Raw genomic sequence first — 200,461 nt, forward strand, 5'->3', positions numbered from 1 at the left:
GTTCACGCGTGGCTCGCCGAGGATGCCGAGCAGCGGGCCGTCGACGTTGGCGGTTACTAGCGCACGGACCTTGTCGGCGGGCAGACCGCGGGTGCGGGCGACGCGGGCGACCTGCGCGTAGGCCGAGGCCGGCGACAGATCGGGGTCGAGACCCGAACCCGAGGCGGTGGCGAGATCGGCCGGGAGTGGCCCGGTCACGCCTTCCGCGCGGCGCTTGGCAACGTCCGCCTTGGTGCGATCGACCAGCGCCTGGCTGGTCGGGCCGTAGTTCGAGCCGGACGAAGCCAGACCGTCATAGCCCTTGCCGGCGGCCGAGGGGCGCGTCTGGAAATAGCGATCGGTGGTGAAGGCTTGGCCGACGACGGTCGAGCCGATCGCCTTGCCGTTGGCTATGACGAGGCTGCCGTTCGCTTGCGCGGGGAAGATGGCCTGTCCGATCCCGGTCATGGCGAGGGGATAGACGATCCCGAGCAGCAGCGCGAACAGGATCGTCATGACGAACGCCGGGCGGAGGGCGGAGGTGAAATCGGAGTTCATTGTGTCGTCTCCATGTGTCCCCGCGAAGGCGGGGACGCAGTCTGGGCACCCGCCTTCGCGGGTGAACAATTCTTGGGGGTGAGGTCACACGTCGCATCTCGGCCGCGCCCGCCAGCCACGTCCCCGGCGGAAGCCGGGGTCCAGTTGGGGAACGTCGCTAACGGCGGGTGCGCTTCGTTACCGCGACCTTTCCACCTGGGCCCCGGCCTTCGCCGGGGGGGCGTTGGGGGTTGGTGCGAGGATGCGTGCGCTCTCGAAGAGCCACTCTTCGTCATCATGCCAGCCCCAGCGCACCGACCAGAAGGTCGATCAGCTTTATCCCCACGAACGGCGCGATCAGCCCGCCCAGCCCATACACCGCGAGGTTGCGCGCGAGCAGCGGCCCCGCCGCCATCGGCTTGTACGCCACCCCCTTCAGCGCGAGCGGCACCAGCATCGGGATGATGATCGCGTTGAAGATGATCGCCGACAGGATCGCGCTTTCGGGCGAGCCCAGCCGCATCACGTTCAGCACGCCGAGCCCCGGATACAGCGCGACGAACATCGCCGGGATGATCGCGAAATACTTCGCCACGTCGTTCGCCACCGAGAAGGTCGTCAGCGCACCGCGGGTCATCAGCAGTTGCTTTCCGAGCCCAACGATCTCGATCAGCTTGGTCGGATCGCTGTCGAGGTCGACCATGTTGCCCGCCTCGCGCGCCGCCTGCGTACCGGTGTTCATCGCCACGCCGACGTCGGCCTGCGCCAACGCCGGCGCATCATTGGTACCGTCGCCGCACATCGCGACCAGCCGCCCGCCCTGCTGTTCCTTGCGGATCAGGTCGAGCTTGTCCTCCGGCGTCGCCTGCGCGAGGAAATCATCCACGCCGGCTTCGGCAGCGATCGCGGCGGCGGTGAGCGGGTTGTCGCCGGTGATCATCACCGTGCGGATGCCCATCGCGCGCAACTCGCCGAAGCGTTCGCGAATGCCGGCTTTCACGACGTCCTTGAGGAAGATGGCGCCAAGCAACCGACCATCGCGTGCAACCGCCAGCGGAGTGCCGCCAGCGCGGGCGATCTCGTCCGTGATCCGGCGCAGTTCGGTGGCCGCAGCGGTTGCCCCCGCCCCCGGATTGGCCTTCAGGATCGAGTCGACGGCGCCTTTCTGGATCAGCGAACCGCCGACGATCACGCCCGAGATCCGAGTCTGCGCGGTGAACGGGATGACCTCCGCATCGCCCGGCAGTTCGCTGGTCGTAACGCCGAACTTCTCGCGCGCCAGCACGACGATCGAGCGGCCCTCGGGCGTCTCGTCGGCAAGACTCGCGAGCAACGCCGCCTCGGCCAGATCCTCGTCGCGCGTGCCGCCGACCGAGCGGAACTCGCTCGCCTGGCGGTCGCCGATCGTGATCGTGCCGGTCTTGTCGAGCAACAGCACGTCGATATCGCCCGCCGCCTCGACCGCACGACCCGACTTCGCCAGCACGTTGAAGCGCACCAGTCGGTCCATCCCCGCGATACCGATCGCTGACAGCAGTGCGGCGATCGTAGTTGGGATCAGCGTGATCAGGAGTGCCGCCAGGATCGCGACCGGCACGCGACCACCCGCATAGCTCGCGAAACCGGGGATCGTGCCGACGGCGATCAGGAAGATGATGGTCAGCCCGACGAGCAGCAACGTCAGCGCGATCTCGTTCGGCGTCTTCTGCCGCTCGGCACCCTCGACAAGGGCGATCATGCGGTCGAGAAAGCCTTCGCCGGGATTGGCGGTGACTTTGACCCGGATCTCGTCGGAGATGACGCGCGTGCCCGCGGTCACCGCCGAGCGATCGCCGCCCGCCTCGCGGATCACCGGCGCGCTCTCGCCGGTGATCGCGGCTTCGTTGACCGAGGCGACGCCCCAGACGACTTCGCCGTCGGCCGGGATCAGGTCGCCCATCGTGACGAGGACGATGTCACCCGAGCGGAGCATGCTGGCGGGGACGGACTCGACTTGATCCCCCTTCATGCGGCGGGCGGTCAGTTCGGCCTTGGTCGCGCGCAACGACGCGGCCTGCGCCTTGCCGCGCCCTTCGGCGAGCGCTTCGGCGAAGGTGCCGAACAGCACCGTCAGCCACAGCCAGATCACCAGCTGTATCTTGAAGCCGACCGAAAGCCCGTCGCCGCCGACGTTGACGAGGATCGTCAGCAGCGTGGCAACGACCGCGGTGACGAACATCACCGGGTTGCGGATCAGCTGCCGAGGATCGAGTTTCCGGAAAGCGTCGCCGATCGCGGGAACGATCAAGTCGGCCGTGAACAGCGACTTGGTAGGGGTGCGTGCCATTTTGGCTTGTCCCGTCAGAAGGTTTTGCCGCTGATCATCGCGAGATGATCGGCGATGGGACCGAGCGCGAGGCTCGGCAGGAAGGTCAGGCCGCCGACGATCAGGATGATCCCGACCAGCAGGCCGACCCACAGCGCACCCGTCGTCGGGAACGAGCCTGCGCTCTCCGGCGTGTACTTCTTGGCCGCGAGACCACCGGCGATGGCGAGCATCGGCACGATGATGAAGAACCGCCCAAGCCACATCGCGACGCCCAGCAAGCCGTTGTAATACGGCGTGTTGGCCGTCAGACCGGCAAAGGCCGACCCGTTATTCCCGACCGCGCTGGTGAAGGCGTAGAGGATCTCGCTGAACCCGTGCGGCCCCTTGTTGAGCGGCCCCGCAAGCCCGTCCGGCAGCACGGCACTGAGCGCGGTGAAGCCGAGGATGACGAGCGGCAGGATCGCGATCGCCAGCACCGCCAGCTTCACTTCGCGCGCCTCGATCTTCTTGCCGACATATTCGGGCGTGCGGCCGACCATCAGGCCCGCGACGAACACGGCGAGGATGGCGAACAGCAGGAAGCCGTAGATGCCCGCACCGACGCCGCCGATGACGACTTCGCCGAGCTGCATGTTGAGCAGCGGGATCATGCCACCCAAGGCCGTGAAGCTGTCGTGCATGGCGTTGACAGCGCCGCACGATGCCGCCGTCGTGACGACCGAGAACAAGGCGGACGCGGCGATCCCGAAGCGGACCTCCTTGCCTTCCATATTGCCGCCCGCGACGCCGATGTTGTGGAGGATCGGGTTGCCCGCGGCCTCCTGAGCATAGGTGATGGTGACGCCGGCGAGGAACAGCACGAGCATCGCCGAGAGGATCGCCCAGCCCTGCCTCGTGTTGCCGACGGCCTTGCCGAAGGTCCAGGTCAGGCCGAAGCCGATCACGAAGATCGACAGCATCTGCACGAGGTTGACCAGCGCGGTCGGGTTTTCGAACGGATGCGCCGAGTTCGCGTTGAAGAAGCCGCCACCATTGGTGCCGAGCATCTTGATCGCCTCCTGGCTCGCCACGGGCCCGAGCGTCAGCGTCTGCTTGAGCCCTTCGAGCGTCGTGATGTCGACCGTGCCGGCCATCGTCTGCGGCACGCCGCTGGCGATATAGAAGAGCGTCACGACGACGCAGATCGGCAGCAGCACGTACAGCGTGACGCGCGTCACGTCGGCCCAGAAATTGCCGATCGTCGCACTCGAGCGCCGCGCGAACCCTCGGAACAGCGCGAACGCCAGCGCGATGCCGGTCGCGGCCGACAGGAAGTTGTGGATCGTCAGGCCGAACATCTGGCTGAAGTTCGACATCGTCGATTCACCGGCATAGCTCTGCCAGTTAGTGTTTGCCGTGAAGCTGATCGCGGTGTTGAACGCGAGATGAGGGCTGAGCCCCGCGAGGCCCTGCGGGTTACCCGGTAGGACACCCTGCAAGCGCAGCACCGCGTAGGTCAGCGCCATCAGCACGGCGTTGAACACGATCATGTGCAGCGCGTATCGGCGCCAGCCCTGCTCCTGTTTCGGATCGATTCCGCTGAGCTTGTAGAAGCCGGTCTCGACCGGGCCGAGGATTGCGTGGATCGGGGTGCGGCGGCCTTCGTACAAGGCGAACAGCCACAGGCCGACCGGTTTGGTCAACGCCAGCAATATGCCGACGAAGCCCAGGATGAGGATCCATCCTTCGAATGTCATGAGGATGCGCTCCTAAAAGCGTTCGGGGCGGATGAGCACCGCCACGAGGTAAAACAGCAGCCCGAGCGCGACGATCGCGGCGAGCCAGAGGTCGAGGGTCATGATGGTGTCCTCATGGGCTCAGGCGTTGTCGCACAGGCGGACATAGGCGAGCGTCGCCGCCACCAATCCGACCATGATGGCGATCCTGAGAAGGTCCTGCATGGCTGGGTTCCTTTCAGAAGGCTGCGGTGAGCGAGGCAACCACGGTGCCGTCGGCGATCGATCCGGTGCCGTCCTGGCCGCGGGAGAAGCTGGGCTGGAGATACGCAGCACTGCGACGCGTAATGTCGGTGTCGACATAGCTCACGTTGAAGGTGAGGTTTCGATACGTAGTGTCCGCACCGAGCGACCAATCCCAGTATTCGCCGGTCGGCGCCGCGCTGGTCGCGTTCGGGCCAAGGCCGTCATTGCCCCAGCTATGGCCGATATGCGCTTTGGCGGTGACCGGCGTGCCGACAATGGCGAACGCGCCGTCGCCGGTCAAATACAGGTTGTCTTCCTTGTCGCCCGCGTCGGTGTAGACGCCTGCCGCGGCATCGGCGCCCGTGCGATACCATTTGCCGAGTGCCTGCTGCTTCGGCGCGTAGAACGCGCTCGCCGTCAGCGTCGCCGGGCCGGTCGTGCCGCTGAGCTTCACATAGGGTTCGGCATAGTCGGTCTTCGATGCGCCGCCCGGATACATGTACCAGGTCAGGCCGACGTCAATCGTCGCGTTGTCCGCGAGCTTGTGCTTGTAGCCGCCGATCAGGTCGAGCTCCATGTTCGAGCCGCCGAACGTGCCCCAGCCCGACAGGTTCGAGCCCCATGCGCCGACATAGAACCCGCTCTCATGCGCGATCGTCAGCCCGCCTTGGATCGCGCCGTCCTTGTCCGACTGCGACACGCCGCGCAGGCGATAGTCGGTCGCGAGCGTCACCGAACCGGAGACGGTTACCGGAGACGGCGGCGCGGTGTCCTGTGCGAACGCGGGCGTGGCGATACCGGCGAGAAGTCCGGCGGCGGTGGCGAAACGAAGAATGTGCATTGCGGTCCCCATGCGCGTGCCGCCGAAAGGATGGCGGTTCGCGAGGACTCGCAATTAGGCTCCAGCGACGTAGCAATTCGAGATCGATTGCCGGGCCGGAGCATATGTTTCGCGTAGTATTGTCGAATTATTGTGCGGTGCGGCGAAGGATCAGCCAGCCAGCGACGCCCGACAGGATCGAGCCTGCGAACACGCCCACCTTCACGGCGTCCATCGCGTGCGGCGCGCCGGCGAAGGCGAGCCCGCCGATGAACAGGCTCATCGTGAAGCCGATCCCGCACAGCACGGCCATGCCGTACACCTGCGCCCAGCTCGCGTTACTGGGCGCCTCGGCCAGCCGGAATGTCACCAGCCCACGGATCGTCGCGAAGATGCCGACCTGCTTGCCGAGGAACAGTCCCAGCATGATCCCGACCGGCAGCGGCGCGATCACGTCAGCCGCCACCATCCCGCCGAACGCGATGCCCGCATTGGCGAACCCGAACGCCGGCACGATCAGGAAACTCGACCAGGGTTGGAGTGCGTGTTCGAGCCGTTTCAGCGGCGGCTGGCCGTCCCCCGTCCGCAGCGGGATCGTCAACGCGACCGCCACGCCGGCGAGCGTCGCGTGCACACCCGACAACAAGACGCCGTACCAGATGCCGACACCGATCAGCAGATACGGCACCAGCGACCGCACGCCCGACAGGTTCAGGACGACGAGTACGCCCAGCCCTAAGCCCGCCGCAAGCAACGGCAGCAGCGCGATATGACCCGTGTAGAAGAGCGCGATGACGAGGATCGCGAGCAGGTCGTCGATGACCGCGATCGCCGTCAGCAGCACCTTCAACGAGGTCGGTACGCGCGACCCGAGCAGGGCCAGGATGCCAAGCGCGAACGCGATGTCGGTCGCCGCAGGGATCGCCCAGCCGCGTAAGTTCGCCGGCGTGCCGATATTGACGAGCACATAGAGGGCCGCCGGCACCGCCATGCCCGCGAGCGCCGCCGCACCGGGCATGATGCGCTCGCCCCAGGTCGAGAGATGTCCCGCGACGAACTCGCTCTTCACCTCCAACCCGATCAGCAGGAAGAACAGCGCCATCGCGCCGTCGTCGATCCAGTGATGGACGCTCATCCCGCCGACTGCGTGGTGCAGTGTCGCGAAGTACGTTGGCGCGAGCGGTGAATTGGCGACGATCAGTGCCGCTATCGCCGCCGCGAGCAGCACGATGGCGCCCGCCGCATCACCCGAGAAAAAGCGCCGGATCGCGGTCAAAGACCTTCGCCGCCAACCCATTGCGCATTGGACAGGCGCCGCGCGAGATCCCAGCTCTGGACGCGGATATCGGGCACCGCGACCACCTCCCACAAGCCGCCGCGGGTCATCGGCCCGATGCAGTGGATGCGGTCGTCGGGGGTCCCGTCGGCGCGGATCGCGCGTGACTGCGCATCGACGTCGACGCCGAGCCGCAATGGATCGGGCCGGATCGCACCGGAGGCTAGCAGGTGCTTCACGAGCGGTTCCTCCGAGCGCAACAGGTCGCCCTGCGGCCCGGTGCAATTCACGATCCGCGCCGCGCGCGTGACGACCGGGTCGGTTTCGCCCCGTGGCCGCCATGTCAGCTTTGCCTGTTCACCGTCGGCCTCGGCGGAGACGATCTTCCCCGCCGCGAAGCTGAGCCGCCCGGTCGTAACGAGCGCCTCGACACGGTCCGCAACGGCTGGTGCGAGCCGGTGGCGGTGGACGTCCCAATACGGGCGTAGATGGCGAAGGAAGCGCCCGCGCACCTCCTGCGACGCCGCTGCCCACAGCATCTGCGTGACCGGACGAAGCTCGTCGACTGCGCAGCGCCAGCCCTCTTCGGCGGCACGTGCACGAACATGGCGGACGAGGTCGGTCAGCCCCCCCTGGGGTTTGTCCGAAACCCCGCGATGCGCCGGCGCGCCATCGACATGCCGTCGCGGCGACAACCCGCGTCGCGACATCGCCAGGATATTTCCGGCGAACCCTTGCGCATCAAGCAGCAACGCCGCGTCGATCGCGGTCAGCCCGGTTCCGACCAGCACGACGGTATCGTCCGCACCCAACCCCTCGGCGAGGTTGGCCGCCCACGGATCCGCGTAATAGACACCGGTCGGCAGCGCGTCGGGCTTCAGTCCCGGCGGGGTATGCGGTGGCAGGTTGCCGAGCGCGAGCACCGCGGTGTCGGCGGCGATCTTGCGCCCGTCCGCCATCGTCAGCGTCACCCCGTCGCCTTCGACCGGATCGATCGCGCAGACTTCGCCCTCGACATGCACCAGCCGGCCGTCCGACTCCGCGATCGCCGCATCGAGCAGTTCGCGCAGATACGCGCCATAGGTGGTGCGCGGGACGAAGGTCTTGCGGTCGCCCTCGCCGTGCACCTCGAGCCAGCGGACGAAGTGATCGGGATCGTCGGGCAGCGCGCTCATGTTCCCCGCGCGGACGTTGAGCAGGTGATCGGGATGCGCCGCGCTATACGCGACACCGCGCGCAAGCTGCCGGTCGCGCCGCTCGATCAAGGTCACGCGCGGCCCCTCGTGCCGCATCAGATTGACCGCGAACAGCGCGCCGGAGAACCCGCCCCCGACAACGACGACATGATCCTCGGGCCCCGCAATCCGCGGCATCGTCGCTCGGTCGTCCATCAGTTCGCTCACCTGTACTGCCGATGGCCGCCATGCCCGATCGAAGTCGGCTAGCCCAGCCCTCGCGATCCTCCCCCGCCAGGGGGAGGTGTCGCCGAAGGTGACGGAGGGGGAGGACACGGAACCTCGGTTACCCTTTCCTCCCCTTCGTCTGGCAAGGGCCAGCCACCTCCCCCTGGCGGGGGAGGATCGAGATCGAGAGCTTACGGCCGGAACGCGCCGATGCCGGCAATCGCCATCTTTGGCTGGGCGGTCGCGACGGTGGTGAAACCGAGCATCAGATATCGCCCCTGCCGAGCCTTCGCGAAGGTGATCCGCTGCGTCGCCCGGGCATAGGCGATGTTGCCGAACTCGCCCTCGCCCGCCGGCGTCCAGGTCCTGCCGTCCTCGCTCGTCTCGACGCGGTAGCGCCCCGGCGGGCCGGCATCGGGCAGCGCCAGGCGGGTCGGCGTCAGGCTGAACCCAGCGACGTTCTCCGCCTTACCCATGTCGATCATCAGCATCACGATGCTCGTCGGGGTCGGCGCGGGCGTCGTCCAGACGGTGGCAAGGTCGTCGTCGAGCACCGCTTCCGCGCCGGGCAATCCGGGCTTCACCACACCCGCCAGCGATGTCTCGCCCGCGAAATCGGGCTTGCCCGCCTTCATCGCCAGAGTGTGTTGGATCGCGCTGACGATCGTCCACCCGGTCTTCGCAATGATCTTGTTGCCCGTCGCCTGCGATGCCGCGATCGCGACCGGCGCGACGCTCAGGAACAGCGACAGCTCGGTGATCGCCGGGCACGCGGGCGCCTCGACGATGCGCAGCCGCACGCGCCGTGCGGTCACCGGCTCGGGCAGTCTAATGATCCGCTGCGCGCCAATGCACTCGTGCATCGCAACCTCGCGCCACGCGCCCTTCGCATCCGCCACGTCGATCGCGAACTTCGTCACGCGTACGCCGAGGTCGAGCGCCTCGCGGATCCGGATCAGGTCGAACCGGCGCCCCGGCGGCAGGTCGAGCACCAGCGATGGCGTCTTCACCGCATCGGGCGTGCTCCAATAGGTGTCGCGATTGCCGTCGAGCACGTTGGCCGGCGCGAACCGGCTCCCGCGCGATGGGCCGCTCGCCACCGCGCCCTTCGCCAGATCGGTCTTGAAGCTCGCCCGCAACGCATCGCCGAACGACTTCAGCGACGCGAGATCGGGCTCCGCGATCAGCCCGCGGCGATCGGGCGGCAGGTTGAGCATCATGTTGGTGCCGCGCCCGACCGACTCGTCGTGGAACTGCATCAGCCGCTGCGGCGACTTCACCTGAAGGTCCTCGTCGGCATGATAGAACCAGCCGGGACGGATCGACGTGTTGGTCTCCGCCGGCCACCATAAAGGCGCCCCGCGCACGCCCGAATTGCCCTCGGACTGGACATAGGGATGGTTCGGCATCGTCGGCCAGCAGGGGTCGCCCGCGTGACCGTCCTCGTTGCCGACCCAGCGGATATCCGCACCAAGCGGATCGAAGGTGCACGCCATCGGCTGCAATTTGTGAACCAGCGCGATGATCGACGGCCAGTTATAATATTTCGGCGCATCGATCTTCCGCGCCTCGCGCGCGCCGCCATAATAGCCATCGCCGCCGTTCGCGCCGTCGAACCACACTTCGAACAGCTCGCCGTAATTGGTGCAGAGATCGGTCAGCTGCGCGCGAAAATACTCGACGTACGACGGCTTCCCGTAGTCGGCACGGTTGCGATCCCACGGCGACAGATACAGCCCGTAGGAAATCCCGCCGCGCCGGCACGCGTCGCCCAGTTCGCGGACGATGTCGCCCTTGCCGCCCTTGTAGGGACTGTTGCGGATGCAATGCTCGGTGAGTTTGGTCGGCCAGAGGCAGAAGCCGTCATGATGCTTGGCGGTGAGGACGAGCCCAGTCAGGCCCGCGCTTTTCGCCGCCGCGACGATCTGGTCGGGATCGAACGCGGTCGGGTCGAACAGCTTCGGATCTTCGTCGCCATAGCCCCATTCCTTGTCGGTCCAGGTGTTCAGCGTGAAGTGGACGAAGCCGTAGCGCTCGCGTTTGTGCCACGCGAGCTGGCGGACGCTCGGCGTTGCGCCCCAGGGGGCGGGTGCACCCACCGGAGCGGCGGCGTTCGCTCGGCCTGCCGCGGCGGTAGCGAGCGTACCGGCGATCAACGCGCGGCGGTTCATATCCAAGGTCATCGCGAAACTCCGGTTGTTGCTGGCGGCCGGTCGGCGAGCGCGCGGCCAAAATCACGGTTGGGCTTGTCGCCCATCTCGAACACGAGCCGCCCGCCGCGAACGATATCGGCATGCGCGATCCAGCTCTTGGTCCACGACCGACCGTTCCACGTCACCGACTGGACATACGGCCGGTCGGCCGCATTGCCGCGCGCCTCGACGACCAGCGTCCTGCCGCCCCCGACGCGCATCTCGGCCCGGTCGAACAGCGGCGAGCCTAGCACATAGTTCGCGCTAACCGGATCGACGGGGTACAGCCCGAGCGCACTCAGCACGAACCACGCGCTCATCTGCCCGCAATCGTCGTTGCCGATGATGCCGTCGGGATCGTCCTTGTACATCTCGGTCAGCAGCCGGCGGACCATCGCCTGCGTCTTCCAGGCGGCTCCGCAGTACGCATACATATACGCGACATGATGGCTCGGCTCGTTGCCGTGCGCGTACTGCCCGACCAGCCCGGAGATGTCGGGCGGCGCGTCCTCCGGCAGGATCGACGGCGCGTTGAACAGGCCGTCGAGCTTGGCCTCGAACTGCGCATCGCCGCCCATCGCCGAGATCAGGCCGTAGACGTCGTGCTGGTTGAGGAACGTCGCCTGCCAGCCATTGCTCTCGGTATAATCGCGCCACTTGCTCGAATGACCGAGCGCGATCGGATCGTACGGCGTGGTCCACGTCCCGTTCGCGAGCTTCGGCCGCGCGAACCCGATCGACGCATCGAACACGTTGCGCCAATTGCCACTCCGCTTGCGCAACCGCGCCGCATCGGCACTCGCGCCCGCAGCATCCGCCAGATGCGCCGAGGCGTAATCGTCATACGCGTATTCAAGCGTGCGCGAGACCGACTCGAACACCGTGTCGGCGGGGATGTAGCCCATCGTGTCGTACGGCTTGATCCCGAGGCTGTTGTCGAGGTTCGGCATCGCGAAATCGAACGAGCGGCGTCGCACGTTCGGCCACGCCGCGGCATAGTTCGCGGGCACGCCCTTCGCACGCGCCTCGGCCATCACCGACACCGAGTGCCAGCCGATCATGCAGCCCGTCTCGACACCCTGCAACGGCCAGACCGGTGGACCATAAGGGCTCTGCTGCGTCTGCCGGATCAGGTCGCCGACGAGTTCCGCGGTGCGCTCCGGCTCGATCAACGTGAGCAGCGGATGCAGCGCGCGATACGTGTCCCACATCGAATAGGTACTGTACGCGCGGTCCTTGCCGGTCACCGTGTGTACCTGCCGGTCGAGCCCGACATAGCGTCCGTCGACATCGGAAAACAGCGTCGGCGCAAGCTGTGCGTGGTACAGCGCACTCGCCATAATCGTGCGCTGCGCGGGCGTGCCCCCCTCGACGCTGACCGCGGCAAGCGCAGGCGCCCAAAGCTTGGTCGCCTCGGCACGGTAGCGGTCGAAATCCCAATGCCGCGCTTCGGCGGCGAGGTTCGCGCGTGCGCCGGCCACATCGACCGCGGAGATGCCGGTGCGGATCACGATCGGCGCGGCACCCGCGTCGTCGTAGTGCAACACGGCCTTGACGCGCTTGCCCGCGACGCCCTTCGCGTCCGCTGGCTGCGCGACGTCGCCATCGCCGTAGAACACGATCCGGTCGGGTTTCCGCGAAAGCTGCATCGCGAAGTGGATCCGCCGCCCCTTCGCCCAACGGAACACGCGCCGGCTGCCGGTCAGCATGCCGGTCGCATCGAGGTTCAGCGAGGCATCGTCGATCAGCACCCCCTTGTCGGTCTTGTCGAGCACCAGGTGCGACAGGTTGACGAGGATATGCCCCGCGCCCGCCGGGAAGACATGCCGCTGGATGCCGGTCCGCTCGGTCGCGGTCAGTTCCGCGCGGACGCCCGACTCCAGCGTCACGCGGTAATATCCCGGCTCGGCGTGTTCGGCGGAAAAGCGCTGGCGATACCCCGCATCGGGATCGGCGAGCGTCCCCGGCGTCAGCTGCACCGGCCCCCGGTTCGGCACCACCAGCACATCGAGCATATCGCCGATCCCGGTGCCCGACAGGTGCGTATGGCTGAACCCCATGATCGACGTATCGGTGCGGTGATAGCCCGAGCACGCATCCCACCGCTCGACGTCGGTATCGGGGCTGAGCTGCACCATCCCGAACGGCAACGTCGCACCCGGATAGGTGTGGCCGTGGCCGCCGGTGCCGACGAACAGATCGGGTGCAGTCTGCTGCCCGCGGGGCGTGGCGGCAAACGTCGCGCGCGCGGTCAGCGCAAGCGCACCGCTACCGGCGAGGAGCATACGGCGGGAGATCATGTTCGGACTCCTAGAAGGGCAGGACGTTTGGCGGCGATGTCGACGATCAGTTCGCCGAACAGCCCGTTCGCCCAGGCGAACCACGACCGCGTGAATTTCGCCCCATCGTCCTGGTTGAAGGATTCATGCATGAACCCGGTGCCGCCATGCGTCGCCTTCAGCGCGGCCAGCGACCGCGCGACGGTCGCGTCGTCGCCCGTTTCGAGCGCGTTCAGCGCGTGCATCACGATCGACATCGGCCAGATCTCGCGCAGGCCGGTATGCGGACTGCCGATCCCCTCCGCCGCCTTGCCGGTGAAGAAATACGCGTTGTCCTTGCTCCACGCCCGCGCCGCGGTGCGCCGCCAGAGCGGATCGTCGGCCTTCACCGCACCGAGATAGGCGAGCCCCGAGAGGCTCGGTACGTTGGCGTCGTCCATGAAGATCGCGTTGCCATAGCCGTCGACCTCATACGCCCAGACCGGCTGACCGTCCGGCCCCTTAGTCAGCCCATGCAGCCGCAACGCCGCCTCGATCTCGTCCGCCAGCGCAGACGCATCCGCCGCCAGCGCCGCGTCGGGCCGTGCGCGCGTCGCGAGTTCCGCCAACTGGCGCAGCGCGCGGACCGCAAAGATGTTCGACGGGATGAGGAACGGGAGCACGCACGCATCGTCGGAAGGCCGGAAGCCGCAATGGATCAGTCCGACAGGCCGCGACGGCGGACCATAGCCGTCGAGCGCCATGCTTTCCCCGACGATCGGCGACGACCGGCGGAAGCGATACGGCCCCGGCCCGTCCTTGCGCTGCTGCTCGCGAAACGTCCGGATCGACGCGCGCGCCCCGTCCGCCCACAGCGCATCGAACGGCGCGGTATCGCCGGTCGCCTGCCAATAGGCGTGCGCGATCCACATCGGGTAGCAGAGCGAATCCACCTCCCATTTGCGCTCGCCGACGCCCGGCTTCATCACCGTATCGTCGTCCAGCGACCAGCTCAGATTGGTCTTCGCCGACGGATCGTGCATGAACGCGTTGGCGTACGGATCGATCAGGATGCACCGCGCCTGCCGCGCGATCAGCCCGCGAAACAGCGTCCGCAACGCCGGGTCGCGCTTCGCCAGCGGCAAATACGGATGGACCTGCGCCGAGCTGTCGCGCAGCCACATGCAGTCGATGTCGCCAGTGATGACGAACGCATCGGGCTTGCCGTCGACCGTGCCCATGAACACCGTCGTGTCGAGTGTGTTCGGGTAGCAATTGCCGAACATCCAGGCGAGTTCGGGATCGCCGATCTTCGCCGACACGCGCGCGATCTCCGCCTCGACCGCGCGGCTGGTATAGCGGCGATCGCCAAGCTTCGGGCGCTTGCTGACGAACGGCGGTGCGGCCGCCCGCAGCGGTCCCGCGAGCCCGAGTGCCGCAGCACCCGCGATAAGCATCCGGCGATCGATCATTTCGGCAAATCCTGCGTTCCCGTCACGGTGAAGACGGTATCGACACCCGGCCCGTCGCCGGGCTGGCCGCCACCGATATGCAGCCGGTATTCGCCCGGTACGACACGGCGCGTTCCCGCCGCATCGACGCTGCTCATGCCGCGAGGATCGATCGTAAAGGCCACGCGTGCCGTCTGCCCCGGCTTCACTGTCTGGCGCCTGAACCCGACGAGCTGACGCTGGAGGACGGGATCGTTGAAGCGCGGCTTCACCGTCGGCTCGGGCGGCACGAGATACGCCTGCACAACCTCGTCGCCGGCGACCTTGCCGGTATTGCGCACCGGCACCTCGACCGAGACGCTCTCCCCCGCCGTAATCGTGGTGCGCGCGAGCTTCGGCGCGGCATAAGCGAACTGCGTATAGCTAAGCCCGTGCCCAAAGCCCCACAGCGGCGTGCCGGTGAAGTAGCGATAGGTCCGCTCGCGCATGTTGTAGTCGATGAAAGCGGGCAGATCGCGCGTCTTCGCGTAGAACGTCACCGGCAGTCGCCCGCCCGGATTGCTCTTGCCAACCAGCGTATCGGCGATCGCCTGCCCGCCAGCCTGCCCCGGATACCAGCCGACCAGGATCGCGTCGGCATGCGCCTTCGCCCAGGTCATCGCGACCGCGCTGCCGGTCATCAGCACGACGACCAGCGGCTTGCCGGTCGCCTTGGCCGCTTTGAGCAACCGCACCTGCGCGGAGGGAAGCCCGATATCGGTCCGATCGCCGCCCGAGAATCCGGCCACCTCGATCTGCAACGCCTCGCCCTCGACCGCGGGCGACAGCCCGACGAACGCGACGATCGCATCCGCATCCTTGGCGGCCGCAACCGCCTCTGCGACCTGCGCATCGGCCGGCGCGGTCCAGGTCAGCCGCAGCCCCTGGTCCTCGCCGCTATGCGCAAGCTCGACGCGGATCGCGTGTGTGCCCGCGGCCAGCGTTACCGCCGCCTCGACATTCTTGCCGCTGCCGTCGTCGTCGGCGACCGGCTTCCCGTCGATCCATAACCGCGCAGGATCATGCCCCTTGCAGTCGAAACAGCGCGGCACGTCGAGCCGGAACACATAGTCGCCCGCCGCCGGCGTGGTGATCGTGCCGGTCCAGCGCACCGAGAACGCGGCCGGATCAATCCCCGGCGCGGGCGCGGTGCGGTCCCAGTCGAAGTCGATCAGCCGGTCGGCGCGTGCCACCGACGTGCCCGTGAAATCCGTCGCCCGGAAGTACTCGCCGCGCAGCGACAGCGCAGTGTCGGGCACCGGCACGGGCACGCCCTCGGCGATGCTCGACCCTTGAGCATACCGCACGCCCGCGAACGATGTGCGCAGCGCCGCCAGCGGCGTGATCGGCGCCGCGGCCGTACCGTGATAATTCGCCTCGAGCACGTCGACGCTGTCGGCATTCGGCCCGATCACCGCGATCTTCGCCGATGGTTTCAGCGGCAGCACGCCGTTGTTCTGGACCAGCACCATCGCCTTCCGCGCCGCCTCCAGCGCCAGCGCGCGGTGCGCAGGCGTGTCGAACTCGGTCGGCTTGATCCTGTCCCAAGGGCTCGTCGTCCCGAACGCCCCGCCGAGCATCCGCCGCACCGCGAACGTCCGCGTCAGGCTCGTGTCGAGCGTCGCCTCGGGCACCAGCCCCCGCCGCACCGCGTCGCCGAGCGCCGCGTAGGTCTTCCCGCAGTTGAAATCCATGCCAGCGGAAATCGCCGCGGCCGATCCGCTCGCAGTATCGGGCCGATAATAATGGTAGTTCGAGATATTCCCGACCGCATCGCAGTCGGACACGATCAGCCCCTTGAAGCCCCATTGCTTCCGCACCGTCTCGGTCAGCAACGGCTCCGACGCGCACACCGGTACGCCGTGGATCGCATTGTACGCACACATCGTCGACAGCGCCTTGCCCTCGGTCAGCGCAAGCCGGAACGCTGGCAGGAACGTCGCCTCGCGGTCGTGCGGCGAGATATCGACGTCGAACCCGTCGCGCCCCGCCTCGGGTCCGCTGTGCGCGGCGAGGTGCTTGGGCGTGGCGATGACCTTCGGATGCGCGAGGTCGGGCCCTTGCAACCCGCCGATGAAGGCGACGCCGAGCCGCCCCGTCAGGTACGGGTCCTCGCCATAGGTCTCCTGCCCACGACCCCAGCGCGGATCGCGGAAGATGTTGATGTTGGGCGACCAGATCGTCAGCCCCTGGTAGCGTTCGCGGTTACCCGCCGGCAGCGCGTTCGACTTCGCGCGCGCCTCGGTCGAGACCACGTCGCCGACGCGCCTGAGCAGCGCCTCGTCCCACGTCGCGGCGAGCCCGATCGCCTGCGGAAACACCGTCGCCACGCCGTTGCGTGCGAGCCCGTGCAGCCCCTCGTTCCAGTAATCGTACGCGGGCAAATTCAGCCGCGGGATTGCCGGCGCGACGCTCTGCAACTGTGCCGCCTTCTCGTCGAGCGTCATGCTCCGCACCGCCGGATCGACCGTCTGCGCAAGCGCCGACGACGCGAGCAACAGGCCGGGCACGAAGGCGAGCCGGGCAAGCTTGGTCGAGAGGCGCCCCCTCCCCCCATCCGTCATCCTGGGCTCGACCCAGGATCCAGAGCCACGAGCGGCGGTGTCCGTAACTCTGGATCCCAGCATTCGCTGGGATGACGGCGGGGTGGCGTAGTCGCGCATCACGACTTCACCGCCGCGACACCGGCCAGAGTGCGGATCGACAGCGCACGCCGCAGCGCCGCAGCCGACGCCTTCGAAGCAACAGTCACCGTAACACTCTCCCCCGGCAACAGATCGAACGCATTGTCCGATGGCGTCGCCTCGACCTTGCCAAAATCGAGCCACACTGCGCGCGCCAGCTTGGTGGCGGTCAGCGTCAGTCGATCGCCGTCCCACGTCGCGGCGAGTTCCGGATCGGGTAGCGTCATCGTCTTGGGCGCCGCCGACACCAGCACGCGCGACGTCACGCGGTCGTCCACCAGCAACTCAGCCACCGCAATCGTCCGCGCCGGATCACCACCCGCGAACAGCGCCGCATCGGGCAGCGTCGCCACCGCCGTCGCGGACAAGGGCGCCAACGTCGCAGCCTCCTCGCGCGTCGCGACGACCTTGCCGTCGACATCGAGCGTTCGCACGCGCCACTTCGCCTCGGTCGGCACCGTCGCGTCGGAGATCAGGCTTACCTTGGTCGCGCCGTCCTTATGCTCGGCGGCAATCGCGAGCGGCGCATAGAAATGCCGAGCGCGGAATTGCAGCGCCTTCCAACGGCCGTAATAATCGATGCTGGCCCATGACGCGCCCGGCCAGACGTCGTTGATCTGCCAGAACAGCGACCCCATCGTCACCGGCCGGCACGCGCGGTGGTGCAGCGCGGCGAGTTCGATCCCCTCGGCCTGCATCACCTGGCTCAGATACACGAACTCGGCGAAGTCGCGCGGCTCGCGATATTTCTCGCGGATGTAGAACAGCAGCCGGTCGTTGCCCTCGCCCTTGAGGAACTTCTGGTGCGCCTTCATCACCGGCGAGGTCGGCGAGAAGTCGGCGCCGGTCGCAAACGTCCGGATCGTCTTCATCTCGGGCATCGATTGCAGGCCGTATTCGGACATGAACCGCGGGCAGCTGTCGAGATACGCCTCGACCGGCTTCTTGCCGCCCCACACGTCCCAGTAATGCCGGTCGCCATCGCCATCGATGTCGGGCTTGTCCTCGTAATTGCTGCTCGGCGAACCCGGCCAATAGACCGCGTCGGGATCGCGGCGTTCGGCGGCATCGCGCAGCACGCGGTCGAAGATCACCGCCATGCCGACGCCGATCCGCTCCTGCTCGTCCGCGCCGACCGCCTTCTTGTAGGCGATCCGGTCGGACCAGTTGGCCCAGCCGCTGAGCACTTCGTTATTGCCCGACCACAGCACGATCGAGGGATGCGCCTGGAGCCGGTCGACCTGTTCCTCCGCCTCGATGCGGACGGTCTCGCGGAAATCGCGGTCGGGCGGCGTGACGGCGCCGCCGAACATGAAGTCCTGCCACACCATCAGGCCCATCTGATCGGCAAGGTCGTAGAACGCGTCGTCGAGATAATAGCCGCCACCCCACACGCGGATCATGTTCATGTTGGCATCGCGCGCGCCGGCCATGACGGTGCGGATCTGGCTCTCGGGAACGCGCGCCGGGAACATGTCGAACGGGATCAGGTTCGCGCCCTTGGCGAACACCGGGATGCCGTTGACGACGAACGCGAAGCCCCGCCCCTGCGCGTCCTTGTCGCGCCGCAGTTCGACGGTGCGCAGGCCGGTGCGGCGCTGCGCGGTGTCGATCGTCGTGGTTCCGTCGGTCAGCGTCGCCTTCACGGTGTAAAGCCGCTGCGCACCATAGCCCGCGGGGAACCAGCGCTGCGGGTTGGCGACGCTCACCGGCACCGCAACGTGGCTCGCGCCCGCGGCGACGGTGACGGTCCGCGCCGCCTGCGTCACGCGACCGTCTGGCCCCGTGACCGCGACCTGCACAGTAACCGGCCGCTCCTGGCCCGCCACCACGTCGAGTTCGGCCGAAAGCCGCGCTTCGGACTTGGTCAGCCCTTCCTGCGTAACCCGAAACGCCTCGATCCGCGCGTCGTCCCACGCCTCGATCCGCGCCGGGCGCCAAATGCCCTGCGTGACGATCCGCGGGCCCCAGTCCCAGCCATACTGGTATTTCGGCTTGCGGATATAGGGCGAGGTCTGCTTGCCCATCGGCTCGTCGCCATAGATCGAATCATATTCGCCCGGCAGCGGGTTCTTCGCCCTCAGCACAATCGGCTGCAACGTCCGGATCGGCGATCGGAACGTGACGAGCAACTCGTTCGCACCCGGCTTCAGCACAGCCTTGACCGGCACGCGCCAGCGCCGATGAGCATTGTCCGCCGCGAGCAGCTTGGTCCCGTTCAGCCGCACCTCGGCGAAGGTATCCAAGCCGTCGAACACCAGGTCGATATGATCGCGCGCCAGCAGTTCGGGCGTCGCGCGCACGACGGTGTGATATTGCCAGTCGGTCAGACCAACCCACTGGATCTTCGCCTCGTTCAGGCCCTTGTACGGATCGGGGACGATCTTCGCCGCCATCAGGTCGGTCTGCGCGCTGCCCGGCACGGTCGCGCGCAGCCAGCGTGCCGCCTTCGGATGCGCCTTGGCCGCTGCGGTATCAGCGGGATCGATCCGCATCGACCAGCCCTTGTCGAGCACGACGCTCGTGCGCGGTGCGGCCAGCGCGGGGGTCGCGGCGCTCGCGAGCAGGAGAAGTGCAGCCCAACGCATCAGTTCGTCTCCGTCAGCTGCATCGATTCGACCGCGTAGATCGGCGACTCGAGCGACTGGGTAAATTGCAGGCAAAGGTCGGCGTCACCCTTCCCCTCGGGAAGCTTGCCACTGAACGCCATGCGGTTGGGGCTCGTCGCCGGGTCGGGCAGCGGGAAGGTCGCGACGATCGTCCCCTTGCAGCCGCCCGCGCGCACGACGAGTTCGCCGTATGTGGTCACCGCATACTGCGGCACCAGCTTGCTCGCATCGTGCGCCAGCCCGTAATGCCGGGCGAGCCGCGCGACATCGACGCTGAAGCCGCGTGCCACGTCGAGCGGCGCGGCCGGATACATCGTGCACCCGTCGAAGATATTGATGTTGTACACCGGCGCCAGCGCGGTCGCCTCCGCGGTCAGCGGTACGCGCAGGTTGAGCGAGCCGCCCGGACACGCGACCATCTCCGAATTCGACCGACGCAACAGCGCGGCACGGCTCGTCTCGAACAGTCGCGGTACCGCGGTCGGGCGCCCGTCGCTGGTGAAGGCGGCGGCGCGAACGACGACACCCGGCTTGAGCGACAGCGGCGACGCATAGGCCTTCGACCGCGCGGTCGGTTCCTTGCCATCGAGCGTGTAGCGGATCGTACCATAGCCCGCCTGCGTCGCCAGCGTGACCGGCACCTTGCGCGCCCGGAGCGCATCGCCGCGCGTGCCCTGCACCGCGAAATCGACCGCGAACGCGCTGTCCGCCGCCGCGATCCCTGCGCGCGCATACCGCCCCATCTGCGGCTCCAGCCGCGCGACGAAGTTCGCATAATCCTGCGTGGTCTTCGGCGACCATGTCCGTTCGGCCAGTGCCGACAATCGCGGGAACGTCGCGTGCTGCAGCTGTTCGGGCGTCACGAAATATTCGCTGAACGCGTTGATCTGCGCGCCCAGCACATGCTGCGCCTTGTCGGCCGCAAGCCCCTTCGGCTCGGGTTCGTACTTATAGAGATCGGCGAGCGTGACGATCGCATCGCCGCCCGAGATCCGCCCCGCCGGCTCGTCGCTCCGATTGCTCTGCAGGCTGTCGAGATACAGCGTCGGCGCAGGGCTGAGCACGACGTCATGGCCCTGGTTCGCGGCCTCGACCGCACCCTTCTCGCCACGCCACGACATCACCGACGCCGACGGCGGCAGACCGCCCTCCAGGATCTCGTCCCAGCCGATCAGGCGTCGGCCGTGCTTGGCCAGATACTCGCCGAGCTGGTCGATCATCCAGCTCTGCATCTGCATCTCGGTCTTCAGCCCGAGCGCCTTCATCTTGGCCTGCACCGCGGGCGACCGCTCCCACTGATCCTTCACCGCCTCGTCACCGCCGAGATGGATGAACTGCGACGGGAACACGTCCATCAGTTCGTCGAGGACATGCTTGATGAAGGTCATGCTGCGATCCTCCGGGCTAAACAGCCACGGGTTCACGCCCCAGTCGTGGCTGACGGCGGGACGATCGCCGAGCACGCCGACCTCCGCCGGATACGACGCGACCGCCGCCTGCGCATGGCCCGGTAGATCGATCTCCGGGACCACCGTGATCGCGCGGTCCTTGGCATAGGCGACCAGCGCCTTCAGCTCGGCCTGCGTGTAGAAACCGCCCACTTTCGGCCCCGGCGCACCACCGCTCGACGGCGGCGTCCGCCACGCGCCGATGCGCGTAAGGTCGGGATAGCGCTTGATCTCCATCCGCCAGCCCTGATCGTCGGTCAGGTGGAGATGCAGCACGTTCATCTTCTGCGCGGCGAGCTGGTCGACCATCGCGTACAGCGCCGGAATCGGCACGAAATGCCGCGCCGGATCGATCAGCAGGCCCCGCCATTTGAAGCGCGGTGCATCGCGGATCGTCATCGCCGCCAGCGTGACCGGCTTGCCGACCGCCGTATCCGGGCTGAGCAACTGCGCCAGCGTCATCGCGCCGTGGACGAGCCCCGCATCGCCGCTCGCCGCGATCGTCACGCCGGTCGTGGCGACGGTCAGCACATACGCTTCGTCCCCCGCAACGCCTGCATCCCGCACGAACCGGATCGGCCCAGCGCGCGCGTCACCTGCAAGCGTCAGCCCGCGAACCACCTTCACCTGCTGCACCAGCAACCGCGCCGCGATTTTCGCGCCCGCATCCCCGGCGACGATCCCCGCACCATCGGCGATCGTCAGCGTTCCCGCCCGCGTCTCGATCGATGCCGGCATCGGGATCAGCTTCGGCTCCTCGGCCAGCACGGCGGTGGACGTCATCAGCAGCGCAAGTGCGAGCGGGCGGAAACGGATCATGAAGGAGCCTTCGGCAATTGCGCAGGATCTGGCGGATAGGCGGCCGACCCCGCCTTGAGCGGTTCATAGACGCGGACGACGCCGCCAGCCCGCGCGCCCTCCGCGGTCAAGATGTCGACCGTCACCGTGACCGGCGACAGACGACCGGGCCACGACGCGGAAACCTTCGCCGTAGCACCCGGTGCAATGACCGGCAGCGCCGCCTCGCCCTCGCCGAGCAGCACGCGGTCGCCGCCCATCGCGCGCCAGTGAAGGCGTGCACCGATCAGCGGATAGGACGGCAACGCGTCTTTCGCGGCGCCGGCGATGGTGGCGGTGAAGCCGGTCGGGACCTCCCCCGCCATCGTCAGGTCGACCGTCGCGGAGACCGCGCGGTTAGCCGCCTCCCATGCGAAATAGCTCGGGCGACGCTGGCGATCGGCATCGACCAGCCCGTGATCGACATAGCCGTCCGCGAGCCCCGCGAAGAGGTTCTTGTTCGAGCGGTAATCGGCATAGCTCCAGAAGATCGCGCCGCCGACCCAGGGCCGGGTCGCGAACGCCGCGAGCTGGTCCTTCAGGTTTTCGGTACGCGCGACGTCTGCGCTCGCAGAATCGTGCGAGAACGGTCCCGGCCAGCCGAATTCGGAGATCACCAGCATCCGGTCGGGATACGCCTTGTCGAACGCGTCGAGCCACGGCCCGACTTTGTCCGCGGCGCCGCTCCAGGTCCCGAAATAGGCGTTGGCCATCACGAAGTCCGCCTCGACCAGGGCGGGCACGCGTACGGCACGCTCCGCGATCTGCGAATCCGCAAACGTCACGAACCGGCCCGGATCGATCGCGTTGATATACGCCTTCATCGCCTTGACGAACGCGAGCCCCTGCGGCGTCGCAGCCTCGCTCTCGTTCATGACGCTCCACGCGAGCACGCTCGGATGATTGCCGCTCTCCGCGATCATCTCGGCCATCATCGCCTTGGCACGCACCAGCAGCCGGGGATCGCCCAGCTGTGCCGCAGTCATCTGCCAGATCGGGATTTCGGGGATCAGCAACATCCCCGCGCGATCGGCGGCGTCGAATACGCTCTGCGGCTGCGGATAATGTACCGGCCGCGTCAGCGTCACGTGCAGCGCGTTCAGATCGCGCATGTCGTGGAGGATCGTGCCGCGCGTTTCGGCGGCACCTTCCCACGGCGAATCCTCGTGCCGCGTCACCCCGGTCAGCCGCACCGCGACACCGTTGACGTAGAGTTTCCGGTCACGGAGCGCGAGCGTGCGCAGCCCGACGGTGTCCTCGCGCCGGTCGAGCACCACGCCCTTCTCGTCGCGCATTTCGGCGACGATCCGGTAGAGCTTCCCCGCGCCGATCTGCCACAGTTGCGGCTTCGCGATCGTCAGCTCAGCGACGGGCGTCGCCGCCGATGACGCCGCAACCGTCACGCCCCTGGAAGCGCGCGCGACCTCGCGGCCACCCGGATCGATCGCGATCGTCGTCAGCGCGTAAGTATGCGGCTTGGCATCGATATTCTCGATCGCGATACCGCTCGTGATCGTGGCGCTTTCGGCCCGCAGAACCTGCCGGATACGCTGGCGCCGGATCAGCCCGCCCTCGGCGATCCGCAGCGACACGTCGCGCGTGATCCCGCCGCTGTGCCACCAATCGTACCAGACGTTCCCCGAGCCGGCGAGGCGCATCGCATAGCCCGGAATCGTCGCGAACCCCGGCCGGTCGTCGGCGGACACCACGATCCGGTTCGCGCCCGGCTTCAACACCCGCGAAACGTCGATATCGAACGCGGTATGCCCGCCCTCATGAGTCCCGACGAGCGTCCCGTTCACCCAGACCCGCGCCGCGTAGAACACAGCGTCGAAATGCAGCTCGAGATGCTTTCCGACGATCGCCTCGGGCACCACGAGCGTCCGCGCGTACCAGCCGACGCCCTCGGAGCCTGCGCCGCGCGACAACGGCCAGCTATGCGGAACGGCGACGCTCTCCGCGCCCGGCGGATCGGCCTTCAGCCACGCCGGGTCGGCCAGCGCATCCTTTGCGAGCCAGAAGCTCCACCCCGCATCGAGGTCGAGATGCTCCGCTACGGCAGGCGACGCGATCAGCATTATCACAGACGCGGCAAGCGCCACACTTGCGTGCCCGATCCACCGCAACGCTGTCGTGACATATTCCGATATCATGCGTGCTGTCGTGCTTCCGTCAAACGAGGAAAGGCGCGCGTGCCCGATGCGCCCGTGAGGTCGCAGTCGCAGAGTGTTTGCCCGAGAATTCACTGTCAGAGCCCCCTACCCGTCGACACACGGCAGCGTCAGTCCCTCGACGTGGAGCGTATCCATGTGAAGGGCGCCAAGCCTTTGGTATTAGTTTGGTGGTATTTTTACAGGCTTGGTAGTGAGTATTTATAACCAATCCAGACTGGGAATCCATCGGAAATTAGTATTTCACGAAGAGCGCCATCGCCTGGGCGGACACGGCGAATTAGATAGCAAATACAACGCTCTAGTGAGAGCATTGCACCAAAACCCATGAAACTTCGGCGTCAAGGGACCGTGGCGCACCGGTACCATTTCTTGCCCGACGATCGCCGTTTTCCCATTGAACCCGGTAATTCGATCCGCCACACGAAATATAATTACGACCAATCGAAAGCAGTCGAATGACCTTGGAGATCTGCGTAGACGATATCGCAGGCGTCGACGCGGCGATCTCTGGTGGTGCGGACCGTCTCGAACTCTGTTCCGCCCTGGCCTTGGGCGGGCTGACGCCGGCACCGTCGCTCATGGCCGCAGCGCGAACGGCACCGGTCCCGGTCCATATGCTCATCCGGCCGCGCGAGGGCGGCTTCCGATATACGGCACGCGAGGCGGCGATGATCGCCGACGATATTACCGCCGCCGCCGAGGCAGGGCTTGCAGGCGTCGTGATCGGTGCGTCCGCGGCCGACGGCACCCTCGATACGACCCTGCTCGCCCGTCTTGTCGAACATGCCCGCACTCTTGGCGTCGCACGGCAGCTACCGATAGCGTTGACCCTGCACCGGGCTTTCGATCTCTGCCCGGACCTGCCCACGGCACTGGATACCGCGATCGCACTCGGCTTCGACCGCGTGCTGACATCGGGCGGCAAACCGAAAGCCGCGGAAGGATTGCCGGTGCTCGCAGCGCTCCACGATCGCGCAGCCGGGCGCATCGTCGTCATGGCCGGCAGCGGCATCGACGCGAACAACGCGCCCGACTTTCTCCGGGTCGGTCTACGCGAGCTCCACGCGTCCTGCGGCACCGTGGCGTGCGCGATCGACCAGGTCGGCGGCGACGCACGGGAGCGCGAATTCGGTTTCGCCGCCCCCGATCGCCGGGTTACCGACGCCGGCCGAGTCCATGCCCTCAAGACCGTTCTCGACCAGTTCGATCGGCAATCCGCTTGAACAATACCAATACATAACGTATCCCATCACTCGCTGCCGGTTCGGATCGCGTGCATTTCCGTACCGGCACCATCGAAAGTCGCGTTCATGTCCTTTTCAACGAGCATTGGCAGGTTCCGGGAAGGCAATCCCGCGCCCTTGTACGTCCAGCTCCAGCAGCTGATCCGCGACGCCATCAACCGCAATGTGCTGGCGAAGGACGACGCGCTACCGGCCGAACGTGATCTCGCCATCGAATACGACGTGTCGCGCATCACCGTCCGGAAAGCGATCGGCGGCCTGGTCGAAGAGGGGCTTCTGACCCGTCGTCGCGGCGCGGGCACGTTTGTCGCCACGCGTGTCGAAAAGAGCTTCTCGAAGCTGTCGTCCTTTTCGGAGGACATGCAGTCGCGCGGCCGCACGCCTAGCAGCGCATGGGTCAGCCGTACGATCGGCATGGTGACGCCTGAAGAGTCGCTGTCGCTCGGCCTGTCGCCGGGCTCGGCGGTGTACCGGTTCCAGCGCATCCGCTACGCCGACGATACGCCGATGGCGCTCGAATACTCGACGATCGCGGGATACTGCCTGCCGACGATCGATGCCGTCCAGGACTCCTTGTACGAAGCGCTCGAGGCGGCGGGCAACCGTCCTGTCCGCGCGCTGCAACGCCTGCGCGCGGTCCATTTCAGCCCGGAGCATGCCAAGATGCTCGGCGTCGATGCGGGCCATGCTGGCCTGTTCATCGAACGCCGCGGCTTCCTGCGCGACGGGCGGGCCGCCGAATTCACCCAATCCTATTACCGTGGCGACGCGTACGATCTCGTCGCCGAACTCAACGATATCTGACGTCGGCGCACGGGCGCCGGCCGGGGGGCTTACCGTGACCGAGACTATCGATACCGCGACCACTGGGGCGTCGCCGACGCTGATGTACCGCGAAGCCGCCGAAGCCGCCGACGCAGTAGCGCGGCTCCTCGCCGCCAACGGCGAGGCGCTGACCGCACTCGGTGAGCGCCTGCGCGCCGCACCGCCCGCGGTCGTCGTGACGTGCGCGCGCGGATCGTCGGATCATGCCGCGACTTATGGCAAATACCTGATCGAGACGCTGCTCGGCGTACCGGTCGCCTCCGCCGCGCCGTCGGTATCGTCGGTCTATGCCGCACCGATGGCGCCGGGCACCGCGCTGGTGATCGCGGTGTCTCAGAGCGGCCGGAGCCCCGATCTGCTTTCTACCGTGTCGGCGTATCAGGCGGCTGGCGCGCATGTCGTCGCGTTCGTCAACGACGAGACCTCGCCGCTCGCCGAGATGGCCGACACGATGATCGCGCTGAAGGCTGGGCCGGAGCGCTCGGTCGCGGCCACGAAATCCTATATCTGCGCACTCGCGGCGTTCGCGGCACTGACGGCGGCCTGGTCGCAGAATGACGCGCTTGCCGAGGCGATCGACACGCTCCCCGACATGCTGACGCTCGCGTTCGGCGCGAACTGGACGTCGGTGGTCGACGCGCTTGCCGACGCCAACAACCTGTTCGTGATCGGTCGCGGCTATGGCTACGGCATCGCGCAGGAAGCGGCGTTGAAGCTCAAGGAAACCTGCGCGCTTCATGCCGAGGCGTTCAGCGCCGCCGAAGTCCGCCACGGGCCGATGGCGATCGTCAATGACGGCTTTCCGGTGATCGCGTTCGCCACCTCCGACACCGCCGGCGACGGCGTGCGCGACGCCGCAGCCGAGTTTGCCGCACGCGGCGCCCGCGTATGCCTCGCCGATGCGAAGGCGAACGGCGACACCGCCCCCGCCGCCTACACCGCACATCCGGCGATCGAGCCGATCCTTATGATCCAGAGCTTCTACCGCATGGCCAATGCTCTCTCGCTGCGTCGTGGGCTCAATCCCGACGCACCGCTGCACCTGAGCAAGGTGACGAAGACGGTATGAGCGATTCCCAGTTTCATGTCGTCAACGGCATCGTGGTCACCCGCGACGGTCTGCTGAACGGCGCGACGATCCGCGTCGTCGGTGACCGGATCGCCTTGATAACCCCGCTCGAGCGTATCGCGTCGGAGGCCATCGACCTCGGCGGCGGCTGGCTCCTGCCCGGCTTTATCGACACGCAGGTCAATGGCGGCGGCGGCGTGCTGCTCAACGACCAGCCGACCGTCGAGGGCATCGCCGCGATCGGCGCTGCGCACGCGCCCTACGGCACGACGGCGTTCATGCCGACGCTGATCAGCGATACGCCCGACGTCATCGAGGCGACGCTCGACGCGATGGACGCCGCGATCGAGAGGGGCGTGCCCGGCGTGGTCGGTGCGCATATCGAAGGCCCGTGGATCAACCCGTCGCGCAAGGGCATCCACGATCCCGCCAAATTCCGGCTGCTCGACGATGCGATGATCGAATTGCTGGTCCGGCCGCGCAAGGGCCGCGTGATGGTGACGCTCGCCCCCGAGCTGACCGATGCGGCCTCGATCGCGCGGCTGGTCGCCGGCGGCGTGATCGTCAGCGCGGGTCACACCGATGCGGACTATGAAACGATTATCGAAGCGGTCGGCGCGGGCCTCAGCGGCATCACGCATCTGTTCAACGCGATGTCGCCACTGCTGCACCGCGCGCCCGGCGTGGTCGGCGCCGCACTAGATGATCGTAGCGTCTATTGCGGGCTGATCGCCGACGGTCTCCACGTCCACGACGCCGCGCTTCGACTCGCGCGCAACGCACGTCCGAACGACCGGCTGATGCTGGTCAGCGACGCGATGCCGTCGGTCGGTGCGGTCGACAAGGATTTCCGCCTGCAAGGACGGCTGATCCATGTCGAGGACGGCAAGTGCTTCGGCGAGGACGGGACGCTCGCCGGCTCCGATCTCGACATGGCCGGCGCGGTCCGCAACTTCGTCGCGCGCACGCAGGCCGACGTGCCTGCCGCGGCGGCGATGGCGGCGACCAATCCCGCCGCCTTCCTCGGCCTGTCGCACGAACGCGGTGCGCTCGCGCCCGGACTGCGCGCCGACTGGGTCGTGCTCACCGCCGACCTGAGGCCCGCGGGCACCTGGATCGGCGGCCAACTGATCGCGGGCAGGACATAACGCCATGAAGCCTATCGTCCTGACGTCGCCCCTCCAGGGCTGGGCATCGCCACTCGAGGCGGTCCCCGACCCGGTCTTCGCCGAACGGATGATGGGCGACGGGATCGCCGTCGATCCGACCGGCGACTGCCTCCACGCGCCGTGCGACGCCGTCGTGCTCAGCGTCCATGCCAGCAGCCACGCGATCACGCTGCGCACGCCCGAGGGCGCCGAGATCCTGATGCATATCGGGCTCGACACCGTGGCGCTCGGCGGACGCGGGTTCACGCCGTGCGTGACCGAGGGCGCCACTGTGCAACGCCTCGATCCGCTGATCCGCTTCGACCTCGACCTGCTGGTCTGCGAGGCGCGCGCGGTCATCACGCCGGTGATCGTCACCAACCCCGAGCGCTTTACCATCGTCGGCCGCGAGACCGGCAAGCTCGTCGGTGTCGGCGAGGTGATCATGACGCTCGAACCCCGCGACGCCGCCGACGTGGCGGTGGTCGAGGGTGACACGATCTGCCGCACGATCGTCGTGCCGCTGGTCCATGGCATCCACGCGCGGCCGGCGGCCCGGATCGGCGAGATCGCGCGCAAATTCGTGTCCGACGTGAAGATCATCAAGGATGAGCGAGAGGGCAACGTCCGCAGCCTGGTCGCGCTGATGGCGATCGGCGTGAAGCTCGGCGACGAGATCACGCTCGCCGCCACCGGCCCAGACGCCGCCGACGCGCTCGCCGCGATCGGCGACCTGATCCTTAGTGGCATGGGCGAGAAGGCCCCCGCTCCCGCAGCTACATCGGAGTTCCCCCGCGAAGGCGGGGGCCCAGGAGCCAAGAACGATGGCGCTGCTGGGTCCTGGGCCCCCGCCTCCGCGGGGGAACAAGCAGCTGCTCAAACGCGAGTCGCGACGCTCCCCGCCGACGGCCGCCTGCCCGGCGTAACCGCGTCCCCCGGCATCGCGATCGGCCAGGCAGGACTCTTCCGCCTCGCCGAGATCACCGTGACCCGCGAAGGTGCAGGCGCAACCGCCGAACGCGCCGCGCTTGACGCCGCGCTTGGCTTGGTCGCGGCCCGCCTCTCCAACAAATCGGCCACCGCGACCGGTGCCGAACGCGCGATCCTGTCCGCACATGCAGCACTGCTCGACGACCCGACGCTGACCGACGCCGCGCACGCCGCGATCGCCCAAGGCGACAGTGCCGCCTACGCCTGGCGCGCCGCGATCCGCACGCAGGCCGCCGCACTCCATGCTACCGGCGATTCGCGCCTCGCCGAGCGCGCCGACGACATGCTCGATCTCGAACGCCAAGTGCTCCGCGCGCTCGCCGGCGAAGACCTCGACGAACGCCTGAGCTTCCCGCCCGGCACGATCCTGCTCGCCGACGACCTGCTCCCCTCGCATCTGCTCGGCCTCGACACCGCGTCCATCGTCGGCTTCTGCGTCGAGCGCGGCGGGCCGACCTCGCACGTCGCGATCCTCGCCGCGACGATGGGCCTGCCCGCCCTGGTCGCCGTCGGCCCCGCCCTCGCCGAGATCGCCGCGGGCACGCCACTGATCCTCGACGCCGGCGCAGGCTTGCTCCACGTCGCACCGGACGCCGAAACGCAGGCGACCGCACAAACCGCGTTCGACGCGCAGACCGAACGCCGCCGCGCCGCGCTCGCCAACGCCGCGCAGGAATGCCGCACGCAGGACGGCGTCCGGATCGAAGCCTTCGCCAATCTCGGCTCGGCCGACGACGCCGAAGCCGCGGTCCGCAACGGCGCCGAAGGCTGTGGCCTCCTCCGCACCGAATTTTTGTTCCTCGAACGCGACAGCGCGCCCAGCGTCGAGGAACAGACCGCCGATTACCAGCGCATCGCCGACACGCTCGACGGTCGCCCGTTGATCGTCCGCCTGCTCGACATCGGCGGCGACAAGCCCGCGCCCTATTTGCCGATTGCAGCGGAAGAAAATCCCGCACTCGGGTTGCGCGGCATCCGCGTCGGGCTCGCGCATCCCGAGATGCTGGACGCGCAGCTGCGCGCGATTCTCGCGGTCCGCCCCGCCGGCCAGTGCCGCATCATGGTCCCGATGATCGCGAGCCTCGCCGAGTTGCGTGCCGTACGCGCCGCGCTCGACGCCGCAGCCGCCGCGACCGGCCACACCGATCCGATCGCGCTCGGCATCATGATCGAGACGCCCGCCGCCGCAGTCACCGCCGACCTGCTCGCCAGCGAAGCCGATTTCCTCTCGATCGGCACCAACGACCTGACGCAATACGCGCTCGCGATGGACCGCGGCAATCCGGCGGTCGCGAGCGATCTCGACGGGCTTCACCCCGCGGTGCTCCGCCTGATCGCGCGGACCTGCGAGGGCGGCGCGGTCCACGGCAAATGGACCGGCGTGTGTGGGGGCCTCGCGTCCGACCCGCTCGCGGTACCGATTCTGATCGGGCTCGGCGTCACCGAACTCTCGTCCGCGCCCGCGCTCGTGCCCGAAATCAAGGCGCTGGTTGCCACGCTCACGATCGACGCCTGCCGCGCGCATGCCGCAGCCGCTATGAACTGTATCTCAGCCGCGGACGTGCGAACGCTCGCCCGGGAGTTCCGCCCATGAAGTCCGTGCTCGAAGCTCTCCAGCCGCTCGGCCGCGCGCTGATGCTGCCCATCGCCGTGCTCCCCGTCGCCGGCCTTCTGCTGCGCCTCGGCCAACCCGACATGCTCGACATCGCGGTGCTCAGCGCCGCCGGCGACGCGATCTTCTCGCACCTCGGCCTATTGTTCGCGATTGGCGTCGCCACCGGTTTCGCGCGCGACGGCAACGGCGCCGCGTGTCTTGCGGGCGTGGTCTGCTACCTCGTGACGACGCAGGGCGCACAGGCGCTCATGACCGTCCCCGCCGACGCACTCAAGGGACTGACCGGCGACACGATCGCACTCGCCACCGCCGCCTGGAAAGCCAAGGCGATCGCCCGGCTCGACGTCCCGATCGGCATCCTCTCGGGGCTGATCGGCGGCAGTTTCTACAACCGCTTCTCCGCCATCGCGTTGCCCGAATACCTCGCCTTCTTCGGTGGACGCCGGTTCGTGCCGATCGTCAGCGGCGTCGCGGGCCTCGTACTCGGCATCATCGTCGGCCTCGGCTTCGGCGCGCTGAGCACGGGCATCGACGGCCTGAGCTACGGGATCAGCGGCGCCGGCGGGTTCGGCCTGTTCGCGTTCGGGTTGCTCAACCGCCTGCTGCTCGTCACCGGGCTGCATCACCTGCTCAACAACATCGTCTGGTTCGTCGCCGGTGACTATCACGGCACGACGGGCGATCTGCGGCGCTTTTTCGCAGGCGATCCCAACGCCGGCGCCTTCATGGCCGGGTTCTTCCCGGTTATGATGTTTGGCCTGCCCGCCGCCTGCCTCGCGATGTACCACGCCGCGCTGCCCGAACGCCGCAAAGCGGTCGGCGGCATGCTGCTCAGCCTCGCGCTCACCTCGGCGCTGACCGGCGTGACCGAGCCGATCGAGTTCAGCTTCATGTTCCTCGCACCCGTGCTCTATGCGATCCATGCAGTACTCACCGGCGTATCGATGGCGCTGATGAACGCGCTGGGCGTAAAGCTCGGATTCGGCTTCTCGGCCGGGCTGTTCGACTACGTGCTGAACTACGGCAAGGCGACCAAGCCGTTGCTGCTGCTCCCCGTCGGCCTCGCCTATGCAGCGATCTACTACGTGCTATTCCGCACCGTCATCGAACGCCTCGACCTCCCCACGCCGGGCCGCGAGCGCGACGCGCCGGTCGCTGCGGCAATCGTTGCCAAGAGCGAACGCGGCGCCGCGTTTGCGGAGGCGCTCGGTGGCGCGTCCAACCTCACCAGCGTCGGCGCCTGCACGACTCGGCTACGGCTGATCGTCGTCGACCAGAAGCGTATCGACGAAGCCCGACTGAAGGCGCTCGGCGCGCGTGGCTTGATCCGCCCGTCCGCCAACGCGCTCCAGATCGTGCTCGGACCGATTGCGGATTCGGTCGCCGTCGAGATCCGGGACGCGATCGCGGCACCGACCGACTCGGCAAGCCCGGTTTTGCAATCGGTGGAGCCGGGCCCAACCGCAAAGATGGACGTCCGGCTGACTCCCGCAACGGTCGCCGCGCTTGGCGGCACCGACAATGTGGAGACCGCGAGCCAGCACGGCACGCGCCTGCGCATCCGCCTGAAGGACGTCGACCGCGCGTCTACACCCGCACTCGAGGCTCTGGGCATCCATGCGATCGCCCGCCCCGCACCCGGCCTGCTCCATCTGCTGCTGGCTGGAGATGCCGACGCCGCGATCATCGCCGGCTGATCGAACAACGGTATTATTGGAAGGAATTGCGAGGCTTGCAGGATCACAGCGGCTGGCGTTCGGACGCTGAACCCAGCATGTTGGCACGCGAATGCCGCGTATCGTGCGCGGCTCGTTCTCGTGACACGCATGTGCATGGCTCGTCATGGACATGGGGCGGCTTCGACGGCGATCGGCAGGATCGATACGGGCGCAGTCGTCGAGAACGGTCCGGTCGGTTGCCGATCCGGATCATCTCTGACAGGATTGCGTGCGTGTCCGACCCCGTTCAAACTGGCCTCAACCAATCGCGATGGCCCCGACGGATCGGTCGGCTGATCGATTCGGCCTGTCTCGTCGCGTTGATCGTCGTGTTCGTCACGGTCATCTATGGTTTCTGGCTGCGGGCGATCTGGGCGCACGGCTATTATCTGGCGGTAGCGGTCGCGGTCCTGGGCGCGTTCGTCATCCTGATCGGCATGGCGCAGCAGGCGATCGCCGCGCGCGACGTCGCGACATGGCGCGACATGGCCGAGTGGCAGATCCGCGCCGCGCGTGCGGCGGCCGGTGAAAGACGAGCCGCCGATCCGGATGCCGACGAGATCGAGCCGCATTCGGCTGCCTATTACGAAGTCTTGATCGGCACGCTGGTGTCGCATGCCGAGCAGGACGAGAAGGGGGCCGTACGTGAGCGGTGATCCGCATCTCGAACTCGGCGAGAACCTGCCGAGGTTCCTGTCGCACTGGCTCGCCGCCTGTTTCGGGCATTTCCTGATGGTGCTGCTGCCACTCATCACCGACTGGGCGCATGTTCGCGATGCGACCTGGCCGAGTTGGTGGTCGCTGCTGCTGTTCGCGGCGTCCACCTCGCTGGTCGCGGCGATCATCAACGCCAATCTTCCGGTCACGCCGCGCGAGCTGATCAAGAGCGTCGCATTGGGGTTCGCCTTGAACGCGACGATCGTCATGCTTCGCCTGTCGTGACGGCTCGCCCGCTGCTGGCCCGCTCGTTTTTGTCGCGTTTACGGCCGCGCGAACCCGAACTCGACCGTGATCAGATCGCCCCCCTCCAGTTCCTGCGCGGGATCGCCGCATCTGGCGTCGTGGTCGAACACCTGCTCGAACGCTATCTCCGGCGGGGGGCGATCCCGAACACCCTGCCGGACTTCACCAGCGTGCTCGGGCAGGTCGGCGTCGCGACGTTCTTCGCGATCAGCGGATTCATCATGGTCCATATCTCGTTGCGCGATGGCCGACGCCCACCGACCGGTCGTTCGTTCCTGCGCAACCGCTACCTCCGCGTCGCGCCGCTATATTATCTGATGACCCTGTTGATCGTCCTGTTCGGCTGGATCGCACATCGGTTCGGCGCCGGCTCCGGAACGAGCTTCCGCCTGCCCTCGGCGACCGAATTCCTGCTGTCCTTCGCCTTCATCCCTCACCGCGGCGCCAACGGACTGATCCAGCCGATCTACGGTCTCGGCTGGACGCTCCATTACGAGATGTTCTTCTACCTTCTGTTCGCCGCAGGACTCGCGCTCGGTGCCCGACGTGGGGCGTACGCCGTGCTCGCCCTGCTGTGCCTGCTCGTCATCGCCGGGACCGGGATCGACGCGCCCCCCACGAGAATCGGCCTGTCGGTCGTCGCCTATGTCTTCACCCGCCCGATCATGGCCTATTTCGCGATCGGGATCGTCATTGCACTCGTGCGCCATCGCCTTGGCAACCGTTTGCCCGTCCTGCCCGTACCGCTCATCGCCGCGATCGCGTTTACGGCGCTGGCTGCGGCGGCGTTCGTCCCCGGCGATCGTTCGGGAATGATCTCCACCACGGTCTCGACGGCGCTCGCCATGGCAGCGACCGCGGCCGCGCTTGGCGCCACGGTTCTCCTGGTGCCGACGCCCTCCAGCCGGTCGACCTCATTCTCCAGGTTCTCGTGTGCGTTCGGCAACGCGTCGTACAGCATGTATCTCACGCACAGCTTCATTCTCGGTGCGTTCGCGTCTGCGACGGCCTCGATCGTGACGCACGGCATGCCCGCGCTGGTGGCAATGGCTCTGCTGGCGTGTGTTACGTGCTTTGCAATCGGCTGGCTGTCATGGCGCTTGATCGAGCAACCGATCGCGCGGATCGTGAGCGGACGCAGGCAGACGAGGGCCGAACTCGTCGCTCCTTGAACATGCAGCGCGCCGCGTCGACGGTCGGAGCCGTCAGTTCGCCGGTCCGGGCGTTGGCGAGGCCGGCAGGACGCGGCGTTCAGGCAAGGCAGGCAACGTCACCGCCGATCCGCCGGGTTCCCAGGCGCGCTGGAGCACGCGGCGATCGTTCAACCCGACCGTCGGCACCGAGGGATCGTTGGTGGTCGCAGCGCGCGAACCGGTGAGAACCGGACGCTCGGTCGTGGATATCGGTGTCGGCGGCCCGGCGACGGCGGTGCTCGCTGCAGCCACGGCGGCGTCCGTCGGCGCCTCGCCCATCGGCAAGGGAAGATCGGGTTCGTTCCCCGCGTATTTCGCACGAAACGCAACCGCGCGGCCTGCCGGACCCAGCCACCGGTAGAAGATATGCGCGCCGATCACCGCCACCTTGTCGAGCGTCGCCGCCCAATAGGGCACGACATAATTGGCATGGTAGTGGGTTGCCCAGCCGACGGGTGCGAACACCGCGCCGCCCAGCGCCGCAGTCGCGATTCGCGAGGCGCGTTGCCACCCTGCCGGATTGGGCGTCCGTGTCAGCGCGCCATCGCAGATGAAGGTGAACTGGCAGCCGGTACGCCGCTGCGATCCATCGTAGACCACGCCGCAAACCGTCTTGGGATACGCCGGATGACGCACGCGGTTGAGAATCACCTGTGCGACGCCCCGCTCGCCGTCGTCCGATTCGCTGCCCGCTTCGTAATAGACCGCCATCGTCAGGCACTGAAGCGATCGTTGGTAATCGGTGAGCTTGCTCGTCCGCAGGAGGAAGGCCGAGGCCGGATCGACCATGGTCTTCACGGTCGGCGTCGCGGCGTTCCACGCCACCGCCTGCTCGGGTGACAAGGGACGCAACGTCCTGGGTGCGAACGGCGCTTCGATCCGCGCGGCGCGGACCGCCGTCCTCGTCCACGCCGTATCGGTCTCCGGGGTCTGTCTCAGGCTCAGGATCGCAGCCGTGATCGATCCGACGATCAGGATAACCGCGAGCATGACGGGGATGAGCACGCCGGCGTGAAACCGACGGACCGGTGGAAGCGTCGATATCGTGTACGGATCGAGCAGCAACGGGACATGGTCCGGATCGTTCGGTTCGCGCGACTGTCGCGGGTTGGGATCGGTAGGCGCCATGCTCAGCGGATAGTTAGTGCGTTGAAGCCGGCCGCACCAGCGCGTAACGACGGGCCACCATGGTCCTGCCCTTAGCCCTGCTGCTCGTCACCTCTTCGCCCCTGCAGCCCCCCGCCCTGCAGAGCGCCACCGCCCAGAGCCCCGCCCTGCAGCATCCCGTCCCGCAGAATCCCGCGCCGCAATCCTCCCGCGCGAAGCCATTGATGGCGCCCTCCGCGGTATCTTTACAGGCTGCGCCGCCAGCCGGGGGCCTGTTCAGCGCGAACCAGCTTCGCCAGCGCTGCTTGTCGAACGTCTCCGCCGACGCCTCCTATTGCTTCGCGTACATCACCGGCGTCCACGACACGGTCCGCGCCTACGAGGCCTGGCTGAACCAGCGCGAGTTCTGCGTGCCCCGCCATGTTCCGCAGGGCGATCTTCGCGAGGCGTTCATCGGGTATCTCCGCGACCACGCCTCGGACGTGTCCGGCGAGGCGGCCTCGGTCGTCGTGGTCGCGCTGAAGATCCGCTACCCCTGCACCACCGAAGGACGCGCCGGTCCGACGCCGGCGACGCGAACCTCCAAGCCCTGATCCGCGTCCTCAGGAACTAGAGCGTCACTTCGACGCGTCGTCGTAGCGATAGCGATAATAATCGTAGGACGAGCTGTAGCCGGACTTCTTCGCGTTGTACTTCGTCATGATGCAGCCGATCACCGTGCCACCCGCGCGCAACAGGCGCGAGACGGCGTTGCGGGCCTGGCCGAAATGCGCGCTCGATGCTTCCGCGACGAACACCGTCGCCTGTGCCGCCGCGGTAAGCTGGGCGGCATCCGCGAGCGCCAGCACCGGCGGGCCATCGACGATCACGACGTCGTAATCGGTCTCCAGCGCCATCAGCAGGTCCTGCATCGCGGTCCCGGCGAACAGCGTCGCCGGATCCGGCGGCAACCGACCGCTCGGCAGAAAGCTCAGGCCGGGGATAGCGGTCGGCAGGACCGCTGCACTGCGCTCGGTCATCCGCGCAAGCACGGACGACAGGCCGGTCTCGGGCAGCGCGATACCCAGCGTCCGGTGAAGCGACGGACGCCGCAGATCGGCATCGACCAGCAACACGCGTCGTCCCAGCCCGGCAAAGTCGCGGGCGAGGGCGAACGATGTCGTCGACTTGCCCTCCGACTTGCTGCTGCCCGTCACCAGGATCGATCGTGGCGGACCCTGGTTGGACGACAGTTCGATCGACGTGCGAATCGCGTGATAGGCCTCGGCGATCTCCGATTTGGGATTGTTCAAAGCCTCCAGCGGAGCTTCGCCGCCGCTGTCCGGCACGACGCCGAGCAACGGGATGCGCAGCTTCTCCTCGACGTCCTCCGGGTTGCGGATCGAGTCGTCGAGATAGTCGCGCCCAAAGGCATAGAGCATCGCCAGCCCAAGCCCGGCGATCAGCGCCAGCGCGATGTTGAGCAGCGGCCGCGGCGACGTCGGCCGGCGCGGTTGTTCGGCGGTATCGACGCTCGAGACGTTGTTCGACGTGATCCCCGCCTCCGCGCTGACTTCCTTGTAGCGCTGGAGCAGGCTCTCATAGAGCTGGCGGTTGGTATCCACCTCGCGGCGAAGGATATTATAACGGACGCTGCGGCCCTGTTCGGCCAGCGTGGCGCCCTGAAGCGATGTTACCTGCTGCGTCAGCGCGCGGTTCTGCCGCTCCGCCGTCAGATACTGGTTCTCGATCGACTTGCGCGTTTCCTCGGCCAGCTGGCGAATCTGCTGGTCGAGCGTCGCGATCTCGGCGAGCGCCTGGATGACGACCGGATGATCGGGTTTCAGCCGACGGCGGACTTCACTCAGGCTGGCAAAATCCTCGGCGCGCTTCTGCGACAGGCGCTGCACCGCTTCGTTCGCCTGGACTTCGGGCAGCGACATCAGCGGCGCGCGGCGCGCCTGTTCCCAGCGCTCGCGCGTGCGCAGGCGATTGGCTTCCGAGGTCGCCGAATCGGCATTGAGCTGGATCAGGTTCGCGGTCACGAGCGATCGCGGCGCATTGTCGCCTTCGGCCTGCCGCGCGCCGGCACTGGCATCGATCAGTCGCGCCGAGCGGGCATAGTCGATCAGGTCACGCTCGGAACCCTCGAGTCGGGTCTTCGCCAACCCCAGCTGATTCTGCAGGAATCGGCGAGAATAGGACGACGCCGAGAACTTGCGCTGGATGTTCCCTTCGATGAAATTTGCCGCGTAGCTGTTCGCGATCTCGGCCGCGAGCGCAGGGTCGCGGCTGGTGAAGATGATATGCACGACGCGCGAATTGCGGCGCAGGTCGACCGTGAGGTTCTTCTGCAGGACGTCGACGACCTGGTCGGCGAGGTTGGCGTCGCCCGGCTTGATCTCAATCTGGCGGGCGCCCGTCATCCGCTTGAGGAAATCCGGGTTCGCGGCAAGACCGAGGCTATCGGAGACCCGTCGGGCGATCGCCCGGCTGGTCAGCACGTCGGCCTGCGTCTGCAGGAAGCGATCGGCGTCGCTGCCCGAAACCTGCGGGTCCGAGTCCTCGGTGCCCAGCACCTTGGCGACCTGCTGGTCGATCTGGATGCTCGACTGCGCGGTGTATTTGCGCGGCATCAGCACCGCTGACGCGATCCCGAGCAGCAGCGCGACGCCGACGATCGCGATCATCATGTACCGATTGCGATACGCGGTCGCCCAGACCGCACGGAGATCGATCGCCGGCTGGTCTTCCTCACCGTCGATCACGCCCGGTCCGCCGGCATATTCCATCCCGAACGCAGGATCGCGCGCGGCCGCAGCACCCGCGGTCCAGCGATCGTTCGGCGTGGGAGCGCCTAGAGGGCCATCGACACTCCCCATGGACTCAATCTCTTCCTGTAAACCTAGAATTGCGCGAAGATGCCAAAGCCCGACAGCAACGGCGCTGCGCGCAGGACGTCATGCCAGGCCGACTTGCTCGCCGAATGGCCGACGATGATCGTGTCGCGTGGCGCGATCGCGGGGTCGGCGTCGTCGCCGCGGCGGATCCGCTTCAGATCGAACACCGCACCCATCCGCTTGCCATCGATATACCGTACGACGATCACCTGACGCAGCGCCGCGTCCTCGCTTTCGCCCTTTGCCAGGGCGATCGTATCGAGCAGCGTCGTCGGTCCGGAGATCGGATAGATACCCGGCTCCTTGACATCGCCCTGCACCGTTACGCGCTGCGCGACCGAGCTCGCGACGGTGACCGTCACCTGCGGATTGACGTAGAACCGCTCGGCCAGCTTGGCGGCCAGCAGGTCGGCCAGTTGCGTGCTGGTGTTGCCGGCGGCCTGGATGCGACCGATCAGCGGCATCGATATCACGCCGGCCGCGTCGACCACGACGCCTCGCGTCGAGATATCGGGTTCCTGGAATACGGAGATATCGACCGTGTCGAGTGCGCCGATACGATAATCCTGCACCCGCGGCTCTCCCGCCGGTGCCGGAATAGTCTCGTACGCGCTCTCGCCGGTGCGGAGGTTCGGACCAATATTATCATCGGCGCAGGCGCCAAGCATAACGCCAAGCGCGACCACTCCTACCAAGGTCGCTCGCATCCGTTGATCTTGCCCTTTTTGCCTGACGTTCACTCGCATCCCCCGGTGCATTAGGTCAACCCTGCACGCCAATTTGCCTATGCCCTTGCAACCCGGCGTCAACAGGGGTGATCCGGATCGAATCGATCGAGAATGTACCAGTCTGTCCGCCGCGCTCGCGCACCACGACGCCCAGGATTTGCGCTCGGCAGCCGGGATCGACGGAAACGACGCCCTCCACCGGCCGCCATCCGCTTCCCTGCCCGTCGAGCGCGATGCCCGGTGCGCTGGCTTGCGATGCCGTACCCGTGCACGCGATCGTCACGGTGGCCGGGATATCCACGCCGCGCACCATCGCCCGAATCCGCCACCGTCCGGGCGGCAGCGTCATCGCCTGAGCCAGCGCGGTACCAGTCGACAACCCGTCCGACACGATCTGGATCGCGTGCCCCGTGCCATCGAAGCCGCGATCGATCGGGACGACGCGGATACCAGGCACGCGCGGCGCACCCCATGCATAGGGAATGATCCCGGTCGGCAGGACCGGCGGTACCGCCTCGAAACCGCCGTCGGCGATCAGGCCGCGGCCACCGCTGGCGATCCAGATCTCGCGCGCGCCGGCAATGTCGCCCGTGTCGGCAAGCCGCCAGCGCATCAGCATCGTTTCGGCTTCTGTCACCGGCACGCCTGCAGCGCGCAGCTTGGTCAGGAATTGCAACGTTCGCGGCACCGACAGCGCCGCGTCGCTGGAAATCGCATTGAAGAACCCCTGCCGCCATTGCGGGCGATCGGCGAGTCGCGTGACGATCGCATCGACGCCGCCCGGCGAGAGATAGGTGGCGCGCATCTGCCGCATCAGGGCATCGGGCAGCTGTCCCCGACGCAGCAACGCGTCGATCCGCTCCGCCGCGACGCTCGCGCTACCGACTTCCAGCGCTCGCTCCGCCAGCCACAATTGCAGCAGCGTATCGCGCCACCCCAGCGCCGCGCCAGCCTCTAGCAGGGTGCTGCCCTGCTTCGACGCGCCGAGTGAGAGATCGGCATAGCCATACGCACGGACGGCCGGTGCGTCGATCGGCACGATCGCGATCGCACGCCCGGCCGCGACCTTCGCGGCGGCCGGGCGTCCCGCCAGTTGCTCGGTATTGGCCAATGCAGCCCAGGCGTTTGCAGACCACGGCGCCACTGCCGTTGCCGCGCCGCCCTGCCCGCGAAGCGTCAGGAACCGACCAAGGGCATCGCCGCTCGCGACAAGCCCGATCACGATCGCGATGGCGCCCGCGATCCACGCCGATGCGCCGAGCCGCCCAGGTCCAGCCGCGGCCTTCCCCCGCAGCGGTCGCTCGACTCGGCCAACCGCAGCGATCAAGCCGAGCGCCGCGCCGAACAAGCCGGCGATCCCCGCCATCCGCAACGGATAGTCGACCAGCGAAAACAGCAGGATCAGTATGATCGCAGCACCACCAGCGACCAAGGTCGCGCGCTCCTGCCGGTCGTTCGCGGATCGCCATCCTCCGCGCAGTGTCACGACCACCACGACGAGCCCGAGCAGGATCAGAACCAGTGCCGGCAGGCCACCTTCCATCGACAGTTCGAGAAAGTCGTTATGCGCATGGTTGACGCTCAGCGGCGAGACCTGCCCCAGCGGTTCGACGCTGCGATAGACTCGTTCGAAGCTGCCAAAGCCGATGCCGAACGGAAACGTCTCGCGAACGATATAGAGAGAGTTTTCCCAATATTGATATCGGAGCTCTTCGGCGACCGTGGAAAACCGTGCGAAGACGCGCTGGACCAGATCCGTCCGCAACAGCAGCACGCCGACCAGCACGTACACGATGCCGGCGCCTGCCAGACGCCGGCCGGTGCGTCGAACCCCACCGACGAGCGCGACCGCGACGATCAGCGCGAGCGGCAACAGTAGCAGCGCGGTGCGCGAGTTGGTCGCCAAGATCCCCAACGACAGGAAGGCGATGACCGCCAGCGTTGCGAGTCGCCGGGGGGCGCCGACGCCCATCACGCCGGGCACTGCGGCAAAGACGATCGCCGCCAGCAACAGTGTCGCCTGGTGATTGCGATTCACGAAAAACCCGACGCCGAAGCCGCGATGCGCCGTCTCGTACAGGATCGGCGCGCTGCTGACTCCCGCCGCGACCTGAAGCGTCGCGAGGATCGTGGCGATCACCGCAGCGCCGACGATCAACCGCAACAGCATCACACGCTGCGACAATCGCAGCGATGCGACGGTCAGCATCGCAGCCAACGGCACGAGCAACGCCAATAGCGCGGCCAGCGTCGCATCGGGTGCCAGGCTGAACGCGTGCCAGCGCCCGCTCCACCCCAGCAGCGCGAAGATCTGCGTCGCGGTTTCGCGCCCAGGCAGTCCATGCCACCATGTCGGCGGCAGCGGCACGATCTGAAGAAGCGACAAGGACGCTCCAGCGGCGAATACGAGCAGGAAACCGCCGAGGCCGACAACGCCCGGCTCGAGTCGCGCAGGAATGCTGCCAGGAAGCGCGGCGCGGACGATCAGACCCAACGCCAGCACCTGCGCGATAAGCTCGATCAACGGATAGCCGGTCCCCGCGCCGCCGCCGAACGCAAGTATGGCCAGGAAGAGAAGCGCGGGGGCATCGTTGCGCCACCCAGAGAATCGGTCGCGTGTCTGCGCGCTTGTCCGTCGGTTCCTGCCTGAACCATGCCGTTGGCCATCGTTGCGACTCATGCTTTGTCCCAACCGCGACGCACCGCGCGAGTCTCGCCGATCACAGTTCGCATCCCGCCCCCGTTCATGGCGACCGTCTCCGGCCAACCGCCGGCAATCGCTTGATAGTGATATGGCACAGCGCGGCTCTTCAAGCCGCAGACCGCTACTGCACGCGGATCTGGACGCTCGCACGGTCGCGCATTCGACCGGTGCAACCGCTCGATCACAAGATCGTTACCTTACCGCCTGCCCCGAAAACATCGCAGCGCCCGTACGATCCACAACCTTAGACCGTACGACCGTAACCCGTGCGGCCGTGCGCGATTGCAACACGGAACGACGCACGAAAATTACCGGGTCGCGATTCGATGGGCACAGAACCCGAAACCTCGATCCGTCGACCGTTTCCATCAGCCATAAAAAAAGCGGGGCGCCCCATGCTGAGCGCCCCGCCTAATCACATCTGGAGACCCCGCACGCAGCGTGATCGCCTAGACTATTCAGTTCGGGCTGGAATCGTCGTCACCACCGCTTGCGACGACCGCGACCACGGCAACCAGCGCGACCACGCCGAGCAACGGCAGCAGGAACGGCACGCCTGCAATGTCGTTCTTCCGCTTGGTGGCAGAACCGATGCGTGCCGGCGAACCCGCGGCATCCACCGTCTTCACGCTGTCGAAGCTGACGGCCTGCGGACGTGCCGGCGCTGCGTATGCCGCACCCGCGAGAACCTGGCTTGCAATCGCCGCCCCAAGCATCATTTTCTTGAACATCTTGTTGACCCCTTGATTGACGCGTCCGCACCTTATCTTCAGTTATCCATTTCGAGGGGCACAAGTCAAGTAGGTAGAGTGCGGCGAACATTGGGCTGGCAAGGATCGTTACTGTCTTTCCTTACAATCCACCGCAGGGAGTCACTCGGCGGCCATCACGACGGGCAACGAGACAGCAAGCACGCTCCGCTTCTCACCCTCGAGGTAGATCGCGCTCAGCAGACCGGTTCGATACGCACCCGTATCGATGCATATCCGGTTGCGGCGGATATCGACATCGCGCGTGATGCTATGCCCGTGGACGACGACCGCGCCGAAATCGCGCTCGTCCGTCAGAAAGTCGTCGCGGATCCACAGCATGTCGTTCCGCACCTGTCGATCGAGCGCGACACCCGGGCGCACGCCCGCATGCACGAAGTAATAATCGCCCGAGCGGACGCTGAGCGGCAAATGCCGTAGCCAGGCGACCCATGCCTTCGGCACAGCACGGCGCATGAGCGCAAGATAATCGTGCACGTCCTGATCGCGCCGCATCGGGCCGACGCCAAAGCTCGCCAGCGTCGTGTCGCCGCCTACCTTCAGCCATCGTCGCAGCACATCGATGTCGCCGTCGAGCGCCTGGAGCATCGCTTCTTCGTGGTTGCCGAGCAGAACGATCACATCGCCGTTTCTGCGCTGGAGATCGTAGAGCATCGCCAAGACTTCGGCACTCTGCGGGCCGCGATCGACCAGATCGCCGATCAGCACGATGTACAAGGCGCGAACCGGCGGCAAGGCGCGGGAATGCTCCCCGATCCGCTCGATCAGCAATTGGAGAAGATCATATCGCCCGTGAATGTCGCCGATCGCATATATTCGTTCACCTGAATCGGTGCTTGGCAACGCAACATCTCCAGTATAGCGGTCCCCGGAATGCTGTGGGAAAGCATGACGACCTAGCGCGAACGCGGTCGGGCAATCAATTGATAGATTTCGGGATTGTGCAAAGCGGTATTCGTGGAATACCACAGGCGCGTGGTCTGTGTGCATGCATATCCGGGTGCGAGCCGGAGGCATGGGCACCGCCGAGTGCGGTTGACGACGACGTGTCGTCGTGATCGTGTGTAGCAACGAATGGGGGCGCAACTAGGTGGCTGAGGTTGGTTCCGCGTCGGCCAGTGCTGCGCCCGGTCGGTTCCATGTGAATCCCGGTAGAGACGACGGCATCAACGCCGCGGGCCGACCTGCCGACAGACCTGGCCGGGCTCCCACAAATCTTGCCAATGAATTGCGCAACAAGCCAATTACCGTTAGCGCCACCCCGATGCGGATCCTGCTCGTCGCCTCAGCCGGAGGGCATTGGATCGAACTGCACCGACTGCGTGCGGCGTTCGTTGGCGCCGATTGTCAGTTCGTCAGCACCTCGAAGGGCATGACCCCGCCGCTCGGCGACCGCGAGGTGCTTGAAATCACAGACACCGCGCGGGATTCGGTATTGGCGATGGCGCCAACGCTCGCCGGCCTGGTGCGTATCGTCCGGGCATTCGATCCGCACCTCGTGGTATCGACCGGTGCCGCGCCCGGAGCCTTGGCGCTGCTTGTTGGCAAGATGTTCGGCGCACGCACGATCTGGATCGACAGCATCGCCAACAGCGAGACGCTGTCGCTCTCAGGTCGACTGGTGCGGCCGGTCGCAGACCTCCGGATCACCCAATGGAAGCATTTGGCAGACAGAAATGCGTCGTTGCGGTTTTTCGGACAGATCTTGTGATCCTGTTGTCCGTCGGCACGCAACTGCCGTTCGACCGCCTGATCCGCGCCGTAGATTTCTGGGCGACAGAGAATGGTCGCGACGACGTGATCGCGCAGGTCGGCCCAACACGGTACCGTCCGGCGGCGATGAGAAGCTTTTCCCACATCCCGTATGACGCGTTCCGGCAACTACAGAAGGATTGCGCGGTGATGGTTTGCCATGCCGGCATGGGATCGATCATCACGGCGATGGAATTCGGCAAGCCGATCATCGTCATGCCGCGCAACCATCAGCTTGGCGAACACCGCAACGGGCACCAGTTCGCGACGCTCAGGCAGTTCGGCGATCGCCCCGGAATCTATCCGGCCGAAACAGAAGTCGATCTTTTCCGCCTGCTCGATCGCGTCGACGAACTGACCGCGTATCCGACGCTGAATGAAAAGGCCCCGGCTGCTTTTGTCGATCGGCTGGCCGCGTTCGTGCACAAGCCCCCAAAACCATCGCTGCTCAAAAGGATACGCGGCCGTCTTGCCGGCGTCCCCCGCGATATCGCCTGATGCCTAGATGTCACACGATACCGCGATGCAACAAATCACCTTGATGCTTCATTAGCGACGTGTTAGCCAAGAATCGACTGTGTAAATGGGGGTTTGCGTGAAAAATAGAGCGGCTTATACAGTGCTAGCCGCCATGGTGCTTGCCGGTTGTTCGAAGTCCGGACCGCCGCCAATATCAAGCGGTGAACGCTATGTTGAAGGCGTCGCAAGCGCAGATGTCTACAAACTTGGCGCCGGGGACAAGATTCGCGTCATCGTCTACAACGAACCACAGCTTAGCGGCGACTTCTCCGTCAGCAGCGACGGCGAGATTTCGTTTCCGCTCATCGGCAACGTCCAGGTCGGCGGCAAGCCGATCGAACGGGTTACCGAGGAAGTCCAGGCGCGCCTTTCCGATGGCTATCTTCGCGATCCCCGCGTGAACATGGAAGTGGCGACCTATCGCCCCTTCTTCATTCTCGGCGAAGTCCGCTCGCCCGGCCAATACCCGTATCTGAGCGGCCTGACCGCGTTGAACGCGATCGCGACGGCACAGGGCTATACGCCGCGTGCCCGCAAATCGACGGTTCGTATCCGTCGGTTCGGCGATCAGTACGAACAGGAATACGTCCTGACGCCCAATCTACGGATTTACCCCGGTGACACGATCCGCCTGACGGAGCGATTTTTCTGATATCGAGTCCGATCCGGGCGAACCGGACGACACGCTATCGCTTGTTCTGGACAGGCCGGACTAGGGACGCTGACGAAACGATGGGGGCACGCAGCATTACGCCGGCATGGTCCTTGTCGCGCCAGCGGGCGGCCGCGCTGTGGTTGAGTCGCGCGGTGTTCGCCGTAGCGGGGCTGGCGCCGAACCTTGCGGCCGGACAGACGAGCAGCCTGTTATTGCCACCCGCGACCACAAGTGGCGACGATTACGACCGGGGCCACAATGTCAGCGTGACCGAGCGTGGCCGCCCCGAATACGACGCGATCGGCGTTCGCTTGGGCAGCTTCGTGGTCAACCCGCAGTTGACGAGTTCGATCGGCTACAGCGACAACGTATTCAACGATAACACGAACAAGAAATCCGACGTCTATACATCGTTCGAGCCTTATCTGAACGTCGCGTCCGACTGGTCGGTTCACCAGTTGCGCCTTACCGGCGCCGCCGACATCCGCCGGTTTGCAAAACAGACGCTTCGCAATCAGGATGCATGGAACGTCCAGGGCAGCGGGCGTATCGACGTGACACGTGACCTGACCGTTCGTCTCGATGCGCAGGCCGACCGAACATATGAATCCCCCTTCTCCGCCGATGTCGTCGCCAATCTGACCGAGCCGTCGCGCTACCTGCGGACGTTCGTCGGCACTCGTACAGTCTACGACTCGGGCCGCTCGCGCGTCATCGGCACCGTCGATCGTACGTCGTATGAATTCAGTTCGGTGCGGTTTGCCGATAACGTGATCCGTGACCAGCGCTACCGCGACCGCGTCACGTACAGCGGCACCGGAACCTACGAACTCGGCTTCAGTCCCAGCTTGTCATTTTACGCCCGGCTGGAAGCGGATCGAAACAATTATGGATTGGCGACGGCGTTCGGCGCACCCAATCGTGACTCGAACGGCTATCGTGGTATCGTCGGATCGAATTTCGACATTGCCGGCGTAGCACGCGGGACCGTCGGCATCGGCTATAGCTACCGTAAGTTCGACGCCAGCCAGACCTACCGCAACGCGAGCGGCATGTCGGTAGAGGCACGCGCAGACTGGTTTCCCAGCGAACTTACCACAGTAGGGATATTGTTGCAGAGACGCCTGATCGACGTCGACCTGTCCAATGCGGGCACGTCCTGGGATAATCGGGTCCGCGTTACGCTGGATCATGAATTGCTCTATAACCTGATCGTGACGATCGGTGCTGAAATCAGCAAGCGCCAGTATCCCGAACGCTCCTCTTCGACCGATGTATACCGCGCGGAAGTCGGCAGTCGATATCAGGTCACGCGGTGGCTCGGCCTCGACGCGAACATCGGCTATGGTTCGAATAAACCGAGCGGTACCGGCCTGGGCAATCCTTTTGACGAGTTGCGTGCACGGTTCTCGATCCGTATCAGACGATGAGGACAAAGCATGCTTCATTTTGAGAACAACGGCCTGTTCGCCAGATACTTAGGAAAATTCTGACATGAAGGTCGTGACCGCCGCTGAGTCCGAAACCCGGTTAAGCGATGTGATCCGTACGGTGCGCGACGTCGTGCGCCGGCGCATCCTGATCCTCCTTGCCATTACCGCCGTAGTTGCCGCGATCGGGATCATTCTCACGCTGCGGATTACACCGGTCTATCAGGGCGTGACGCGCATCCAGATCGATCCGAGCCGCAATCCGCTGGCGCGTACTGCCAGCGAAGCTCAGGCGCAGCTCGCGAGCGAAGCAATCGAAACCGAGGTGTCGGTCATCCGCTCGCTCGACCTCGCTCGGATCGTCGTGAAGCGACTGAACCTGCTGAACGATCCCGAGTTTGGTGGTGGACCGACGCCGGAAGGTCAACCGGCGCTGTCACCGACGGCAAAGCTCGACGTCGTGGCGCGTTCGCTTAACAGCCATCTCGACGTGGCACGCGATCGACTGACATACATCATGGCGATCCGGTTCAATTCCGAGTCGCCGGAAAAAGCCGCCAAGATCGCCAACGCGTTCGCAACCGCCTATCTCGATACAAAGGTCGGCAACAAGATTGGTACCGCTGAACGCCAGACACGCTGGTATCAGAAGCGCATGGACGAACTTGCGGCCGAAATCCGCGTCGCCGACGAGCGGGTCGCGCAGTATCAGGCGCAAGCCGGTATCGTGCGCGGCGCGTCGAACCAGACGGGGACTATCGTGGACCAGCAGGTCGCGCCGCTGTCGCTCCAGCTGGCATCGGCGGAATCCTTCGCGGCCGAAGCTCGCTCGAAGGAACAGTCGGCCCGGCAGCAGGTACGTCGCGGCGCGTTGGACTCGATTTCCGACGTCCGGCAATCGGTAACCATCCAGGATCTTCGCAGCAAGCTTGCCTCCCTGTCGCAGACACTGGAGGATGTTCGGGGACGCTACGGCGAACGGCATCCCGATTTCATCAAGGTCCGCGATCAGGTTGCGGGAATCAATGCCGAGTTGAACAAGGAAATGGGCCGTGTCGTACGGTCGCTCAACGCCGATGCGGGGGCTGCCGATGCGCGCGCAGCCAGCCTGCGTCAGTCGATGACGCAGCTCGAGCAGAAACAGGCCGGCAACGCTCGTGCCTCGGTCATCGCCGCCAGCCTTCAGCGTGACGCCGACGGCAAGCATGACGCGTACGAAAAGATGTCGCAGATGGCGCTCGAATCGCGTCAGGCCGCGCAGAACTCGATCGCTCAGGCGCAGATCATCGACAATGCGGAGCCGCCGCAGTCGCCGAGCTGGCCAAACCGGCCGTTGCTGTTCCTGCTGTCACTGATCGCCGGGTTCGGTGTCGGCATCGCCGTCATCGTGACGCAGGAAATGATGGTGACAGGCCTGCGAAGCATCGACGAAGTCGAAAGCGAACTGGGCGTGCCGCTGATCGCGGCGATCCCCAACATTCGTCAGGATCGCCCTGCCGACATCGTGATCGACAAGCCGACTTCGCAATATTCCGAGGCACTTCGCAACGCCCGAGCGTCTTTGCTCGGTGTTCGCGGCCAAGCGCGTCCGAAGATCATCGCCGTGACCTCGGCGCTTCCTGGCGAAGGGAAAACTACGACCGCGCTGGCCCTTGCCCGCGTGATGGCGATGAACGGCGACAAGACGATTATCGTCGATGCAGACGTTCGCCGCGCGCAGTTGCGCATGATCACTACCACCAGGTCGGACGGTGTCGGCTTGGTCGAACTGCTACATGGCGACGTGACGCTCGAAGAGGCCATCGAGCCGAGCGGCCTGCAGGGGCTTGACCAGATCATCATCCACAAGCCCTATTTCTCGTCCGAGAACCTGTTCGGCAACGATCTCATGCCGAAGATCCTCGAAGATCTCTCGAGCCGCTACGATACGATCATCCTCGATCTGCCACCGCTCGTAGGTTTGGCAGACGGGCGCTTCCTGGCGGCGCTGGCGGATGCGGTCACGCTGGTCATCCGGTGGAACAAGACGCCGAAGCATGCGGTCACGTCTGCGACCCAGTGGCTGAAGTCGGATGGTGCGAATCTGGTCGGCTCGATGTTCACGATGGTCGACACGAGCTCGCAGGCTGTCGGTTCGTATTACTATTATTCGAAGCAATATTCGGAATACTACCAGGAAGCATGATCGCGACTGGACTGCTGGTGGGCGGGCAAAAGTTGGCCCACCAGCACCGTAAGCTCAATGCCGATCAGCGGACTGGATCGGTCCGACCTGTTCACGTGACGCAGGCCGAAGGCTCTGCTGGCCTCTTGCCACCAGAATTTCCCGCAGTTTGCCTCGTGGCATCGACGACCTACAAGATCGTGCACAACGGTGCGCACGTCACCCCGACACCCGCCGCCCAAGCGATACCTGCCGGTCGGCGCGGGCGGCTACGGCGACGCCCCGCAACGAAATTACGCGCTATACCACTCGAGCCCATGCCACTGACGCTTGGCAGCCACGCGGACGCGAATCATACTCCAAGCCGATAGCGATCGGCTCGGTACGTTCGAAAAATCAGCCCAAGATGCTCGTCGCGCTGTCCTGACGAAGGACAACGTAAAGAGGCGCTCTCTACGTCAGCGGACCAGCGAGCACTGCTTCTCCGCCAACGGCCGATACGCCGCTGGCGTGCACGGTGCAGGTTCGCCCCAGATCCAACTCGATCCGACATAGCCCAGGTACACGCGACCGAACACGTCGGGATCGGCGCCGATGGCGCTGACCTGGTCCAGCGTACCGACCGGGAAGTCGACCAGCTGCTGCCAGCTCGCCGCGTCGTTGGTCGAACGCCAGATGCCGTATTCGCCTGCGACGCGGCCCGACACGAACAGCGTCGGATAGGTCTTTCCCTTTGCCGCCTTGCCGAACGCTATGTCGTCGACGCGCGTGACCGCGGGAACGACCTGCCACGTCGTGCCGCCGTCGATGCTGCGGCGCAGGCCCGTATCGCTCGTATGTTCGAACCCTGAGGTGAAGAACAGATGTCCAGGGTTCCCCGGCACGGACCGGAGCTTCGCCGCCAGTTCGCTCGATGGCGCGATCTCGCCGTCGAATACCCGGTCCCACGCGGCGCCGCGGTCCTGCGTCCGCCACAGCCCTTGCAGGCCGGCATTCGCACCGCCGCCGCTGTGATACAGATAGAAGGTCCCAGGCATCGACTTGTCCGCGGTCAGCGTCTTGCGCTGCATCCACTGCGCCTGGAACGATCCCGGCGTATCGCCGACCGCGCCGGGGAGCCGCACCGGAGTCCAGATTCGACCGCCATCGACGGTGTAGAAGGGCTGCCGGTTGAAGGCCGGGGCCCAGACGATGTTCTGTGCATCGTCCGATGCGACCGCGATCGTCCCAAACGACATCCGCCAAGGGTCCTCGTCCTTCGTACCGGGCGGTGTCGGCAAGGTCGGGAACTTGTTCCACTTCCGACCGCCATCGGTGCTGGTGCCCGCCATCACGGCGTTGCCGTCCTCCGAACAGCAGCCCATCCGCGCATCGGAGGCGTTGCTGACGACGAAGCCTGGCTTCGCCGGGGTCCAGTCGAGTTGGGGCACGGTCATCAACGCGCGTTCGCCGGGTGCGAACGTCGTCGAATAGGCGTTCAGATCATCCTTCACGTGGATGCCGAAATCCCAGCCGGCGAAGATCGGCGATCCGCCGGGCGGCTGGATCACGTCGTTGGCGACCAGTTCCTCGATCCCGCGGGTCTGGCTGACCCAATCGAGCGCTCCGGATCCCGGCGGCACGTCGGCATAGAAGACGCCCATGCCAGCCGCGACCCACAGACGGTTCGGTACGACCGGATCGAACATCAGATCCGCAGTGGTGAAGAATGGCGCGTTGGCGACTCGCAGCCAAGGGGGGTCCCCCGCCCCGGCCTTGGCACTGTGCGAAACGCTGTTCCAGGTCTCTCCGCCGTCGCTGCTCGCATAGCCCTGCCCGCCACGATCGACGACGACGATCTGGTCCGCGCGCGGATTGGCGACGACGGCGGCATATTCGCGCACCGTCAGGCCGAGATCCGCGGTCAGATCGCGCCAGCGTCCCTCGCGGTACGACCAGATCGACTTGGTAAGGTCGTCCACGCCGAAGAACGTGCCGCGACGATCGAACGTGCCGCGCTGAAGCGTCAGCGGCTGTATCCCGGGCGCTGGCAACGGCCTGAAGGTCGCGCCGCGATCGGTCGACACGAACATGCCGCTCCCCGACGCCAGCGCGAACAGACGCCCGGTCGGCTTGCCACCGGCAGGACGCTCGAACCAGATCATCGTGCCGGGCGCCTGCACGCCGGCGTCGGGCTTTAGATCCTTGCTGACCGGGACGGAGCCGATATGCGCCCAGTTCGTCCCGCCATCGGTGGACCGCCACAACCCGGTGCCAGGCGTGCCGAGCAACACGACATCGGGATTGGTCGGATCGACCGCCATGAACGGCCCGTGCAGCCGGTATTCGCTGTTCGCGTCCCAGGCGAGCGGAAAGGGATTGCCGGCGTGCGGCTGCGTCCAGTGCTTGCCCGCGTCGTCCGAGCGATACACGCGCCCCTGCAACGCCATGTACAACCGTTGCGCACGCGATGGCGCGACGACGATCTCGTAGGCCCCCGCGGCCGCACCGTTCTGCGTACGGATCGTATCGGGCATCGACGCCGCGGTGACGAGTTGCGCCCAGCGATTGGCACCCGCATCCCAGATATAAGCGCCGTACACGTCGGTACGTGCGACGAAGGTCTTGCCAGTGTCGTCGCTCGACAGTCCTGAAATCATCCCCCCGCCGCCGATCGCGACGTGCTTCCATTGATACGCTTCCGCCGCGACTGGACCGCCAGCTTTGGACAAGGCGGGCGGCGCCGCATGCGCCTCATGATCGCCACCGAACCAGAATGCCGCGAGCCCGGCAGCGAGCGCGAGCAGCATCACGGCGCCCAGGACCCAAGGCCAGCGCCGACGACGGGGCTTGGCGAAATCTTCATAGCGGACGGTACGGCGTACATGTGGTTCCATCGAACTCCCTGCCGATCCCGACCCCGCCCCACGGCGGTCAGTCATGCGTTCGCGTTGCCAGATAGAAGATAGCGATAGGGCTTGTCACGAGATAGCGCCATCCGAGCCGCACCGGTTCGCGCGCCGCACGGTACAGCCATTCCAGCCCGGTCGCCTGCATCCAGTTCGGTGCCCGCGATACGCCGCCGCCATAATGATCGAACAGGCCGCCACAGGTCCGGATCCAGGCGACCCCGCCAAGCAGATGGCGATTCTCGACTGCGAACCGCTCCTGCGCCGGGCTGCCCATCCCGATCCACAGCACGTCGGCGCCCGACGCCCGCACCTTCGCGCAGATGTCCGGTATCGCCTCGGGCGGAAAGAACCCGTTGCGCGTGCCTACCACCTTCAATCCCGGGAAGCGGCTGCGCAGGTGCTGGGCCGCCCTTGCGGCGACGCCGGGACGCGATCCGATGAAGTAGAACCGGATATCGTCGCGCGCAGCAACAGTCGCCGCGTCGAGCAGGAAATCGGTCGTGGCAATGCGCTCGGACAGCGGCTCGCGACACAAGAGTCGACTGGCAAAGACCAGTGGCATCCCGTCGGCGTCGACGATGTCGGCACCATCCATCACCCGGCGGTACCGATCGTCGCGATTATACGCGGCGACCACGCTGCCATTCGCCGAGGTCACGATGCGCGGCACTGCCAGATCTCCGGCACGAGCACGGCGCGTGTCAGCCAGCATGAGTGCGGCCAGTTCGTCGCGACGGAGCCGGGCGATCTTCATGCCCCCGATAGTCGCGGTCCGCACCAGGTCGATATCGACCGCACCAAGCGTCGCATCCACCCCATCGCGATCGAACAGCGGTTCGTCCTTCACCGATCTTGCCCCCGTCGTCTCAATTCTACGGTCGAGGTCTACTCGGACCGTCACCGCCCGCCCCGCACAAAGATGTTCGTGCCGCTATGCGCGGACGACGCAAGGAATGGCAATCCCACACCTAGTAGATCCCCCCACCTCGTCTATCGACTTCAATCGCGAAGACGATAGACGTCGTAGACTTCGTCGCCCGAAGCGGTCCGGAGGACTGCGAGCTTGGTAGTCGCCGCGCGGAACTTGGCGATATCGGCGGGATCCAGCACGAGCGGCCCGAAGGTCCCGCGGTCGATCACCCGTCGCGCGTCCACGCCGTCCAGGGACGTCGCCAGCAGGATTACTACCGGGCGATCGGTCGTCGCGGCAATGCGCCGCGCGGTTGCGAGCAGACGCCCGGGCGACATTGCGGCGGTCTCCACGCGCTTCATCGGCACGAGCGGCGTGAAACGATCGCCGCGAACCGACCAGGTCGGGTTGGAAGCGTAATAGGGCAGGCTTTCGATCAGGAAATCGGGGTCCGCAATCACTACGGCCCGCGCTAGACCTTGCCCGGCCAGCAGCACGGCCAGTGCTTTGGCTTCGCTCTGCGGTTGCGACTTCGCGGCCTGAACGATCGCACGCGCAGTTGCCGGAAGCTGGGCCGCAAGCAGCGCGAGGAACGCGACCCGGCCGACGCGTTCGGCACGGCGTGCGAGCGGACCATCGCGCTGGCCGCCGAACCCCGTCGCCGTCAGCCAGTGCAGTATGACGAGAAAGACGATCAGCAGGGCAACGTGACGGTAATGTCCGGGGTAGACGAACACGAAGAGGAGTTGCAGGCCGCCCGTCGCCGCGATCGCCGCGGCCAGTGCCGCGGGACGCCGTGCGAACGCCGCCACGCTTCCCGTCACCAGCAGTGCCGCGACGATCACGACCGGCAGGCTGGCGTTGAAATTCCCGAATATCCGCTGGAACTCCATGCCGGGTATCAGGTGGACGAAGGTCTGGCCCAACGTCCGCCGTGCCGCAGCGGGCGCGTCCTCGACCGACGGATAGACCGACACGAACGACAGCAGTGCGCCAGCCGCCAGCAGTATCATGTTGGCAAGCCACCACCGCTTGGCCCGGCTCCACGTCACGCCCTCGCTCGCTATCAGGTCGCCCAGCCAGAATATCCCGAACGCACCGGCCAGCACGACCGAATGGACATTGGCATTGCAGAGCAGGAACAGCAGGCCGCCAAGCACCACGCCGCGCTCGCGCCAGCGCGGATACGCCCACGCGATCAGCAGCAGGAGGAGCATCGCGAGACCGTAGTTCCGCGCCATCACGACATAGTCGTAGGTCGCGAAACTGCCGAACAGCGTCAGGGTCATCACCGGCAGCGACAACCTGGCAACGAACACGAGTATTGCGGCACTCGCGATGCCGATCGCGAGTGCCAGACCGGGGAGGACCAGCTTGGTTGCGAACAGATCCCCACCAAGGCGCAACACCACGTGCCATAGCAGCGGGTGACCGTATCCCCGCGCCTGCGCCGGCATGTCCCAGATCGTCTCGCCCTGCATTGCCAGGCTCAGCGCCCGAACCTCGTCGCGCCACATCACATGGTTCGCAACGAGCACGAGGACGAGCGATACCCATGCGAGGAAGATCGCCGAGCGGAGAGGCCACCCCGCCCCCGACAATCGCGTTCCGTCCTCAACGTCCGCAAACACGCGGTCGATCAGTCCGGAAAGCCTCCGCACCATCAACGCCGCACCGTCCGGATAGCCCCCCTTACAGGGCCCCGGACCGGTGCCCGGACCGGGTCGCGCCGCGATCGCCGCAAAAGCCGTGTCATCTTCTGCCGCAGACCGTGGTGCGCGCCGGCACTCGCGTTGGACTGGCGATACGTGATGGCGATCGCGATCAGCAGGAACACCTGCACCATCGATGCCGCGTTGAGCAGGGAGGATTCGGCGAGGTTGTGACCGATGCAGAAGATGATCATCGCGAGCAGCAGCGACCGGCGTGGCTTGGCGATCGACTGGCTCAGCAACAGCCGGATCAGCGGCCAGACGATGAGCGCGATCACTGCAAGGACCAGCCCCGGCAGGCCGATCGTCACCAGCAGGTCGAGAAAGCCGTTATGGCCGTGCGCCGCATAGATCGCCACCCAGCCGCTGGTCAGCGTCCAGATCGGGCTGTCCGCGCCGATCTGCCAGAACGAACTGAAGCCGGCCCCCGTCCAGAGATGTTCGCTCGCATATTCCAGCAACAGCGGCCAGATCGCGCCGCGCCCGGTCAGCGCGCCGGGATCGTTGAGGATATCGGTCAGCACCGTGATATTGGTGAACACGATCTCCGCCACGAGGCCGGCGACGATCAACAGGACGATCCCCAGCACGACGCGGTAGTTCGCATCATAGGGTCGGATCGCGAGGCCCGCGACCAGCGCCATGACAAGCGAGATCTCGGACGTGCTGGAATGCGTGTAGTATAGGAAGGTCGCCGACAGCGCGATCACCAGCACGGAGACGATACGCGGGAACTGTCGGTTGTCGAACGTGAACAGCAGGATCGTGAACGCGCACGCCGCGCCCGCCACGTTCTTGTGCGGGATGATCCCGCGCCAGTCGCCGACCACCGACGATTCCTCGCCGAACACCTCGGTATGAATTCCGTACGGACTGAAGAACACCATCAGGAAGTTGATCGCCAGCAGGATCAACAATGCATAGCGGACGATCCTGAGCGTTCGCTCGGGGCCCAGGTCATCGACCTGCCGAAACGTCACCCACACAACGAGCGCGGTCAGCGTGATGCGGCGAAACGAGATCGCCGGCGCGATCGCCCACGAGACCGACAAATAGCAATACGCCAGCAGGATCGCGAGCCCGATCGGCACGCAGAACAGTTCGCGCTTGCTCGGCATGCCGCTTGCGATCAGCAGCGCGAGGAAAATGACGATGTGCAGCACCTGATTGGCCGCATCCCCCTCGCCGATCTGTCCGCGAAACGCCCATTCCTGGACCGGCGACGTGCCGATCAGCACCAGCCACATGAAGACCGCAAAGCAGATATTGGCAACGATGTACCGCCGTCGCGCGCGTGCGGACGACGACCGCACCATGCCCGATTGGCGTCGCTGCACCGCGGAGATCGTCGTCGCCATGGCCGTGTTCCTATCGCGCCGGCGCGGCGGGGACCAGTACCGCCTCGTACCGATCGAGCATCCGCGCATTCGACACCGTCTTGCCGAGCTTCGCCGCGAGCGCCTCCCAATGCAACCGTGACGCGGGATCGTCCTGCAATTCCCGAAGAACCACCGCCAGCGCCGCCGGATCGTCAAGCGCGACGACGATCCCGCAGCGCGTCCCGTCCGGCGCAGTGACACCCTCGACTTGCACCGGCACGTCCGACACGACCAGCGGCAGCCCGAGCCGCGCCGCCTCGATCAACGCCAGGCTGTGCCCCTCGTAGCGGCTGACCTGGACGAAGACGTCGGCGCGGGCAGCCTTGGCGAGTGCGGCGTCGCGCGGGATCAGGCCGGCGAAGGTCACGCGATCGCCGAGGCCAAGGTCCGCGACGAGCATGCGCAGCGACGCTTCGTCCTCGCCGCCGCCGACGATCTCCAGATCCGCGCCCGGCACTTCGACCATCGCGCGGATCAGCACCGGATAGTTCTTCTGGTAGGACAGCCGCCCCAGCGCGACGACACGCAACCGATCGCCCCCCGCCTTTGCCCGCGGCAAGGCATCGAGGACCCGTTCGACCCGCTCCGACAGCGCGTTGTGGATCGTGAGCGTCCGCGCGCGGTAGGTGGCGGGCTTGTGCGCCAGCGTCGCGCCGACCGCGTCCGACACGCTGATGATCCCCGCGACACACGGCAAACTGCCGGTCCAGCCGTCGATCCGGTCGAGCAGGCGGTTATGCGTATCGGTCGGCGAGTGATGCGACAGGAACACGCGGGTGCGCACGCGCGCGATCGTCACCGCGAGCGGGAGCAGCACGTTGGCGGCAGGCATCGCCGATACGACCGCAGCGGGTCGCTCGCGGCGCAGATAGTGGACCAGCGCCGCGAACGTCCGGACCGCGCCGATCACCGATCGCGGGCGGGCGTCGACGACATGGTGCCAGACCGCCATGTCGACGCCTTCGCCCTCCGCATCGGCCGGCGGATAGAGGACGAAGCGCTTTACCGGATGGCCGCGCGCGATCAGTCCCTCGGCGATGTCATCCCAGAGTTCGCGCAAGCCGCCGGCCGTCGAATGCGTCATCGTAAAATGGATAGCGCCAGTTCGGGTCGTCATGCCGGCCCGTCCAGCGCGGAGACGGTGTGCGCCGACAGCCATACACGATCCTCGGCATCGTCGCGCACCCAGCGATCGATCATCTCGCCCCATTTCACAGGGTTCTGCATCCGGTGCCACGCCGCTGCCGACCCTTGCGACACCCGCGCATACAGTGTCGGATCGGTCACCAGCCGCGCGATCGCATCCGCCAACGCGCGTGGCTTGCCGGCCGCGAACACCAGCGCGCTCACGCCATCCTCCAGATGCCCGTCGAACATCGGATGGTCCGACGCGATCACCGGCGTGCGCGACGCGAGCCCCTCGAACAGCGTCAGCGGCAGGCCTTCGGGAAAATTGTGACGGCTGGGGACGATCACCGCATCGGCGCCTTGCATCATCGCCGGGATCGCGCCGTTCGGGACGAGCCCGAGGAACCGGACGCGGTCGGCGACGCCGAGGCGTGTCGCCAGCGCCGCGAACTTGTCGGTTGCGCCCAGACCCGCGACGTCGAGCCGGACGTCGAGGCGGTCCTTCAGCAGTGCCACCGCGCGGACCAGGTCGCCGACACCCTTCTTCGCGCTGATCGAGCCGACGAACAGCAGCGTGATGGGCGGTCCCGACGCGCGCGTCTTGCAGGGCTGTGTCTCGGGCGTGCGATCATGCGGGAAATCCCACGCCAGCACCTTGTCCGCGCGCAAACCGATCCCGACCAGCGCCCGCGCGGCATTGGCGCCGTGATTGGCGACCAGCGTCACGCGGCGATCGTTGAGCAGCTTCGGCAGCCGCCTGAACCGGACCCAGCGATAATAGGGATTGGCGAACGAATCGGCCATGATGACGCCCAGCCGGACGTCGTGCTCCAGTCCCCAGCGGATCAAATGCAGCATCGGCCCGAACACGATCAGGTGGGTCGGCGCGAACTGCTCGATCAACGCCAGTACCGGCGCGGGATCCTGGTCCGGATTGGTATCCGCGCCGATCACCGTCACGCCGCTGTCGAGCGTCTCCCAATAGGACGGCGCGAGCGAGCACAGGAACCCGACCGCCTCGTGCTCTGCCCGCCACGCGGCGAGCTGGTCGAGGACATAGCCGTGGCCGTAATAGGTCTCGCCCCCGGTGGCGCGGCGCAGGCGGTCGGCCTCGCGGTAGTCGCCCGAATAATGCACGATCAGCAGCCGCGTCATCCGATCCTCCCAAGGCCCGCGAGCGGCGTGCCGAACCCGAGCTGCCAGCGGACCGCGAGCATCACCGCGAACACCGCGCAGGCCGCCCCGATCGCCAGCGCGTCCTGCCGCCAGAAGCTCATCCGCACGCGGTGCAGGCCGACTGCGATATAGCCATATTGCAGCAGCTCGGTGACCGCGACCGCGACGACCGCGCCCGGAAAGCCCGCGAGCCGGTGGCCGGTCGGCAGCAACACCGCGAGCGTTACCAGCCGCATCATGTTGGCGACGCTCGCATAGAAGGGCCGCCCCGCGCTGAGCAGCAACGCCTCGTTGAGGTTGGACAATACCGCGAACACCGCGCCGCCGAGCAACACCGACAGCATCCAGCTCGCCGCCTGGTAACGCGGATCGTAGATCATCAGGATCAGCCCGTCCGCTACCGACGCCGCCAGCGCGAGCGCCGCGCAGACGCCGAGCGTGAACACCGCGCGCGAGCCCGCGATCGCCCCCATCTGCCCCGCCCGGTCGCTTTCGGAGACGCTAGCCAACGCGGGGAAGATGATCTGATAGCTCATCCGCCGCGCGAGCGTGGTCGGCAGCTCGGCGATCGCGCGCGCAATGCCGTAGATGCCGAGCAGCGCGAGCGGCGCGACGCGGCCGAGATACAGCCGGTCGAGATTGGTCGCGGCGTACATCACCAGCGAGGTGATCGCGATCCACTTGCCGAAATGGACGATCCGCCGGACGATTTCGCGATCGAAGCGGAGGCGCTGGCCGGGGTCAGGCAGCAGATAGCTCAGCGCCGAGCGGATCGCGACCGCGAGGACGAGGCCGATGACCGGTGCCCAGACCGAGCGCAGCCACGCCGCCAGCGCGACCTGCACCGCGAACGCCAGCGCCTCGCACGACAATTCGAACAGGTTGCGGCGGCGGACCTCCATCTGCTTGACCAACACGAAGATCGCGGTCGAGTGTGCGCCGCCGATCATCGGCGACAGCGCCGCGACCAGGAAGATGCGGACGTCGATGCCGTAGGCGTGCGCGAGGAACGGCGCGGCGATCAGGAAGACCAGGCTCAACAGCACGCCGCGCAGCAGTTGCAGCGTCCAGGCAGTGTCGCGGAACTGGCGGTCGAGCCCGTCGCGGTGGTGGATGATGTTCTGCTCGATCCCGACATCGGTCAGCAATTCGACGCCGAGCCGGATCGCGTTGACCACCACCATCACGCCGAGGATCTCGGGCGCGAGCAGATAGGCGAGGACGATGTTGAGCCCGAACTTGAGCCCGGCGGACACGACGAAGGTGCCCGCGGTCCAGACGAACTTGCCGAGATAGCCGGACGCGGTGCTCATCGCTCCGGCGCGGACAGGTCGCGCGCGGCAACGGGCGCATCGGCGGGGCGGCGGGCGCGGACGAGGCCCTGGAGCATGCCGATCGCAATCACGTTCCACGTCACCAGCGAGTATATCCCGACCCGCAGGCTCCGGCGGCGCATCGTCAGGAACGCCAACGGCAGCAGCAGGATCGTGAGCAGGGCGATACCCTGTCCCAATGCCAGCGCGACGAGCATTGCCAGCCACCAGCCATAGACGATCACGCTGTAGCGCAACTGGGCGAACCCGCGCAGGACCTGCGACCAGTGCGGCCGCCCCCAGGCGGCGCGGATCACTTCGCCCGGACCGCCGGCATAGCCGGTGCGCAACCGTCGCCACATCAGCTGGTAGCCGCCGGTCGCGTGGCCGTGATGCTCGACCGCGGGGACATTGATCCGCGCCAGCCGCCAGCCGTCCGCGCGCAGCCGGGCGCCGAGCTCGTATTCCTCGAACGCGTGGAGGTTGCGGTCGGCGAAATGCCCGACGCGCTGCACCGCGGCGACGCGGTACAGCCCGCCGCAATCGAGCCGGTCGACATCCCCCGCCACCGCGCTTCCCTTCACGCGATCGTTGCGCGCGCGGAGTTCGAATTCGATGCTGTCGGTGTTGACCTCGCGCACGCGGCCTCCGACCGCAGCGTGACGGGGGTTCGCCTCGAGGAACGCGATGCCTGCTTCGAGGAAATGCGGGTCGAGGACCATGTCGCCGTCGAGCAGGTAGAAATACTGGATGCCGGGGGTCTCGGAGGCGGCCTGGAATGCGAGCTGTGCCCCCGTGCCGCAGGACCGCTCGGCAGGATCGGCGAGTTGCGCGATCCGCGTGCCGGGATGTGACTGCGCCAACGCTATCGTGGCGTCGGACGACCCGCTGTCCGCGAGCACGACCAGCCCGCCGCCGACGCGGTCGAGCGCGGCGCGCGCGCTGCCGATCGCGGCGTCAATGTGCGCCGCCTCGTTCAGCGCCTTGATCCCGACTGCGACCGTCACTCTGCCCCCGTATCCCCACGCGAGCGATAGCGTGCCAGATACGCGGACGCCATCGCCTCCGGGCTGAAACTGTGGGCGAGGTCTGCGCCGTAACGTGCGGCAGTGACGCGTACGGCCGCGGGATCGTCGATGACAGCCGCCAGTTGCGCGCCGATCCCCGCGACGTCGTCGACCGCGGCCTTGAACGGATAGTCGGCCGGGATCGCTTCATCGAGGCCTGGAGCGTCGGTGGTCACCAGCGCGATACCTGCCATCAATACCTCGAGCGGGAGCAGCGCGAACCCTTCGAACCGCGACGGCAACAGGACCGCGTCATACTCTTGCAGGCGTTCGGACAAGCGCTCGATCGGCGCGGTCATCCGGACGTCCCAGCCCGCCAGGCCCTTCGCTAATCCTTGCGTCACCAAGTCCCGCATCGCGCCTGAGCCGGCTATCGTCACCACGACGTCGCGGCGCGTCGTCCGCGCGTGTGCCTCTCGGAGGATGGCAGGCAACAGGTCGGCGCCCTTCTGATGAACGAGCCGCCCCGCGAACAGCAGGCGTACCGGGCCCTCTTCCCGCCCGATCGGAGACGCCGCCGGTGGCGACACGCCGTTGTAGATGACGTCGGCGAGCGGCCGGCGGCCGCACGTGACGATCGCCGCGTCGGCATTGGCGGCGTTGCGTGACACAGCCACCGCGTCGCCCATGGCGAGCCGCTGCGTCACCCATCGACCGATGCCGCCCCAGGCGATCCACAACTCGCTGTTGTGGACGGTGCGCAGCAACGGCGTGCGGCGGACGCGACGCGAGATCAGGCCCGCCACCGCCAGCGTCAGCTCCGGTATCTCGGTATGGACATGGATCAGGTCGGGCCGCTGCTCGGCGACCGCGCGAGCGAGCGACCGCGCAGCGAAGACCACGCCGCCCGACTTGAACCCGCGGTCCGTGCCGAACCGGAACGGCACGCCCCAACGCGCCAGCCGCTCGGCCATGTCCTGCCCGACCTTGCTCAGCGGCGACTGGCGCAGCACCGCAAACAGCGAGAACTCGACCCGGTCGCGCAAGACATCGATCAACCCCAGTGCGACGTTCTCGGCACCGCCCATGTCGAGATGCGTGATGACGTGCATCACCCGAAGGCGCGGCGCACCCGCCGCTTGCGAAGGCTCGTCGTTCGTACCCGTCACCAGATGATCCGCCCCCCGCCGCCATCTGCGCGTAGCAACGCCCGGCAGGCGCGTCCATGCCGGCCCTAGCGGCATGCCGCCACCCGCTATAGACCGACCGCGCAAGTGGGGGCGTCGGTACAGGTGAGCGAGAGCATAGCGACAGGGTCGGCCGCAACCGCAGGCGCGCGAACGTCGGCGCCGCAGGACGGACGCGCGCTCAGCTATCGGCCGGATATCGACGGGCTGCGGGCACTCGCGATCCTGCCCATCCTGCTCCTGCACTGCGGCGTGACCCGGTTGCGGGGCGGGTTCGTCGGGGTCGACATCTTCTTCGTGATCTCCGGCTTCCTGATCACCGCGATCATGGTGCGCGACATCGCCGACGGGCGCTTCTCGATCGCGCGCTTCTATCGCCACCGGATCGTCCGCATCCTGCCTGCGCTGCTCGTGATGATGACCGTCACGCTCGCGATCGGCTGCGTGCTCCTGCTGCCCAACCAGTTGCGCGATCTCGGGCGTAGTGCGGCGGCGACCAGCGTGTTCGGGTCGAACGTCTATTTCTACCTGACGTCGGACTATTTCGCGGCGGCGTCCGATGCCAAGCCGCTCGTCCATACCTGGTCGCTGGCGGTGGAGGAGCAGTTCTACCTGCTCTACCCTCTGTTGCTCTGGTCTCTCCGGAGGCTATCGCGCCAACGTCTCGCGCAGGTGATCGCCGGCCTAGCACTCGTCTCGTTCGCGATCGGCGGGTGGCTGGCGACGACCTATCCCTCTGCCGCCTTCTTCCTGCTGCCCGCGAGAATCTGGGAATTGTCGCTCGGTGCACTAGTCGCGCTCGGCGCCGTACCGACGATCGCGCACCGATCGATCCGGGCGGCCCTGTGCATTCTCGCGATCGCAGTGATCGCCGCAAGTTGCATCGCGATCAGCAGCGGCTGGCCGTTTCCCGTTCCCTTCGCGCTGCCCCCAGCGGTCGCTGCAGCGGTGTTGCTGGCGTATGGCGGAGAAGGTCCGACGGCACGACTGCTCGGCGCGTGGCCGCTGCGGGCGATCGGATTGATCTCCTATTCGGCCTATCTCTGGCATCGCCCGATCATCGCCTTCTACCAGATCCGCCATGGCTCGACGCTCGCGCCGGTCGAGACGATCGGGCTGCTCGGCGCATCGCTCGGTGCGGCATGGCTGAGCTTTGCGCTCGTCGAGCGTCCAGCCAGCCAGCGTTGGCGCAGCGGATCGGGGCTCGTCCCGCATGGAGCCGCGGTCGTGCTACTCGCGGCGATGGCGATCGCCGGGTTGACGATCGCCGCCAAGGCCGACGACATCCGACCACTCTCGCCGCGTCAAGCGTTGGCCGCTAGCTATCTCGGCTGGGACTCGACGGAGGCAGGCAAACGCCAATTCAGCACGGATCGCTGCTTCGTCTTGCCGACCGGCCGCGGCTTCTCGCCCGATTGCCTGCGGTTGTCGGCGACCAAGCCCAACATCGCACTGTTCGGCGACAGCCACGGTGCGCATTTCTCGGAAGCGCTGCACACGCTGCTGCCGGGCGCGAACCTCATCCAGGCGACGGCGGCCGGGTGTCGGCCGCTGCTCCACGGCAAAGGCCTGCCGACCTGTCGCACGACCATGGACACCGCGTTCGACACGCTGGATTTCGCGCGGATCGATACGGTCGTCCTGTCAGCACGGTGGCTCGACTTCGAACAACCGGCGTTGCTCGACACGATCCGCTGGCTGCGCAGCCGGGGTACTACCGTCCTCGTGATCGGCCCCTCGGTCGAATACGACGCGGATCTCCCCGCGCTGATCGTACGCTCCGAGCAAGCGACAGGGGCCCGCTTGGCCGACCGCTTCCGCCTTCCCGATCGGATCACTCTCGACCGGACGATGGCAGGCCCGGTACGCGCGGCGGGCGCCGCCTATGCCTCGGCGATCGAACCCGAATGCACGGGCACGACATGCCGGTTGACCACCGCCGACGGTACGCCGCTGCATTTCGACCATTCGCACTTCACGCCGGCGGGGGCGCAGCAAACGCTCGCGGCGATCCTCGCCCGGCATCCGGTCACTCGGCGCCGCCCGCGGTAAGTACCGGGCGATGCTTGCGCTTGCGTCGGCGGAGCTCGCGCATCACGTCGTCGCCCGCCTGTTTGGATGGCGCCACCCGCTTTTCGTCCATCGTGCAGTAGTGCGCCAACGCAACCGCGAAGAAGAAGACCGTGCTGACGATGCCGTCACGCTCGAACAGGCCGCTTTCGGTGATGTTGTGGCCGATGCAGAACATCAGCATCGCCGCGATCAGTGCCCCGCGCCCCTTCGCAATGTTCTCGCTTGCGAGCAGCTTGGCCAACGGCCAGACCGCCATAGCAAATACCATCAGAAGCACGCCCGGTATGCCGACTGTCACCAGCTGGTCGATATAGCCGGAATGGCCGACCGTGATTTTGGTTACATACCCCTGCCCGTATTCGAAGACCGGGCTGCCGGACTCGATGTTCCAGAACGACCCGAAGCCGGCGCCCAACATCGGATGATCGCCTGCATAATTCAGCAGCGCGGCCCAAATCTGGCCACGTCCGGTAAACGCCTTCGGCTGAAGGAAATTCGACTGGACCATGTCCGCATAGGCACTGGTCAGGAACCATACGACCGAGCCGACAATCATCAGGATCGGTATAATGTAACGGCGTAGTCGAATGCTGACTGTCTCGAAAACGACTCCGCCGATCGAGGCCAGCACTACCATGCCTCCCGAAGTCTTCGACTGCGATCGAAACAAGAAATAGGCGGCGATCACGATGGCAAAAATTCGGATCGTCAGCCGTATCCGCTTTGCATCGAACAGGAACATGACGATGCACAATGCGCAAACGGCACCGGCGAAGTTCTTGTGTCCCAGAAAGCCACGCCAGTTGCCAATAAGCGCGGTCGCCATATCTTCGCCAGTCATGTGAACGCCGACCATGGGGTCCAACTTGACGACGACATACGAGATCAGCACCGTCGCCAGCAGCGCATAGCGCAGGATATCCACCGTCAGCTGATACCCGCCATGTCGCACCAGGCTGAACACCATCCACGCGACCAATGTCGTCAGCAGGACGCGACGAAACGCCGTGCCGGGGTCGATCGCCCAACTCAGGCTGATCCAGCACCAGGCGAACGCCACCAGCAGAGGCCATGACAGCGCGACCATCGACCGAGGCGTCACCGACGGACGAATAGCAAAGATCGTGCCGGCCAGGATCGCAAGATACGCGATCTGGCGGACGATGCTGCCTTCGCCGGACTCGCCGCCCTCGACGTTGGTCATGATCGGCCCGAGCATGACCAGAGCTACCAGCGCGATGATCGCGATCCGGAGCGGCATCAACCCGTCGCCCAGATTGCGCGCGATCGCACCGATGCCCGGTCCACCATCCCCACTGCGTTCGCGGCGCCCGTCGCGCGCCGCGCCGCGCGCGATCAGCCAGTCGCTTCCCGAATAGGCCGGGCTTCCGGAAGCTGGATCGGCGTTGTCGTGGCTGGAAACCATGCGGACACATCTCTCGATAGAACAGGTCGCGACCGTCGACGCACCGGACGATGCACAAGATCGTCCGCAGCATTTCTATCCAGCGGGAGGACATGCGTCCAGCGTCGCGCATCGCGGCAAGTATCCATCCCGCATCCCGCACGCTGGAACTTCGTCGCAGACGTACTCACTTTGTTCACGGCGCGGACTTTAATCTGAAGCAATCGAAATGAACCCTTCTGTCCATGCACGGGGTTCCAATGTCGTTTTTTACAACTTATTGGTCCTTTTAGCCTTGCGAACGGTTGAACCCGTTGTCGCACGTCGTTACGGCGTCCGTAGACAATGGAGTACGACATGGCCGAAGATACCACCGACCTGAATGCGGTCGAACTGGCAACCGAACTGACGATTGCTTGGCTCGGCAACCCAAATACACGTAGTTCGGCCGATGACGTCCCCGCGTTTCTCGGCAAGATGCATGAGACCGTGTCTGCATTGCTCGGCACATCGACCGAAGCCGCCCCCGCCGAAGCTGCGACCGAATACACGCCTGCCGTAACGGCACGCAAGTCGCTCGCGTCGAAGGATCACATCATCTCGATGATCGACGGCAAGTCGTACAAGACTTTGCGTCGCCACCTCGCGACCCATGGCATGACTCCTGCCGAATATCGCGAACGCTATGGCCTGAAGGCCGACTATCCGATGGTTGCCGAGAACTACTCGGAAAGCCGTCGTGCGATGGCGAAGAAGATCGGCCTGGGTCGCAAGCCCGGCGCGCGCAAGACCGATGCTGCCCCTGCCCAGGGCGCTGCGGCGACGCGTAAGCGCAAACCGGAAGCCGCCGCTGCCGAATAAGCAGTCGCGTTTACGGCAAGATACAAAAGGACCGGCGTCGCAAGACCCCGGTCCTTTTTCGTCAAATTAGCCTTTGCTTGGTGATAACGACTGCCGGCAATGACGGCGCGGCGGGCAAAATTGCCAAGTCGTCCTACGGCGCGTGTCCCTATTTGCCGAACGCCCCGCGCCGATACAGTAAGGTGATCGCGACGCGGCGGTTGCGCGGGTCGGCGGGGTCCTTGACGATCAGCGGCTCGCGGTCGGCGACGCCTTCGATCCGCTCGAAGCGTTGCTCGGGCGTGCCACCCGACAACAACCGCCGCCGCGTCGCCTCGGCGCGACCGGACGACAGCATCCAGTTGTTCATCGCGCGCGGGTCGCCATACGGGACGCTGTCGGTATGGCCGCGGATCATGATCGGGTTCTGCATGCCCTGTACCGAGCCTGCGATCATGCCGATCAACGCCGACGCTTCCGGATCGAGCGCAGTCGTGCCGAGCGCGAACATCGAGTAATCCGCATCGTCGACCAGATCGATCCGCATCCCGTCCTGCGTCGGCACGAAGCGGACATGGTTCTGCAGGCGCGACAGTTTCGCATTGCCCGACATCTCGCCAAGCACGCGCCGACGCAGCGCCTGGAAGTTCTTCTGGTCTTCCTTGGTCAGCGCATCGCGGCTTTTCAGCGAACCCTTGGGCCCCGTCCCCGCCGATGGCCCACCGAGCCCCGCATCGGGAATCGCAAGCTGCGCCATGCTGGTCTGGCCCGGCTTCGGCCCAATCCGATTCTTGTCGAGGATCGATTCGCCGCCGAACAGCCCGCCGCCGCCGATGCCGAGCGAGCGCGTGTTGAGGATGGTCGGCGCGAAGTAATCGGCGATGCCCTTGCGCTGTTTCTCGGTGGTCGCGCCGACGATCCACAACAGCAGGAAGAACGCCATCATCGCGGTCACGAAATCGGCATACGCGACTTTCCACGCGCCGCCGTGATGGCCGCCATGCGCCTCGATATAGATCTTCTTGACGATGACCTTGGGCGGCTGATTCGTCCCATGAGGCGCGCGCGCGGCCACGACGTTACTTGCCCCTCAGCCCGTCGAAGACTTCGGCGAAGCCCGGCTGGTTCTTGTGCGCGATGCCCGAGCGTGCGGCCTCGATCACCAGCGGCTGCGGGTGGCCGTGCAGCGAGGCGATAATGATCTGCTTCACGACGTCGTAGATCGACGCATCGGCATCGAGCACCTGCTTCAGCCGGTTCGCGAGCGGCGCGACGATGCCGTAGGCGAGCAGCACGCCCATGAACGTGCCGACTAGCGCCGAACCGATCATCGCACCCAGGATCGACGGCGGCTTGTCGATCGAGCCCATCGTCTTCACCACGCCGAGCACCGCCGCGACGATGCCGAGCGCGGGCAGCGCGTCGGCGAGGCTGGCGAGCGTGCCGTGCGCCGCCTCTTCCTCGTGGTGGTGCGTCTTGATCGAGTGGTCCATCACCTCCTCGACCGCATGCACGTCGAGCGTCCCCGACGACACTACGACCAAGCGCAGCGTATCGGCGATCAGGTTGACGAGCGCCTTGTCCTTCAGGAGCTTCGGATATTCGGCGAATACGGCCGAGGACTGCGGATCCTCGACATGCGGCTCGAGCGCGATCGGCCCGTCCATCCGCAGCATCTTCATCAGCTTGCTGACGAGGAAGATGACGTCGAGATAGTCCTGCTTCTTGTACTTGGGCCCCTTGAAGACCTTGCCCAGGCCAGCGCCGAGCCCCTTCAGCTCCTTGCCCGAATTGCCGATGATCAGCGCGCCGGCGGCGGCACCGCCGATGATCAGCATCTCGTGCGGGATCGCCTCCATGACGGGGCCGAGCGCGCCGCCGGTGAACGCGAATCCGCCAAACACCATGACGAGCAGGACGACGATGCCGATGACCGGAAACATGGTGTTCGAAATTCCCCCAGGGCCGGTGGCGGCTCTTGCGTCGCCACAGAATTAACCGCCTTTGGTAGCCAACCGGTTACCAAGACGACGTCGAGCGCGATTAAATTCGGATCAGCGCAGATAATCGAACAGCGACAGCGCCGAGAGCTTCGAGAAGCTCGCCTGCGTTGCCGACAGGATCGTCATCGTCTTCTGCAACTCGACCACCGTCGTGGTGATGTCGGTATCCTCGAGACCCGACCGGGTCGCCTCGCGGTCGGCAGCGACATCGGTCAGCCGCGATGCCTCCAGATCGACGCGCGCGGCGCGAGCCCCGAGCGAGGCCTGCACCGCGGACACCTGGTCCGACGCCGCGCCGATATCGGCGAGCGACGTGTCGAGCGAACTCGCCTTGAAATCGTCCGACTGCAACGCGGTCGCGATCGCCGAGAGCATGGCGAGCGTGTTCGTACCGCCTTCGATGCTGCCATCGGGCTTGGTCTTGCCGCCGACGGTGAAGATGCGCGCGGCGGTTTCGTTCGCCTGGACGCTCTGGCCATCGCCGATCGGGATACCCGAGACCGGCTTGGCGGCGAGCGCGTAGCTGCCGTCGGTCGCCACGGCGGGCGCGCCGTCCGCCCCGCCGAACAGCGCTTGGCCCCGAGCGTCCTTCGCATTGGCGAGATTGGTCAGCGTCGTGACGAGGCCGGCGATCTGCTCGCCGATCGCCTTGCGGTTCGCGGCGTTCAGCGTGCCGGTCTTTGCCTGCGTCACAAGTTCGGTCGCGCTCTGGAGCTGGTCGGTGATCGCGGTGAGGCTGGTATCGCCCTGTTTCAGCACCGATTCGGCGGTGCCGAGATTGGCGACATAGGCCTTGTCGTCGACGGTCGCGCGCTTGAGCCCGGCGAGCCGCTGATACGCGGCGCTGTCCGACGACGGCGCCGACAGCTTGGTGCCGGTCGAGATTTGCGACTGGAGCGAATCCGCCTTCGCGCCGAGCGCGTTGATCGACGACGAGGAGCGATCATAGAAGAGGCTGGTGGCGATCTGCATGCGCGTTACCGTAGATCGAGGATGGTCTGGAGCGTGTCCCGCGCGGTCTGGATCACGCGGCTCGACGCCTGATAGGCCTGCTGGAAGCGGAGCAGGTCGACCGCTTCGCTATCGAGATCGACGCCCGACGCGGACGCGAGCGAGCTGACCGCGCCGTCGCGGATCGCGCTCTGCGCATCGGCCACGACCTTGCGCTGTTCGAGCGCGGCGGCGTTGCCGGCGATCAGCGTGGTGTTGCGCGTCTCGAAGGCGCCGCTGCTGCGGACCGCCTGCAACGCGGAGAGATTGGAGGCGTCGCGCTTGCCACCGGTCGCACTCGCGGCGGCGATCCCGCGACCATCCGTGAGCGCGACGGAAATATCGGTCGGCGTGCCGCCGGTCGCGAACAGCGCCGCACCTGCATTGCCGTCGAGATCGCGGCCTTGCGCCTGCACCGCGTTGACCTGAGTCGTGAAGTCGATGGCGATGGCGTTGAGCGAGCCGCGCGCCGTGGCGATCCGCTGCGCGCCCTCCGCAAAGCCGGCGAGCGCGCCGCCGGTCGGCGACAGCGCGGAGGTGACGTTGTCGCGCGTGACCGCGAACTGTACCGCGCCCTCGTCGTTGCGCGCATAGGATGCCTGCGCGCTCTCTCCGCCCGCGACGAACACCGAGCCTGCTGCGCCGCCGAGCCGAACGGTCGTCCGCCCGAGATCGTCGAACGACGTGGCGATGTCGGTGATCGTGCTCATCTGTTCGAGCATCTGGTCGCGCTGGTCGGCAAGCTGCGCCGCGGTCGACGATCCGGGTGACGTGCGCGCGATGCCGTCGTTGATCTTGGCGAGCGCGGTGCCGAGCGAATTGAGCGACTGCACGGCTTGCGATGCGGTCGAATCGAGATCGGCGGACGCGGTATCGAGCGCTTGCCCGGTCGCGGTGAACGCCGCCGCCGCCGTGCCGGCGGATTCGAGCATCACCGCGCGCGCCGGCTCCGAGGTCGGATCGGCCGCGAGTTTCTGCGCCGAGGTAAAGAAGCTGGTGAGCCGGTCGCCGAGCTGGTTGTCGCTCAGCGCGGTCTCGATCCGGTTCATCCAGGTCACGCCGGCTTCGGTCTTCGCCAGATCCGTGCCCGCCGAGCGGACCGCCTGCGACCGGTAGGCGTCGGCGCTGCGGCCGATCCCGGTAACCGTCACGCCGTTGCTGCTGACCGACTTTTGCGCGTTCAGCCCGCCATTGACCGACGACACTTCGGAAAGCGTCGTCGTCCGCCGGGTATAGCCCGCATTGCCGGTGTTCGCGATGTTCTCCGACACCGTGGACAGCGCGGTCTGATACGCGCGCACGCCCGAAGCGCCGATCGAAAGGAGATCGCTCATGGCGGCGAGTCTGCCGCAGCCTGGTTAAGATCGGATTGAGACTTGGCGAGAAAATCGGTCATCGCCTTGCCGATGCCGAGCGGCGTGTGCTCGGCCATCGACTTCGCGATCAGCCCGTCCTGCATGTCGGTGAAGGTGTCGATCGCCTTCGAATCGAACAGCGGGTCGGCCAGTTTCGCCTGGCGCATGCTCTTCAGCATCATGCCGGTGAAGACCGCCTCGAACTTCTGCCCAGCCTTTTCGAGATTGTCCTTCGACTTGAGGCGACTCGTATCGGTCGAGATGCCGGTGGTCGCGGTCGTCGCAGACAGCGTCGCGGACGGGGTCGGCGTAATCGCGCTCAAAGGACGATCAACTCGGCCTTGAGCGCGCCGGCTTCCTTCAGTGCCTCGAGGATCGCGACCAGATCGGCCGGCGATGCGCCGATCGCGTTGACCGCCTTGACGATGTCGGCAAGCTTGGGGCCGGGCGCGAGGAGGAACATCGGGCGACGCTCCTCCTCGACCGCGACGCGGCTGTTCGGCGTGATCGCGGTCTGGCCCTGGCTGAACGGCGCAGGCTGGCTGACCTGCGGCTTCTCGTCGATCCGTACCGTCATCTTGCCGTGCGTGATCGCCGCAGGCCCTACGCGGACCGCCGAGTTGATGACGACGGTGCCGGTGCGCGCGTTGACGATCACCTTGGCGGAGGGTTCGGCGGAGACGACATCGAGATTCTCGATCGTCGACATGAGGGTGGCGCGGATATCGGCGCCGATCGGCGCGCGGACCGCGACGGAGACCGCGTCGATCGCCTGCGCGCTGCCGAAGCCGAGCTTCGAGTTGATCGCGCCGGCGACGTTCTGCGCAGTGGTGAAGTCGGCGCGCGCGAGGTTGAAGGTCAGCGTCGGGGCGCTGTCGAACCCGGTGGCGACCGCGCGTTCGACGGTCGCACCCTCGGGAATACGTCCGGTCGAGGGCACGTTGACGACGATCTTCGACCCGTCCGCGCCCTCTGCACCAAGCCCCCCGACCGCGAGGTTGCCCTGCGCCATCGCATAGATCTGGTTATCGGCCCCGAGCAGCGGCGTCATGATCAGGCTGCCGCCGCGGAGCGACTTGGCCTTGCCCATCGAGGCGACGGTGATGTCGAGGCGCTGGCCGGGCTTAGCGAACGGCGGCAGTTCGGCGGTGATCATGACGACCGCCGCGTTCTTCATGCCGGGGTTCGCCGATGGCGGCAGCTGGAGACCGAAGCGTGACGCGACGGCCTTCAGCGACTGCACCGTGTATTCGAGATTGTCGTCGCCGGTGCCTGGCAGGCCGACGACGATGCCGTAGCCGGTGAGCTGGTTCGAACGGATACCCTGGAACCCGCCCAGGTCCTTGATGCGGTCGGCCGAGGCCGGCGCGGCGAGCAGGAGCGATGCCAGGAGGGTGGTGACGAGACCTGCGAAAGTACGAAACACGGTCTTTAGACCTTTACCGTTCGTGCTGAGTAGCGACCGAGTAGGCGCGCAGCGGCGTATCGAGGGTGCGTATCGAAGCATGAGTTCCGCGCGCCAACCTGTCCTTCGATATGAGCCCTCGATACGCGCCTTCGGCACTACTCGGTCTCTACTCAGGACTAACGGGTTGGCGCTGACACGCGTGCCCTCACCCTTCGCCGCCTTCGGCGTCTCTCCCTCTCCCCTGAGGGGAGAGGGAAGGGGCCCGGCCGGCGCTTGCCGGGTGGGAAGGGTGAGGGCACGGGTTAACGAACGCATCAAAACGGGCTGACGACGGAGAAGAAGCGGCTGAGCCACCCCTGGCGGCCGGCGCGGGCGACGTCGCCCTTGCCGGTGTACGAGATCTGCGCGTCGGCGACCCGCGTCGACAGGACTCGGTTGTTGGCATCGACGTCGGCGGTGCGGACGAGGCCCTTGATCTTCAGGAACTCGTCGCCGCGGTTGAGCGTGACGCGCTTCTGGCCCTGCACCAGCATCGTCCCGTTGGGATAGACTTGGGCGACCGTCACGCTGACCTCGCCCGACAGCGAGTTGGTCTGGTCGGCGGCGCCGGTGCCGTTGAAACTACGCCCGCCGCTGAGCGTCGCGTCGGTCTTGTTGAACAGGTTGAGCAGCCCGGTGGTCGGCGGCGTGATCGTCCCCGAGCCATTGCTGTCGAGCTTCGACCCCGACGACTTTGACGCCGCAGTGCGCTCGACCAGCACGATCGTCAGCGGATCGCCGACTTTCCGCGCACGCCAGCCCTCGTACAGCGCGGCGTAGCCGTCCTGCGCCTGGAATATCGAACCGGTAGCGACGACCGGCACCGGCTGGACCGGCAAGGGCCGCGCGACGGAAAAATCCTCGGGCGGGGCCTTCTTGCCGAACAGGCTGGCGTCTGCTGAAGACGCGGCAAGGATCGCGGCGAGGGCGGCAAGCGAAGTTGTGGCGGTGCGCATCACAGGTTCTGGTTGACGTATTTGAGCATGTCGTCGGTCGCCGAGATCATCTTCGAATTGACCTCGTACGCGCGCTGCGTCTCGATCATGTCGACGAGCTCCTCGACGACGTTGACGTTCGAGGCCTCGAGCATGCCCTGCTTGATGCCGCCGCGACCGTCCTGCCCGGCGACGCCGACATTCGCCGCGCCGCTCGCTGCGGTCTCGACGAGATAGTTGTCGCCGGTCGCCTGGAGCCCTGCCCCGTTCGGGAAGCTCGCGACCTGGATCTGGCCGATCTGCGACGCCTCGGTCTGGCCGGGAACGGTCGCCGACACGGTGCCGTCGCGGCCGATTGTGATCCCGGTCGTCCCCTCGGGCACGGTGATTCCGGGCTGCACCTGATAGCCTTCGCTGGTGACCAGCAGGCCCTCGGCGGAGCGCGAGAAATTGCCGGCGCGGGTATAGCCGAGCGTGCCGCCGGGCATCTGCACCTGGAAATAGCCGTCGCCGTCGAGCGCGAGATCGAGGCTGTTGCCGGTCGTCTGCATCGCGCCCTGCGTGTCCATCCGCGCGGTGCCCTGGATCCGGACGCCGGTGCCGAGGTTGAGCCCGGTCGCGTATTTGGTCTCGGCGGTGCTCTGCGTGCCCGGTGTCGTGACGGTCTGGTAGGCAAGCGTCTCGAACGCCGCGCGGTCCTTCTTGAAGCCCGTGGTGTTCACGTTGGCGAGGTTGTTCGAGATGACGCGCATGCGCATGTCCTGGGCGTCGAGCCCGGTGCGCGCGATATGCATGGCTGCGGATGACATTCGTCTGTTCCTTCTAGCTCGGCAGGCGCATCAGCGATGCACCGCTCTCGTCGATTTCCTTGGCGGATTTCATCATGTTGGCCTGGACTTCGTAGCTGCGCTGGTTCTCGATCATGTCGACCAGCGCCTGCGTCATGTTGACGTTCGATCCTTCGATCGCGCCGCCCTGGACCTTGGCGTCCATGTCCTCGGGCAGCGCCCCACCACCGCGCACGCGCAACAGGTTGTCGAGGCCCTTGACCGTATCCGACCCCTTGGTGTCGGCGAGCTTGAGCTTGTCGATCACCTGCGTATCCTTCGCGTCGCCACCCTGCGGCACGATCGAGATCGTCCCGTCGGCCGAGATCGTCAGCGACTGGTAGGGTGGCAGGGTGATCGGCCCCCCCGAACCGATCACCGGATGCCCGTCGCCGGTCTGCAGCACGCCCGATGGCGCGACCTCCAGATCACCGCGGCGGGTGTACGCCTCGGATCCGTCCGAGGTCTGCACCGCCAGCCACGCAGTGGTGCCGGTGATCGCGACGTCGAGCGGACGCCCGGTCAACTGGATCGCGCCGGGCGATCGATCGGCGTCCGTCACCTCTTCCGAGGTCGGCGCGCGCGCCTCGATCGTCGAGCCGTCGCCCTTCAGGTTGAGCCGGTCGAACACCACGCGATCGGCGCGGAATCCGGTGGTCGACGCGTTCGCCATGTTGTTGGCGATCGCCGCCTGCGCCGCCATGTGCGCGCGCAGGCCCGTCGCCGCGGTGTAGACCAGCTTGTCCATTCAGGATCCCCTGCGCGCTTGTGCTTAGCTGCGGATGTTGAAGATGGTTTCGGAGATCTGGTTGGCGGTATCGAGCGCCTTCGAGTTCGCCTGGAAATTGCGCTGTGCCGCGATCAGGTTGACCAGCTCCTCGGTGATGTCGACGTTCGACCCCTCGATCGTTCCCGACATCAGCTTGCCGAAACCGTTGGTATCCGCCGAGCCGAGCTTCGCCTCGCCCGAGATGCCGGTCGACGACCAATAGCTGCTGCCGAGCTGGCGCAGACCCTCAGGGTTGGAGAAGTTGGCGAGCATCACCTGGCCCAGCGCCTGCGTGTCGCCGTTCGAGAAGCTCGCCTTGACGATGCCCTTCTCGTCGACCGTCACACCCTGGATCTGGCCGACCGCCTTGCCGTCCTGCGTGCGCGAGGCGACGCTGAACGCGCTCGACAGCTGGGTCGTGCCGGCGCCGAAGGTGAAGTCGATCTGCTGCGGCGTGGTCGAGTTCGCGGTGGTGAACTGATCATATTTGATCGTGCCCGCGGGTGCGGTCATCTTGCCCGAGGCATCGAACGTCATCGTCGTGCCGGCGGTGCCGCTCGAGGTCAGCTCCTTGTCGCCGACGAAGCTGTGGACCTCCCACGTGCTGGTTGGGCTGGTGTCGCTCGCCGCCGCGGTGCGCTTGAAATAATTGGTCAGCGTCATCGCGTTGCCGGCGGCGTCGTAGACCGTGGTCTGCGCCGACTGGTTGTAGCTCGACGGATCGAACCGGTCGAACGCCGCGGTCGACGGGACCGCCGAGTTGGAATTGAGGTTGAGCGTCATCGTCACCGCCTTGGTCGGCGTCGGCGTTCCGCTCGTCTCGGGCAGGCGCAGGCTCAGTGCCGCGTCGGAACCGGTCGCGACCACCGTGCCCGAGCCATCGACCGGGAACACCTGCAGATGCGAGCCCTGCGCGTCGACCACGTAGCGATCGGCATCGACCAGGAACCCGCCGTTGCGCGTGTAGTTGACCGTCGCCGATTCGACGTTCGGCTTGACCGCGAAGAAGCCGTCGCCCGACACCGCGAGATCGAGGCTGTTCGACGACTGGATCAGGTTCCCCTGCGAGAATTGCTGGCGGTTGGCCTTCACCACCGCGCCCGAGCCGACCTGCTGCGACGGCGACTGCGACACGCTCGAAGCGATGACGTCGGCGAATTCGGTGCGGCTCTTCTTGAAGCCGTTGGTCGCGACGTTCGCGAGGTTGTGCGAGATCGTCGACATCTCGGTCTGAGACGCCTGCAGCCCGGAGAGCGAAGTGTAGAAGGACATGACGGTTTAGCTCCTGGAAACTTTGGGTTCAGCCGATCTGGCGGACGGCGCTGGCGGGAATTTCGCCGAGGCCGGGAAGCGTGAGGACGGCGGCGCCGGTGGTGGTCGACACCGACTGGACCGGCGCCCAGACCAGGCCCGTCGCGGCGACCGTGGTGCCGGCGTTCTGCGCGTTGACCGCGACCGTGAACGGACCGCTGCCGGTCTCTGCCCCGGCGGCGTCCTTGCCGTCCCAGTCGTAGCCGATCGTGCCCTTGGCCTGCTTGCCGAGCGACATGGTCTTGAGCACCGCGCCGTTCGCGTCGCTGATCGTGACGTTGACGTCGGTCGCCGCGCCGGCGAGCTCGACCGAGCCGGCAATACCGCCGGCCGCGCGACCATAGGCGGTGCTGCCCGGGGTCAGGACGGTCTTGCCGACATAGGACAGCGCGTCGCTGGTGCTGGTGACGCCGAGCTTGTCGGCCATCGCCTTCAGCGTCGTGTTCATCTCGGAGATGCCCGAGGTGGTCGAGATCTGCGCCATCTGCGCGACCATCTGGGTGTTGTCGACCGGGTTGAACGGGTCCTGGTTCTGCATCTGCGCGGTCATCAGCTTCAGGAAGTCGGACTGGCCGAGCGACGTCGACGCCTTGGTGGTGGTCGCTGCGGCGGTCGCGGTGCGCGTGATGCCGAGGTTGGACAGCGTGGTATCGAAGGAGGTTGCCATGATCAGCGGCCTAGCTTGAGGGTATCGATGATGAGCGACTTGGCCGTGTTCATCACTTCGATGTTGTTCTGGTAGCTGCGGGCGGTCTCCATCATGTCGACCATCTCGCGGGTTTCATCGACCGCCGCCTCGAAGATGTTGCCATCCTTGTCGGCCATCGGATTGTCGGGGTCGTAGCGCTTGGTCGGCGCATCGCCCGCGGTGACCACGCGCTCGACGTCGACCGTCGACATGCCGCTGGCGGCGTCAAAGCTGGTGCGGAACACCGGCTTCATCGTCTTGTACGCGGTCTCCGCAGAGCCAGTCGTCCCGCCGGCGTTGGCAAGGTTCGACGCCGTGGTGTTCATCCGGACGAGCTGCGCGGACATCGCGCGGCCGGCGACCTGGAAGATCGTCATGGGCTGGTTGGACACGTCTTATTCCCCCTTCAGCGCACGGGTGATCTGGCCGATCCGCCCGTTCAGGAACGACAGCGTCGTCTGATACTGGACGGCGTTCTCGGCGAACGCGGTCTGCTCCTGGCTCAGCTCGACGGTGTTGCCATCCATCGAGGTCTGCGTCGGGATGCGGTACTTGGTCGCCGCATTGGTGCTGCCGTCGTTCTCGACGGAGGCGAGCGCGGCCTGGAAATCGATGTCGCGCGCCTTGAAGCCGGGCGTCGAGGCGTTGGCGATGTTCGACGCCAGCACACCCATGCGCTGCGACCGCACCTCGAGTGCCGCCCCGTGAACTCCGAAAAGCGTGTCGCCTGACACAAGCCCGTCTCCTGGCGCACCCATTGCGCATCGGGACATAAGCAATGGGCGTGCCAGTTTTGGCGGCGAGGGTGGGGGATGGTGGTTTGCCGGGTGGTGGCGGGCGGGCGGCAAGGTAGGCGGCAAGAGGTTGCCGGTGTTGCAGGGGTGGGCGGCAAGGGGGTTGCCGGTTGGTGCGGTGGCCTATTGAAAACGGCAAACCGAACTGCCGGCCCGCGCCATCACGATGTTTCCCCGCGAAGGCGGGGACCCAGTCTGGGCTCCCGCCTTCGCGGGAGAACAAGGAGGAGGGCGCCGTCTCTCACCCGCTGCCACCACCCCGGCGAAGGCCGGGGCCCAATTGGAAAGGTCGCAGTAACGAAGCGCAGACTCAGTTAGCGACGTCCCCCAATTGGGCCCCGGCCTCCCGGGGAGGTAGTTGCTTGGCCGCCCGCATCACCCGTCTTCTCCCCTCCCTCGTGAAGGGAGGGGCCGGGGGTGGGTGGGCCGCTTGGTGAACCCCAGCGCCTGCAACGAACCCACCCACCCCTAGCCCCTCCCTTCACGAGGGAGGGGGAACAGAAGACCAAGCCCCGGACATCACGCAGGACGCCCCCGACAATCTGGCCCACCCCTTGCATCACCCCACGCACATGATCACGCTCGCCCAACTCCTCGACCCCGCAGCACTTGCCATCGTCGGTGGCGGCACGACGCTCGCCGTCGTCCTCCGCACCCCCCTGCGCGACCTCGGCCGAGCACTCGCTGCCATCACCACCCTCGGCCGAGGTCGGTTCGACGCCGATCCGCTGCTTCTCCAGATCACCGCCCTCGCCCGCATCGCCAAGCGTCACGGCGTCATGGCGCTCGATCGCTCGGTTATCACCGACGCCGACGTCGCTGCCGGGATCGCCGCGATCGTCGACGGCGCCTCGGCTACCGACGTCGCCACCCTAGTCCAGCACCGCCGCCGCGCCCGCATCGAACGCCACGCGGCCGCCGCCGACGTCTGGGCCGGTGCTGCCGAGGTCGCGCCTGCAATGGGCATGGTCGGCACGCTGATCGGCCTCACGCAGATGTTCGCGACGATGAGCGATCCCGGCGCGATCGGCGGCGCGATGGCGGTGGCGCTACTCGCGACGCTGTACGGCGCGCTGTTCGCGAACCTGCTCTTCATGCCGATTGCCAACCGCCTCCGCGCACAAGGGCGTAACGAGGCGTTCGAGCGCGCGCGTATCGAAGCACCACTCGTCGCACTCGCCGAACGCGAGACGCCGCGCGGCTATGTCGCACCGGTCGCTCCGCCGACGCTGGCGACCGTCGCATGAACGCCAGCGAATATCCCGACGCACCGACCGGCAAGCCGCTGTGGCTGATCACGCTCGCCGACCTCGCCTTGTTGCTGGTCGGCTTCCTCGTGCTCCTGCAAGCCACGCAGCATATCGGCGCCAAGGACCTCGCCAAGGGCATCCGCGAAGGCTTCGGCGCGAACGATACCGAGCCGACGCCGATGCCCGTCGCCGCCGCCGGCATCCTCGATTTCGCGCCCGGCTCGGCGATTCTGCCGACCACGCCGGGCGCGCTCGTCGCCTGGGCGAGGGAAGCGGCACGTGACCCCCGCGTGATGCTCACCGTCACCGGATCGACCGACGGCACGCCCGCCGATATCGACCGCGTAACGGGTAGCGCCGCGATCCTCGCCGCCGACCGCGCACGCACCATCGCCGCCGCGCTCGCCGCGGTCGCACCGTCCCGCGTGGCGATCGTCACCGCCACCAAGCCCGGCCGCCGTGCCGCTATCGTCTCGGTCGCCTTTGTCGGCGAAGCCCCAAGGACCCAACCATGATTCTTCCAATCCTGCTCATGGCCGCGAGCTTCCAGGATACCGCCGCGCTCGACGCATCGGTCGCCGCGTTCACCGGTCGCCCGACCGGCGCCGAGGGCGGCGCGCGCACGCCGGTCGATGCGCGGTTGCGTCTCGCGACCTGTCCGACAGTGTCGCTGTCGTGGCGCTCCGAACAGCATGATGCGGTGGTCGTATCGTGCGCCGGCCCCGCGTGGCGAATCTTCGTGCCGGTCATCCGTCCGGCCAATGCCCCTGCCGCGATTGCCGCATCGTTCGCTCCCGCGATAAAGGCCGCGCCCGTCATCAAGCGCGGCGATCCGATCGTGATCGAGGCGGGCACGGAGGGCTTCTCGATCAGCCGCGAAGGCGTCGCGATGGGCGACGCCGCGCCCGGCGGCCGCTTCATGGTCAAGGTCGACGACACACGCACGCCCGTCCAGGCAATCGCGGTCGACGCTGGCCGAGCCACCCTTCCCGGCTGGTCGAACTAATTTCAAACGAACAGATTAATTTTGCTAAAGGTTTTCTGATTGCAGCCGTTTCTCCTGATGTCAGCGCAAACCAGAGGATGCGGACATGGTGGACTCGATCGGCGCGAAGCCGTCAGTAGCAGGAGATCGCTCCGTCGCGCGTATCGCCGCGGCGACGCCGACGATGGCCGTTCAGACGTCGGTTCTGCCCAAGCAAACGTCGGTGGCGCCGGAATCGATCGCGATCGCCAAGACGATGGCGTCCGCCCCGCCGGTCAACGCCGCCCGCGTCGCCGAAATCAAGAAGGCGATCGCCAGCGGCACCTTCCCCATCCTTCCCGCAACCATCGCCGACCGGTTGATGGCGCTCAGCCTGGCCTGGAATTCCAATGAAAAGGCGTGATGCCCTGATCCGCGTGATCGACGCGCTGCACGCCGAGATCGCCGCGCTCAAGTCGAACGACGTCGCCAGCCTCGAGCGCGCGACCGCCGACAAGCTCGCCGGGATCGAAGAGGTCGCGCTGCTCGGCACCGGGCCCGCGGGCACGGATATCCGGGAGCTGGCCGACGAGGCGAACCGGCTCAACGAGACGTGCCGGATCTACACCAACTTGATGGCGGCAAATGTCCGCCGCCGCCTGCAAACCCTGACCGGCGACGGTGCCGTTGCCGGGTATCGGCCGGGGTTGCGCGCCGCGTACGCCTGACTTCTGCGCCCCTTCCTGGAAGGGAGGGGTTGGGGGTGGGTCGCCTTCCGCAATCTCCAGACCGTGGTGGCTCAAGCCGGCCTACCCACCCCCTGCCCCTCCCTTCCAGGGAGGGGAGATCGTCGTGGACCGGGTGAATACAGCCTGCACTTATTAAAACTGGCACGCCCCTTGCTGAGTATCCCCTGAACCAGGGGCACCGCACACGGGCATGATTGTCAATCCTATCACTACCGGCCGGATCCAGTCCGCGATCGCGCTTGCGAGCAGCAAGACGGGCGTGGATTTCGACTATCTGCTGGGCCAGGCGAAACTCGAGAGCGGGCTCAACGCCAATGCCAAGGCCGGCACGTCGAGCGCCTCGGGCCTTTATCAGTTCATCGAACAGAGCTGGTTGTCGGTCGTCAAGAAGCACGGTTCCGAGCACGGCATGGCGTGGGCTGCGAACAGCATCGGCCAGTCGTCGAGCGGCCGCCTCTCGGTCGGCGATGCCGGCACCAAGGCGGCGATCCTCGCGCTGCGCAACGATCCCAACGCCGCCTCGCTGATGGCCGCCGAATACGCGTCGGACAACAAGGCCTCGCTCGAAGGCACGCTGAACCGACCGGCGTCGGGCACCGACCTGTATATGGCGCACTTCATGGGGCTCGGCGGCGCGACCAAGTTCCTCAAGACCATGCAGGCCAACCCGCAGGCGAGCGGCGCCGCACTATTTCCGGCCGCGGCCCGCGCGAACCACAACGTCTTCTACGATTCGAACAACCAGCCGCGCACGCTGTCGGCGATCTACGACCGGTTCGCCGACAAGCTCGGCGGTGCCGCCGCGGGCGCAAGCGCGACCGCGACGCCCGCCAACTACGCCGCGCAGGCGCTCGACATGAACGGCAGCACGGTCATCACCGGCAACAACGAAAGCGCCGACGACGCGCTCGCCTGGGCGACCACCGCGATGAACAAGTTCACCGGCAAGACGGCCCAGACCGCGGTGAACGTCCTGCGCCCGACGCCCGATACCGCGCGGCTCGCCTACATGATGCTCGCACGGTTGGGCGGCTAAGCCATGAACCGCATCCTCTCCAACGCCAGGGCGTCGGTCCTGCCGCTCGCGATCCTGCTGCTCGTGCTCGTCATGGTCGTGCCGATCCCGGCGTTCATGCTCGACATCTTCTTCGTGGCGAACATCGCGATCAGCCTCGCGGTGCTGATGGTCGCGCTCAACGCACAGAAGCCGCTCGATTTCTCCGCCTTCCCGACCGTCCTCCTGTTCGCCACGCTGTTCCGCCTCGGTCTCAACGTCGCCTCCACGCGCATCGTGCTGGTCCACGGCCACGAAGGCGAGAGCGCGGCGGGCCACGTCATCGAGGCGTTCGGCACGTTCCTGATCGGTGGCGATTACGTCGTCGGCATCTTCGTCTTCGCGATCCTGATGATCATCAACATGATCGTCGTTACCAAGGGCGCCGGCCGCGTCTCCGAAGTCAGCGCGCGCTTCACGCTCGACGCGCTCCCCGGCAAGCAGATGGCGATCGACGCCGACCTGAACGCTGGCCTCATCACCCCCGACGAAGCCAAGGCACGCCGCGTCGAAGTCTCCACCGAAGCCGATTTCTACGGCTCGATGGACGGCTCGTCGAAGTTCGTGAAGGGCGATGCGGTCGCGGCGATGCTGATCCTCGCCGCCAACATCATCGGCGGCCTGATCCTCGGCCCCGTCAGCCACGGCATGACGATCGCGGATGCCGCGCACAACTACATCCTGCTCGCGATCGGCGACGCGCTCGTCGCGCAGTTGCCATCACTGATGCTGTCCATCGCCGCCGCCTCGATCGTCACGCGCGTCACCTCCGACAAGGATCTCGCCGGCCAGATCGGCGGCCAGTTCGGTAGCCCCCGCACCTGGACGCCAGTCGCGGTCATCCTCGCGCTGCTCGGCATCCTGCCCGGCATGCCGCACATGGTGATCCTCCCTGCCGCGGCGATCGCCGGGTTCGCCGCGTGGAAGCTGCGCCAGATCGAGCGCCGTCCTGCCCCCGTCGTGGTCGTCCCCGTCGAGACGATCGACCAGTCGAAGATCGGCTGGGAGGAAGTTACGGATGGCATGCAGGTCAATCTCGACATCGGCTACGGCCTCGTGCCGCTCGCCGACGAGCGACGCGGGTCACCACTGATGGGGCGGATCACCGGCGTGCGTCGTCAGTTGTCGAAGGAACTGGGCTTCGTCGTGCCGCAGGTCCGCGTGCGCGACGACATCAACCTCGCGCCCTATGTCTACCGGATCCTCGTCAACGGCGTCGTCGTCGGCGAGGATACCGTGTCGCCCGACGAGATGCTCGCGCTCGACACCGGCCAGGCGTTCGGCGACCTGTTCGGCAAGAAGGTCAAGGATCCCACCTTCGGGCTCGACGCGACCTGGGTCGATGCGGGCGATGCCGATGCTGCGACCGGCGCGGGCTATCTCGTGGTCGATCCCGGCACGGTGATGGCGACGCACCTCAATCACCTGCTCGGCCAGAACGCGTCCGAGCTGCTCGGTCAGGACGAAGTGCAGGCGTTGCTCGACGGTCTCAAGGAGCGCGCTGCGCAGCTGGTCGCCGCGCTCGCACCGCTGCCGATCACGACGCTGACGCAGGTCCTGAAAGGTCTGCTCGCGGAGAACGTGCCGCTCAAGGAATTCCGTCGCATCGCCGGCGCGATCGCGGTCGCCGCGCAGCGCACGCAGGACGCCGAGGAGATCATCGAGACGATCCGTCCCGAGCTCGGCGCGCTCATCATCCAGAAACTGTGCGGCGTGCGCGAACCGCTGCGCGTCATGACGTTGGAGGGTCAATTGGAAGGTCTGCTCGGCCAGGCGATGCGCGCCGATCAATCGCGCCGCCACGTCATCGAACCCGATCTCGGCCGCCGCATCGTCGAGGCGCTGCAACGCGCCGCCGAACCGCTGATCGCCGAGGCGAAACCGTTCGCGCTGGTCGTCCAGCCGACCATCCGCATCGCCATTCGCAAGCTGGTGCGGACGTGCCTGCCCGATACGCCGGTGATGTCGTTCTTCGAAGTGCCCGAGGAGAAGGCGGTCGAAGTCGTCGCGGTCATCGGTGCCTCGCAACAGGCGCTGGCGGCATGAGCGCCCTCCCGATGCGCGGTGCCTTCGCCGATGCGCAGCCGCTGACGTATCGCCCGCACCAACGCCCCGGCGGCGATGCGGACCAGCTCGTCAAACAGCACCTCCCGCTGGTCCGCCGGATCGCCTGGCACGTCCACGGCAGCATGAGCAGCAGCGTCGAGGTCGAGGATTTGATCCAGGTCGGCCTGGTAGCACTGGTCGAGGCCGCCGCGAATTTCGACGAGCGCGGCATGCCGTTCAAGACCTACCTCATCACCCGCCTGCGCGGCAGCATGATCGACGAACTCCGCCGCCAGGCCACGTCGACGCGAGGCGCGATGCGTCGCCGTCGCCAGTATGCCGAGGCTATCTCGACGCTAACCGCCCGCAGGGGGAAGGCTCCCGGAGAAGACATGATCGCAGAGCATATCGGCGTGACAATCGAGAAACTCCGCACCGACTACGTCACCGCCGACGCGATCCGCTTCGACTCGATCGACGAGATGTATGCAGATGACCTGCCTTGGTTCGCCGACGACAGCCCGGACGCGTTCGAGCAACTCGCGGACAGCGACATGCGCGAAGCCCTGATCGCCGCGATCACCGCCTTGCCGGAACGCGAAGCGCAGGTGATCCAGCTATACTACGTCGAGGAACTCAACCTTGAGGAGATCGGCGAAGTCTTCGGCGTCGGCTCCGCGCGCGTGTGCCAGATCAAGGCGTCCGCGCACGCGAAACTGAAGAAGGCGCTCGCGCGGCAGGTCTAGGTCGGATCGACATTCAGTTTGAACCGCTGGATCCACTCTTTCCTGTCATGCCGGGCCCTTCGGCTTTGCGCAGGAGAGCCTGGTTCCGGCATTTAGGGTGACCCAAAATCGATAGAATTCGGTTTTGCGGAATCGCGGTCCCCCGGAACCAGGCTGTCCTATGCAAAGCCGAAGGGTCTGGGGTGACGGCCGATAATAAGGCCGTCGCGACCCCGAAACACTGCCAGACATACTGCCATAAACGCTGAATATCGATCGGCCCTGGCGCGCGCTACGTCCGGCGGGGTTCGCCGACGTCGTAGAGACTCAGGTCGCGATCGCCGATACCGAGGCTCGGCCAGGCTGCACGCCATTCGGCGATATGCGCCGACGCGAAATGGCGATCGAGCGCGGCCTGATCCGTCCACGTCTCCTTCACGTGGATCAGGCCGGGTTCCAGGACGTCCTCTGCATACGCATAATCGACGCAGCCACGCTCCAGCCGGCTGGCTTCGACCATCCGCTGCATGATCGGTCGCGCCGCATCCAACGTCCCGGCCGGCAGTCGCACGGTTCCCACGATCAACAACATTGTCCGGGTCTACCCGCGCGCGCCTGCACCGCAAAGCCGGCATGCGCGCGGCGCACTATGACCCAAGACGCAAAAACCCCGATGGCTTGCGCCACCGAGGTTTTCTCCGCCCCCCGCTTCTGGGAAGCAAGGCGGGTCCGATCGGCACCGACACCCTTGGGGGGGCGGTGCCGGTGCCGGTCCGGATTACTGAAGCAGCTTCAGAACGCTCTGCTGGCTCTGGTTCGCCTGGCTGAGCATTGCGGTCGATGCCTGGCTCAGGATCTGCGCCTTGGCGAGTGCGGTCGTCTCGGCCGAGAAGTCGGTGTCCTCGATGCGGCTCTTGGCGTCCGACAGGTTGGTCACGGTGTTGGTCAGGTTGTTGACCGCCGACTGGAGCTGGCTCTCGGATGCGCCGATCCCTGCGCGAACCGTGCTGACGTCCTTGAGCATCTTGTCGACCGCCATCAGCGTCGAGTTGGCAGCGTCGGTATCACCGACCGACAGAGCAGTCAGTGCACCAGCATCCTTGGTCATGATTGCTTTCGAGTTATCAGCCTTGAAAAACTGGTCGCCCTGCTTGAGCGACGACGTCGTTCCAACGTCCGACGCTTTAATCGTCGCACCAGCGAGCTTACCGCCAGCAACGAAATCATCCATGGTCACGGTATGCGTTGTATCCGGGTCGGCAGCCCCAACGGCCGTATCAAGCGCACCCTTGACCGTAGTCTTGAGGGTCACCTGCGAGGACAAGTTACCGATATTCACATCGACCTTCTGGCCACCGTTCGCACCGGTCTGGATGGTTGTCTTTGTACCGGTGCCGCTGGTGGTCGTGTCGAACAGCTTCACGCCGTTGAACTCGGCGCTGTTCAGCGTGCTGGAGATCTGCGAGGTCAGCTGCGTGACTTCGGCCTGCATGTTGGCACGGTCGTCCTTGCTGTAGGTGCCCGATGCCGACTGGACGCCGAGTTCGCGCACGCGCTGCAGCATGTTGGTCACTTCGCTCAGTGCGCCATCGGCGGTCTGGGCCAGCGCGATGCCGTCATTGGCGTTGCGGATGCTCTGCGACATGCCGCGGATCTGACTCGTCATCGAGCTGGCGATCGCCATGCCTGCGGCATCGTCCTTCGCCGAGTTGATGCGCTTGCCGGTCGACAGACGCTCCATCGAGGTCGAAAGTGCTGCGCTGGCGCTGTTCGATGCGTTCGCCGAACGCAGCGCTGCGATGTTGGTACCGATCACAGTCATGTTGGTCTCCGTGTGTCCGGCTTCCCCGCCGCCCCCATGGCGAAGGACCGAGCCGTCGAAGTGGGTAACGGCCGCTTCGGACCGGGCTTAAGCGAAAAAGATTCGCCGTGGTGCGGTCTCGTGCGGGCTCACACGCACGGTCGCGCGCGGGCTCACGCACGCGCGACGGGCACGCGTGAACGTGCGCGAGTGTGACCGCGGACACACACCCGGAAATAAACCGGAAATAACCTGCCGGGGGGCGGCAGAGTTTAACCGCGCGTTTACCACTAATGCCGCATTCCCCCGATTGTTCAGGGGGAACTCAATGCGCTCTATTTTTCCATCCGCTGCAGTCACTTCGCGGAAATATGCGCTGGTCTCGTCGTTGCGCGCCCAGGGCTTCGGCATAGGCTCGTTCGAAACCGCGCAGCCGGGTGCGAACGACCTGTTCCTGGTCGCCGACGGCGAGGGCATCGCTGCGCCGGCCCGCACGGTGGTGATCGGTTGCAATGGTCGCGAAGTGACGCCGTCACGGAACGGTTCGCCGGCGCGGATCAGCTTCGCCGCAGAGGACACCGCGGTCGGCAACGGCTTCGCGCGCGCCCTGATCGGCGGGGCCGACATGCCGACCGCTGCCGACCCCGAATCGCTCGCATTGCTTGCCCTGGCGGAGCGCGTTGCCGCCGCTGACATTACCGTGCTGATCAACGGTCCGACCGGCACCGGCAAGGAAGTGCTCGCGCGTGCCATCCACAATGGCTCCGCGCGCAAGGACAAGCCGTTCATCGCGATCAACTGCGCCGCGCTCCCCGAGTCGATGCTCGAAGCGCTGCTGTTCGGCCACCAGAAGGGCGCGTTCACCGGCGCGTCGGCGGGCGGCGACGGGTTCTTCCGCGCAGCGAATGGCGGCACGATTTTGTTGGACGAAATCGCCGAGATGCCGCTGCAATTGCAGGCAAAACTGCTCCGCGTGTTGCAGGAGCGCGAGGTCGTGCCGCTCGGCGCGTCGGTGCCGCAGCCGATCGACGTGCGCGTGATCGCCTGCGCCAACCGCGACCTTCACGCCGAAGTCGCCGCAGGCCGGTTCCGCGCCGATCTCTATTACCGCCTTGCCGTGTTCCCGCTCGCGACCAAGTCGCTGGCCGAGCGCCCGCAGGACATTCCCGCGCTCGCCGCGACGCTGATCCTGCGTCATGCCGGCGCGCGCAACGTCATTCCGTGGCCGAGCCATGCGGCGATCGAGCAGCTGATGCTGCACGACTGGCCGGGCAACGTTCGCGAACTGGAGAACGTGATCCAGCGTGCGCTGCTGTTCTGCGGCGGTGACACGATCGAGGCGAACCATATCGTGTTCGACCGCCCGGTGACGATGACGTTTCAGCGCACTGCGTCCGTTACGCCGATCACGCCCATCGCAGCGCCTGCGGAGCCAGAGACGCTCGGCAACATCGTCCAGATGAGCGAGTTTGCGGCGATCCGCGAGACGCTGAAGGCGTGCAACGGCAGCCGTATCGAGACCGCAAAGCGCCTTGGCATTTCCGAACGCACGCTGCGCTATCGCCTCGCCAAGGCGCGCGAACAGGGTGACGACATCGGCAGCGCACAGAATTGGGCAGCTTCGGCATGAGCGGCGTCTCAGGCATTGGCGGCGGTGCGATGAGCGTCGACCGCGTTATGGCGCTGCGCTCGCAGATCCTCGAACGCAACCAGGCGCTCTCGCGTGCTGGCGCCGCAGGGAACGTCGCACCGACCGATACGGTCAAGCCGACCAGCTTTGCCGACACGATGGAAACCGCGCTGAAGAGCGTCAACGACGGCCAGACCCAGGCCGCCAAGCTCAGCGAAAGCTATGAGCGCGGCGAGACGGTCGACATCGCGAAAGTGATGCTCGCCCGCCAGCAGGCGTCGGTCGGGTTCGAGGCGACGTTGCAGGTCCGCAACAAGCTGCTGTCCGCCTACAAGGATATCATGAGCATGCCGGTCTGATATGAGCACCGCACTCATCCCCACATCCGGCGCGACCGAACGGTTCGCCAATCCCCTCCAGCAGATCAAGGGCGCGTTCGCGCAGCCCGCGGTCCGCCGTTCGCTGCCGATGGCGCTGATGGTCGGCCTCATTGCGGCCGCCGCGCTTGCGTGGATGGGCCTGTCGACGCCGACGCAGAAGACGCTGTTCAGCGGCCTGCCCGATTCGGACAAGGCCGCGGTAACGTCCGCGCTGACGACGGCCAACATCAAGAGCCATATCGACGAAGGCACCGGCGCTTTGACGGTCGGCGAGGACGATTACAGCCGCGCGAAGATGCTGCTGGCGGGCCAGGGTCTGCCGAAAGCGGCGCCCGGCGGTTACGCGATCCTCGACCAGCTGCCGATGGGCGTGTCGCGCGCGGTGGAAGGCGAACGCCTCCGCCAGGCGCGCGAGTCCGAGATGGCGAAGTCGATCGAGGAGATCGATGCGGTCGCCGAGGCGCGCGTGCATCTCGCCATGCCCGAAGCGTCGGTGTTCGTCCGCGACAACGCCGCGCCCTCCGCATCGGTGATCCTGAAGTTGCAGGGCGGTCGTTCGCTGAGCGATGCGCAGGTCAGCTCGATCATCAACCTCGTCGCGTCGTCGGTCCCCGGCATGAAGCCCGAGGCCGTCACGATCGTCGACCAGATGGGCGCACTGCTCACCAAAGCCGGCGGCAACGACGGTGCAGGGGCGGCGAGCGACGCGCGGATCGATATCCAGCGCCGCGTCGAGGACAAGTATCGCACGCAGCTGATCGCGCTGCTGACGCCACTCGTCGGCGCGGGCAACTTCACCGCGGAAGTGCAGGCCGACGTCAATCTCGACGAGAGCCAGGCGACGCGCGAAAGCTATGAGAAGCAGGGCGTGCTGCGCGCCGAGACGGGCAACTGGACCGGCAATCAGAAGGACGGCGCGGGCGCTGCTCCGGGCGGCATTCCGGGTGCGCTGAGCAACACCCCGCCTGCCGCGAGCACGCTGTCGACGCCGCAGCCGGCGACCGGCAACACCGGTGCGCAGCCGGTCGCCGGCGGCCCTGCCCCCGACGCGATGAAGCAGTCCGACCAGTATCAGCGCGCCTACGACCTCGGCCGCGAAGTGTCGGTCACGCGCGCTACGCCGGGCGGGGTCAAGCGCCTGTCGGTCGCCGTCCTGCTCCGCGATCCCGAAAAGGGCCGCCGCACCGCGATGGAGATCAACCAGATCAGCGATCTCGTGAAGAGCGCGGTCGGGTTCGACCAGGCACGCAACGACAACGTGACGGTCATCAGCCGCAAGTTCGCCGGCGCCACCGATGCCGCCGCCGGCCCCGCCTGGTACGACAATGCGTGGCTGCCGGTGCTCGCGCGCAACGGCACCGCGATCCTGATCGCACTGCTGGTGCTGCTGCTCGGCGTTCGCCCGATCGCCAAGGCACTGATGAAGAAGCGCGATGATGCCGGCACGCGCCCTGCACTCGGCCAGCCGATCGGCACGGCGAGCGGCGACGGCATGGCGGTCGCAGCCCCCGTCAGCCTCGACCAGCTCGAGAACACGCGCGGCTATGACGACCGGATCGGCGCGGTCCGCGGCTTCACCCGCGACAATCCGACGCGCGCCGCGCTGGCCGTACGCGACATGATCAAGGCAGACTCCAAGTGAGCGACGTCGCCATCCGCACCTACACCGGCGTCGAGCGCGCCGCGGTGCTGATGATGCTCGTCGGCGAGGAGGAGGCGGCCGCCATCCTCCAGAAGCTCGAGCCCGAGGAAGTCCGCCAGCTCGGCGCGGCGATGTTCAAGGTCGCCGACGTGTCGGAGCAGGAGGTCGAGGACGTGCTCGACGATTTCGTCGGCCGCGCCCGCGAGCGCACCGCGATCGGCTTCGACCCGCGCCCGCAGATCGAGGCGGTGATGAACCGCGCGCTTGGGCCCGAGAAGGCGGAAAGCGTGCTCGCGCGCATCACGCCGCCCGAGGCCGCCTGCGAACTCGAACTGCTCGACTGGCTCGACGCACCCGAGATCGCGGCGATGATCGAGAAGGAGCATCCGCAGATCGCGGCCGTGCTGATCGCCAATCTCGATGCTTCGATCGGCGGCCAGGTACTCGAACTGCTCCCCGACGCGGTGCAGCCCGACATCCTCCACCGCATCGCGCGGCTGGGTCCGATCACGCCCGAGGCGGTCGAGACGTTGAAGACGTTGCTCGCCAACCGCACCACTGCGGCACCGGGCTCGGCCGGCGTCACGCTCGGCGGCACGCGCGAGGCCGCGAAGATCCTGTCGGGCGCGCGCAAGGCCACCGAACAACGTGTCATGCCGAAGCTGTTCAAGATCGACCGCGACGTCGCCAAGGCGATCGAGGAGGCGATGTTCGTCTTCGACAACCTGCTGGAGCTCGATGACAAGAATCTCGGCACGCTGATCCGCAACGTCGACAGTGAGATCCTGACCAAGTCCCTGAAGGGCGTCGACGAGACCATCCGCAACCGCTTCCTCGGCTGCATGTCGGCGCGCGCCGCCGACGGCATCCGCGACGAGATGGAGGCACGCGGCCCGATGAAACTGGCCGAAGTGCTCGAGGCACAGAAGGCGATGATCGCGATCGCACGCGGTCTGGCGAAGGACGGCACGATCCAGATGGGCGGGGGGGAAGACGATTATGTCTAACGGCTTCACCGCGGGCTTCGCGTCGCGCCACACGACGACCGCGCACGTCTTGGCGAGCGCATTTGCTCCGCCCTCCGGGTTCGCGGCTGCGGATATTCGCGAGCGTGCGACGGTGCGGCCCGCGAACTTCGCATCGCCGAACTTCTCGTCGGAGCCGAGCACCCCACGTCACTTCAGTCCAGCCGATAAGGACGTAAACCCGACCGCCGGCTGGGATCCGCTCGATCCGGTGAGTGAATCGTCGTTCATCGATCCGCTCGCCGACGCGCATGCCGCCGGCTATGCGGAGGGTCTCGCCGCCGCAGCCGCGGCCGCGCAGGAGACAGCGGCACGCGATGGCGCGTTGCTCGGCGACCTCGCCAGCGCGCTCGGCAACGACCGGATCGACCGCGATCGAGTCGCCGCCCAGCTTCGCCAGACGGTGTTATTCCTCGTCTCGAAACTCGTCGGCGAAGTAGGTATCGCCCCTGACGTCCTCGCAGGGCGGATTGAATCGGCTGCCGAGCTCCTGTCCGACTCCGCCGAATCAGCGCTGCTCCGTGTGCATCCGGACGACGTCGCGTTGCTTGAAGGCCGGTTGCCGAAGTCGATCTTCGCAGCGGGCGACTCGAACGTTACGCGCGGCAGCTTCGTGCTCGAAAGCGCATCGACGATCGTTGAAGACGGCCCCGAACTCTGGCTCGATCAACTCGCGCAAGCGATCGATCGCGTGCCGGTGCCCAAATGCTGAACCGCTTTACCGCCGACTATCTCGAAACCCTCTCCAACGCCGATTTCGTCGCCAAGCCAAAGGTCTCAGGCCGCCTCGCCTCGTTCGACGGCCTGCTCATGGAAGCGGTCGGCCTGACCCTCCCGGTCGGCACCGTCTGCCAGGTCGGCGAAGGCGGGGCGAGCGTCGAGGCCGAAGTCATCGGCTTCCGCAACGGCCGCACGTTGATGATGAACCTCGGCGGCGCCGCGGCCCTCCTTCCGCGCGCACCGGTCAAGCCGATCGGTGCGCCGGGGGAAGCCGAAGTCGGGGCGGCCATGCTCGGTCGTGTCGTCGACGGCGCCGGCAAGCCGATCGACGGTCTCGGCCCGATCCGCGGCGCGGGTCGCTGGCCGCTCGCCGGCAAGCTCCAGTCGCCGCTTGATCGTGGTCGCGTGCTCGAACCGCTCGACGTCGGCGTCCGTGCGATCAACGGCCTGCTGACGATCGGCCAAGGTCAGCGCGTCGGCATCATGGCCGGCTCGGGCGTCGGCAAGTCGGTGCTGCTCGGCATGATCGTCCGCGCCGCCCAGGCCGACGTGATCGTCATCGGCCTGATCGGCGAGCGCAGCCGCGAAGTCGCCGACTTCCTCGAAACCAAGGTCGCGGGCGCCGCGCGAAAGCGTTCGGTCGTCGTCGCCGTCCCCGCCAACCATTCGCCGGTTCTCCGCATTCGCGGCGCGCTCCGGGCCCACGCGATCGCCGAATCGTTTCGCGACGAGGGCAAGAAAGTGCTCCTCATCATGGATTCGTTGACCCGCGTCGCGCATGCCGGTCGCGAGATCGGCCTCGCGCTCGGCGAACCCGCATCCGCGCGCGGCTATCCGCCCTCCGCCATAGCCATGCTGCCGAACCTGATCGAACGCGCAGGCGTCGACGTCCACACCGGTGGCTCGATCACCGCGATCTACACGGTGCTCGCAGATGGCGACGACGGCAACGACCCCGTGGTCGACTCCGCCCGCTCGATCCTCGACGGCCACATCGTCCTCAACCGCCAGCTCGCCGAGCGTGGCGTGTATCCCGCGATCGACATCGGCCCGTCGGTCAGCCGCGTGATGACCGACATCGTACCCTCGCACCACGCCAAGGCCGCGCGCACACTCCGCCGTCACCTCGCGACATACGAAGAAAACCGCGATCTCGTCCTGATGGGCGCCTACCGCCACGGTGCCGATCCCGCGATCGACGCGGCGATCGCCTGCCACCCCGCCGTCATGGAATATATCCGCCAGGACGCCGACGAGAACGTGTCGTTGATCGATGCGGTCGCCGAACTGACCGGCGTGTTCGGCGGCTGAGATGGCGGATGCCCGCAGCAAGACGCTGGCGCGCATCCACCGCGTCCGCACGCTCCAACTCGGCCTGACCCGCGCCGACGAAGCGCGTGCGCACGACAAGTTCGCCAGCGAACAGGCATTGTCGGGCCGTATCGCGTTGCTCGCCGAAGCCGTCGCGCCGGTCCATGAAACGCAGGTCGCCGTCTCGCTCGGCGCCGCTGCACATTACCGCGATCGCCTGCAACAATCCGCCAACGCCGCCGTCGAGCGCGTGCAGGCCGCCGAATATCATGTCGAACGCGCCGCCGAGGCCACACGCGCAGCCAAGCGCGATCAGAGTGCGGTCGAGAAGCTCCTCGCCCGCGCCGACGCCGACGCGGTGCTGAAAGCGATCCGCGCGATGGAAGAGGCACCAGCCTTGCGGAAGGTTCGGCACGATCCTTGCTGAGTGAGGGTCAGATGCCCGAACGCGAGTGCCCGCATGATCCAGACCGCGACCCTTTCCCGTACCGTTCCTCTCCACCCTCGCGCCTCTGCTGCGAAAGGTGGCGGCGAGTCGGGCGATTTCGCGGGTGCCTTCGAGCAGGTTAGCGACGAGGCGAAACCCGAATCTTCCGCCGCAGTGCCGGAAGAAGAGCCCCGGCAGGACGACGCCGCGACCGGCAACGCCTTGCCGCTGCCGGATGTCGTGCCCGATGCCGCGTTCGTGTGGCAGCCGATCGTCGCGACGCCCGCCCCTGTCCCACCCGTTTCCCTGGTCGGTGCACGCGTCATTGATGCATCGACCAGCCAACCAACTAGCGTGCAGCGCCCGACCTTCGCTCAATTGCAGCCACAGGCCGCCACCCCCGCTCCGATAGAGCCTCAACCACCCCTGCCCTCCGCGCCGCCCCAAGCCGGCGGCACACCCGCAACGCAGCTCGCCGCTGCGATCATGGCTGCCATGCCACCGGTAAAGACGGCCGTGCAGACGCCGGTGGACACGCCGACCACCGACGCGCCGCGTTGGGCCACGCCCGATACGACGCCCGTCACCCTCGCCGTCGCACAACCGGATGTCGTCCAGCCGCAACCCGGCACGGTCGCGTCGGCTGCGATGGTGTTCGGTGCAGCGATCCGGGCGGCAACCAAGAAGCGCGACGAGCCCGATACCCCCGCCGCTCCGTCCGACACGCCGCTGACCCCAATCGGTGCCGCTGCGACCCACGAGATCAAGGTCGCCGACGCGCAGCAGGCGCCACTCGACATGCGTCAGGAGCGATGGCCGCACGCGATGATCGAGCGGATCGAGATGCTCCGCGACGCCGCTGACGCGGTCGACACGCGTATTCGCCTCGTCCCCGACGCGCTCGGCGCGATCGACGTGTCGGTGAAGACGGAGGGCGACACCGTGCACGTCCACTTCAACGCCGAGCAGGCTGCAACGCGGACGTTGCTGGCGGATGCGCAGCCACGGCTCGCCGAACTCGCCGAAGCGCGCGGGTTGAAGCTTTCGCAAGGCTCGCTCGGCGACAGCGGTGCCCAACAGCAGCGCGCGCCCGCAACACCGCAAACCCCGAATCGCCCCGCGCCGGTCTCGACCGTAATCGCGGACGCACCCGACGACATCCGAATCGCTTGAACCGAAGGACCCCGAAATCATGAGCGACACAAAAGAAACGCCCGACGCCGCCCCGAAGAAAAAGGGCAAGATGAAGACGATCCTGATCGGCGGCGTCGCGCTGCTGGTGCTGGTCGGCGGTGGCGTCGGCGCGGGCGTGTATGCGTCCAATGCAGGGCTGCTCGGCGGTGGCAAGCACGCGACCGAAGCAGAGGACGGCAAGCCCAAACTCGTTCCCAAAAGCGAGCAGAAGCACGCGACCGAAGGCGGCGAAGGCGGCGGTCATGGTGGCGAGGAAGCTGCGCCGGAGAACCACGGGATGAAGCCCCCCGCAGGGCAGGGCGGCGACAAATACGCCTCCACCTATTACCCGATGGAGAAGGATTTCACGTCCAATCTCCAGGACTCGGTGCACTTCGTCCAGGTGGGCGTCGCGGTCTCCACGCCGTACGACGACACCGTCATCACCAACCTGAAAACCAACGATATCGCAGTCCGGTCGGCGATCCTGATGGCGCTCGGCGACACCACCGAGGAGCAGGTGATGAGCAGCGACGGCAAGCGCCAGTTGCAGGTCAGATTGGCCAAGGCGATCAACGATACGCTCAAGCAGAAGGAAGGCTTCGGCGGCATCGGTAACGTTTACTTTACCAGTTTCGTTGTTCAGTGAGGCATGGTTAACGAGCCTTCAGCAAAGACACGCGAGCGACGCGACCGGGATCGCTCCGGCGCGCCCAAGGAGGGCGTGTTGCACCAGGGCGTGCTCGGCGGGGCCAAGCTCAATCCGTTCGGCGACCTCCATTCCCTCCAGCATCTCTCCGCCCGGTTCGCCCGTGGCCTGCGCGCCGTGTTCGAGCCGTTGCTCCGCCAGGAAGTCCGCTGCTGGGCCGAGCCGCTGGTGGTCCAGCGCTTCACCGATTACCGGGCCGAGCGCAGCGATGCACTGACCGCGTGGCTGCCGCTGATCATGACGCCGGGCATGGCACAGGCACTGTGCATCATGGACGGCAAGTTCGTGCTCGAGATGCTCGACATGTTCTTCGGTGGCACCGGTGCCGCGCCGCACGTGCTGCCGACCGAATTCTCGCCCGCCGCCGAGGCGATGGTCGCGCGGATCGGCCAGATGATCGCCGCGCCGCTGAAGACCGCATGGGAGCCGATGGCGCGGTTCGACTTCCTGCCGACCCGCGTCGAGGTAAATCCGGCCATGATCGCCGATCTCGACGGCGAGGACGCGATGATCGTCACGCGCTTCGGTATCGCCGCGGGCACCGCTAAGCCGGTGTTCCTCGACCTCGTCTACCCCGTGTCCGCGCTGAAGCCGCATGCGCCGTCGTTGACCGCGAAGGTCGTCGGCAAGTCGGCCGAGCCCGATCCGGCCTGGCGCACCGAGCTGACGCGGGCGGCGATGAACGTCCGCTTCCCGATCCGCTCGGTGCTCGCCGAGCCGGTCGTCAAGTTGACGATGCTGATGGATCTGAAGCCCGGCGACGTGATCCCGATCACCATCTCGGGCGACGTGCCGGTGATGGTCGGCAACAACCGGCTCGGCTGCGGTACGGTCGGCACATCGAACGGCTTCGCCGCCATCCAGCTCACCTCGATTACCCGTTTCGACGAAGGATTTGCAGCATGAACGACATGACCGGCGGGTTTCCGGTGGACTCCGCGGTGGCCGCCAATTTCCGGCTGCTTCAGGATGTCGACGTCAAGCTGACCGTCGAGATCGGCTCGACCAGCCTGACGCTGCGCGAGCTGCTGGCGCTAGGCGAATCCAGCGTCATTGAACTCGACCGCCAGGCCAACGAGTTGTTGGACGTGTTCGTAAACGGCACGCTGATCGGGCGCGGCGAAGTGGTGACGGTCGGCGAGCGCTTCGGCGTGCGGATGACCGAGCTCGTGTCGCCTGACAAATCGCTCGTCGGGCGCGGCTGAACCCGATGCTCTGGACCTACATCCTCAAGCTCGTCATCCTGCTCCCACTGGTATGCGGGCTGATGTTCGGCTGCCTCTATCTGTGGCGCAAGTTCGAGAGCCGGATTCCGGGCAAGCCGTCGACACGGCTGATCGGCGTCAAGGAAACGATGATGATCTCCCCGGGCCTGCGCCTCGCGGTGATCGATTTTGAGGGCCGCCGGCTGCTCGTCTCGGTCGGCCGTGGCGGCGTGCACCTGATCGACAAGGTCGACGCATGAGCGCGGTCGCTCGTCCGACGGTGACGCGGAAAGGCTCGGGCCCTGCCCTGTTCGCCGCATCGACCGCCAAACCGTTTTCCCGCGTACGCGGGAATCCAGGAGCCACGAACGGTGCGCTGCATAATTCTGCGTCGCGCCCGCGCGCAAACGCATGGCTGTGGATAGGCCTTGCCGTCCTGCTCGCCCTCTTCCTCGCGATGCCCGCCTTCGCGCAAGGCGTCCCCGCCCCGACCAACCCCGCCGTCGGCGACGCGGTCGATCGCGCGTTGGGCCAGCTCGGTGGCCAGGCCGCGGGCAATACCGGCCAGAGCGGTTCGCTGTCGCTATCGTTGCAAGTCCTCATCATCATGGGGCTGCTCACGGTCCTGCCGGGCATCCTGCTGATGATGACCAGCTTCACGCGGATCATCATCGTGCTCGCGATCCTGCGCCAGGCGCTCGGCCTCCAGCAGACGCCGCCGAACCAGGTGCTGCTCGGGCTGTCGCTGTTCCTGTCCTTCTTCATCATGGCGCCGACGATCAGCCAGATCAACACGACCGCGATCCAGCCCTATGCCGCCGGGCAACTCGCCGGCACGCAGATGATCACCACCGCGGGCGTCCCGCTGCACGCGTTCATGGTGAAGCAGACGCGGATCAAGGACGTCACGATGTTTGCGCAGATCGCGAAATCTGGCCCCTATGCGACGCCGACCGACATTCCCTTCTCGGTACTGCTCCCCGCGTTCGTCACGTCCGAGCTGAAGACCGCATTCCAGATCGGCTTCCTCATCTTCCTACCGTTCATCGTTATCGACCTCGTCGTCGCGACCGTGCTGATGTCGCTCGGCATGGCGATGTTGTCGCCGACGATCATCTCGATGCCGTTCAAGCTGCTGCTGTTCGTGCTGGTCGATGGCTGGGCGCTGACGATGGGCAGCCTCGCCAACTCGTTCGCGACCTGAGAACATGGACGCGCAATATTTCCTGACCGTCGCCAATCAGACGATGTGGGTGCTGGCGCTCGCGAGTGCGCCGATCCTGATCCCGGCGCTGCTGGCCGGGCTGATCCTCGGGATGATTCAGGCGGCGACGTCGATCAACGAGCAGACGCTGTCGTTCGTGCCGAAGCTGGTGGTGGTCGCGGTGTCAATCCTGATCTTCGGGAGCCTGATTTTAGGCCTGCTAAGCGATTTCACGATCGGGATCTTCGAGCGTATTCCGGATCTCGTGAAGTGAGCGCGCCTGCTGCTCCCCTCCCGCTTGCGGGAGGGATTGGGGGAGGGGCGTGCCTCATGGGCCGGACGCCGGTACGTACGTCGCGCCCTCCCCCGACCCCTCCCGCAAGCGGGAGGGGGATTTTGCAGTGCTAGGCTTCGGGCTCTCGATCGAGCCACAGCTTTGGGCGCTGATCTTCGTCATGATTCGCATTGGTGCGACGTTCATCGCCGCGCCGGTGTTCGGGTCCGTGTCGGTCCCGCTGACCGTGCGCATCACGCTGTCGGGCGCGATCGGGTTCCTCGTGCTTGCCGCGCATCCGATCGTGCCGCCGCAGAACATCTTTGCGGTTTCCACGATCCTCTCCGCCGCCGCCGAAGCCCTTGTCGGCCTCGCGCTCGGCTTCGTCCTCCAGATCGCGTTCGCCGCGCCGATGATCGCGGCCGAAGTCATCGGCGGCGCGATGGGGCTCGGCTTCGCCTCCTCGATCGACCCGCAGAACGGCAAGTCCTCCCCTGCCCTCGGCCAGTTCTTCTCGATCATGCTGACACTGTTGTTCCTGTCGGTCGACGGCCACCTGATCCTGATCGATCTGCTCGTGAAGAGCTATGACGTGCTCCCCCCTGGCGCCGCGTGGATCGGCGTCGAGCGGTTGAAGGCGATTGCGTTCTTCGGCGGTTACGCGTTTCTCGCCGGCCTGCTGCTCGCACTCCCGGTCGGCTTCCTGCTGCTCTGCCTCAACATCGTCGTCGGCATGCTGAGCCGCGCCGCGCCCTCGCTCAACCTGTTCGCGGTCGGCCTCCCCGCCAGCCTCGCGGTCGGCGTCGTCACGCTGGCGATCGCGTTCCCGACGATGGGCGACTATATGCTCGTCATCGTCCGCGAAGGCCTCGCCGCCACCGAAAACCTGGTGCTCGGCTGATGTCTGAGGATTCGGGCGAAAAGACAGAAGCACCAACCGCCAAGCGCAAGAAGGATGCGGTCGAGAAGGGCGACATCCTCAAGTCTCGCGACTTCGCCACCGCTTTGAGCATGCTCGCCGGCGTTGCCTGGCTGATCTACGCCGGCCCGACGCTGATCACCGCGTGCAAGGCGATCATGAGCTCTAGCTTCCAGTTCACGCACGCCGACGTCGAGGACTTCTCGCCGTGGCGCCCGCTGATGGAAGCCGGCGGCAAGCTCGCGCCATCACTCATAACCTTGTTCATCGTCAGCATCGGCGCCGCTATCCTGAGCCAGGCGGGGCTCGGGTCGCTAGGTTTCAACGGCGGTCTGCTCGCGCCCAAATACAGCCGCGTCGATCCGGCCGCTGGCCTCAAGCGCATCTTCGGCGCAAACGGCTGGATCGAACTCGGCAAGTCGTTGCTGAAGGTGATCCTGCTTGGCACGATCGGCGGCTGGATGCTGTGGAACGCCGCGCATTCGACGATGGGCCTCGCGTCATCCGCCGATCTCAACCAGGCGCTGTCGACGCTGGGCGGGATCTTCAAGGGCATCCTGATCGCGATGGCGTTCGGGCTGTGTGCGATCGCCGGCATCGACCTGCCGATCCAGATCATCCGCCGCCTGGGCAAGATGCGGATGTCGAAGCAGGAGGTGAAGGACGAGCATAAGTCGACCGAAGGCAATGGCGAGGCGAAGGGCCAGATGCGCGCCAAGATGCGGGCAATGGCGAGCGGGGGCTTACGCAAATCCGTTGCGGAGGCGCATGTCGTGCTGACCAATCCGACGCACTTCGCGGTGGCGCTGCGCTATGATCGCGGCAAGGATCAGGTGCCGGTGGTGGTCGCCAAGGGGCGCGGCGCAACCGCGCTGGCGATCCGCGAGCTGGCTGGCGAAGGCCGCGTTCCGATCCTCGAATATCCGACGCTCGCGCGTGCGGTCTATTACACGAGCAAGGAGGGGCAGGAGGTCCGCGACGACTTGTACACGGCGATCGCGACCGTGCTGGCGTTCGTCTTCGGGCTTAACGCGGCGGCGGGCGGTACGGCCGGCGGGGTTCAACCCTTCGTCACCGTGCCGAAGGATGCGCGGTTCGACGAAAACGGTATGAAACAGGTCTAAACATCGCCGGCGCACGGCCGTTCTTACAGACAAGCGCACGTGCAGGAACTTTGCCATGGTAACATCGACCACCAGCACGACGGCTACGCCGACCCCTACACCCACGCCAACGCCTTCCGCACAGAGCGCGGTAAATACCGCGACGCAGGCGTTGCTGACGGGCCTGAATGCCAATTCCGGTGTCGATACCGGGACGTTGGTGCCTGCGTTGGTAGCGGCGCAGTTCGCAGCGCGCACAGCCACGCTGAAGACGCAGAACGACACGCTTACCACACAGATTTCCGGGATCAGCACGATCAAGAGCACGATCACGGGCTTTTCGAGCGCACTCGACACGCTAGTCAAAAGTGGCTCGCTGCAGACGCAACCCCTCAGCTCCAGCCCTGGGACGCTGTCCGCCACGGCGTTGTCTGGCGCAAAACTCGCGAATTTATCGGCGAGCGTCACGGTGAACCGTCTGGCAACGGCGCAGGCCGCGAGCACCAAGTCCCCCTTTGCGAATCGTACGACCGCGTTGGACACCGGGCCGCTGACGCTGACGATCGGCACTAAGACATATGTCGATGCCGATAAAAAGCCGGTCGCGGCCGGCACCGAAGGCGCCGTCTGGGACGGGGGCATCTCGGGGAAATCCTACACTTTCGGCGTTGGCGCCGGCAGCCTCGATGCGATCGCCGCTGCGATCAACGATCAGAAGACCGGCGTTACCGCCTCGATCGTGACCGATGCGGCGGGCGGTGCCTATCTATCCGTCAAGGGTGCGACGGGTGATGCACAAGCGTTCACGATGACCAGCGAAAAAGGCCACGCACTCGATATCGGCCTTGGCTCGAATGCTACGAACACCATCTCTGAGGCGCAGAACGCCCAACTGACGGTCGATGGGATTGGTGTTGAGCGGGCTAGCAACACGATCAGTGACCTGATCGACGGGGTGAAACTGCAACTGAATGCAACATCCCCCGCCCCGGTCTCCCTCACCAGTTCGACGCCCACCGCAGCCTTGTCGCAGGCGGTCAGCGACGTGGTCGAGACTTACAACCAGGTTCTCGCAGCGATCACTGAACAGACCGATCCGAAGACCGGCAGCCTGCGGTCGGACCCTGCTGCGGCGTCGCTGCTCCGGTCATTGAAAGCACTGACGTCGAAGGCGCTGGTCGGCGGTGCGGTATCGGGAATTCCTCGTACGTTAGCCGAGATCGGCGTCGCGACGAACACCGACGGTACGCTGCGTCTCGACAGCACATTGCTCGCACGGCAGATTACCGCCTATCCCGACACGATCGAGGCGATGTTCGCGCCTTCGAGCAGCAATGTGCTCAGCTTGTCGGCAACCCTGAGCGCACTCACCACCAGCGCGACGAGCATCGTCACCGGTCTCGGCGCATCGACCGCGCGCTACACTGCAGCGGCAAGCGAGATCGCCAAGCAGCAAGACAAGGTCACCGACCAGTCCGCGCAGATGACGACCCGCCTGACACAGCAATATTCCAGCCTGAATTCGCGCCTCTCCGCCTACAAATCGACACAGACGTTTCTGACCGGTCAGATCGCGCAGTGGAACAAGAGCGACTCGTGACCTACGCCTCAACTCTCATGCGCGATCCGTTCGCAACCTATCGCCAGATCGATGCGGTCGGCCATACCGCAGCGGCCACCGGCCCGGCTTTGGTACAACTTCTCTACAAGGAGCTTGTCGCGGCTTTGCGTGCTGCGGCATGGGCCTGCGAGAAGCGGCAATTCTCCGTCAAGAGTGACCGGATCACGCGGGCTACCGCCATTCTGTTCGCACTTGAAGCAGGGCTCGACTTCGACAAAGGCGGGCAGGTCTCGGAAACGCTCGCCCGACTGTATGGCGGCGCGCGCAAGACCATCGTCAACGCCTCACTAGGCCACGATCCGCAGCCATTCCGCGATTCCGCGGACATGCTCGACGAGATCGCGCAGGCCTGGCGGACCGCCAGCGCCGCGTAGGCTCTACCGCTTGAACCAGTGTCGCATCGAGAAATACGCAACGACACCGACCGCGATCACCAGACATGCGCCGGCGATCGCATCGAACGCCCACGGCTCCTCGGCATAGGGCAGGCCCTTCACGTTCATGCCGTACAGGCCGGTCAGGAACGTCAGCGGCAGGAACACCATCGCCGCGATCGAGATGATCAGCGAGCGGTTGTCGATCTGTTCGGCGCGCAGGTCCGTCAGGGTCTCGTGGATCAGCGCCGAGCGCTCGCGGATCGATTCCAGCTCCTCCGCCATCCGCGCGGCGCGGTCCGCCGCCGCCGCCAGATGCAGCCGGTCGTCGTCGGCCAGCCAGTCGCCGGGTAGTGCCGCCAGCTTCTCGAGCGCCGCGCGTTGCGGGCTGAGGAAGCGTTTGTAGCCGATCGCCGCGACACGCACCTTGCTGACCGCGCGGCGCAGTTCGAACACGCGGTTGGCGTCGAGCTGTTCCTCGCAATCGTCGAGCTCGTCGCCGAGCGTCGCCACATCGGGATCGAGATCGGTGGTGATCGCGGTGGCGAACGCGGCGATCAGGTCGCCCGGATCGCGCACCTCGTGGCGCTCGACCATCTTCTCCACCTCGGCGACCGCGATCAGCGGCTTGCGCGTGACCGAATAGACGCGGCCCTTCACCGCCCATATCCGCACCGAGGCGAGCAGGTCGGAGGTGTCGAGTTCCTCCTTCGATCGCCCACGCAGATTGAGGAACGCGCCGTCGCCGACAGCCTCGCAGCGCGGCCGGGTCTCGGTCGCGGTCAGCGCGTCGACGACATAGTCGAGCAGCTTGGCCTCGTCGCGGAGCCAGGTCTGTGCATGCTCGGCGGTGGTCGACAAATGCACCCAGACGAGGTCGGCGGTGCAGGTGAGCGCTTCCTTGACGTCGACGCGGGTCGCTTTCCCATCGACGATCCGGAAGGCGAAACCGCTCATCGTGCCAGCTCGACTTCGACCGACAGGCCGGTGCCGGGATCGGCGGGCATCGCCGCGCACAGCCGGGCGGCATCGGCTCGCGCCCGGTCTAGGATCGCCGCGGGGACGTCAGGGCCGTGATAGACCCGGTCGGCGCTGGCGAGCGCGCGCGCCTGGCGTAGCGTCAGGTCCTCGGGATCGTCGGAAAGCAGAACGAGGGTTATCGCTACGTCCCGCTTTCCAGAGAACTCGGCGGTTGGGGTCAGCCATGCGTCCACGTCATGCGTCGGCGATAGCGGATCGAGCATGCCGCCCGCCCCCATCGCCGTAGCCAGCGCACGGCGACGCTCCCCCATATCGGGCCAGCGCTGGCGCAAGGCCCCCCGCGCAGCCTGCAATGCCAGTGCCAGCTTGCCGAGATCGGCGGGGATCAGCGCCTCTAGGCGCTGGCGCAATGCCGCCGCCAAGCCGGCCGACACCCCGCTGGTGCCGATCGCGATCAGCACCGGGGCGCGGTCGACGATCGCCGGCAGCGTAAAGTCACACAGCGCCGAGCGGTCGACCGCGTTGACGAGGATGCCACGCGCCTTCAGCCGCGCGACCGCCGCCAGCGCTTCGTCCTCGTCGTCGATCGCGACGATCGCGAGCGAAGCGCTAGCATCTTCGCCGACGACGTCAGCCCCCGCGCGATCGAGCAACCGCCGCTTCGCATCCGCCGCCTCGCCCTCGCCCAGCAGGATCACCGGGCGCCCTGCCAGCCTCACGAACAGCGGCAGGCTCTGGAGTATCACCGCTTGAGCCATTCGGGCACGCGCTCGGCGGCCAGGATCGTCTCCGGGTGGATGCGGTCGGCGACCACCGCGAACCGGTCGCCGTCGACCAGCACCTCGGGCACCAGCGCGCGGCTGTTGTAGGTCGACGCCATCGTCGCGCCGTACGCCCCGGCGGTACGGAAGATGCCGAGATCGCCCGACTTCACCGCGTCGATATCGCGGCCCATCGCGAAGGTATCGCCGGTCTCGCACACCGGCCCGGCAATGTTGGCGGTCATCCGATCGCCGGTCGGCGCGACCGCGACGAAATCGTGATACGCGTCGTACATCGCGACGCGCGCGAGGTCGTTCATCGCCGCATCGACGATCACGTATGGGTTTACCACGCCCGGCTTTACCCAGATCACTTCAGTCAGAAGCACACCGGCATTGCCCGCGATCACGCGACCGGGCTCGAACATGAGTTCGACGTCCCAGTCGGCGGTCGCGCGTGCGACCATCGCGCCATAATCCGCTGGGCTCGGCAGCACGTCGCCAGGCTTGTACGGCACGCCGAGACCGCCACCGAGATCAACGCGGCTGATCGTGTGCCCCGCATTGCGCAGCTCTGCGACCAGCTCGCCGATCCGCGCATAGGCGGCCTCCAGCGGCGCAAGATCGGCGAGCTGGCTGCCGATGTGGATCGCCACGCCGCGCAGGTCGAGGCCATCGTGCTTCGACAGGCGGTCGAACATCGCCACAGCCTGGTCGATCGCGACGCCGAACTTGTTCTCCTTGCGCCCGGTCGAGATCTTTGCGTGCGTGCCAGCATCGACGTCGGGGTTCACGCGCAGCACCGCCGGCGCGCGTTCGCCGCGAGCGTGGGCAAGCGCGGCGAGGACTTCGCCTTCCTCCTCCAGCTCGAGATTGAACTGGCCGATCCCCGCGTCGAGCGCCTGCGCCAATTCGCGCCGCGTCTTGCCGACGCCCGAGAACACGATGTCCGACGCCGGGATGCCCGCCGCCAGCGCGCGCTGCATCTCGCCGGCCGAAACCACATCGGCGCCGTAGCCCTCGTCGGCCAGCACGCGCAGCACCGCGACGTTGGGGTTTGCCTTGATCGCATAGGCCAGATGGACGCGTCCGGCGCCCTTCAGCGCGTCGCGGAACACCTGCGCGTGACGGCGGAAGGTAGCGGTCGAGTAGACGTAGACGGGCGTGCCGACGGCTTCGGCGATCGCCGGCAGGGCGACGTCCTCGGCGTGCATGACCCCGTCACGATAGGCGAAATGATCCATGGTTCAGGTCTTCAATTCGGCGGCGGCAGGTCGAACTCGTCGCTGCGGCGCGGCTGGGACGTGGTGAGCAGCTCGTCGCTGCGCTGCGGGCGTTGCTGCGTGGTGGGGGTCAGCAGTTCCGCGGGTGTCGGCGGCGTTTTCGCACCATAGGGCGCGACCGGGAGCGTCTTGCCCTCCGCAGGGACGAGGCCGTCCGCCGCGCCACAACCCGACAGGGCCAGCGCCAATCCCACGATGCCAAAAAGCCGTTTCATGCCGTTTCTCCCCCCGCCGTCTCGGCACGCGCCGCACGGATCGCAGCGCGTACATTGTCGGGCGCGGTGCCACCGAAGCTGGTCCGGCTGGCGACCGACGCATCGACCGAAAGCACGCCGTACACGCGTTCGTCGATCCGTGCATCGATTGCCTTCAGATCCTCGATCGGCAGCGCATCCAGCGCCACCTTGCGCTCCTCCGCCAGTTTGACGGCACGTCCCGTAACATGATGCGCCTCGCGGAACGGCAGCCCCGCCTCCCGCACCAGCCAGTCGGCGAGATCGGTCGCGGTCGCAAAGCCGCTCTCGGCCAGCCCGCGCATCCGATCGGTGCGGAACGTCGCGCTCTCGACCATCCCGGTCATCGCGGCGATCGACAGCGCGAGCAGGTCGTGCGCCTCGAACACCGGCGGCTTGTCGTCCTGCATGTCCTTCGAATAGGCGAGCGGCAGGCCCTTCATCGTCACCATCAGCGCGGTCATGCAGCCGAGGATGCGGCCCGAGTGCCCGCGCACCAGCTCGGCGGCATCGGGATTGCGCTTCTGCGGCATGATCGAGCTGCCCGTCGACCATTGATCACTCAGCGCCACGAAGCCGAACGGCTGCGACGCCCACAACACGAACTCTTCGGCAAGCCGCGAGAGGTGCAGCGAGGTCTGCGTCGCGGCAGTCAGGTATTCGATCGCGAAATCACGGTCGCTGACACCGTCGAGCGAGTTCGTCATCGGCCCGTCGAAGCCTAGCGCCTCGGCGGTCATCGCGCGGTCGATCGGAAAGCCCGTTCCCGCCAACGCAGCCGAGCCCAGCGGCGATCGGTTCATCCTTGCGCGGGCATCAGCGAACCGCCCGACGTCGCGCGAAATCATTGCGTGATAGGCCATCAGGTGATGCCCCAGCGTCACCGGCTGCGCCGACTGCAAGTGCGTAAAGCCCGGCATAACGCTCGCCGCATGCTCTTCAGCCCGCGCGAGAAGCGCCGCCCGGAACCCGGCGAGCGCCGCCAGCGCCTGATCGATCGCATCGCGCACCCACAGCCGGAAATCGGTCGCGACCTGATCGTTGCGTGAGCGCGCGGTATGCAGTCGCCCAGCGACCGGCCCGATCGCGTCGGCCAGTCGCGCCTCGGTCTGCATGTGGATGTCCTCGAGGACGAGATCCTCCTCGACGCCGTGCTCGGCATAATGCGCCGCGACCGTGTCGAGGCCCGCCGAAATCGTCGCGGCGTCCTCCGCCGAAACGATGCCCTGCTGGCCAAGCATCGCGACATGCGCCTTCGAGCCGGCAATATCCTGCTGCCAGAGGCGCTTGTCGAAGGGAATGGAGGCGTTTATCTCGCGCATGACCGCTGCCGGCCCCTCGGCGAACCGCCCACCCCACATCGAATTGGAACCGTCCATGTTCTCGAATCCTGTGTTCAATTCGCTGTTAAAGTCTGGGCCGATCGCCGCCGTGATGGGGATGGGCCTGCTGGTTGCCGGCTGCGATAGGAAATCGCCCGCGCCGGAGCAAGCAAACGTCGTCGCGGCGAATGCCGTGTCCGCCGACGAGGTCGCGTCCGGCCCTGCGCCCGACGAAGCGACCGGTCCGGCCGCCAGTGCGAAAAAGCTGGACCGCAGCCACAAGGGCGAGACCGGGCCGGCGGTCGCCTTCACCGCGCCCGACGGCAAGCCGGTGACGCTCGCCTCGTTCAAGGGCAAGCCGCTGCTGCTGAACCTGTGGGCGACCTGGTGTGCGCCTTGTGTAGCCGAGATGCCGACGCTCGACGCCGCAGCGAAGTCGCTCGCTGGCAAGGTTCAGGTCATCGCGGTCAGCCAGGACATGCAGGGCGCAGAGAAGGTGACGCCGTTCTTCGCCGCGAAGACATTCTCGACGTTGCGACCCTATCTCGATCCGAAGCTTGGCCTGAGCCTCGCCTACCAGGCGAACCTGCCGACCACGATCCTGTACGATTCGGCGGGCAAGGAAGTGTGGCGGATGACCGGCGGGTATGAATGGAACACGCCGGCCGCCGCCAAACTGATCGCCGAAGCGTCGTAACCCGCTACGGGGTACCGGCCCGCCTTGGTGACGAGCCAAAGGTTGATGGCGGACCGGCACCATACCCTAGGACAGATTGCCGCCCGGTACACCCGGTCAGACGGCCGCAGCTAGCGACCGATCCGATTCGCTAGCCACGTTGCCGCGGCCTCGGGCGTCTGCTTATCCGTATCGCGGTCCACGCGGTAGTTCGCCGCGCGCATCGCCTCGACCGGGATGCGCCCGACTAGCGGCTTCAGGGTGGCGACGAACTTCGCGTCCCCTGCCCGCTTCGGGGCGACCATCAGGATCGCGTCGTAGCTGGGGATCGCCCGCCGCGGATCGGTCAGCACGGTCAGCCCATCCGCCGCGATCCGCCCATCCGACGAGAAGGCCGAGATCACGTCGGCGTTGCCGCTTTCCAGCGCACGGTACATGAAGGTCGGGCTGTACGGCGTCGTCTTGGCGAAGCGGAGCGGATAGGAGCGCTTCACCGCGGCCCATTCGGGACGTTCGAGGAATTCGAGATCGCTGCCTAGCGTCAGGGAGGGCGCGGCCTTCACTAGATCGTCGAGGCTGGCGATGCCCTTGGCCTTTGCCGCGTTGCCCTTCATCGCGAAGGCATAGGCGTTCTCGAACCCGAGCGACCCGACCAGGCCGACGTGATGCTCGCGCCTTGCCCAGTCGGCGATCGCGGCGACCATCGCCGGGCGTTCTGGGACGTCGTTGCGCTTCATCTCGTTCGCCCAGATCGTCCCGGCGTAATCGACATAGACGTCGATATCGCCGCCGGAGAGCGCGCCGAACACGACCGCCGAGCCGAGGCCGTCGCGGTATTCGACGGTATAGCCGGCCTGTTCGAGCCGGTCGCCGATCAGCCGCGCGAGGATGTATTGCTCGGAGAAGTTCTTCGCGCCGACCACGACGACCGTGCGGTCCGCGCCACCCTTGGGCCAGAGCGGTGCCGTCGCGGCCGCGGTGCCCAACACCAGCACCACCGCGCTCGCGATCCACAGCCAGCGGCGGCGCGCGCGGATGCCGTATTCGATCGCGCCGATCAGCGCGTCCACCGCCAGCGCGAGCGCCGCCGCCGAGACGCAGCCGGCGAGCACCAGCGCCCAGTTCTGCGTCTGCAGACCGGCGAAGATCATGTCACCGAGGCTCGGCTGACCGACCGTCGTCGACAGCGTCGCTGCGCCGATCGTCCAGACCGCCGCGGTGCGGATGCCGGCGATCAGTACGGGGGCGACCAAAGGTGCCTCGACCAGCCGTAGTTTCTGCGCGGGAGTCATGCCGACCGCGTCCGCCGCCTGGATCACCGCGGGATCTATGCCGTGCAGTCCCGCGACCGCATTCCGCAGGATCGGGAGGAGGGCATACAACGTGAGCGCGATCAGCGAAGGGAGGAAGCCGAGCGCGGGGATGCCGCCGCCGACCAGCGCGGAGAGGCTGAGCAGCAGCGGGTAGAACAAGGCGAGCAGCGCGAGGCTCGGGATCGTCTGGACGAGGCTCGCGAAACCGAGCGACACGCGCGCCACGGTCGCGTTGCGCGCGGACCAGATGCCGAGCGGCAGACTGATCGCGATGCCGAGCAGTAGCGCCGCCGCGGACAGAAGGACGTGGTTGGCGAGCAGCGGCGGCACGCGGCCGAGCGCGTCGAGGAACGCGCTCATGCGACTAGCGCCTGGAGGCGTTCGGCCTGCGCGCGCGGCACCTGCACCAGCGCCTGTGCGTCGTCGCCACCCTTGCCGGCGACGAGGTCGGCGGGCGTGGCGTCGGCGACGATCCGTCCCGCCTTCATCACCAGCACGCGGTCGGCCAGCAGCAGCGCCTCGGCCATGTCGTGCGTGACGAGGATCGTGGTCAGCCCGAGCCGGTCGTGGAGTTCGCGGATCCGCGTGCCGAGCGCATCGCGCGTGACCGGGTCGAGCGCGCCGAACGCCTCGTCGAGCAGCAGCAGTTTCGCGCCGGGTGCGAGCGCACGCGCGATCCCGACACGCTGGCGCTGACCACCCGAGAGCGCATCGGGCATGCGGCCCGCAATGTCGCGGGGCAAGTCGACGAGGTCGAGCAGTTCGCCGACCTTCGCCTTGTCCGTGCGGCCGGCGATGCGCAGGCCGATCGCGATGTTCTCGGCGATCGTCATGTGCGGGAACAGGCCGATATTCTGGAAGACGTAGCCGATCCGGCGGCGGAGTTCTGGGGCGGGCTCGTCGGCGACGTCGGCACCGTCGATCGTCACGCGGCCTTCGCTCGGCTCGACCAGGCGGTTGAGCGTCTTCAGCAGCGTCGACTTGCCCGAACCGGACGTGCCGACGAGCGCGACGAAACTGCCGGGTGCGATCTCCAGCGAGACCGCGTCGACGGCGATCGTCGTGCCCCCAGCGCCTGGGTATCTCTTGGTGACGCGTTCGAAAGCGAGCGCTGGGGAATTGTCTGGCATCTGCGCGCAGGATGCGGGAAACATACCGGAAAATCAAATGGAGAGGGTATGAGCCAGCAGGGCATTTTCATCACCGGCGGCGGATCGGGGATCGGCCGCGCGACCGCGATACTGTTCGCGCGGAAAGGCTGGCGCGTCGGGCTCGCCGACGTCAACGTCGCAGGGCTTGCCGAGACCGCCGCGCTGCTGCCCGCGGGGATGGTCAGCACCTACCAGATGGACGTGCGCGACCGCGATGCGTGGGTGGCGTCGCTCGATGCGTTCGTCGCGACCACCGGCGGGCGACTCGACGTGCTGTTCAACAATGCCGGGATCGGATCGGGCGGACCGCTCGCGGAGACCGACTTCGCCGAGATCGACCGGGTGATCGCGATCAACCTGGTCGGCGCGCTGAACGGGGCGCGGATCGGCCATGCGTATCTGAAGCGGACGCCGGGATCGTGCCTGCTCAACACCGCGTCGGCGTCGGCGATCTATGGCTCGGCGGGGCTCGCGCCTTATTCCGCGACCAAGTTCGGAGTGCGCGCGATCACCGAGGCGCTCGATGGCGAATGGGCGGCAGACGGCATCAAGGTGCGCTCGATCGTGCCGAGCTTCATCGACACGCCGCTGCTCGATTCCGCGGCGGGGAACAGCAACCACTCGATCCGCGAGACGGTGACGGGCGCAGGACTGGAACTGACCGGCGTGGACAAGGTTGCGGAGGCAGCCTGGGCTGCGGTGCATGGCGACAAGGTGCACACGTTCGTGGGCAAGACCGCGCACCGGATGGCGTTCGCCGCGCGGTGGATGCCGGGTGCGCTGCGCAAGCGGATGCGGCGGGATATGCGGAAGGGCTGAACATCCCCCCTCCCTGCAAGGGAGGGGTCAGGGGGTGGGTCGGCTTCCGCATACCCGGACCTTTGGTGGCTCAAGCCGGCCTACCCACCCCCAACCCCTCCCTTTCAGGGAGGGGCGAGACAGAAGATTTCAGGCGTCGCCGACGATCGCGTCGATCGCTTCGGCCATCTCGATATCCCGCGACGAGAGGCCCCCGGCGTCGTGCGTCGTCAGCAGGATTTCGACGCGATTCCACACGTTCTTCCACTCCGGATGGTGGTTCGCACGCTCGGCAATCAGCGCGACCTGCGTCATGAAGCCGAACGCCTCGACGAAATCGGCAAACACGATCGTCCGCGTGATCGCGTCGCGCGCGTCGTCGTAATCCCACTCGTCGAGGCCATCGAGGGCCTCGGCCCGTTCGGTCTCGTTCAGCGCTTCGATCATCGGGCTCTCCCTTGCCGCCACAGTTCGCCGACGCGTATGGCTGGCGGCATGAGCGGGCAAGCAACAATATCCGGGGAGGCCCCCGACGCGGATGCGATCGAGGCGATCGCGCGGGCGACGATCGCCAGGCTGCCGGCGCAGTTCGCGGAGCATCTCGGCGATATCGTCTTCGTGGTCGAGGAGTATGCCGACGACGAGACGCTGGCGGCGCTGGGCATCGAACACCCGCTGGACCTGTCGGGTCTGTATCATGGCCGCCCGCTCGGCGAGAAATCGTCGATGGACTCAGGCGCGATGCCCGACCGCATCGTCCTTTACCGGCGCGCGATCCTGGAGGAATGGATCGAGACCGGCGTGCGCCTCGACGATCTCGTCGCGCATGTGACGACCCACGAGATCGGCCATCATTTCGGCCTGAGCGACGACGACATGCACGCGCTGGAAGACGCCGCCGAGGACAGCGCGGAAGATCCGGCCACGTGAGTCTCGCGTTTCGCGACGTCGCCTGCGTGCGCGGTGGGCGAATGCTGTTCTCGGGCGTGTCGTTCGGTCTCGGTCCTGGCGACGCAGCGGTCGTCACGGGCCCTAACGGCATCGGCAAGTCGAGCCTGATCCGCGTCGCCGCAGGCCTGTTGCCGCCGTTCGACGGTGCGGTGACCTGCGACACGGACAAGGCGTTGCTCACCGAAGCCAGCGCGCTCGACACGGACCGGACCCTGGCCGCCGCGCTCCGCTTCTGGGCCAGTCTCGACCGTACCGTCGATCCCGGCGCGCGCGTTGCCGCCGCGTTGGAGGCGCTCGATCTCGGGGCGCTGGCCGATATCCCCGTCCGCCTTCTCTCCACCGGCCAGCGCCGCCGTGCCGCGATCGCGCGCGTCGCCGCCAGCAAGGCCGTGGTCTGGCTGCTCGACGAGCCCGCCAATGGGCTCGACACACACTCGATCACGCGGCTCGAGGCCTTGATCGCCCAGCACCGGACCGAAGGTGGTATCGCGCTCGTCGCCACGCACCTCCCGCTTGCCATGCCGGATGCGCTGGAGATCGCCCTGTGAGGGCCAAGAGCGTGACGACCATGAGGAGCACGCCGTGATCGCGCTCATCCGCCGCGATCTCCGCCACAGCTTGTCCAGCGGCGGCGCGACGCTCGTCGTCGGCTTCTTCCTGCTCGTCGCCACGCTGTTCCCGTTCGCGATCGGGCCCGACGCGGCGCTTCTTGCAAAGATCGGCGGCGGCGTGATCTGGACCGCGGCGCTCCTCGCAGCCCTGCTCCCGGTCGAGCGCCTGATCGGCCCCGATCTCGACGCAGGAATATTCGATCAGCTCGCGGTCCGCGGCCGATCGATGACGCTCGTTGCCGCTGCAAAGACGGTCGCGCACTGGCTGAGCTTCGGGCCCCCGCTGATGCTCGCCGCGATCGTCGCGGCGGGGTTGCTCGGCCTGTCCGGCGACATGCTGCTGCGCGTCGAGATCGGCCTCGCGATCGGCACGCCCGGCCTTGCGGCGCTCGCCGTCGTCACCAGCGCGCTAGTCGCCGGCGTCCGCGGCGGCGGCGCGGTGAGTGGCCTGGTGATGCTGCCCCTCGCCGTTCCTCTGCTCATCTTCGGCGCCGGCTCGCTGGACCCGGCCGGTAGCGCCGGCGCGATCAAGCTGCTCGCCGCGGTCAGCCTCCTCCTGATCGCCGGCGCCCCCTTCGTCGCCGCCGCCGCGATCCGCGCGTCAATGGACTGAGGCTTTCGGCAGACCGTGGTTCCCGTATCGTTACCGGTGCCGTACAATCGTTCGCAAGGCTCCTCGGTCACCAGTGGATTGCGGGCGAAGCGCGGATCCTTCGTCGCGTCCGGAACCAGGAGAAAGTCTTCCTCGAGAATTGCCTAGGCGCAGAACGACGTATCCAGCGGCGTCTCGCGGACGCCAAGACCGACTTCGGCCTTGAAGAACTGCCGACCGGAGCGCAGCGGAAACGGGCGCGGTGCGGCCCGACACGACAGTCATGGTCGGCCAAGATCCAGCGTCGGGCAGCGCTCAGCCGAAGGCGGGTTCCGTCCCCACCTCTCGGGGGGTCAGCAGCATCGCCCGTCGCACCTGTTCTGGGTTCGCCAAGCTTCGCGACGGTTTGCCGATCAGATATCCCTGGATCGAACCACATCCTTCACGCGCGACAATCGATAATTGCGCTGGCTGCTCGATCCCTTCTGCCAGGACGGGCATGTCCAGGCTGGAACCGAGCGCGGTGACGGACCTGAGGATGGCGACGGCCTGCTCACTATGCTCGATCTCGGCGACGAACGACGCATCCAGCTTGATCCGGTCGAAGGGGAACGATCGCAGGACGTCCAGCGAAGAATATCCCACCCCGAAGTCGTCGAGCGCCAGTGCAACGCCCATCGCTTTCAGCTGACGCAGCTGGTTCAAGGCAAAGTCGCGGTCGTGGATGATGGCGCTTTCCGTCAGCTCCAGCGACAGTCGCTCGACCGGCAGACCGCTATCCTCGAGCGCCGACCGCACCGTCTCGACCAACTGCGGATCCGACAGGTGAAGGGGTGACAGGTTGACCGCGACGATATGGCGATTGGTCCACAGAGCCGCCTCGAAACAGGCCTGGCGAAGGACCCAGATACTCAGCGGCACGATCTGTCCGCTTTCCTCCGCCAACGGAATGAACATCGCCGGCGAGATCGTTCCTCGCGTCGGATGGTGCCAGCGGATCAGCGCTTCGTACCCGGTGATCTCGCCGGTCGCGACGGATGCCTGGACCTGGTAGTGAAGTTCGAACGCGCCGGCAGCGACTGCGGCGCGCAGATCGCTGGCAAGCTCGCGCCGATCGCGAACGGCGTCATCCATCTCGGCCTGGTAGTAACAAGGCTCGTCCGAGTGCAGCGATTTTGCGCGGTACATGGCCAGATCCGCCTTGGCGAGAAGCGTATCGGCGTCGAGTCCGTCGTGGACGGCCAGCGCCACGCCGATGTTCGCGCCCACCGAGGCGGTGAACCGTTCGAACGCGAAGGGGGCGACGAAGCTGGCGCGCAGCCGATCGAGGAAATCGGTCAAGTCCGTCGGCGTGTCATACGAGATCAGCGCGGCGAACTCGTCGCCGCCAAGGCGAGCGACAAGTTCGGCCGGACGCTGGACTTCGACGAGCCGAGCCGACAGTGCCATCAGGACCTGGTCGCCTGCCTGATGTCCGTAGGTATCGTTGACCGCCTTGAAACGCGACAGGTCCATCATGACCACCGCCATGCAAGGACGTCCGCCTTTCAATCCGAGCCTGCGGCCGAGTTCCTCATTGAAGCTCATGCGGTTCGGCAGGTCCGTCAAACCGTCGTGCAGCGCCATGCGCCTGAGGCGGCGATAGGACTCGTCCTGGCTATGGCCGTCGATCAGCGCGCTGAGCGCGGCGCATCCGACCACGAGGAGCGCCGCGATCGCGGTCGTCACGCCCAGCGCCGACAGCGTTCCGTCCGACAGGCCGTCGCCGAGTTGCAGGACGGCGATGTTCATCGCGGCCATGCCGGTGAAATGCAGCGCAGCCACGCTCAAGCCCAACAGGCCGCCGGCGCGGATCCGCCGCCATCGGCCAGCTCGTCTCAGGCTGTGAAACGCGGCAGCAGAGAACGCCGACGACAGGACGATCGACGCAATGACGTATTGCCAGTCCCAGGTGACGATCCCGTCGATCCGGTAGGCAGACATGCCGAGATAGTGCATCGCCGACACGGCCACGCCGATGACGGCGCCCCCCGCGATCCCGGCCCAGCGTCGCCGCGCTGCAGCCAGCGCGAGCCCCGGCGCCGCGACGGCGATGGCCAAAAGCAGAGACGCGAGGGTCAGGATGGGATCGAGTATCACCGGCGCCTGCGTGCGGAACGCCATCATCGCCACGAAATGCGTCGACCAGACCATCGTCCCGGTGCTGACCGCCGTCAGCAGAACCCAGCCCAGCCGACTATATCCCGACGCCGATCGGATGCGGCCGAACAACTGCACCGTGGCGGCCGAGCCGATCAGACAGACGGCAAGCGCGACCATCACGAGCCGCAGGTCATGGTCCTGCGTAATGCAAAGTGCGACCCGCATCATGCCGCGGCCCCTTCCCGCCAGAGGTCGCCACGCGCTTCGAGCGCCATCGACGCCTGCCGCGCCAAGCCGAGAAGATAGGCCCGTTGATCGGCAGAGGACGGCGACCGCTTTACCGTGTCCAGCACGCAGAGCGCGCCGACGTCGACACCATTCAACATCCTGAGCGGAGCACCGATATAGTACCGGATGAACGGATCTCCCGTCACCACCCCGAGCTGAGCGAAGCGCGCATCGGTTTCTGGATCGCAGCATTCCAGAACACCGCCCTGGTCGAGCGCGAACCCGCAAAAACCGCTGTCCCGCGGAATGCAGGTCAATGCGAGGCCGATCGTCGCCTTGAACCACTGATCGTCGCTATGGATCAGCGACAACAGCGCGATAGGCGCGTCAAAGGCCAGAGCCGCCTGATTCACGAAACGGTCGAACGCGGGCTCGGGCAGCGTGTCGAGGACACCAAGCCGCTTGACGGCGTGAGAGCGTCGGCGCTCTTGAAAGAGGTTCTTGAGCATCGACGGGTCACCATGGCGGTAGTTGCCCAGGATCTATCCAATAAAACCATTTAGGATTGGTAATCAGATCCTGGCGGAACCAGCGTCTTGCGAGAGGCGTGCGGGGTGAGGCCAGTGTTCCCCGCGTGCGCTCACGGCATCCCGATCAACCCGCCCGATCTGTCGCAGTAGATTTCGCGCCTCGACCGCCCACCCCGCGTTAGTGACCGATTTTCAAACGGTTGAACTATCGCTACGGATTTTAGCGATGAACTCGAAATCAAGTAGCGCTCCGCAGACGTTGCCGCCCGAGTTGCGATTCCTCACCGGGGGCGGCGAGGCGACGCGTCTGATTCTCGGACGTGAATGGTCTGCGCATCCGCTCGGAGAACCCGCCGGCTGGCCCGACATCCTGAAGACCAGTCTCAGCCTCATTCTCAATTCACCGGAGTCGATGATCCTGGCGTGGGGCGAGACCGAGCTGACCTTCTTCTTCAACGAAGCCTATTTCCCGTTGCTGGGACCGCGTGTGGCATGGGCGATGGGGTCGCCGTTCCAAATGGTCTGGCCGGATGCGTGGGAGCAGGCCAAGCCGATCATCGACGACGCATTTGCCGGCCGCAGCCAGCGCTTCACCGACCTGCCGTGGAAGCTCGACACCGATCGCGGCCGGGCGGACACATGGTTCAGCTTTTCGTACTCGCGCGTCCTCGATCCCCATGGGGCGATCGCGGGTGTGTTCATCTTCACCAACGAAACGACCGAGCGGGTGCTGAGCGATGCCGCACTCCGCCAGAGCGAAGAGCGGCTCCGGCTGGTGATCGAGGGCGCCAAGGACCACGTCATCTTCACGACCGATCCGGGCGGGATCGTCACCACTTGGTCGGCGGGCGCCGAAGCGGTCCTGGGCTGGACGGTCGACGAGGCGCTCGGTCGGTCGGCCGCGATGATCTTCACACCGGAGGATCGCGCAAGCGGCGACGATGTGCGCGAACTGGCGGGAGCTGCGCGCGATGGGTGTGCGGCGGACGAACGCTGGCACCTGCGACGCGACGGGTCGCGCGTGTTTCTCACCGGGTCGGTCCATCCGCTCCCGGTCGACGCCCAGGGACAGCTACGCGGGTTCATCAGGATTGCCCGCGACGAGACCCAGCGGTGGCAGGCGCAGCGCGACCTGGAGACGCTCAACGCGACGCTGGAACAGCAGGTCGCTGCGCGCACCGCCGACCGCAATCGGCTCTGGCAGCTATCGGCGGACCTGATGCTCGTCGCCAATTTCGATGGGTCGATCGAAGCCGTCAATCCCGCCTGGACGCGGATCCTCGGCTGGTTGGAGAGCGAACTCGTCGGCGCCGCGCTCTTCTCGCTCATTCATCCCGACGACTTCGATCACACGGTGACGGGCGCGTCGAGTATCGCCTCGGGCGGGACCTATGCGCGGTTCGAGAACCGCTACCGTCACAAGGACGGAAGCTACCGCGACATCGTGTGGGCAGCGGGACCGGGCGACGACCGCATCATCGCGGTCGGACGCGACGCGACCGAGGAGAAGGCGCAGGCCCGTGCGCTGGCGGACGCCGAACAGCAATTGCGCCAGAGCCAGAAAATGGAGGCTGTCGGACAACTGACAGGCGGCCTTGCCCATGATTTCAACAACCTGCTGACGGCAGTGACGGGCGGGCTGGAACTCCTCGGCGCGCGCGTCGCACGGGGCGAGTATGACCAACTCGACCGCTATGTCTCGATGGCGCAGACCGGCGCCAATCGCGCCGCCGCGCTGACCCAGCGGCTGCTGGCCTTTTCCAGACGACAGACGCTCGCGCCGACGCCGACCGATGCCGACCGGTTGATCGCCGGGATGGAGGAGATCATCGATCGAACGCTGGGGCCCGCAATCGAGATGAACATCGTCGCGACCGCGGGCTTGTGGCCGGTGCTGGTCGATGCGCCGCAGCTCGAAAACGCGTTGCTAAACCTGTGTATCAATGCGCGCGACGCGATGCCTGCCGGCGGTCGGCTGACGATCGAGACGAACACCACGCGGCTGGACGCACGCGCGGCCGCGGATCAGGATCTTCCCGAGGGCGAATATGTCTCGCTGTGCGTCACCGACACGGGCACCGGAATGACGCCGGAGATCATCGAACGCGTCTTCGATCCCTTCTTCACGACCAAGCCGATCGGCGAAGGCACCGGGCTCGGCCTGTCGATGATCTATGGTTTCGTCCGGCAATCGGGCGGTCAGGTGCGCATCCATTCGCAAATAGGCCAAGGTACGACGATGTGCCTTTATCTGCCGCGTCATCGTGGCGAGGTCACCGCGGACGATAGGATCATCGACGCGGGAAGCCCGGTTCGCGCCATCGCCGGCGAGACCGTGCTGATCGTCGAGGACGAGATCGCGATCCGGCAACTGGTAGCCGAGGTGCTCGTCGAAGCGGGCTACCGCGTACTGGAGGCGTCGAACGGCCCGGGAGGCGTCGCCGTGCTGCGATCCGACGAGCGGATCGACCTCCTGATCACCGACGTGGGCCTGCCCGGTGGTCTCAACGGCCGTCAGGTGGCCGATGCCGGACGCGCCGTCCGGCCGATGCTCAAGGTCCTGTTCGTTACGGGCTATGCCGCGAACGCAGCGGTAGGTGCGGGGCATCTGGAAGAGGGAATGGAGGTGCTGACCAAGCCCTTCAACATCGCCGATCTCGAACAGCGCATCCGGCGCATACTCGCGAGCGAGACCTCGATCTCGGGGGATGTCCGGTCTTAAGGGCGGGATAATCGAGCTGATACCGCCGGTCCGCGGTTCGTCGGATTTCAGCAGGATGCCAGATCCGGCGTCGCAGGCATGAAATTCTACGGCTCAATCGCGGCGCTTGTTCGTTGCCTTCTCCTCACGGGAGTACGGCGTTGGACCACGTATTGATTATCGAGGACGAACCGATGATCGCCCTCTCCATCCAGATGACCCTGGAGGACGAAGGAATCACGAGCTTCGACATCGCCGCTACCGAGGCCGATGCGGTCGCCATGGCGAACGAGCGCCTGCCGACGTTCATCACCTCGGATGTGGCGCTGCTCGAGGGTACCGGGCCACGCGCCGTTGCCGCCATTCTCGCCAGGCATGGCGGTATCCCGGTTCTTTTCCTGACCGGCAATCCCGAGGACTGCGTTCCCGTCACGCCGCCTGCGGTCGTTCTCACCAAACCGTTCAACGCGCGGCAGATCGCCCTGACTTACAGAGCACTGACCAGTCACCACGCGACATAGCGAGGCTTCCGCACCCCCTGATCCATGCGCGCTTGGAACCGGGATCATGCTGTCGTTACAGGCCGGCGCCCTCCATGTTTCACACGCGGAGATCGAGCACCTGACGAATTTTCGTCGCGAGTTCCTCGATCGAAAACGGCTTGCCGATGAGCTCTACGCCGACGTCGAGGACGCCGTTATGATAGACCGCGTTGCGGGAATAGCCGGTGGTGAACAGCACCTTCAGCCCCGGCCTTCGCTCCAGTGCCAGTTCGGCCAGTTTCGCTCCGTTCACTTCCGGCATCACCACATCGGTGAACAGCAACGCGATCTCCGGATGCGCTTCCAGCATACGCAGGGCGGCGGCCGCCCCATCCGCTTCGAGAACGCGGTAGCCGAGCATCCCCAACGCATCCATGCTGAACTGGCGAACGGCCGGTTCGTCTTCGACCACCAGGATGACTTCACCCTGTTCACTGACCGGCGCGTCGGATACCGCCTCCTCCACACAATGCGCGACGTCGGCACCGACGAGCCGTGGCATGTAGACCTTGACCGTCGTGCCTTCGCCGCGTTCGGAATAGATTTTCACGTGACCGCCCGACTGTTTGACGAAGCCGTATACCTGGCTGAGCCCGAGGCCGGTCCCCTTGCCGACTTCCTTGGTCGTAAAGAACGGGTCGAACGCCTTGGCGATCACGTCCTCGCTCATGCCTTCACCCGTGTCGGTGACGGCAATCAGGACATACTGCCCCGCCGAAACGCCGATATGGGCCGCCGCGTAGCGATCGTCGAGATGCGCGTTCTGCGTTTCGATCGTCAGCCTGCCTCCTTCCGGCATCGCGTCCCGCGCGTTGACCGCCAGATTGAGGATCACGTTCTCGAGCTGGTTGGAGTCGGCAAGCGTCCGCCAGCTGCCGCCCGCGAGCACCGTCTCCATCTGGATATCCGTGCCGATGGACCCCCGGATCAACGTCGACATGCCGGTAACCAGCCGGTTGACGTCGATCGGTTCGGGATTGAGCGGTTGGCGGCGCGAGAAGGCGAGTAGCCGCTGGGTCAGGTTCGCCGCCCGACGGGCACCGTCGTTGGCGGCATCGATATAGCGCCTGGAACGGGCGTCATCGATACCGATACGCCGTCCCAGCAGGTCGAGCGAGCCGATCACGACCGCGAGCATATTGTTGAAATCGTGAGCGATACCGCCGGTGAGTTGACCGACGGCCTCCATCTTCTGGCTTTGGCGCAACGCGTCCTCGGTCAGCGCCTGCTCGGCGAGGGCAGCGGCGACGCGGGCTTCGAGTTCGGCCTCTGCGACCTTGCGTTCGTCGATATCGATGACGGACCCGACATAGCCGAGATACGTGCCATCGTGATCGAACCGCGCCGCCGCCGCATCGATCGTCCAGCGATACACGCCGTCGGCACGACGCAGGCGGAAATCCACGCGGTAATTGCGGCGCTCGGCATTGGCCGTCACGAACGCCCTCTCGGCAGCAGGACGATCGTCCGGATGGACCGCCTCCAGCCAGCCATACCCCTCGCCGCGGCCCTTCTCCTGGCCGGTAAAGGCATACCATCCGGCATTGAGATACGTGCAGACCCCCGAGGGATCGGTCACCCACATCATCACGGGCGCATTGTCCGCCATGTTGCGGAACCGGGCTTCGCTCTCCCGCATACGGTCGTCGGCCCGCAGCCGCTCGACCGCCGTGGCGGTTTGCGCCACCAGCGTTTGCAGGACCTCCAGCTCACCGTCCGAGAACGCCGGCCCCTTTCGGCCGAACGACAGCGTGCCCAATAGCCTGTTCCCGCGCATCAGCGGCGAACTCAGATATGTCTGGAGCCCAATCGCCTTGAGGAAAGCGGCATCGGGATTGTCGAGATCCTGGATCCGAGAGAGATGCACGGCCTCATGCGTCTGCGCGACGACGCCGCAGATCGTCTGACCGTATTCAAGACGTCCGGCCTGCTGCTCGATCTCCGGCGGCAGTCCCATCGCCGCGACCAGACGGAGATCGTTATCGCCGCAAGCGTAGAAAAAACAGGTGTCGAGCGCGAAGGGGCGTTCGAGCAACGCAAACATATCACGGATCATCGTCGCCGCATCATCGGCCGCCAACAGTAGCGCCGCGCCTTGCGCCAGCAGCGACAAACGCTGTCCTCGCTTTTCGGCGCGCGCCGTCTCGGCTTCGGCGAGTGCGGCGGTTCGGCGGAGTTCCAGCTGCGCCATCGTGTGTGCTGCCAAGGCCCGCAACGCCCGTTCCTGCCGCCTGCTGATTCCCTCGGGGCGCGGGCTGGTATCGAGCACGCATACCGTTCCAACCGGTACGCCCTCGGGCGTCTGGAGTACGGCGCCCGCATAGAAACGAAGCCCCTCGACGACATGGACCAATGGATTGCCATCGAACCGTGCATCCTGCGAGAGGTCGGGCACGACCATCACGCCGGGTTGCAGAACCGCATGACGACAAATCGAAACGTCGAGCGGTAGTTCATTGCGGCCAATGCCGACCTCGGCCTTGAACCACTGCCGTTCGTCGGTCACGAAATTGACGACCGCCATGGGTGCATCCAGAATGTCGGCGGCCATCTCGGCGACGTCGTCGAACACACGCTCGCGCGCGGTGTCGAGTATCCCGTAACGGTCCAACGCCGCTGCGCGAGCGGCATTGTCGATGTCACAGCCCGATGGCGCGGGCCCGTCCCTTGAATCGCTATCGTTCATGTGTTGCCCGTTGTTCGATCTCGTCGTCACGTCAACGCTCTGCAACGGCCTTTGACCCAAACCTTCGACCCGCTCCATCTTCGGACACCCACGGACCCCGGATGCAGCGGCCCGGTCCCGTTGGACACCGGCAAGCAGGACGATCGAAGTCGGGCAAAACCGTCATAGTCACGGGGGCACCCGCGAGGGTCTACCGCGCTGCCGAAGACCAGCCTCGCTGCATCGTCGCAGCGAATTTCGATGGATTCTTCCACGGGCCGACCGATTTCCCCGTCCAAGCGAAACAAGACCGATGCCGTGCGTGACGCGGTGTAACCAAACGCTAAGCTTTCCGCGTTAAGCATACCGCGATGTTCGTATCGCTAACAGCGCGTATCGCCGCGATCGGGCTGATAGTGCTCCTGGCGTTAGGGTCTTTGGCAGGGCTTCTCGCCGACGCTTCGTACCAGGCAAGCCAGAGCTTCCAATGGGCCGCGCATTCTGCCGGAATCATCGAGACGACCGAGGCTGCACTGGGTGACTTGCGCGAGGCGGAGTCCGGCCAGCGCGGTTTCATCATCACCCGCAATCCAGCCTATGCCCGGTCGTTTGCGGTACGTGTGACCAGCGCTGCACGGACCATCGCGAGAGTCGTTCAACAGACTGACGACAACCCGCTTCAGCACGCGCGCGCGCAAGAAATCGCGCTGCTGATGAAGGAACGTTCTGTTTTCTTGCTGCAGCCGCTCGACCTTGCCCGCCATGGCAATTTTCCCGGCGCGGTCGCGGTCATCACGAGCGGCCGCGGTCGGGAACTGATGGATGCGATCAGCGTACGCGCCAAAGGCTTTCTCGATGAGGAACGCGCGCTTCAGACCACGCGGCAGGACGCGGCGGTCCAGCGCCTGCACAGCGGCAAGAGGCTGGCCATCCTGGGCGCGATCGCCGTCGGGTTTGTCGTCATCGGCAGCTTTGCCTTCCTGATCCGGAGAATCCGTCGCCCGCTGGAGACGATGATGCGCGCCATGACCGCGCTTGGCAGCGGCGAACAGGAGGCGCGGATCGACACGGCGATGGGGTCTCGGGAGTTTACCCGCCTCGCCTTGGGCTACAATGCGATGGCCGACCGACTGGAGGGCGCCGTCGCCGATCGGGGCGACAGCGAACGCCAGTTGCAGATCGTCAACGCAGAGCTCGAACGGAATAGCAAAACGCTGCAGGAACGCGGCGACGTGATCGAGCTTCTCGGCGGCATGGCGCATCGCATGCAAGCCGCGCGCACCGACGACGAGCTGGCTCAGATCATCCGGGTGTTCGTACCGCAGGTATTGCCGGACATATCCGGCGCCCTGTACGCGCACAATAATTCGCGCAATTGCCTCGTCCCCGTCGCCAGCTGGGGCGGCATAACCGTGCCGCTCGACGGCTTTGCGCCGGAGCGATGCTGGGCGCTGCGCCGTGGTCAGAGCCACTCCGTCGTGGACCCCGGACGCGAGATCATCTGCGCGCACGTGGCCGAGGACGAGGTCTATCACTGCGAACCGTTGCTGGCGGGTGGCGAGGTGATCGGCGTGCTGTATCTGCGTGGCCGGATCGAAGCCGAGAACCGTTTTCGGATGAGTGTGCTGACCGAGAACATCGCCTCGGCGCTGGTGAACCACCGATTGCAGCGGTCGCTGCGCGAGCAGACGATCCGCGATCCGCTGACCGGCCTGTTCAATCGTCGTTACATGGAAGAGGCGCTGAAGCTGGAGATCGCCCGGGCCTCGCGGGCAGGCAGTCCGCTCAGCCTGGTCATGTGCGACATCGATCATTTCAAGCGGTTCAACGACGAGTTCGGCCACGACGCCGGCGACGCCGTGCTGCAAACGGTCGCCGCGGAAATGCGCAGTCGGTTCCGTGACGGCGATGTGGTCTGTCGCTTCGGAGGCGAGGAGTTCACGATCATCGCGCCGGGGACGACCGCGGAAGCGCTTGCCGGCCGCGTCGAGGTCGTACGGCAAGCTGTTGCCGAACTGAACGTCCGGCATGGCAACCGCACGCTGGGCTCGACCAGCATGTCGTTCGGCATCGCTACATGGTCCGACGTCATGGACAAGGATGGCGCCACGCTCATCCAGGCGGCGGACATGGCCTTGTATCAATCCAAGCGTGAGGGCCGCAACCGCGCCACTATCAGCATGCTCGCGGCCTGATCCAGCCGGTTCCAAGCCCGCAAGCGGACCGGCCCGACACGGCCGATGGCTCCAGCGCCGGCAGAGCGAGCCCGCCGGCGCTGGTATAGGCAAGAGTCTAGTTCCACATCGATGCGGCCGTGATCGAACGCTCGCGGTGAGCGTTCGATCACGAGCAGTCCGAGGCCATGGACGATGGACGTCGGCACGACGAGGCCGTCGCAAGGCCGAGTTCGATCGGCATCGCCGGATTACGGATGGCCGGCACGACGTCTAGAATTTGCGCGTCTCACGACCGATCACGTCGCACGATCCGCGGAAGCCGTAGCTGGCGGTTCCCTGCACCGTGATCCGCCCTGTCCGCCGGTCGATCACGACGCGCGGCTTGTTCAGGCCGTTCAGACGGTAGGTTGCGCGAATACTGTCTGGGCCGGCGACGACGTCGTAAAGGTCCCACCAGCCATCGTTGCCGCGCGAGTTGATCGGTGGGATCAGCGATCGCGGCAGGCGGATGCGCCCGCCACCTTCCCATGTCTGTACCATCAGCGAGGCATCGAAGACTTCGCGGGTGGTCTGGTTGTAGGTGCCATATTCGTAGCGGTCGCGATCGCGGTTCCACGTCCATGTCGTACCGCTCGCGATGCCGTTTTTCGATCCGTCGCCAAAGCAGACCAGACCGAGACTTACGGGTCTGCCACCGATGATCGGGCCGCCAGCCGGGTAGCCCGGCTGGTCGTTGCTGGGGCGATACGGCGGCTGCGAATATCCGCGGTCGGACTGATAGCCGGGTTGGGGTCGGCTGGGCAGCTGGGTCGGATATCCAGGCGTCGGCCTCAGGTTCGCAGGCTTGCGGCAATCGGGCGGTGTCGTCGGCTGGATTGAATTGTAGCGCCCTTCCATCGTCGCGATGGTCACGCACTGGCGGCGATCGCCGTTCCACCAATAGCTGTAGCTGCGGTCGTTGCCCTTCTCGGCGCGGATGTTGGTATAGCCGCGACGTTGGAGCTCCGCCTCTGCCTGACCGGCACGCGCGCCGACCATGTCTTCGAGACCCGTGGACTGCGCCGCAGCGATCGTCGGCACGACGCTCGAGAGCAGAAGCGAAACGGTGAGGACAGTTGAGCTTTTCATGACCGACACGTGCGTTCCCCTGTTCGTCCCGCTCCCGTTCTTCGGCGAGACGCGCACATTTTACGGTCGCGCTACGACCGCGTCCATGACCGTAATGGGTTCGCCGCCGCTGGTTCCTACGCGCGACCGGCTGATCGGAATTTTCGTTCCGGGCCGGAGCGCTCCGCGCACCGCATCATGGAAGCCGCGCGGTAGCCGGAGGCGCTCGACGACCACCTCGGCCCGGCCTCCTCCTCGTGACCGGACGGCCGATATAGACCCACCGGGGCGTGCCATCCGCCGCCTTTGTCAGCGTGACGACGTGCCTGCCGGGATCGTCGCCGTTCACGTCGGCGATGCTCCGGCCGATTTTCCGCGCCGTTGCGCATCACCACGACCTGACCCTCGGACTTCGAGACGATGATCGTGATCGGCCCGGTGGGAGAGCGATCCGGAGTTCACCGGAACTGCTGGCCGCCAAGGAACGACGGTTCGATCCGCCGCCCCTTGCCGCCGAACGGGGCGAGCAGGCCGGATTCCTCATGCGGACATGGTCGGCCGCATTGCCGTCGATCACGACGGTCGCCCCAAGTGCGGTGATGCCGAAGAGATCGCGCGAGAAGCCGTCGGACAGGTGCACGCATCCGTGGCTTTCCGGATAGCCTGGGAGACCGCCGGCATGGAGCGCGACGCCGTAGCGATCGCTGTCAGCCGGGAATGCCCCAGTTCGCATCCTCGTTGGCCGCCTTCGCCGTGCGAACCAGGTGCTCGACATAGTTCTGGAAGATCGGAACGGTGAACGTGACAAGCGTCGGTTCGCCCTTCGGCTCCTTGAACGTCAGCACCACGAAGCGTCCGCCTTCCTCGTCGAGGACGAGGCCAGCCTCCATCGCGCCGGGGCCACTGGGGGTGATTACGGTAGCTGCCATGTCATGTACTCGCTGGCGGGGTGTGCGCTGCCAGTAACGCACCGCCCGCCCGTGTCCAGCGCGACGGTTTATGTTCGACGCGAGTCCCTGACCTCGAGCCATGCGATCGGCCGATCGCGGCCGGCGCACTTGATGAACAGGCCGTGTGAGGCGGCATCGACGCGCGCTGGCGGAGGCGGTGCGCTGTCTCGATCGCGCCGCGTTCCTCGACCTTGTTCAGCACTTGAGCAGCTTTGGCGAGAGAACGAGCCGGATCGGCAGGTCGCCGATCGCGGGGAAGATGTCGTTCCACACGTTGCGAAGTTCATACCATGCGAGGTGCCATACCGATGTATGAACACTAGTGCACAGGAAAGAACAGCCGATGAGGCTGAAAGGCCCGAAAACCGCCATCAATCAAGCCCGGAGGCCAGGAAAGAATGGACAAAACAAGGGTAGTGGCGGTGCTGTCAGTCTAACGCGAACCGCTCTCCACACGATGCATATCGGGCTTTGAGCGCAGCGGCCTGGCTCGCGATGATCTGCCACCCGCCAGGGCGGCGGAGCGTCGGTCCTTATAGATCTAGCGGTCGACGAGGTGGCGTTCGAGATAAAAGTGGTTGTGGACGTTGGCATGGACCGAGGCGAGCTTTTGCAAGGTCTTCATTCGCCTAAAACGCAGCATTCCGCGCTCTCTTCGCCGGAACGGCAGGTGGCTGTTCTCAACCCGGTTGTTGGCCTAGCGTCCGACCTCCTGCTTAGCGGTATTGCCCAGTTCCGTCATCGCCGCACCGTATGAGCGCAGTCCGTCGGTGGTAATCGGCTCGGGCCTACCATGACGCTTCAGCGCCTCCTTCATGAAGGTGACCGCTGCATCTGAGCGAATCGTTGCCGAGCCTCACGGTCGTGACGTTGATCCCGTGTCGCAGACATCGACGCTCTGCTCAAAGACCCCGACCCGACCACTAACAAGCCGCTCAAGTCAGCATTGCAGAGGATTGCAACGATCCGAGCTTTGCGGGCCGCGTTAGCGTTGATCGAAGAAGGACAGAATTGACGCCGGCTACCCCTCTCGCCGATGGTTCTGCTGCACGGCGTCGGGCATTTGCGTTGATCATGGATTTCTGGCTCGTCGCCGTCAGCTCGGGCTCGCGTCCGAGCAAGAACTGCTGGGGCGCCTTGCCGATCGTCCGGCTCGATCGGCGCGATTGACCGCTTGCGGTAGGACCGGACGTTTACTCCTTAAGATTGAAACGACTGGCTTTGGTCGCCGGCCGCCGTGCCTGCCCCCCCTTCCGGCCTGACCCACAACCGTTCGTTCATCGCGAAAATTACCCGTGGAGCTCGGGATACGCGCTCGTGTCGAGTTCCTGCCTGGCCGCCAGGCGGTAGGCTAGGTAACGGTTCATCAGCGTCCACGAGCGTTCCGCCAGCAGGCGGTTCGTCTTCCCATCGACATACTCGCGGTTGCCGTGGCGGGGCGCCACCGCGCGGTCCGTAAGCAGCTGCAGGTAGGGCCTGTCCACACGGAGGATGTCACGCATCTTCGACCAGTCGTCGGGCGATCTTCCGCCCGTGAGCATCCTCAAGATGCTTTCGGCCACCCTGCCGGCGGCGATCGGCGCGTAGTGTCCCCACGTCAGCATAACCGCCACGTCGGACAGCGCCCTCATCAGTCCGACGTCAGTCGCGACTAGTTCGAAGATGTCCTTGGAGCTGTGGCTCGCGAAAACCGTCATCAGCGCGCCAAGCTGCCGATCGGCGAGAATCAGTCCCCGCTCTTCGCCGTCGGGCCGCACCACGCTCTCGATCTGCGGGACGTAAGCAACGCCCTCGGCGATCGAGGCCACCTCCGCCGCGGTGCGGGCTAGGTCCTGCGCGAAGAAGAAGAGGTCGTCCGCGACGTCGGTTTCCGCATGATCAGTCTCTGCTTCGATCCGAATGGCACCTTCCTCGACCGACAGCGTGAACACGGTGTCGGGGATCGTCTCGGCGCCGGTGACGCTGACCTTGGGCTCATGGTCCAAAGTCAGTTTAATCTCCTTCGGCAGCATTCGGCCCTTGAACAAATAGATTGGCATCAGGGTCTGCTCCGTTTCGTCTCGCCGCGTCCGCGACATTGCCTGGAATCCCATGAAAAGCCGTCAGGCGCCAGCCGGTCGGATGCCACGTGTTGGCTGGTTAGAGCAGGGCTATTCGCGGCTCGGTAGAAGTGTCGGGCGCCGGCCACCAGTCTTCGCCGGACTTTTCGACGCCCTGTCCAACCACTTCTGCTGCGCTGCCGACCGGATCACCTCCGGCGACGAGTTGAAACGACGGAACGGGCCAAGCGGTAGTGCCCTCGATTTTCGGCTCATCCACCGCCGGTATCATCCCCATACCCCGCCTACCACGTTAGTCTGACAAAGCCCTTAGGCCCAATGGAGATCATTTATGAGAACAGATGTTGGAACGGCTTAGGCAACGTCCGAGCACTGCCTTAGTTGGCATCGAGGGAGGTAGCGTCAACTATGGCTCGGAACTGGTTCATGATTTCAGGATGCCTCGACATAATATAGCTAGCGACTTTATCGTTGCCGATCAGCCGCTTCAGGTACCGCGACGACAGCACGAGTTCGAGAACGTCGTCACCGAAATTGGAGTCCCGGGCGCGGAAATCGGCATTGAGCGTTTCGAGTTCACGTTCCATTCGCGCCATCTGTTCCGGCGTGACTCCGAGTATCTTCTTCGGCTGATCGGGTTTGGCGAGATCACACTGACGAGTCGCGGCCAAGATAGCTCGAGCGTAGCTGGCAGTGAAGTTGTTCATCGCCGCCATCATCTCGGCCGCGGCAAACTGCTTCTCCGGCTTCAGCTTGCGGAGGATGTCGAAGACGACCGCGTTGACGTGCTTGTCCTTGAGTATCTCGACGGTATCGGAGGATATTCTGTCGAGCATGGTCCGTCGGCGGGCGACCAGCGTTTCGTCCATGCCCAGCGCCGCTGCGATCATGGCGGCCGGTACGCCGCGATCAAGGGCACGCGTAATCATGTAGTGCTCCTGCACCGTAGCCAGACGATTCACCCGCTTGTTGTAGGTGAAGGCTTCGTCGTCGTCAGCGACGATGCACGGAGCCGACTCCACGGACGCTTCGCGGAGCGCATTCAGACGAAGATGGCCATCGAGCAGCATGTGCCGTCCGTTCCTATCGGCAACCGTGACGGCCAGTGGCTCGACGATGCCGATCTCACGCACCGATGTCGCGATGCGGACATAGCGCTTCGACTCGACTATGCGGACCGTCATGGGGCGGACCGGCAGGATCGCGTCAAGTCGAAGGTCCAACACCTCGCGAGCGAACGATATCCGGATCGGATCTGTCACGTCGGGTCCCCGGCGATGCCTAGGCGTTGAGCGACAGGATGAGGGAGGCTGGCCAACCCTTCGGCTCGAAGAAGCGTGACAAAATGCTCGTCCGCCAGCAGCTTGCCCATCGCGCTGACGATGAACGTGAGACGTCCTTCCGTCAGCGTTGCCTTCTTCACCAGAAGCCGCTGGCGCTCGACCTCCTTTTGGTAGGCGCGGACGAGCGCAGCGGCGGTTGTGGGCTGGCTGCGTTTCGGTCCGCTTCGAACGGACTTGATGCCTTTGCCGATCAGGTTCCGCTGATCGACGATCCTCCGGATCGCGAGTACCTGAGCGCCCGGTAACGACCCCGCTTCGTACGCCTCCGTAAGGGCCCGCTGCACCTGCGCGTCGTCGGCACGGGCGATCTCGGCGGCGATGGTGTGTGGAATGACACCTCGTTCAACGGAGTCCAGCAGCCGTTCCTCGCCTTTCTCAAGCAGGAAGTTGATCGTCCAGACGTACTCGGGGCTGAAGCCCACCTTCCGTGATATCTCCGTATGGCTGTAGCCGCGCTGCCGTAGCACACCCACTTCGCGGATCAGCTCGAGCGGGGACAGGTTGCGGCGCGCCATGTTCTCGACGAGACTCATCACGTAGCATTCGTCGCGCGTGGCTTCGATGACGATGGCTGGGATCGCGGTCGCGCCCAACTTGACGAATGCCTCCATGCGACCTTGCCCACAGATTAGTTCGAAGCCCTGGCCGATTGGTGAACGCCTGACCATGATGGGGCGCTTGAGTCCGACCGCCCGTATGCTTTCGACAAGCTCTTCGAAGACCTTCCGGTTGCGTACCCGGGGGTTCAGCACTTCGATCGACGCGATGGAGATGTCGATTATGTTGGGCGTCACAGAGCGTACTCCACGGCGTGACGGCGCAGCAGGTGGTACAGCGGCGAGAGGTCTTCGGCGCGATAAGCATCGAGCATGATGCCGTTGTCCTCTCCCATGCCGAAACGCGGCTCGGCACCGAGATCAATCCACGGAAGGAGATAGTGGTCGCGCACCGTCCTGTTGTCCGGCGCAAGGCGAACAATGACTGTGATGTCGGGCCGCAGACCAGCGTCGAGGCGGACCCGCCAGCGTAGCGATCCAGCGGCGGTCGTCCGGCATCGAGCGATAACGAGCGCGATCGTCACCTCGTGGTTGACGACGAGCAGATCGGTCGTTCCGTCGACCGAGACATGGGCGCCGACCGCTTCGATGCCCAAGACGGCGCTGGCGACCACCTCGGGGTGCATCAGGCGAAGCTGGCGATTGGTCTCGACGTAGCGGAAGTCGCGGTCGGGGGTGTAGCCTATCAGCTGGTATGCCCGCAGCAGACTGCCGAACCGATGTCTATAGGCAGCCGTTGATGGCATCGACTCGACCTCGTCGATGATCATGCCCGACAGGACGCCTTTGGCGGAGAGCAGGTCCGACAGCATGGTCAGGAGATCGGAATCCGAGAAGCGCCGGGCGCGCTCAGCGAGGATTTTCTGCGCGGCTTCGAACAGCCCAGGATCGACGATCGACTCGAACGCACCGATCCTCCGGATCCACATGTCCGGTGGGTTCACCACGCGCTGCTTCTTCAGTTTAAAGGAGACGCGGTTGTAGACGTTGTTCCCGATGTACTTCTCGTTGCTCAGAATCTGCCTGACGACGGAGCGGGTCCATGACTTGCCCAGATCGGTGACGAAGCCTTCGCCGTTGAGGGCGGTCGCGATCTCGCGCTCCGACCTATGCTCGAGTACGAACCATCGATATATCCGGCGCACCGTTTCGATCTCGACGTCAGGTCCCGGTACGAGGATGACGCGGTCCGTCTGGAGGCTCTTCTGTTCGCCGGCTGCGAGGAGCGACTTTGGTTCGTTGCGCTCGTTCACGAGATGTCGACGCAGGCCGTATCCTGCGGGGCCGCCCTGCCGATAGCCCATAGTGATTAGGCGGCACTGCCCCGCGAAGACCTTCGTGGATAGTTCACGGCTGTATTCGCCGGCCATCATCCGTTTGACGGTCTTGATTACGTTCGCCTGGAAGCTGCCGTCGTTGTCGAACTGCTCCGCGCAGTAGTGGACGTGTATGCCGCGTTCCCGGCAAATGAATTCGTAGTAGGCGCTCTCGTCCGCGTCTTGGAAGCGCCCCCAACGACTGATGTCGTAGACGAGGATCGCGTCGTAGTCGGCCTTGCCGCTCTGCACGTCGTCGATCAGACGTCTGAGCGCATCGCGTCCGGCTATGTTCAGTCCGCTACGACCTTCGTCCGCATAGGTGCGGACAATTTCGATGCCCCGCCTGGCGGCATATGCCGCGATCGCTTCGGCCTGGTTCTCGGTCGAGTACTTTTGAAGGTCGGTCGACATGCGCACGTACTGAGCGGCCCGCACCAGCTTCATGTCCGGAGGTTCTTCCCGCACCGCTTTTCCTGACGCTTGTCACGGGCGTGTCGCTCCCGTGTCCGACTGACGTCTTTCTATTCGCGGGAGGATGGAATGTCGTTGTCGGATAAGGGCCGAAAACTTCGCGCGGGAGACGGAAACAAGTTTCCCATTGATCCGGCCGCAGACACGGTGGCGTCATTCGCCAGTGTCATCGCCGACGCGCTGCGTCGGGATTTCGGAACATCCCCGGCGAAGGTAAAGCATATCGCCCGTCTTACGGGAGCGAACGCGCGGACGGTGCAAAACTGGCTCTACGGGAGGAACGGTCCGAGCGGAGCGGGGCTGGTGGTGCTGATGCGCCATTCGGATGCGGTCACGCAAGCCGTGCTTGAGCTTGCCGATCGGTACGAGGCGCAACACGCCGCGCAGTGCGGCAAGCTCCGCGGCGAACTGCGTTCTCTCATCACGAAGCTGCTCGAGCATCTCGGGCCGGAATGACGAGAATCGCACAACAAGCAGCGAAGTGATGTCCTTGCAATCGCATCTACCCAACCGGACGTACGTATGCACGGCTAGGCGGATCTGGTGGTCGATGGCGTCCGAGATTTATCATGGGGACCCAACGGGACGTGCCATTGCGAGCAGTTCCAGTTCGGCAGAACCCTACTCTAAGTTCACGTTAACGCCACAAGAAAGGCCACATTTTGTGGTCACTGTGAGAGTGATCAACTGGCATAAGGCGCTATCGAACGATGGGAGACCAACCATGACCAACCTCGCAATGACCATTCACGCCGCTCGCCGTGCGCAACAACGCGCCATCAGACGGCCCCAGATCGAGCAGCTGTTCCTTCTTTCGGATACGTCGAGCCGGGTCGATCGCCACCTTAGCGCACTGCGTCTGTCAAGAAGCGCGCTGCAGGAAGCCATTGCCGACGGCATGCCGCCCGCCGAGGCGGACCGGTTGGCAGGGCGCACGCTCGTACTCGCCGATGATGGCGCGATCGTCACCCTCGCCCATCTTCATGGTTCGAAGTCCCGCGCGTATCGCCGACGTGATCGACGCGCCTACTGGAAGGGAGCCAAGGCATGATCTTCGAAGACAACGTGGTGCCGTTTCCAGCCCCCGATCGGTCCACACGCCGGCTTAGCGGACCAGCGGAGGCGGCACTGGTCCTCAGGCGCAGGTTCCGCGAGAACGGTCGCGCTCAACGCGAGACGTTCTGTCACCTTGCAAGGCACACCTTTCGATTGGTCGAAGAGCTGAAGGGGTTGTTCGGCGAGCGGTCGGGCAAGATGAACCGCGCGTTCGGGGACTTGCTGAAACAGAAACAGCGCTTCATCCTGGCTGAGCAGCAGGAGCCCGGCGTACTCTGCCAGAACCCGGGCAACTGGGAGCGCGTGCTGGATCGGTTGGCGGTGGAGCTTGGCCGAGATCCGGACCGAGCCTTCCTCGACGCGCTTAAGGGTACGACGCTCATGCCCGATCCGGAGGGCAACAGTTTCGGCCGAGAACGATGGCTTGGAAGCTTCGGCGAACTGATGCAAAGGCTCGTTCGCCGGCTCGCGGACTCGGCCGATTATCCTGCAATGGCGACCTACCTCGCCGACAGTGGCCTGCTCGTCGAGGACGGAAGCCTTCAGGTGTGCGAGACGCAACACGATACCATCGGCGTGGAGGAGTACGGTCTCTATACGCCCTCGGCGCTCGCCGGAATGCCGCACGTGCATGGCCTCAACTTCAGGAGCCGTCTGGACCACCTGTACGAGGCGGCCGACGGCTCTCTCACCGAACTCGTGGAGGCGGCGGCTCTGGATCCCGCCTTGGCCATGGACGAGCCATCGGCGGTGCTTCGCGCCGGCACCCGAACCGTCCTTGCGTTCGTGATCGACGCGGCAACCAAGGCGCCGACCGTGGCATTTGCCGAGTGGGAGGTACTCGAACTGGTGTTCCAGTATCAGACCGACCGGGAGCGGGCATTTCCGATCTCCAAGACGTACGAGGAGATAGGATGCGCTGCCGGCCCGACCGGAATGCTGCCGCCGAACTCCGTCCGGTTCAACCTACTCGGATCGCCGGCCTTCAACGCGCTCGCGGCTTCGCAGATCGTATTTCCGGAGATCTGGCTTGACCGGCTGGACTTCCAGGTCTGGGATCCGGGGGGCTACGTTGACACCGTGGAGGAGTACCCCACCGAAGCTCCTTCGCGGACTGTAGCTGCAGTCGTGGAGCGCAACCTCACCTACGCGTCGCCGGACGATACCGATCGCAGGATCGATACGATGCTTCTGGCGCAATTGGACGGACTGCGCGCGCTGGTCGACGCGCACCGTACCTCGACCGTTCCGCCGGCACGTCTCGCGAGGCAGGCTTTACTTGCCGAATGGGAGGCGGCCGCAACCCGCGAAGATCGATGAGCGGGCGCGAAGACCCGAACGCGGCCCCGCAGGCCGCCTCAGAACTCCAGGAGACAAACACGATGCTGCCCGACATAACTACCGGTTCGGAAACCGAGCTGATGAAGGAACTCGACAGGGAATACCGGGACCGGTCCGGTCTGACCGAACGTCGCCACTACAGCATCTTCTATAGTCGGATCCCGCCATCGCCGCTGATGATTCTGGGCATCAACCCGGGCGGCAACCCGGCGACGTGGACCATGCCGGCTGGCGCGGACGAGTTCTGCTCGGCCTGGCAGCACGACTACGTCGACGAACGCTACCCAATCCAGGCCGTCATGCAGCCGCTGCTCCGGAAGGTCCTTGGGATCGACGACGCGTCGCTTCGGCGTATCCCAAAGACGAACATGGTCTTTCGCCGTTCGCAAGGCGTCAGCAAGTTCCAGGAGCAGCAGTCGGGCATGACGATGGATACCGCTTTGAAGGAAGCTGCACCGACGTTGGAGAAGATCGTTCGCCGCGTGTCGCCGAAGGCGATTATCTTCGAAGGGCTGGATGCGCTCGCGATGTTCAACCGGACCTTCGGCACTGGCGCATTGGGCTCTTCGCTGGTCGAACCCGTCACCACCCCGAACGGTCGACACCGGGCCCTCATCTACTCGGTCCACGAGCTGCGCACCTCGATCCTTCCAGATCCTATCGTAGCGTGCGCGCTTGCACACCCTTCAAAGTACGCACGGCGTGCTGAGTTCCAGACTGCCGAGACGGACATGATCGACCGGCTGGCTTCGGTCGGTGCGATCCTGCGGGCGATGGGTCCTTCCGCGGGGGCGACGTAGACGCAACCTATTGGCCCGCGTTTCAACCAAGGTAAGAACGGATCGGCCAAGGCCTTGCTAAAACGCTCGAACGACCCCGTCTTGTTCGAACTTTCAAGGCGGCCGTCCGTCCTCGCTCAACAAGTCGCACCCGGCGCAATGTGACAATCACCATTTGGTGGACGACTAAAATGCCTTTCTCCATGCTCATCGATCGCGACATGGCTGCTTTGACGTGTAAACATGTCGCTCTCCAGCATCCCGATCGGTTCGACAGCAATGTGCTCGATGCGGCATCTGACCGGTTGCAGTTGGCTGGAATTGAGCTCTCTAGATGATGCTGATCGGCGGGCCCGACATTGAGGAATCGCGGCAGTGTTTCTTGCGCCGCCTATGACAAAACGCGGTGCACCACTCTGGCGATCTGATACGCAAGGAAGGGCGGCACCGCGTTGCCGACCTGAGTGTATTGCTGGGTGCGGCTCCCCTCGAACAGGTAGTTGTCCGGGAACGTCTGCAGTCGGGCGGCCTCCCGCACTGTGAGGCTTCGACACTGCAGCGGATCGGGGTGAATGAAATAATGTCCGTCCTTCGCGATGTGGCTGGTGACCGTCGTCGATGGCTGGTCCCAGCACTGGACCCGGAAGCGATCATTGAACTTGCCCGAAGTCCAGTTCAGATGTGCGGGGGCGAGGTCTGCCGGAAATTCAGACGCCTTCGGTGAGCGGCCGTTCAGTTCGGCGAACGTTGCGGCAAATGCGTAGCGTGCGAGATCGCTCCCCATGTGCCCGCGGGCCTCATGATTGGGCAGGTATTTCAGCTCGGGATCGAGCAACCAGTCGGCCAGTTCGTCATTGGCGACGCCCGCCGGTTCTGCTGAGCAGGACGGGAGTATGTCGTTGAGGCCGACCATCCATTTTGCATGGGCGATCAGCCGCATGGCTATCTCGTCAAACTGCTCGTCTTCCTCTTCGAAGGCCGCCCGGGCAGAAATTTCAAATGCTTCGATCACGGCGTCGCGCCAGGCGGGTCCGCTATCCTCGGCCTTGCTCAGTCGGCTTCTCAGCGCCGGCATGTCACCCAGAACATCCCGAACAACTGCCGAAGCGTCACAAGGCTGAAGGTGGTCTTCCGGAGACTGAAGCACCGGCAGTCGCGACGCGAAGTCGTGTCGCACACCGAAAAGGATGACCCGGTGCCGGCGTTGAGGCACCCCGTGATCCTCGCTTCTCAGGATGTAGGCCGCTCCGCCACGAGCAATGCCGATCGTCAGTGCCTGGATCGAATAGCTTTCCCTGAAGCCGCCGGCTTCCATCAGATCGGCGGTCACCTTGGCAAAGATATTCTCGCCGTCGATGCTCGCGGACAGGAACCCCTTCACGTTCTCCATGATGAACGCGACGGGCTTCAGCCTTGCGAGGATGCGGATGTATTCGCGGTACAGGAAATGCCGATGGTCTTCGCTCGCGACATAATCCGCGTTGCCACGGTTTCGCGCTCGGCCGACCAGTGAATAAGCCTGGCAGGGCGGACCGCCGACCAGAATGCAACGATCGCTGGCTTCCGCAGCGATCCGGTCGATCAGCGGATCGATCTGTGCCGCGGCTTCCGGTGTTCCGAGTTCGAGCTGCAGCGTCTCGGCACAGGCAGCGCTCCATTCTGCCGGGTGGTTGCTCACCAGCTGTTCGCGAGTCACGTTGCCGCGAACGTGTTCGTAATAATCTGCTGGCGGTCGATCAAACTGCCGGAAAAAGCTTCGCATCCTGAGCGTCGAGAATGCCGAGTACTCCTTTTCAACCGACAGTGCGATGTCAAACGCGCGTTCCCCGTTCGCGTCGCGGACTGCCGCGAATCCCTCGGCAAGCCCCCCGGGCCCGGCAAACAGATCAACTACCTTGAACATCAAATTTGTCGGATCCAGATCATGCGACCGGGCATTACCAATTGTGAGGGGTTCAGCCAGGGAAAAACATGGTCGACGTCGTAGACAGTGGCACGCGCTCGAGGATGATGTCCGGCATCCGGTCAACCAACACGAAACCCGAGCTGCGATTACGCCGGGCGCTCCATGCGAAAGGCTTCCGGTTCAAGCTTCATGATCGTTCGCTTCCCGGCAGTCCCGACATCGTTCTTCCGCGCTGGAGGGCCGTTATCGAGGTGCGAGGTTGCTTCTGGCATCGGCACGAGAGATGCCGGTTCACAACGATGCCTGAGACAAGGCCTGAGTTCTGGGCGGCCAAGTTCGGCTCGAACGTCGAGCGGGATCAACGGAACGAAAAGCTGCTCCGCGAAGCTGGTTGGCGTGTGGCAATTGTTTGGGAGTGCGCGCTTCGAGCAAAAAATATCGATGAACTGATTTCCGAGATGGTTGCCTGGCTGAAATCTGACTTTCAGGCGATCGAGTTCCCTACGCCGGGCTAGGCGTCGGGGTCAGATGCGAGGGGTCCACCATCTTCTCTCGCAATCAGCAATATTTCGAGGCCGCGTTTCGCCTGCTTGGACGATGGGGATTTGGACCAATCACGCGCGGCATAAGTGCCCAGGGTCCCCGCAATGCCGGTTTGCCAGTCCTTGAGCCGGCCGGTCTCGGACCCCCATTTGCTTATCCTGATCCACTCTTCAGCAGTGATTTTCTGGCAATGGTGGATTGCGTCCAGCTCGGCTGGAGTAAGATTGGAAACGTCGCTTGTGGCCGCGGACGAAGATGAAGCGCCGTCAATTTCCGGCGGGAGTTCATCCGAAAGCGACAAATCGACAGCACGTAGTGCTTTCCAGCAGGCGTCCTTTTTGCACCACTCGGTGACGTTTCGCCCGCCCGATGACTGCACGATGGCATCACGAACTCCGTAGGCCCAGCTCCGAAGGAGTGCGACGAGCTCGCTCGAAAGCCCCTGCTCATTCCAGATGCGTTCCAGATTGATCTGCCTGCCGGTGCGATGGGAAAGATAAGCCACTAGGTATGTCGCTACTTGGGCTCGATAAGCTGGAAAATCCTCTTGGCGCGTTATTGCGAGTGCCGATCGATACAGAATCCCCTTGGCGATCGCACGTCGATAGTCGCCGTCGTCGGGTAACCAGTCCTTTGAATGGGTTTCCGATAGATCCTGCATGAAGGATGCGAAGCATTTCTGACCGCCCAGACTGACCTTGTCGGGCCGCTGCTCCCATGAAAGTAGAAACTTGGCGAGCTCAACCTTGTCAAACTTGCGCTGGCGAGGCGTTCGCTCATTGAACCGTCGGAGCTGCGCGGGTGTCTTGGCGGTACGGATCTTCTCGACCTCATACTCGCCGCGCGTCCGTTCATAGAACCAGCGACCCTGCTCACCTGGACACCATATCTGTCCGGAAAGTTGCCCCATGCGAACATGGTAGGGATCATTGGCCGAGAAATCGGCCATCTGAATGTTGTTCTGCGAATTGGCGTAAAGAGAAATCGCCGGCACCATCTCCTCAATCCTGCCTTCGCTGATCAGTGAGATCTTGGCCGGCACATACACCGACGACAGATCGACCTTGTCGTCGCGCCTAGCTCTGTGAATTGAAGCGGTCGTCTGTCCTCCGTTTACTATCTGTAACCCGCGAACTGACGTGATATGTCGGGATCCAGCGGCCTGATCATGCCGAACGTGGATCTCGTCAACCGTTGCCACGATGCCATTGTTGTATGCGAGAAAACGATCGGGCTGTTTGCGCAGCGTATCGCGGATCCCCCGATTTATTTTCCCCCGCGCTTGAAGAAAGGATCGAACGTTTCGTTCGAGCAAGCGTGGACCATAAAGGTCGTAGAGCTGATACAGCATCTCTCCGGGGATGAGTGCCAGGTAGGCGTCGTAGTCACCGGAGATTTCCGGCGCATGCAGGCAGGGCAGGCCCCCGGCGGCGTGCTGCGTGAAGTCTATGACTACTTCGTCACGTGGCAAGCCGGCCTGAACAAGCCGGTAAAGGCGTTCGATGTCGATAATCTCGTATACCAGATCCTTGCCGTTCAGGTCCTCGGCATCAATGGACGAAAGAGAGCATGCTTGATCTGTGATCACGAAAACCCGAAACTTGCTTGCTTTGGGGGCAACATCACCAAAGCGTTCGACCATACCGTAATCCCGACCCGAGGGGTCGAGATTCGACAGGAGTTCAGTCGAGACCTTTTCACAGAAGGTTTTGGCCTGTCTCGCGGCACGTCGAAGATCATCCGGCGGAAGCATGCCGGAAACATCTCCGCCATCGAAACATGCAATGAAGACATCAACAACAGCCTCGTCGTCATCCACCGCATAACCGTTGGCGCGAGCATTTCTATTACCGAAGCTGCGTTCAAAGTGACAGACTTCGGAATTCTCGGTGAGCCCGACGTCTTCAAGCCATTCAAGGCAGATTGCCGTGAACACGTTTTCGGAAAACTCGGGCAGCTCTGCCGAGCCACCGCGGTTCTCCCTAATTTCCGCTAGAAGACCCTCGCGGAAGGCTCCGAGTTCTCGATCAGGCGGCGCCATGTAAGTCTTCTCCAAAAGTCCTTGCAAGGTCGTCCGTAACAGCCAGCCAGTCCGAGCAGGATGCTACCCTCACGGCATACCGGCCAGAAACGATTCCGGCGGCGACGGAGTCTCGACGCAGTCGAGGGAAATTGCCCTCAACCCGATGAAGCAACATGTCTCTGGCAACGAGCCGGGGTTCGGCGAGCAGAGACGCTTGGGATTCGTGATAGCCAGATCCGACGAGCAAATCCTCTAGCCGCTGTTCTGCACCGGGGTACGACTTCACTCGCGCGCGCAGTCTGGCCACGATTTCGGGAAGGTTTGATCCTCGGCCCGTGACTTCGGTCAGTGGCACGAACGCAAGGTGCAGGCTGCGCACCGTTGTCTCATCGAGCTGATCGAGGCGGGAGACGTGGAAAACCGGATCGCCGGTCGCGGCGCCACTCTTGACCTCGAGGGCGTGGCCGTTTCGATCGAAATCGTGAAGTGCATGCGGCCCCTGCCAAACGCTGATCGCTTCGGCTTCGCCGAGCATGGGCATCAGCATAGCCTCGATCACGTGTAACTCTGCAAACAGGCCTCGGATCTTCTCGTTCGACAGCCCGCGGTCCGCGTGGATCTGCATGAATTTCTGCCACGCATGCAGGCGGCGCAGAAACGTTGAAAAGCCTGCCCGGGATGTCTTCGTTGCCATCACGACTTCAGAAATGTCGCCGCAAAGCGCGCCAAAGACCTCCCGGTACTGCGGCACAGTCAGTTCCAACGCGACACGAATTCGACCCGTGGATCCCGGCACAAGCGTCTCGACCTTTGTCCGAAAACCCTTGCCATCAGGCCATTCGGTTCCGCTGGGGACGGCAGAGGCATCAAGCTCGTACAGAAGACCCACGGATCCGGATGGCATGCGCCGTCCCGCCTGCAGCTCATGGACAGGGCCGTCGGAGACCTTGCGAACATGCCAGCCTCGTTCGGTTCGCCCCTCGGCCTCAATGGTGCGCCATGTATCTTCCACCGTGTCAGGTGTCACAGCTCGCTCTCCGATCGGGCGAACACATTATTCACGACATAGTCAATTGCTGTGGCGTTGCTGCTGGTGGGGAAACTTATGGCCATTGCCATGATCGGGATGCTCCCTCCATCGGTGACGCCATTGTTCGGATCCAGCGGATAGAGCAGCAGGAGACCCCTGCCCTGAGCCCGGACGTCACGCATCGCAATGCCGTCGGGCTCGTCGGGGATTTCGTTCCTCTTGCGCTTGCGTCCAGTGTCCTGGACCCACGCCTTGCGCGTTTGATCCAGTGCCTGCGCGTATTTCGTTTCAGAGAGGTCTATGCCCTCATCTCGCGGCGAGACTAGCCGTCCGATCACGTACTTGCCGGCATCCTTCTGCTCCTGAATAGTGGTATTTCGTTCCAGAGCGGTTCGCTGAACCATGGAAAGGTCCAGCCCGCCCAGTTTTGCCTTTCCTGAGGAGCGACCGGCAAGGAGCGCGATGTCCCAATGCTCGAGATCGCCCTTCGCAACCTGTTTCTCTATATATTGCCGAAGGAAATTACTGTTCGCCTTTACGGAATCTTCGTGTGTCGAGTAGCTCGCCAAAAAGGAGAGAATGCTTCCTGCCCCAACATCGCGCCAGAAATAGGAGCCCGACCAGTGCTGTTCGACTCCATCCGGTCGTTGTCGCTTGGGATCGGCCTCGGTTGGTACTCCTGCTGCCCGCAGCAGCGCATTTACGGCATCACGGTTGTTCTCGATTACCCTTTCGGATGTCTGGAACGTGATCGTTTCGGATATGGTGCCCGCAAAACTCAGTTTCATGGCAGTACCTGACCGCATCTTTACACGCGACGTGATCAGCAGGGCGGGATGCGAACGAACTCGCAGGCCATATTTCCGCGGCGTGCCGCCCACTGCTGCCATATGGTCGAACTCGCTTCGCAGTTCTTCCGAGGCTGTGGTTATCTTCTCGAACCATTCTCGAATATCGGAAGTCATAAACAGTCGACACACGTCCTCGTAGCCGCGACGATAGCCGAACCAGCGACCCATTTGCATAAGTGTGTCGTACATGCGTGAGGCTCGCAGGAAGTAACTCGTCGTGAGACCCTTGAGAGTAAGACCTCTGCTAAGCTTGTCACCACCCACGGCAATTGTTGCCACATGTTCGGAGCCAGCCTTTTCCTGATCCAAGATGTCGCCAGCCGATCCGTTGATTTCGCGCACTTCAAGCTGCTTGACGACTATTTCGACCTGTTTTTCGATGCTCTTCCAATTGAGCGTCACGCCGTCGGGAACGTAGGCCGGGTTCAAGCCCGGCTCGAAATCCTTGCTGAAGAGCGACGCCAGCTCCTGTCGAACTGATCGTTCGTCTTCCATCTCACCGTAGCGAAACTCGCGCTGGATCGCGTGCACTTCGGCCTCGATCTGATCCTTCACCAGGTTCTGGACGCTCGTGAACCGCGAGACATGGACGAGCATCGTATTGTGGTCATTCACCTGCCCGCGTGCACGACGGACCGCCGTGGCAAGTATGAATGACTGGATCGCAGTCTGGAGGGAGGGGGGCGGAGCCAGCTCACCCATGTAGCGTGGAACATGCCCATTGCGGTGCTTTGGAGGGACCCAGCCAAGTCTTTCCTCGAGCTCAAGCGAATCGGCGTGATCGTCGATCTCGCGTACGTAGCGATGCTCGGATGTTTCGACGGACGCGTCGTCATCAACTTCGGAGCCGAAGACGTGGACGGGCCCAAAATAGTCCGATGGCGCCGGCAGGCTTAGGATGAAACTGCTCGGAAAAAGGTCAGGCCCTTCCTGCTTGGTTTCCGCCTTCTCATGGATGAAGATGTTAGCAAAGGGCGTAGCCGTGTAGCCGACATAGGCCTTTTGCTCGAACAGGGTCAGCAGCTGCCGGATGAGCTTATTGATGGTGGACGGATTATGCTCAGGATCCGGGCTGCCATCTTCGTAAAAGGCTCCCTCACTTGTATCGACCGATGCGTGATCCGCTTCGTCGTCGATGACCAGCAACGGAATGCCCATTACGAATTCACAACCCGTATCCTTGTCGACGGCGGTGTGCGCCCATTTCACCCAGTTTATCAGGTTCATCAGAACCGTACGCTGCTTCTTGATAACGAACACGAGTGGCCGGCCGCCGGGATTGATGGAGAACGTCTGGGCGCGAACAGTGTTGAAGTCTCCATCGTCAGCTCGATTTGTGACGCAGTCCGGCCGCAGCCTGTGATCTGGATCGATCAACCCAACGCCGACCGCACGGAATCCCTCACCGTCCGTTCGATCGTTGTCATAGCCAAGGAAGCCCTCTTCGATTCTAATCTGGGTTTGCGATCTCAAATTCTTGTGTATCCCCGCGAGAACAATGATTATCTTGTAGCCCGCGTCAGCCGCCTTTGTGATCAGCCCGGTGTAGTTTGCTGTCTTGCCGGACTGGACATGACCAACCACCAAGCCGCGCCGATCCCATGAGCCTTCGCGGGTCGGGTCCTCCAGATGAGAAAGTATCCGGTCCGTGATACCGTCCAGTCTAGTAATTGGATCCAGCCCGATCTGCGGCAGCATCAGCGTGCGATAACGATCCCAGTAGCTCCAGCTGATGTCGGGTTTCCGGGCCGCAAGCCATTCGACATGCCCTTCGTCGTTTACGAGTTCGCGTTCCTCACCGATCCAGATGCTGATCTTGCCCGCGATGGAATCCAGCATCGCTTGGCGATCGAAGTCGGCCGGTAGTGAGGGGAACATTAGACAGACTCCATCGAGAATCTGCGCAATGCGATCCGCGGTGATGGCCTCGGTTTTCCGGATCTCCTCCAGAAAACCCATGACTTGACCTCTTATTTTCGATGAAAGTCCTTCGGACATCATTTTTCCTTAAATCTCGTCTAGAATATCTGCGTGCTGGTCGAACGGCGGCATCCTTCTCAGATGCGCTCTCGCTTTCTCGGCCGTCATGCCGCTGCCATTCACGAGGCTGGCGAGCAGATCGCGCGCAAGTTGTCTGATCTGCTCGCGCGTCTCGCCGGAAAATGCCGGTGCGGGGAATTCGCCCTGCTCGACGGTATCTATCCATATACGTTCGATCGGAACCGTCTCTTCAACCAGCCTCAAGAACGTCTCGACGGAGTTGTCGTCATCATTGAGCTGCTGAAGAATGTAGGACGCCAGCGGGTGTGATCGATCGATCCTGTACGCCGACTGCCCGCCGATCCTGATTGCTTTCCATGGCCGCGCTAGGTTCGGCGCGGCAGCTCGCTTGCCGTATTCTCCCCTGTGGACGAAGACAGATCGAGCGTCGGATCGCACACGCATCGCCAGATCACGAAGCCGGTTGCGCAGGTTCTCGGGCGGACTGGCGTCCGACTTCTTGACGTCAATCTGCCAAGCGGCATCGGCCGAGTTTGGCAAGTCTATCCGAATTCGCGCCAGCTTGTGGGTCTCATCACGTACCCATGGTCTTGTGACGCCAAGGCCAAGCCAACCGCCGGCAACGAGCAGTCGGTCATTGCGATAAATGTAAAACCCTTGGTGGGTGATCCATCCGTCGTTGCCGCCCGCCTTTTCGAAATCTGCCGCGTCGCCGATCATGTCCTTAGCGGGCAGGACGAAACCCTTAACTCGAATGCGGTTTTCACCGGTGCCGAGAGTCTCTTCCGGCGTTGGCCGGCACGCTTTGTGCGTGCTGAGAAACGGGTCCCATGGCTCTATGCGCGCGCCGTTCACGTAAAGTTTCAGCCGTGGCTGCGGGCCTTCAAGGTAACGGTGGAAAACCATGGCGAGATGGTTTTCGATCTGTCCCATCAGGATGTGAGAACCTCCCTGAGGCGAATGCCCAGCTCGCGGCCGAACTCGGTCAAGCTTGCTCCAGAGGACAACCGTTCCGTGGGAAGCCTGCTCGAGTTCTTCGAGGTGGGATACGGCATCTTCGGGTGCGGTGGTCAGAAGTCGCCACTCACCATCGTTGCTTGCCAGATAGTCCAGATCCCATCGCCGGACCGCGATGCCGCCCTTTTTCCTTTTCGAGGCCACCGTCAGGCTGCGCGCCTGAGAAAAGGACGCAGTTTTCAAGCCGAGACCAAACCGACCAAGGTCAGCACTGTCGCGGGGGGTCAGGGGGTTCTGGGATCCCAGCCGCATGGCATCGCGCAACGTCGGCTCGTCCATGCCGTTACCGTCATCGAGTACTAGGACGAACGGACTGGCCCCACCGAGAGACAGCGTAACTCGCACGTTTTTCGCTCTAGCGGTAATACTGTTGTCGATGATGTCCGCCAGTGCAGTTTCGACTGAATAGCCAAAACCACGAAGAGACTCTGACAGTGCGTCCGCCGGTGGCGGCGCATCTTCGTATTCCTGCATTCCCCCCCCCCTACATCCGCATTTGTGCCTGCTGGAGTTTCCCTAGTTCGAACAGGCACGCGTTGCAGTCATCATTCCTCAGGCTATCCGGTTCATGCATCGCGATGCAAGGCTACGTTAAGCCCCCAAAGGGAACGGTATACTGATTATCGGACAATTAATGGCGAGGATAACGCCGTTCTGGGGATTCGCGGCGAGGCAAGGGAATTTGCCCCGCCGGGCGCCAGCGCTCTATTGCCCAGCGGCATCAGACTTCGCGTGATGATGTCAGTCTGAAGCGCGCCGCTCTCCACACAATGGACTTCGGGATTTGATCACGGCGGCTTAACTCGCGAGGATCCGCCACTCCGCCACTCCGCCAAGGCGGCTGAGCGTCGTTCGCTGCAGGTCTGGCGGTCAATGAGGTGACGCTCGAGGTTGAAATGGATGTGAACGCCGGCGTGGACGGAAGCGAACTTCTGTAGCGTCTTCATTTGTCGGAACGCTGCATCGCCCGCTCTCGTCGTCGGAACGGCAGGTGGCTGTTCTCAACCCGGTTGCTGGCCCAGCGACGCTCCTGCCTGTAGGCGCTGCCCAAGTCTTTCATCGCCGCACGGTACAAGCGCAGACCGTCTGTGGTTATCCTTTCGGGCGAGCCATGCCGTTTAAGCGCCTTCTCCATGCTTGTGAGCGCCGCATCCCGGTCCCGCGTCTTCGTGATATAGCTCTCGGGGAACTCGCCCTCATGATCGACGGCTCGCTAGCGGTAGACCATCTCGCCGTTCAGCTTCACGTACGTCTTGTCCATGTCGCAGCGCCAATGACGAAAGCCCCGCATCCAAGTCTCGCGCATGGTCGCAGCGTCACGCAGAATCAAAACCCCGCTAGCCGAAACGAGAGCCGCCAACTATTCCGAACACGGGGAGAGTAGCACCTCAAACGAAGATTTCTTTATCAGAATACATACCAGTTCTCAACCACGATACCGATATACCCGGACAGACCGCTCGTCACATTCTTAATCTCTTCTTCCGGCATGGAGAGCAAAGACCCACCAGATTTAAGGGCGGCTTCGTATCGCAAGATCGCATCTCCGGGGAGCGGAGCGGTGAGTTTGATGATGTAGCCGGGCACGCCGTTCATCTTGGCGACATGCAGGATGTAGGTCTCTGTCAAACCGGTGCCGCCAAGTTCCAACCTCAGAGCTCCCGTGGCGGCACCGGAGCTCGACAGCAGCGTCGGCCAGTCGTCCGTCCAGTACCACAGTGGCCAGTCGGCACTGTTCCACCCGGTTAGAGAAGCGCCGACCGACGGCAAGCTCCCGAGCAGCGCCTTCAGGTCTTCCAGACGGGTTTCAAGGGTCGCGGCGTGGACCGCGGCCATGAAGAGCGAGCGGCGATCGCCGTCGCGCATAATGCCGGTGCTCTTCAGCATCGAGATCAGCTCAAGCGCGAAATCTTCCACCACGATGAAGCGATCGGCGATGGCGCTCTCGTTCGCCGCCAGTCCGGGCAACGCGTCGCGCCTGTATATGTGAACGGCCCATCCCTTCGTTCCGCAGGGTGAGGCCGACCCGATGAAGTACATCGCTGGCGATTGATTGAGGAAGCGCTTCAATGCTCTTCGCCTGTCATGCGGCTGACGTGTCGGAACGCGCTGGATCTTCAGCGCCGAGCCGTTCGTGACGCGCGCCCTGCCCGCCCGCAGTGCTCCGGTCGCGGCGAGAACGAGCTCGTTCTCCGGATCTGCATCGAAGGCGTCGTCCTTGACGACTAATTCCCTCTGCTGCGGAGGCACATCGAGTTGATCCAGCAGCCAGCGATCGAAGCCTTCCGGTCGCTCCTCCGGTCCGGCGGAAGGACACGGCGCGTAATTCCGCAGCCAACGCCAGAGCGCCGCGGACAGTAGCGTCTCCAGACGCGCGATGCTCGACTGGGGCTGTGCGCGCCATCGCTCGTCGTCGTGCACGTCCCAAGGCAACTCGCCATCCTCCGCGTAGGCTGATGCGGCCGCCCAAAGGCCCGCTTCTAGCCAAGCGGAACCAGAGGCCCGAAGATGGACAACGCCGGCGCGGAGGCGTTCCGTAGGAGACGGCACCCGCGTCAGGACGGCGTCAAACGAGTTCCAGCCCTCCTGATAAATCTCGAAGATGCGCGCGCTATGAAACGCCCAGAAGGCGAGCGACCAACCGAGAGTGAAAGCCAAGAAGGTGCTGGACGTGAGAGGCGTGATCACGTCCCCCATCACCTTGTAGTGCTCCTGATACTCCGGCGGCAGCTGGCTGAATGTGTCGGCGCGCTCTTCGATCCCATCGAGCGCCTGAACCCCAAGGTAGGTCGCCGCCGCCTCATGGGCGAACTCGGTTTCGGTCATCAGACGGGAGGATCTATCGTCCGCCTCAAAATCTCCGTCCTGATCGGAACGACGGATCAGGACACGATGCAGCACGCCATCCAGCGTTTCGTGAAACAGCCGTTCGTGAATGTACTCGTGGACCGCGACCTCGCGCGAAGCGGTCGATCCCCGTTCGATCGTGATAGCCCGCCCATCAAACGTCCCGAGGACTTCGTCCGCTTCCGCCTTGAAGATTCGAAAATCTGCCATGGTGCTCCCTAGTTCCCAGACCTCGTCATCGATCCGGCTTGAAGTAGACGCGAAAGCGATCCTCCTCGCCGCCCATGCTGAACCTCTCGGTATACCAATCGTCCTCGTGCCGCTCGAAGGCCTCCCACGCCATCAGGCCGAACATCAGGGCGGCCAGGTCCGGGTTCCTGCGGGCCCCCTTTTCGTAGATCGGCTGGTGGGCGGTGCCGCGCCAGTCGGCTCCCGGGATCCAGCTGGCGGTCTCGATCCGGCTGCCTTCGATCCTCGTGTCCAGCGCGTTGCGAACGTCGGCGAGTTCCGCCGGCGACAGACGGGAGCAGAGAAGCCTGAAGGTGCGACCTCGTTCGCCCGAGGCAAGCACTCCGGTCACGGCCGCGCCGCTGTGCATGTCGCGGATGGTCATTGACGATCTGCCTCCTACGACAAGACTATCGGAAACATCTCGAAGAGGAAGAGAAAACACTATGACTTGACCGGCTACCGGGCGCTCACGCAGATCGTGCCACCGAGCACGTCGACATCCGCGCCGGTCGTGGCGATGCAGAAATGCGCCGAACTCGCTTGAAACACTGGGGAAGACGATGACGGATGGCTGGATAAGACAGGTGCAGATCCGATGGACGGAGGCCCATCATCCCACCGATGGAGATGTGATAATCGACTCCCAACTGGAGGCCGGCGGCGATGAAGGTCCGCTGCTCGCCCTTTCGGTCAGCGGCCGCCGCAGTCGCTCACGGTCAACGCTCTCTTGGGTCTTCGAGAACGTCCTCTGGTACAAGTCACACCTAGCCGAACACGGAGCTGACCTGCCCGGCGAGCGCTGGGTTGGCATCGCGCACTGGAGCGACAGAGGTGTCTCGGCGAACGCCGCCATGCAGGCCCTCGCGCGGCTGGTCGATCCGGCAACGGGAAGGCCGCTTGGGCGATCCAAGGCACCCAAGACCATCGAGAAAACCATGGCGGAGCCGGCCCCGCTCACCGAGCCTGTGCTTGTCCGAAATGGAGGGGACGCCTTCGACGAGGTGCAGCGAGTCTACCCGTCTCTCAGAGGCCTGATGATCCTCCTGCCTTCCGGCATTGCGGACTACGGCCCCGACGTGGAACGGCTGCGCTGACCGCCGCGTTCGCCATTGCTGCAGTGAGTGACCGGCCGCGCGCCGCAAGCGCATCTGGAGAGGCGCTTTCCCCGTTTGCACCGATCCCCAGCTGCAGTAGCGCTCAAAGCCCCGGAAGCCGAGCGATCTCGCCTTCACGAGCGCCTTCTCAGCCTGAAGCGCCAGCTTCCCGGACGGCACCCTTGCCGAACGAAGCGAGCTGTCGTGCATGGTGGTCAGCGACAATGGCACGAGCTGACAGGTCATGCCGTTTTGGCTTGGTCCCGGACACCCGGGTCACGTGGTATTACATGGCGCCGGGTAGGCCGCAGCAGAACGGCTTCGTCCAAGGCTATTATGGTCGCTTGCGACGAGTGCCCGGGAAGCACGTCGGAGATACCGTATACCTGCGTCGCTGCTCGGCTCCCTTGGTACGTTGCAATTTGCGATCATAGGAGGAATGACCCATACCCGGACATTCGCGATCTGCTATCAGCTACCCAACTTCGACCATTCATTTATCTTTGGGGCGGAGATATCTCCGAAGACATCGCTCCTGCCCGATGGCACGGGTAAGCGCGATACCCGCTCACGCCGATCTCGCGCCTGACGCCATAACCCGACGTCATCCAACACCGCGCATCCTTCGATTACGCATGCAAGCGTGGACCGGGTTTAAAACCATTCCTACGCGCGCTGAAAGCGATGCCAAGCGCGGTCACCGAAAGCCCGAGAACCACCCAGGAGAAGCTGCCCGCACCTGATGTATCGAGCAGAATGCCGCCGACAATGCCGCCCGCGGCAATTGCGCTATTCCAGACGGTCGTGATCATGGCATTGGCGAGATCGACTCCGTCGCCTGCCGCATCGGCAGATGCCGTCTGCAATTGCGTCGCTGCACCGCCGAAGGATAACCCCCAAACAACGATGCCCCCGATCACCACTGCCGCGACCGTACCAAACAGGATGAAGGCCAGCGCGACACCGACAAACGTGACCAAGCTGATCAACACCAGCCGGCGCAGCATCCGGTCCACCAGAAGCCCCGTCACCCAGATGCCTACAAGCGCTGCAACGCCAAATGTGAGCAGCAGCAGATCGACGCGACCTTGGAGGCCCGACAGCACGGCGAACGGCGCGACATAGGTGTAGAGAATATTATGGGCGGTCATCCAGGCGAAAATCGTCGCGAGGATCGGGCGGATGCCAGGAGTTCTAAAGACGGTTCCGATAGACAACCGTCGGTGCGCCGACTGGCCCGCGAAGTCGGGCACCGCCCACAACACCCATCCGATCAGCAGGACAGTCGTTCCCGACATCGCGAAGAACGCGGCCCGCCAGCCCACGGTCGCCCCTAGAAAGGCGCCCGCTGGTACGCCAAGCGAGAGCGCGATCGGTGTACCGACCATCGCGATTGCGAGCGCCTTGCCCTTGAGCGGGCCAATGACCATTCGGCGGGCATAGCCTGCCAGGATACCCCAGGCGAGGCCGGCCGCCACACCGGCCAGGAAGCGAACGACTAAGGTCAGCCAGTAGTTACCGGAGATGGCAGTGATAGTATTGAAGATAAGGAAGCCGATGATAGCCGCCAGCAGCGTCGGCTTGCGGCGCGATCCTTGGGTCCACGCCGTCAATGGGATCGCAGCGACCAGCGAACCTGCGGCGTAGGCGGTGACGGTCTGCCCGGCTAGCGCTTCGGAAACACCAAGTCCCTCCGACATACGGGGCAGCAAGCCGGCCGGTAGCGTTTCCGTCAAAATGGCGGTGAAACCAGTCATAGCGAGCGCCAGAAGCGCAGCGATTGGCAGCGTATCGCGCTCGCCTTCCACGCGTGCCGGTACTGGATGCGCCATAGAATACCTCATTTGTGGATTGAATAGTCCACAAGTGTGAGATGCGCTTCCGGTTGTCAACGACTTTTGGATCGACTATTTCAGAAGTTAGCATAGGAGCTTGCTATGGCCCGTACCGGACGTCCCCGAAGCTTTGATCGTGACACCGCGGTCAGGCAGGCTATGCACCTGTTCTGGAAGTATGGCTTCGAAGGCGTGTCGCTGGAGCAGCTTCGTCGATCGATGGGCGGCATCTCGTCGGCGAGCTTCTACGCGGCGTTTGGCTCCAAGGAGGCACTCTATCGCACCGCGCTTGAAAGATATGGCGCGACGCATGGCAAGGTAATGCTTGTCTTGCATGATGAGGGGCTTTTGCCGCGCGAGCGCATAGAGCAAGCATTGCGCCGGTCGGCGGAGATGCAGACCGATCCCGCCCATCCGACTGGCTGCATGATCACGCTCTCGAGCACTATCTGCTCTGTCGACGGAGGATCCGTTCAAGCGCTGACTTTAGCTGAGCGGGCAGCGAACCGTGAGGCAATCCGGACCTGTGTCGACGCGGCGATCAAGGATGGCGCACTGCGGCACGACACCAATCGGGCCGGACTGACCACGCTGTTCGACGGGGTCTTGGTTGGCTTGTCTATTCAGGCTCGAGATGGCGTCTCTCACGAAGACCTCGATGCGGGGGTCACGCAGGCATTGGCTGCTTGGGATGCAAACTCTGGCCGACCTTAGGATCGCGTTTGCGCGTGGCGGTCCCAAATACGCCGAATTACCCGTAGAATATCTGCACGGAGACCCGGTCTAGGAAACTCACACGCCTTTCTACGCATCCCCACATCAGACGCCCGTTCGTTTTAACCGTCCGGTATCGCAAGCGCGGCTAAAAGGGCGAATGTCGCTCGCGGATGCTCATTCGATTTAAAGCGAATCCTCTTCTGCAAATGCTGGTGACGCAGAAGTAACAAGGCAGCATCACGACCAATTTTGGAACAGAAGCAATTGCTTAGCGCTTGGGGCTGTGATCATTCCGGGAGCTATGACAATGACCGATACCACACGACGCACATTCGTGACGGGGGCAGCCGTTACCGCTGGTGCCATCGCCGCGACAGCCGCAAACGCCGCGACACAAAGCGGTGGCAGTAATGCCGCAACGACACCAGCGGCCGCAGCGTATCCCAAGCCCCCCTACCCCGTACAACGGCAGCCTTGGCCCGGTCTTGCATCAAAGATGACACCGCGTCCCGATCATGGCGAGAAAAGCTATAAGGGTTCAGGCAAGCTGGCAGGCAAGAAGGCCCTGATCACCGGCGGAGATAGTGGCATTGGTCGGGCCGCAGCGATTGCGTATGCGCGAGAGGGCGCGGACGTCGCGATCAACTATTTGCCGGCCGAAGAACCGGACGCTCGCGAAGTCATTGCGTTGATCCGGGCCGAGGGTCGCAAGGCCGTCGCGATCCCCGGTGATTTACGCGACGAGCGCTTTTGCCGACGTCTTGTGCAGCAAGCGAGCGAACAGCTTGGCGGACTCGATATCCTGGTCAACAATGCGGCCCGTCAGCAGACGCGTCCCGGCATCGGCGATATTTCGAGCCAAGACTTCGACGACACTATGAAGACCAACGTCTACGCACCGTTCTGGCTGACGAAGGCGGCACTCGAACGGATGAGCGCGGGCGCGGTGATCGTCAACACGTCCTCCGAGCAGGCTGGCAATCCATCACCCGACATCGTCGACTATGCACTGACCCGTGCCGCGGTGCTGAACTTCACCAAGAGCATGGCCAAGCAGCTTGCCAGTCGCGGTATCCGCGTGAACGCAGTTGCCCCCGGTCCGTTCTGGACGCCGTTGCAGGTCAGCGGCGGGGCGACGCCTGAAAAGTTGCGCAGCTTTGGTGGAGACTCGCCGATGGCGCGAGCTGGCCAGCCAGCTGAGATTGCGGCGCTTTACGTAGCCGCTGCCGATCCGTCCTTGAGCTATTCGACAGGTCAGATCTTTGGTTCGACCGGAGGGAATGGGCAACCGGCGTAAATTTTCCGAACGGCGGCTGATCCGAACCGGGGCGGACATCGCGCGCTTGAGGATTGGTAGAGCTGGCGGACGAAAACACGCCTCCTGTCTAACTTGGCGAGTGGACCGATACCGCGATCAAAGCCAGCGGGCTTATTTGCCCGCTGGCTTAGTTCTTTAAATTTGAGCCAATCCTCCGTCGGTGAACAGCTCGCTGCCCGTCATGAAGCTGCTATCCGACGATGCGAGGAACGCCGCGGCTGCCGCGACTTCGGACGGGTCGCCGACATGCCCAATCGGCGTGGTAGACCCCATTTCGATCATCGCATCGCGACCGACAACCTCGGCCGCCAGCTCGGTGAGCGTTGGTCCTGGCGACAGGACATTGATGCGAATACCCGTACCCCGCAAATCCTGCGCCCAGCTGCGCGCGAGGTTACGAACCGCAGCCTTTGAAGCGCTGTAGATGCTGAACGCGGGCGTTCCCATCACGCCTGTGGTTGAGCCGGTAAGGATGATCGAACCGCCCTGGCCCATCAGCTTCGAGCCCTTCTGCACTGTGAAGATAGTGCCCTTTACATTGATGTCGAAGGTCTCGTCGTAATGCTCGGACGTGATCTCAGTGAGCGGCACGAGGGCGCCGGTCCCAGCATTGGCAAACAGGATATCGAGCGTGCCGCGCTCTTGCTTCACTGTATCAAACAGCCGGTCGAGATCGTCGGCATCGGTGACCGATCCCACTACCGCGCGTGCATCCGTACCAAGGGTAGCCAATGCCGCGTCCAGTTTCTCCTGTCTCCGGCCGAAGATGTAGACGAACGCCCCCTCTTCGATGAAGCGCTTTGCCGACGCCAGGCCGATGCCCGTGCCGCCCCCGGTGATGATCGCCGTCTTGCCTTCTAGTCTATTCATACATGCCTCCAGTTTTGGTTGCATGCAGCTGGCGCTGGACCTACCTATGAGCAAGTATGCACCTTTTGGTAAGTATCAATTATGTCTGATCACCGGAGATCCGCTATCGTCGAGCCCGCTCCCGTTGCACCTGCCTTCACCTGTGGCCTCGACGCGACGCTCAAGATCATTTCTGGCAAATGGAAGCCGCTCATTCTGTATTTCCTGTTGCGTGGACCGACGCGCTACGGCCAGCTCAAGCGCGCGGTACGCGACGTCAGCGACAAGGTTCTAATCCAGCATCTAAAGGAGTTGGAAGCAGACGGCGTATTGCGCAGGAACGACTATAAGGAGGTACCGCCACGCGTCGACTACACGCTGACGCAGCTTGGTCAGAGCCTTGCTCAGGCACTCGAGCCGTTATGCGTTTGGGGGACCGAGAACATGGCAGAGATGCAGGCGATCTTCGCTGAACGCGATATTTGGGTTCGCCAGAAGCACGCCTGATTGCTGGAAGTCAGTTTGCGATCTGAACGACCCACAAGTGGACGTTCGAACCGCTCCACATGCATCCCAACTTCGGCCATGTGTTCACGTAGGCATATCTGCGAAAACGGCATCGCGTGGGATCGGCGTCACACTATTCGACTGATTCCTCCAGCAGCGACGTGATCCGGCGCAGTTCCCCCCGCAATGCGGGCACGACATGATCGATAAACGACCGAACCGGCGCGCGCATCCCGCGGTCGGGATGAAAGACGAGATGCGCCGGCGCCGGCGGCGGTTCGAACGATGCCAGAACCTGTACGAGGCGACCAGCTGCTAGGTCGTCGGCCACTTGATACGCGCGCGTCCGCACGAGTCCGTACCCTCGCCGGGCGGCATCGATCGCGGCGCCCACGTCGTTGAGGCTAAGCCGCGTCGGAACGCGCACCGATCGCACTCGCGCACCCGTTTCTTTCGCGCCGAACCGCCAGAGTTCACCGTCCCCCTCTGCGTTCAGCCCGATACAGTCGTGACGTCCGAGGTCCTGCGGATCGCTCGGCGCGCTGACGCGCGCAAGATAGTCGGGCGAAGCGCAGACGAGTACCCGTACCTCTCCCAGCCGGATCGCCGTCAGCATAGAATCCGGCAGCGGTGCCAGCCGAACGGCCACGTCCACACCCTCGCCGATCATATCAACGAGGCGGTTGACCAGCAGCACGCGGGCCGACACCAACGGATGTGCGCAGAGGAAGGGTTCAAGGACGGGCATCAGCTTCAGCCGGCCGAAGAGTTCGGGTGCCGTCAGGGCGATGCTGCCGCGAAGCTGCCCGGCCGCCCCTGAGGGCGCGATTGCGCCAAGTTGTGTCAGCACGTCGCGCCAGGTCGCCACGTGCCGTTCCCCGGCCGGCGTCAGGCTCAATCGGCGCGTCGATCGCAGCAACAGCGTTTCGCCGGCATTGTTTTCCAGCAGCGTCACGGCGCGCGTGAGGGTCGCGGGAGATCGACCATGATGCCGGGCCGCCGCTGCAAGCGACCCTTCGTCTACTGCCGTTACGAACATCGCCATCGCCTCCAGCCGATCCATCGTTTCTCTTTCTGCAATCCAGCCAACCAGAATACGACTATTCTACCCGGTATTGGCAAGGCTTATCTCCCGGCTTCCGAGAAGGAAGACATCATGCACTCCGGATTATCCCTTTCATCGCGCCGCGGCGTTCTAACCGGCCTGGCAGCTGGATCCGCCGCCTTAGCTATGCCGAGCATGGCCAAGGCGCGCCGCACGCAAACTCCGTTGAAGGAAAAGGCAATGACAGCCGTTCGATACTGCTCGCAACGCGTAGGCGAGGTAGACATCTTCTACCGCGAGGCCGGGCCGGTTGACGCCCCCGTCCTGCTGCTGCTCCACGGCTTCCCGACGTCGAGCCACATGTTTCGCGATCTGCTCCCCGAACTGGCAAACAGCTACCGCGTTATCGCGCCCGACTTGCCTGGTTTCGGCCAGACGAAGGCGCCGCCGCGCGGCCACTTCGATTACACCTTCGATGCGCTCGCCGAGGTCATCGGTGGTTTTGTCGAGGCGCTCGGCCTGAACCGTTATGCGCTCTACATCTTCGATTATGGTGCGCCGGTCGGCCTGCGCCTGGCGATGCGCCACCCCGAGCGCGTATCCGCGATCGTGTCACAGAACGGCAACGCTTATGTCGAAGGCTTCAGCGACCAATGGGGTCCGTGGGAAGCCTACTGGCGTGAGCCGAGCGCCAAAAACCGCGACGCCTGCCGTCCTTCGCTTGCGCCTGACATGATCAAGAATTGGCAATATGGCACCGGCGCGGACCCGAGCCTCCTGTCGCCCGACGGCTACGAGCTCGACATCGCCTATATGGCACGGCCCGGCGCTGAGGACATCCAGCTCGATCTAATCTTCGACTATCGCAGTAACGTTGGGCTCTACCCGGCCTTCCAAGCTTATTTCCGCGAACATCGCCCGCCGCTGCTTGCCGTTTGGGGGCGCCACGATCCAGCGTTCGTACCTGCGGGCGCGATGGCCTATCAGAGCGATCTCCCCGATGCCGAAGTCCACCTGCTCGACGCTGGGCACTTTGCGCTAGAGACGCACCACGCTGAGATCGCGACGCTGATGCGCGACTTTCTACGACGACACATTTCAGCCTGAGGTTCGGGAATGGCAATGTCAGTCAACGATGGCGCCACTCCCGCATATGATCGATGAGCGCACGCAGCTTGGGCGGCTGGAGGCGGCATCGAGCGCGGCGCCCGATCGATAACGCCAAGTGGGCGCCAATGGCCCGCGATCAACTGGGGCCGCCGTCGAAATCACCGACGCATTGCACGTCGGGCTGCGCTTTCGCCATGCGTCGCAAGTCCCCGGTCCGCGCGACGATGCCCGGAAAGATCGTATCGGGGTTGGCCGTGTAGGTGTGGAGAAGTTGCAACGCCCAGGCATAATGGCGCGCGCCGACTTCGCAGCTGTTGCTGCCGCCATCGCCATCGCCCCATATTTTGCGCCATGCAGCCTGGCCGTCGCGCTTCAGGATGGCCTGGAAGGTGCCGACCGGCCCTGCACCGCGGACATAGGCAATCGCACCCGTGCCCGCCGAAAGGACGCGAAACGCGCGGAAGGTGAAACGCGATTGCGCGCTATCGTCGCCCGCGTGGAGCGTCTTGACGATCGCGATGCGTTCCGGGCTTCCGGGAGCAGGCGTATGGACCGCGGGCGGCGCAGCCAGCGCCGCTGTCGCCAACGCGAGCAGTGGCGCGATGCCCGATGTAGAGTAACCTGTCATATCAACCGGGCAATGCGATAGATCAGCTGATCGCGCCAGTCATCCGCTCCGTCGATACGGAGGCCCCGCCAAACCAGCCGTGCTGCCCTAATTGCACAGGCAACTGGCGGCCGGACGACCCAGAAGCAGACACTTGTAACGTCATCTTCACTTCCCAAATCCGGCCGTTCGTTCATCCGGTTAGATGGCAACTTTCAAGGAAGACGAGAGATCGTTCGCTGCAACCAGTTCCCGTGGTCAGTATATGAGAGCCCCGCGAGTTGTAACGACACCTAAGCATCTGCTTTTGCTGGATTGTCGTGACCGACCGGCAGCGTTACGCCAAGGTAAAACTGCAGCATACCAGACGTCACGCGGTATCAATTGCCGGTTTAGCGGGACGGAGTTCGAAGACGAGCAAGGTGGACGTCGCGGTGGCGCAAATCTGTCCCTTTTCGTTGAATAACGTGGCCTCGGAGAAAGCCGCGCGGCCACCCATCGATATCAGGCGCCCGACCGCTCTGATCTTGCCGCTGGCGTCGTTCAAGGAGCGGAGGAACGACACTTTCAGCTCCAGTGTCGTGTACTCGAACCCTGGTTTCAGACCGGTGTGGGCGGCGATACCGCAGGCGCTGTCTAGGATCGCAGAGATATATCCGCCATGCACCGATCCCATGGGGTTGTAGGACGTGCCGTCGGGCGTGGCTTCGAATACGGCATGGCCATGTTCCGCTTCGACTAGAGAGATACCCAACTTCTCGCCAAGAGGAGGTTGTCGTCCGCTAGCAAGCAGAGCACGAACCTGAGCAAGGCCGTCGGGATTTGTGGGGGCATCGGTCGTCATGGGTTATCCTCACATTGCAGGCGTCGATAAGGTCACTGGAGCAACTGGATCCCAGCCCCCGCCAAGCGCCCGGAACGACGCGACGGCACCACGACTGGCGGCGGCGCGTGCCTGGATCACCCCGTCCCGCGTTTCGAGCAGGCGCCGGTCCGCATCCAGAACCTCGATCAGGCTCGACACCCCGCCCTTATAAGCCGCGAACGAGGCATCCCGGGCGCGGCTCAACGACGTCTCGCCCTGGCCCAGCATGGTCGACCGTGCGTCCTGCTGGACGAGCGTCGAGAAGGCATCCTCGACATCCTGCGATGCGCGCAGGACGACCAGGCGGTAGGCGCCAAGCGCTTCCGCGTTCCGTCCCTTGGCGCTTTTCACTTCGGCATCGACGCGGCCGAAGTCGAACAGGCGCCAGCGCAGGCCCAGCACGCCGTTCGCCTGTGTCGCATTGCCACCAAACAGGCCGCCTGCCGCGGTCGTCGCGGTGCCGAGCAGACCGCTCAGCGAGAATTTCGGGTAATATTCTGACATCGCGACACCGATCCGTGCGTTCGACGCCGCCAGCGTTCGCTCGGCCGCGATGATGTCGGGACGACGGCGCAACAGGCTGGCCGGACCGCCCGCGGTCGCGATCGCCGGAGGAGACGGGATCGCGGTCACGACTGTGAATTCGGAGCGGGTCGCGCCCGGCTGAACCCCGATGAGAATGTCGAGCGCAGTCAGCGCCATGTCGAGTTGGTTCTGGATTGCCGGGGCCGAAGCGCGAACCTGCGCCAGCGCCCCTTCCGCCTGCCGAAGTTGCAATTCGGCCGCCACGCCCTTGCGGTATTGCAGCGCGATCAGATCGACGAGACGCGCCTGCGTATCGGCCTGCGCGCGGGCAACGCCGAGCCGTGCCTGCAAGGCCCGTATCGCGATGTACGTGTCCGCCGTCTGCGCCGCGACCGCAAGACGCACGGCTACCGCAGCGGCGGCGGACGCCTGCCAGTCGGCCCGTGCCGCATCGCGCGAGGCGTCGCGCCCGCCAAAGACGTCGAGTTCCCAGCTTGCGCCGACATTGAGTTCGTAGGTTTCGGTCGAACGCTCGAACTGCGGAAACGCGCTGCCGATCCGGCCGATCGGTGTCTCCAGCGACTGATAGATCTCGCCCCCCTGCCCGCTGACCTGACCGGACGGAAGCAGGGCTGCGTTGGCGGTCTTCAGCGCAGCCCGCGCCTGCGCCACGCGCGCGCCGGCCTGTTGCAGGTCGAGATTCTGTGCCAGCGCGCGCTCGACAAAACTGGTGAGCAACGGATCTTGAAACCCGCGCCACCAGTCGACGAGATCGGCCTGCCCTGCATCCGCCGACCTCGTGTCGACGGCGCTGGCGCCGACAAAGGCGGCCGGTGCGGACGACGCCGGCACCGCGTAGCGCGGCGCGGTCGTGCAGCCACTCACCGACAGCAGCGTGGTGGCCAAAGTAGCAGCAGAGCGGAAATGGCGCATGATCGACCTTCGATTACCCAGACCGTGACCAATGATGCATATGGTCATTGTTTGTCAACGGGCCGCTGTCCGCCTATGACGCGGCGATGACCGATCCCGTTCCCCAATCCCCCCCGACGCGTGGCCCTGCCGAACATGCGGTCCGCGATCAGATCGTCGAGGCCGCAAACGACTGTTTCGCGCATTACGGATACAGCAAGACGACCGTCGCCGACCTCGCGCGCGAGATCGGGTTCTCCAAGGCCTATATCTACCGGTTCTTCGAGTCGAAGCAGGCCATCGGCGAGGCGATTTGCGGTGCGCGCCTCGAACAGATCTTGACCGAAGCGCGCAAGGCCGTCGATGCGGGCGGCAGCGCGACCGACCGGTTTCGCCGTATGTTCAGGAGCATAACCACGCTCGGCGTGGCGCTGTTCTTCGAGGATCGCAAGATTTACGAGATCGCAGCCTTGGCCGCGTCGGAGCGCTGGGGGTCGGCGCAAGCTTATTCCCGGTCGCTCCAGGACATGATCCAGGAGATCGTCAGACAGGGCCGGGAAAACGGCGAGTTCGAGCGCAAGACGCCGCTCGATGAGACGGTCCGCTCGATCTATTACGCGATGACGCCGTTCATCGATCCGCTGCATCTGGAGCGCAATCTCGACCTGTTGCCTGACGCGCAGAACGAAGTCACTGGGCTCATCCTGCGAAGCCTCGCGCCGTAGATTTCACAATGTGACCAGTTGACAATATAGTCATAAGGCAACATTCGGGTCCCGCTTCTGTGGAGGACCCGTGTGTCGAACCGACTGTATATCGCCCTGGCCGTGCCGCTGGCGTCCGCGACGCTGACGGCATGCCATCGTACGGAGCCCGATCCGCGCACACAGCCGCCGCTGGTCAGGGTCACGACGCCAGTCGCCGCCAACGCGGCAACGCGCGAGTTTACCGGGGTCGTCGCGGCACGCGTCCAGAGCGACCTCGGCTTTCGCGTCGGCGGCAAGGTCACGCAACGATTGGTCGATACCGGCCAGATCGTGCGCCGTGGCCAGCCGATTATGCGGATCGACGGAACCGACCTGTCGCTGGCGACCCGCGCTTCGCAGGGAACGGTCAATGCAGCACGCGCCCGCGCGGAGCAGACCGGCGCGGACGAGAAACGATATCGTGACCTGGTCGGCGCGGGCGCCGTCTCCGCGTCGGCCTATGATCAGGCGAAGGCCGCTGCGGACGCGGCGCGTGCGCAACTGAGCGCCGCACAGGCACAGGCTCGCGTCGCGCGCAACGAAGCCAACTACACCGTCCTGCTCGCGGATACCGACGGGACCGTGGTCGAGACGCTGGCCGAGCCGGGGCAGGTCGTTGCCGCGGGGCAGATCGTCGTCCGTGTCGCACGATCGGGGCCGCGCGAGGCTTTAGTGCAATTGCCGGAGACGCTGCGACCGCACCTGGGCTCGACCGCGCGTGCCCGTACTTTCGACGGGGCCACCGGCAGCGCGACGCTTCGGCAGTTGGCCGATTCCGCCAACGCGGCGTCGCGGACGTTCGAGGCCCGGTATGTCCTCGCCGGGGCGACCGCGCGTGCGCCGCTCGGCTCGACCGTGACCGTCACGCTGTCAGAGCCAGGCGACACGGTCGCGACCGAAGTACCGCTCGGCGCACTCCGCGATACCGGCCACGGGGCCGGTGTATGGATCGTCGGTGCCGGCGCGCAGCCAAGGATCACATGGCGGCCGGTGAAGGTGACCGCGATCGGGGAAGAAACCGCCACCGTGACCTCGGGTCTGAAGTCAGGTGACCGCTTCGTCGCAACGGGTGCGCACATGCTGCACCAGGGCCAGATCGTCCGGGTTGCCGCACGATGAGTGGCGACGAGCAGAAGACGCCCGGCCGCTTCAACTTGTCGGCGCTTGCGGTCCGCGAACGATCGGTCACTTTGTTCTTCCTGATCGCAATCATCATCGCCGGGGTCGTCGCCTTCACCAGGCTGGGGCGTGCGGAGGATCCGGGGTTCACCATCAAGGTCATGACGGTCGTCACCGCCTGGCCCGGCGCAACGGCGCAGGAGATGCAGGACCAGGTCGCCGAGCCGCTCGAGAAGCGCCTGCAGGAACTGCGCTGGTACGATCGCAGCGAGACGTTCACGCGACCCGGTCTCGCCTTCACCACGCTGACGTTGCGCGATACCACTCCCCCGAAGGACGTGCCGGACCAATTCTACCAGGCGCGCAAGAAGATGAGCGACGAGGCTCCGAGCCTTCCGCGCGGCGTGGTCGGGCCGTTCGTCAACGACGAATATGGCGACGTCACCTTCGCGCTCTACGCTTTGAAGGCGAAAGGCGAGCCGCAACGCTCGCTTGCGCGCGAGGCGGAGACGCTGCGTCAGCGGCTGCTGCATGTGCCCGGCGTCAACAAGATCAACATCGTCGGCGAGCGACCGGAACGCATCTATGTCGCGTTCGCCGAGGAGCGGCTGGCAACGCTCGGCGTCTCGCCCCGCGACATCTTTACCGCGCTTTCGAGGCAGAACCTCATCACGCCCGCGGGCTCGATCGAGACCAAGGGGCAGCAGGTCGTGGTCCGCCTCGACGGCGCATTCGACGATTTGTCGAAGATCCGCGACCTGCCGATCGTCGCGAACGGCACCACACTGCGGCTGTCCGAGATCGCCAAGGTCGAGCGCGGCTACGAGGATCCCGCGACCTTCCTCATCCGCAGCCAGGGTGAACCCGCCCTGCTGCTCGGCGTCATCATGCGCGAAGGCTGGAACGGGCTCGACCTCGGCAAGGCGCTGAACGCCGAGGTCGCGCAGCTCGGCGACGAACTGCCCCTCGGCATGAGCCTCACCCGCGTCACCGACCAGTCGGTCAACATCACCGACGCGGTCGATCAGTTCATGCACACCTTCCTCGAGGCGCTCGCGATCGTGATGATCGTCAGCCTCGTCAGCCTCGGCTGGCGCGTCGGCATCGTCGTCGCGGCCGCGGTGCCACTGACGCTGGCAGTCGTGCTCGTCATCATGTGGGCGACCGGCCGGGTGCTAGACCGCATCACGCTCGGTGCGCTCATCCTCGCGCTCGGCCTGCTGGTCGACGACGCGATCATCGCGATCGAGATGATGGTGGTGAAGATGGAGGAGGGATACGACCGCATCCGCGCGTCCGCCTATGCCTGGAGCCATACCGCTGCGCCGATGCTGGCCGGCACGCTGGTGACCGTGATCGGGCTGATGCCGGTCGGCTTCGCGCAGTCGACCGCGGGCGAATATGCCGGCAACATCTTCTGGGTGGTCGGCTTCGCACTGATCGCATCATGGTTCGTCGCGGTGATCTTCACACCGTACATGGGTGTGAAGATGCTGCCCGAGATCAAGCCGATCGAGGGCGGTCACGCGGCGATCTACCGGACGCCGCGCTACGAAAGGGTCCGCAGCATCATCGCCTGGGCGGTGCGCCGCAAGTTGCTGGTCGCATTGGCGACGCTGGGTGCGTTCCTGATTGCAGGCGCGGGCATGGCGCTGGTCAACAAGCAGTTCTTTCCCGCCTCGGATCGTCCCGAGGTGCTGGTCGAGGTGCAGATGCCCAAGGGCACCGCGATCGCGCAGACCGCCGAGGCCGCGAAACTGGTCGAGACGTGGTTGCGCAAACAGCCCGAGGCCAAGGTCGTCACGACCTATGTCGGTCAAGGCGCACCGCGCTTCTTCATGTCGCTGTCGCCCGAGCTGCCCGACCCGTCCTTTGCCAAGATCATTGTGCTGACTGTCGACGAGGATGCGCGCGACGCCTTGAAGGTGCGGCTGCGTGAGGCCGCAGCGGAGGGGCTCGCGCCACAGGCACGGGTTCGCGCGACGCAACTCGTGTTCGGCCCCTACTCCCCCTTCCCCGTCGCGTTCCGTGTCAGCGGCCCCGATCTCGCAACCGTCCGCAGCATCGCCGAGAAGGTGCAGGGCGTGATGCAACGGGATCCGACGATGCGTACCATCAATGCCGACTGGGGCGACCGCGCGCCCGCGCTGCACTTCGTGCTGGAGCAGGACCGGTTGCGCGCGCTTGGGCTGACATCGAGCGACGTTGCCGAACAGCTGCAGTTCCTGTTGACCGGCACGACGGTCAGCCAGTCGCGCGAGGATATCCGGACGGTCGACGTAGTGGCGCGGTCCGGGGGCAGCGATCGGCTCGATCCGGCGCGCATCGGCGATTACATGCTGACAGGTGCCAATGGCCAGCGCGTGCCCGTCGGCCAGATCGGCAAGCTCGAAGTCCGCATGGAGGACCCGATCCTGCAACGCCGCGACCGGTTGACGACGATCACGGTCCGCGGCGACATCGCCGATGGCCTGCAGCCGCCCGACGTTTCAACCGCGCTGCTCGAGAAGTTGCAGCCGATCATCAGGACGCTGCCATCCGGCTACCATATCGACATGGCCGGCTCGATCGAGGAGGCCGGCAAGGCGAATGCCGCGCTCGCGCCGATCTTCCCGATCATGATCGTGCTGATGATGGTCGTGATAATCCTCCAGGTCCGCAGCCTGTCGGCGATGGCGATCGTGTTGCTGACCGCACCGCTGGGGCTCATCGGCGTGGTGCCGACGCTGCTCGTCACGGGCCAGCCGTTCGGCTTCAACGCGATCCTCGGCCTGATCGCGCTGGCGGGCATCCTGATGCGCAACACGCTGATCCTTATCGGGCAGATCCACGATCACGAGCGCGACGGGATGGATCCCTATGACGCGGTCGTCGAGGCGACCGTGCAGCGATCGCGGCCGGTAATCCTGACGGCAATGGCGGCCGTGCTCGCCTTCGTCCCACTGATCAGTTCGGTGTTCTGGGGATCGATGGCGGTGACGCTGATCGGCGGGACGCTGGGCGGGACAGTTCTGACGCTGGTGTTCCTGCCTGCGCTTTATGCGCTGTGGTTCCGTATAAGGCCGCCAGTAAACGATCGGCGTGAGGCACCCGGATCACAGCACGTCCTGGCGTGATCAAAGAGGCATCGGGTTGGCCGTTCCGGCGTTGATACGGCAACGAACATCGATAGCGGCGGGTCAACGTCGCGGAAGGGTAGACATGGCACGGGTCTTTATTACCGGGAGTACCGACGGCCTTGGCCTCGCGGCGGCACAGTCTCTGCTCTCCGACGGGCACCATGTCGTTCTGCATGCACGTTCTGCGCAGCGCGCTGCCGATCTAGGCAAGTTACGCGAACAGGTTGATGGTGTCGTTATCGGCGACCTGGCAAGCGCGCAGGACGTGCACGGAATTGCGGATCAGGTGAACGCAATCGGCCATATAGATGCGGTGATTCACAACGCCGGGCTCTACGCCGTGCCGGAGCGAGGCGCGACGCCGGACGGCCATCCCACCCTGCTCGCGGTTAACACGCTGGCACCATATATGCTGACCGCGCTGATCGAACGGCCCGCCCGGATCATTTATCTCAGCAGCAGCTTGCATCGCGGAGGCGAGGGATCGCTGGAGGACATCGACTGGACGGCGCGCGCATGGGACAGCTCTCGCGCTTATGCCGAAAGCAAGCTGCACATGGTCGCGCTGGCTTTCGCTATCGCTGGGCGCCGCCCAAACGTACTGAGCAACGCGGTCGATCCGGGATGGGTGCGCACGCGAATGGGTGGCGCCGGCGCGCCAGTTGATCAAGACACCGGGCAACGCACGCAGAGTTGGCTCGCGGTCAGCGATGATTTAACCGCACTGTTCAGCGGTGGCTATTGGCACAACCTACAGCGTCAACAGCCCGCGGCTGAAGTTACGGATACGCGCTTCCAGGAAAGGCTGGTTGCCAAACTAGCTGACCTTACGGGTGTAGAGATGAGTTGAGCTGATCTGCTTCGGCTAAGACCCATAACCGGACGTTTACGCCCCTTCCCTCGCTTCTCAACTTCGGACGCTGATTCATCTTTGCAAATAATCGATTCTCAAGCCCGGCTATCCGCTCGCGAAGTTGTGATGGGAAGGAAAGCGGACCGGCGGCTTTGAAGAGACCAGCCGAGATAAACGCCTATGGTTTGCACACTTCTCATATCAACTTTTTGAGGTTCAAAGTGGCAGGTGCTGCCGTCGCGCAGATCATAATCGTAAACATGGTTAGACGGTTTGCATCGGTAACCGTCATTACCCATTCCTCACCTTCCCAGAATACCTCTCCCTGATCGCATAGTAACAGCGCCGCATATTTCAGCGCGAAGCAGCGAGCAGCCGCGAGGGACGGCAGCTCCTCGCCTACGCATGGAATGTTAGGTTTGGCATCGGCTATCTCGAAATAAAAGACCGACATTCGAGCTCCCGAAATAACACGGGAGCACGATGTCTCTCAGTCGCCGAGAACCAACGATAGAAGGGTAGCGAATACCGAGCGTCTTCGGTTCCCCTGGACGCCGATTTGTGACGGGAAGATGAGTACGTCGGAAACGGCAAGGAAAGCGGTCCGTCCTCTATTTGTGAGGCAGGCGGCGATAGCGGACATTGAACCGCTTAACGCCGAACGTTGGGCGTCAGGGTATCTAGTGCCTGAGCAATGTAGAGGGCGAGAACACCGCGCCCTTGCATTTTATCGGCTATGGCCAACGCTTCCAGCAGGAGCGCTTTCAATTTTTCATGTTGGTCGAGCGTCATACTCGGCATCCTGTCTAGTATTCCGACGTGTACCGTGAGCCTTTGCGGGAATAACTTAGATCAAGAAAGCGAAATGATAATACCAATGTAGGATTAATTAGGATCAAGTCCGCTGACTATGGCGCCCTCTCCGACGGCACAGGGGTCGGCCGACCGCAGTCGACGCATCGCTTGCGTTTTCTTCGATGGCAATCGGCGACATCAAAAACATGCAGCCCCATCTGAATTCACAGTCGGGTTCGACCGCAAAAATGACCCACCTCAGCGTCCTTGTCGGAGCGAAAGCGGCATGGCTGGAATGGGAAGGAACGCTGCGGGTCCCTCTTATGGCGAGTTGGATTGCGATTGCTGAAATTGCACCACATACCGCCGAACGTCGGCCATCATGGTGTCCACGACGTGATGATTATTGAGGCAAATTGTTTACCGAAAGAAACTTTGCAGAGAATTGACCAGCTTGCCTAAAGCCGTTGATGTCAACTATTTCGTATTTTCTGTTTGTGTGACAGATCAAGCCACTTTCAACCAACGACCTGATAGCCCTATTAACGTGAACAGGTGTGATTCCGACGCTGTCCCCAATCTGCTCCTGCGACATTGGTAGGGAAAAGTGCAACCCATCACTTAAGCCACGCAACTTCGTCCTGGCGGCAAATTCGTTTAAGAAATGAGCTACACGGATTTTTGCAGAGCGCCCGCCGATGTTTAACAGCCACTCCCGTAATTGTCGCGACTCCGCACTTATTCTTAAATCCATCGCCAACCGAATAGAGGGGTGGGAATCTATTAACGATTCAAACTCGGCCTTTTGCACATACGCGATGCTAGATTTTTCTGCACAAACCACGTTATAGTCCATATTATTCACAAATCTATTTTCTGGATTAACTATGTCCCCGGGAATTGTTAATGATACAATTTGTCGATAGCCATCCGAAGTCTGCTTTTGACGGAATAAATATCCCGATATTACGAACACATAGTCTGAAAATGACAAGCCTTCCCTGAATACGTAGCTTCCCGACTCAAAGGTTTTTGCTCGAGCTTTCAAACGGCCCAGAGCTTCGGTGTCAAAAACCTGTAACTCCGAATGCTCCGAAAGACTTTTGGCAATAAGACCGCGAGGGTCAATTTCCGAGATCAACGCAAGGTTCCCGTAATATCGGCGGGAGTATTGAAACTCTCAGTTGCCAAGAGCCGTGATCGGTCAGCAATTTATAATTTATACCATAGTTTGCCGGACAAGGCTTGATTGAAGTTAAGCCTCACGACGACTCTCACGGTACAGCGGCAATTAGGGCAGCAGTTCGGGCAGATGGGGCAACTTTAAACTGGGAAAGATGCGCTGAACGGATGGCCGTTATCGGGAGCTGGGATTTCACAGCCGGGTGTCCGGGTATGGGCGGACACGCCCTGCCCTCCGGCTTCCAGCCAGATCCATAGCCGGACATTCGCGTCCTTCCCCGCTTACCAAATTCGGGCATGCATTAATGCCCGCGATAACCGTTGTAGAGGGCTGATTTGCCATTGCCGCATGACAGCGCTGACTGCCGGGTAAGCCCCGCGGCTAGATGTAGGTTTGTTCTCTCGACAGACCGAAGGACGCGAGTACCTCCTGGTCGCGTTGCGTCATCCGCTCTTTCGCCTCACCGTCGACGGTGCTTTTTCCCCTGGGCCAGTTTTGCAGGAAACGAGAAAGCAGCGCCTGCATCGTCAGATAATAACCATGCGAGATCGCGGCATAATTGGTATGGTGGAAGTCCAGCTGATCGACATCGCTCTCACAACCGAGGGCTTGGGATTGTGCCGCAGCGGAAGGATCGACGATCTCCAAGTAAGAGCTCATCTGAAACCGGAACTGATCGGCGTCGGTGACAAAGCACATGAACTCCTCTCCGTACCGCCCGCAGGAATAGGCGATCGTCACATCGCCTCGCTTGAATTCCTCCTGATAGTTCGACGATTTCACGCGTTTGAACCCGCCAGCCTGCAACTCCGGAACAAGGCGATCGATCGCCGACCCAGCCGGCTCGATCACTTGCCGCCCGCCGCCGTCTTGCCGACCTTCGCAATCTTGCTGGAGATCGGTTCGTATTCATAAGCCTTGTCGATCAAACACTCGAAACTGCGGTCGAACCCGGTCAGCTTGGCGGTCATCGCTATCGCCCATAGGTTACGCATCGTCCTCTCCTCGTCGGAACTGAGCGCGCCGTACGCAAACAGAGATGTTAGCGCTATGCCGTGCAGTGGAAGCGACGCCAGCGTAAGGATCAACGGCTGCTTACCGGGTGATACCAGTCATGCCAACATTTGCCGCCACTTACTGCCGCGCCGATCGGAGGCGTTAAGACTCACAATCGGATCGTGGGCGAAGGCACCTGCCCACAGCTTCCGGCAGACCCAATACACGACATTCCGGCCGGCCAGCCCGCCTCCCGAAAGCCGCCGTTCGTTCATGTTCCGATTTTGACCGCGTCTAGGTTGCCATGGCGCGCGCCGGTAGACGACGAAGTAGATTAATTCGCGGCGCTCCTTTGCCGAACTTGCACCGACATGCCGCCGCCGCGGCGTACTTCGAAACCGCCTGCTTGCTCAATCAGTGTCGTCAGCTTCGCGCAACCATATGTCCGCGGATCGAACTCGGGGTCCATCGCAAGCAGCCGAGATCCGAGGCCTCCGAGATGGACCCAGCCCTCCTCGTCCTCGAGTTGCGCGATCGCGCGTCGAACCATAGCAGTGGCCTGCGTAGGCTTGCGCGGTGCCAGGGTGGGCGTCGCAGCTTTTTCGCTGGCGATTGGTGCGAGGGTCCCAGGCTGAGGAAGCAGGTTCTCAGTCAAGACGAAGCGCTTGCAGGCCTGACGGAAACTTTTGGGTGTCTTGGCCTCGCCGAAGCCAAACACATCGAGACCCTGCTCACGGATGCGAGCAGCAAGGCGTGTAAAGTCGCTGTCCGACGACACTAGGCAGAACCCTGCGAAACGCCCGCTGTGCAACAGATCCATCGCGTCGATCACCAGCGCGATGTCGGCCCCGTTCTTGCCAACGGTCAGCGCGAAGTTCTGCTGAGGAATGATGGCGTGATCGGCGAGAATCTGCGCCCAACCTTTGAGCCGCTCCTCCGAGAAATCGCCGTAGATGCGTCGCACGCTCGCTTCACCGAAAGTTGCGATCTCTTCGAAAAGGCGCTGCGCAATGCGGGGCGATATGTTCTCAGCGTCAATCAGGACGGCGAGGCGAGGGAGAGGGGCGACACGTGACATGGTGCTTCCCTACCGCCCAAATACTTGCCGTCGATCTAATGCGTCGCCAGCAACCACCTACTCGGGCCCGCAACCCACCCTTTGGCGTTCGGCGACCGGCAAGATCTAATGGAACAGACGTTCGCTTTGATGTGTAGCCATCAGTGAAGCTGCTCGATATCCGCAGCTACGAACCACTATTGGCCATTCGCGTGCCCCTCCCCCGCGTCCCAACTTCACGCACTCATTCATCTCAGCACATCGAACTTCACAGCGGGCTAAGGCGCCCCGGATCGTTTTTGGGAAACAATGGAGAGGCGCTGAAGCCTTAGCTTCTAGCTAAAAACAGGACGCGATGCCCGTTCCTAAGCGTCCGAATGTTATCCGTACGACCTTCTGAGCGCTGTACGTCACATTCGTGACTGCAGCGGCCTTATAAGCATTTGCCAATAGATCTCAGCGGCGCCTTCTTGGGTTAGCTTACCCGACCCGCCGCCGTGGCCACCCATTGCTGCCATGCCCATGCTGATCAGAAACAGGCTTTGGTCGTCTGCTTCGACGCTCAACGCTTCATTGTATCCATTCGTGGACATGTCGGACGATGAATACGCGATCCCAGAGGAGTATGGGCGTTCGCCCATGAATATCGAGCAGCGTGCGATCGACTGCCCGTCACGGTAGATGATGGTCGAGAAGCGGTTCGCGTCTATCCGGCGGAACGTTGCGTCAATGCCCGGGTTGCGAGCAGTTAGCTCCGCCGCTGAATTCTCAAAGTACCGAGAAATATACTCGAAGGTCTCGAGCTTGTAAGTGTCCTTGTCCCGTTCGGTGAATGTACGAGCCAGAGCCAGGGCACTCGACCGCGGACCTCTGGTGGATAGCGGCAGCGCTACACTGACAGCTGTGGTCCCAGGAGCTTCCGTAACACTCGTCGGCGAGGAGCGGCTGCTGAGCCGGTCAGCTGCGCTACGCACGGCCTTCGCAACTTCCAGCAGCGCTTGATCACGATCAGGCGAAGTGGTGATAGCCTTCCCGTCGGGTGGCGTCGCGTTGAGCTTGCCGAATGGCGTACCATGCCAGTCACATGCGCGAAGAATCACTGGGATGACGATTGCGTCGCCTGCCTCATGTCGCTCCATTGCCCGCCGCATCTCCAGCTCGTAGCAATAGTCGGAATCAATGAAATCGGCGCTGACCAGAAGCAGAATTATGTCATCAGTCTCGACATGCTGGTCGATTTCACGTGCAAACTCCTGCCCAGCTCCGATCCGCCGATCATGCCAAGTCTCGATGATCCCCTGCCGCTTTAGAAGCGACAGCTGTTTTTCCAGCTGGTCCCGCAGCGCTTCGTCAGCGTGCGAGTATGAAAAGAATACCTTGGCCATCTCGGTCCTCCGCCCCCCAAGGATAGTGGGGGACGGCGGGGCGGCACACAAGGGGAACAAGCTTTGCTGACCTCGCCAAGGAGGCGGCACGCTAGCCCGAACCCCGGTACGCTAGCTGATCGCCGCTATATCTACCATTTCCCTGAGAATCTCGGCAGAGGCTTCAGCCCAGATGACCCAGATCCAGCTACGCGTTCATGTCGGGATTGGTCGTCTGCAGTCGTCCTGCCGCCTGTTTCGCTTTGTCGGCCTAGGTGCTTGGACTGACGCACTGATCAGTTAGCAGTGCATTTTCCCAGATACGGGTCAAATCTCATATTGACCCGTATGCGGGCACATATCTAAAGTGACCCTATGGCGGGTACATCACATTCATATGCCGTCGTCATGGGCGACTTGGTCGGCAGCGAGAGAACTCTCGCTACAGCATCGCTCCACACCCGCTTCAACGAAGCAGTTGAAAAGCAGAACCGCGACTACAAGAATCTGCTGTCGTCCCCCCTTACTATCACCCTTGGCGACGAGTTTCAGGGCCTAGGCACATCGCTTACCGCGATGCTGTCGCTCATACGCGACTTACGCCTCCAACTCATGGCCCATGATATCGAGTGCCGTTTCGCGATCGGGCACGTCGAACTGCAAACCCCTCTCAACACAGACAAAGCTTGGAATATGATGGGTCCGGGCTTGGCTCGCACTCGCGAGAAGCTCAACGAGAAGCGGTCCGGCTCGCTCTACCGGTTCGCAGTAACAGACGATCCGCTTGTCGAAACAACCCTGGAGGCACTAGGCGCTGGCCTGACCTCGATTGAACGCCGCTGGACAGGCCGGCAGCGCGAGGACATCGCCGAGCTACTCCGCGGAGCGACTGCCGCCGACATTGCCAAGCGACGCAACGTTTCGGTTCATACCGTCTATAAGGTGCGTAGTTCGGGGGAATTCGACACCTACGTTGTCCAGTGGCATGCTATCCAAGAAACCTTAGCGCGCCTTGATGCGCAGCGTGGGATGAACTGATGCTCACCTACCTTCATTGCGCCCTTTACTCTGGACTTGCCCTATGGCTGCTCACTGGGGTTGGCAATGGGGCGTGCCGCAGTCTGTTATCGCTGACGGGGATGAAGGAAGCGATGGCCGCGACGCCCGAAGAGGCCTATTCAGCCGGTCGTATTATCGGATGGCTAGAACGTCTCATCCTTGCGATCGGCATCATCGCCCACAGTTGGGAGGTCCTTGCCGCAGTCATTGCACTGAAGTCAGTCGCTCGGTTCAAAGAGCTTGATACTAAACTACCGGCGGAATACTTTCTTGTCGGCTCGTTGTTCAGTGTATTTTGGGCAATGCTTATCACCGGCGCTTGGCTCGGCTATGATCAACAATTTGGGATACAACTTCGCGAAACTGCTGTTCATTTACTCCAACCTGACAAGGCAGAGAAAAAGCCATAAATTTAGAATGGCCTGACAGAATCGACCCAGTTCCGGACATTCGCATGGCTATTTGCATTTCCCAGGTTCAGACATTCGTTCACGTCGTCATGCATTAGACAAAACGCGATCGAGCTGTCTTGTCACCAACGGCGGCCCATTGCGTGACGATCGGCGCACGGTCGCGGTCGAGGAGCTAGTCGAAATCGTTCACGCGTAGCTGACTGCCCCCTCCCTACGCCGCAAACTCCTCGGGTAGATAGCGATCGGCGACGATCTCGAACCGGTCGCCATCGACCAGAACCTGCGGGCTGAGCGCGCGGCAATTGTAGGTCGAGGCCATCGCCGCGCCATACGCTCCGGTGGCGTGCAGCACAGCGAGGTCGCCGCGGCGGACACGGTCGATGTCGCGCGCGACTGCGAACACGTCGCCGCTTTCGCACACCGGGCCGGCGATATTCGCGACCATCCGCTCACCGTCCGGCGCGACCGCTTCGAAGCGGTGAAAGGCGTCGTACAGCGCCGGCCGCGCAAGGTCGTTCATCGCGGCATCAACGATCACAAACGGATGGTCCGCACCGGGTTTCACCCAGATCACCCGCGTCATCAGCACGCCCGCAAGCGCCGCGACCACCCGCCCCGGCTCGAACGTGAGTTCAACGTCCCAGTCGCGCGTGACCTGCGCGACCATGGCGGCATAGGCGTCGAGCGTCGGTACGACGTCGTCGGCGCGGTAGGGGATGCCGAGACCACCACCGAGATCGACGCGGCTGACGACATGGCCACGCGCGCGCAAGTCCGCCACTAAGCAGCCAATCCGATCATACGCGTCCTCCAGTGGGGCGAGATCGCGCAACTGACTGCCGATGTGCAACGCGACCCCGACGAGGTCGAGACCCTCGAGCCGCGACAGTCGGTCGTACATCGCGGGGACGTCGGCGATCGCCACCCCGAACTTGTTGCCGCGCAGCCCCGTCGAGATCTTGGCATGCGTACCGCCATCGACGTCGGGATTGACCCGTAGAACGGCGGTCGCCCGCCTGCCCCGCGCGCGCGCCAGCGCGGCGAGCACCTGCCCCTCCTCTTCGAGCTCGAGATTGAACTGGCCGACGCCGGCAACGAGCGCGTCGGCGAGTTCGCGGTCGGTTTTGCCGACACCCGAGAAGACGATGTCCGACGCCGCGATCCCCGCATCGAGCGCGCGCTGCATCTCGCCGCCCGAGACGATGTCGGCGCCGAAGCCGCACACGGCCAGCAGTTGCAGCACCGCGCCGTTCGGGTTCGCCTTGACGGCAAACGCGACCCGCACCCTTGGGAGGATCGACAGCGCCGACCTGAAACGGTGTGCGGCATCGCGCAGCGCGGCGGCGGAATAAACGTGGACGGGCGTTCCCACCGCCTCGGCGATGACGGGCAGCGACACGCCTTCGGCGCACAGGACGCCGTCCCGCGAACTGAAATAGGTCATGAGTGTTGGGCGTCCGATAATCAGGAATAGGGCAGATCGACGCGCCGGCGGGAGCGACGGAGGCGCACGGCGTGGATCACTTCGGCGGTATGCGCGTGACCATGACGCTCGGCCCGCAGCACCACTACTACGCGCTTGCCGTTGATCATCAGCGTCAAGCCCAGCAGCGCGATCGGAAACACGAGCATCGCCAGCGCCGCCCCATTCATCGCCGCAGCCAAGCCACATGCTCCGACGGCCAGCACCACGCCTATTCCGCGCCAGAGGATATCGCGCCGGGTCATGCAGCGATTCCCTGGACATTGCATGCGGCGTCATCGGCGATGACGACCCGCCCGGCGTTCCGGACCGCACGCGCTGCCTCTGGAGGACGGTATCTCGAAAGGTCGTGGCAGATCACGATATCGGCCGGCAGGTCCTGCTCGTCGCGCAAGGCCGTAATCATGTCCGCCGCCTCGAAGTCCACGCCGAGCGCCGGGTCGGCAGCATGCCTCGCCGCCAACCGCGCGCGGCCGATCAACAGCGACGATCGATCGATCCCATGCCCCTCGACGGCGGTGAATCCCAGCTGCCTCGCATGTCCCATTGCATGCAGCAGCAGCGTTCCGGCACCGCAGTCGGCATCGACGATGCGGACCGCATGCCGTCCGCCGGACTGCAATTCCAACAAGGCGGCCTGGATACGAGGCCAGCGCGGGTCGTCGACCGCCGCTTCCGAGTCAGGTTGTGCAGTACAGGTCCGCTTGACCGCGCCGATGACGGTACGCGACCAGATAGGTAGATTAAAGACGTTCATCGCCATCCGTCCCGTTACGCCGCGCGCGGCAAGGCGCGCTCGTCGCAACCGACGGGCGCAAAGGACACTAGTGGCGTGAGCGGCAGTTCGGCGATCTCGACGCTGGCATGGTAGATATCCCGCTCGGCCTGCGCATAGCCCATCGCGGCGCCGTAGGAGATGAAGCGGCCTTCGAGAGTGCGCCGGCTGTCCTGGACCAGCCAATGGCCTGCGCGATCCTGCCCGACATAGATGACGAGCCCGGTAGGATCGGGCTCCAATATGGGTTCGGACGACATTTTGCCTGAGTGCCTTTCGTATCACGAGCGTCCTGCCCGCCCCCCAGTATTTACGAGGTACGGCATAGTGCTTCGAGATCGATTCCCGCTGACCGCATAGTGCGAGCATAGCATTGCGCTCGGTTCACTACCTTATCGACACTCGAAGGCCTCGTTTCTCGCGATACTAGCGTTCACTGCCCAAAACGTTCGACCAGAGAAACGCAACGACCCACATTCGGTCGTTCAGCGCGCGTTTTTTGCTCCCCAGATCCGGTTGTCTGTTCAGGTCAGCTGCGCCGGTACGATCGAAGGTCAACGAAGGTCAGCAACAGTCCTCCCCCAGGCTCAGGCGCCAGCCAACATGTCGCTCACAATCTCGCCAACCTTTCCGTCCCGTTCGGCGAAGCGGAACGGCGTCACCTCGTCGACGATGATCTCGTCCGCGGACGGATGCGCGATGAGTTGCGCCATTACGTCGTCCGCAAATTTCGCGAGTAGCACGCTGAATGGGGAGTCCTTCAACCCCTCCAGCAGTTCGGTCGCCACTTGCGGGGGATGATTTGGCGAGTTCAAGGGTGACGCGGACCATGATGAGTACCTTCAAGGCAGCCGATATGACGGGTGATCGGCTGGAGGGTGGCGGAAAGCCTGTCGCCTGTGGGAATAAATCTACCGGCTGCAACGATCCACGCAGCGACCAATTTTGCGCCATGTCTGCACGAGAATGCGGCTTGATTGACCGGTCCAAACAAATGCTTTGCGAACCGCCGCAGGGGCCGGTCGTTATGTTGATCGTGCTGCAGCCGATCCAGGTCGGCCGCGAACGTATGATGATGGAGTGCGGAAATATGAGCGATCATCTCCCGAGCCGCGACGGTCTGGACGTGATCAAAACGGGCAAAGGCGTTGGCGCGGAGGTTCGGGAGATTGAACTACGGACACTCGATGATGAGCAGTTCGCTGACCTGCGCCAGGCCTGGCTCGACAATCTGGTCCTGCTCGTCCGCGACCAATCGCTTGCCGATGCGGATCTGATTGCCTTCAGCCGCCGGTTTGGTGACCTAGACCTCGCGCCCATCCAGGAAAGCGGGCGCCGCTTCGTCGAGGGGCTTCCCGAACTCTACATCGTCTCGAACGTGCTTGAGGGCGGCGTTCCGATCGGCAGCCTCGGCAATGGCGAGGCGGTCTGGCATACCGACATGTCCTATGTCGAAGTCCCGCCTCAGGCAAGCGCGCTCTATGCGCTAGAGGTACCGCCGACCGGCGGCAATACGAGCTTTATCGACATGTACGACGTGTACGACACGTTGCCCGACGCGTTGAAGGTGCGCATCGCCGGACGCCGCGTGAAGCATGATGGCACGTATAATAGCGGCGGCTTTCTGCGGCAGGGCGTTACGCCGAGCGATGACCCACGCGAGTCGCCCGGCAGCCTGCATCCCCTGGTCTACACCCACCCCGAAACCGGGCGTCCCGCGCTGTATCTGGGGCGTCGCCGGAACGCCTATATCGACGGACTGGACTTGGCAGATTCCGAGGCTCTGCTCGACGAACTCTGGAGCCATGTCGACGGCGACCGGTTCGGATGGAGCCACGAATGGCGCAAGGGCGACTTGGTGTTGTGGGACAATCGCTGCACGATGCACCGGCGCGACGCGTTCGATCCTGCGGCACGCCGCGTGCTGCACAGGACGCAGATCAAGGGGACGGGTCGACCTGCATGACGGCCGCTCGCCCGATCGGGTCCGACGCGGACACCCGTCACACACCGCGGTGGATGAGCGTCCCGAACCGGATCCTCGCGGTGCTCTGCCTGATGTATCTGGTGCTGTACATCGACCGGGTAAACCTGGCGACGGTGGGTCCGCGGATGACCGCCGAACTGGGGATGAGCAACACCCAGTTCGGCCTGGCAATCTCCGCCTTTTCCTATCCCTATGCCTTGATCCAGCTCTTCGGCGGTCGGGTCATCGACCGCCTCGGGCCGCGGCGCATGCTCGTGATCTGTGGCGCGGTTGTGTGCGTGGCGACGGTGCTGACCGGGCTGGTCGGCGGGATGGCATCGCTGTTCGCGTTGCGTCTTGCGCTCGGGGTCGGCGAAGGGTTCGCCTTTCCTGCCGCGACGCGCGCGATGGCGACCTGGCTGCCACCAGGTCGATGGGGCTTTGCGCAAGGCATCACCCACGCCGCCGCGCGGCTCGGCAATGCGCTGACACCGCCATTGCTGGTCGGGCTGATGGCGCTGGTTTCGTGGCGCGGCGCATTCGTAGTGCTCGGGCTGGCAAGCGCGGTCTGGGTGATCCTGTGGCTGGTGGTCGCTCGGGAGAATCCGGAACGACACCCCGGCATGTCGGATGATGAGCTCGCCGAGCTCGACCCGACCGCGCAGCAGACCGCCGCCACGCGCGCGGTCCCATGGTGGCAGCTCGCGCGTCGGATCGCGCCGGTCACCGCCGTCGATTTCTGCTATGGCTGGACGCTCTGGGTATTCCTGACGTGGCTCCCCTCGTTCTTCTTCAAGAATTTCGGGCTCGACCTGAAACACTCGGCGCTGTTTTCGGGCGGCGTGCTGTTGGGTGGCGTGATCGGCGACTGGGTCGGGGGCGCGGCGAGCGACTATATCTATCGCAAGACGGGCAGCTTGCAGGCGGCGCGGCGCAACCTGATTATCGTCGGGATGGTCGGCGCGTTCGTGTTCCTCGTGCCGGTGGTCCTCACCCACGATCTGACGACGGTCGCGGTGTGCCTGTCGCTGGCGTTCTTCTTCTCCGAGCTCGTCGTGGCGCCGATATGGGCCGTGCCGATGGATATCGCGCCCCAGTACGCCGGCACCGCCAGTGGCATGATGAACTTCGGCTTTGGTATCGCCGGCATTCTGTCACCGTTGGTGTTCGGTGCAGCGGTGGACCTGACGGAAAGCTGGTCGATCCCGTTCTGCGCGTCCCTCGCGCTGCTGCTGGTCGGCGCGGGTCTGTCGTTCTTCATGCACCCGGAAAAACCCTTCCAATCTGACAAAGCGCGTTGAGTTCGGATGACACAAGGATGCCCTTGCCGATCAACCGCCCGTGAAAGGGGCGGTCGTATCCCGACGATACGGCTTGCCCCGAAATCCGCCGAGAGCCAGGATAGACCTGTCTGGCGCGTATCCGTTCAACGGCATTGCACCGATGGTCCGAATTACGCAGCATCTGCGCTCATAGAACGGGAGACCGGATCGTGTCTGTTGCTGTCCTGGATAGCCGTCGGCTGAAGCTCATCGCGCTCGTCCCCGATAATTCCGTCTCGATCTTCGACCGGTTCCGAGAATTTTCTCGGTTTGGCGATATGCAGCAGATCGCGGTTCGGGGCCGTATCGTTGCAGAGCGAACCGCGATGGCGGCGCATATCGACGCTGCGGTGTCGATCTCCGATCGTGCCGTCTTGCTGCTGGCACAGGGAAGCGCATGCGCGGCGGCCGCATGGTGGGCGCGCTTGTCGCCGAATTCCTATACCGCGAACGTGTCCGGCGCGTTGCTCGCGGCTCCCGAGCGGTCGGGCCTCAAGTGCCACGATTTCGCATCTCCGAAGATGAGATTGCCCTTCCCAACGATCGCGGTCGGCGCGGATGACGAGACGCAGCGCTTGGGCATCGAATGGGGAAGTCGCCTGATCGATGGCCCGATCCTGACCGCAGCGACCGCTCCAACCAACCGCCTACGCGCCATCATCGAACGCTTCACCGCCGCCGTCGTCGAACGCGACGTCGTTGCCGCACACCGCATCCTCCACGCCATAGGGGATGACTAGCGGACTCTAGAGCCCGTCTCAGCCGCTGTTACCAAAGCAAATGGTCGGTGATAACGCCCGCCCTGACGAGCAGACCCAGAAGTATAGCGACGCAAATAACGGCTCCATACGCGGCGAGGGCGCGCGTTCGGCTGCGATGGTCCGTCTCATAGCTCATCGTTGGTTACCTTGTAGCCTCACCCCGCTTTGCAGGTGAACCGTCCTGCCGAAATGCGCAATTGGGCGGAACCAGCCTTCGAAGGTGCGCGCTTGAGCCATCAGGACGCCGGCACTGCCGGCCATTTTGAGGTTTCAGCATGACGGAAGCAACTTGGGGCGACGAGGCGAAGACGCCGGACATCGACTGGCGGATGAGTGCCGCGCTAGAGAACGTACCCCGTGGGGACGAGGATGTCGCCGAAGTGACGAGCCTGGAAGGCGCGGTCCGTGCGTGGATGACGCTTGATCCCGCGCATCGCGACGCTGCCGTGCTGACCCCGGAGCGGCCCGTGCAAATCGATGGGGCTGCGCATGCAACGCTGGCCGGTGATGGTATCGCAGCGCTAGCCGAGCGCCTGCCCAGCGCGAACGACAAGGGCTGAGGCATGGCGTCTCCGAGCGTTCGCTTTGAGCTCGGCGAGTATGAGTGGCTGGCCGAGCGACACGGTGTGCTGTTCCTTGGCCACACGGACCTTGGCATGGTCGAGTTCCTGATCACGAGCGAGGCGTTGGTCGAGTTCATCAACCCGGACCTCGAAGGCATCGACAGCGACACCGCGATCGAGACGTATGTGGAATTCGAATCCGACATCCACCGGATCGCACGGCGCGAGTTCGTCAGTCGACTGGGCGGAGAGCCCCCTGTCCTGCTGACGGCCGCCGACGTCTCACCATGAGCCTTCGCGATTACACAAAGCAAAACCGTTCAACCGCCAACAGCCCCGCATGCCAACAAGGACCGATCTGATGAAAACCCGCAAACTCGGCCGACAAGGTCTCGAAGTCTCCGCGCTGGGCCTCGGATGCATGGGCATGTCCGACTTCTATGGTGGCCGCAACGAGGCGGAGTCAGTTGCGACGATCAACCGCGCGCTCGACCTTGGCGTGACGTTCCTCGACACCGCCGACATGTACGGCGTTGGCGCCAACGAGGAACTGGTCGGCCGGGTTGTCCGCGAGCGGCGCGACTGGATCATCGTTGCGACGAAATTCGGGAATGTCCGTGGGCCGGATGGTAGCTTCAAGGGCGTCAACGGCCGGCCGGATTATGTGCGGGCGGCCTGCGACGCGAGCTTGAAGCGGACCGGCCTGGATTTCATCGACCTCTACTACCAGCACCGCGTCGATCCCGAGGTGCCGATCGAAGAGACGGTCGGTGCCATGGCCGATCTCGTGAGCGCTGGTAAGGTAAAGTATCTGGGGCTGTCCGAGGCTGCCCCCGCGACCATCCGCCGTGCGCATGCCGTGCACCCCATCACCGCGCTGCAGACCGAATATTCGCTGTGGAGCCGCGACGTGGAGGACCAGATCCTGCCGACGGTGCGCGAACTGGGGATCGGTTTTGTGCCTTACAGCCCGCTTGGACGCGGCTTCCTCACCGGCCAGTTCAAGACACCTGACGATCTCGACGCAGGCGACACGCGCCGCAACCATCCCCGCTTTCAGGGCGACGCGTTCCAGAAGAACCTCGACCTCGTCGCAGCGATCGGGGCGATGGCCGCAGACAAGGGGTCCACGTCGGCGCAACTGGCGCTCGCATGGGTCCTGCGCCAGGGCGAGGATATCGTGCCGATCCCGGGCACCAAGCGGCGCAAGTATCTCGAGGACAATTTGGGCGCGCTCGACGTCGAATTAAGCGACGCCGATCTGGCCCGCATTGATGACATCCTGCCGCCCGGCGCGGCCCAAGGGACACGCTATCCGGACGCGTCGATGGCGAGCATCGACACGTGAGCGTGCCGTCTTTCGCAGCCATCACGCCGGGTAAGCTTGCCGTCGTCACCGGCGCAGCTGGCGGCATCGGACTCGCCGCTGCCCGTGCCTTTGCCGACGCAGGCATGCAGGTCGTCCTCGTCGACCGCCCCGGCGCGGCGCTTGAGCAAGCCGCTGCCGCCTTGGACGGCGCGGTCGCAATGTCCGCCGACGCCGCCGATCGTGCCGCGATGGCCGCGCTGGCAGGCGACGTGGTGAACCGTCACGGTCCTGTCTCTGTGCTGATGAACAACGCCGGCATCGGCGCGGGCGGTGACGCGTTCGCCGACCCAGCGCAGTGGGACGAGGTGCTCGGCGTCAACCTGATGGGGGTGATCCACGGCGTTCAGGCTTTCGTCCCGGCGATGGTCGAAGGCGAAGCCCCTGCCCTGATCATCAATACCGGTTCCAAACAGGGCATCACCCAGCCGCCCGGCAACACCGCCTACAACGTCAGCAAAGCCGGGGTGAAGGCCCTCACCGAAGGCTTGGCCCACAGCTTGCGCGAACGGACCGGAAGCAGGGTCAGCGCGCATCTGCTGGTGCCTGGCTTCACCTGGACCGGCATGACCGCCGGTCGACCGGCGGAAAAACCACCCGCTGCATGGACGCCTGAACAGGTCGTCGCGCTGATGATGGACCGGGTAGCAGCGGGCGACTTCTACATCCTGTGCCCGGACAACGAGACGACGCCCGAACAGGACGCCAAGCGTATAGCCTGGGCGGCGGGAGACCTGATCGAGAACCGTCCAGCCCTTTCCCGCTGGCACCCTGACTGGCGCGACGCCTTTGCACAGTTCATGCAAAAATAATCGCTTGTCGGGAGACCTGTGCGGCAAATTAATGCTGCCGTACCGGTCTCCACTGGCGTGAGGTTTAGACTCGACCGGGATGCCAGCGTGGCCCACCACACTGTCCGGGACCGCGCCTCAGGCCGGCCGCCCCCTCCTGCACCATGCCCCGGCCTACGTCCGTACCCGTTGCCAACGCAGCCCTTGGTAAGGCTGCGACGAACGATCGCCGACGCATGATGGACGGTCCCCGTGCCGATACCGAAACTTCGCTGGCGCCCCGATCAAGGACAAGAGGCTGATATGTGCCGTGCCGCCGCGGCGCACTTTCACCGGAGGTGACCAGTCGCGACAGTCCGGCAAATAGGCTCTCAGTCGCGCGGGGCGCGGGCGATCACAGCCTGGGCTAGACGAAGACGGGCCTTCCATATCTTAACCGATGGATGCCCGGAAGCCAGGCCGGCAAGCCGTCCTTCAATCTGAGTGGCCTCTCGCTTGGCTGCGTCGAGCTCCGTGGCTGTTGGTGCAGGCTGGATATTAGCCCGCGCATGCGCGCCGGTGCGCCCCTTGCTCTTGGTCATGGACAACGCGATGGTCTCAGATGCTGGTCGTCGTCAATGAGGGATGGCATCGGAAAGGCAGCGTCTGGCGACACGAGAGACCCACAAGGGGCCGTTCATCTTGTCCTTGTCGCTCCCCAACTTCAGACGCTCGTTCAGGAAGCCTGCGGTCAATGCCAACGAACGAGAATTGCCCTGAAATCGATCGAACGTTGATCTGCACGCCGAAAAGCCAAGCCCCCCATAGTTCACTCCTCGCGAGCCGCCGTTTGTGCGTGCCGGCAGGCATGGTCACTGGCAAATTGCTGACCTAGATGACGGCCATGATCGATCAGCAGACTTCTGCCTCCATGCGAGCTGGCGAATTCGTCGCGTTCGTCGCCGCGCTGATGGCGGTCAACGCTTTGGGCGTGGACCTGATGCTGCCTGCGCTCGCCGACATCGGCCATCAGCTTGCCATCACGACGGCCAACCACCGACAGTGGATTATCACGGTCTATATGCTGGGCTTCGGTGCTGGACAGCTCGTCTACGGCCCGCTTGCGGACAGATATGGCCGCAGGCCCATCCTGCTCATCACCCTTGCCGGCTTCGTGGCAGCCAGCATCTTCGCCGCAGGTTCGCAGACGTTCCCAGCCCTTCTCGGCGCGCGAGTACTCCAGGGCCTCATGTCGGCATCAACGCGGGTACTCGCGGTCGCGATCGTGCGGGATCGCTATTCGGGCCGCCAGATGGCGCGCACTCTCTCGGTCGCCCAGATGATCTTCTTCCTGGTGCCGATCATGGCGCCAAGCCTCGGCCAGGTCCTGCTGGCCTTCGGACCCTGGCGCTTCATCTTCTACGCGCTAGCGACCTTTGCGGCCGTCGTCCTCGCCTGGTCCGCGCTCCGCCTGCGCGAATCCCTGCCGGTGGAACGTCGTTCTCCCTTGTCGCGGGCGTCTCTCGGCCGCGCCTACCGATTGACGCTGACGAACCGCTTCTCCGCCGGCTATGCCGTGGCGGCGTCGATGACGTTTGGCGGCATCATCGCCTTCGTCTCCTCCGCCCAGCAGATATTCGTCGATGAGTACCATGCCGGCGGACGCTTCACGATCCTGTTCGCCGTCTGCGCCTTCTCAATGGGCTGTGCATCCTTTGCCAACAGCCGCCTCGTCGAGCGGCTTGGCACCCGCCTCATCTCCCAGTCCGCAGTGCTCGCTCTAATCGCCTTGTCGCTGCTCCACCTCGTAGTAATCGGCGTCGGACGGGAGTCGCTGGGGACGTACATGATGTTCCAGGCACTCAGCATGACCTGCATAGGACTGTGCGGGTCGAACTTCGGTGCCATGGCGATGGAGCCTGTAGGACACATCGCCGGTACCGCGTCCTCAATACAAGGCTTCATCACCAGCATCGGGGCGGTGATCGTCGGCTCCATCATCGGGCAGGCATATGACGGCACGACCTATCCGCTGGCCATTGGATACCTTGCGATCGGCGTCGCAGTTCTGGGCGTCGTGTACTTCACGGAAGGACGAAGGCTGTTCCAGGCTCGACATGCTAGTGACACGTAGCAGCCAGAGTACGCCTAGACCCACAAGTGGAGGTTCAGGCGCCTTTCATCGTTTCCTGACTTCAGACGCTCATTCATGTTCGAGGTCAGAGTGATGCCGCAGGCAACCGTGTCAGCGGCGCCAACTGGGGCAAAGATGTCGCGGTGCCCGTCAAAAACGCATCGAGCTTAACCCCGCCTATTGCCGCGCGTTACAGCGGTGTTACCGATTGGCGACGAATCCGGGTCACACGGATCGACGCTGGAGGATGTTCGAAGCCCAAGGGGGGACCATCCATGATTCGCTTGCCCGTTCGTACGTCTGCCATCGCCCGCCTGCTCGCCGCCAGCGCGCCGCTGCTCGTTTTCGCGGTGCCCGCCATCGCACAGGAACAGGTGCCGGCTGCACAAGCCGTGAGCGATCCGGCGAGCGAGCAAGGCGTCGGTGAGATCGTCGTCACCGCGACCCGCCGCCGGGAATCGTCGAAGGACGTGCCGCTCGCGGTCACCGCGATCAGCGGCGAGAAGCTCGACGTGCTCAATTCGAGCGGCCTCGACATCCGCTTCCTCGCTGGGCGCACGCCGAGCCTTCAGGTCGAGTCGTCGTTCGGTCGCACCTTCCCGCGCTTCTACATCCGCGGCCTCGGCAACACCGATTTCGATCCCAACGCCGCGCAGCCGGTGTCGGTCGTGTATGACGACGTCGCGCTCGAGAACCCGATGCTGAAGTCGTTCCCGGTCTTCGATCTGCAAAGCGTCGAAGTGCTACGTGGTCCGCAGGGCACGCTGTTCGGGCGCAACACGCCCGCCGGCGTCGTGAAGATCGATTCCGCCAAGCCGAACCCGGACAAGGTCTCGGGCTATGCGACCGGATCCTGGGCGACGTACAACACGATCAACGGCGAGGCGGCGCTGAACCTGCCGATCGGCAACGGCTTCGCGTTTCGCGCGTCGGGGATCATCCAGTCGCGCGACGATTGGGTGAAGAACGATTCGACGACGGGCAACGCCGACCGCAAGCTCGAAGGCTATCGCGACGTCGCCGGCCGCTTCCAGCTCGGCTATACCAGCAGCGACTTCAACGCGTTGCTGAACGTCCACGTCCGCGACCTCACCGGCTCGCCGCGCATCTTCCGCGCCGGGCTGTTCAAGCCGGGCACCAACGACTTCAACACCGGGTTCGACCCCAAGCACGTCACGCTCGACGGCTATACCAGCCAGAGCCTCACACAGTGGGGTACCAATCTCCGGCTCGACTATCACCTCGACGGCATCGGCACGTTCTACTCGGTCACCGGCTACGAGCAGGCCAAGGTCGAGAGCACCGGCGATGTCGATGGCGGCAACAACTACACGTTCCTCGGCGGCACGATCGGCGCGATCGGCGTCGGGCTGTTTCCGTCGAACACCGGCGGCCTGACCAAGCCCAAGGAGTTCAGCCAGGAACTGCGCTACGCGAGCGAGGACCTGAACGGCATCCGCCTGCAGGGCGGGCTGTATTATTTCCACCAGACGCTGCGGTATCACCAGTATGACTATGCGTTCGGCGGTACCGGATCGCGCGCGACCGATCTCGACCAGGATATCTACCACGACAACCGCAACGAGAATTATGGCGCGTTCGCCTCGATCGAGGCCAAGCCCGTCGACCTGCTGACGTTGCGCGCGGGCGTTCGCTATTCGCACGACTATCGCAACGACCTCGTCACCGCGCCGATCCCCGGCACCGGGATCAGCGACACGTTGCCGGCGCGGGCGATCGTCCGTGGCTCGAACGTCACCTGGGACGCGAGCGCGACCTATGAACTGACGCCCGCGATCAACGTCTATTCGCGGCTCGCGACCGGCTATCAGGGCCCGGCAATCCAGGACCGCGTGACCTTCGGCAGCGTCCAGAGCACCGCCCCCAAGCAGACGACGTTCTCGGGCGAGAGCGGTTTCAAGGGCACGCTGCTCGACCGGAAAGTGAACTTCTCGCTCGACGGCTATTGGTACAGCACCAAGGACCTGCAGATCACTGCGGTCGGCGGCAGCAGCAATTCGGCACGGCTGATCAGCGCGAACAAGGCGATCGGCTACGGCGTCGAAGGCGAGTTCGAGGCGCGGCCGCTCCCCGAGCTGACGCTGACCGCGAGCGGGAGCTACAACTTCACCGAAATTCGCGACCGGGGCATCGGCGTCGGGGTATGTGCGACCTGCACCGTGCTCGATCCGATCGTCAACGGGTTCGCGGTGATCGACGGCAACGACCTTCCCCAGGCGCCGCGCTGGATCGCCAACTGGACGGCGCGCTACGGCATCCCGCTCGCCAATGGCGGCGAGGTCTATGCCTATACCGACTGGGTCTATCGCAGCCGTATCAACTTCTTCCTGTACGAAGCGGTCGAGTTCACCGGCAAGTCGTCGCTCGAAGGCGGGCTCAAGGTCGGCTACAAGTCGCCGCAGGGGTATGAGGTCGGCGCATTCGTCCGCAACATCACCAACCAGTATCGCAGCATCAGCGCGATCGACTTCAACAACCTGACGGGCATGATCAACGAGCCGCGGATCATCGGGGGACAGTTCAAGATCGCATTCTAAGATAAGACGGCGAACTGAGCGCCTTACAGTCGACTTTTCTGCGTAAGCGAGCCAGAGACGCTGTACTTTGACCTGACATCGAGGTGGACCAGTGCTTCGGCACTGGCCCTAACCTTAAGTCGCTGCTGGGCAAAGGCGTCCCTGCCCTTGAGGCTTCCAGCCAGACCCACAAGCGGACACTCACGAGCAATTTCCTCTCTCCCCATTTCTGCCGTTCGTTCATCTTCAGCCTGCACGAAATGTCGCCGATTTTCGAACTCAAAGAGGCTTTGTACGTGCAAGCCATGCCGCCCAATGCTCATGCCTCAGTGAGACGAACTCGATCTATCAGCGGTGGGGATCAGCGTCGAAAGCGAACCCCTGCTGCTAGCGAAGCAACTGACTGCAATCATTCGCAAAATGTCGGTCAGGGAAGGGTTTCGATCGGCGCCGATCTAGCCCCTACCATGTAGGTTTTCGAGGTAGCTTCAATAAATTAGCGATACTCTGCCATGGCAGAGCTTTCGACGCCGATCCACAACCGGCGTCATCGAATGATGGGAGCACAGATTTGGTCTTCGCTCGGTAAAACCGTGACGGAAATATCGGGGCCATGCATCTATGCTGTGGTCAGGAGTGAAATGAGGCACGTAACTACCGAACTCGTAAACTGGGTTGCCCGGCAGATTCTGCCGCATGAGCCCGAGTTGCGACGGTGGCTCCGGGCCGGATTTCCTGGTGTTGATGTAGATGATGTCGTCCAGGAAGCCTATTGCCGGTTGGCGGCGTTGGCAGATTTCAAGCGTGTAGAGGATCCGCGTCGTTATCTGTTTCAGACAGCACGCAACGTAGTTCTGACCGAGCTACGCAGAGCTCGCGTCGTGCGTATTGAGGCCGTTGGAACCATTGCCGATCTCGAACTTGCGCTAGCTGCCGACCATCTTTCACCTGAACGTATCGTCGCAGGGCGGGGACTATTAGCGAAAGTCGAACATCTTCTAGCCGCGCTTCCAGAGCGAAGCCGAACCATCTTTCGCATGCGAAAGGTCGAAGGACTGTCGCAGCGGCATATCGCAGAAGAATTGGGCGTGACTGAGATGATCGTTGAGAACGATCTGGCACGGGGATTAAAAATTATCCTTAGTGGCCTTTCAACAGATGACAGGGCTGACTTGCCATCGCGAAACGAAAGGAACCGCAATGCGCGACCATCCTGACGCTATCGACGTTGCTGCAGCGAGGTGGGTCGCGCGGCTGGATCGCGCACCAGACGATGCGAACTTGGCAGGCGAGATCGACCGTTGGTGTGCAGAACATCCGCGACACGTTGGTGCCTTGCTGCGTGCCCGTGCTGTTTGGAGTGGGTTGGACGCGGCTGATGCCCGCATAGTAGCGAGACCGTTATTCTCTCGTCGGCGAGTACTGACGGTCAGCGGGGGCTTAGCGGTTGCTGCCGCGGCCTTAGGCGTGGTCTGGCTAGAAACGCACGGCAGTATGGGCATAGAAACAGCTGTCGGCGAACGCCGTCTAGCCAAGCTTGAAGACGGATCAACCATCGTTCTCAACACCGCTAGCCGGACTCGTGTACGAATGACGCCGGAGCAGCGGTCGGTAGCGCTTGACGATGGCGAGGCCTGGTTCGCGGTAGCAACGGATCATGCTCGACCGTTTGTGGTCTCTGCGGGCGACGTGCGGGTTCGTGCGGTTGGAACGGCCTTCGCGGTTCGCCGTTATCTGGGCCGCGCTGAGGTGACGGTAACGGAAGGGCGTGTTCGAGTCTGGTCGGTTGCTGCCCCAGAACGCTTCGTCATGTTAAGCGCTGGCAAGCAAGCAAGCGTAGCAGATGTGTCCGGTACCGCCGAAACCGTCGTCGCAAATGCGAAGCCCGCCGAGTCATTAGCATGGCGACAGGGTGAAATCATACTCGATGGTATGACTTTTGGCGACGCTGCAGCCGAGTTCAACCGGTACAATAGGCGACAATTATCCGTTGATACACAACTAGCCGACCGCAGGATCGTGGGTTGGTTTCGCACCGATGATCTGGACGGGTTCGCACGCGCGGCTGCGATAATGACGGGTGCGAAGATCGAGAGAGACGGCACTGATTTACGGATCGTAAAATAAATCTCGCAAATCCTGACGGAAACGGGAGCGCGACGCATCTTCTCCTGCAGACGCGCTAAAGACGCGGTCGGCAGATCGTAAGGGGAGGATTATAATGCGTTCGCAGTTCTATTTGGGCCTTATGTTGACCAGCGTCGCGGTTGCCGCATCGCCAGCAGTTGCTTTCGGACAGACCCGAAACTTTGATGTTGCCGCCCAGTCGGCATCGACCGGTATCGTCGCATTCGCACGCCAGGCGGGCATTCAGATCATTGCGCCTGAAGACGCTACGCGCGGCCGACGGATCGTCGCAATCAAGGGCAATCTTGCAGTCGCCGACGGCCTCCGCCAGATCGCCAGCGCCTCCGGTCTCAAGATCGTGTCATTCAATGGCCGCACGGCTGTGCTCGCGACTGGGGTTATGGCGGCACCCCGCTCGACAACTCAAGTATCAACCGCAGTTGCGCAAGATACAACCGCCCCAACTGCGGTGAGCGCATCTGATGAGAACGCGGACATCGTCGTCACGGGGCAAACAACCCGTAACCGAGCTCTAATCACATCGTCAGCTGATATTACGCTAGCGTCGCGCGCCGATATCGACCGCAAGGCTCCGCGGTCGACAGCAGACATGCTCGAACTGATCCCCGGCATCTTCGTGGAGTCGACCGCGGGCGCCGTATCGAACAATTATTCGGTGCGCGGCCTGCAAGGCGGCGGCCAGCGCTTCATCCAGCTGGAAGAGGACGGCATGCCGATCCTGTACAGCGGCGGCGGTGCCGACTTCTTCTTCGACCAGGACCTGACGATCGATCGCCTCGAAGCGGTGAAGGGCGGCTCGTCGGGTGTATTGACCGTCAACGGTGCCGGCGCGACGATCAACTTCATTTCGAAGACGCCGAACTTCACGCGTACCGAAGCCATGGCGCGCGGTAGCTATTACAATTACGGCCAGAAGCGCGGCGAAGTGTATCTGTCGTCGCCTATCACCGATAAGCTGGCGTTCAACGTCGGCGGCTATTTCCAGTCGAGCCCTGGCGTGCGCGACAACCCGTTCGACTATCGCGGATGGCGCATCAAGGGCGCGCTGGAGTATCGCCCCGAGGCCGGTGGCTATATCCGCATCTCCGCCAAGGGCGGCGATATCGAGAATGCCTTTTATGCGGATCAGCCGTACCGCTTCATTGATGGCGAGCCGAGCGGTATCCCAAGCCTCAGCACGCAGTTCGGCAATGTCGGCGGTGATGCGTTCAAGAGCATCCAGGTCCCGGTCTCGACTTTCGCGCATCCAAGCGGCTTCCGCGAATTTCGCTATCAGGATGGCATCAAGGCGAAGACGGCGCAGTTCCGCATCGACATGGAAACGCCGGTCAGCGACAGCGTCAACCTGTTCCTACACAGTCGCTACCTGAAATACTCGTACGACTTCAACGGCCTGTTCCCCGGCTCGGGCACCGGGAACGCCGGTCTGACCAGCGCCGTCAACTATCTGACGCCCGGCGCCGGTTCGCCGATCAACGACCTGCTGACCGCGGGGCGAACGGCGTTTCCAACCGCGACGCGCTTCGGCATCCGCAACCTGCGGACTGGCACGGTGCTGGGCAGCAACCAGACCACGGATCTGAATGCGCTGAACGGCAACGGCTTCCTCCAGCGCACGACGCTCAACCACGATTACATCGACGGCAAGGATTTCGGTCTCAACGGCGGCGGCACGTGGGAATATGAGAGCGGCGGTTTCAAGAACTCGCTGACCGTCGGCGCGATGTATTACGACGTGACACGCGAGCAGGACCAGTCGGCGACGGCCAGCGTCGTCAACGACGTGCGGTCGAACAGCGACATCTACGACATCGTTGCGCTGAACGCGGCTAATGGCGTCGTCGGTACGCTGTCCGATAACGGCTTGGTTTCGTATGGCGACTGGGGCGCTGGCATCCGCACGCGCAAGGACTCCACCGTCTCGTTTTATGCCAATGACGAGCTGTCGATCGGCGACCTGCATCTCGACGGCGGCATCCGCTGGGAGCGCGACTCCGCGACGTTCCTGGACGGTCAGGCAGCGGCGGTGAACCAGCCGGTGCAGCCAAACGTGCCCGGCCTCATCCGCACGGTCGGATCGACCTTCGACGGGACCTTTGCACGGACGCAGCGGACACAGTCGAAGGCAGCGTACACCGCCGGCGCGAACTATCAGTTCACGCCGAACCTCGCGATCTACGCGCGCTATGCGAACGGTTTCCAGACCAACAACACCGATCCTATCACGACGATCGAGCTGTACGAGGCCGGTGTCCGCTATCAATACCAGCGCTTCATCAGCGGCTCGGCGACCGTTTTCCAGACCAACTTCAAAAACCAGAACTACAACTTCGCCAACCCGACCAACCCATCGCAACAGCAGAACATCAACGCCGACCTGCGCACGCGCGGCGTCGAAGTGGATGTGAACGTCCGTCCGATCACGTGGTTCTCGGTGGATTTCCAGGGCGTGTTCCAGCAACCCAAGCTGCTCAACCTCGAGATCGACGGCGTTAGCCAGGGTGCGCAGTACGAAGGCAACCGCCCCGAACGCACGCCCGCCAAGCTGTTCACGATCACGCCAGCGATCAAGCTGCCGAATGGCTTGGGCGAAGTGTACGGCCGCTACAAATATGTCGGGCGGATCTTCGCGGATGCCGGCAACGGGGTCGCTCTCCCCAGCTACGGCGTGACCAGCGCGGGGATCACGATCAACGTCAACGACCGGATCCAGGCGAACTTCAACGCCGACAACATCTTCAACGTCGTTGGCCTGACCGAGGGCAATCCGCGGCAGGGCCAGACACAGGCGGTAACCGATGGCTATTTCTATGCCCGCGGCATTGTCGGCACGACCTATGGCGGATCGGTTACGCTGAAATTCTGAACGACTGACGATTTGGGGGTTCAAACGGGGCGGCGAGCAGGCAACTGTTCTGCCGCCCCTTTTCGCGGAGTGACAATCATGAAGACGATAGCGCGCATGGCGATGGCGGGTGGCCTCGTACTCCTCACTTGCGCCGCGGCGCCGATCACGGCTCGACCGGAGCTTGCGTATCAGTTGACCGAGGGGAAGAACCTCAACGCCTTCGTCCGCGACAAGGCGGTGGCGGCGCATGTCCTGCTGCGCAACGGTAACGATCCGCGCATCCTGGTAGCGTTTCCGGCGGGCAACAGCGGTGTCGGCCTGTGGTTCGCGAACACCGCACGCCCCGTGACCTGGCGGCTGGACCAGGCACCGCTAACGTTGAACCGCGGGAGCCTGCACGGCATCGTTGCGGTCGCGACCGTCGATGCGCCGCGGCTGGTTCCAAAGCAGGCGGTGTTGTCCAACATCCGCTTCCTGCGCGACTATCAGGCAGTTGGGACGTTCCCCGTGGAACTCGCCGCGACGCCGGCAATCGCCGGGGATGTAATCACGTGGCACCGCAAGCGCCTCGACGGGGCGGCAGGCTATGAACTGACGCTGCGGGTTGTCGAAGGGCGGATCGACCGGGGCGCGATCGTTGCCGGCCCGAACGGGCAGATCCGGTTGGAGATCACTGCGCTGACCGGCGACGCACCGTTGACCCCTATCCCGGCGGCGGAGTTGCTCAATGCGACGGCGGCCGCCGATCCCGCCGCGCGCAATGCACTGGCGTTTCTCAGCTATCGGGAAAAGTTCCTGGCGGGTTCCTGGCGCTTCGATACGTATTTCGGGCGCGACACGCTGATGTCGTTGCGGCTGCTGATGCCGGCGCTCAAACCCGTCGCGATCGAAGCGGGCCTCAATGCCGTCATCGCGCGACTGTCGGCTGGCGGCGAAGTCGCGCATGAAGAAGGGATTGGCGAATTCGCGATCCTCGCCAATCGCAAGACGAGCCGCAGCGGTGACGCCGCCGAACTCGATTATGGCATGGTCGACGACGATTACATGCTCGGACCGGTCGCCGCTGACTATCTGCTCGGGGCGGACAAAGCACGTGCGTCCGCCTATCTGGCCGCGCCGCTAGCAAGCGAGAGCCAGCCGGGGCGCGGCGAGACGGTCGGTGCAGCGCTGGTCCGCAATCTCCGCTTCGTGCTGGCGCAGGCGAGTGCGTTCGCCGCAGCCCCATCGGCCCGCAACCTCGTCGCGATCAAGCCCGGGCGGATGACCGGCGAGTGGCGCGACAGCAATGAAGGCCTTGGCCGCGGCATTTACGCGTATGACGTGAACGCCGCCCTAGTCCCCGCGGCGATCGAAGCGGCAGATCGCCTCGCGCAGGCCGGACTGCTCGACAGATATCTGTCGGCGGGCGATCGCGCGGCGTTTGGGCGGGCCGGCACGATGGCCGAAGTCTGGCGGACAAAGGCACCCGCGCTGTTCCGCGTCGTAATTCCTGCTGCAACGGCCGCGGCGGACGTGCGGCGCTATGCAGCGACCCTTGGCGTGCTCGCAGCACCGGCGCTGGCGGCACTGGGCAAGGCCCCGGTCGTATTTCATGCGCTATCTTTGGGCGCCGATGGCGCGCCGGTTAAGATCGTCAATTCGGACGAGGGCTTTGCGCTGTTGTTCGGGCGACCGTCCTCAAACGATCTCGATACCTTTGTGGGCGGGATCATGCAGCCCTTCCCGGCGGGTCTGATGACCGACATCGGCTTGCTGGTAGCTAATCCGGCGTTCGCCGATGGGGCGGCACAGGCGCGCTTTACGCCCGCGGCATATCACGGCGCAGTCGTCTGGTCGTGGCAGCAGGCGTTGCTGGCGGCGGGGCTTGAACGCCAGTTGCAGCGGACTGACCTGCCCGCGGCGACCCGGACGCGGCTCAGGACGGCACAGGCGGCGTTGTGGCGCGCGATAGCGGCAGGCAGGACGATCCGCGGATCGGAACTCTGGTCGTGGACGTACAAAGACGGCGGCTACCGCATCGTCGCCTTCGGTGCAGGCAAGGCCGATGTCGACGAATCAAACGCGGCGCAATTGTGGAGCACGGTCTATCTCGCCGTGCAGCCGCCGGAGGCTCGCTAACCGGCGAAGAAGCCAGTGATCGTCAGGCGTCCGGTTTGCGGGTCGGACGCCAGCGACGTGCCGTCCGCGATCTCACCCGAATGCAGCAGGCTGCTGCGATACAGCAGCGCCCGATTGTACACGCCGTCGATACGCGCGATCCGTTCGAACAGCGGCGTGTCGCCGGCGATATAGGACTCGGGTGCGCCGTGCTTCGCCAGATCCCGGTTGAGCGCGGCGAAATAAGGATCGCGGCGACTGGCGTCGATCGTCTCGAACCCGGTCGAACGATGCCGGTAGAACGCGGTACCGCCGGTTTCGTCGGGCACGAGATAATGGATCAGCGCTAGCCGTCCGGGCTCCACCGCATCAACGTGCGGCAGGCGTTGCTCGATCGACAGCGCGGACGGCGCCATCGTCACGATCGAGAAGCGCGCCTCCAGCAGCGACAGCCCGGCCGACATTCCTAAAACCTGCTTCGCGATCGTCGCGATGAGCGCCCCTTGATCGCGCATATAGCTATCGGGAAGCGACGCGGCGATTCCGGGGTAATGTCGTCCTGCCGGGCCATAATCCTGCGTCGCGGCAAAAACTCGCAGCGCGTGGGGATCGGGGACGAAGTGGTCGATGACGACCACCGGCTCCCCTTCCGTACCGATACGGCGCGCCCGCACGTCGGGCGTCGTCATCTCCCGGCGACCTGCGGGGCAACGAGCGCTGCGATGGCCGCGTCATGCAAGGGCAGCGTGGGCGTCGCGCGCGCGATGACCGTCTCGATCTGGTTGAGCTGGCGGCGGTTTGTCGCCGCATCGAGGGTATCGGCCAACGGCGCATGGCCCAAGGCGCCCACCCCCTGCCCCTCCAGCACCGCGAGCCAGCTTGGCTCGCGGAACAGTTCGTCGGCACTCAACATCAGACGTCCGGCGCGCGTATATTGCGCGATCTTGTCGACCAGCGTGGGAGGCGGCGTCATATGGTGAGTGTGTTGCCAGAGCGGCGCGTCATGGCCCTGCGTGGCGTGATAGTGCAGGATCAGAAAGTCGCGGATGCCGTCCATGTCACGTGCGAACAGCGTGTTGAACTGACGCGCCAGTACGGGGTCGCAATCGGCATCCGGGAACAGCGTGATAAGCTTCGCGATACCGCTCTGGATCAGGTGGATACTGGTCGACTCGAGCGGCTCGAGGAACCCCGATGACAGCCCGATCGCGACAACATTGCCGCGCCATGCCTCGCGCCGGAACCCTGCGGTAAAGCGCAGCATCCGTGGATCTGCCAGCGCTTCGCCGTCTAGGTTGGAGAGCAGGGTCGCCACCGCCTCGTCGTCCGACACGAAACTGCTTGCATAGACATAGCCGTTGCCGGTGCGGTGCTGGAGCGGGATCCGCCACTGCCAGCCGGCGGGGCGCAGCGTCGACCGCGTGAACGGCGTCGTTGCGGCGATGCGCGCGCACGGCACGGCGACTGCGCGATCGCAGGGCAGCCAATGCGACCAGTCCTCGAACCGAGCGCCCATCGTCTCGCCGATAAGCAGCGCACGAAACCCCGAGCAGTCGATGAAGAGATCGCCCTCCAGCCGCTCGCCCCGGTCGCTCGTCAAGGCGGTGACGAAGCCGGTTTTGGGATCACGCTCGATATCGCGCAGCAGGCCCTCGTGCCGGACGGCGCCGCGTTTCTCGGCAAGTTGGCGCAGGTGGCGGGCGTAGAGGCCGGCGTCGAAATGATAGGCATAGCCGAGCGTCGACAGGATCGACCGCGGATCGTCCACGGGCTTCGCGAAGCGGCCGGCGGCGGCAAGCTGCGCGGCCAGCGAATAAACCGAAAGCGGCCGATCGAGTCCGTCTCCCTTCCCGCGCAACCAGTGCTGGTGGAACGGCACGGGTCCAAGATCGACGCCGTAGCGACCAAACGGGTGGAAATACCGCGTGCCGGGTCGCGCCCAATCGACGAATTCGATGCCGAGCTTGAAACTCGCTTTCGTCGCCGCGACGAATGCCTCCTCGTCCAGTCCGATCAACTGGTTGAACCAGTGGATCGTCGGGATAGTCGCTTCGCCGACACCGATGGTGCCGATTGCGTCAGATTCGAGGATGCTGATGTTGACCAGGTCGCCGAACGTGGCGCTCATGGCCGCGGCGGTCATCCACCCCGCGGTTCCTCCGCCAAGGATTACAAGACGTTGCACGCGCTTCATGCCACGCAGTCCTGCGCAATTTCTCTTGGATAGCAAGCTGCTTCCTTACTCATGCCGGCGCGACGGTTAGCGTCGATAGGTATCCATTGGCCTGAAGTCCCGGTTGGCCAGCGGCGTTCTGCCGGCGCGTGGTCGATCACTCGCGTAGACTGGCAGCGCGCACGCAGCGGGTCAGTCATTCGGGCCCGTGAAGGGACCCAGTTGTAGACATTCAGACTGACCTACCCGCTTCCTAACTTCGGCCATTCGTTCATCTCAATCGTAGGCTGATATTTGCGGCTTCAATCAGCTACGCTTTTAGATGACGCGAGGTGTCCAGCGCACCCGTTCGGTATCAACATGTGGCGATCCAGCCGCTAGACTCAAGAATGAGACATGACATGCGATTTGTTCAGATCGAGATACTGCCGCAAGGCAAGGCGCTAGTAGATATTGACAAGCTGACCCATGCGGTGCCCGAAGGTAATGGGTCACGCTTGTTCCTTGGAGCGCAGCACCTCGACGTGCCCCATTCCCTGGCGGAACTCGAGAACGTCCTCGCTGGTCGCGAGCGAACCGACGATGGCGCAAACAGCACCGCGGGGTTCGGCGTCCGCTAGGCCGATAGGGCGTCGGACGCTCATGCACGTTTGACCTATCAGCTCTGGTCGCGCGCTCACGACGCCTAAAACGTGATCGGCAGCCCTTCCGGTCGGTCGGAACCATGCGTAGACCACGGCATGATCCGTCCCCAACGACGCAGCTTTACCCTGAGACGGCGCGGTAGAACGCCGGTTTGGGTCAGGCTGCTATGGCGGGTGGGACTAGCTGGCGCGCTCATCGCCATCGCGCTATTCGGTCACTGGTTCGACCGCGATGGCCTGCGCGACAACATCGACGGCGCGATTAGCTTTCTCGATGTGCTCTACTTTACCATGATCACGGTCACCACCGTCGGCTATGGCGACATCGTACCCGTGACGACCCAGGCGCGCATGTTCGACACGTTCGTCGTCACGCCGGTCAGGCTCTTCGTATGGATCATCTTTCTGGGGACGGCGTATGACTTCCTGCTCAAAAATGTCTGGGACCGGTGGCGCATGACGGTCATTCAGCGTCACCTCCATGGTCATGTCGTCGTCGCCGGGTATGGAACGAGCGGCGCCGAAGCCGTCGAAGAACTCGTCAAGCGCGGTGCGGAACCCGAGGCGATCGTGGTCATCGACGATCGGACTGTCGCGCTCGACGCTGCCGAAGCGCGGGGAACGACCGTCATGCAGGGCGATGCGACCCGCAATGCGGCGCTGGAAGCCGCACAGCTCGCCCGTGCGCGTGCCCTGATTGTCGCGGCCGGGCGGGACGACACCTCAATCCTAATCGTCCTGACCGCGCGGGGACTGGCCCCACGGGTACCCATTAGCGTCGTCATAAAGTCGCATGACAACGAGGCGATTGCACGGCAGGCCGGCGCCGACACCGTGATCAATCCGGCAAGTCTGGCCGGTGTCCTGTTGGCAGGATCGACCCACGGCGCGCATATCGCGTCCTATCTGGCGGATCTTGCCGCGACAGACGGACAGGTCGTCTTGCACGAACGGGCGGTGACCTCGGGAGAGGTGGGCTTCCCATTGTCGGAGATCCGTACCGGTCTCGGCCACCGTATCTACCGGGGCGATCGAAGCTTTGGGTTCTGGGAGGCGGAAACGCAGCGGCTCGAACCGGGCGATCTCATCGTGGAGGCCGTGCGGCGGGATCATGCCGAACTTACCACTTGAGCTACGCCGAGGGGTTCTCGAACACCATCCTCGAGGCGATGGCGTGCGGCCTCGCGGTCGTCTCGTGCCACGCCGTCGGCGTCGTCGACTGCGTCCGCGACGACGAGAATGGCCTGCTCACCGATCCGGGCGACGTACCGGCGCTGGCGACTTCGCTGACCCGCGTCATTGCCGATACGAGCCTGCGCACGCGCCTGGCGACCGTCGCGTTAGAAGAATGCCGCCGGGTATATAGCTGGGATGCGGTCGGGCAGCAGATCGTCGGCATCTACCGCGACCTGCGTAACCAGCCGCAAGCCGCCTTCGACACGGACCTGCCGATCACGCCCTGCCGCTTCCGTAGCGAGCCGCATCTGCTGTGAGCGACCGGTGAAGCTGCTCGCAATATCGCCGCATCTGGACGATGCCGCCTTCTCCGCCGGCGGGCTGCTGGCGTCGCGTATAGACCAGGCTGGGAGGTCACGGTGGCGACGTGCTTCACCGGCAACGTCGCGCAGCCGACCGGGTTCGCGCTCGCGTGCCAGCTCGACAAGGGCCTGGGCGCCGACGTGGATTACATGGCGATGCGCCGTGCCGAGGATCAAGCGGCATGCGAAGCGCTTAGCGCACGCGCGACGCATTTGCCGTTCCTGGAGGCGCCGCACCGTGGTTACACCTCGGCACAGATGCTGTTCGCGGCGCGGCTGACCGACGACCGGATCGTCGACGATGTCGCGGCGGCGGTGGCCGAGTTACTCGTGGCGGAACGGCCGGATCTCGTTCTTGGGCCGCTGTGCATTGGCAACCATGTCGACCATCCCATCGTTCTGGAGGCGATCCGGCGGTCCGCTGCCGATCATACCGTATTGCTATGGGAAGACTGGCCTTATGCCGACCGCGAAGACCGCGTTGCCGCCATGCCCGCGGTAATCGAACGCCTCACGCCGGAAACGCGGGCGCGGCGGATCGCCGCGTGTGCCGCGTACGGGTCGCAGCTCGGCTTCCAGTTCGGCGGGGTGGAGGCGATGACCGAGCGGACCGAGCGGATCGCGGAGGAACGCTTCTACCCGCTTCGCGCTTACTGATCCACCGCCGCCGCGCGTCCCCAATTCCAAGCAGAGCCATCATCATGACCGAAGTTTCCGTCGTTACCCTGGGCAAGGGGCGTCCAGACCATCTCGTCAACGTCGTCCGTGGACTGATGCGCCAGACGCTGATGCCGACCGAACTGATCGTCGCGGTGATGCAGGACGACCTGTACGACCTGCCCGAGGCGCCGTTCCCGATCCGCCAGATGCAGGTCGTCGCCGACGCCCTTCCGCTTGCCTCTGCGCGTAACGTCGCGGCCCGCGCAGCGACCGGCGACGTCATCGTCTTTCTCGACATGGACTGCATCCCGACGCCCACGCTGCTAGCGGATTATGCCGGGTTCCTCGACACGTTCGACGGGCTGTTGATGGGCGAGGTCCTGTACCTGCCGGGCGGCGCGACCGATGGCGACTGGCAGTATGACCGGTTCGCCGAGATCGCGGTGAAGCACTCGGACCGTCGCGGTCCCCCGCCCCAGGGCATCGAGATCTGCACCGACTATCGTTGTTTCTGGTCACTCAACTTCGCGATGCGGCGGACGACGTTCCTCGATCTTGGCGGCTTCGACGAGCGCTATGTCGGCTATGGCGGCGAGGATACCGATTTCGGCAAGGCGCTCGACGAGGCCGGCGTGCAGATCGCGTGGATCAAGGGCGGTCTGGCCTATCACCAATATCATCCGCACCATATGCCGCCGGTGCATCACCTCGACAGCGTCGTGCGCAATGCCGAGCTGTTCGAGACCAAATGGGGCTATCGGACGATGGGCCATTGGCTCCAGGCGTTCCGCCTGATGGGCCTGATCGACCCGACCCCGGGTCGGCCTATCCGTATCTTGCGCCGACCCGACGCCGCCGATCTCGCGCTGACCGGCCAGCAGAGCCATCAGCCCTACGCCAATACCGCGACCGTTATCCGCCTGCTCGAAGACCGGCTGGCGGCAAGCGAGAGAGCCGCGGCGGCCGAATGAGGATCGCGCTCCTCTGCCATGTCCGCCAGCCGATCGCCCAACCCTTTGCTGGCGGGATGGAATCGCAATGCTGGCATCTGGCAGCGGGTCTCCAGGCGCGTGGTCACGACGTGGTGCTGTTCGCCTCGGGGGACAGCGATCCGCGATTTACAATCGATGCGGTGATCCCGGAGCATTACGAACGCACATTTCCGGGCGCCGAGCACCGCGGCTTTGCGCCGCTGATCGCGCATCTCGACGACGGCTACGCCGCCGCCTGCGACCGGATCGCCGCCGGTAATTTCGACGTGGTGCATAATAACAGCCTGCACCGCTTCCCGCTCGAGCCGGCGCGGACCGCTGTGGTCCCGACCGTCACCTCCTTGCACGTCCCGCCCTACGACGCGCTCCGCTGGTTCGTGCATGCCAGCGTCGCGCCGACCCACCGCCTGACCGCGACCTCGGCGCACCAGCTTGCCGCCTGGTGGCCGGACGGCCCGCCACGCGAAGCCTCGGTCCTCCACAACGGCATCGATCTCGCAACGTGGCCGTTCGTCGCCCACGGCAATGGCAGCGCGGTCTGGTGCGGCAGGATGACGCCGGACAAGGCACCCGATCTGGCGGCGAAGGCGGCCCGGATGACCGGCGTCCCGCTCACGCTGTTCGGACCGATCGAGGATCGCGATTATTGGGACGCCGACGTGGCGCCGCTGCTGGACGGCAGCATCCGATATGGCGGGCATCTGGACGCAGCGGCACTGGCATTGGAAATGGGCCACGCCTCGGTGTTCGTGTTCACGCCGTGCTGGGACGAACCCTTTGGCTTGGTCGCGGTCGAAGCGATGGCATGTGGCCTGCCGGTAGCGGCGTTCGACCGCGGCGCGCTACGCGAGGTCATCGGCGAAACAGGGTGTTTCGCACCACCCGGGGATGTTCCAGCGCTTGCCGACGCCATCACGATGGCCATCCAACGCCCCCGCGCCCCACAACGCGAGCGGGTCGAGACGGCCTTTACCCGTGATCGGTGGCTCGATCGATGCGAGGACCTTTACCGTGACGTGGTCGGTCACGAACAAGGGCGGGTCGCATGACGAACAGCGACCATCTGGGAGAGCAGCGCGCGCTGCTCTCCGCATTATACCGGACGCATGTCGAGCTTGGTTCTCACTACGCGCTGGTCGACTTTCCAGATCATGCGAACGTCGGCGACAGCGCGATCTGGCTCGGCGAACTCGCCATGCTGCGGGAGATAACGGGACGCGATCCGTGTTACGTTTCGACCTGGCACGATTTCGATGTCGATGCATTTCGTAGCGCCTGCCCCGACGGAGTGCTGTTCCTGCATGGCGGCGGAAATCTTGGCGACATCTGGCCGCATCACCAGCGGTTCCGCGAGAACATCCTGGCAATGGTCCGCGATCGACCGGTCGTGCAGCTACCGCAATCGATCCATTTTCGCACGCCGTCGGAGGTCGAACGGTTCGCCGCGCTTGTCGCCGACCATCCGGACTTCGTCCTATACGTCCGCGATACGCGCAGCCTGGATTTCGCACGCAAGCAGCTGGCCTGCCCGTCCCACCTAGCGCCGGACTCGGCGTATGCGCTGGGCGAGCAATCGCGCGGCGCGCCGCAATACGACGTATTGATGCTGATGCGTACCGACGACGAACGACAAGGCTATGCGGTACCTTCGGCCGATCCAGCGACCGTCGTGGATTGGCTGGAAGACGATGCGGATCTACCGTTCGGAGTCGATGCCAAAGCACGCGAAGCCCAAGCCGTCGCACGCGTCGATCGTGGGCTGCGATTGCTCGCGCAGGGGCGGGTCGTCGTGACGGACCGGCTGCATGGTCACATTCTCGCCGACCTGCTCGGCATTCGGCACGTCGTCCTCGACAACGACTACGGCAAGATCGCCGCGTATCTCGACGCCTGGCCCGCCCCGGACTCGATCGTGACGAGGGCGTCGACGATCGAACACGCCATGGTTCTTGCCACGCAGCGCGTAGGCGCGCGGTGACTGCCGCCGTCGACGTGAGCCTACTCGTCTGCACGCGCAATCGCGCTGGCTCGCTGGCAGCGACGCTAGAGTCCGTGGAGCGGGCGGCAACGTATGCCAGAAACACGACCGTGGAGGTCGTCGTGGTCGACAATGGCTCGGTCGACAACACGCCGCAGCGACTGGCGCAGTGGCAAGCCGGGCAGACTTTACCGGTCCACCTCGTCCACGAACCGCATCCCGGGCTCGCCCGCGCACGCAACGCCGGGCTTGCGCGCTGCACCGGGCGCATCATCGCGATGACGGACGACGACTGTGTCCTGCATCAAGACTATTTCGCCGCCGTATGTGCCGCGTTCCAAAGGGCCAGCGGACCGGCGATCATCGGCGGTCGCATCCTGCTCGGCAACCCGGCCGATCTCCCCGTAACGATCAAGCTCGAGGACCATCCCATGGTCGCGCCGTCGCACGGGTTTCCGGGTGGGTTCATCATGGGAGCAAATCTGGCGTTCACCGCGGATGTTGTGCGGTTGACGGGATGCTTCGACGAACGGTTCGGGGCCGGCGCGCCCTTCGTGTCCGCGGAGGATACGGATTTCCTGTTTCGTGCAGCGGGCCTCGACGTTGCGGTGCTCTATGACCCGCTGATGGTCGT

Annotated in this window: 182 protein-coding genes and 1 pseudogene (1 of these 183 only partly in view); 92 read left to right on the forward strand and 91 right to left on the reverse strand. The window is 64.7% G+C overall.

Translation table 11 applies throughout. The annotated features are described in order from the left end of the window. The 14 genes from kdpC to BM244_RS15900 form a co-directional block, all read right to left on the reverse strand. Positions 1–537: the 5' portion of a potassium-transporting ATPase subunit KdpC gene (gene kdpC, locus BM244_RS15835; RefSeq protein WP_093399868.1), read on the reverse strand. The gene continues 39 nt to the left of window position 1, outside the view; only the first 537 of its 576 coding nucleotides appear in the window; its start codon is at positions 535–537; the stop codon falls past the left edge of the window. A gap of 274 nt (positions 538–811) precedes the next feature. Continuing rightward, entirely contained in the window at positions 812–2,842 is a 2,031-nt protein-coding gene (gene kdpB, locus BM244_RS15840) for a potassium-transporting ATPase subunit KdpB (protein WP_093399870.1), read from the reverse strand. A gap of 14 nt (positions 2,843–2,856) precedes the next feature. Beyond that, the gene (kdpA, locus tag BM244_RS15845) at positions 2,857–4,560 is read right to left on the reverse strand and encodes a potassium-transporting ATPase subunit KdpA (RefSeq protein WP_093399872.1); all 1,704 of its coding nucleotides are present in this window, start codon (positions 4,558–4,560) and stop codon (positions 2,857–2,859) included. Positions 4,561–4,572: 12 nt separating this feature from the next. Further along, positions 4,573–4,662, reverse strand: coding sequence for a K(+)-transporting ATPase subunit F (gene kdpF, locus BM244_RS15850; RefSeq protein ID WP_055875324.1), 90 nt, complete (start codon positions 4,660–4,662; stop codon positions 4,573–4,575). A gap of 115 nt (positions 4,663–4,777) precedes the next feature. Then, complete coding sequence (locus BM244_RS15855; RefSeq protein ID WP_093400066.1) at positions 4,778–5,626, reverse strand: TorF family putative porin; 849 nt, start codon at positions 5,624–5,626, stop codon at positions 4,778–4,780. 127 nt (positions 5,627–5,753) lie between these two features. Further along, entirely contained in the window at positions 5,754–6,881 is a 1,128-nt protein-coding gene (gene nhaA, locus BM244_RS15860) for a Na+/H+ antiporter NhaA (RefSeq protein ID WP_254784483.1), read from the reverse strand. Next, a complete protein-coding gene (locus BM244_RS15865) occupies positions 6,878–8,272 on the reverse strand; it encodes an FAD/NAD(P)-binding protein (RefSeq protein ID WP_093400067.1) in 1,395 nt (464 codons plus the stop codon). The genes nhaA and BM244_RS15865 overlap by 4 nt, the downstream gene beginning before the upstream one ends. 203 nt (positions 8,273–8,475) lie before the next feature. Next, a complete protein-coding gene (locus tag BM244_RS15870) occupies positions 8,476–10,467 on the reverse strand; it encodes an alpha-L-fucosidase (protein WP_093399875.1) in 1,992 nt (663 codons plus the stop codon). Beyond that, on the reverse strand, positions 10,464–12,776 hold the full coding sequence (locus BM244_RS15875; protein WP_093399877.1) for a GH92 family glycosyl hydrolase: 2,313 nt from the start codon (positions 12,774–12,776) through the stop codon (positions 10,464–10,466). Before BM244_RS15875 ends, BM244_RS15870 begins: the two co-directional genes overlap by 4 nt. Then, positions 12,773–14,206, reverse strand: a complete 1,434-nt coding sequence (locus BM244_RS15880; protein ID WP_093399879.1) for a glycoside hydrolase family 125 protein — start codon at positions 14,204–14,206, stop codon at positions 12,773–12,775. The genes BM244_RS15875 and BM244_RS15880 overlap by 4 nt, the downstream gene beginning before the upstream one ends. Next, entirely contained in the window at positions 14,203–16,788 is a 2,586-nt protein-coding gene (locus BM244_RS15885) for a glycoside hydrolase family 3 C-terminal domain-containing protein (protein WP_093399881.1), read from the reverse strand. Before BM244_RS15885 ends, BM244_RS15880 begins: the two co-directional genes overlap by 4 nt. Positions 16,789–16,886: 98 nt before the next feature. Then, complete coding sequence (locus BM244_RS15890; RefSeq protein ID WP_093399882.1) at positions 16,887–19,496, reverse strand: beta-mannosidase; 2,610 nt, start codon at positions 19,494–19,496, stop codon at positions 16,887–16,889. Further along, the gene (locus BM244_RS15895) at positions 19,496–21,784 is read right to left on the reverse strand and encodes a beta-N-acetylhexosaminidase (protein WP_093399883.1); all 2,289 of its coding nucleotides are present in this window, start codon (positions 21,782–21,784) and stop codon (positions 19,496–19,498) included. The genes BM244_RS15890 and BM244_RS15895 overlap by 1 nt, the downstream gene beginning before the upstream one ends. Beyond that, entirely contained in the window at positions 21,781–23,955 is a 2,175-nt protein-coding gene (locus BM244_RS15900; protein WP_093399884.1) for a glycoside hydrolase family 2 protein, read from the reverse strand. The genes BM244_RS15895 and BM244_RS15900 overlap by 4 nt, the downstream gene beginning before the upstream one ends. Before the next feature lie 476 nt (positions 23,956–24,431). Here BM244_RS15900 and BM244_RS15905 point away from each other — a divergent pair, with 476 nt between their 5' ends. The 9 genes from BM244_RS15905 (at position 24,432) to BM244_RS15940 (ending at position 34,720) form a co-directional block, all read left to right on the forward strand. Then, positions 24,432–25,199 (forward strand): copper homeostasis protein CutC, encoded by a 768-nt coding sequence (locus tag BM244_RS15905; RefSeq protein ID WP_093399885.1) that lies wholly within the window; start codon positions 24,432–24,434, stop codon positions 25,197–25,199. Between the two features lie 87 nt (positions 25,200–25,286). After that, positions 25,287–26,024, forward strand: coding sequence for a GntR family transcriptional regulator (locus tag BM244_RS15910; protein WP_093399886.1), 738 nt, complete (start codon positions 25,287–25,289; stop codon positions 26,022–26,024). A gap of 82 nt (positions 26,025–26,106) precedes the next feature. Then, positions 26,107–27,114: an SIS domain-containing protein gene (locus BM244_RS15915; RefSeq protein WP_093399887.1), complete on the forward strand. Its 1,008-nt coding sequence runs from the start codon at positions 26,107–26,109 to the stop codon at positions 27,112–27,114. Continuing rightward, positions 27,111–28,262 (forward strand): N-acetylglucosamine-6-phosphate deacetylase, encoded by a 1,152-nt coding sequence (gene nagA, locus BM244_RS15920; protein WP_093399888.1) that lies wholly within the window; start codon positions 27,111–27,113, stop codon positions 28,260–28,262. Before BM244_RS15915 ends, nagA begins: the two co-directional genes overlap by 4 nt. A 4-nt stretch (positions 28,263–28,266) precedes the next feature. Continuing rightward, positions 28,267–30,846, forward strand: coding sequence for a phosphoenolpyruvate--protein phosphotransferase (ptsP, locus tag BM244_RS15925; RefSeq protein WP_093399889.1), 2,580 nt, complete (start codon positions 28,267–28,269; stop codon positions 30,844–30,846). Next, a complete protein-coding gene (nagE, locus tag BM244_RS15930; protein ID WP_093399890.1) occupies positions 30,843–32,564 on the forward strand; it encodes an N-acetylglucosamine-specific PTS transporter subunit IIBC in 1,722 nt (573 codons plus the stop codon). The genes ptsP and nagE overlap by 4 nt, the downstream gene beginning before the upstream one ends. Before the next feature lie 254 nt (positions 32,565–32,818). Next, positions 32,819–33,241 (forward strand): hypothetical protein, encoded by a 423-nt coding sequence (locus BM244_RS15935; RefSeq protein ID WP_139226947.1) that lies wholly within the window; start codon positions 32,819–32,821, stop codon positions 33,239–33,241. Beyond that, a complete protein-coding gene (locus BM244_RS23150) occupies positions 33,231–33,527 on the forward strand; it encodes a hypothetical protein (protein WP_175518230.1) in 297 nt (98 codons plus the stop codon). The genes BM244_RS15935 and BM244_RS23150 overlap by 11 nt, the downstream gene beginning before the upstream one ends. Next, positions 33,524–34,720 (forward strand): acyltransferase family protein, encoded by a 1,197-nt coding sequence (locus BM244_RS15940; protein WP_175518231.1) that lies wholly within the window; start codon positions 33,524–33,526, stop codon positions 34,718–34,720. The genes BM244_RS23150 and BM244_RS15940 overlap by 4 nt, the downstream gene beginning before the upstream one ends. Before the next feature lie 33 nt (positions 34,721–34,753). Here the strand turns inward: BM244_RS15940 and BM244_RS15945 are convergent, their stop codons facing one another. Continuing rightward, on the reverse strand, positions 34,754–35,869 hold the full coding sequence (locus tag BM244_RS15945) for a cell wall hydrolase (protein ID WP_254784484.1): 1,116 nt from the start codon (positions 35,867–35,869) through the stop codon (positions 34,754–34,756). 59 nt (positions 35,870–35,928) lie between these two features. Here BM244_RS15945 and BM244_RS15950 point away from each other — a divergent pair, with 59 nt between their 5' ends. Beyond that, positions 35,929–36,441: a Rap1a/Tai family immunity protein gene (locus BM244_RS15950; RefSeq protein WP_139226948.1), complete on the forward strand. Its 513-nt coding sequence runs from the start codon at positions 35,929–35,931 to the stop codon at positions 36,439–36,441. A gap of 24 nt (positions 36,442–36,465) precedes the next feature. Here BM244_RS15950 and BM244_RS15955 read toward each other — a convergent pair whose 3' ends face one another. The 5 genes from BM244_RS15955 to BM244_RS15975 form a co-directional block, all read right to left on the reverse strand. Beyond that, positions 36,466–38,709, reverse strand: a complete 2,244-nt coding sequence (locus BM244_RS15955; protein ID WP_093399894.1) for a GumC family protein — start codon at positions 38,707–38,709, stop codon at positions 36,466–36,468. Between the two features lie 23 nt (positions 38,710–38,732). Next, complete coding sequence (locus BM244_RS15960) at positions 38,733–39,434, reverse strand: polysaccharide biosynthesis/export family protein (RefSeq protein ID WP_175518232.1); 702 nt, start codon at positions 39,432–39,434, stop codon at positions 38,733–38,735. Positions 39,435–39,489: 55 nt separating this feature from the next. Beyond that, positions 39,490–42,135: an O-antigen ligase family protein gene (locus BM244_RS15965; protein WP_093399896.1), complete on the reverse strand. Its 2,646-nt coding sequence runs from the start codon at positions 42,133–42,135 to the stop codon at positions 39,490–39,492. A 482-nt stretch (positions 42,136–42,617) separates the two neighbouring features. Further along, positions 42,618–42,890: a hypothetical protein gene (locus BM244_RS15970; protein WP_093399897.1), complete on the reverse strand. Its 273-nt coding sequence runs from the start codon at positions 42,888–42,890 to the stop codon at positions 42,618–42,620. Between the two features lie 141 nt (positions 42,891–43,031). Continuing rightward, positions 43,032–43,772 (reverse strand): metallophosphoesterase family protein, encoded by a 741-nt coding sequence (locus tag BM244_RS15975; RefSeq protein ID WP_093399898.1) that lies wholly within the window; start codon positions 43,770–43,772, stop codon positions 43,032–43,034. 421 nt (positions 43,773–44,193) lie between these two features. On the opposite strand from BM244_RS15975, the gene BM244_RS15980 reads away from it, so the two are divergent. The 5 genes from BM244_RS15980 (at position 44,194) to BM244_RS16000 (ending at position 49,470) form a co-directional block, all read left to right on the forward strand. Then, the gene (locus BM244_RS15980) at positions 44,194–44,640 is read left to right on the forward strand and encodes a glycosyltransferase family protein (protein ID WP_093399899.1); all 447 of its coding nucleotides are present in this window, start codon (positions 44,194–44,196) and stop codon (positions 44,638–44,640) included. After that, positions 44,583–45,179, forward strand: coding sequence for a glycosyltransferase (locus BM244_RS15985; protein WP_254784485.1), 597 nt, complete (start codon positions 44,583–44,585; stop codon positions 45,177–45,179). Before BM244_RS15980 ends, BM244_RS15985 begins: the two co-directional genes overlap by 58 nt. Before the next feature lie 121 nt (positions 45,180–45,300). Further along, on the forward strand, positions 45,301–45,852 hold the full coding sequence (locus BM244_RS15990) for a polysaccharide biosynthesis/export family protein (RefSeq protein WP_254784486.1): 552 nt from the start codon (positions 45,301–45,303) through the stop codon (positions 45,850–45,852). A gap of 80 nt (positions 45,853–45,932) precedes the next feature. Then, a complete protein-coding gene (locus BM244_RS15995) occupies positions 45,933–47,285 on the forward strand; it encodes an outer membrane beta-barrel protein (protein ID WP_093399902.1) in 1,353 nt (450 codons plus the stop codon). Between the two features lie 64 nt (positions 47,286–47,349). Next, positions 47,350–49,470: a GumC family protein gene (locus BM244_RS16000; protein ID WP_093399903.1), complete on the forward strand. Its 2,121-nt coding sequence runs from the start codon at positions 47,350–47,352 to the stop codon at positions 49,468–49,470. A gap of 437 nt (positions 49,471–49,907) precedes the next feature. Here BM244_RS16000 and BM244_RS16005 read toward each other — a convergent pair whose 3' ends face one another. The 9 genes from BM244_RS16005 to BM244_RS16045 form a co-directional block, all read right to left on the reverse strand. Continuing rightward, the gene (locus tag BM244_RS16005; RefSeq protein ID WP_093399904.1) at positions 49,908–52,325 is read right to left on the reverse strand and encodes a WD40/YVTN/BNR-like repeat-containing protein; all 2,418 of its coding nucleotides are present in this window, start codon (positions 52,323–52,325) and stop codon (positions 49,908–49,910) included. A gap of 37 nt (positions 52,326–52,362) precedes the next feature. Then, positions 52,363–53,187 (reverse strand): WecB/TagA/CpsF family glycosyltransferase, encoded by an 825-nt coding sequence (locus tag BM244_RS16010; RefSeq protein WP_254784487.1) that lies wholly within the window; start codon positions 53,185–53,187, stop codon positions 52,363–52,365. Between the two features lie 152 nt (positions 53,188–53,339). Next, a complete protein-coding gene (locus BM244_RS16015) occupies positions 53,340–54,914 on the reverse strand; it encodes a hypothetical protein (protein WP_093399905.1) in 1,575 nt (524 codons plus the stop codon). After that, on the reverse strand, positions 54,914–56,320 hold the full coding sequence (locus BM244_RS16020) for an O-antigen ligase family protein (protein WP_175518234.1): 1,407 nt from the start codon (positions 56,318–56,320) through the stop codon (positions 54,914–54,916). The genes BM244_RS16015 and BM244_RS16020 overlap by 1 nt, the downstream gene beginning before the upstream one ends. 10 nt (positions 56,321–56,330) lie before the next feature. Beyond that, positions 56,331–57,425 carry a glycosyltransferase gene (locus BM244_RS16025; protein WP_175518235.1) on the reverse strand — a complete coding sequence of 365 codons (1,095 nt, stop codon included), beginning with the start codon at positions 57,423–57,425 and terminating at the stop codon, positions 56,331–56,333. Between the two features lie 29 nt (positions 57,426–57,454). Beyond that, on the reverse strand, positions 57,455–58,624 hold the full coding sequence (locus BM244_RS16030; protein ID WP_093399908.1) for a glycosyltransferase: 1,170 nt from the start codon (positions 58,622–58,624) through the stop codon (positions 57,455–57,457). Beyond that, positions 58,621–59,958, reverse strand: coding sequence for an oligosaccharide flippase family protein (locus BM244_RS16035; protein WP_093399909.1), 1,338 nt, complete (start codon positions 59,956–59,958; stop codon positions 58,621–58,623). The genes BM244_RS16030 and BM244_RS16035 overlap by 4 nt, the downstream gene beginning before the upstream one ends. Beyond that, the gene (locus BM244_RS16040) at positions 59,955–60,965 is read right to left on the reverse strand and encodes a glycosyltransferase family 2 protein (RefSeq protein WP_093399910.1); all 1,011 of its coding nucleotides are present in this window, start codon (positions 60,963–60,965) and stop codon (positions 59,955–59,957) included. Before BM244_RS16040 ends, BM244_RS16035 begins: the two co-directional genes overlap by 4 nt. Beyond that, positions 60,962–62,209, reverse strand: coding sequence for a glycosyltransferase family 4 protein (locus tag BM244_RS16045; protein ID WP_093399911.1), 1,248 nt, complete (start codon positions 62,207–62,209; stop codon positions 60,962–60,964). The genes BM244_RS16040 and BM244_RS16045 overlap by 4 nt, the downstream gene beginning before the upstream one ends. Before the next feature lie 48 nt (positions 62,210–62,257). Between BM244_RS16045 and BM244_RS16050 the strand changes: the two genes are divergently transcribed. After that, a complete protein-coding gene (locus tag BM244_RS16050; protein ID WP_175518236.1) occupies positions 62,258–64,204 on the forward strand; it encodes an acyltransferase family protein in 1,947 nt (648 codons plus the stop codon). Here the strand turns inward: BM244_RS16050 and BM244_RS16055 are convergent. Further along, complete coding sequence (locus BM244_RS16055) at positions 64,182–65,651, reverse strand: O-antigen ligase family protein (RefSeq protein WP_093399913.1); 1,470 nt, start codon at positions 65,649–65,651, stop codon at positions 64,182–64,184. The genes BM244_RS16050 and BM244_RS16055 overlap by 23 nt on opposite strands. A gap of 50 nt (positions 65,652–65,701) precedes the next feature. On the opposite strand from BM244_RS16055, the gene BM244_RS23155 reads away from it, so the two are divergent. Together BM244_RS23155 and BM244_RS16060 are read left to right on the forward strand one after the other, a co-directional pair. Further along, positions 65,702–65,863, forward strand: coding sequence for a hypothetical protein (locus BM244_RS23155; protein ID WP_175518237.1), 162 nt, complete (start codon positions 65,702–65,704; stop codon positions 65,861–65,863). A gap of 124 nt (positions 65,864–65,987) precedes the next feature. Continuing rightward, complete coding sequence (locus tag BM244_RS16060) at positions 65,988–66,491, forward strand: Ros/MucR family transcriptional regulator (RefSeq protein WP_093400070.1); 504 nt, start codon at positions 65,988–65,990, stop codon at positions 66,489–66,491. Positions 66,492–66,639: 148 nt separating this feature from the next. On the opposite strand, the gene BM244_RS16065 is transcribed toward BM244_RS16060, so the two are convergent. The 13 genes from BM244_RS16065 to BM244_RS16125 all read right to left on the reverse strand — a co-directional run bounded on the left by BM244_RS16065 (position 66,640) and on the right by BM244_RS16125 (position 77,529). After that, entirely contained in the window at positions 66,640–67,545 is a 906-nt protein-coding gene (locus tag BM244_RS16065) for a flagellar motor protein MotB (RefSeq protein ID WP_093399914.1), read from the reverse strand. A gap of 4 nt (positions 67,546–67,549) precedes the next feature. Then, positions 67,550–68,413 (reverse strand): flagellar motor stator protein MotA, encoded by an 864-nt coding sequence (gene motA / locus BM244_RS16070; protein ID WP_056061555.1) that lies wholly within the window; start codon positions 68,411–68,413, stop codon positions 67,550–67,552. A gap of 111 nt (positions 68,414–68,524) precedes the next feature. Continuing rightward, entirely contained in the window at positions 68,525–69,445 is a 921-nt protein-coding gene (locus BM244_RS16075) for a flagellin N-terminal helical domain-containing protein (RefSeq protein ID WP_093399915.1), read from the reverse strand. A gap of 5 nt (positions 69,446–69,450) precedes the next feature. Next, the gene (gene flgK, locus BM244_RS16080; protein WP_093399916.1) at positions 69,451–70,797 is read right to left on the reverse strand and encodes a flagellar hook-associated protein FlgK; all 1,347 of its coding nucleotides are present in this window, start codon (positions 70,795–70,797) and stop codon (positions 69,451–69,453) included. After that, positions 70,794–71,141 (reverse strand): rod-binding protein, encoded by a 348-nt coding sequence (locus BM244_RS16085; protein ID WP_368086081.1) that lies wholly within the window; start codon positions 71,139–71,141, stop codon positions 70,794–70,796. The genes flgK and BM244_RS16085 overlap by 4 nt, the downstream gene beginning before the upstream one ends. Further along, positions 71,138–72,208, reverse strand: coding sequence for a flagellar basal body P-ring protein FlgI (locus BM244_RS16090; RefSeq protein ID WP_254784508.1), 1,071 nt, complete (start codon positions 72,206–72,208; stop codon positions 71,138–71,140). Before BM244_RS16090 ends, BM244_RS16085 begins: the two co-directional genes overlap by 4 nt. A gap of 332 nt (positions 72,209–72,540) precedes the next feature. Further along, positions 72,541–73,221: a flagellar basal body L-ring protein FlgH gene (locus tag BM244_RS16095; RefSeq protein ID WP_093399918.1), complete on the reverse strand. Its 681-nt coding sequence runs from the start codon at positions 73,219–73,221 to the stop codon at positions 72,541–72,543. Then, the gene (gene flgG / locus BM244_RS16100; RefSeq protein WP_055881672.1) at positions 73,221–74,009 is read right to left on the reverse strand and encodes a flagellar basal-body rod protein FlgG; all 789 of its coding nucleotides are present in this window, start codon (positions 74,007–74,009) and stop codon (positions 73,221–73,223) included. Before flgG ends, BM244_RS16095 begins: the two co-directional genes overlap by 1 nt. 13 nt (positions 74,010–74,022) lie before the next feature. Then, positions 74,023–74,775, reverse strand: a complete 753-nt coding sequence (flgF, locus tag BM244_RS16105) for a flagellar basal-body rod protein FlgF (protein ID WP_093399919.1) — start codon at positions 74,773–74,775, stop codon at positions 74,023–74,025. A gap of 24 nt (positions 74,776–74,799) precedes the next feature. Beyond that, positions 74,800–76,068, reverse strand: a complete 1,269-nt coding sequence (locus BM244_RS16110; RefSeq protein ID WP_093399920.1) for a flagellar hook protein FlgE — start codon at positions 76,066–76,068, stop codon at positions 74,800–74,802. Positions 76,069–76,096: 28 nt separating this feature from the next. After that, entirely contained in the window at positions 76,097–76,774 is a 678-nt protein-coding gene (locus BM244_RS16115; protein ID WP_093399921.1) for a flagellar hook assembly protein FlgD, read from the reverse strand. Positions 76,775–76,776: 2 nt separating this feature from the next. Beyond that, positions 76,777–77,172 (reverse strand): flagellar basal body rod protein FlgC, encoded by a 396-nt coding sequence (gene flgC, locus BM244_RS16120; protein WP_093400072.1) that lies wholly within the window; start codon positions 77,170–77,172, stop codon positions 76,777–76,779. Between the two features lie 18 nt (positions 77,173–77,190). Next, positions 77,191–77,529 (reverse strand): flagellar basal body rod protein FlgB, encoded by a 339-nt coding sequence (locus BM244_RS16125; RefSeq protein WP_302847292.1) that lies wholly within the window; start codon positions 77,527–77,529, stop codon positions 77,191–77,193. 632 nt (positions 77,530–78,161) lie between these two features. Here BM244_RS16125 and BM244_RS16130 point away from each other — a divergent pair. From BM244_RS16130 to BM244_RS16165, 8 genes are all read left to right on the forward strand, one after another. Continuing rightward, the gene (locus tag BM244_RS16130; RefSeq protein ID WP_093399923.1) at positions 78,162–78,836 is read left to right on the forward strand and encodes a motility protein A; all 675 of its coding nucleotides are present in this window, start codon (positions 78,162–78,164) and stop codon (positions 78,834–78,836) included. Continuing rightward, a complete protein-coding gene (locus BM244_RS16135) occupies positions 78,833–79,354 on the forward strand; it encodes a hypothetical protein (RefSeq protein WP_254784488.1) in 522 nt (173 codons plus the stop codon). The genes BM244_RS16130 and BM244_RS16135 overlap by 4 nt, the downstream gene beginning before the upstream one ends. Then, positions 79,351–79,845 carry a flagella basal body P-ring formation protein FlgA gene (locus BM244_RS16140; protein ID WP_093399924.1) on the forward strand — a complete coding sequence of 165 codons (495 nt, stop codon included), beginning with the start codon at positions 79,351–79,353 and terminating at the stop codon, positions 79,843–79,845. Before BM244_RS16135 ends, BM244_RS16140 begins: the two co-directional genes overlap by 4 nt. Positions 79,846–79,930: 85 nt before the next feature. Further along, the gene (gene flgM / locus BM244_RS16145) at positions 79,931–80,227 is read left to right on the forward strand and encodes a flagellar biosynthesis anti-sigma factor FlgM (protein WP_093399925.1); all 297 of its coding nucleotides are present in this window, start codon (positions 79,931–79,933) and stop codon (positions 80,225–80,227) included. Then, a complete protein-coding gene (locus BM244_RS16150) occupies positions 80,214–80,531 on the forward strand; it encodes a flagellar protein FlgN (protein WP_093399926.1) in 318 nt (105 codons plus the stop codon). Before flgM ends, BM244_RS16150 begins: the two co-directional genes overlap by 14 nt. A 211-nt stretch (positions 80,532–80,742) precedes the next feature. Further along, a complete protein-coding gene (locus tag BM244_RS16155; RefSeq protein WP_093399927.1) occupies positions 80,743–81,588 on the forward strand; it encodes a flagellar biosynthesis protein FlgJ in 846 nt (281 codons plus the stop codon). Positions 81,589–81,591: 3 nt separating this feature from the next. Next, a complete protein-coding gene (flhA, locus tag BM244_RS16160) occupies positions 81,592–83,652 on the forward strand; it encodes a flagellar biosynthesis protein FlhA (RefSeq protein ID WP_056054189.1) in 2,061 nt (686 codons plus the stop codon). Continuing rightward, on the forward strand, positions 83,649–84,398 hold the full coding sequence (locus BM244_RS16165; RefSeq protein WP_093399928.1) for a FliA/WhiG family RNA polymerase sigma factor: 750 nt from the start codon (positions 83,649–83,651) through the stop codon (positions 84,396–84,398). Before flhA ends, BM244_RS16165 begins: the two co-directional genes overlap by 4 nt. A 271-nt stretch (positions 84,399–84,669) precedes the next feature. On the opposite strand, the gene BM244_RS16170 is transcribed toward BM244_RS16165, so the two are convergent. After that, positions 84,670–84,969 (reverse strand): putative quinol monooxygenase, encoded by a 300-nt coding sequence (locus BM244_RS16170; protein ID WP_093399929.1) that lies wholly within the window; start codon positions 84,967–84,969, stop codon positions 84,670–84,672. A gap of 186 nt (positions 84,970–85,155) precedes the next feature. Continuing rightward, the gene (locus tag BM244_RS16175; RefSeq protein ID WP_093399930.1) at positions 85,156–86,199 is read right to left on the reverse strand and encodes a flagellin N-terminal helical domain-containing protein; all 1,044 of its coding nucleotides are present in this window, start codon (positions 86,197–86,199) and stop codon (positions 85,156–85,158) included. Between the two features lie 307 nt (positions 86,200–86,506). Here BM244_RS16175 and BM244_RS16180 point away from each other — a divergent pair, with 307 nt between their 5' ends. The 18 genes from BM244_RS16180 (at position 86,507) to BM244_RS16265 (ending at position 101,895) form a co-directional block, all read left to right on the forward strand. Beyond that, complete coding sequence (locus BM244_RS16180; RefSeq protein ID WP_093399931.1) at positions 86,507–87,808, forward strand: sigma-54 interaction domain-containing protein; 1,302 nt, start codon at positions 86,507–86,509, stop codon at positions 87,806–87,808. Continuing rightward, entirely contained in the window at positions 87,805–88,167 is a 363-nt protein-coding gene (fliE, locus tag BM244_RS16185) for a flagellar hook-basal body complex protein FliE (RefSeq protein ID WP_093399932.1), read from the forward strand. The genes BM244_RS16180 and fliE overlap by 4 nt, the downstream gene beginning before the upstream one ends. A gap of 1 nt (position 88,168) precedes the next feature. Then, positions 88,169–89,830: a flagellar basal-body MS-ring/collar protein FliF gene (gene fliF, locus BM244_RS16190; protein ID WP_093399933.1), complete on the forward strand. Its 1,662-nt coding sequence runs from the start codon at positions 88,169–88,171 to the stop codon at positions 89,828–89,830. Next, a complete protein-coding gene (gene fliG / locus BM244_RS16195; protein ID WP_093399934.1) occupies positions 89,827–90,837 on the forward strand; it encodes a flagellar motor switch protein FliG in 1,011 nt (336 codons plus the stop codon). Before fliF ends, fliG begins: the two co-directional genes overlap by 4 nt. Beyond that, entirely contained in the window at positions 90,830–91,567 is a 738-nt protein-coding gene (locus BM244_RS16200) for a FliH/SctL family protein (RefSeq protein ID WP_093399935.1), read from the forward strand. The genes fliG and BM244_RS16200 overlap by 8 nt, the downstream gene beginning before the upstream one ends. After that, positions 91,561–92,886 (forward strand): FliI/YscN family ATPase, encoded by a 1,326-nt coding sequence (locus tag BM244_RS16205; protein WP_093399936.1) that lies wholly within the window; start codon positions 91,561–91,563, stop codon positions 92,884–92,886. The genes BM244_RS16200 and BM244_RS16205 overlap by 7 nt, the downstream gene beginning before the upstream one ends. Position 92,887: 1 nt before the next feature. Then, positions 92,888–93,313 carry a hypothetical protein gene (locus tag BM244_RS16210; protein WP_093399937.1) on the forward strand — a complete coding sequence of 142 codons (426 nt, stop codon included), beginning with the start codon at positions 92,888–92,890 and terminating at the stop codon, positions 93,311–93,313. A 33-nt stretch (positions 93,314–93,346) separates the two neighbouring features. Continuing rightward, a complete protein-coding gene (locus tag BM244_RS16215) occupies positions 93,347–94,486 on the forward strand; it encodes a flagellar hook-length control protein FliK (protein ID WP_093399938.1) in 1,140 nt (379 codons plus the stop codon). Positions 94,487–94,505: 19 nt separating this feature from the next. Continuing rightward, positions 94,506–95,135: a flagellar basal body-associated FliL family protein gene (locus BM244_RS16220; protein ID WP_093399939.1), complete on the forward strand. Its 630-nt coding sequence runs from the start codon at positions 94,506–94,508 to the stop codon at positions 95,133–95,135. 3 nt (positions 95,136–95,138) lie between these two features. Next, entirely contained in the window at positions 95,139–96,101 is a 963-nt protein-coding gene (locus tag BM244_RS16225) for a flagellar motor switch protein FliM (protein WP_093399940.1), read from the forward strand. Continuing rightward, positions 96,098–96,400: a flagellar motor switch protein FliN gene (gene fliN / locus BM244_RS16230; RefSeq protein ID WP_093399941.1), complete on the forward strand. Its 303-nt coding sequence runs from the start codon at positions 96,098–96,100 to the stop codon at positions 96,398–96,400. The genes BM244_RS16225 and fliN overlap by 4 nt, the downstream gene beginning before the upstream one ends. Positions 96,401–96,405: 5 nt before the next feature. Then, positions 96,406–96,660: a flagellar biosynthetic protein FliO gene (locus BM244_RS16235; protein WP_056054129.1), complete on the forward strand. Its 255-nt coding sequence runs from the start codon at positions 96,406–96,408 to the stop codon at positions 96,658–96,660. Continuing rightward, the gene (gene fliP / locus BM244_RS16240; RefSeq protein ID WP_093399942.1) at positions 96,657–97,604 is read left to right on the forward strand and encodes a flagellar type III secretion system pore protein FliP; all 948 of its coding nucleotides are present in this window, start codon (positions 96,657–96,659) and stop codon (positions 97,602–97,604) included. Before BM244_RS16235 ends, fliP begins: the two co-directional genes overlap by 4 nt. A gap of 4 nt (positions 97,605–97,608) precedes the next feature. Beyond that, complete coding sequence (fliQ, locus tag BM244_RS16245; protein WP_055874447.1) at positions 97,609–97,878, forward strand: flagellar biosynthesis protein FliQ; 270 nt, start codon at positions 97,609–97,611, stop codon at positions 97,876–97,878. 181 nt (positions 97,879–98,059) lie between these two features. Beyond that, entirely contained in the window at positions 98,060–98,779 is a 720-nt protein-coding gene (fliR, locus tag BM244_RS16250; RefSeq protein ID WP_254784511.1) for a flagellar biosynthetic protein FliR, read from the forward strand. After that, positions 98,779–99,921, forward strand: a complete 1,143-nt coding sequence (flhB, locus tag BM244_RS16255; protein ID WP_093399944.1) for a flagellar type III secretion system protein FlhB — start codon at positions 98,779–98,781, stop codon at positions 99,919–99,921. Before fliR ends, flhB begins: the two co-directional genes overlap by 1 nt. A 55-nt stretch (positions 99,922–99,976) precedes the next feature. Continuing rightward, entirely contained in the window at positions 99,977–101,500 is a 1,524-nt protein-coding gene (gene fliD / locus BM244_RS16260; protein WP_093399945.1) for a flagellar filament capping protein FliD, read from the forward strand. Next, a complete protein-coding gene (locus BM244_RS16265) occupies positions 101,497–101,895 on the forward strand; it encodes a flagellar export chaperone FliS (RefSeq protein ID WP_175518238.1) in 399 nt (132 codons plus the stop codon). The genes fliD and BM244_RS16265 overlap by 4 nt, the downstream gene beginning before the upstream one ends. Before the next feature lie 3 nt (positions 101,896–101,898). Here the strand turns inward: BM244_RS16265 and BM244_RS16270 are convergent, their stop codons facing one another. From BM244_RS16270 to argH, 5 genes are read right to left on the reverse strand one after another with little or no spacing between them, the layout of a single operon-like run. Continuing rightward, positions 101,899–102,852 carry a zinc transporter ZntB gene (locus BM244_RS16270; RefSeq protein WP_093399947.1) on the reverse strand — a complete coding sequence of 318 codons (954 nt, stop codon included), beginning with the start codon at positions 102,850–102,852 and terminating at the stop codon, positions 101,899–101,901. Beyond that, positions 102,849–103,634 carry a precorrin-2 dehydrogenase/sirohydrochlorin ferrochelatase family protein gene (locus tag BM244_RS16275; RefSeq protein ID WP_254784489.1) on the reverse strand — a complete coding sequence of 262 codons (786 nt, stop codon included), beginning with the start codon at positions 103,632–103,634 and terminating at the stop codon, positions 102,849–102,851. Before BM244_RS16275 ends, BM244_RS16270 begins: the two co-directional genes overlap by 4 nt. After that, complete coding sequence (gene lysA, locus BM244_RS16280) at positions 103,619–104,881, reverse strand: diaminopimelate decarboxylase (protein ID WP_093399948.1); 1,263 nt, start codon at positions 104,879–104,881, stop codon at positions 103,619–103,621. The genes BM244_RS16275 and lysA (BM244_RS16280) overlap by 16 nt, the downstream gene beginning before the upstream one ends. Positions 104,882–104,892: 11 nt before the next feature. Continuing rightward, complete coding sequence (locus BM244_RS16285) at positions 104,893–105,135, reverse strand: hypothetical protein (protein WP_093399949.1); 243 nt, start codon at positions 105,133–105,135, stop codon at positions 104,893–104,895. Then, positions 105,132–106,532 carry an argininosuccinate lyase gene (gene argH, locus BM244_RS16290; RefSeq protein WP_254784490.1) on the reverse strand — a complete coding sequence of 467 codons (1,401 nt, stop codon included), beginning with the start codon at positions 106,530–106,532 and terminating at the stop codon, positions 105,132–105,134. The genes BM244_RS16285 and argH overlap by 4 nt, the downstream gene beginning before the upstream one ends. On the opposite strand from argH, the gene BM244_RS16295 reads away from it, so the two are divergent. Then, positions 106,531–107,172 carry a TlpA family protein disulfide reductase gene (locus tag BM244_RS16295; protein WP_093399950.1) on the forward strand — a complete coding sequence of 214 codons (642 nt, stop codon included), beginning with the start codon at positions 106,531–106,533 and terminating at the stop codon, positions 107,170–107,172. The genes argH and BM244_RS16295 overlap by 2 nt on opposite strands. Positions 107,173–107,282: 110 nt before the next feature. Here the strand turns inward: BM244_RS16295 and BM244_RS16300 are convergent, their stop codons facing one another. Then, entirely contained in the window at positions 107,283–108,824 is a 1,542-nt protein-coding gene (locus BM244_RS16300; RefSeq protein WP_093399951.1) for an ABC transporter permease/substrate-binding protein, read from the reverse strand. Beyond that, entirely contained in the window at positions 108,821–109,594 is a 774-nt protein-coding gene (locus BM244_RS16305; RefSeq protein WP_093400076.1) for an ATP-binding cassette domain-containing protein, read from the reverse strand. The genes BM244_RS16300 and BM244_RS16305 overlap by 4 nt, the downstream gene beginning before the upstream one ends. Positions 109,595–109,642: 48 nt before the next feature. Here BM244_RS16305 and BM244_RS16310 point away from each other — a divergent pair, with 48 nt between their 5' ends. Then, entirely contained in the window at positions 109,643–110,434 is a 792-nt protein-coding gene (locus tag BM244_RS16310) for an SDR family oxidoreductase (RefSeq protein ID WP_093399952.1), read from the forward strand. Positions 110,435–110,563: 129 nt separating this feature from the next. Here the strand turns inward: BM244_RS16310 and BM244_RS16315 are convergent, their stop codons facing one another. Further along, complete coding sequence (locus BM244_RS16315) at positions 110,564–110,860, reverse strand: 4a-hydroxytetrahydrobiopterin dehydratase (protein ID WP_093399953.1); 297 nt, start codon at positions 110,858–110,860, stop codon at positions 110,564–110,566. A gap of 48 nt (positions 110,861–110,908) precedes the next feature. On the opposite strand from BM244_RS16315, the gene BM244_RS16320 reads away from it, so the two are divergent. Genes BM244_RS16320 through BM244_RS16330 form a run of 3 tightly spaced genes read left to right on the forward strand, consistent with a single transcriptional unit; the run spans position 110,909 to position 112,588 of the window. Further along, positions 110,909–111,343: a metallopeptidase family protein gene (locus BM244_RS16320; protein WP_093400077.1), complete on the forward strand. Its 435-nt coding sequence runs from the start codon at positions 110,909–110,911 to the stop codon at positions 111,341–111,343. Further along, a complete protein-coding gene (gene ccmA / locus BM244_RS16325) occupies positions 111,340–111,912 on the forward strand; it encodes a heme ABC exporter ATP-binding protein CcmA (RefSeq protein WP_302847293.1) in 573 nt (190 codons plus the stop codon). Before BM244_RS16320 ends, ccmA begins: the two co-directional genes overlap by 4 nt. 34 nt (positions 111,913–111,946) lie before the next feature. Continuing rightward, positions 111,947–112,588: a heme exporter protein CcmB gene (locus BM244_RS16330; RefSeq protein WP_093399955.1), complete on the forward strand. Its 642-nt coding sequence runs from the start codon at positions 111,947–111,949 to the stop codon at positions 112,586–112,588. Between the two features lie 294 nt (positions 112,589–112,882). Here the strand turns inward: BM244_RS16330 and BM244_RS16335 are convergent, their stop codons facing one another. Further along, entirely contained in the window at positions 112,883–114,937 is a 2,055-nt protein-coding gene (locus tag BM244_RS16335; protein WP_093399956.1) for a putative bifunctional diguanylate cyclase/phosphodiesterase, read from the reverse strand. After that, on the reverse strand, positions 114,934–115,446 hold the full coding sequence (locus tag BM244_RS16340) for a GAF domain-containing protein (RefSeq protein WP_093399957.1): 513 nt from the start codon (positions 115,444–115,446) through the stop codon (positions 114,934–114,936). The genes BM244_RS16335 and BM244_RS16340 overlap by 4 nt, the downstream gene beginning before the upstream one ends. Positions 115,447–115,693: 247 nt before the next feature. On the opposite strand from BM244_RS16340, the gene BM244_RS16345 reads away from it, so the two are divergent. Both BM244_RS16345 and BM244_RS16350 read left to right on the forward strand, forming a co-directional pair. Next, a complete protein-coding gene (locus BM244_RS16345; protein WP_093399958.1) occupies positions 115,694–118,189 on the forward strand; it encodes a PAS domain S-box protein in 2,496 nt (831 codons plus the stop codon). Between the two features lie 140 nt (positions 118,190–118,329). Beyond that, positions 118,330–118,689, forward strand: a complete 360-nt coding sequence (locus BM244_RS16350) for a response regulator (RefSeq protein ID WP_093399959.1) — start codon at positions 118,330–118,332, stop codon at positions 118,687–118,689. A gap of 79 nt (positions 118,690–118,768) precedes the next feature. Here the strand turns inward: BM244_RS16350 and BM244_RS23160 are convergent, their stop codons facing one another. Next, positions 118,769–121,396, reverse strand: a complete 2,628-nt coding sequence (locus tag BM244_RS23160) for a GAF domain-containing protein (RefSeq protein WP_254784491.1) — start codon at positions 121,394–121,396, stop codon at positions 118,769–118,771. 416 nt (positions 121,397–121,812) lie between these two features. Here BM244_RS23160 and BM244_RS16360 point away from each other — a divergent pair, with 416 nt between their 5' ends. Next, positions 121,813–123,570, forward strand: coding sequence for a diguanylate cyclase (locus BM244_RS16360; protein ID WP_368086082.1), 1,758 nt, complete (start codon positions 121,813–121,815; stop codon positions 123,568–123,570). A gap of 252 nt (positions 123,571–123,822) precedes the next feature. Here the strand turns inward: BM244_RS16360 and BM244_RS16365 are convergent, their stop codons facing one another. The 7 genes from BM244_RS16365 to BM244_RS16400 all read right to left on the reverse strand — a co-directional run bounded on the left by BM244_RS16365 (position 123,823) and on the right by BM244_RS16400 (position 131,332). Then, on the reverse strand, positions 123,823–124,680 hold the full coding sequence (locus BM244_RS16365) for a hypothetical protein (protein WP_093399962.1): 858 nt from the start codon (positions 124,678–124,680) through the stop codon (positions 123,823–123,825). 367 nt (positions 124,681–125,047) lie between these two features. After that, positions 125,048–125,434: a L,D-transpeptidase family protein gene (locus BM244_RS22740; protein ID WP_139226950.1), complete on the reverse strand. Its 387-nt coding sequence runs from the start codon at positions 125,432–125,434 to the stop codon at positions 125,048–125,050. Then, on the reverse strand, positions 125,367–125,588 hold the full coding sequence (locus BM244_RS16375; RefSeq protein ID WP_139226951.1) for a hypothetical protein: 222 nt from the start codon (positions 125,586–125,588) through the stop codon (positions 125,367–125,369). Before BM244_RS16375 ends, BM244_RS22740 begins: the two co-directional genes overlap by 68 nt. A 1,310-nt stretch (positions 125,589–126,898) precedes the next feature. Continuing rightward, positions 126,899–127,687, reverse strand: a complete 789-nt coding sequence (locus BM244_RS16385; RefSeq protein WP_139226952.1) for a DUF8168 domain-containing protein — start codon at positions 127,685–127,687, stop codon at positions 126,899–126,901. Between the two features lie 359 nt (positions 127,688–128,046). Beyond that, positions 128,047–128,931, reverse strand: coding sequence for a plasmid partitioning protein RepB C-terminal domain-containing protein (locus BM244_RS16390; protein WP_217649131.1), 885 nt, complete (start codon positions 128,929–128,931; stop codon positions 128,047–128,049). Further along, positions 128,928–129,806: a ParB/RepB/Spo0J family partition protein gene (locus tag BM244_RS16395; protein ID WP_175518241.1), complete on the reverse strand. Its 879-nt coding sequence runs from the start codon at positions 129,804–129,806 to the stop codon at positions 128,928–128,930. The genes BM244_RS16390 and BM244_RS16395 overlap by 4 nt, the downstream gene beginning before the upstream one ends. Next, positions 129,803–131,332 (reverse strand): recombinase family protein, encoded by a 1,530-nt coding sequence (locus BM244_RS16400; RefSeq protein WP_254784493.1) that lies wholly within the window; start codon positions 131,330–131,332, stop codon positions 129,803–129,805. Before BM244_RS16400 ends, BM244_RS16395 begins: the two co-directional genes overlap by 4 nt. Before the next feature lie 96 nt (positions 131,333–131,428). On the opposite strand from BM244_RS16400, the gene BM244_RS16405 reads away from it, so the two are divergent. From BM244_RS16405 to BM244_RS23805, 5 genes are all read left to right on the forward strand, one after another. Beyond that, positions 131,429–131,815 (forward strand): helix-turn-helix domain-containing protein, encoded by a 387-nt coding sequence (locus BM244_RS16405; protein WP_093399966.1) that lies wholly within the window; start codon positions 131,429–131,431, stop codon positions 131,813–131,815. A 268-nt stretch (positions 131,816–132,083) separates the two neighbouring features. Further along, positions 132,084–132,410 (forward strand): hypothetical protein, encoded by a 327-nt coding sequence (locus BM244_RS16410; protein WP_093399967.1) that lies wholly within the window; start codon positions 132,084–132,086, stop codon positions 132,408–132,410. Further along, entirely contained in the window at positions 132,407–133,735 is a 1,329-nt protein-coding gene (locus BM244_RS16415; protein ID WP_093399968.1) for a hypothetical protein, read from the forward strand. The genes BM244_RS16410 and BM244_RS16415 overlap by 4 nt, the downstream gene beginning before the upstream one ends. Before the next feature lie 62 nt (positions 133,736–133,797). Next, entirely contained in the window at positions 133,798–134,556 is a 759-nt protein-coding gene (locus BM244_RS16420) for a SapC family protein (protein WP_139226953.1), read from the forward strand. Between the two features lie 182 nt (positions 134,557–134,738). Beyond that, entirely contained in the window at positions 134,739–134,873 is a 135-nt protein-coding gene (locus BM244_RS23805) for a hypothetical protein (protein ID WP_302847294.1), read from the forward strand. A gap of 53 nt (positions 134,874–134,926) precedes the next feature. On the opposite strand, the gene BM244_RS16425 is transcribed toward BM244_RS23805, so the two are convergent. After that, positions 134,927–136,438, reverse strand: coding sequence for a DNA cytosine methyltransferase (locus BM244_RS16425; protein WP_093399970.1), 1,512 nt, complete (start codon positions 136,436–136,438; stop codon positions 134,927–134,929). Between the two features lie 68 nt (positions 136,439–136,506). Here BM244_RS16425 and BM244_RS16430 point away from each other — a divergent pair, with 68 nt between their 5' ends. After that, positions 136,507–136,956: a very short patch repair endonuclease gene (locus BM244_RS16430; RefSeq protein WP_093399971.1), complete on the forward strand. Its 450-nt coding sequence runs from the start codon at positions 136,507–136,509 to the stop codon at positions 136,954–136,956. On the opposite strand, the gene BM244_RS16435 is transcribed toward BM244_RS16430, so the two are convergent. The 7 genes from BM244_RS16435 to BM244_RS16465 all read right to left on the reverse strand — a co-directional run bounded on the left by BM244_RS16435 (position 136,953) and on the right by BM244_RS16465 (position 147,366). Then, complete coding sequence (locus BM244_RS16435) at positions 136,953–139,025, reverse strand: AIPR family protein (RefSeq protein WP_093399972.1); 2,073 nt, start codon at positions 139,023–139,025, stop codon at positions 136,953–136,955. The two genes, BM244_RS16430 and BM244_RS16435, sit on opposite strands and share 4 nt — an antisense overlap. Beyond that, complete coding sequence (locus BM244_RS16440; protein ID WP_175518242.1) at positions 139,012–140,034, reverse strand: PD-(D/E)XK motif protein; 1,023 nt, start codon at positions 140,032–140,034, stop codon at positions 139,012–139,014. The genes BM244_RS16435 and BM244_RS16440 overlap by 14 nt, the downstream gene beginning before the upstream one ends. Beyond that, positions 140,031–142,886 carry a Z1 domain-containing protein gene (locus BM244_RS16445; RefSeq protein WP_175518243.1) on the reverse strand — a complete coding sequence of 952 codons (2,856 nt, stop codon included), beginning with the start codon at positions 142,884–142,886 and terminating at the stop codon, positions 140,031–140,033. The genes BM244_RS16440 and BM244_RS16445 overlap by 4 nt, the downstream gene beginning before the upstream one ends. Positions 142,887–142,895: 9 nt before the next feature. Further along, positions 142,896–144,380, reverse strand: a complete 1,485-nt coding sequence (locus BM244_RS16450; RefSeq protein ID WP_093399975.1) for an ATP-binding protein — start codon at positions 144,378–144,380, stop codon at positions 142,896–142,898. Between the two features lie 469 nt (positions 144,381–144,849). Next, a complete protein-coding gene (locus tag BM244_RS16455; RefSeq protein WP_093399976.1) occupies positions 144,850–145,080 on the reverse strand; it encodes a DDE-type integrase/transposase/recombinase in 231 nt (76 codons plus the stop codon). A gap of 233 nt (positions 145,081–145,313) precedes the next feature. After that, entirely contained in the window at positions 145,314–146,963 is a 1,650-nt protein-coding gene (locus tag BM244_RS16460; protein ID WP_093399977.1) for a hypothetical protein, read from the reverse strand. Between the two features lie 25 nt (positions 146,964–146,988). After that, on the reverse strand, positions 146,989–147,366 hold the full coding sequence (locus tag BM244_RS16465) for a hypothetical protein (protein ID WP_093399978.1): 378 nt from the start codon (positions 147,364–147,366) through the stop codon (positions 146,989–146,991). A gap of 178 nt (positions 147,367–147,544) precedes the next feature. Between BM244_RS16465 and BM244_RS16470 the strand changes: the two genes are divergently transcribed. Together BM244_RS16470 and BM244_RS23605 are read left to right on the forward strand one after the other, a co-directional pair. Beyond that, complete coding sequence (locus BM244_RS16470; RefSeq protein ID WP_093399979.1) at positions 147,545–148,078, forward strand: hypothetical protein; 534 nt, start codon at positions 147,545–147,547, stop codon at positions 148,076–148,078. 208 nt (positions 148,079–148,286) lie between these two features. Further along, a pseudogene (locus BM244_RS23605) lies at positions 148,287–148,428 on the forward strand (IS3 family transposase); the annotation flags it as partial. Between the two features lie 279 nt (positions 148,429–148,707). Here BM244_RS23605 and BM244_RS16475 read toward each other — a convergent pair. Further along, the gene (locus BM244_RS16475; RefSeq protein ID WP_093399980.1) at positions 148,708–149,910 is read right to left on the reverse strand and encodes an MFS transporter; all 1,203 of its coding nucleotides are present in this window, start codon (positions 149,908–149,910) and stop codon (positions 148,708–148,710) included. Positions 149,911–150,015: 105 nt separating this feature from the next. Here BM244_RS16475 and BM244_RS16480 point away from each other — a divergent pair, with 105 nt between their 5' ends. Together BM244_RS16480 and BM244_RS16485 are read left to right on the forward strand one after the other, a co-directional pair. Continuing rightward, positions 150,016–150,627 carry a TetR/AcrR family transcriptional regulator gene (locus BM244_RS16480; protein WP_093399981.1) on the forward strand — a complete coding sequence of 204 codons (612 nt, stop codon included), beginning with the start codon at positions 150,016–150,018 and terminating at the stop codon, positions 150,625–150,627. Between the two features lie 310 nt (positions 150,628–150,937). Beyond that, positions 150,938–151,927 carry an SDR family oxidoreductase gene (locus BM244_RS16485; RefSeq protein ID WP_217649138.1) on the forward strand — a complete coding sequence of 330 codons (990 nt, stop codon included), beginning with the start codon at positions 150,938–150,940 and terminating at the stop codon, positions 151,925–151,927. 156 nt (positions 151,928–152,083) lie between these two features. Here the strand turns inward: BM244_RS16485 and BM244_RS16490 are convergent, their stop codons facing one another. Beyond that, positions 152,084–152,818 carry an SDR family NAD(P)-dependent oxidoreductase gene (locus BM244_RS16490; RefSeq protein WP_093399983.1) on the reverse strand — a complete coding sequence of 245 codons (735 nt, stop codon included), beginning with the start codon at positions 152,816–152,818 and terminating at the stop codon, positions 152,084–152,086. Positions 152,819–152,899: 81 nt separating this feature from the next. On the opposite strand from BM244_RS16490, the gene BM244_RS16495 reads away from it, so the two are divergent. After that, the gene (locus BM244_RS16495; protein WP_093399984.1) at positions 152,900–153,304 is read left to right on the forward strand and encodes a winged helix-turn-helix transcriptional regulator; all 405 of its coding nucleotides are present in this window, start codon (positions 152,900–152,902) and stop codon (positions 153,302–153,304) included. Between the two features lie 133 nt (positions 153,305–153,437). Here the strand turns inward: BM244_RS16495 and BM244_RS16500 are convergent, their stop codons facing one another. Further along, positions 153,438–154,367: a LysR family transcriptional regulator gene (locus tag BM244_RS16500; RefSeq protein WP_093399985.1), complete on the reverse strand. Its 930-nt coding sequence runs from the start codon at positions 154,365–154,367 to the stop codon at positions 153,438–153,440. Here BM244_RS16500 and BM244_RS16505 point away from each other — a divergent pair. Further along, positions 154,290–155,456, forward strand: coding sequence for an alpha/beta fold hydrolase (locus tag BM244_RS16505; RefSeq protein ID WP_254784494.1), 1,167 nt, complete (start codon positions 154,290–154,292; stop codon positions 155,454–155,456). The two genes, BM244_RS16500 and BM244_RS16505, sit on opposite strands and share 78 nt — an antisense overlap. 139 nt (positions 155,457–155,595) lie before the next feature. Here the strand turns inward: BM244_RS16505 and BM244_RS16510 are convergent, their stop codons facing one another. From BM244_RS16510 to BM244_RS16520, 3 genes are all read right to left on the reverse strand, one after another. Next, positions 155,596–156,087, reverse strand: coding sequence for a hypothetical protein (locus BM244_RS16510; RefSeq protein WP_093399986.1), 492 nt, complete (start codon positions 156,085–156,087; stop codon positions 155,596–155,598). A 349-nt stretch (positions 156,088–156,436) separates the two neighbouring features. Further along, positions 156,437–156,910 (reverse strand): PaaI family thioesterase, encoded by a 474-nt coding sequence (locus tag BM244_RS16515; protein ID WP_093399987.1) that lies wholly within the window; start codon positions 156,908–156,910, stop codon positions 156,437–156,439. A 9-nt stretch (positions 156,911–156,919) separates the two neighbouring features. Then, positions 156,920–158,389, reverse strand: a complete 1,470-nt coding sequence (locus tag BM244_RS16520; RefSeq protein ID WP_093399988.1) for an efflux transporter outer membrane subunit — start codon at positions 158,387–158,389, stop codon at positions 156,920–156,922. Between the two features lie 86 nt (positions 158,390–158,475). Here BM244_RS16520 and BM244_RS16525 point away from each other — a divergent pair, with 86 nt between their 5' ends. The 4 genes from BM244_RS16525 (at position 158,476) to BM244_RS16540 (ending at position 164,202) form a co-directional block, all read left to right on the forward strand. Beyond that, positions 158,476–159,093 carry a TetR/AcrR family transcriptional regulator gene (locus tag BM244_RS16525; protein ID WP_093400082.1) on the forward strand — a complete coding sequence of 206 codons (618 nt, stop codon included), beginning with the start codon at positions 158,476–158,478 and terminating at the stop codon, positions 159,091–159,093. Positions 159,094–159,165: 72 nt separating this feature from the next. Continuing rightward, positions 159,166–160,233: an efflux RND transporter periplasmic adaptor subunit gene (locus tag BM244_RS16530; protein WP_093399989.1), complete on the forward strand. Its 1,068-nt coding sequence runs from the start codon at positions 159,166–159,168 to the stop codon at positions 160,231–160,233. Next, a complete protein-coding gene (locus BM244_RS16535) occupies positions 160,230–163,349 on the forward strand; it encodes an efflux RND transporter permease subunit (protein WP_093399990.1) in 3,120 nt (1,039 codons plus the stop codon). Before BM244_RS16530 ends, BM244_RS16535 begins: the two co-directional genes overlap by 4 nt. Positions 163,350–163,434: 85 nt before the next feature. Beyond that, complete coding sequence (locus tag BM244_RS16540) at positions 163,435–164,202, forward strand: SDR family NAD(P)-dependent oxidoreductase (RefSeq protein ID WP_093399991.1); 768 nt, start codon at positions 163,435–163,437, stop codon at positions 164,200–164,202. A gap of 199 nt (positions 164,203–164,401) precedes the next feature. Here the strand turns inward: BM244_RS16540 and BM244_RS16545 are convergent, their stop codons facing one another. Further along, positions 164,402–164,659, reverse strand: coding sequence for a DUF6894 family protein (locus BM244_RS16545; protein WP_093399992.1), 258 nt, complete (start codon positions 164,657–164,659; stop codon positions 164,402–164,404). Positions 164,660–164,856: 197 nt separating this feature from the next. Further along, complete coding sequence (locus BM244_RS23170) at positions 164,857–164,997, reverse strand: hypothetical protein (RefSeq protein ID WP_175518244.1); 141 nt, start codon at positions 164,995–164,997, stop codon at positions 164,857–164,859. A 185-nt stretch (positions 164,998–165,182) separates the two neighbouring features. Between BM244_RS23170 and BM244_RS23175 the strand changes: the two genes are divergently transcribed. Continuing rightward, positions 165,183–165,410 carry a hypothetical protein gene (locus BM244_RS23175; protein WP_175518245.1) on the forward strand — a complete coding sequence of 76 codons (228 nt, stop codon included), beginning with the start codon at positions 165,183–165,185 and terminating at the stop codon, positions 165,408–165,410. On the opposite strand, the gene BM244_RS22745 is transcribed toward BM244_RS23175, so the two are convergent. From BM244_RS22745 to BM244_RS16565, 5 genes are all read right to left on the reverse strand, one after another. Beyond that, positions 165,404–166,141, reverse strand: coding sequence for a Crp/Fnr family transcriptional regulator (locus tag BM244_RS22745; RefSeq protein WP_139226954.1), 738 nt, complete (start codon positions 166,139–166,141; stop codon positions 165,404–165,406). The two genes, BM244_RS23175 and BM244_RS22745, sit on opposite strands and share 7 nt — an antisense overlap. Positions 166,142–166,564: 423 nt before the next feature. Next, positions 166,565–167,035, reverse strand: a complete 471-nt coding sequence (locus BM244_RS16555; RefSeq protein ID WP_093399994.1) for a hypothetical protein — start codon at positions 167,033–167,035, stop codon at positions 166,565–166,567. Continuing rightward, positions 167,032–167,178 carry a hypothetical protein gene (locus tag BM244_RS23180; protein WP_175518246.1) on the reverse strand — a complete coding sequence of 49 codons (147 nt, stop codon included), beginning with the start codon at positions 167,176–167,178 and terminating at the stop codon, positions 167,032–167,034. The genes BM244_RS16555 and BM244_RS23180 overlap by 4 nt, the downstream gene beginning before the upstream one ends. A gap of 335 nt (positions 167,179–167,513) precedes the next feature. Next, entirely contained in the window at positions 167,514–168,257 is a 744-nt protein-coding gene (locus BM244_RS16560) for an NYN domain-containing protein (RefSeq protein ID WP_093399995.1), read from the reverse strand. A gap of 389 nt (positions 168,258–168,646) precedes the next feature. Then, positions 168,647–169,621, reverse strand: coding sequence for a toll/interleukin-1 receptor domain-containing protein (locus tag BM244_RS16565; RefSeq protein ID WP_093399996.1), 975 nt, complete (start codon positions 169,619–169,621; stop codon positions 168,647–168,649). A gap of 354 nt (positions 169,622–169,975) precedes the next feature. Here BM244_RS16565 and BM244_RS16570 point away from each other — a divergent pair, with 354 nt between their 5' ends. Together BM244_RS16570 and BM244_RS16575 are read left to right on the forward strand one after the other, a co-directional pair. Next, on the forward strand, positions 169,976–170,638 hold the full coding sequence (locus BM244_RS16570) for a SatD family protein (RefSeq protein ID WP_217649133.1): 663 nt from the start codon (positions 169,976–169,978) through the stop codon (positions 170,636–170,638). Further along, complete coding sequence (locus BM244_RS16575; protein ID WP_093399998.1) at positions 170,638–171,069, forward strand: hypothetical protein; 432 nt, start codon at positions 170,638–170,640, stop codon at positions 171,067–171,069. The genes BM244_RS16570 and BM244_RS16575 overlap by 1 nt, the downstream gene beginning before the upstream one ends. Before the next feature lie 214 nt (positions 171,070–171,283). Here BM244_RS16575 and lysA (BM244_RS16580) read toward each other — a convergent pair whose 3' ends face one another. The 5 genes from lysA (BM244_RS16580) to BM244_RS16600 all read right to left on the reverse strand — a co-directional run bounded on the left by lysA (BM244_RS16580) (position 171,284) and on the right by BM244_RS16600 (position 174,118). Continuing rightward, positions 171,284–172,516, reverse strand: coding sequence for a diaminopimelate decarboxylase (gene lysA / locus BM244_RS16580; RefSeq protein ID WP_093399999.1), 1,233 nt, complete (start codon positions 172,514–172,516; stop codon positions 171,284–171,286). 20 nt (positions 172,517–172,536) lie between these two features. Beyond that, positions 172,537–172,800 (reverse strand): hypothetical protein, encoded by a 264-nt coding sequence (locus BM244_RS16585; protein WP_093400000.1) that lies wholly within the window; start codon positions 172,798–172,800, stop codon positions 172,537–172,539. Beyond that, positions 172,797–173,312 (reverse strand): class I SAM-dependent methyltransferase, encoded by a 516-nt coding sequence (locus tag BM244_RS16590; RefSeq protein WP_139226955.1) that lies wholly within the window; start codon positions 173,310–173,312, stop codon positions 172,797–172,799. The genes BM244_RS16585 and BM244_RS16590 overlap by 4 nt, the downstream gene beginning before the upstream one ends. A gap of 14 nt (positions 173,313–173,326) precedes the next feature. After that, positions 173,327–173,590 carry a hypothetical protein gene (locus BM244_RS16595; RefSeq protein WP_093400001.1) on the reverse strand — a complete coding sequence of 88 codons (264 nt, stop codon included), beginning with the start codon at positions 173,588–173,590 and terminating at the stop codon, positions 173,327–173,329. Positions 173,591–173,917: 327 nt separating this feature from the next. Continuing rightward, a complete protein-coding gene (locus BM244_RS16600) occupies positions 173,918–174,118 on the reverse strand; it encodes a hypothetical protein (protein WP_093400002.1) in 201 nt (66 codons plus the stop codon). Positions 174,119–174,147: 29 nt separating this feature from the next. On the opposite strand from BM244_RS16600, the gene BM244_RS16605 reads away from it, so the two are divergent. From BM244_RS16605 to BM244_RS16670, 13 genes are all read left to right on the forward strand, one after another. Beyond that, positions 174,148–175,296: a TauD/TfdA dioxygenase family protein gene (locus BM244_RS16605; protein WP_217649134.1), complete on the forward strand. Its 1,149-nt coding sequence runs from the start codon at positions 174,148–174,150 to the stop codon at positions 175,294–175,296. Beyond that, the gene (locus BM244_RS16610; RefSeq protein ID WP_093400003.1) at positions 175,293–176,597 is read left to right on the forward strand and encodes an MFS transporter; all 1,305 of its coding nucleotides are present in this window, start codon (positions 175,293–175,295) and stop codon (positions 176,595–176,597) included. Before BM244_RS16605 ends, BM244_RS16610 begins: the two co-directional genes overlap by 4 nt. A gap of 191 nt (positions 176,598–176,788) precedes the next feature. Continuing rightward, entirely contained in the window at positions 176,789–177,358 is a 570-nt protein-coding gene (locus tag BM244_RS16615) for a hypothetical protein (RefSeq protein WP_093400004.1), read from the forward strand. A gap of 296 nt (positions 177,359–177,654) precedes the next feature. Then, the gene (locus tag BM244_RS16620; protein ID WP_093400005.1) at positions 177,655–177,939 is read left to right on the forward strand and encodes a hypothetical protein; all 285 of its coding nucleotides are present in this window, start codon (positions 177,655–177,657) and stop codon (positions 177,937–177,939) included. 3 nt (positions 177,940–177,942) lie between these two features. Beyond that, positions 177,943–178,233 carry a DUF1488 family protein gene (locus BM244_RS16625; RefSeq protein ID WP_093400006.1) on the forward strand — a complete coding sequence of 97 codons (291 nt, stop codon included), beginning with the start codon at positions 177,943–177,945 and terminating at the stop codon, positions 178,231–178,233. Between the two features lie 70 nt (positions 178,234–178,303). After that, complete coding sequence (locus tag BM244_RS16630; protein WP_093400007.1) at positions 178,304–179,290, forward strand: aldo/keto reductase; 987 nt, start codon at positions 178,304–178,306, stop codon at positions 179,288–179,290. Continuing rightward, a complete protein-coding gene (locus BM244_RS16635) occupies positions 179,287–180,120 on the forward strand; it encodes an SDR family NAD(P)-dependent oxidoreductase (RefSeq protein WP_093400008.1) in 834 nt (277 codons plus the stop codon). Before BM244_RS16630 ends, BM244_RS16635 begins: the two co-directional genes overlap by 4 nt. An 889-nt stretch (positions 180,121–181,009) precedes the next feature. Next, positions 181,010–182,212 (forward strand): multidrug effflux MFS transporter, encoded by a 1,203-nt coding sequence (locus BM244_RS16640; protein WP_093400085.1) that lies wholly within the window; start codon positions 181,010–181,012, stop codon positions 182,210–182,212. Between the two features lie 275 nt (positions 182,213–182,487). Further along, the gene (locus BM244_RS16645; RefSeq protein WP_254784495.1) at positions 182,488–184,770 is read left to right on the forward strand and encodes a TonB-dependent receptor; all 2,283 of its coding nucleotides are present in this window, start codon (positions 182,488–182,490) and stop codon (positions 184,768–184,770) included. Positions 184,771–185,261: 491 nt separating this feature from the next. After that, positions 185,262–185,966, forward strand: coding sequence for an RNA polymerase sigma factor (locus BM244_RS16655; RefSeq protein ID WP_235525677.1), 705 nt, complete (start codon positions 185,262–185,264; stop codon positions 185,964–185,966). A gap of 277 nt (positions 185,967–186,243) precedes the next feature. Beyond that, positions 186,244–186,876 (forward strand): FecR family protein, encoded by a 633-nt coding sequence (locus BM244_RS16660; RefSeq protein ID WP_254784496.1) that lies wholly within the window; start codon positions 186,244–186,246, stop codon positions 186,874–186,876. 121 nt (positions 186,877–186,997) lie between these two features. Beyond that, positions 186,998–189,763, forward strand: a complete 2,766-nt coding sequence (locus tag BM244_RS16665; RefSeq protein ID WP_254784497.1) for a TonB-dependent siderophore receptor — start codon at positions 186,998–187,000, stop codon at positions 189,761–189,763. Positions 189,764–189,841: 78 nt separating this feature from the next. Next, positions 189,842–191,863 carry a hypothetical protein gene (locus BM244_RS16670; RefSeq protein ID WP_093400012.1) on the forward strand — a complete coding sequence of 674 codons (2,022 nt, stop codon included), beginning with the start codon at positions 189,842–189,844 and terminating at the stop codon, positions 191,861–191,863. Here the strand turns inward: BM244_RS16670 and BM244_RS16675 are convergent. After that, positions 191,860–192,531 carry a DUF6445 family protein gene (locus BM244_RS16675; protein WP_093400013.1) on the reverse strand — a complete coding sequence of 224 codons (672 nt, stop codon included), beginning with the start codon at positions 192,529–192,531 and terminating at the stop codon, positions 191,860–191,862. The two genes, BM244_RS16670 and BM244_RS16675, sit on opposite strands and share 4 nt — an antisense overlap. Further along, on the reverse strand, positions 192,528–194,036 hold the full coding sequence (locus BM244_RS16680) for a tryptophan halogenase family protein (protein WP_093400014.1): 1,509 nt from the start codon (positions 194,034–194,036) through the stop codon (positions 192,528–192,530). Before BM244_RS16680 ends, BM244_RS16675 begins: the two co-directional genes overlap by 4 nt. A gap of 380 nt (positions 194,037–194,416) precedes the next feature. Between BM244_RS16680 and BM244_RS16685 the strand changes: the two genes are divergently transcribed. The 8 genes from BM244_RS16685 to BM244_RS16720 all read left to right on the forward strand — a co-directional run. After that, on the forward strand, positions 194,417–194,635 hold the full coding sequence (locus tag BM244_RS16685) for a hypothetical protein (protein WP_093400015.1): 219 nt from the start codon (positions 194,417–194,419) through the stop codon (positions 194,633–194,635). 120 nt (positions 194,636–194,755) lie between these two features. Then, positions 194,756–195,790 carry a potassium channel family protein gene (locus tag BM244_RS16690; protein WP_093400016.1) on the forward strand — a complete coding sequence of 345 codons (1,035 nt, stop codon included), beginning with the start codon at positions 194,756–194,758 and terminating at the stop codon, positions 195,788–195,790. Continuing rightward, positions 195,787–196,152, forward strand: a complete 366-nt coding sequence (locus BM244_RS23185) for a glycosyltransferase (RefSeq protein WP_175518249.1) — start codon at positions 195,787–195,789, stop codon at positions 196,150–196,152. Before BM244_RS16690 ends, BM244_RS23185 begins: the two co-directional genes overlap by 4 nt. Positions 196,153–196,176: 24 nt before the next feature. Continuing rightward, positions 196,177–196,854 carry a PIG-L family deacetylase gene (locus BM244_RS16700; RefSeq protein WP_093400018.1) on the forward strand — a complete coding sequence of 226 codons (678 nt, stop codon included), beginning with the start codon at positions 196,177–196,179 and terminating at the stop codon, positions 196,852–196,854. Positions 196,855–196,898: 44 nt separating this feature from the next. Further along, positions 196,899–197,828, forward strand: a complete 930-nt coding sequence (locus tag BM244_RS16705; protein WP_093400019.1) for a galactosyltransferase-related protein — start codon at positions 196,899–196,901, stop codon at positions 197,826–197,828. Next, entirely contained in the window at positions 197,825–198,898 is a 1,074-nt protein-coding gene (locus BM244_RS16710; protein ID WP_093400020.1) for a glycosyltransferase, read from the forward strand. Before BM244_RS16705 ends, BM244_RS16710 begins: the two co-directional genes overlap by 4 nt. Next, entirely contained in the window at positions 198,895–199,827 is a 933-nt protein-coding gene (locus tag BM244_RS16715; protein WP_093400021.1) for a polysaccharide pyruvyl transferase family protein, read from the forward strand. Before BM244_RS16710 ends, BM244_RS16715 begins: the two co-directional genes overlap by 4 nt. Beyond that, a partial coding sequence (locus BM244_RS16720) for a glycosyltransferase family 2 protein (protein WP_093400022.1) occupies positions 199,824–200,461 on the forward strand: 638 nt, incomplete at its 3' end. The genes BM244_RS16715 and BM244_RS16720, both read left to right, overlap by 4 nt.

The sequence above is a fragment of the Sphingomonas sp. OK281 genome (assembly GCF_900115295.1).
Lineage (GTDB): Bacteria > Pseudomonadota > Alphaproteobacteria > Sphingomonadales > Sphingomonadaceae > Sphingomonas.

Excerpts from the sequence above, each read along its gene's own strand:
- BM244_RS16270 (WP_093399947.1), bottom strand. The coding sequence starts at position 102,852 with ATGAGCGGTTTCGCCTTCCGGATCGTCGATGGGAAAGCGACCCGCGTC.
- BM244_RS16625 (WP_093400006.1), top strand. The coding sequence starts at position 177,943 with ATGGCGTCTCCGAGCGTTCGCTTTGAGCTCGGCGAGTATGAGTGGCTG.
- BM244_RS16660 (WP_254784496.1), top strand. The coding sequence starts at position 186,244 with ATGGGCATAGAAACAGCTGTCGGCGAACGCCGTCTAGCCAAGCTTGAA.
- BM244_RS16710 (WP_093400020.1), top strand. The coding sequence starts at position 197,825 with ATGAGGATCGCGCTCCTCTGCCATGTCCGCCAGCCGATCGCCCAACCC.
- BM244_RS16025 (WP_175518235.1), bottom strand. The coding sequence starts at position 57,425 with ATGACGCATTCGACGGCCGGCGGCTTGCGCGAACTCTGGGATGACATC.
- BM244_RS16645 (WP_254784495.1), top strand. The coding sequence starts at position 182,488 with ATGATTCGCTTGCCCGTTCGTACGTCTGCCATCGCCCGCCTGCTCGCC.
- BM244_RS16110 (WP_093399920.1), bottom strand. The coding sequence starts at position 76,068 with ATGTCCTTCTACACTTCGCTCTCCGGGCTGCAGGCGTCTCAGACCGAG.
- BM244_RS16150 (WP_093399926.1), top strand. The coding sequence starts at position 80,214 with ATGAAAAGGCGTGATGCCCTGATCCGCGTGATCGACGCGCTGCACGCC.
- flgF (WP_093399919.1), bottom strand. The coding sequence starts at position 74,775 with ATGGACAAGCTGGTCTACACCGCGGCGACGGGCCTGCGCGCGCACATG.
- BM244_RS16510 (WP_093399986.1), bottom strand. The coding sequence starts at position 156,087 with ATGACAGGTTACTCTACATCGGGCATCGCGCCACTGCTCGCGTTGGCG.
- lysA (WP_093399948.1), bottom strand. The coding sequence starts at position 104,881 with ATGGATCATTTCGCCTATCGTGACGGGGTCATGCACGCCGAGGACGTC.
- BM244_RS16670 (WP_093400012.1), top strand. The coding sequence starts at position 189,842 with ATGAAGACGATAGCGCGCATGGCGATGGCGGGTGGCCTCGTACTCCTC.
- BM244_RS15915 (WP_093399887.1), top strand. The coding sequence starts at position 26,107 with ATGTACCGCGAAGCCGCCGAAGCCGCCGACGCAGTAGCGCGGCTCCTC.
- BM244_RS15870 (WP_093399875.1), bottom strand. The coding sequence starts at position 10,467 with ATGACCTTGGATATGAACCGCCGCGCGTTGATCGCCGGTACGCTCGCT.
- BM244_RS15955 (WP_093399894.1), bottom strand. The coding sequence starts at position 38,709 with ATGGGGAGTGTCGATGGCCCTCTAGGCGCTCCCACGCCGAACGATCGC.
- BM244_RS16655 (WP_235525677.1), top strand. The coding sequence starts at position 185,262 with ATGGCAGAGCTTTCGACGCCGATCCACAACCGGCGTCATCGAATGATG.
- BM244_RS16500 (WP_093399985.1), bottom strand. The coding sequence starts at position 154,367 with ATGGATCGGCTGGAGGCGATGGCGATGTTCGTAACGGCAGTAGACGAA.
- ptsP (WP_093399889.1), top strand. The coding sequence starts at position 28,267 with ATGAAGCCTATCGTCCTGACGTCGCCCCTCCAGGGCTGGGCATCGCCA.
- BM244_RS16335 (WP_093399956.1), bottom strand. The coding sequence starts at position 114,937 with ATGATGCGGGTCGCACTTTGCATTACGCAGGACCATGACCTGCGGCTC.
- fliN (WP_093399941.1), top strand. The coding sequence starts at position 96,098 with ATGAACGACATGACCGGCGGGTTTCCGGTGGACTCCGCGGTGGCCGCC.
- kdpA (WP_093399872.1), bottom strand. The coding sequence starts at position 4,560 with ATGACATTCGAAGGATGGATCCTCATCCTGGGCTTCGTCGGCATATTG.
- BM244_RS16020 (WP_175518234.1), bottom strand. The coding sequence starts at position 56,320 with ATGGCGACGACGATCTCCGCGGTGCAGCGACGCCAATCGGGCATGGTG.
- flgM (WP_093399925.1), top strand. The coding sequence starts at position 79,931 with ATGGTGGACTCGATCGGCGCGAAGCCGTCAGTAGCAGGAGATCGCTCC.
- flhA (WP_056054189.1), top strand. The coding sequence starts at position 81,592 with ATGAACCGCATCCTCTCCAACGCCAGGGCGTCGGTCCTGCCGCTCGCG.
- BM244_RS16075 (WP_093399915.1), bottom strand. The coding sequence starts at position 69,445 with ATGCAGATCGCCACCAGCCTCTTCTATGATCGCTCCTCGTCGTCGATC.
- BM244_RS16435 (WP_093399972.1), bottom strand. The coding sequence starts at position 139,025 with ATGGCGCCGCCTGATCGAGAACTCGGAGCCTTCCGCGAGGGTCTTCTA.
- BM244_RS16415 (WP_093399968.1), top strand. The coding sequence starts at position 132,407 with ATGATCTTCGAAGACAACGTGGTGCCGTTTCCAGCCCCCGATCGGTCC.
- BM244_RS16295 (WP_093399950.1), top strand. The coding sequence starts at position 106,531 with ATGTTCTCGAATCCTGTGTTCAATTCGCTGTTAAAGTCTGGGCCGATC.
- BM244_RS16030 (WP_093399908.1), bottom strand. The coding sequence starts at position 58,624 with ATGACGCGGCTGCTGATCGTGCATTATTCGGGCGACTACCGCGAGGCC.
- BM244_RS16570 (WP_217649133.1), top strand. The coding sequence starts at position 169,976 with ATGGCGGGTACATCACATTCATATGCCGTCGTCATGGGCGACTTGGTC.
- BM244_RS16675 (WP_093400013.1), bottom strand. The coding sequence starts at position 192,531 with ATGACGACGCCCGACGTGCGGGCGCGCCGTATCGGTACGGAAGGGGAG.
- BM244_RS16630 (WP_093400007.1), top strand. The coding sequence starts at position 178,304 with ATGAAAACCCGCAAACTCGGCCGACAAGGTCTCGAAGTCTCCGCGCTG.
- BM244_RS16000 (WP_093399903.1), top strand. The coding sequence starts at position 47,350 with ATGAAGGTCGTGACCGCCGCTGAGTCCGAAACCCGGTTAAGCGATGTG.
- BM244_RS16610 (WP_093400003.1), top strand. The coding sequence starts at position 175,293 with ATGACGGCCGCTCGCCCGATCGGGTCCGACGCGGACACCCGTCACACA.
- fliF (WP_093399933.1), top strand. The coding sequence starts at position 88,169 with ATGAGCACCGCACTCATCCCCACATCCGGCGCGACCGAACGGTTCGCC.
- BM244_RS16225 (WP_093399940.1), top strand. The coding sequence starts at position 95,139 with ATGGTTAACGAGCCTTCAGCAAAGACACGCGAGCGACGCGACCGGGAT.
- BM244_RS16340 (WP_093399957.1), bottom strand. The coding sequence starts at position 115,446 with ATGCTCAAGAACCTCTTTCAAGAGCGCCGACGCTCTCACGCCGTCAAG.
- kdpF (WP_055875324.1), bottom strand. The coding sequence starts at position 4,662 with ATGACCCTCGACCTCTGGCTCGCCGCGATCGTCGCGCTCGGGCTGCTG.
- BM244_RS16215 (WP_093399938.1), top strand. The coding sequence starts at position 93,347 with ATGATCCAGACCGCGACCCTTTCCCGTACCGTTCCTCTCCACCCTCGC.
- BM244_RS16640 (WP_093400085.1), top strand. The coding sequence starts at position 181,010 with ATGCGAGCTGGCGAATTCGTCGCGTTCGTCGCCGCGCTGATGGCGGTC.
- BM244_RS16055 (WP_093399913.1), bottom strand. The coding sequence starts at position 65,651 with ATGGTTTCCAGCCACGACAACGCCGATCCAGCTTCCGGAAGCCCGGCC.
- BM244_RS16690 (WP_093400016.1), top strand. The coding sequence starts at position 194,756 with ATGATCCGTCCCCAACGACGCAGCTTTACCCTGAGACGGCGCGGTAGA.
- BM244_RS16460 (WP_093399977.1), bottom strand. The coding sequence starts at position 146,963 with ATGGCAGATTTTCGAATCTTCAAGGCGGAAGCGGACGAAGTCCTCGGG.
- BM244_RS15945 (WP_254784484.1), bottom strand. The coding sequence starts at position 35,869 with ATGGCGCCTACCGATCCCAACCCGCGACAGTCGCGCGAACCGAACGAT.
- nagA (WP_093399888.1), top strand. The coding sequence starts at position 27,111 with ATGAGCGATTCCCAGTTTCATGTCGTCAACGGCATCGTGGTCACCCGC.
- BM244_RS16115 (WP_093399921.1), bottom strand. The coding sequence starts at position 76,774 with ATGGCAACCTCCTTCGATACCACGCTGTCCAACCTCGGCATCACGCGC.
- BM244_RS16515 (WP_093399987.1), bottom strand. The coding sequence starts at position 156,910 with ATGACGACCGATGCCCCCACAAATCCCGACGGCCTTGCTCAGGTTCGT.
- BM244_RS15950 (WP_139226948.1), top strand. The coding sequence starts at position 35,929 with ATGGTCCTGCCCTTAGCCCTGCTGCTCGTCACCTCTTCGCCCCTGCAG.
- BM244_RS23180 (WP_175518246.1), bottom strand. The coding sequence starts at position 167,178 with ATGCGTAACCTATGGGCGATAGCGATGACCGCCAAGCTGACCGGGTTC.
- BM244_RS16165 (WP_093399928.1), top strand. The coding sequence starts at position 83,649 with ATGAGCGCCCTCCCGATGCGCGGTGCCTTCGCCGATGCGCAGCCGCTG.
- BM244_RS15890 (WP_093399882.1), bottom strand. The coding sequence starts at position 19,496 with ATGCGTTGGGCTGCACTTCTCCTGCTCGCGAGCGCCGCGACCCCCGCG.
- argH (WP_254784490.1), bottom strand. The coding sequence starts at position 106,532 with ATGGACGGTTCCAATTCGATGTGGGGTGGGCGGTTCGCCGAGGGGCCG.
- BM244_RS15995 (WP_093399902.1), top strand. The coding sequence starts at position 45,933 with ATGGGGGCACGCAGCATTACGCCGGCATGGTCCTTGTCGCGCCAGCGG.
- fliE (WP_093399932.1), top strand. The coding sequence starts at position 87,805 with ATGAGCGGCGTCTCAGGCATTGGCGGCGGTGCGATGAGCGTCGACCGC.
- BM244_RS15895 (WP_093399883.1), bottom strand. The coding sequence starts at position 21,784 with ATGATCCGTTTCCGCCCGCTCGCACTTGCGCTGCTGATGACGTCCACC.
- BM244_RS16045 (WP_093399911.1), bottom strand. The coding sequence starts at position 62,209 with ATGCCGCTAGGGCCGGCATGGACGCGCCTGCCGGGCGTTGCTACGCGC.
- BM244_RS16210 (WP_093399937.1), top strand. The coding sequence starts at position 92,888 with ATGGCGGATGCCCGCAGCAAGACGCTGGCGCGCATCCACCGCGTCCGC.
- BM244_RS16490 (WP_093399983.1), bottom strand. The coding sequence starts at position 152,818 with ATGAATAGACTAGAAGGCAAGACGGCGATCATCACCGGGGGCGGCACG.
- BM244_RS16095 (WP_093399918.1), bottom strand. The coding sequence starts at position 73,221 with ATGCGCACCGCCACAACTTCGCTTGCCGCCCTCGCCGCGATCCTTGCC.
- BM244_RS16175 (WP_093399930.1), bottom strand. The coding sequence starts at position 86,199 with ATGACTGTGATCGGTACCAACATCGCAGCGCTGCGTTCGGCGAACGCA.
- BM244_RS16680 (WP_093400014.1), bottom strand. The coding sequence starts at position 194,036 with ATGAAGCGCGTGCAACGTCTTGTAATCCTTGGCGGAGGAACCGCGGGG.
- BM244_RS16715 (WP_093400021.1), top strand. The coding sequence starts at position 198,895 with ATGACGAACAGCGACCATCTGGGAGAGCAGCGCGCGCTGCTCTCCGCA.
- BM244_RS16410 (WP_093399967.1), top strand. The coding sequence starts at position 132,084 with ATGACCAACCTCGCAATGACCATTCACGCCGCTCGCCGTGCGCAACAA.
- BM244_RS15960 (WP_175518232.1), bottom strand. The coding sequence starts at position 39,434 with ATGCGAGCGACCTTGGTAGGAGTGGTCGCGCTTGGCGTTATGCTTGGC.
- BM244_RS16545 (WP_093399992.1), bottom strand. The coding sequence starts at position 164,659 with ATGTCGGTCTTTTATTTCGAGATAGCCGATGCCAAACCTAACATTCCA.
- BM244_RS16590 (WP_139226955.1), bottom strand. The coding sequence starts at position 173,312 with ATGAACGTCTTTAATCTACCTATCTGGTCGCGTACCGTCATCGGCGCG.
- BM244_RS16525 (WP_093400082.1), top strand. The coding sequence starts at position 158,476 with ATGACCGATCCCGTTCCCCAATCCCCCCCGACGCGTGGCCCTGCCGAA.
- BM244_RS16155 (WP_093399927.1), top strand. The coding sequence starts at position 80,743 with ATGATTGTCAATCCTATCACTACCGGCCGGATCCAGTCCGCGATCGCG.
- BM244_RS16375 (WP_139226951.1), bottom strand. The coding sequence starts at position 125,588 with ATGGCAGCTACCGTAATCACCCCCAGTGGCCCCGGCGCGATGGAGGCT.
- BM244_RS16425 (WP_093399970.1), bottom strand. The coding sequence starts at position 136,438 with ATGTTCAAGGTAGTTGATCTGTTTGCCGGGCCCGGGGGGCTTGCCGAG.
- motA (WP_056061555.1), bottom strand. The coding sequence starts at position 68,413 with ATGTTTCCGGTCATCGGCATCGTCGTCCTGCTCGTCATGGTGTTTGGC.
- BM244_RS16310 (WP_093399952.1), top strand. The coding sequence starts at position 109,643 with ATGAGCCAGCAGGGCATTTTCATCACCGGCGGCGGATCGGGGATCGGC.
- BM244_RS16475 (WP_093399980.1), bottom strand. The coding sequence starts at position 149,910 with ATGGCGCATCCAGTACCGGCACGCGTGGAAGGCGAGCGCGATACGCTG.
- flgC (WP_093400072.1), bottom strand. The coding sequence starts at position 77,172 with ATGACGATCTTCCAGGTCGCCGGCCGCGCGATGTCCGCGCAGCTCGTC.
- BM244_RS16620 (WP_093400005.1), top strand. The coding sequence starts at position 177,655 with ATGACGGAAGCAACTTGGGGCGACGAGGCGAAGACGCCGGACATCGAC.
- BM244_RS16485 (WP_217649138.1), top strand. The coding sequence starts at position 150,938 with ATGACCGATACCACACGACGCACATTCGTGACGGGGGCAGCCGTTACC.
- BM244_RS16665 (WP_254784497.1), top strand. The coding sequence starts at position 186,998 with ATGTTGACCAGCGTCGCGGTTGCCGCATCGCCAGCAGTTGCTTTCGGA.
- BM244_RS15880 (WP_093399879.1), bottom strand. The coding sequence starts at position 14,206 with ATGATCGATCGCCGGATGCTTATCGCGGGTGCTGCGGCACTCGGGCTC.
- BM244_RS15980 (WP_093399899.1), top strand. The coding sequence starts at position 44,194 with ATGCGGATCCTGCTCGTCGCCTCAGCCGGAGGGCATTGGATCGAACTG.
- BM244_RS16495 (WP_093399984.1), top strand. The coding sequence starts at position 152,900 with ATGTCTGATCACCGGAGATCCGCTATCGTCGAGCCCGCTCCCGTTGCA.
- BM244_RS16705 (WP_093400019.1), top strand. The coding sequence starts at position 196,899 with ATGACCGAAGTTTCCGTCGTTACCCTGGGCAAGGGGCGTCCAGACCAT.
- BM244_RS15965 (WP_093399896.1), bottom strand. The coding sequence starts at position 42,135 with ATGAGTCGCAACGATGGCCAACGGCATGGTTCAGGCAGGAACCGACGG.
- BM244_RS23805 (WP_302847294.1), top strand. The coding sequence starts at position 134,739 with ATGCTCATCGATCGCGACATGGCTGCTTTGACGTGTAAACATGTCGCT.
- flgG (WP_055881672.1), bottom strand. The coding sequence starts at position 74,009 with ATGTCATCCGCAGCCATGCATATCGCGCGCACCGGGCTCGACGCCCAG.
- BM244_RS15855 (WP_093400066.1), bottom strand. The coding sequence starts at position 5,626 with ATGCACATTCTTCGTTTCGCCACCGCCGCCGGACTTCTCGCCGGTATC.
- BM244_RS23155 (WP_175518237.1), top strand. The coding sequence starts at position 65,702 with ATGCACAAGATCGTCCGCAGCATTTCTATCCAGCGGGAGGACATGCGT.
- BM244_RS16385 (WP_139226952.1), bottom strand. The coding sequence starts at position 127,687 with ATGTCGCGGACGCGGCGAGACGAAACGGAGCAGACCCTGATGCCAATC.
- BM244_RS15900 (WP_093399884.1), bottom strand. The coding sequence starts at position 23,955 with ATGATATCGGAATATGTCACGACAGCGTTGCGGTGGATCGGGCACGCA.
- BM244_RS16035 (WP_093399909.1), bottom strand. The coding sequence starts at position 59,958 with ATGAGCACCGCGTCCGGCTATCTCGGCAAGTTCGTCTGGACCGCGGGC.
- BM244_RS16465 (WP_093399978.1), bottom strand. The coding sequence starts at position 147,366 with ATGACCATCCGCGACATGCACAGCGGCGCGGCCGTGACCGGAGTGCTT.
- nagE (WP_093399890.1), top strand. The coding sequence starts at position 30,843 with ATGAAGTCCGTGCTCGAAGCTCTCCAGCCGCTCGGCCGCGCGCTGATG.
- BM244_RS23175 (WP_175518245.1), top strand. The coding sequence starts at position 165,183 with ATGGCAATCGGCGACATCAAAAACATGCAGCCCCATCTGAATTCACAG.
- fliD (WP_093399945.1), top strand. The coding sequence starts at position 99,977 with ATGGTAACATCGACCACCAGCACGACGGCTACGCCGACCCCTACACCC.
- BM244_RS16320 (WP_093400077.1), top strand. The coding sequence starts at position 110,909 with ATGAGCGGGCAAGCAACAATATCCGGGGAGGCCCCCGACGCGGATGCG.
- BM244_RS16470 (WP_093399979.1), top strand. The coding sequence starts at position 147,545 with ATGACGGATGGCTGGATAAGACAGGTGCAGATCCGATGGACGGAGGCC.
- BM244_RS16220 (WP_093399939.1), top strand. The coding sequence starts at position 94,506 with ATGAGCGACACAAAAGAAACGCCCGACGCCGCCCCGAAGAAAAAGGGC.
- BM244_RS15985 (WP_254784485.1), top strand. The coding sequence starts at position 44,583 with ATGGAAGCATTTGGCAGACAGAAATGCGTCGTTGCGGTTTTTCGGACA.
- kdpB (WP_093399870.1), bottom strand. The coding sequence starts at position 2,842 with ATGGCACGCACCCCTACCAAGTCGCTGTTCACGGCCGACTTGATCGTT.
- BM244_RS16015 (WP_093399905.1), bottom strand. The coding sequence starts at position 54,914 with ATGGTGCGGAGGCTTTCCGGACTGATCGACCGCGTGTTTGCGGACGTT.
- BM244_RS15875 (WP_093399877.1), bottom strand. The coding sequence starts at position 12,776 with ATGATCTCCCGCCGTATGCTCCTCGCCGGTAGCGGTGCGCTTGCGCTG.
- BM244_RS16430 (WP_093399971.1), top strand. The coding sequence starts at position 136,507 with ATGGTCGACGTCGTAGACAGTGGCACGCGCTCGAGGATGATGTCCGGC.
- BM244_RS16575 (WP_093399998.1), top strand. The coding sequence starts at position 170,638 with ATGCTCACCTACCTTCATTGCGCCCTTTACTCTGGACTTGCCCTATGG.
- BM244_RS16180 (WP_093399931.1), top strand. The coding sequence starts at position 86,507 with ATGCGCTCTATTTTTCCATCCGCTGCAGTCACTTCGCGGAAATATGCG.
- BM244_RS16345 (WP_093399958.1), top strand. The coding sequence starts at position 115,694 with ATGAACTCGAAATCAAGTAGCGCTCCGCAGACGTTGCCGCCCGAGTTG.
- BM244_RS16135 (WP_254784488.1), top strand. The coding sequence starts at position 78,833 with ATGAACGCCAGCGAATATCCCGACGCACCGACCGGCAAGCCGCTGTGG.
- BM244_RS16300 (WP_093399951.1), bottom strand. The coding sequence starts at position 108,824 with ATGAGCGCGTTCCTCGACGCGCTCGGCCGCGTGCCGCCGCTGCTCGCC.
- fliP (WP_093399942.1), top strand. The coding sequence starts at position 96,657 with ATGAGCGCGGTCGCTCGTCCGACGGTGACGCGGAAAGGCTCGGGCCCT.
- BM244_RS15970 (WP_093399897.1), bottom strand. The coding sequence starts at position 42,890 with ATGTTCAAGAAAATGATGCTTGGGGCGGCGATTGCAAGCCAGGTTCTC.
- BM244_RS16315 (WP_093399953.1), bottom strand. The coding sequence starts at position 110,860 with ATGATCGAAGCGCTGAACGAGACCGAACGGGCCGAGGCCCTCGATGGC.
- BM244_RS16595 (WP_093400001.1), bottom strand. The coding sequence starts at position 173,590 with ATGTCGTCCGAACCCATATTGGAGCCCGATCCTACCGGGCTCGTCATC.
- BM244_RS16285 (WP_093399949.1), bottom strand. The coding sequence starts at position 105,135 with ATGAAACGGCTTTTTGGCATCGTGGGATTGGCGCTGGCCCTGTCGGGT.
- BM244_RS23170 (WP_175518244.1), bottom strand. The coding sequence starts at position 164,997 with ATGACGCTCGACCAACATGAAAAATTGAAAGCGCTCCTGCTGGAAGCG.
- BM244_RS23160 (WP_254784491.1), bottom strand. The coding sequence starts at position 121,396 with ATGAACGATAGCGATTCAAGGGACGGGCCCGCGCCATCGGGCTGTGAC.
- BM244_RS15905 (WP_093399885.1), top strand. The coding sequence starts at position 24,432 with ATGACCTTGGAGATCTGCGTAGACGATATCGCAGGCGTCGACGCGGCG.
- BM244_RS16365 (WP_093399962.1), bottom strand. The coding sequence starts at position 124,680 with ATGAAAAGCTCAACTGTCCTCACCGTTTCGCTTCTGCTCTCGAGCGTC.
- BM244_RS22740 (WP_139226950.1), bottom strand. The coding sequence starts at position 125,434 with ATGTCGAGCACCTGGTTCGCACGGCGAAGGCGGCCAACGAGGATGCGA.
- BM244_RS15910 (WP_093399886.1), top strand. The coding sequence starts at position 25,287 with ATGTCCTTTTCAACGAGCATTGGCAGGTTCCGGGAAGGCAATCCCGCG.
- BM244_RS16060 (WP_093400070.1), top strand. The coding sequence starts at position 65,988 with ATGGCCGAAGATACCACCGACCTGAATGCGGTCGAACTGGCAACCGAA.
- BM244_RS16560 (WP_093399995.1), bottom strand. The coding sequence starts at position 168,257 with ATGTCACGTGTCGCCCCTCTCCCTCGCCTCGCCGTCCTGATTGACGCT.
- BM244_RS16565 (WP_093399996.1), bottom strand. The coding sequence starts at position 169,621 with ATGGCCAAGGTATTCTTTTCATACTCGCACGCTGACGAAGCGCTGCGG.
- BM244_RS16005 (WP_093399904.1), bottom strand. The coding sequence starts at position 52,325 with ATGGAACCACATGTACGCCGTACCGTCCGCTATGAAGATTTCGCCAAG.
- BM244_RS16535 (WP_093399990.1), top strand. The coding sequence starts at position 160,230 with ATGAGTGGCGACGAGCAGAAGACGCCCGGCCGCTTCAACTTGTCGGCG.
- BM244_RS16480 (WP_093399981.1), top strand. The coding sequence starts at position 150,016 with ATGGCCCGTACCGGACGTCCCCGAAGCTTTGATCGTGACACCGCGGTC.
- flgK (WP_093399916.1), bottom strand. The coding sequence starts at position 70,797 with ATGAGCGATCTCCTTTCGATCGGCGCTTCGGGCGTGCGCGCGTATCAG.
- BM244_RS16505 (WP_254784494.1), top strand. The coding sequence starts at position 154,290 with ATGATGCCGGGCCGCCGCTGCAAGCGACCCTTCGTCTACTGCCGTTAC.
- BM244_RS16445 (WP_175518243.1), bottom strand. The coding sequence starts at position 142,886 with ATGTCCGAAGGACTTTCATCGAAAATAAGAGGTCAAGTCATGGGTTTT.
- flhB (WP_093399944.1), top strand. The coding sequence starts at position 98,779 with ATGTCTGAGGATTCGGGCGAAAAGACAGAAGCACCAACCGCCAAGCGC.
- BM244_RS16140 (WP_093399924.1), top strand. The coding sequence starts at position 79,351 with ATGATTCTTCCAATCCTGCTCATGGCCGCGAGCTTCCAGGATACCGCC.
- BM244_RS16235 (WP_056054129.1), top strand. The coding sequence starts at position 96,406 with ATGCTCTGGACCTACATCCTCAAGCTCGTCATCCTGCTCCCACTGGTA.
- BM244_RS16520 (WP_093399988.1), bottom strand. The coding sequence starts at position 158,389 with ATGCGCCATTTCCGCTCTGCTGCTACTTTGGCCACCACGCTGCTGTCG.
- BM244_RS16685 (WP_093400015.1), top strand. The coding sequence starts at position 194,417 with ATGCGATTTGTTCAGATCGAGATACTGCCGCAAGGCAAGGCGCTAGTA.
- BM244_RS16205 (WP_093399936.1), top strand. The coding sequence starts at position 91,561 with ATGCTGAACCGCTTTACCGCCGACTATCTCGAAACCCTCTCCAACGCC.
- BM244_RS16200 (WP_093399935.1), top strand. The coding sequence starts at position 90,830 with ATGTCTAACGGCTTCACCGCGGGCTTCGCGTCGCGCCACACGACGACC.
- fliQ (WP_055874447.1), top strand. The coding sequence starts at position 97,609 with ATGGACGCGCAATATTTCCTGACCGTCGCCAATCAGACGATGTGGGTG.
- BM244_RS16275 (WP_254784489.1), bottom strand. The coding sequence starts at position 103,634 with ATGGCTCAAGCGGTGATACTCCAGAGCCTGCCGCTGTTCGTGAGGCTG.
- BM244_RS16130 (WP_093399923.1), top strand. The coding sequence starts at position 78,162 with ATGATCACGCTCGCCCAACTCCTCGACCCCGCAGCACTTGCCATCGTC.
- BM244_RS16405 (WP_093399966.1), top strand. The coding sequence starts at position 131,429 with ATGTCGTTGTCGGATAAGGGCCGAAAACTTCGCGCGGGAGACGGAAAC.
- fliR (WP_254784511.1), top strand. The coding sequence starts at position 98,060 with ATGATTCGCATTGGTGCGACGTTCATCGCCGCGCCGGTGTTCGGGTCC.
- BM244_RS16450 (WP_093399975.1), bottom strand. The coding sequence starts at position 144,380 with ATGCAGGAATACGAAGATGCGCCGCCACCGGCGGACGCACTGTCAGAG.
- BM244_RS16540 (WP_093399991.1), top strand. The coding sequence starts at position 163,435 with ATGGCACGGGTCTTTATTACCGGGAGTACCGACGGCCTTGGCCTCGCG.
- BM244_RS16420 (WP_139226953.1), top strand. The coding sequence starts at position 133,798 with ATGCTGCCCGACATAACTACCGGTTCGGAAACCGAGCTGATGAAGGAA.
- lysA (WP_093399999.1), bottom strand. The coding sequence starts at position 172,516 with ATGACCTATTTCAGTTCGCGGGACGGCGTCCTGTGCGCCGAAGGCGTG.
- BM244_RS16305 (WP_093400076.1), bottom strand. The coding sequence starts at position 109,594 with ATGCCAGACAATTCCCCAGCGCTCGCTTTCGAACGCGTCACCAAGAGA.
- BM244_RS15885 (WP_093399881.1), bottom strand. The coding sequence starts at position 16,788 with ATGACGGATGGGGGGAGGGGGCGCCTCTCGACCAAGCTTGCCCGGCTC.
- BM244_RS16170 (WP_093399929.1), bottom strand. The coding sequence starts at position 84,969 with ATGTTGTTGATCGTGGGAACCGTGCGACTGCCGGCCGGGACGTTGGAT.
- BM244_RS16585 (WP_093400000.1), bottom strand. The coding sequence starts at position 172,800 with ATGACCCGGCGCGATATCCTCTGGCGCGGAATAGGCGTGGTGCTGGCC.
- BM244_RS15865 (WP_093400067.1), bottom strand. The coding sequence starts at position 8,272 with ATGGACGACCGAGCGACGATGCCGCGGATTGCGGGGCCCGAGGATCAT.
- BM244_RS16400 (WP_254784493.1), bottom strand. The coding sequence starts at position 131,332 with ATGAAGCTGGTGCGGGCCGCTCAGTACGTGCGCATGTCGACCGACCTT.